This is a genomic window from Sphingobium sp. EP60837 (genome assembly GCF_001658005.1).
GTDB classification, from domain to species: domain Bacteria; phylum Pseudomonadota; class Alphaproteobacteria; order Sphingomonadales; family Sphingomonadaceae; genus Sphingobium; species Sphingobium tyrosinilyticum.
The window spans coordinates 230,686-458,897 of record NZ_CP015986.1; the positions used below are offsets into that span (position 1 = coordinate 230,686).

Sequence of the window (228,212 nt, forward strand, 5' to 3'; positions counted from 1 at the left end):
AACTATTTCGTCAATGCCGGATGGCGGCGCGGTCAGCCTTGGGGCGTGGCCGTATCGGTGCCCGCAACCTTCGACCGCGCCAGCGTCGCTGCGCGTACCACTCCAGCACGATGCCCCCGCGTGTTCAATCGCCACAGCCGCTGGCTGAGCATGGCCGAATGGCGCAGCCGCGGCATCATGGCCTCCGGCGGGAGCTGGCCTGCGGATGGGGTGATGGCGACGCTGCTGGAGCCCGACGGCCCGGGCAAGACCGCCTATCTGCTCACCAGCAATTATCGGGCGATCCTCGACTATAACTGCTCGAACTTCTACGCCTTGTCGGTGGGCCTTCTGGCGGACGCCGTCAGGCAATAATTACGCCGGGATGTTCCGCCTGCGCCAGCCCTCTTGAGAATGTGCGTGTCATGGCTAATGACTGGCACAGGGCATTCTCATTACCCGAATCCACCAGTGCGAAGGCAGTCCTCATGAAAAAGTCCGTAGCCGCCATCCTCTTTGTCGGATTGCTGGCGCAGCCGCTCACGGCTGCAGCGCCGCCTTATACAAGCGAGGCGCCGATCGCTTATATGAAGGACTTGTCCTCGGGAGCGGTGCTTTACGACAAGGGCGGTGAAACGCGCATGCCACCTGCCTCGATGGCGAAGATGATGACGGCCCATGTCGCCTTCCGCCTTATCCAGAAGGGCGATCTGAAACTCGACACGAAATTCACCGTGCGGCCGGAAACCTGGAAGCAGTGGCACGGCCCCGCCGCCGGATCGACCATGTTCCTTTCGGTGGGGGAACAGGTGTCGGTGGAAAATCTCCTCCATGGCATCGTCACCCTGTCCGGCAATGACGCCTGCGTCGTTTTGGCTGAGGGAATCGCAGGGACGGAGCAGGCTTTCGTCGCGCTGATGAATGATGAAGCCAAGCGTCTTGGCCTTAAGAACAGCCATTTCGGCACCAGCAATGGCTGGCCCGATGAGGGCGTTACCTATGTGACTGCCGAGGATCTCGCCCGCCTCGCGGAAGCGACCATCGAGGAAACGCCGGACCTCTACAAGCGCTTCTACGCCACCCGCTCCTTCACTTGGGGCAAGACGATGGGCGGGTCCGACATCGCGCAGGCCAACCGCAACCCGATTCTGGGCAAGGTGGCTGGCGCCGATGGTCTCAAGACCGGCCATACGGAGGAGGCCGGTTACGGCTTCACGGGTTCCGCCGAACAGGATGGCCGCCGCCTGGTAATGGTCGTTGCCGGCCTTCCCACCTTCAACGGCCGCGTCGCCGAATCCGTCCGCTTCATGGATTGGGGTTTCAAGGCGTGGAAGGCGCAGCCGCTTTTCAAAAAGGGCCAGACGGTTGAGACCGCCGAAGTCCAACTCGGCAGCTCGACCAGCGTCCCGCTCGTCGCGCCGCAGGACATGGCGGTGACGCTGCCTCGCACCGCGTCGGGCAATGTTGCGGTGAAGGTCGCCTATACCGGCCCGATCAAGGCGCCGATCGCCAAGGGGCAGAAGATCGCCGAGTTGATCGTCTCCACGCCCGACACGCCGCCGCAGGTGCTGCCGCTCGTTGCAGGCGAGGACGTGTCTGAAGCAGGCGTGTTCGGCCGCCTGTGGAACGGCCTGAAGTCCTTCTTCGGGTGACGCGCGGCCGTTTCATCACCTTGGAAGGCGGGGAGGGCGCGGGCAAATCGACGCAGGTGCGGGATCTCGCCGCCGCCCTGCGCGCCCATGGCCTGGAAGTCGTCGAAACCCGGGAACCCGGCGGCAGCGACGGCGCAGAGGCAATCCGCGCGCTGCTCCTGACCGGCGCGGCCGACCGCTGGAGCCCGCGCGCCGAAGCCTTGCTCTTCGCCGCTGCCCGCGCCGACCATATCGAAAAGACCATTCGCCCCGCGCTCGATCGCGGCGCATGGGTGCTGTCCGACCGCTTTCTCGACAGCAGCCGCGCCTATCAGGGCATGGGCGAGTTGAGCGACGCCGACATATTGGCGCTCCATGATGTCGGCAGCGGCGGCTTCCTGCCCGACCGCACTTTCATTCTCACCCTCCCTGAAGCCGAGGCCGAAGCCCGCGCCAATGTCCGCGACGGCGGAGAGGCCGACCGCATCGGCGGCCGTGACCGTGCCTTCCACCAGCGCGTCGCCCAGGCTTTCACCCGCTTCGCCGCTGAGGACCCGGTGCGTATCCGCCCGATCGACGCGTCCGGAGACCCCGCCCAGGTCACCGCTCGCCTGCTCGAGGCGATCCGCGACCTTCTCGCATGACCACCATCGTCGGCCATGACGCGCAAGCCGCCATGCTGCTCGCCGCCGCCCGCAGCAGTCGCATGCATCATGGCTGGATCCTCGCCGGGCCGCGCGGTATCGGCAAGGCCAGCTTCGCCCGCGCCCTGGCCATCCGCCTGCTCGCCGAAGCCGCTGGACCAGCGCCCGACGCACCGGGGCTCTCCGTCCCGGCAGACCACCAGGTTCGCAAGCTCATCGAAGCCGACGCGCACCCTGACTATGCCGAACTTTATTGCCTCGAAAAGGAAAGCGGCACCGCCCGCAACATCAGCGTCGATCAGGTCCGCGGTCTTCAGCGGCTGATCCAGTCCGCGCCCTCGCTCTCTTCCCGCCGCATCGTCATGATCGACAGCGCCGATGATCTGGAACGTGGCGCGGCCAACGCCTTGCTCAAGACGCTGGAGGAGCCGCCCGCCGACATGCTCTTCCTGCTCGTCAGCCACGCGCCCGGCCGCCTGCTGCCGACGATCCGCTCCCGCTGCCGCACCTTGCGCTTTGACCCGCTGAACGATGAGACCATGCGCACCGTCCTGCGTCGCGAAAAGCCTGACCTACCTCCCGACGAAATCGAAACGCTCGCCGCGTTGGGCGAGGGCGCGCCCGGCAAGGCGCTGCGTTACGCCGGGCTCGACGTCGCGCAGATTGACGGCATCCTGCGCACCATCGCGCGGGAAGGGGACCCCGGCAATCGTCACCGCCTCGTCCTCGCCAAGGCGCTCTCCGGCAAAACCGCCCGCCCCCGGTACGAAGCCTTTCTCGAGCGCGTCCCGGCCTTCATCGCCGATGCCGCCCGTCAGCGCAGCGGTCCGGCGCTCGGCGTGGCGCTCGACCGCTGGGAAGCCTCGCGTCAACTCGCGGGCGGCGCGATCATTCTCTCACTCGATCCCGCTGCCGTCGCCTTCGAACTTGCCGGTCACGTTGCCGCACTTGCGCCTGATCCGCGCTGAAAAGCGGCTTTGCGCGCGCCTCAACAGCCGCTAGGGAAGGCCCATGTCGCAGCCCTATACGATCACCACCGCCATCTCCTATCCGAACGGCCGCCCCCATATCGGCCATGCCTATGAAGTGATCGCCACCGACGCGATTGCTCGGTTCCAGCGGATGATGGGCCGTGATGTCTTCTTTCAGACCGGCACCGACGAGCATGGCCTGAAAATGGCCCAGACGGCGCGCAATCGCGGCATCGAACCGCGCGCGCTTGCTGACGAAATGTCAGCCTATTTCAAGGATATGAACGATAGGCTGAACATCAGCTATGATCGTTTCATCCGCACCAGCGAGCCTGATCATCACCGCGCCTCCCAGGCCATCTGGCAGGCGATGGAGGCAAGCGGCGACCTGTATCTCGGCCGTTACGAAGGCTGGTATTCAGTCCGCGACGAAGCCTTTTACGACGAAAAGGAACTGGTCGAAGGGGAGGGCGGTGAGAAGCTATCGCCCCAGGGCACGCCGGTCGAATGGACAGTCGAGGAAAGCTGGTTCTTCCGCCTTTCAGCTTATCAGCAAAAGCTGCTTGACCTCTACGCCAGCCAGCCCGACTTCATCCAGCCCGACAGCCGCCGCAATGAGATCATGCGCTTCGTCGAGGGTGGCCTTTCGGACCTCAGCGTCTCGCGCACCAGCTTCGATTGGGGCGTGAAGGTGCCAGGCGCAGACGGCCATGTTATGTATGTCTGGGTGGACGCGCTCACCAATTATCTGACCGGCTGCGGCTATCCCGATGACGCCGAACGCATGGCCCGCTACTGGTCCGACGGTGGTGACATCACGCACATCATCGGTAAGGATATCGTGCGTTTTCATGCGGTTTACTGGCCAGCGTTCCTGATGAGTGCGAAGCTGGCACTGCCTAAACAGATATTCGGCCACGGCTTCCTCCTCAACCGCGGGGAGAAAATGTCGAAGTCGGTCGGCAATGTCGCCGACCCGATGGAATTGGCCGATCGCTTCGGCGTGGATCAACTGCGCTATTTCCTCCTGTCCGAAGTCACCTTCGGCAATGACGGCAGCTACAGCGCCGAAGCCATCGTCGCTCGCTCCAACAGCGATCTCGCCAACAGCTTCGGCAACCTTGCTCAGCGCACCTTGAGCTTCATCGCCAAGAATCTGGAGGGCCGCCTTCCGCAACCCGCAGCGCAGGATGTCGATAGCGAGCTCCTCAACACCATTGCAGAAGCCGCCCGGACCTTTCAGTCGGCGATGGCCGATCTTGCTCCTTCGGTCGCGATTGAGGCATGGATGCGCGCTGTTTTCGCCTGCAACGCCTATATCGACGCGCAGGCGCCATGGGCGCTTCGCAAGACTGACCCCGCCCGCATGGAGGCAGTTCTCGCGACGCTCTACGAAGCCATCGCGAGCCTCGCCATCATTATCCAGCCCATCATCCCGGCCAGCGCCACCGCGCTGCTCGACCAGATGGGCATCGGCGGAGAAGGGCGAACCTTTGCCGCCATCGGCACCGATTTCTATGCCGATCTGCGCGCCACCGGCTTTACCTTGAGCCCGCCGAAACCGCTTTTCCCGCGCCTTGAACTGACCGAAGCGGACGCCTGAACCAATGTTGATCGACAGCCATTGTCACTTGAATTACAAAGGCTTGATCGAAGATCAGCAGAATGTGCTTGAGCGCGCGCGCGGGGCGGGCGTGGACCTGATGCTCAACATCGCCACCCGCGAAAGCGAATGGGACGCTGTTCTCGCGACTGCGGAGCATGAGCCCGATGTCTGGGCGACGGTCGGCATCCACCCCCATGAAGCGGACGAGCATCCCCATGTCGATACCGCCAAGCTGGTCGAGCGCGCCGCCCATCCGCGCGTTGTCGGCATCGGTGAAACCGGCCTCGACTATTATTATGATCATAGTGACCGCGACCGGCAGCAGAACAGCTTCCGCGCCCATATCACCGCGTCGCGCCAGACCGGACTGCCGCTGATTGTCCACACGCGCGACGCTGAAGAGGATACGCTGGCCATTCTGCGCGACGAGATGGAGAAGGGGGCCTATCCCGGCGTCATCCACTGTTTCACCGCCAGCGGCGCCTTCGCCGACGCGGCGCTGGAGCTGGGCTTCTATATCAGCATCTCCGGCATCGTGACCTTCAAGAACGCGAAGGACCTTCAGGAAACCGCCGCGCGCTTGCCGCTCGACCGGCTGTTGATTGAAACGGACTCGCCCTTCCTTGCTCCCGTGCCCCATCGCGGCAGGCCTTGCGAGCCGGCCTTCGTCGCCGACACTGCCCGCTTCCTGGCCAATCTACGCCGTGAAAGCATCGAGCGGCTGGCCGAGGCTACGTCCAACAATTTCCATACCCTCTTCAGCAAGATCGGAGCCTCGGAGGCCGCATGAGCCTCAAGCTCACCATCCTGGGGTGCGGCACTTCGTCGGGCGTTCCGCGGATCGGCAATGATTGGGGTACATGTGATCCCAATGAGCCTAAAAACCGGCGCACCCGCGTCTCTATCCTGGTCGAAAGTCCGACTACGCGGCTGCTCGTCGATACCTCACCGGACATGCGCGCTCAGCTGCTGGCGGCCGATGTTATCCATATCGATGCGATCCTGTGGACCCACGATCACGCTGATCACAGCCACGGCATCGACGATGTGCGGCAACTTTACCATCATCGCCGCGCGCCGGTGCCGGGCTATGCTCGCCGCCAGACATTGAAGCTGCTGAACGAACGTTTCGCCTACGCCTTTGAAGGCCGTCAGGGCTATCACCCAACCATAGAACCGCATGTTCTTCCCGATGGCTTGCGCATCGGCGACATCGATATCACCTGTACGGACCAGCCCCATGGTGAGATTTTCTCGACCGGCTTTCGCTTTGCACATGGCGGCAGGTCCGTCGGATATGCAACTGATTTTCATGCACTTACCCCAGAGATGATCGCCCTTTATGATGGCCTGGATATCTGGGTCGTCGATGCGTTGCGGGAAAAGCCCCATCCAACCCATCCTCATCTCGCATTGACCCTGGACGGCATCGCTGCGGTTAGTCCTGGCCGCGCCATTCTGACCCATATGGACCAGAGCATGGATTATGCGACACTGCGGCAAAGCCTGCCCGACGGTATCGAACCGGGCTATGACGGCATGGTGATCGAATTGAGCGAGGCGGGGGATTGATGGCATGAATGGCGACCAGGCGATGTCCAGCCTCTGGTATGTCCTGGCGCTCGTCCTCGTCGGATCGGCTCTTCTCGCCCGACGCGCGCCCTTGGGCGGCATGCTCCGCATGGCGCTGCTTTGGGTTATCATCTTCGCTATCCTACTCGGCCTCTTCAAAATGGGTGAGCAGGCCGGCCTTTTTTCGAGCCGGATGAACGGGGTAGGGGACGGTGCTTCCTCCCCGTCGGCTCCAGAGGCGCCCCTGCCACCCGCGCGTGCAGAGGGGCAAGCGCTGCGGATATCCATCGCACCAGACGGCCATTATTGGGTGGAAGGAAGCGTCAACGGTACGCCGACACGCTTTCTCATAGACAGCGGCGCCAGCATCACCGCATTGTCGGTCGGTTCGGCGCGAGCCGCGGGGTTGAACTTCGATCTTGCCGCACCTGGCGTATCGATGATGACGGCCAATGGGAAGATAGACGCCAAGCGTTCTTCCATTTCCACCCTCGCCATCGGCCCGATCCGTGCGAGCGATCTGCCGATCGTCATTTCGCCGGCCTTTGGGGAGGTGAACGTCATTGGCATGAACCTGCTTTCGCGCCTGAAAAGCTGGGGCGTGCAGGATGGTGAGATGGTCCTGACGCCATGACCGCGCCGCTCCCTCATCGTCCGCCGACGCAGCGCGAGCGGCTGAAGGCGATCATCGGTGGGTCCACGGGCAATCTGGTCGAATGGTATGACTGGTATGCTTATGCCGCCTTTACGCTGTATTTCGCCCCGCATTTCTTCCCGAGCGAGGATCGCACCGCGCAACTGTTGAGCGCGGCCGGCATCTTTGCCGTTGGCTTCCTGATGCGGCCGATCGGTGCCTGGGCCATGGGTGTCTATGCCGATCGTCATGGCCGAAAAAGCGGCCTGACCCTGTCTGTCGCACTCATGTGCGCCGGGTCGCTGCTCATCGCCGTGACGCCCGGTTATGAGGTGATCGGCGTAGGCGCGCCCCTGCTCCTGGTCGTTGCCCGCCTCATTCAGGGCCTCTCGATCGGTGGTGAATATGGCGCCAGCGCGACCTATCTGTCCGAGATGGCTGGCCGCGATAGGCGCGGTTTCTACTCGAGTTTTCAATATGTTACATTGATAGCCGGACAGCTTGTTGCAATTTGCGTTCTGCTTGTACTTCAGGGCGTGCTTAGCGACCAACAACTCGACGAGTGGGGCTGGCGCATACCCTTTCTGATTGGCGGCGGTCTTGCTGTCATCGTCTTCTGGCTCCGCCGCGGTCTCAGCGAAACGCAAAGCTTTCATGTCGCCAAAGCCGAGTCCGCGCCCCGGTCAGGCTTCATCGAACTTGTGACGAACCACCCGCGCGAGACACTGACTGTTATGCTGCTCACTGCGGGCGGCACGATCGCATTCTATGCCTATTCCATCTACATGCAGAAATTCCTGGTCAACACCTCTGGTCTGAGCCGGGAAGCCGCATCGCAAATCAATGGCATAACATTGTTATTTTTCATGATGTTACAGCCTGTTGCTGGCGCCCTATCGGATCGCATCGGGCGCAAGCCGCTGATGATCGGCTTTGGCGTCCTGGGCGTGCTTTTCACCTATCCCATCTTCGCGACGCTGGCCGTGACCCGCGATCCGCTGATCGCCGGTCTGCTGGTGATGGCGGGGCTCATCATCGTTACCGGCTACACATCGATCAACGCTGTCGTAAAAGCCGAGCTTTTCCCGGCGCATATTCGGGCGCTTGGCGTGGCGCTTCCATATGCGCTGGCCAACACGCTGTTCGGCGGCACGGCGGAGTTTGTCGCGCTCTATTTCAAGCAGGCGGGGATCGAGCAGGCGTTCTACATTTATGTGACGGTGATGATCGGCATCTCGCTGATCATCTACATCCGCATGCGCGACACGCAGCGCCACAGCCAGATCCGCGAAGACTGAGTTGATGGTGTGGAATGCATCTAAGGACAGTTTGCCGATCTCGCCGGACCGACCGCCGCCAGATGCCTCCCACTTGCATGACCAGATATCAATTTAACATAATATATATTATCGGACATAAGGCCTGTAAGCGCCGGATAGAAATGACACCCCTCTGCTAGATAGAAATGACACCCTTGGGCGTCCTTAGCAGAGCTGGGTGGCATGGTCCTCCTGGCAGTTCGGGAGGACGCGCTTATGACGGTGGTGGCGATGAGCCATGGCGAGCTTTCGCGGTTTGATACATTGTCGCGTGTGGATCGCGGCGAACTGCGGGTCGAGGATGCTGCGCAACTGCTGGGCTTGAAGCGCCGGCAGATTTTCCGGTTGCTTGACCGACTGCGAACCGAAGGCGCTTCAGGCCTGGTGTCGCGCAAGCGTGGTCGGCCGAGCAACCGGCGTCACAGCGATGCCTTTCGCGAGCGCGTCCTTACGATCGTCCGCACGCATTATGCGGATTTCGGACCGACCCTGGCGCGTGAATATCTGGCGGAACGTCACGACATTTCGGTGGGCTGTGAGACGCTGCGGCAGATGATGATCGAGGCGGGAATCTGGCAGGATCGCGCCGCGCGTCGTTCTCGCCCCTATCAACCGCGTCACCGGCGGGAGTGCCGTGGGGAGCTGGTCCAGATTGACGGTTCGGAGCATGCCTGGTTCGAGACTCGCGGTCCCAAATGCACGCTGCTTGTCTACATCGACGACGCGACCAGCGAGCTGTTGCACCTTAAGATGGTCGAGAGCGAGAGCACCTTTTCCTACATGGAAGCGACCCGCGAATATATCGAGCAGCACGGCAAGCCGGTGGCCTTTTATTCCGATAAACACACGGTCTTTCGTAACCCCAAGGCGACCGCAAAGGGTGATGGGATGACACATTTCGGGCGCGCGCTCGATGCGCTGAACATCGAGATCATCTGCGCCAACTCGCCGCAGGCCAAGGGCCGGGTCGAGCGAGCCAACGGTACCTTACAGGATCGCCTGATCAAGGCGATGCGCCTGGAAGGTATCTCGTCGATCGAAGAAGCGAACGTCTTTCTGCCGAGCTACATGGTTGGGCACAATGCGCGCTTCGCTCGTCCGGCCGCAGACAGTCGCGATTTACACCGACCTCTGGCACCGCGGGATGATCTGCGCTCTGTCATGGTCTGGCGCGAACAGCGGACAGTCACTGCTGCGCTGACGCTGCACTATAACAAAGTTCTGTTCCTCTTGGAGCCGAACCCGTTCAGCAAGGAACTGGTGCGCAAGCGCGTGGATGTCTGTGAATATCCTGACGGCACAGTCGAGATCCGCCACGAGGGGCGCTCCCTTCCTTACAGCCTGTTTGACAAGATGCCCCGGATCAATCAACCTGCCATCGTCGATAACAAGCATCTCGACGCGGCACTGGCGCTAGCAAAGGAAATCCAGGCGATCGCGCCGCATCACCGGCAGCGGAACAACTATGCCCCTGCTCGCCGCGACCAGCCCGCGCATTTGTTCCCCGAACCGGAGGCGCCGGCGAAGATCGACGGACGCCGGTTGGGCGGGGCAAAGCTCAAACGTCGTCCCCGGCTCAGCCCGGCGGAGTTACGAGCGCACGGCACGCTCGAGTTCGTGAAGGCGCGCTAAAGCGGTTCTGACCGAGCCCGCTGCCTTCGCAGCGGGTCCGTGCCCTTCCCCTCCACTGTTACGCCATCAGCAGGGTCTGCGCTGCGCTATCCCGAGGGCTCCACGCAGCCCCTGCTGTCATTAATGGTGTCTTTTCTATCGGGGACAGATAGTGTCTTCTCTATCCGGTGCGAACAAGGCCTGTAAGCGCCGGATAGAAATGACACCCCTCTGCTAGATAGAAATGACACCCTTGGGCGTCCTTAGCAGAGCTGGGTGGCATGGTCCTCCTGGCAGTTCGGGAGGACGCGCTTATGACGGTGGTGGCGATGAGCCATGGCGAGCTTTCGCGGTTTGATACATTGTCGCGTGTGGATCGCGGCGAACTGCGGGTCGAGGATGCTGCGCAACTGCTGGGCTTGAAGCGCCGGCAGATTTTCCGGTTGCTTGACCGACTGCGAACCGAAGGCGCTTCAGGCCTGGTGTCGCGCAAGCGTGGTCGGCCGAGCAACCGGCGTCACAGCGATGCCTTTCGCGAGCGCGTCCTTACGATCGTCCGCACGCATTATGCGGATTTCGGACCGACCCTGGCGCGTGAATATCTGGCGGAACGTCACGACATTTCGGTGGGCTGTGAGACGCTGCGGCAGATGATGATCGAGGCGGGAATCTGGCAGGATCGCGCCGCGCGTCGTTCTCGCCCCTATCAACCGCGTCACCGGCGGGAGTGCCGTGGGGAGCTGGTCCAGATTGACGGTTCGGAGCATGCCTGGTTCGAGACTCGCGGTCCCAAATGCACGCTGCTTGTCTACATCGACGACGCGACCAGCGAGCTGTTGCACCTTAAGATGGTCGAGAGCGAGAGCACCTTTTCCTACATGGAAGCGACCCGCGAATATATCGAGCAGCACGGCAAGCCGGTGGCCTTTTATTCCGATAAACACACGGTCTTTCGTAACCCCAAGGCGACCGCAAAGGGTGATGGGATGACACATTTCGGGCGCGCGCTCGATGCGCTGAACATCGAGATCATCTGCGCCAACTCGCCGCAGGCCAAGGGCCGGGTCGAGCGAGCCAACGGTACCTTACAGGATCGCCTGATCAAGGCGATGCGCCTGGAAGGTATCTCGTCGATCGAAGAAGCGAACGTCTTTCTGCCGAGCTACATGGTTGGGCACAATGCGCGCTTCGCTCGTCCGGCCGCAGACAGTCGCGATTTACACCGACCTCTGGCACCGCGGGATGATCTGCGCTCTGTCATGGTCTGGCGCGAACAGCGGACAGTCACTGCTGCGCTGACGCTGCACTATAACAAAGTTCTGTTCCTCTTGGAGCCGAACCCGTTCAGCAAGGAACTGGTGCGCAAGCGCGTGGATGTCTGTGAATATCCTGACGGCACAGTCGAGATCCGCCACGAGGGGCGCTCCCTTCCTTACAGCCTGTTTGACAAGATGCCCCGGATCAATCAACCTGCCATCGTCGATAACAAGCATCTCGACGCGGCACTGGCGCTAGCAAAGGAAATCCAGGCGATCGCGCCGCATCACCGGCAGCGGAACAACTATGCCCCTGCTCGCCGCGACCAGCCCGCGCATTTGTTCCCCGAACCGGAGGCGCCGGCGAAGATCGACGGACGCCGGTTGGGCGGGGCAAAGCTCAAACGTCGTCCCCGGCTCAGCCCGGCGGAGTTACGAGCGCACGGCACGCTCGAGTTCGTGAAGGCGCGCTAAAGCGGTTCTGACCGAGCCCGCTGCCTTCGCAGCGGGTCCGTGCCCTTCCCCTCCACTGTTACGCCATCAGCAGGGTCTGCGCTGCGCTATCCCGAGGGCTCCACGCAGCCCCTGCTGTCATTAATGGTGTCTTTTCTATCGGGGACAGATAGTGTCTTCTCTATCCGGTGCGAACAAGGCCGTTGCCCTATAACCGGACCCCTCCGCCAACTTCAATCTTCTCGCTATTTCATTCATCAATTCAGGACCGCCCATGACTTCTGAGACAAAGGCAAGCCCCGCCGACATCATGCCGCTCGCCAATGTCATGGCCCGACTTCGCGATCCTGAAACCGGCTGCCCCTGGGACATTCAGCAAGACTTCGCCAGCATTGCGCCCTACACGATAGAAGAAGCCTATGAGGTCGCTGACGCCATCGAGCGCAACGACATGCCCGCGCTCCGCGACGAGCTGGGCGATCTCCTGCTACAGGTTGCCTTCCACAGCCGAATGGCGGAGCAAGCGGGTCATTTCACGCTTCAGGACGTGATTGATGGCGTCACTGAAAAGATGATCCGCCGCCACCCGCACATCTTCGGCAACGGCATTCCGCGCGAACATGGCCACGCCCAATGGGAAGCCATCAAGGCCGCCGAACGCGCCGGTCTCGATCCGGACGGCAGCGCGCTTGCGGGAGTCGCCCAAGCGCTGCCCGCGCTACTCCGCGCCGAAAAGCTCCAGAAGCGCGCTGCCCGAACTGGCTTTGATTGGCTTGACACTCAGGGCGTCCTCGCCAAGATCGAGGAAGAACTGCAGGAAGTTCATGAGGCAGCCTCCCCACAAGAACATCATGAGGAAATCGGCGACCTGTTGTTCGCCGTGGTCAACCTCGCCCGCCACCTCAAGGTCGATGCCGAAACCGCACTCCGCTCCGCCAACGCCAAGTTCGAGTCACGCTTCCGGGTGATGGAAGAGATCGCAGGCGAGGAATTTGACGCTCTGCCGCTCGATGACAAGGAGGAGCTTTGGCAACGAGCCAAGCGCCGATTGGCCGAGCAATAATCGGCGGTCAGATCGTCGCGCGTTTCCGGAAACGGGCAAGCGCGGACTCCGAAAGCCGGACATCGATGATCATCTCTCCGTCCCCAGCCGTGCTGTCGATCACCTCGCCATGCTCATGCAGCCACGCCAGCGCCGCGCCATCCGACAGCCGCACCTGTAGTTGATGGACTTGCGCCCCAGCGGTCAAACGGCCGCTGATCGTCCGTTGCAGGTCATCCACCCCTTCTCCGGTAAGCGCCGACAGGATCACGACATCATCCCGCCGGGACGCCATCTCGCGCACTTGTCCGGCCGCATCTTCGTCCAGCAGATCGAGCTTGTTCCACGCTTCGATGATCGGCGGAGCTTCATCTCCCTCTTCTCTCGCCTCGAGCGCGCCCTCCCCCGCTACGCCAAGCTCGCTCAGCACGTCGATCACGTCGTCTCGCTGCGCCTCGCTGTCGGGATGCGCAATGTCGCGGACATGGATGATGAGGTCTGCAGACAGCACCTCTTCCAGAGTGGCCCTAAAGGCCGCGATAAGCTGGGTCGGAAGGTCCGACACAAAGCCCACGGTATCCGACAGGATCGCCTTGTCCAAACCCGGAAGCGCAATCTGGCGCATGGTCGGATCAAGCGTTGCGAACAGCAGATCCTCCGCCATCACATGCGCGCCTGTCATCCGGTTGAAAAGAGTGGATTTCCCGGCATTGGTGTAGCCAACCAGCGCGATCACCGGCCACGGCGCACGTTGCCGCCGCGCCCGATGCAGGCTTCGGGTCCGCGTGACCTGATCCAGTTCCCTGCGAATCTTCGCCATCCGGTCGCGGATCATCCGCCGGTCCGCTTCGATCTGCGTTTCACCCGGGCCGCCAAGGAAGCCGAAGCCGCCTCGCTGCCGTTCAAGATGCGTCCAACTGCGAACCAGTCGCCCCGCCTGATAGTCAAGATGAGCGAGTTCGACCTGGAGCCGTCCTTCATTGGTGGCCGCGCGCTCGCCGAAGATTTCCAAGATGAGCCCGGTCCGATCGATCACCTTGGCTTCGGTCGCCTTTTCCAGATTGCTCTGCTGAACAGGGCTAAGCGCGTTGTCCACGATGACCAGTTCGGCCTCTTCCATTCGCGCCAGCGTCGCGATCTGATCGACCTGGCCACCGCCGAACAGCGTTGCCGGCTTTCGATCGCGCACACGAAAGGCTTGAGCGGCACGCACATCGATGCCGATCGCCAGTGCGAGCCCCTTTGCCTCCTCTAGCCGTGCCTCGCTGTCGCGCCGCTCGACACCATGAACCTCTGCGCGCACGACAACAGCGCGCGCGCCGCGCGATACCTCATCGGCAGAATCGCGATTGAAGACCGCCATGATCGCCTAACGCATCAGGCGCCGGCCCGCTTCATACGAAGACGGGCCGAAGGAATATAAATTGGTCAATCCTCGCCCTCGCCTTCACCGCTGAGATCGAGCGCATGGAGGGGCTGAACGGTGGAAATGGCGTGCTTGTAAACCAGCTGGACCATGCCATCACGTTCCAGCAGCATGCAGAACAGATCGAAAGCGGCGATCTCCCCCTGCAGCATAACGCCATTAACGAGGAACATCGTGACCGGGCTTCCGGACTTACGGACCGCGCTAAGGAAAATTTCCTGCAGCAGCTTCGGCTTCGCATTGCCGTCACTCGCTTTGCGCAAGTCTGTCAGGTCCATGGACTGGGCCGGCATCACGGTGGAGATCGCATGCTTGTAAACTAGCTGCGACTGACCATCGCGCCGCAACAGGACGGAGAAGTTGTCGAACCAAGTGATGATCCCCTGCAGCTTCACGCCCTTGACCAGGAACATGGTCACCGGGGTTTTGCTCTTGCGCAGGTTGTTTAGGAAAATGTCCTGAAGATTGTTGAGTTTGTCGGCCACGGTCTTCACCTTATTGGCGGGACGTTACCCGCTCTCGCACCCCTGGGCAGGGCGTCTTGCCTGCTCCCGCCTGCCGGAAGCGATTGGGAAACTACCGCAATTGCGAACAGCCGTCCATGCCCCAGATGCGGTATGGCTCACGCGATTCCGTCAGTTGTCCTTGCCGTCAGTAATGCCCAGCAACTTCAGCTTGCGGTGAAGCGCGGAGCGCTCCATCCCGATGAAGGTTGCGGTGCGCGATATGTTTCCCGAAAAGCGCCTGATTTGAATGCGCAGATATTCGCGTTCGAAACTCTCCCGGGCTTCCCGCAGCGGTGCTCCCATGATCGCAGACTGGCCCATTCCCTCGCTGGAACCATTGTTGGTCAATTCGCTGGGCAGCATGTCGAGTTCGATCCGCCCGATACGCTCACCGGGCGCAAGTATCATCGTGCGCTCAATTACGTTGCGCAACTGACGAACATTGCCCGGCCATTCATTCGCCTGAAGCGCGGCCATGGCGTCACTCGCGATTTCCGGTGAAGGCACGCGGCGGTCAGCGGCAAAGCGGGCGAGATAATGTTCGACCAGCGGCGGGATGTCATCGCGCCGTTCGGACAGCGAGGGAATGACAAGCGGCACGACGTTGAGGCGATAGAAGAGATCCTCGCGGAACCGGCGCTCTTCTATTTCCACTCCCAGGTCACGCGCGGTCGATGAAATGACCCGCACATCCACCTTAACCTGGCGTTGCCCACTCACGCGCGTGAAGCTCTGGTCGGTCAGAACCCGCAGGATCTTGCCCTGCGTTGTGAGCGGCATGTCTGCGATCTCGTCGAGATAGAGCGTGCCACCATGCGCCTGCTCAAGATAGCCGGGGCGTACCAGGCCGCTTGGGTCTTCCACTCCGAACAGTTCTTCTTCGACGCGATCGGGGTCCATACGCGCCGCAGCCACGACGATGAAAGGCGCGTCGGCCCTGCCGCTCCAACTGTGGAGCATCCGAGCTGCGACCTCCTTGCCGACCCCGGCCGGCCCGGAAATCAGTACGCGGCTCCCGGTGCCTGCCACTTTCTTGATCGTCGCGCGCACCCCGTTGATCGCGGCCGACGTGCCGGTCAGCTCATCATCCTGGCCAAAGCGGGCGCGCAAAACCTGATTCTCGCGCCGCAGCCTTTCCGTCTCTGTCGCGCGGGAGACCAGGTGCAACAAGCGGTCGGCTTCGAACGGCTTTTCGATAAAGTCTGCCGCGCCTTTTCGGATCGCTGCGACCGCCGTATCGATATTGCCATGTCCCGAAATCATCAGCACGGGAATGGTGAGGTCGCGGCGCTTGATCTCATCGAGCAGTTCCAGCCCATCAAGCTTCGATCCCTGCAGCCATACATCGAGCAGGACCAGAGACGGCCGCCGTGCATCCAGCGCCTCGATCGCGCTGTCGCTGTTGGCCGCGGTACGGGTGGAAAAGCCTTCATCCTCGAGCACGCCCGCGACCAGGTCGCGAATGTCCTCTTCATCATCGACTACCAGAATATCAAGCGCCATTGGCCGTCACTTTTCCTTTGGACAAGGTTACAACCTGCCCCTCTTCCAATTTCTCCAACGCGGCTGATGGAAAGCGCAACGTCACGCTTGTGCCTCCGCCATCCGCATCACTCAGGCGAATTTCGCCCATATGTTCCTCCACGATCTTCTTTACGATCGCGAGGCCCAGACCCGTACCCTTGCTGCGCGTCGTCATATAAGGCTCCAGCACGCGCTCCCGTTCCGGCGGTAGTCCGATGCCGTCGTCCCTGACCTCGATCAGCAGATGCCCATCCTCCTGCGCAAGGGTCATGCGAACATGGCCCCGCGCCTCCCCTTCGACGGGGTCGGGTTTAGGCTCTATGGCTTCCACCGCATTCTTGACGATGTTGGTCAGGGCCTGCCCCAGTTGCCGCCGGTCGCAGACCAATTCCATATTGGGTGAAGCACTGCGGAATTCAAACCGCACATCCGGATGCGCCACCTCATGCAGAAACAGCGCATGACGGGCGATGTCCGCCACTGCCTCGCGCCGGAACACTGGTTTGGGCATGCGTGCGAAGGATGAGAATTCGTCCACGATGCGTCGCAAATCTCCGACCTGCCGAACGATCGTGCCGGTCAGCCGGGTAAAGGTCGCCTTGTCGCTGGTAACCTCGTCAGCATAGCGGCGCTGCAGGCGTTCCGCGGCGAGTTGGATCGGGGTCAGCGGGTTCTTGATTTCATGAGCGATGCGCCGCGCGACGTCGGACCATGCGGCGCGACGCTGGTCTGACAACTGCTGCGTTATGTCATCAAAGGTAAGGATGTGGCGCGACGCATCCTCCGAAACCTTGACCGCCAACGTCCGCACTTCGCCATGAGCACGCGTTTGGACGATGCCAGCCCCCTCCTCCGATGCGATGAGAGCTGCAAGTTCCGGCGACACCGCCGTCAGCGGCCGCCCCACCGGATCATCCCCTTCCCTCACGAGAATAGCCGCCGCGGAGCTGTTCAGCAGGAGAATGATCCCGTCGCGATCCACCGACAGCACGCCCGCCGACACGCCCGACAAGATTGCTTCGATAAAGGCGCGCCGCTCATCGAGTTGGCTATTCGCCGCCACAAGCGCGCCTGTTTGTGCCTCCAGTCGCTGGGTCATCCGATTGAAGGCTGCGGCCAAGGTGCCGATCTCGTCGCGCGCTTGCGGATTGGACACGCGCGCCGACAGGTCTCCCGCCGTGATGCGCCGGGCTGCCGTCACCAACTCATTCACAGGGCGGACCATCCAGTCAGCCACTGCCAGCGCGATATAGACCGCTATGCCGACAAGCAGCAAAGACCCAACGAACAATGCGACGTTGAAACGAAGCTGCAATGCGCGGGATTGGGCAGCAAATATATCATAGTCTGAGAGCACTTTTTGCGCGCGTTCGACGTTGCTGAACGCCGTGGAACCGGAATCGCGCGTCGCATACAGATATATTTTCGCACCGGGATAGAGCAGCGTCACCGCTTCGATCTGGTTGGGTTTGGCAGCAACGACGACATTCTCGCCTGCTTCCAACCTTTTAACGACCTCCAGTGACAGCATTTCCGAAGCTGGGCGGCTGTCTGGATCGACGGTGGCTGCAGTACGCGCGACACCGTCCTTGCCGACTTCGATAATCGCCGATCGGTTCAGTTTCCGCGTCACGACCTGATAGATATAGCCTTCCGCAAAGCGGGGGCTCGAAACATTGGACTGCGTCAGATAGTCGCGGAGGTCGCTCGCCATGGTGACCGTTTCGTCGCCAACCTCCCGCAAATTCTGTTCATAATAGCCGCGGGCGAGGTCGCTTGCATTTTGCAACATTCCGCGTGCGCTGTCGGAAAACCAGAACTGCACGCCATATTGGAACAGGAGGGAAGCGAAAATTACCACCAGCAACATCGGCACGCTGGCGACGATCGAGAAGATGGCGACCAACCGCACGTGAAGCTGACCCTCGCTCCCGATCGCCGACTGTGCCGCGCGGCGCTTGGCGACCCGGCGTCCCAGTAGAACTAGCAGCGCAATTGCAGGGACAAGATTGCCGACCAGCAGCAGGGCGACGATGGGCGGCGTCAACAACGTGTAGGACTGGCCCTGGCCCGAGAGCAGAAAGTAGGTGAGGCCCGCCGTCCCGAGAAAAAGGAGGAGCGTGATAGTCTCGACCAGCGGCGCCAGGTGACGACGTAGGAAGGGCGGAAAATATCTCTTCCATGCCCGACCTCGCGTGGAGAGAGTCACTGCACCTTGCATAGTGGCTTTCTTACAACAACGCCGTGCTTGTTCAAACACAGTAATTAGGGCGGCGTGTCCCTTGGCCGGACACTTCAGTCGGCTCGTCCCAGCGATCAGTCCGCAATGCGCAATTGGAGCGGGTCCAATCCATAGTCCGTCAGCTTTTTCCGCAGAGTGTTCCGGTTGATCCCCAGGAGCCCGGCCGCGCGAATCTGATTGCCGTCCACGCTCGCCAGCGTTTCCTGGAACAAGATTGGCTCGATTACGGCGAGCAGGTCGTCATGCAAATTCCGGTTGGGCTGGCCTAGGCCAATGCCCAGCTGCCGCTTCGCCCATTCCCGTACGGCCTGACCAAGTTGATCCGCCGGCGCCGCATAATCGGCTGGCACCATGTCGAGCGGTAGGCTGTTACGAAGCACATCTGCCGCAATCACATTTTCACGGCTTAGCACCGCGAGCCGCTGCATAAGATTCTGCAACTCGCGGACATTGCCTGGCCAATGATAGGCCATCAGAAGCTGTGCCGCGTCGTCGGAGAGTGACTTGCGCGGCAACCCCTCTTGCGCGGCGCGATCAAGGAAATGCCTGGCCAACAAGATCACATCCTCCCGTCGCTCCCGCAGCGCTGGCAGTGAGATGGGCACGACATTCAACCGGTAGTAGAGATCCTGCCGGAATTTGTTTTCCTCGATCAGCCGCGGCAGGTCTTTATTTGTAGCGGCGATGATGCGGACATTCACGCGTACGGGCTTGGATCCGCCGACGGTCGTCACCTCGCCTGATTGTAAAACGCGCAGCAACCGCGTCTGCGCCTCCATCGGCATGTCCCCGATTTCATCGAGGAAGAGCGTGCCGCCCTGCGCCTGCTCGAACTTTCCGGCTGTCCGAACACTCGCCCCTGTGAAAGCGCCCTTTTCATAACCGAACAGTTCGGCTTCAATCAGTTCGCGCGGAATGGCCGCCATATTGATCGCGACGAAGGGCTTCGTACGGCGCTGACCCAAGACATGAATAGCCTCGGCCACCAGTTCCTTTCCGGTCCCCGACTCGCCCAATACCAGTATTGAAAGGTCATTGGACAATACGCGCGCGATGGTCCTGTAAACCTCCTGCATCGCCGGAGAACGACCGACCAAAGGCAAACCGTCGTGGGGCAGTGCGCCCTCCGCCCCGTCGCTTTCATTAACTTTGCCAGTGCCCAGCGCATCGCCGACCGCCCGGGCAAGTTCGTTAAGATCGAACGGCTTGGGCAGATATTCGAAAGCGCCCTTTTCTGTCGCTCGAATGGCAGTATTCAGCGTATTCTGTGCCGAAAGGACGATCACGCTCAAGCCGGGCTTGCGCTCCAATATGTCCGCCACACCGTCCAGCCCATCTCCGTCGGGCAGCATGACGTCCGTGATCAGTACGTCAGGGGCAAAGCTGTCGATCAAAGCGCCACGTTCGCGGATCGACGAGGCGGTCTTGACCTTGTGCCCCTGCCGCCTCAGCGCTTCACCCACCACAACGCAGATGGCGGGATCGTCATCGACGACAAGGATCGAACCTGTGACCGACATCAGGGCATCCCCATGGGCAGGAGGATGCGGAAGGTCGATTCCCCCGCTTCCTGATCGCGTGAATATTGGACGAAGCCGTTCATGTCCCGCACCAGCTTATCGACAAGGGCAAGCCCCAGGCCCTGGCCGTCCCGCTTGCCGGTGATGAATGGGTTGAAAAGGTGGTCCAATATGTGTTCCGGCACGCCTGGGCCGTTATCGATCACCAATATCTCGATCGGCAGCACCGCGCTGCCCTTGCCGTCGCCGACGACCACAGAGACGCCATGGCGAAACGCCGTCTCCACACGGATGCGCGGTTTCTCGCTATGTTCGAGCGCCTCTGCGGCGTTCTTCAACAGGTTGATCATCACCTGCACCAGTGCATCGTCGTTGATGATCGCAAATGGAAGAGATGGGTCGTAACGCTTTATAATCCTGATATTTCTGGCAAAACCCGCAGCCGCGATGTTGGCCGCGCGATCTATAAGCGGGTAGATATTGCCCGCGTGACATTCCAGCGTACGATCGGTCGTGAAATCCTGCATCCGATCGATCAGTGCGGCGATCCGATCCACCTCATTGCAGATCAACTGCGTCAGCGCCACGTCCCGGCCCCCGTTGCCCGACTCCAGCAATTGGGCGGCGCCACGTATTCCGGAAAGCGGATTTTTTATTTCATGCGCCAAGATGGCGGCGGCCCCTATCGCCGACCGGGCTCCCCCGGCCGTTCCCCGATGCCCGATCTTCCGCGCCTGGCTCTGCGCGTGGATGGATACCACGCGCCATCCTTCATGATCGATGATGGGCGCGATCATCAGGTCCACTTCCGTCTCGGCAGTCCGGCCTGCGTGCACCTTTACGTCATAGGCCGCGATTGGCTTGTTGCTGTGCCAGATATCGAAGCGCGCGCCCATTTCCGCCATGCGGATCGTGCGCGCGACGTCACTGCCAACGATCGCCGACCGCGCCATGTTCAGCAATGTTTCTGCCCGGACATTGGCGTCAGCGATACGATTGTCCGGTGCCACTATCAGCGTCGCCACCGGCAGCGCAGTCATCAATTCGGACAGCGAAGGCCCGTCCTGCTGCATCCGGGGCGGCGGGACGGTCGTCAGCGGCATGGTCATGCGGCCTTGCGCGTCTCGATCGCCCCGTCCTGTGCAATCAGCGGTTCGTAGAAATTGGCAAGCATGTCGAGCACTACGGCGCCATCCGGTTCCTGGTTCACGGCGTTGCGGAACTCAGCTGATCCGGTGAGGCCCTTCGTGTACCAACCGATATGTTTGCGCGCCATGTTAACGCCGGTCAAACCATCATAATGATCGAGCATTGCACGATAATGCTCTGTAATCAGTTGATATTGTTCCTCAAGGGAAGGATCGGAAAGACGCTGGCCCGTACGGAACCAGTGCATCACTTGGCCGATCAACCACGGCCGTCCATAAGCACCCCGCCCGATCATGACGCCATCGGCTCCGCTCTGATCCAGTGCCGTTTCCGCATCCTCGATCGAGCAGATGTCACCGTTGACAATCACGGGCAGCGATACTGCTTCCTTAACGCTCCGCACGAAAGCCCAGTCCGCGCTGCCCTTATACATTTGGCAGCGGGTTCGCCCATGAACGGTAATCATCTTCGCGCCCAGATCTTCGGCGATCCGCGCCAGTTCAGGCGCATTGAGGCTGGCGTGATCCCAGCCCATTCGCATCTTGACGGTGACCGGTACGTCCACCGCCTTCACCGTCGCTTCGATCAGTGCTGCGGCGAGCGGCAGGTCACGCATCAGCGCGCTGCCCGCATCGCCGTTCACGACCTTTTTCACAGGACAGCCCATGTTGATGTCGATGATCGCCGCGCCGCGATCGGCATTCAACTTGGCCGCCTCCGCCATCTCGACCGGTGAACAACCGGCAAGCTGCATCGACACCGGCTCCTCCACGGGATGCCAGGCAGCCTTCTGAAGTGATTGCCGCGTCTCGCGGATCATCGCTGCTGTGGCAATCATCTCGGTTACGTTCAGGCCCGAACCGTAGCGGCGCACCAAAGTGCGGAACGGCATGTCCGTAACGCCAGTCATGGGCGCCAGGATCACGGGCATGTCGATTGTCACCGGACCGACAGAAATGGGGGAAAGAGCGCGCATCACCAACTTTGCCTAAAAAACAGGCAGCCCTTAGCCGAAAAGCGGCCCAACGGCAAGCAAGCGGCTCTGGCGAAGCGCATTGCCCTGGGCTACAGGCGCGACATGACAGGGAGCAAGTACAAGACCGTCGCGCTCGTCGTCGCGGCCGGCCAGGGTAGCCGAGCGGGTGGAGACCTGCCCAAGCAGTTCCGCCGAATCGGCGGCAAAGCCGTACTAACCCATGCCGTCGATGCTTTTAGCGCGCACCCGGCAGTCGATGCGATAATGCTCGTTATCGGCGCTGGGCAGGAAGAAGTTGTCGCATCATTGATCTCCGACGGCCAGGTTGCCGCAGTAGTGCAGGGCGCAGACAGCCGCCGCGGCTCGGTTCGGGCCGGGCTGGAGGCGATCGCGGCGGCCGGAGGCCCCGACCGCGTGCTTATTCACGATGCCGCTCGCCCCTTTCTGCCGCCCGTAATAGTCGATCGCCTTCTGAAAGCACTCGAAACTGCGGTGGGCGCGGTTCCCGTCCTGCCCGTCGCCGATACCCTTATCCGCGGCATCGAGGATCATATTGGAGAGGTCGTGGATCGCTCCAATCTTTTTAGGGTGCAAACGCCGCAGGCCTTTCACTTCAGGGCCATTCTCGCCGCGCATCGTAATTGGGACAGCGGGCGCGATGCCACCGACGATGCGCAGATGCTCCGCGAGCGCGGCCATGACGTCACTCTCGTCGATGGCGATGAAAGGCTAGAGAAATTGACCTACCCGCAAGATTTCAGCAGGGCGGAAACATGGCTTTCAAGCCAGCGGACGACCCGCGTCGGCATGGGCTATGACGTTCATCGCCTTGCGATTGGTGAGGAGCTTTGGCTGGGCGGCGTCCAGATCGACCATGACCGAGGGCTTTCCGGTCATAGCGATGCCGATGTCGCGATCCATGCTATTGTCGATGCGTTGCTCGGCGCACTGGCGGAAGGAGACATTGGCAGCCATTTTCCGCCGTCCGACCCCCAATGGCGGGGCGCTGCGTCTTCGCGCTTCCTGGAATATGCAGGAGCCCGGGTGGCGCATCGTAACGGGCGCATCGATCACATCGACCTTACCATCATCTGCGAAGCGCCCAAGATTGGCCCGCATCGGGAAGCCATGCGGGTGAGGATCAGCGAGATCCTCGCCATTCCGATCGAACGGGTGAGCGTAAAGGCCACCACGACCGAGCGGTTGGGATTTACAGGGCGTCGCGAAGGTATTGCCGCGCAAGCAGTTGCAACCATCTCCCTCCCCGCGCTATTCTGAGCCATGCCCGACAGCATTCTTCCCGCGCCCTTGGTCGAACTGGCCGAACGCGTCATCATCGCCAACCGCCGCGCTGGCCGAACCATTGCCGTTGCGGAAAGCTGCACCGGGGGTCTCGTGTCCGCGGCACTCACTGAAATCGCGGGCTCGTCGGAGGTGTTCGAGGCGGGATTTATTACTTATTCCAATGATATGAAGAATGAGTTGCTTAAAGTTTCGCAGGATGTTCTGGAAACTTTCGGAGCCGTCTCGATCGCAACCGCATGGGCGATGGCGCAAGGCGCGCTCACCAAAAGCCATGCCAATGTCGCGGTAGCCATAACCGGCATCGCCGGCCCCGGCGGCGGTTCAGAGCAGAAGCCGGTGGGCACCGTCGTCTTTGCCCGCGCCGAACGCGGCGGCAACCCTGACAAGGTCGTAGCCGACATGCATCATTTTGAAGATAGCGGGCGCGGCGGCGTCCGGCTTCAGGCGGCGCTCTGCGCGCTCGAACTGCTCTTGCCCGAGTCGCCGTAAAGGTCTGCCGCACGCGTCTCGAACGCGCCGATCATCTTGCGCAGCGCCTTGTCGAACATCTGCCCAGCCAGCATTTCGAACAGACGGTTCTTGAATTCGAATTCCACCTCGAAATCTACCAGCACCCCGCCCCGCCCGTCGTCGCGAAAGCGCCATTGGTTGTGAAGATGCTTCAACGGACCCTCAAGATAGTCCACCCGCACAAAATCGGGGCGATGCTTGTGCACCCTACTGGTGAAGCTCTCCTTGATTCCCTTGAAGCCCACGATCATGTCCGCGATCATTTCAGAGTCGCTGTCTGATCGCACCCGGATGGCACTCACCCAGGGCAGGAACTCAGGATAAGCCACCACATCGGAAACGAGATTGAACATCTGATCCGGCGAATAGGGAAGCGGCCTTGTCTCGTGATGCTTGGGCATTGGTTCAGCGTGCCGCCTTGGCCAGTTGCGCCTCACGCGCCGCACGCATCTCCGCAAAGTCCTTGCCCGCATGATAGCTGGAACGGGTCAGCGGGCTGGACGCGACCTGCAAAAAGCCCTTAGCGCGCGCAATCGCGGCATAGGCGTTGAACGCAGCGGGCGTCACAAACTCCATCACCTTGGCATGTTTCGGGGTCGGCTGCAGATATTGGCCCATGGTCAAGAAATCGATGTCGGCGGAGCGCATGTCGTCCATGACCTGGTGAACTTCCAATCGCTCCTCGCCCAAGCCCAGCATGATGCCCGATTTGGTGAAGATCGAAGGGTCGAGCTTCTTGACCGACTCCAGAAGACGCAGCGACGCATAATAGCGCGCACCGGGACGAATGGTCGGGTAGAGCCTCGGCACCGTCTCCAGATTGTGGTTATAGACGTCCGGCCGCGCAGCCACGATCATCTCGACGGCCCGCTCATGCTTGTTCCGGAAATCTGGCGTCAAAATCTCGATGGTCGTATCCGGAGTCGTGCGACGCAGCGCCTCGATCACTTTCACGAACTGCGACGCGCCGCCATCGGGTAGGTCGTCCCGATCCACCGAAGTGATGACGATATGTTCGAGCCCCATCTCCGCACAGGCATCGGCGAGGTTCTGCGGCTCATTAGGATCGACCTTACGCGGCATGCCTGTCTTGACGTTGCAGAAGGCGCAGGCCCGGGTGCAAACGTCGCCCAGGATCATCACCGTCGCATGCTTCTTGGTCCAGCATTCACCGATATTGGGACAGGCCGCTTCTTCGCAGACCGTCGCGAGCCCCTTTTCGCGCATCAGTTTACGCGTTTCGTGATAGCCTGGGCTGGTCGGCGCCTTGACGCGGATCCAGTCCGGCTTGCGGACACGTTGCGGCTGGGGCGGGACGGGAATAGCGGCACTATCGGTCATGCGCCCCAAATAGCGACGCAAGCACAGACTTGCCAGCCCCCAGATTGTTGGGCAGAGACTTCGCCATGACCGACTTTTCCGACATGCTTGAAGGCTACCGCCGCTTCCGCAACACGGGCTGGACACAGCAGCGCGAACGATGGGATGAACTGAGCGAAGGGCAAAGCCCGCGCGTCATGGTCATCGCTTGCTCCGACAGCCGCGTCGATCCCGCGCAGATATTCGACACCAGCCCGGGCGAGATCTTCGTGGTCCGCAACGTGGCGGCGCTGGTCCCCCCATTTGAAACAAACCCGGGTCACCATGGCGTGTCGGCAGCGCTGGAGTTCGCCGTGCAGGTGCTCAAGGTCGGTGAGATCGTCGTGATGGGCCATGGCAAGTGCGGCGGCTGCAAGGCGGCGCTCAGCCAGGAACTGAAGGACGCGCCTCCGGGTGAAGGCGGCTTCATCCACAACTGGATCGACATGCTGCACGATGCGCGGGAGACTGTTATCAACCGTTTCGGCGAAGATCGTGGCCGCGACGCCCACCGCGCCATGGAACAGGAAGGGGTGAAGATCAGCCTGGCCAATCTGCGTACCTTCCCTTGTGTTCGCGCCAAGGAAAAGAGCGGGGAGTTAAAGCTGGTAGGCGCATTTTTCGCGATCTCGGATGGCCAGCTTCATCTGCTGGACGAGACGAGCGGACAATTTCAACCGGCTGCATTGGAAGCCGCCTGATGTCATCGCCGATCCCCAGTGGCGGTAATGTCGCCCTGTTGATCGACGCCGACAACGCCTCTGCTGACCATTTCGACCCGGTGCTGACTGTCCTTGCCGAACTGGGCACGGTCAACATTCGCCGGGCCTATGGCAATTGGAGCAAACCCGCGCTCAAGGGCTGGGCGCGGCAGGCCGTGACCCAGGCCATTGAAACGCAACAGCAGTTCGACCTCACCAAGGGGAAGAATGCGACAGACATGAAGATGACTATCGACGCCATGGACCTAATGGCGGGCGGGCGAGTCACAGGCTTTGGCCTCATGTCTAGCGACAGCGACTTTACGCCCCTGGTCACGCGCATCCGTCAGCAGGGGATACCCGTCTATGGCTTCGGATCGGCCAAGACCACCGACGCCTTCCGCAGCGCCTGCACTCGCTTCATTGATGTCGCCGCCCTGCTCCGTGACCAACCCTCCGAGCCTCCCGCAGAGGATGGCGCGGACGAAAATGGCGATGGCACGGAAGTGTCTCCCGAACTGCTGAAGCTTCTGATCGACGCCTATAATGCCGTAAAACGCGACGAGCAGGGCTATGCCAGACTAAGCGAGGTCGGCCAGCTGGCGGGCAACCGATCCAGCTTCGACACGCGCAATTATGGGTTCAAGCGGCTTTCCGACCTGATTGGGTCGATCAAGAATTTCAAGGTCGAGATTCGCGACGGCCAGACCTGGATCAAGCGGGTACACTAATGGGCGTCATCGCCCGCCATCTCATAATCATGGGCCGCGTGCAGGGCGTATTTTATCGCAATTGGGCGATAGAAACGGCCTCCATGCTTCGCCTGAACGGTTGGGTCCGCAACCGAATGGATGGCAGTGTCGAAGCGGTTATTGAGGGTGATGAGGAAGCCGTTCAGCAATTTATCGCCCTAGCTCATCAGGGTCCGCGCGCGGCTCAAGTCGCCCGCATCGATGCCAGCGATGCAGCTGTCGAGGGCCTGACATCATTTTGCAAGCGGCCGACCTGCTGAACATCGCCTGCAGCGGCTTAGACTACACCGCGCCCCTAAGGGATCACCCTAGCTATGCTGTGCACATGCGCTCGCCGTGATAGCTGGATGAGCGCGCCAACTTCAGCCCGCAATCATGCAAAAAAATGGCCGACCCATTGGGCCGGCCTGAAAGTTTTAGGAGAGGATGCCTGAAAGGCACCCCCTTTGTGCAGTGCAGCACGCCACCTCGCAAGTGCGAAAGGCGTAAGCACCATTGCAATCTCTGCAACCGGTTGCCCTACGGCCGAGCTGATCAGCGCGTGAGCTTCTTATAGGCCAGACGCGTGGGACGGTCCGCAGCATCGCCCAGACGGCGGCGTTTATCCTCTTCATACATTTCGAAATTGCCTTCAAACCATTCGACATGGCTATCACCCTCGAACGCGAGGATGTGTGTCGCCAGACGGTCGAGGAAAAAGCGGTCGTGGCTGATAACCACCGCGCAGCCTGCGAAATTCTCGATCGCTTCTTCCAGCGCGGCGAGCGTTTCGACGTCAAGGTCGTTGGTCGGTTCGTCGAGCAGCAGCACGTTGCCGCCCTTCTTCAGCATCTTGGCGATGTGCACGCGATTGCGCTCACCGCCTGACAGCTTGCCGACATTCTTCTGCTGGTCCTGCCCTTTGAAGTTGAAGGCGCCGACATAGGCACGGGTCGACATGTCATGGCCGTTGACCTTCACATAATCGAGGCCGTCGGACACTTCTTCCCAGACATTCTTGCTGGGGTCGAGATGGTCGCGGCTCTGATCGACATAGCCCAGACGCACCGTTGAACCGATGTCGATTTCACCCGAATCGGGCTGTTCCTGCCCAGTTATGATTTTGAACAGCGTCGACTTACCCGCGCCGTTCGGTCCGATCACACCGACAATACCACCCGGCGGCAACAGGAAGGACAAATCCTCGAACAGCAGCTTGTCGCCATAGGCCTTGCTGATGTTCTTCGCCTCGATCACCTTGCCGCCCAGACGCTCGGGCACCTGGATGACGATCTGCGCCTTGCCCGGCGTGCGGTTTTCTTGGCTCGCGACCAGTTCCTCGAACTTCTTGATTCGCGCCTTGGATTTGGTCTGGCGGCCTTTGACACCAGCCCGGATCCACTCCAACTCATCCTTGATCGCCTTCTGGCGGCCGGATTCCTCGCGAGATTCCTGGTCCAGGCGCTGGGCCTTCTTCTCCAGATAGGTGGAGTAGTTGCCCTCATACGGGAAATATTTGCCGCGATCGAGCTCCAGGATCCAACCCACGACATTGTCGAGGAAGTAGCGATCGTGGGTAATCATCAGCACCGCGCCCGCATATTCCTTCAGATGGTTTTCCAGCCACTCGACACTCTCGGCATCAAGATGGTTGGTGGGTTCGTCGAGAAGCAGAATATCCGGCTTCTGGATCAGCAAGCGAGTCAGCGCGATACGGCGCTTTTCACCGCCCGACAGGCTTTCCACCGACCAATCCGAAGGCGGGCAGCGCAGGGCCTCCATCGCGATTTCGAGTTGGTTGTCGAGCGTCCATCCATCGACCGCATCGATCTGCTCTTGCAGCGTGCCCATTTCCTCCATGAGCGCATCGAAATCGGCATCCTCGGGCGGGTCTGCCATGATCATGCTGATTTCGTTGAAGCGGTCCATCTTATCCGCAATCTCGCGCGCGCCGTCTTTGACGTTCTCCAGCACGTTCTTGCTGATGTCGAGCTGCGGCTCCTGCGGCAGGTAACCGACCGTGATATTCTCGCCCGGCCAGGCTTCGCCGGTGAAATCCTTGTCGATGCCGCCCATGATCTTCATCAGCGTCGATTTGCCCGCACCGTTGGGGCCGACGATTCCGATCTTGGCGCCGCGATAAAATTGCAGGTTGATATTGCTCAACACCGGCTTCTGGGCGCCGGGGAAGCTCTTGGTCATGTTCTTCATGACGAACGCGTATTGCGAGGAGGCGGACATGGCTGGAAGCTGCTCCGAAAGGGCTAAACGTGAAAATCCCGGCGGAGTTAGCGGAGCCCGGAGCCATTGGCAAATGGGCGATGGCTGGGTAAGCCTCCATCCATGCAGAAAATCCGATCGGGCACCGTTGCTGCGCTCCTTCTCGGCAGCATCTTATCCCCCTTCCCCGCCGCGGCCGCGCCATCGAGCAGTGAAACGATTCGGGAGGCCGCGCTACAAGACATCGTTGCGTGGGATTTCGTCGAAGGACTGACCACTGAAGTTGGCGCTCGCCCTGCTGGGACCCCGCAGGAAGCCCGGGCACGCGACTGGACGGTGGCGAAGTTGAAGAGCCTGGGCTTCGCGAATGTTCGGGCTGAACCCTATAAAATGCCTGTGTGGCTGCGCGGACGGGATGAGGCGCGGGTCGTCGCGCCCTTTCCTCAGCGGCTCGTCCTTGCCGCCCTGGGGAACAGCGCATCCACTTCGGAGAAGGGTATAGAAGCCGAGCTTGCCTATTTTCCCACACTCGCCGCCTTGGAGGCCGCACCGGACGGCAGCCTGAAAGGCAAGATCGCTTTCGTCAGTCACGCGATGTCGGCGACTCAGGATGGCAGTTCCTACGGCTATTTCGGCGCTACGCGGCGGCAAGGACCCAGCATCGCGTCAAAAAAAGGCGCTGTAGCCATCCTCATCCGCTCCATAGGCACGGACCACCACCGGCAGGCGCACAGCGGCATTCAGATGTGGGCCGATGGCGCAAAGCCCATTCCCGCTGCCGCGCTCAGCATCCCCGACGCGGATCAGCTGACACGCATCATCGCCAGGGGACATCCTGTCCGCCTGCAGGTCACTCTTACCTCCAGATTGCTGAAGGATCAGCCGTCAGGAAACGTCATCGCGGAAATCCCGGGCAATGATCCTGCGGCGGGCCTGGTCATGGCCGCCTGCCATCTGGACAGCTGGGACCAAGGAACTGGCGCGATCGATGACGCATCAGGCTGCGGCATCATCGCGGCAGCCGCGGTCCACGCCGCCAAGGCCGGTCCGCTCCGCCGAACGATCCGCATCCTGATGGCAGGTGCGGAGGAGGTGGGAGGCGATGGTGGCCGGGCCTACTTCACGGCTCACGGGGCTGAGCTGCACGCGCTCGTAATGGAATCCGACTTCGGCGCCGACCGCGTCTGGCGAGTGGATTATAAGTTGCCTGCGGGACATGAAGCGCTTGCTGCCCGTCTCTCTGCCGCGCTGGCCCCTCTTGGCATCGCGCGGAGCCATGTAGCAGCTGGAGGCGGTTCGGACATTGAGCCCTTGGTCAAGGCGGGCATTCCCGTCATCGATCTTCAACAGGACGGTACTAGATATTTCGACATCCACCACACCCCAGACGACACTTTGGACAAGGTGGATCGCGTTCAGCTTCAACAGAATGTCAGCGCCTGGGCAGTTGCACTTTTCGAAACTGCAAACGCACAAGAATCTCTGGGCATTAAGTGAACTTTTATTGTAGACAACACTCTGTCGCGTGATTCCGTCGCTTCACCGACGCAGAAAAGCATTGATTTGTGCAGCGCACACGTTAATGCGGGTCGCTCGCGCCGGTCGTGTTACGAACATGTCAGGCGCGGCAATATGCTATGGGAGCCGTACACAATGAAGAAGATCGCTGTTGTTTTCGCTTCGGCCGGCCTGATGGCCCTCGCCGCTTGCGGTGAGAAGCCGGCCAACGAGACCGCGAACGCTTCGAACGCTGTTGTCGAGAACGTTGTCGAGAACGCCGCTAACGCTGCCGACAACGCCGCGAATGCTGCTAACGCTGCTGACAACGCCGCGAACGCTGCTTCGAACGCTGCGAACGCCGAATAATCTTCGCGCCAGCGAGATTTTCGAAAGGGCGGGCCGTCTGACGGTCCGCCCTTTTTCTATGCGTGCCGCAAATGTCCGGAGAAAAGTTCAGTCAGTGCGGACGCAATGTCGCACATCAGGGTAAGCGCGGCTTTAGCCACCTCGGCAACCTCTAGGATCCGACCGGCATTCGCTGCCTGGATCAACGCTTGCCCTGCGCCATCGCCGATACGATCGGCCCGCCGTAGCGGTAGAGTGACCGCCGAAAGATCGCATTCCGCCTCGCGTCTAAAGCTCCTCCTGACGCCAAAACGGCGAGCTTAGGCTCTCCCTAAGCGCCTGAAGAAAGGCATTCGTCCGCCCGCTCCTGCCCTGGCGAGTATGGAGCAGCGCGACCACGTCAGCCTGTGGTGAAGACCAGCGCGGGAGAACCGCCTGCAATCTCCCTCCTGCAAGGTCATCAGCCACATCCCACTCGCTCCGCACCATGAGCCCAAGCCCCGCAAGCGCCCAATCCCGGACTATTTCGCCATCGTTACTGGACATGCAGGGCTTCACCCGTACCGTTGCGTTGCCCTGCTTGGGATGAACGAAGCGCCAGAGCGTGACATCCTCATTATTCTCCCGAAGCGCCAGACACCGGTGCGCGGCTAGATCATCAGGCTTCAGGATGGGCGGATGATGTTCAAGATAGGTGGGTGAGGCACAAAGAATCCGCTGATTTGGCGCAAGGGTAGTCACCAGCCGATCACTTTCGGGCAGCGACCCGATATGCACGATGATGTCCCAACTCTCGGTCATTTGCCGTATGGGGCTGTCTGACAATTCCAAAGTGGCCGATACTGCGGGGTGCTTCTTGGAAAATTCCTGCACGATCGGCGCGACATAGCGCCGGCCAAAGCCATAAGGCGCCGCAACGCGGAGATGCCCTCGCACCTGACTGGTCCGGCTGGCCAGCCGCTCCGACAGGTCATCGATCGCCCCGATGATCAAGGCGCCTTCCGACGCGACCAGTTCGCCTTCATCCGTCAGGCTAAGACCGCGCGAGGTTCGCTCGATCAATTTTACCCCCACCCGCGCCTCGAGAGCTCGCAGCCGTTGTGTCACGGCCGGCGGCGTAACGTTCAGCCTGCGCGCAGCTTCGGCAAGTGATGGCGCGCCCGCTATGACATGGAAGAAGCCCAGATCATCGGTCGAAATAGTCATCCCCACCTTAATCCTATATGTAGTTTGAATTAATTGCGATATTCATGCTTTGGCATATCTTGTTCACCTGGGCAACGGATGCTGTCCGGCGTCATGACGCACTCGCTACCAAGCATGCGAGCGGGCCAAAGGTGAAGCGATGGGAATGGAACGATGTGAGCGGCTTTATGTCGGGGGCGCCTGGAAACTTCCAGAGACGCCAACTGAAGCCATTCCGCTTGTCAGCCCCGCGACGGAGGAGATCATCGGCTCCGTCGCGTCCGGAAGCGCATCTGACGTCAACAGCGCCGTCGCTGCGGCGCGGGCTGCGTTTCCGACATTTTCATCGACGTCCCCTGCCGAACGCGCTCAACTTCTCAAGCAGATCCTCGACCTTATGGAAGAAAGGGCGGAGGAGCTGGCCCAGGCAATATGCCGGGAAATGGGTTCGGCCATCGGCTTCGCCCGCGCGTCGCAGGTTCCGTTTGGTATCGCCCATGTCCGCGCTGCAATTGATGTGCTGGAAGATTATGCCTTCATAAGAAAGCAGGGCACGACGGCAATCGCCAAAGAAGCGATCGGTGTTTGCGGCCTGATCACGCCGTGGAATTGGCCATTATATCAGATCACGGCAAAGGTAGCCCCCGCGCTCGCGGCCGGTTGTACCTTCCTACTCAAGCCCAGTGAACTGTCACCGCTGAGCGCGCATCTTTTTGCGCAGATCATGCATGATGCGGGTACACCGCCGGGCGTGTTCAACATGGTGACCGGCAGGGGCGAAGATGTCGGCGCCGCTATCGCGTCTCATCCCGATATCGATATGATCTCCATCACCGGATCGACCCGGGCGGGCATATTGGTGGCGCAAGCCGCTGCGCCTACGGTCAAGCGCGTCACCCAGGAATTGGGAGGAAAGTCGCCCAATATAATCCTGAATGATGCGGACTTTGCCCGCGTCATACCGCTAGGCGTGGCTGCCGCCTTCCGCAATGTCGGCCAATCATGCAGCGCTCCCACGCGCATGCTCGTCCCTGCCGACCGGCTAGACGAAGTGGCAGAATTGGCAGCTGCAACCGCTCAGGCGATGATTGTGGGGAATCCATCCGACGATGCTACCGACCTCGGACCTGTCGCCAACCGGAACCAGTTCGCCAAAGTGCAGGAGATGATCGGCGTCGGCATTGCCGAGGGCGCGAAGCTCATTTGCGGCGGCTTGGGAAAACCTGAAGGCTTGTCTGCCGGCTATTTCGTCAAACTAACCATCTTCTCGGAAGTACGCCCGGACATGCGTATAGCGCAGGAAGAGATATTCGGACCCGTGCTGTGCATTATTCCATATGCGGATGAGGATGAGGCTATCCGTATCGCCAATGACACTGTCTATGGCTTGGGTTCTCACGTCCAATCGAGCGATCTCGACCGCGCCCGGCGGATAGCCGGCAAGATCCGCGCGGGCCAAGTCCATATCAATTATCCCGCATGGGACGGTTTTGCCGCATTCGGAGGGTATAAGCAGTCGGGCAACGGCCGCGAATATGGCGTCTTTGGGATGGATGAATATCTCGAGACAAAAGCTATCTTGGGATATTTCCCCGAGTAAGCGGCAGCATCCCTCCCGCGGGCTGAAGAACGCCTGCCAGTTCTGAATTAAGATATACCTTATCCGATACTGCAGAATCAATTAATTGTAGGCTTTTGTCCAGCAATGCACATTGATCGGCGCAATCAAAGCAAGGAATCAGATGGTGAGTGAAGCAGAAACTTCGGTTCCGGAGCAGGACGAAAGCGCAGCCGCGAGTCTGGGTGATCTGGAAACGCCCTGCCTCCTCCTCGACACGGACCGGATGAACCGCAACATCGGGCGCCTTCGGGAACGGCTCGCACCCCTCGGCGTGTCGCTACGGCCCCACCTCAAAACCGCAAAGTCTGTCGAGGTCGCGCGCGCCGTCATGACCACGCCCCAAGGTCCAGCAACTGTATCCACACTCAAGGAAGCGCAATTCTTCGCTGACGCAGGTATCAACGACATCATCTACGCCGTGGGCATCGCTCCCTGGAAGCTCGCCAAAGTCATCGAATTGCGTAAGCGCGGCGTGAACCTTGCCGTCGTCCTCGACACAATCGAGCAGGCCCAGGCCGTGGCAGCCGCATCCCGCGGCGCGGGCGACGCCATCCCGGCGCTGATCGAGATCGATTGTGACGGCCACCGCTCCGGTGTGCTGCCCGGTGACAAAGATCGCTTGATCGCCATCGGCAAGGCGCTGGTAGAAGGCGGCGAATTGCGAGGGGTTCTGACCCATGCGGGCGGCAGCTATAGCGCGCGCGGCGCAGAGGCGCTTGCCCGCTGCGCCGAACAAGAACGGCGCAGCGTCGTGGATGCGGCGGCCATTCTCCGCGAGGCAGGCTTGCCCTGCCCTGTCGTAAGCGTCGGTTCAACGCCAACGGCCCACAATGCTGCGGACCTGAGCGGTGTCACAGAAGTTCGCGCGGGTGTTTTCGTCTTCTTCGATCTCGTCATGGCGGGCGTGGGCATCTGTCAAATCGACGATATTGCAATCTCTGTCCTCGCTACCGTCATCGGTCACCAACGCGAGAAAGGCTGGATATTGGTCGATGCCGGTTGGATGGCCATGTCGCAGGATCGCGGCACGGCCAAACAGGAGATCAACCAAGGTTATGGCGTCGTTTGCGACAGCAGCGGCCGACCCTATGATGATCTGATCCTGGCGGATGCGAATCAGGAGCATGGCATCATCATGGTCCGCCCCGGCTCCCAAAAGTCTTTGCCCGACCTCAAGATCGGTGATCGAGTGCGGATCCTGCCCAATCACGCTTGCGCAACGGGGGCTCAGCATCGCAGCTATCACGTCGTTCACGGCGCATCCGACATTGTCGAGGCCGAGTGGCAGCGGTTCGGGGGATGGTGATGAGCAACAAACCGCGAGCCATCCTCACCGGCAACGCCCCCGCCCCCGCAGGCCATTATTCCCAGGCGACCCGTTCGGGGAGCAACCTCTATATTTCAGGCCAACTCCCGATCAGGACCGACAAGGTGCCGCTGCCTGATAGGGAGTTCGAGACCCAGGCGCGCCAGGCTATCGCGAACATGCTCGCGATCTTGGAAGCCGCGGGCGGCAAGGCTGAGGATCTCTGCCGTGTCACCGCCTATATCGTGGGCGTCGAGAACTGGCCCGAGTTCAACCGGATCTACAGCGATATGCTGGGCGGTGCAAAGCCGGCGCGGACGGTCGTTCCGGTGCCTGAGCTTCATTACGGCCATCTGGTCGAGATAGATGCGATCGCCGCCATCCCCGACCAGGACTGAGCGCCAACTCAACGCCCCATCTTGCTCTCGGTAGCCGGAGACGATCATGGCCACTCTCGCAGTTAGCAACGAACCGTCGGCGGTGTCACAGCCTGTTGCGCCCACCGCTGTAACCACACGCCTGCAAAGCATCGACGCTCTGCGAGGGCTGGTCATGGTCATCATGCTGCTGGACCATGTGCGCGAAACCTGGTTTCTGTACATGCCGGTCGGCGACCCGGTAGATGCGCGGACGGTGATGCCCGCGCTCTTCTTCACCCGCATCACAAGCACCCTGTGCGCGCCGATCTTCGTCGCGCTTACGGGTCTGTCCGCTTTTCTCTTTAGCCAGCGGCACAGCCTCGCGCAGACCAGCGATTTCCTGCTCCGGCGCGGGGCATTTCTCGTGCTGCTCGAGCTCACGCTGGTGAATTTTTCCTGGCGCGCTGAACTAGTCCCCCACTTCGTCTTCCTTCAGGTCATCTGGGCCATCGGCCTCTGCATGATCATTTTGGCGGCGCTTATCCATCTACCGCCGCGGGCGATCCTGCTCTTGGGGCTTGTGATCGTCGCCGGCCATAATCTGCTGGATCCTATCAGCTTTCCGCCCGACCACCCCCTGTTCATCCCCTGGGGTGTCCTCCATGACCGATCGCAGATCGAACTGGGTGGCGTAGTCGTCAAATTCAACTATCCCATCCTGCCCTGGATCGGAGTGATCTGCCTCGGCTGGTCCGCAGGCAGCTGGTTTTCGCAGCTCGCCTCGCCTGAGCGACGGCGCACCCTGCTGAGAACCGGCGCAGCAATGATCGCTGGCTTCGTCCTTCTGCGGGCGCTCAACATCTATGGCGATTCACCCTGGTTTGTCAGTCCCAGCGAGCCGATCCGAACGGTGATGAGCTTTCTTGCTCTCACCAAATATCCGCCCTCTCTGCTGTTCCTTCTCCCAACGCTGGGGATTGGCCTCCTCCTACTCGCTGCATTTGAAAAGGCGAATGATGCGCGGCTTACCCGTTGGCTATCGGTCATGGGCGGCGCGCCGATGTTCTTCTACCTTTTCCACCTCTACCTTCTGCGGATTCTTTATCTCAGCGCTAGGGCGATCTGGGGGACAAACCACGGAGACATATTCGGGGTCGATACCCTCGCCTGGGTGTGGGTCTGGTATCTCGGCCTGATCGTGCCGCTCTATTTTCCGACGCGCTGGTTCTCCAACCTAAAGAAGCGGCGCAAGGATATCTGGTGGCTCAAATATCTTTGACCCCATAGCCGCCCCTCCCGACCAGTCGAACAAGGTGCTTCCGCATGTCTCCCGTTGTCCGTTCCGTTGCCAGCGATGAAGCTCTCCCCAAGGCGGTGGACGTGGTGGTCATTGGCGGGGGGATCGTCGGAACCGCGTCTGCCTATTTCCTCGCCAAGCGCGGGTTTTCTGTGGCGCTCCTCGAAAAAGGCCATGTGGGGTGCGAGCAATCAAGCCGTACCTGGGGGTGGTGCCGCCAACAAAATCGCGATCCACGCGAGATGCCTCTTTCGCTTCTATCCATGCGGCTCTGGGACGATCTGGCGACCGATATAGGGCAGGATCTAGGCTTCCGCCGCACCGGCCTCATCTACACGACGGACGACGCCGCAATGCTGGCTGGCTGGGAAGCATGGCGGCCCGTAGCACGCGAGTTCGGCGTGGAAACCTATATGTTGAACGAAGCGCAAGCCGCCGAGCGCATACCGGAAACAAGGCGAAAATGGCTGGGCGGCTTACACTCCGTCGCGGACGGCAAGGCCGAACCCGCACTGGCCGCGCCCGTTCTAGCGGAAGGCGCTCGCACGTTGGGGACAACCATCCACCAAGGCTGCGCCGCCCGCAGCCTGGACATCACAAACGGTCGCGTGACGGGAATAGATACCGAAGAAGGATACATCCGCGCCGACGCGATCCTGTGCGCAGCCGGCGCGTGGGCCTCCACCTTCCTGCGCCGCCATGGGATTACCTTCCCGCAAGCCAGTGTGCGGCAAACCGCCTTGCGCACGAAGCCAGCCGCGAATGTCGGTGAAGTCCTCTACTGCCCGGATTTCGCGATGACCCGGCGTCTGGACGGCAGTTACACCATGGCGATCAGCGGCCGTGCCACGCTGGAGGTAACGCCTCAAGGCATCCGCTTCGCCCGCGAATTCATGCCGCAGTTTGTTCAGCGGCTGAAGGCGGTGCAACTGGGGCTCGGCCGATCATTCATCGAAGGCCCAGAGTCGCTTGGCGCGATATTTGGCAACGATCCCGCGATCTTTGAGCATCATCGCATATTGGATCCCGCCCCCAACCGAGGGTTGATCGACGCGGTTATGGAGAATGTACGCAGCACCTTCCCGGAACTGGCCGGTCTTCCGATCGACCATAGCTGGGGCGCTTATGTCGATTGCACACCTGATGCTGTGCCCGTGATATCCGGGATCAATCCGGTTGGAGGACTTTACCTGGCGGCAGGCTGCTCAGGTCATGGGTTCGGACTTGGCCCGGGGATCGGCTATCTGGCTGCCGATTTGATCACCAACGCCACCCCCAGCGTCGATCCGGCTCACTTCCAGCTTACGCGGCTGATCAATGGATCGAAGATAAAGGTGGGCTCGCTGTAGCGCCTCGCGTCACGCTCCTGAATGGAGAAGTGGTCGGGGAGACAGGATTCGAACCTGCGACCCTCTGCTCCCAAAGCAGATGCGCTACCAGGCTGCGCTACTCCCCGACTGTGGGGGCCTTAGCGGTGAAGAATATGTCCCGTCAATCGGCCATCATCGGAACAGCAACCACAGGATGATTATCACCGGAATAGGTATGCCAATCAGCCACAGCAAAATGCCCTTGCCCATGCTCGCATTCCTCCATCCAAATCACTCCAGAGGAAATCGATGAACGCAGGCGGATGTTCCACCGCGCGCCGGTTCGCCTTCTACGACTTTCTTATTTGACGAAAAACCGCCGCGACGGCGCAGGACCATCGCGGCGGCATCTGTCAGTTCAATCGATCAAAGCGCGTAGTCGATCTGCGCCCAGAATTTCTTGGTGTCGGCATCTCCCGTGAAGCTCGCAATGCCCTGCCGGTCATAGTCGGCATATTTGACGAGGGCGCTTAGATGCTTGTCGATCTTCAAGGTCACCTGGGCGTTATATTCATCGCCATAATGGATCGAGAGCCGGTCGCTGCTGAAGCGGTGGAAGATGAAGGACGCGACCAGCGGCCCCATCTTGCCAACCTTCGGCACGGTATAGGCGATGCCGCCATAATAGTCCTGAATGCCAGTGGTAGGCGTCGTCAGGAACTTGTCCGCCCAGCCGTTGAACTTGTGCAGCGTGGCAAAGGGCGTCTGAAACGCGAAGCCCGTGGCGCTGCCCAGCGTGGTGGAATCGGAACCAAGCAGCTCATAACCGGCCGTCAGCTTGAAGGCGGAAACCTCCAGCCCCAGTTCAGCCGCGACATAGTCGGCCTTATAATCGACCGGGTTCTTCGCATAATCGCTCTGCCGGGCGTAGCTGGCGAGGTAGCTGAGCTTCACCTTCTTCGCCAGCGGCAGGGCGCCCACGAAGCGCGCGCCATAGGTCTGGCTGCTATTGCGCAGCAATGCCGCCACCGGCTCATCCTCGTCCACCAGATAGGCAAATCCGGTCAGCGTGCCGAACTTCGTCTTGTAGGAGACGTTGGCGAAGACATTGTCGCCGTCGATCTCCGTCGGCCGGTTGACCGATCCGAACTTGCCGCCATCAATGCCCCAGATGGTCCGGGCGGCAATGGCGTAAGTCACATCGACCTTCAGGTTCTTCACGCCCATATATTCGACGCGAACGGCATCGAAGGTCTGCTCATTCTGCCGCCAGGCGACAGAGCCCACGAAGCGCTGGTCATCCAGGTTGATGCGTTGGCGGCCGAGCGTCACGATGAGCGGCTTGGTGCGATATTGGATCTGCACCCGATTTGCTTCGACATTCTCAGGATCGGCGACGATGGGATAGAGCGTCTTCCCGTTGACGCCGCTATTATAATCCTCGTTGATCGCCAGCGTGCCTTCACCTTCCACCAATAAGGCGAAGGGGCCGCTCGACAGTTCGCCACCAGCACGCAGCCGCATCGTGACCGCATTGGCCTCACGATCTTCGACCAGCGGCAACGGTCCGTCCTGCTCAACCATTTCATAGCGCAGCCGCGCCTCGACGATCGGCTTGAACACAATGTCCTGCGCCAGGGCAGGCGTTGCAACCGTCGCCAGTGCCGACGCCGACAGCAACATCTTCAATCCACGCATAATTCCCCCTCTTTTGCTCCCGATGGCCTTAAGGCCCTTCAGGGCATCCCCTCTCAATCCCGATATTTTTGATGCCGCCTTGATGAACGGCTTGTCTCTCACGCAGCGAGCGTTGCCGGATTGCGGTAGCGCTCGTGCAGGAAATGGATGACGGCGCTGCGAGCCTCTGCATATTCAGGCATATCGATAGCCTCGATCCGGTTACGCGGCCGCGCTAGCTCTACAGGCCGGTCTTCTCCGATCCGCGCCGCCGGGCCGTTGGTCATCATGACGACGCGGTCGGCCAACAGCACGGCCTCGTCCACATCATGGGTGATCATCAGCACCGTATTGTTGAGCCGCGCCTGCAGATCCATGACCACGTCTTGAAGCGCCGCCCGCGTCAGAGCATCAAGCGCGCCGAACGGCTCGTCCATCAGCAGCACGCGCGGGTTCATCGCTATCGCGCGGGCAATGCCAACGCGCTGCTTCATGCCTCCCGACAATTCGCCCGGCCTTTTCCCGGCGGCATGGGTCATCTGGACCAACTCCAGATTGTGCATGACCCAGTCCCTGCGCTCTGCCTTGCTCTTGCCTGCCGAAGTCTTATCGACCGCCAGGCGGACATTTTCCTCGACGGTCAGCCAAGGCAGCAGCGAATGATCCTGGAAGACCACCGCACGGTCCGGCCCCGGAGCGTCCACCAGATCCCCATCCAGGAAGATCGCCCCGCGGGTCGGCTTGACCAGGCCCGCGACGGCATTGAGCAGGGTTGACTTACCGCAGCCCGAATGACCGATCAACGCTACGAACTGCCCCTTGTCCACCTCAAGGTCGATGTGGTCCAGCGCGCAGAAACGCCCGGCCTTGGTGGGAAATTCGACGGTGATGCCCTCAAGCGCGAGATAGCTACGCTGTTTCATGAAACTGCCCTCCCCTTCAGCCTGCGCGGCCGATGACGCGACCCGCAAAGGCGACGATGCGGTCCAGTGTGAAGCCGACCAAGCCGATCCAGATCAGCGCGACGATCGTGTCGGTGAGCAAAGAACTGTTGTAGCTGTCCCAGATGAAGAAGCCGACGCCGGTGCCACCCTGCACCATCTCGGCCGCCACGATCGCCAGCCAGCTCATGCCCACGCCGATCCGCAGGCCGGTGAACATGTGCGGCACTGTTGCAGGCAGCATGATCCGCACGAAATATTCGACGGGATTAAGCGCCAGTACCTTGGCCACGTTGCGATAGGCCACTGGAATGGTCTGAACGCCTGCCGCCGTGTTCAGAATAACCGGCCAAATAGCCGTGATGAAGATCAGGAAGATCGCCGATGGCTGCGCTTGTTGAAAGATCGCGAGGCTGATTGGCAGCCAGGCGAGCGGCGGCACCGTGCGCAGCACCTGAAACAAGGGATCGAGCGCGCGGAAGGCAAAGACGCTTTGCCCGATCAGGATGCCCAGCGCCACGCCGACGATCGCCGCGAGGCTGTAACCGATGAGGACGCGGCTGAGGCTGGTCAACACATGGCCGGCAATGCCCACATCGCCCCCATCCTGGATGCTGAAATGGGTGAGACCGATCTCAACGCCCTTGAAAGGATGGGTGATGACGTCATGGCTTTCCTGCCAGACCTTCACCGGGCTGGGGAAAGTCGCCTCCGGCGATCCGCACAGAAATTGCCAGAACAGCAGCAGCGCGCCAATCATGACCATGGTCGGCAACACGGCGGCAACTACCGCGCGCGCCTTGCTCACCAACGGATGCACGGGCGCGGCAACTGGCTCGAAGCTCCGCCTTGCGATCGCTCCTTCGGGATAGGGTACGATGACCCCCAACTCGGTCGCGGCGCCGCCGGACGATACCGGCGGCCCTCCATTCCTGCTGTTGGGCGATGGCGAAGCCATGGCTTTCTCCTTCCTCATCAAACGCGCTTGATCGCCAGGCTGGCCAGATAAGCCTTGGGATTAGCCGGATCGAACTTCTTGCCGTCGAAGAATTTCTCGACGCCGCGGCTGTCGCTCGCCGGGCCCTTGCCGCCCAGCATCGCCGCTGCCTTGCGCCAAATGTCGGAGCGGTTGACCTTGCCGATTACGCCCTTGGTATCGAGCGACATGGGCAGCTTGCCCCAGCGCTGGTTTTCCGTAAGGAACCACAGGTCGTGGCTCTTGTACGGGAAGGACGCGTAGCCATCGAAGAACTTCATCTTGAAGGCTGCGTTCGGGAATTTGCGCCCGTCGCCCATGTTGAAATTGCCCTGTAGGCGGTCAGCGATGTCGGTGATGGGGCATTTGAGATAATCGCGGCCCGCGATCGTGCCCGCCAGCCGGGTTATGTTACCTGGATTGTCCGCCCAACGCTGCGCCTCGATGATTGCCGCTGTGATCGCCAAAGCCGCCCGTGGGTTCTTCGCCACCCAATCGGACCGCATGGCGAAGCTCTTTTCGGGATGGTTCATCCACATCTGGCCAGTCGAAACCGCCGTATAGCCCAGATTCTGCGCCACCAGCTGGTCGTTCCACGGTTCGCCGACGCAGAAGGCGTCCATCGTGTCCGCCTTCATGTTCGCCACCATCTGCGGCGGCGGAACAGTGATCAGTTCGATATCCTTGTCCGGATCGATGCCGCCCGCCGCCAGCCAGTAGCGGATCCACATATCATGCGTGCCGCCGGGGAAGGTCATGGCCATGGTGATCTTCTTGCCAGCGGCCTTCCGCTGAGCGATCACGCCCTTCATCTTCGCCGCGCTGAGGTCCGCTTTGGCGCCCAGATATTCCTTGGAAACCGAGATCGCCTGACCGTTGACGTTCATGCGGGCCAGGATGCTCATGGGCGTCGCCTTGCCGATCGCACCCAGCGTCAGGAGATACGGCATGGGCGTGAGGATATGCGCGCCATCAATGCCGCCACCGCCGCTGCCTAGCACCAGATTATCGCGCGTCGCACCCCAACTGGCCTGCTTCGCCACCTGCACGTCAGGCAGGCCATATTTGGCGAACAAGCCCAATTCCTTGGCAATGATAACCGGCGCCGCGTCGGTCAGGGCGATGAAGCCCAACTTCGCGCCGGTGACTTCAGGTCCCGCTCCTGCAGCGAATGCGCCGGATGGAAACGCCTGATGCACCGCAGCAAAAAGCGCGGCAGTGCCCCCGGTCTTCAGCGCTCCACGGCGGTTGACGCCTTTTGGATTGTCCCCCTCTGCCATTCCCCAATGTCCTTCCCTGTTCGATCATCCGCGCTGCGAAAGGCACGCAGCCAGCCATTCGCCGAAGCACAGTCCGGCGGGTGTAAGATAATGATGGAGGTCCGCGGCGCGCATTCGCGTCCGCGTTGAAAACATAATAAAAAAGCCGCCTGGACGCGGTCCGTTAAGACCAGTCCGGGCGGCGTCATTGCCGATTTCGATCCTGTAGGACCGAAGCTGGTTCCTACCGTCATCGGCGGATCCAACCTATGTGCCGAAGCGTCCCTGCTTCGATACCTCTAAAGCTGTCACCGATTCGTCCGAGTCGCAAGCAAAATTTTTGCGTTGCACAAAATGCAACTGCTGGTTGTTAAACACAGTCGCAACTACCGCCTGGCAGATCGGGAACGGTGTCCCAACTTAGACGTCTCTGCAATGTTGGAAGAGGAGGCGAATTTGCGACAGAATCAGCTCCCTCAGCAGAGGATTGAGCAGCTCTCCTTGCCGGAGCGGGTCGATGTCGAGATTATCGAAAAGATGCGGCCGCTACTGCAAAAGCCTACCGTACAAAAGGTGGGAATGCTCGGCAATCTGGGTGATGAGCCGCCGTTGCTGGCGATATCGGCCGCTCTGCTGATCGGCGGTACGATCACCCGAAAGCCTGCATTACAGCGGGCGGCGATCCGTATGGCACTGGCGCATCTCATCGCCATTGGCTTTAAGGAGGTGGGCAAGAATAATGTCGATCGCACCCGCCCGGACGAACAGCTGAAAACAGGCACCTACCACATGTCCGCCGGACATTCGCACGAGGCCGACCTCCGCTCTTTCCCTAGCGGGCATACCGCGGGCGCGCTCGCCGTAGCCCGCGCCTTTTCCCGCGATTATCCTCGCTACACCAAACCCGTGCTCGCCGCCGCGGCGGTGGTTGGAGCATTACAGGTGCCCCGCCGTGCGCATTATCCGGGCGACGTGCTTGCAGGCGCGGTCGCTGGCGCGGTCGCTGAAAAGATCGCGACCTTCGTCATCGATCGCCTGGGTCTCACAAACCGCCGCCTGGCAGCCCTGTTACGCCCGGTAAATGCTTAGGGAAAGTGGTGGGCCCGGCAGGACTCGAACCCGCAACCTAGCCGTTATGAGCGGCCAGCTCTAACCATTGAGCTACAGGCCCCACCTGTCGTCCGGATAGGCAGGCTCAAGCAGCTTTGCAAGCCCGTCCCCGCTCCGGCACCGCATCCAGCAGTTGATCGAGCGTTGCCGGTCGCACATTCCGGCGGGCGAGATGCGCTAGCACCTTCTCCCACCAGCGGTAAAAGGCCACTCGATCTGCTTCGTCACGAACATAGGGCGTGTGCCCCGGCTCCAGTGTGGGCGAATGAAAGCTGAAGTTCAGCACCGCCGCACCCTCTTCGATGAGGGCATCGATCGCCCGTATCGCATCCGTAACCGGAACGCCTTCGGGCGTCAGGGGAACGCGGCTCAGCATCCCGGTTCTTGCCATCGCGCCCGGCAGCGGCCCCATCTCCCGCGTCGCGCGATAAAGCCTCTCCCCACCACCGCGCAACATGCCGACAAAGGCGGCGGATAGCGGTAACTCGACCAATGATCGGCTAGGTCCTGCCCAATAGGGGTTTAGCGGCATTCCACGAAAATCCGGCCCATGCTGGCCGCTATAGTCGAAGCGACTGCGCACTGAGCTATCCAGGCGGAAGCCCGCCTCCTCCAGCAATCGCGCGCTGTTAGGCCCCACGCCATAGCGCCCCGCCCGATAGGCGATCGGTCTCCGCCCAAATCGCCCGGCGATCCGCTCGCACAGCGTTTCCAGTTTGGCGCGCTCCAGCGCCTCAGGAAGGGCCCCAGCATAGCTGTTGGCGGCCGATATCTCCTCCAGATGCGGCGGGTTCACCCATGGATGCAGATGCGCACCAACATCAGCCGCGCCGTCGGCGACCCACTGGCCCATCATGGCCGCAGCGGCATCGTCATCGACCACTGGATAGTCCGTTACATAAACGGGCTTCACCCCCGCCGCCGCGAAATAGCTTTGCCCCACCACCATGCCCGCGAGCGCGGTGACGCCATGTCCCGTACGGCTGAACGGCGCGCTCCAGTCGAACTCCTCTTCGGTATCGACAAACAGCATGAAGCGCGTTCCGAACTCCGAGACGAGCGTGATCCTGTCTTCCGCCAAAGGTGCGCGAAGCAGGCTGCCGTCATGGATGGGGGCGTTCATACTCCCATGCCTAGCGCTCAATGGTTGCAATAGGGTTTCGGCGCGTCAGAAGCTGCCCGCCGCATCCTCCGCCACCGTCATCGCGGGCATGGAAAGCAGGAACCGATCCGGCTCGATCTGCAGGCTCCCGCCGCAACCCGCCGCGAGACTGCGGATCAGCCGCAGCGAAAAGCCGAGGCCCAGCAGCGGCCCGTCTGCCCAATCGCCCTCGGCCGTATAGCCGGGGTCGAGCAGCCGCTCCTCCTCCATGCCCTCCAGGCTCGAAGGCCGATCGACCGCCAACAGCACATAGCCATGGCCGCCATCTGGCTGGAACCAGCATGCACCGCTCAGCGCCTCGCCCGGCACCGCAATGGACACGACGGTGCGCATCAGATGTTGCACCATCCGCTCGCCCTGCACGGGATCGATCCGCACCATCGGCAGCGCGCGCGCCATGTTGATGTCGATCTGAGGGCCGTCGCTTTCGCCTTGCTCACGGAAGCGGGCGGAGACCTGCGCGATCAGCAGCGCCGGATCGACCGCGCTGGGCGTCTCCGCCCCCTCTCCCCGCGACACGCGCGCGGCAAGATCCAGGTCATCGAACGCCGCCAGCAGATGCCGGGCATCCAGCGCGATCTTACCCGCCATCTCGCGATATTCCGGCCCGCTTGGCCCGAACAGCTCCTGCTCGATAATGTCCGCAAAGCCCAGGATCGCATTCAGCGGCGTGCGCAGCTCATGCACCAATTGCCGCAGCGAATCTGCTGAGAGGCCCGCGACCGACACAGGTTCGGCTTGAGGCGGGGCGGCGACCTCATGCAGATACGGCCGCCGCGCTTGGCCCCGATAGCCTTGGAAACGGCCCGAGCGCGGATCGAAAAAGGGCGTCGCTGACAGCCGCCATTCACCCGCCATCGCACCGCCTACGATGGTATAGCGGCCATTCTGGAATCCGCTCCGCCGCGTGAATGCACCCGCAACGCTGCCGTCCGGCCCGCTCACGCCGGCAACAGCCGTTTCGCTTAGCATCAGTCCGATCAACGCGGCACGCGGCCCCTGATCGATCCAGATGATCATCCCCGTCGCGTCGGTTTCAAAGGCGAAGGAGCGGACCGCCGTCGTTTCCCCCGCATCGGGGCGAGGCACGACCACATCGGGCACCCGCCGCGTGCTGTTAAAGCGTTCGATGCGATCCACAAGATTGCGGATCTGATCGTCGCCTACCGGAACCTCGGCAGCCGCTGATTCGGCCTCCTCCTCGGCCGGCGCATCCACCGTCTGATCAGGCGCAGCGGGCTGCTCCACTGGCGCCACCATATCTGGGGTCAGCAGCATGTCTTCCGCGTCTGCGCCGGGGACGTCATCACGATCGCTCGTCAGCACCAGGTCCGCCGAGCCGAACGCTTCCAACGCCTGTTGCGTCCCGGAACTCAGGTCCCGGCGGCCGCGCAACACGCCACGCGCCGTCGGGCTCAGGCGGGGGAGCAACTCGACCCACGCCTCATCGGGCAAGCGCGCGCGTGACATGGCGGCCGCTGCGATTGCGGGCCTGTCATTGGCGAAAAACTCTACCAGCGCGGGCGAGCGCAATCGCCCGCCCAATTCGACGACCGTCGCGATCCGTTGCGTTTCGGAAAGCTGCGACTGGAGGGCCGCAAGCCGTTCGAGCAGCACAAGCCGCTCCTCGTCGTGCAAGGTCTTGCGATCGGCGCGATCATTCTGCGCCAGCAGATCGACGCATTGGCGCCACAACGTCACTGCGCCAAGGCCGCTCCTATTTTCTGCGGCCAGAACCGTCTGCATTAGATCGTTGAAGCGCACCCTAATCCCCTTGAGGACTTCCAGCGACGTGCAGCACTTCATCGCGGAAGGAAATTACAGCTCTGGATAAGCCTTCGCCGACCAAAGGGGAAGGGGCGACGCCTGCTCATTTGGGACCGTAGCATAGTGGGACAATTGCATTGCCCTGAAATATTATTATGATATCGGGCAAGAAATGAGAAAGGAAATAAGCAGGATAATGGCTGGCCCGAACATCGATGATATCGACCTGCACATCCTGGGCGAACTGCAGCAGGACGGTCGGATGACTAATGTGGAGCTGGCGCGCAAAGTAGGGCTAACTGCGCCCCCATGCCTGCGTCGCGTGCGCGCGTTGGAAGAAGGCGGGGCCATCAGCTCCTATCACGCGGTGGTGAATCCGGCCATGCTGGGTTACACCATCACCGTATTCGCGATGGTCAGCCTGAAAAGCCAGGCGGAGGCCGATCTGAAGGCTTTCGAGGACCATGTCGCCACCCTGCCGGAAGTGCGGGAATGCTATATGCTGAACGGCGAAATCGACTTCATCCTGAAGGTCGTCGCGAAGGACCTGCAAAGCTTCCAGCAATTCCTGACTTCGAAGCTAACCCCTGCCCCCAATGTGGTCAGCGTCAAAACTTCCCTCACCATCCGCATGTCGAAGAATCTGCCGGGCGTTCCGCTCCCGCTCTAGTCGCGATGACGGCGTGCGGAGACAGCATCACCGTTTACTGTCCCAGCCAATCTACCCCCCGTTCGGGCTGAGCCTGTCGAAGCCCTTTCTTACAGGCAGTAGCGCTTCGACAAACACAGCGCGAACGGTCGATTCAAACGCGCAAACGCGTGCCACCCTTCAGCTCGCTGGAGAAATCCCGACCGGCTGAAACGCCGTCTTACGGCTCTGCTGATCAACCCACACGCTCCAGAAACCCGCGACATTTGCCCAGTTGCCGCTCACCTGCGCCAAGGCAGCCTTCGCACCGGCCAAATCACCCGACCGCGCCAATGCTATGCCCAGACGCGCATTAGCTTTGCCGTGATCGATGCCTCCCTTGCTCAACGCCAGACGATACTGCTCCGCCGCCTGTGGAAACTGGCTGAGCGAGAAATAACTGTCCGCCACCGCCAGGGCAGCAGATCCGTCCTTCGCGCCCGCCGCCTTCTTTGCAGCCGCAGGCAGCGCCGCGATCTCCTTCGCCGCCTTTGGCGTCACGCTCTTCATCAAGCTAGCAGTCGCTGCTTGAGTAGTCGTCAGCTTGCCCGATGAGCGCCCAGCCTCGATAATCGCCTTCGCTTCGGCGTAATTTCCCGCCTTTTCGGCAAGCTGCGCATAGCCTTGATAATCCCGCTCACTTGCCATCGCGCCGTTCGCCGCCTGCAGCCGATAGAGATCAAGCTGAACCTGCGTATCGATGCCCGGAGCGCTCAGATAATTGGCAAGCGCCGACCGCCACTCTCCGGCAGAGCCATAGTGCGTCAGCCGTTCCCGATACAGGGATCCAACCTCCCCCCAGTCGCCCGCGGCATAGGCGAGCGAAATCGCCCGATCATACCAGGCAGCCGAAACCGCCTGTCCCGATGCGCGCTGCCGGGCAAGCGCTTCCTGCACGAAGGGCCGAGCGTCCCTTGCCTTGTTCTTGCGCAGGTAGATGTCCGCGCGCAGCATCGTCGCATCGGTCGCGTCGTAGCCGAGCGTCTTGGCGTAATCGAGTTGGGCCAGCGCATCGTCATAATTGCCGACAACATAGGAAAGATAGCCCGCGACATAGCGCAGGCGCGGCGCATCCTTCTTGGGCACAGACGCGGTCTTGAACATGTCGGTCAAGGCGATCCGCTGCGCCTGGAAATTCCGTTTCAGCACAGCCAGTTCAAACCGCAGCCCAGCCGCCGTATAAGCTTCAAAGTCGCTTACCGGCATCAGCCCGCTGATCTGCGCTTGAGCGGTATTCGCGTCGCCCGCCTTGATTGCGCTGTCGGCCGCCTGCGCAGCTGCTCGAAAACTTTCCGACATGACGATCACCGGGCCGCTTGCCGCCGGCTTCTTCGCTAGCGCTGGCGTCGATGTCGCTGCCGCCACGGCGATAGCGAAGAGCCCTGACTTAAGCATGGAATGTCGCAGCCTGACCATGTCGGCCGTCCCCTTTTTATACGCCAGCGCATCGCGCCAGCCCCTGTTGCATCATGTCGAGTAAGGAAGGCGCGCCCATCCCTGAGACGGGCGCGCCTTTTTCAAGATCAGGCCTTGGTGGAGAGATAGGCCAGCCAGAGATCCGCGATCTTTTTGCGCGTGCCCGCCTGGACCGATTGGAAGGCCGTTTTGGCAGATGCGACATCGCCGCCCAGCGCCTTTGCGATGCCGAGGCGCGTGTTCACCTCGTCCGCATCGACGCCGCCCTTTTGCTTGGCCAGTTCGAACATCGTCGCAGCCTTCGCATAGTCACCATAACCCAGATAGGCGTCGGCGGTCGCTGCTGCGATCTTGCCATTGGCGGCCTTGCGGGCATCGGATTCGGCCGAACCAAGCGATGCCTTGTCGCCTGCGATCTTGGGCGCTGCGGTCTGATACAGATCGGCGCCTGCCGTGCCCTTCAGAACGCCCTTGGCGCGACCCTGATCGACGGCGGATTTCACTTCGCCATAGATGCCGGTCTTGGACGCCATCTCGCCATATTCCAGGAAGTCGCCAGCGACCACCAATCCGCCCGATGCCGCCATCAGGCGCAGAACGTCGAGATTTTCGCGGTTGGTGATGTTCGGATTCGACTGCTGGAACAGGCGGATCAGCGTGCGCAGATTCTCACCGCTGGGCTGTGCCTGATAAGCCGAGGTCGCCCATTCGGTCACTTCTGGCAGGCGCGATCCAGCCGCACGGCTAACGCCGATCTGATACCATTGAGCGGGAACCTGCCCGCCAGCCGCCTTCGTCGCGTTGATCGCAGCCTTAAGCGCGGCGAGACCCTGCTGATTAAGACCGCGGCCAGGCTCCGCCGTCGGATTGGCGGTGCCCGCCTTGCCAAAATAGGCTTGTGCCAAGGTCACATTCACTGCATCGGCCTTATAATTGGCCTGTGCCGCCGCCTGCGCGCGGCGGATGGCAAGGTCGTAATTCTTCGCCTGCAACGCCTGGTCGGCAGCAACGGCGTTGAACTGGCCCGCTTGTTCCGGGGGCGTGAGGCCGCTGTCCAGCATCTGGGCGAGCGCCTCGCTCTGCATCGCGCTGTCCTTCGACGCGATCGATGCGTTCAGCTTGACCGCGCCAATCTGATATTTGTCGTCGTTCGACTTGGCCTTGCTGTCGGCGTCGGCCAGCGCCGCCTTGGCAGCGGCGAAATCATTCTTCTGCGTCGCCGCCTGCGCGGCCTGGAGCGCCTTGATCACGTCGGGCGAGACATTGAGCTTCGGGCCGGCCTGCTTCTTCTCTTCCTTCTTCGCCGCCACCGCTGGGCCCGAAACGGGGCCGCCAGCCAGCGCAAGAGCCAGCACGAGCGCCAAGGGGGTAACAAAACGCATGATCATCTTCTCCTCTACGCGCCCGGGGGACAGGCGCCCTTGATTAAGCGCCGATTAGGGGGCGGCGCGTGAATGACGTTTGAACATCGTATATGCACCCCTTCTCCGCCTGTCAGCCCCTTCTTGCAGCTTGATTTATCGCGTGCGCGCGTGCGCGCGCGAGGGGTGACAGAATTGTTTCGCTCCGCTAGTGGAAGCACAACGAAACTGTTCATCCATAAAAGAGAATCGCATTGACCGACGAGACTGCCCTCGCCGACCCCTCGGACATCAGCCCCATCTCCATCGTGGAGGAGATGAAGGCGAGCTATCTCGACTATGCCATGTCGGTCATCGTCGCCCGCGCCCTGCCGGACGTGCGCGACGGCCTGAAGCCCGTGCATCGCCGCATTCTCTTCTCGGCCAGCGAGTCCGGCTTCCACTACAACAAACCCTATCGCAAGTCCGCACGCATCGTCGGTGACGTGATCGGTAAATACCATCCCCACGGCGACAGCTCGATCTATGACGCCCTGGCGCGCATGACGCAGGACTGGGCCATGCGCGTCCCGCTGATCGATGGGCAGGGGAACTTTGGCTCGATGGACCCCGATCCGCCGGCGGCCATGCGCTACACCGAAGCACGCCTCGCCAAGGTCGCTGGTGCGCTGCTCGAAGATCTCGACAAGGACACCGTCGATTTCCAGCCCAACTACGACGCTTCGGAAAGTGAGCCGCAGGTCCTGCCCGCGCGCTTCCCGAACCTGCTGGTCAACGGCGCGGGCGGCATCGCGGTCGGCATGGCGACCAACATCCCGCCGCATAACCTCGGCGAAGTGATCCGCGCCTGCCTCGCCTATATCGAAAACCCTGCGATCAGCGTGGACGACATCATCCAGATCGTCCCCGGCCCGGACTTCCCGACCGCCCCGCTGATCCTCGGCCAGTCGGGCGCCCGCAGCGCCTATCATACCGGCCGCGGCTCGATCATGATGCGCTCGCGTTATGTGGTCGAGGAAGGGCGCGGCGACCGTCGCTCGATCGTGCTGACCGCCATCCCGTACCAGGTCGGCAAGAACGGCCTTGTCGAAAAGATCGCTGAGGCCGCCAAGGACAAGCGGATCGAGGGCATCAGCGACATTCGCGACGAATCGAACCGGGAAGGCGTTCGCATCGTCATGGACCTGAAGCGCGACGCCACGCCTGAAGTCGTGCTCAACCAACTCTGGCGTAACACGCCTGCCCAGTCGAGCTTTCCGGCCAACATGCTCGCCATTCGCGGCGGCCGTCCGGAACTGCTCAACATCCGCGACATTATCGAGGCCTTTGTCCGCTTCCGCGAAGAGGTCATCACCCGCCGCACCAAGTACGAACTCAACAAGGCCCGCGACCGCGCGCATATCTTGCTGGGCCTCGTCATCGCGGTCACCAACCTTGACGAAGTCGTCCGCATCATCCGCGGCTCGGCCAGCCCGGCGGAGGCGCGCGAAACCCTGCTCGCCCGCGACTGGCCGGTGGCGGAAATCGCGCCCTATCTCAAGCTGGTGGAAGCGATTGAGACCGAAGCCGGCGGCGACACCTACCGCCTCTCGGACACGCAGGTCCGCGCCATCCTCGACCTGCGCCTGCATCGTCTGACGGCCCTCGGCCGCGACGAGATCGGCAATGAGCTGGCGGAACTCGCCGCCGCCATCGCTGAATATCTCGCCATCCTCGGCGACCACAAGAAGCTCTACGCCGTCATGCGCGAGGAATTCGAGGCGATCGAGCGCGACTTCGCCACCCCGCGCATCTCGGAAATCACTGCCGCTGCCGATGGCATCGACGACGAAGACCTGATCGAGCGCGAGGAGATGGTCGTCACCGTCACCGTGCAGGGCTATATCAAGCGCACGCCGCTCGAAAGCTTCCGTGCCCAGGCACGCGGCGGCAAGGGCCGCTCCGGCATGGCGACCAAGGATGAGGATGCGATCACCGAACTGTTCGTGACTTCCACGCACACGCCGGTCCTCTTCTTCTCCACGGCGGGCAAGGTCTATCGCATGAAGGTCTGGCGCTTGCCCGAGGGCGGCCCGGCGACGCGTGGCCGCCCGATGGTCAACCTACTGCCGCTCGGCCCCGGCGAGACGATCCAGACCGTCCTGCCGCTGCCTGAGGATGAGGAAAGCTGGAAGGACCTGCACGTCATGTTCGCGACCGCGAACGGTACGGTCCGCCGCAACAGCATGGACGCATTCGCCAATGTGCCGAGCAACGGCAAGATCGCGATGCGTTTCGATGAGGGCAGCGACGACCGTCTGATCGGCGTCGCTCTCCTCACTGAAAATGACGATGTGCTGCTCGCCACGCGACAGGGCAAGGCCATCCGCTTCCCGGCTACCGACGTGCGCGAATTCCAAAGCCGCACCTCGACCGGCGTGCGCGGCATGACGCTGAAGGGTGACGACGAAGTCATCTCGCTCTCCATCCTCCATCGCTCCGGCGCGACGCAGGAAGAGCGCGAGAACTATCTGCGCTTCGCTCCCTGGAAGCCGGAAAAGGAAGGCGAGCCCAGCATGCTTCCCGAACGCTTCGCCGACTTGCAGGCGAAGGAACAGTTCATCCTCACCGTCTGCGCCAATGGCTATGGCAAGCTGTCGAGCGCCTTCGACTATCGCCGCACCGGACGCGGCGGTCAGGGCATCACGAACATCGACAATATCGGCCGCAACGGCCCCGTCGTCGCCAGTTTCCCTGCCCGACATGAGGATCATCTGATGCTCGTCACTGACCAGGCGAAGCTGATCCGCATGGGCCTCGACACCCTGCGCATCATCGGCCGCAACTCGGCGGGCGTGCGCCTCTTCAACGTGTCCGACAATGAACATGTCGTCAGCGCTGCGAAGATCGAGGAAAGCGACGAAGATGATGTGACGATGCCCGCCGGGCTGGAAGCGACTCCGGACGTCACCCCCGAAGCCGACCCGGACCTTACCGAAGAGTGACGGACCTTTTCGCCTACAAGATCCTGACCAAGGATCAGTATGACCAACTAAAGACCGACGGCGTGTTCAAGGGCGCGCCCGTCGATCTTGCGGACGGCTATATCCACATGTCCACCCGCGAGCAGGCGGCCGAAACGGCCGCCAAACACTTTGCAGGCCAAGACAATCTGGTGATGCTGATGATAGACCTAGCCCCGTTCGGCGACACCCTCAAATGGGAAGAGTCGCGCGGCGGGGCGCTATTCCCACACATCTACGGCGACCTCCCGCTGAGCGCGGTTGCGGGCAAGGTTGTGTTGAGGCTGGACGACCAGGGCAAGCATTTGTTTCCGGCGGGATTCTAACCCAACACCCGTTCGTTTCGAGCAAAGTTGAACAACACTAAGGAGTATCTCGTCCCCCTATTGCAGCCAAGACTGCAATAGGGGCGAATGCGAACCTCTCTCACTTCCAAAGCTTCATCGACGCCAAGTGACCGTCGATGGGAACGCCCCTTCCACCGCACGCCCCTGCGCGTCTCTTGCTGGCAAGAAACGAACTCGTGCGGCGATCAACCTACATGTAAGTCCATCAAGCTCGGAAGTACCGGACGTTTCAATGACGTCGCAACTCTTGACGGTGCCGTCGGCGCCTACATTTATGGCGACCTTAGCTTTGCCTCCGTAATGTACGGACGCCGGGAAATCCTTCGCAGTTATCCATTCTCGCGGATCACTCCGGGGGATAGGCTGATGAGGCAATGGGAACTCGAGTTCCATTACGAACAGCGAATTATTTGAGTTCGTAGGCCGCCAGAAGACGCCAGAATGATAATACCCAGTGATAGGCACACCGGCTCTGTCTTGTGCTGGATGGAATTTGGCACGAGCGCTTAACGATCGGCATACGACTTCATCTAACGTATTCGACCCTGAAGATATCGCTATTTCGCAGTTCTGAACTGATCCCTTCGGATCAATGGTCAAAACGAAAAGCGTTCGTCCCCTGATGCTCACCGGTTGAGGCACATCCGCAGACAGCAGCCATGATTGCCGGTCGTTTTTTGGTCGGGGGCCCCGCCCCATTTCATTTTCCGGCACGCTTCGGGCGACAGTCGCCCAGCTTGCGATGCACAAGGCGCTGCCGACCATCATCCGTTTCAGAAAGCTCACGTAATCGCCCCAGTGTTTAAGTTCTCAAACTAGCTCGAAATGAACGCGCGTCAGTCGCAACGACCAAGCGGAAAAGTCCAAATCAGCGCATCAGTTTAATCCTCATCCCGCCCTCCCATCCGCACAACCTCCCCACCCTTCACCCAATAATCAAACCCACCCCACCTGATCCGCCGCGAACAAGCCGCCACCAACTGCATTCCCCAATGCGCCCAGCACACCACAAACGGCGCCAGCACATCCCACCAAAGCGACCTTCTCGCCGCCGCCGCTTGTCCCGGCTCCACCACCCCCGCAATGATCCGCCGCCGCACCAGCGCCCGCCCCACAGCCGCCACATAGCCCACGGCCACAGCGCTCCAGCCACCCCACCCGAGCGCCCAGACCCATCCCAGAGCCTGCGCCCCAATAACAGCCCCAGCGATCAACCACATCCCCACACTGTTGGTCACAATATGCCGATACTGCCGCACCCCGAAGGCAATCGCCCCGAGCCCCTCTAGCGGGCTCGCCACCAGCAGGTCCCGCACCGGCCGCAACCGCAGCTTCGCGCGCCATCCGGCGAGGCCAATCGCCATATCGTCGGACAAGCGCCCCGCCAAAGCCGCATCCAGATCAAGCCGCTCCGCCGTCTCGCGCGTCAGCGCCATAGCCCCGCCCCAAGGCATGGTCGCGCTCGCGGCACGCGGCAGGGTCGCCAACTGCATCTCCACCGCGCCAACAAGCGCCGCGACTACGTTCCGCTCCGGCAACAACAACCGATAACCTGTCACGATATCCGCCTTCCCCCGCACCAGAGGAAAGAGCAACCGCCCCACCAGGCGCACCGGAGGCTCAATATCGGCATCCACAAACACCAGGTAACGGTCCTCCGGCGCCAAGGCCCGCAAAGCCGCCCGCAACTTATGAACTTTCTGCCCTTCCTCGCTCGCGACACCGGCGCGAACAATTTGAACCCAATCCCCCTCGCTCGCCCCCAGAGCCTCCGCCGCCGCGCACTCGCCTGAAGTCGCAATCACCAACCGAAACCGCGCCGTCTGCGCCTTCAGCCGCGCGATCAGTTCCGCGCCGCCGTCCCAATCATCTCGCACCGACAGCAGCACGACCACGCCCTCGGGCGCCTCCTCCTGCCGATCGACAGGCAGGTGCCGCCAATAATTGAGGACTCCCAGCAGCGTCAGCCCCTGCAAGACCACCCAAAGCCCCAAGGCCCAATTCATTGCAAATCCAAGCCCTTTACCGTCCCGACCGCTGCTGTATGACGGCAGGCGCAATGCTCTCCAACCCCTTTCTCTTCACCCTCCTCCGCATCCTCCCGGCGCCGCTGGCGTCCTGGCTAGGCGGTTGGCTGTCGGCGAACATCGCGCGCAGGTCCATGAAGCTGCGCGACCAGCGCGCCCGGACCAACCTCGGCATCCTGCGCCCCGACGTTTCCGAAGCCGCCCGCGAGGCCATGCTCACCAGCCGCTGGTTCAACCTCGGCCGCACCATGGCTGAACTCACCAATATCGACCGGCTGATCGAGAAGAACCACATCACGGTCGAGGACGCGCAAGGCTACCAACAAGTCCTCGCCGGTCCGGGCCCGATGATCGCGCTGGCTGTCCATCTCGGCAATTGGGACCTGCTTGCCGCCCATATCAAGGCGTCCACAGACCGACCTGGCCTCGGCGTCTATGACCCTCCGCAAAACCCCGGTCAGGCCGCGATGCTGAAACGCGCCCGCTCCAGCTATATGGGCGAAGCGATCACCGGAGACGGCGCGGCGCGCGGCATCCTCAAGCACCTGACGACGAAGGACCGCGCGACCCTCTACATCCTGCTGGACGAGCGCCGCGACCGCCAGGTCTGGTTCCCTCGTTTCGGCCGCGACCTGCCGCCGTCTGGAAATCTGTCCGTTGCGCTGCGCCTGGCCCGGAAGGTTGGCGCGAAATTCCTGCCCTTCTACATGGTCCGCACGGAAGGACCCAACTTCCGCGTCCATTGGCACCCCCCGCTCGACCCGGCGGCGCTGACCGACGATCAGATCATGGATCAGGTCGATGCCTTCCTGGGAAAAGCCTGCATCGACCATGCCGATCAATGGCTGGCGCTGCATGACATGGATTTGACCACCTGACTGAGCCCCGTCCGTTCGTGCTGAGTAGAGGCTGAGCTTGCCCAAGCCTCATATCGAAGCATATGGCGCGCAGGGAGATGTTCTCACACACACCAACAGCCGCTAAAGCCCCCCAATGTCCCGACTCGCCATCAAAATCTGCGGTCTTTCGACGCCCGACACGGTCGGCGCAGCGATGCGCGCGGACGCCACGCATCTAGGCTTCGTCCATTTTCCCAAAAGCCCGCGCCATGTCGAAGCGGACCAGCTGCGCGCTCTCGCCGCGCCGGTCCCGGCCCATATCGGTCGCGTCGCCGTTCTCGTCGATCCGACCGATGAGACCCTCGCCCTGCTCACCGCCACAAACGCCCTCACCGCTTTCCAACTCCATGGCAAGGAGAGCCCGGCACGCGTCGCCGCCATCCGCCAGCGCTTTAATATCCCGGTCTGGAAAGCCATCTCGGTCAAGACCCGCGCCGACGTAGAATCCGCCAAAGCCTATACGGGCGCTGCCGACCTGCTCCTCTTCGACGCGAAAACGCCGGAGGGCGCTGCCCTACCCGGCGGCATGGGCCTTCGCTTTGACTGGACGCTGCTGCGTGGCGTCCCCATATCCCTGCCCTGGTGCCTCTCCGGTGGCCTTGGCATCGACAATGTCGCCGAAGCCATTCGCATCACCGGCGCACCGATGATCGACGTTTCTTCCGGCGTGGAAAGCGCGCCCGGCATCAAGAGTGTGGACAAGATCATGGCCTTCTGCAAAGCGGCACAGCCATCATGACCATCAAGAACTCGCTCCGCTCCCAGCCCGATGCGTCTGGCCATTTCGGCTCCTTTGGCGGCCGCTATGTCGCCGAAACGCTGATGCCGCTCATCCTGGAGCTGGAGAAGGTCTATAAGGAAGCAAAGCAGGATCCGGCCTTCGATGCCGAGTTCACTGAACTGCTGCGCTTCTATGTCGGCCGTCCCAACCCGCTCTACTATGCCGGGCGTTTGACGGAAGCGCTGCGCGCAGAAGCCGAGCCGGGCAAGGGCGCCAAAATCTATCTCAAGCGCGAGGAACTGAACCACACCGGCGCGCACAAGATCAACAATTGCATCGGCCAGGCGCTGCTCGCCCGCCGCATGGGCAAGAAGAAGGTCATCGCCGAAACCGGCGCGGGTCAGCATGGCGTCGCCACGGCGACCGTCGCCGCTCTATTCGGCATGGAATGCAAGATTTTCATGGGCGCGAAGGATGTGGAGCGGCAAAAGCCCAACGTCTTCCGCATGAAGCTGCTCGGCGCGGAGGTGATCCCGGTCGTGTCAGGATCGCAGACGCTCAAGGACGCAATGAACGACGCCCTGCGCCATTGGGTGTCGAACGTCCACGACACTTTTTACATCATAGGGACAGCGGCAGGGCCGCACCCCTATCCCGAACTCGTTCGCGATTTCCAGTCGATCATCGGCCGTGAAGCGCGCGAGCAGATTCTGGAACTCGAAGGCCGCCTGCCTGACATGCTGATTGCCCCGGTCGGCGGCGGGTCCAACGCCATCGGCCTGTTCCATCCGTTCCTTGATGACGCGGACGTCAAGATGATCGGCGTGGAAGCAGCAGGCGAGGGTCTTACCGGCAAGCACGCCGCATCGCTCGCGGGCGGCGCTTCGGGGATCCTGCACGGCAACCGCACCTATCTGCTTCAGGACGAAGACGGCCAGATCACCGAAGCGCACAGCATCTCCGCTGGCCTTGACTATCCCGGGATCGGCCCTGAACATAGCTGGCTGCACGAAATCGGCCGCGTTCAATATATGCCTATCACCGACGACGAAGCGCTGGCCAGCTTCCAGAAGCTTTCCGCGCTGGAAGGCATCATCCCCGCCCTCGAATCCGCCCACGCCATCGCCTCGGCGGAAAAGGTCGCGACCACGCTGGACGCGGACCAGATCCTCATCGTCAATCTCTCCGGCCGTGGTGACAAGGACATCTTCACCGTGGCGGCGGCGTTGGGAGTGGAGATGTGACCTTGCACGCCCACCCCACATCCGTCCGGACTGAGCCTGTGGAAGCCCCTATATTACCTCTGGAATGCCACCGTGACCGCTGATCGCCTTGCCACTCGCTTCCAAGCCTGCAAGAGCGCAGGCCGCGCCGCGCTCGTCACCTTCGTAACAGCAGGCGACCCAACCGTCGCTGCCACGCCCGCAATTCTGGACGCCTTGGTCGCCGGGGGCGCCGACATCATCGAACTCGGCATGCCCTTTACCGACCCCATGGCGGACGGCCCCGCTATCGAACTAGCGAACCTGCGCAGCCTCGGCTCGGGCACGCGGACGAAGGATATCTTCCACCTTGCCGAAACCTTCCGCGCGCGTCATCCCCATGTCCCGCTGATCCTCATGGGCTATGCCAATCCCATGCTGATCCGCGGCGCGGACTGGTTCGCCGACCAATGCAAGCAGTCGGGCGTAGATGGCGTCATTTGCGTGGATGTCCCGCCGGAAGAGGATGCGGAAATCGGCCCAGCGCTCCGTGCCGCTGGCATCCACCTGATCCGCCTTGCGACGCCCACCACCGACGCCGCCCGCCTGCCCGCAGTGCTTGATGGCGCCAGCGGCTTCCTCTACCATGTCGCCGTCGCGGGCGTCACCGGCAAGCAGCAGGCCGCGCAAGCCGTCGTGGAGCTCGCCGTAGAGAAGCTCAAGGCCGCCACTGATCTTCCCATCGCTGTCGGCTTCGGCGTTCGCTCGGCCGAACAGGCCGCCGCCATTGGCCGCGTCGCAGATGGTGTCGTGGTGGGTTCGGCCATCGTCGATATCGTCGGCTCGCATGGCGACGCCGCCGCCCCCTTCGTTCAAGAGTTCGTCGCTACTTTGAGCGGCGCACTCAAAGCCAACAGCCCCCATTTCCGGGAGACCGCCGCATGAGCTGGATCAACCGCGTCCGCAAGGCCATTCCCTTCATCGCGAAGAAGGAAACTACGGCAGAGACGCTGTGGCACAAATGCCCGTCCTGTACCGAAATGATCTTCATCAAGGAGTGGGAGGATAATCTTTCCGTCTGCCCGCGCTGCGACCATCACGGCCGCATCGGCCCGGCCGATCGTTTCGAGCAGATTCTCGACGCTGGCTTCATCCTGCTGCCCACGCCCCCGGTTCAGGAAGACCCGCTCAAGTTCCGCGATTCCAAACGCTATCCCGACCGTATCAGGGCCGCCCGCGCCTCCACCGGCGATCAGGACGCGCTCATCAACGCACGCGGCGCGATCGACGATGTGCCGCTCGTCATGGGCGTGCAGAACTTTGCCTTCATGGGCGGATCGATGGGCATGGGCGTCGGCGCCGCCTTCATCCAGGGCGTTAACGAAGCCATCGGCCACAAATGCCCCTATGTCATCTTCACCGCAGCGGGCGGCGCGCGCATGCAGGAGGGCATTCTCTCGCTCATGCAGATGCCCCGCTCGACCGTCGCGATCCAGAAGCTGCACGCCGCAGGCCTGCCCTATATCGTCGTCCTTACCGATCCCACGACCGGCGGTGTGACCGCCAGCTACGCGATGTTGGGCGATGTCCAGATCTCCGAGCCCAACGCCCTCATCGGCTTCGCGGGCCAGCGTGTCATCGAAAGCACGATCCGCGAGAAATTGCCCGATGGGTTCCAGCGCGCCGAATATCTGCTGGAACATGGCATGATCGACATGGTTGTTCACCGTAGCGAATTGCGTGACACGCTGGCCCGGGTGATCGGCTATCTGGCCCCTCGCGCCGCCGCCTGACGCCTTCGCGCGAGGGATAAAGGGCCATGCCCGACCACGCCGTCTCCGATGACCCGGGGGTTCAGGCCCAGCTGGACCGTCTGGCGACACTTTCGCCTGGCGCCGACATATTGGGCCTCGACCGCATCACACGCCTGCTCGACCGGCTGCGCGACCCGCACCGAGCGTTGCCGCCTGTCTTCCATGTCGCGGGCACCAACGGCAAAGGCTCGACCTGCGCCTTCCTTCGCGCCGCGCTGGAAGCGGATGGCAAGAGCGTGCATGTCTTCACCTCCCCACATCTCGTCCGCTTCAACGAACGCATTCGCATCAACGGCCAGTTGATCAGCGACGAAGCGCTCGCCCATTATCTCTCCCGCGTCCTCGACGTGGCGGAGGGGATCGGCGCCAGCTTCTTCGAAGTTACCACCGCCGCCGCCTTCCTCGCCTTTGCCGAGCATCCCGCCGACGCCTGCATCCTGGAAGTCGGTCTCGGCGGCCGCCTAGATGCTACCAACATCATCGAAAGCCCCGCCGTCTGCGGCATTGCCCAGCTTGGCCTCGATCATCAGGCATTTCTCGGCAACAGCCTGCGCGCCATCGCTACCGAAAAGGCGGGCATAGCGAAGCCCCGCGCGCCGCTGGTGACCCAACGCTATCCTGAACCCCTTTTCCCCGTGATGCGCGAAGCCGCCGCCCGCGCCCGCACCACCTGGCTCCCCATGGGTCAGAGTTGGGACGCCGCCAGCTACCGCGACCGCCTCCATTATCGCGACGTTCAGGGGCGGATCGAAACCCCGCTTCCTCGCCTGCCCGGCGCGCATCAGGTGCAGAACGCCGCGCTCGCCTTCGCCATGCTGCGTCACCAAAGCGCCGTGCCGGTGAGCGAAGCCGCGCTAAAGGCTGCGCCTCTCTGGGCTCACTGGCCTGCACGCCTCCAGCGCCTAGACCACGGCCCGTTCCTGGCCCCGCTTCCACCCGAAAGCGAAGCCTGGCTCGACGGTGGCCACAATGCGGGAGCGGGCGAAGCCATCAGCGCCTTTTTCACCGCCGACCGTCTCGGCGGCGGCAAGCTGCAACTCATCATCGGCATGCTCGCGAACAAGGATGTCGATGCCTATCTCGCGCCCTTCGCCGGCCGCATCGCCCATATTCACGCCCTGCCCGTCCCCGGTCACGACCATCACCCTGCCGACCGCTTCGCCGCCGTCGCTGCCCGCTGGGGCATTGGTTGCACGGCTAATGATACGCCCGCGCAAGCCATCGCCGCAATCGCAGCGGAGCCGCATCACCGCCCCCCACAGCTGCTGATCGCCGGCTCCCTCTATCTCGCTGGCGAAATTTTGCGGCTGAACGATCAATATCCCGACTAATTGCACTTGCGATTGACTCGCAATAGCGTAACCTGAACTCCGTCACGCAACGGATAAAAAGGTGCACGCCCCATGGCTTATGGAGAGACCAGCCCCCTCGATCTGCCCCGCCCGCTCCCAGGCGGCTATGGCAACCGCCTCTTCCTCTACGTGATGCGCCGTATGGCCAGCGCTGGCGTGGATGACGCCCATGCCGCCAACGCCATGCTTGGCGCTTTCGGCCGCAGCTATCGCCGTCCGCTTATCCTGATGCGGGCGATGATGCTGGAACTCGCCCGCTGCGCGACGCGCAAGATATTGGTCGCGCCCTGCTGCTGCGCCCGTATGACCGCTGACGAAGCCCTGCTCATGCAATCCATCGGGACCGCGCTTCAGCATCCCCATGATGCTTATGAGCAACTCACCTCATTGCTCGGCACCGATGATGCGCTGGGCGCCCTCACCTGCCTGCAGGCCGTCTCGCAGGCGCATAGCGATCTTGGCCGCCCGCTCGACCTTTACGCCGGAGCCTGACCCCCCTCATCGGTTGCCGCGCTGCCCACGCTCGAATCGACGAGCCCACTGCGCATCATCAGCCAGAACAGGATGATGCCGGGCAGCGCCAGCACGGTGGTCAACACATAGAAATCGACATAGCCGAACCGCTCTATCAGCGCGCCCGCACTTGTCCCGGTCAGGAACCGCCCGACGATGCTCGCCGCCGCTGAAATCATCGCATATTGCGCGGCGGTAAAGCGCAGGTCGCACAGGGCCGAAAAATAGGCGACCACTGCAACTCCGCCGATCCCGCTCGCGAAATTTTCAAAGCCGATCGCGCCCGCCATGCCGATATTGCTTTTTCCTGCGGCAGCCAGCGCGGCGAAGCTGAAGTTGGAAATAGCCATCAGCACCAGGCTGATCAGCACCGACCGCTTCAATCCCAATCGCGCATAAAGCACGCCGCCCACGAAAATCCCGGCCAGCAGCGCCCAGAAGCCCACGCCCACATCATAGAGCGCGATCTCCTCATTACTATAACCCAGGTCGTTGAACAGCAGCCGGAAGGTCAGATTCGCCAGCGTGTCGCCGATCTTGTGGACGATGATGAACAGCAGCACCAGCAACGCGCCCTTGCGCTTGAAGAAGTCAACGAACGGCCCGATGATCGCCTGCACCAGTTCTCCGCCGCTCTTGCGCCCTGCAATCTCCCGGTGCCGCTCAGGCTCTCCCACCACCAACGCCGCCAGCATCGCGGGCAGCGCAAAGAGCGCGCAGACCAGATAGGCGACGGTCCAATCCCAATATTGCGCCAGCACCAGCCCCAGCGCGCCCGCTGCCGCCGCGCCGATGCGCCACCCATATTGGGACATACCCGCACCGATCCCAAGTTGCTCGGGTCGCAATATCTCGATGCGGTAGCCATCGATGATGATATCGAAAGTCGCCCCCGCAACTCCCAGCAGGATCGCGGCGCGCACCGTCGCCATCAAGTCCGCCGCCGGATCGACCAGCGCCAGATTGACCACCGCCGCCATCACCAGAACCCCGGCCAGCAGCATCCAGGACACACGCTGCCCCAGGCGATGCAGCAGCGGCAGCTTGACCCCCTCGACCACCCAGGCCCACAGCCATTTGAGATTATAGGCGAGCAGGACCAGGCTGAACGCCGTCACGCTCTTCTTGTCGATCCCGTCCTGCGCCAATCGCGAGGACAGGTTCGCTCCAATCATCGCAAATGGGAAACCGGACGAAATCCCCAGGAACAGGGCCGCCAGCGGCGCCTTCTCGACATAGGGCTTCACCGCATCCAGCCAGCTTCTGGTGCCGATCGCGATGTCCGTCATGATTAGCTGCGCCCCCGAATATGCTTAGGGGTCACCATATGGCCAAATGCCGGAGAAACAAGCGGAAGGCGTTGGATCGGGCGAGCAGGAGAAAGGGAACTCTCCCGACCCCAGCTTCGCTGAGATGACAAAAGGGTGGTAAGCGAAACGGCAGGTTTCATGCATCGGACGACGAAATCCGCTGTTCCGCAGTCATGTCAGTCGATGATATCGGCACCCTCCGCGTTCAAACGGGCGAGACCGTCCTTCATTTGTTGTAGCCGTTCAGGCGGGTGCCCTTGCCACTTCGTCACTTCGGCAATGACTCGCAGCGGGTCACGGGAGCGATAGGACAGCGTCGGATTGCCAGGAAACCTCTTGTCCGTCAGATTGGGATCGTCTTCAAACGGTCCAGCCGGTTCCACAACATAAATCCGTTCGCACCCGTCGCCGATGGCCAGTTCTGCGCCCCAGATCGCAGCATCCAGCGTGCCCGAGAAATATACCCAGGATAGCGGCCTGGCTTCGGCAAAGTTGGATTGGTAGCCGACGACGATCAAGTCTCCGGGTTTCAGATCGGCCTTGGTTCCATGGAAGAATGATCGTGAAAACATGCTGGCAATCGCTGACATAGGCTCGATGCTCCTTTGACTTAAATCGACGGCCGTTTTCTTGACTCAAGGCCCCCGGCTTGCCGCAAGCCCCGCCCTTGGTTAGATAGTGATGGTAGGGAATGCGGCGACTCCCTCATACTAGCATCCAGCGACACACTTAGGTGGGCGATAAGCCTCACGTTCGATGTTGGGTGGCTTCGACTTCCATTCGCCGGTTTGTCCGCTTCTAGCTGCTCAGCTTCCTGAGCGGAACGGCGGGGATTGGTCGCTAACTACAACTTTACCGTCATGCCGGCCTTGAGCCGGCATCCCGCTTCTTCTGATTGCAATGTTAAGCAGGACCCCTGATCAAGTCCGGGGTGACGAAGAACTGGCGACCGAAAATTGATCATCAGCAGATGCGAACAAACGCCGTTCACCTAAACGAAATCGAAGGTCCAGACCTCGCGGGAACGACCATAAGCCCACCACCCAGGTCACGAAAACAACCGCAGCCGCTGCGGCAGCCGCGCCGGCTCATCGCCCCGCATCAGCGCCTCAATCGCTGAAATCGACCCCAGCAAGTCCCGCGGCAGATAGGGCTTCGAAAGGCATCCCACCGCCATTTCATGAGCGTCAACCGGACAAGCCCCCGTCACGAACAGCACCGCCAAACCCTTCTCATGCGCATGCCGCGCCACATCGATCCCGGTCTTGTCGCCATGCAGCGTGATATCGGCGATCACCAGATCGACCTCATCTACTTCGATCACGCTGACTGCATGATCATAGTCCTCCACTGTCGCAGCGACGCGATAGCCCGCCTGCTCCAGCACATGCTCATTGTCGAAAGCGATCAGCGGCTCATCCTCGACAATCAGCACGCTGCGGATCGCCTTGCCTCGCAGCCTCGGCTTTGAGTCCCCTTTGACTAACCCGAAAAACATTTGCCGATCCGCCCCATTTCCGCCATGCAGCCGATCAAACGCGCAGCGCCAGCTGGGAGTTGCGGCCCTCCCCCTCGCATGGGCGACGGGACGGCACTATTCGTCATTTAAACGGCATTCCTGATATGGGAATGCCCTCGCTTCGTTAAAAGGAACCGCCGCGTGGAGCCGCCGAAAAAATCTGGACCGCCCCGCCGGGCAGGACCTGGTGGTCCCCGACGCCCTGCCGATGGCAAGCCCGCCAACGGCCCGCGCTCCGCCCGCCCGCCGTTTCGAAAGGCGAAAGCGGCTCCGGCCAAGCCCGCCAATCCTCACCCTGCACGCGCTGCGGCGGCGGCCAGCGGCAAGAATGAGCCGCAACGCATCGCCAAGCTGCTTGCCCGCGCGGGCGTCGCCTCGCGCCGCGAGATCGAGCGGATGATCGAGGATGGCCGGGTGACCTTGGATGGAGAGGCGATCACCACGCCCGCCACGCTGCTGACATCGCTCAACGGCATCGCGGTCGATGGCAATCCCGTGGCGCAGCCCGCACCCACGCGCCTGTTCCTCTTCCACAAGCCGTCGGGCTATCTCACGACAGAACGCGATCCGCGCGGCCGTCCGACCATCTATGACCGGCTGCCCGCCGACTTGCCCCGCCTCATGCCGATCGGGCGGCTCGATATGACGACCGAAGGGCTGCTACTCCTCACCACTGACGGCGAATTCAAGCGCCAGATGGAACTGCCCGCCACCGGCGTTCCCCGGACCTATCGCGCCCGCGCCTTCGGAGAGGTCAGTCAGGCCCAGCTTGAGGATCTGTTCATGGGCATAGAGATTGATGGCATCCGCTATGGTCAGATCGAAGCCAATCTGGAGCGCCGCACCGGCCGCAACCAGTGGATCGAAATGACGCTGACGGAAGGGAAAAACCGCGAAGTGCGGCGCGTCCTTGAGCATCTCGGGCTCCAGGTGAACCGCCTCATTCGAACCAGCTACGGCCCCTTCCATCTAGACGAACTCGCCTCCGGAGCGGTGGAAGAGGTGCGGCAGCATGACCTGGTCGTCTTCCGCAAGAGCCTTAAAACCCCGCAGCCATAACTTCTCCCCTTCGCCCCGAGCTTGTCGAGGGGCTCCACTTCTTCTGCACGGATGCCGCCATGAGAATAATCGCAGGCCAATGGCGAGGCCGCCCACTTGTCGCCCCGAAAGGCGACGCCACCCGTCCCACTGCCGACCGGACGCGCGAAACCCTCTTCTCCATGCTGCTAAGCCGCCTCGGCTCCTTTGAAGGGCTTAGCGTGGGCGATTTCTTTGCGGGCTCCGGGGCGCTGGGCTTTGAAGCCTTGTCCCGTGGCGCAGCAAGCTGCCTCTTCGTGGAACAGGATCGCGCAGCGCTGGACGCGATCCGCGCCAATGGCGAAAAACTGGGGGTCCGCCCCGACATCCGCCAGAGCAGCGTCCTCTCGCTCGGTCCGGCGCCTAAGCCGCTCGACCTCATCTTCATGGACCCGCCCTATAATAGCGGGGCAGGCGCAGTGGCGCTCGACAAGCTCAGCCGCCTTGGCTGGACCAGCGCCGCCACTTGGATCAGCATAGAAACCGATCGCCGGGAGGATGTGGAGGTCAAAGGCTTCGCCATTGACGCCAACCGTGATGTAGGAAAAGCGCGCCTGACGCTCCTCCGGGCCGAACCTTAAAGCTCCCCTCCCGCAAGCGGGAGGGGCCAGGGGTGGGCTCGCCTCCGCTCACAATTCAAGCAGCCTCGGCATCCTCATAAGCCTGCGCCTCCTTGCCGATCAAAATCTCGGCCAGAAACCAATAGGCTTTGCCCCAGGCGTTCAGCACCGCATCGGTCGCGACCTCTTCACCCAGCACATCGCGGATGGCAGGCAGCAGCGCCTCGGCGACCTTGGGATAATGCTCCGCCTTGACGCCAGTCTCCACATGCCGCTGCACCATCCGTGCGACCGCGCCCTGCAGCGCCTGCAGCTTGTCGATATTTTCGGCATAGCCCAGGATCGCGGCAGCCAGCCGCTTCGGCTGCTCGCCGCTGTCCTGCGCGCCCTGATCGAACATGTCCTTGATCGACGGGTCCTGGAAAAGCCGCTTGTACATCGCAGTGGTGATCTCGACCCCATGGCTACGCAGCGCCGGAGCGGTTGCCTTGACGATCGCGATGGTTTCAGCGCTGAGCTGGCTCATGATGCACCCCTTTTGGTTGAAGACTCGATAAAGGTGCATTTATTTTGCATGTTTGGACATGTAAATAGAATATATGTTTGATCCCTCAACTTCATTCTTTTAACGCATTCCCTCATGCAATTGACCCGCCACACCGATTACGCCCTCCGCGTCCTCATCCACTTGGCGGTATCGCCCACGGGCCGCGCGACCATCTCGGAAATCGCCGACAGCTACAGCCTTTCACGCAATCATCTCATGAAAGTAGTCCATCATCTGGGCCAAGGCCGTTTCATCACGACCCAGCGGGGCCGCGGCGGCGGCTTCATCCTAGCGCGCCCGCCCGAGGCGATCATGCTCGGCGAAGTAATCCGTCATACCGAAACAGACATGAACCTCGCGGACTGCGGCGGATGCGCGCTTCGTCCCGCGTGCGGCCTTTCCGGCATATTGAAGGCGGCAACCGCCGCCTTTCTCTCCGTGCTCGACCAACACAGCCTAGCCGATGCCGCACGCGACAAGGCCGGGCTCGCGGCACTTATCGCCGCGCTGCCCGGCCCCGCCTCGTTAGCTAGCGATGCCTGCGCGAAGCCCGCTTCGAACGCGGCGCTTCACCAGGATTGATGCAGCTGTCCTGCACTGTCCTGCTGCATAACGGATAGTCCTTACCGCCTGCCGGCGGAGGGGTCATATTCCCGCCAACTGTTACTGGATTGGCCGAACTGCCAACCGGGGCTGTCGGGTCAGTGGGCACACCAGCAGGGGCGGGCGTCATGCCTGTACTCGGCGGAACCGCCCCGGTTGATTGACCCGCGTTCGGGTCAGCTGGAGTAGCCGGTGCTGCGGGGGTCGCAGCCTCACCGGGTTCACCTGGTGTAGCGGGCGTTGCAGGAACCGCAGGGTCTCCTGGTGGCGCTGTGTTGGTTGCGGGGGGTTGCCCCACGCTACCTGGCGCACCTTGAGCGATCGCAATCCCGGCAGCGCCCGTGCCAAAGGCCAGCATCGCGGCGCCTGCAAGCATGATCGATTTCATCGGGTCATCCTTTCCTGTTCGTCACCCCGTTCTGCCTCTTGGCTGGTGAAGAACAGCATCGGTGACGCACGCGTTCCGATATCGGCGACGAACCGTTGCTTAGCTGCCATCAGGCGATTGCTCCATCCCTCAACCTTCTGGATAGCGTTCAAACCGGGGAAGTTTGTGGACCGACCCCATCCAAGGTGCGGCCTCAGCCCATTGCACATGAACAGAAGGAGGGAAGATCGACGGGTCGTCGAGCGTAGCCGTCTGAATATCGACCATAGCGGGAAAGGCGGCGGGGTTACGGTAAAAGAGCCCCGTGCCACAATCCGCGCAGAATTGCCGGGTAGCATTTTCCGATGACCGATACGCTTTCGGTTCTCCCTTCACCTTGACCTTATCTTCACGAAACAACGCCCATCCGACCATCGGCGCGCCGGCGCTCCTACGACAGTCAGAACAATGGCAGAGCGCACTGTAAACCGGTTCACCCTGCACCTCGAACTGGATGGCTCCACATTGACACCGTCCCGTCGCCATGACCTTTCTCCTTGCGCTATTCGCCTTTTGTTCTCATAGATCAGACTAACCTGCAAGGGCGTGGCTCTTGCTCCGCTGCACCTTGCTCCCTAGTTGTTGACCATGACTCTGCCCGCCCCTTCGCCCGATGATCCTGCCTATCTTCGGGGTCTCAACGCTCCGCAGCGAGAGGCCGTGCTCACGACCGAAGGGCCGGTGCTGGTGCTTGCGGGCGCGGGCACTGGCAAGACTGCTGCACTGACGGCACGCTTGGCGCATCTTATCGCGACCCGCCGCTCTTACCCTTCTGAAATCCTGGCCGTCACCTTCACCAACAAGGCCGCCCGAGAGATGCGCGAGCGCGTCGGGCGGATGATCGGTCCCGCGGTAGAGGGCATGCCATGGCTGGGCACTTTTCACGCCATCGCCGCCAAGATGCTGCGCCGTCATGCCGAACTGGTGGGCCTCCAATCCAACTTCACCATCCTGGATACGGATGACCAACTCCGGTTGATGAAGCAGTTGATCCAGGCTGAAGGGATTGATGAGAAGCGGTGGCCCGCTCGTCAGCTTGGTGGTTTGATCGACCAATGGAAAAACAAGGGGCTAACGCCCGAGGAGATTGGCGCCGGAGAGAGCGAGGCATATGCCAACGGGCGCGGACAGAAGCTGTATGCTGCCTATCAGGCGCGGCTCCGCGATGTGAACGCCTGCGATTTCGGCGACCTCCTGCTCCATGTCCTGACGATTTTAAAGCGTCATCGCGATGTGCTGGAAAGCTATCAGCAACGGTTCCGTTACGTGATGGTCGATGAATATCAGGATACGAACAGCAGCCAGTATCTCTGGCTTCGGCTGCTGGCTCAACAGCGCAAGAATATTTGCTGCGTGGGGGACGACGACCAGTCCATCTATTCCTGGCGCGGCGCAGAGGTCGCCAACATATTGCGCTTCGAAAAGGATTTCCCGGGCGCGAAGATCGTCCGCCTCGAACAGAATTACCGATCGACCCCCCACATCCTCGGCGCGGCTTCGGGTGTCATTGCGGAGAATGGCAACCGGCTCGGGAAAACTCTCTGGACCGACATCGACATTGGGGAGAAGGTTCGCATCATCGGGGTTTGGGATGGCCCGGAGGAAGCTCGTCGTGTCGGCGACGAAATCGAAACCATCGAACGATCAGGCCAGTCGCTCGATGAGGTCGCGATCCTTGTAAGAGCGCAGCATCAGACGCGGGAGTTCGAAGACCGATTTATCCAGATCGGCCTGCCCTATCGGATCGTGGGCGGCTTTCGTTTCTATGAACGTGCGGAAATTCGCGACGCCCTGGCCTATCTGCGACTCGTCAATCAGCCCGCCGACGATCTGGCGTTCGAAAGGATCGTCAACGTCCCCAAGCGCGGTTTGGGTGACAAGGCTGTCGAAAAGCTCCACCGCCTCGCGCGAGCCGAGGGCATTCCCCTGGCACTTGCGGCCGCCCGCATCCTCGACACGGACGAAATGACGCCGCAGGCCCGCCGCAGCCTCGGCGCGTTTATCGGCGACCTTGCGCGTTGGCGCGACCGTGCTGCCCAGCTTCCTCATGCTGAACTGGCCCGCCAGATCCTGGACGAAAGCGGCTACACCGCCATGCTTCAGGCAGAGCGCACGGCCGAAAGCGCGGGCCGCTTGGAGAATCTCAACGAACTTGCCCGCGCGATGGAGGAATATGAAACGCTGGGGGCGTTCCTAGAGCATGTGTCGCTGGTCATGGACAATGACGCTCAAGCTGAAGAGCGCAAGATCACGATTATGACCATCCACGCCGCTAAGGGGCTGGAGTTCGACACCGTGTTCCTCGCGGGTTGGGAAGAGGGCATTTTCCCCTCTCAGCGAGCGCTCGACGAAGGTGGCCTCAACAGCTTGGAAGAAGAGCGGCGCCTCGCCTATGTCGCAATCACGCGCGCCCGGAAGCTGTGCATCATCCTTCACGCCGCCAACCGTCGTATCTATGGGCAATGGACCAGTTCCATCCCTTCCAGATTCGTTGGTGAGTTGCCGCCCGAACATGTCGAAGAAGAAAGCAGCATGGCTGGTGGCGCGTCGCTCTGGCGAGCAAACTGGTCGGAGCGGGCAGATCCCTTCGCCAATGTTCAGCGCGGCTCCGGGCGTGGTCCCGGCTGGCAGCGGGCGCAACAAAGCGGTCAATTCACTCGCGAACCTTTACGCATCGTCGAAGCCCGCTCCTCGGCCGTGTCACTCGGAAATAAGGGGCGGGACGATATGAGCGTCGGCCTACGCATTTTCCACCAGAAGTTCGGCTATGGGACTGTGGCGGAGATCGAGGGCAACAAGTTGGAGATCGATTTCGAAACCGCAGGCCGCAAGCGCGTGATGGATAGCTTTGTCCAGCCCGCTTGATAGCGGGCCGTTCGTTGACGCGGTACAGGTCCAGGCGTAATCTCGTCACGCAAGTCGCCGCTTGATGACGCGATCAGGCGGAAAGGATGTTGCGATGATCTGCTTCGCATTCCGCTCCTCCTGTTTTAGGCCGCTGGCTGTCTGCCTGATGCTTATCTTTCTGTTCGAAGCAAATGCCGGATCTGCCCAATCCATAATACTCCCGGAAGGGCTGACGATTACCCTGGAGACGCGGCAGGATGTGTCCTCAAAGTCGACGAAGGAAGGCCAATCAATAGATCTAGCAGTGACCAAGCCCGTCGTGATCGGCGGCGTGACTGTTATTGCCGCCGGAACCCCTGTCATCGGCGAAGTGATGCGGGCAAGTGACAATGGCCTGCTCGGCCGATCCGGGAAGCTCAATATCCGCGTGAGCAGGGTGAGGGCCGGTCAGCAAGATGTGGCGGTGCGCGGAGAGCGCAATGTCGAGGGGAAATCCGGCACGCTCAACTCGGTTGGCGCAGGCATCGTTTTTCTCCCATTGGCCATTCTTGTACGCGGCAAGGATGTGCCATTGCCGGCTGGCACCACTTTTGACGTCTATGTCGATAAGGAGATCGCTATCGCTACCACCGGACCGGCGAGCATGAACATGGGCGCCAACCCCTCACCACCCCCGCCCGAGTCGAACGTGATTAGAGCTATAGACCCTAATGAAGCCCTCACGCCCTAATGTGCGGCGAATGCGGCAGCGTGATTTGCAAAGCTCGACCTACCACCCGGCAGCAGGTGATTGAACAGGCATAGGCACAATAACGCCAGACACCTCGCTTCCGGACCGCATGTTTCCACGGCATCCGCAACTATATCTCTGTCGGATATATGGTGGAGCCTAGCGGGATCGAACCGCTGACCTCCTGCATGCCATGCAGGCGCTCTCCCAGCTGAGCTAAGGCCCCATCATGGAGCGACATCATACCGCGTCCTAATGGATCAGGCCATGACCGGTATCAGGACCGTCGGCCAATGTCTGGACCGTCACGCAGCATCTGGAAGTGTCGATCAAGGTTGCCTGCAACCTCCCCACACCCCTCGCTTGCGATCAGACGTTTTACCGGAAGCCATCCGCGGGACGGCTCAACTCCGGCAAAACTGGTGGAGCCTAGCGGGATCGAACCGCTGACCTCCTGCATGCCATGCAGGCGCTCTCCCAGCTGAGCTAAGGCCCCGTTTCCAGTGTCGGCGCCGTTTGGGTCCGGCGCCTCGGAGGTCGCTGCCATTAGGTGGCAGCTTCCTCCTTGGCAAGCAGAAAATTACTTAATTGTCGTCGTCGCCGTCATTGCCGCCAGCATCGACACCCAAGTCGTCGTCACCGCCCAGATCGACATCGTTGTCCGGCGAATCCCCATCGTCATCGACATCCAGATCCAAGTCCAGATCGTCGTCCGCCGCCTCCATCTCGCCGTCGGCCGTCTCGATGACCTTCTTCGGTGCTTCTTCATAAGGCAGCGGCTGCTTCGACTTCAGCACCGGCTCGGGTTCCCAGGCGGTGCCGCAGTTGATGCAGGTAACCGGGTCATCCTTGCCCAGGTCATAGAAGCGCGTCGCACATTTCGGGCAGCTACGCTTCGTGCCCCATTCAGCCTTGACCATGTCCGGGCTTGTCCTTCTTACGAGTGGCTTAAACAGAAATCACGCGGCACGACTATGTCGCCCGCGAAGCGACGCGCGCCTTGCCATAGCGGAACCGCGCTGTCAAAAGCCGGGCGCAATTTTTCAGTTCCCTGACAATCGGATTTCACAGTGACCTCTTCTTCCGATCAACCTCGTTCCATGACGTTTGGAAGCGCGCCGCCGTTATCGGGAAGCATCAACGTGCCGGGCGACAAGAGCATTTCGCACCGATCGCTGATGCTTTCGGCGCTCGCCATAGGGGAAAGCCGCGTGGAAGGTTTGCTGGAGGGCGAGGACGTCCTCGCGACCGCTGCAGCGATGCGCGCCATGGGGGCGCAGATCAGCCGGGACGAGGACGGGATCTGTCATATTCGCGGGGTGGGCGTCGGCGGTTTGCTGCAGCCGCAATCGGCGCTGGACATGGGAAATAGCGGCACATCGACGCGCCTGTTGATGGGCCTGATCGCTAGCCATGCAATCACCGCGACATTTGTGGGTGACGCCTCGCTCAGCAAACGCCCGATGGCCAGGGTCACCGAACCGCTTTCCCGCATGGGCGCAAGTTTCACCACCAGTCCGGGCGACCGACTTCCACTCACCATGAAGGGCGCTTGCCCGGCTGTTCCGCTGGACTATCGCCTCCCGGTCGCCTCCGCGCAGGTCAAGTCCGCGATTCTGCTGGCAGGTCTGAACGCACCAGGCATCACCCGGATCGTGGAGCCGATCCCCACCCGAGATCATAGTGAACGGATGCTGAAGGGCTTCGGCGCAGACCTCAGCGTGGAAATGGACGCCGATGGCACCCGCTTCATCACTCTCAAGGGCGAAGCTGAACTCCGCCCGCAGTCGATCGTCGTTCCCGGTGACCCGTCCTCGGCAGCCTTCCCTATGGTTGCTGCACTTCTGGTGCCAGGATCGAAGATCACGATCGCCAATGTCGGCCTCAACACAACCCGCGCCGGCCTTATCGACCTGCTGCGGGAAATGGGCGGCGATATCGTCATAGAAAATCCGCGCGAAGTCGGCGGCGAACCAGTGGGCGACCTCGTTCTAACCGCCTCGTCCCTGAAGGGGGTCGAGCCCGACCCAGCGCGCGCGCCTTCGATGATCGACGAATATCCCGTGGCCTTCATTGCCGCCGCCTTCGCGGAGGGCCGCAGCACCTTCCGCGGCCTGGAAGAATTGCGAGTCAAGGAGTCGGATCGCATCGCGACCATGGCGGCTGGCCTTCGCGCCATTGGAGTCACGGTGGAAGAACTGGAGGACGGCATTATCATCGAAGGCAGCGGCGGCACCCTCCTGCCAGGCGGCGGCCCGATCGCCACGAAGCTTGACCACCGCATCGCGATGAGCTTCGCGGTCGCCGGCCTGATTTCGAAAACCGGTATCACCATCGACGACATGCGCCCCGTGGCGACAAGCTTCCCCGGTTTCACCGCTCTTCTGCAGTCGATCGGCGCGATCCCATGACTTTCGACCCCGCCAACGTCATAGGCTTGAGCGGCAGCGGCCTGATGGTCATCGCCTACGCCTATAGCAACATGGCGAAGCAACTGAATTTCACGTTCTTCAACCTGCTGAACCTGATTGGCTCACTACTTCTGATTTATTCGCTGACGGTTCATTTCAACGTCGCGTCGATGGCACTCGAAGTCGTCTGGGCCGTCATTGCACTCATCGGCCTCGACAAGGCGCTGAGGAAAGGCAAAGCATCATGATCATCGCCGTCGATGGGCCCGCCGCGTCAGGGAAGGGTACGATCGCCAAGGCCCTTGGACGCCATTATGGCCTGCCCGTGCTCGACACCGGCCTACTATACCGCGCAGTGGGCCTGGCGGTCCTGAAGACCGGCGGCGACCCGGATCATGAAGCCGATGCCCTGGCCGCTTGTACCTTCAAAAATGACGTCCTCAGCGAACCTGCGTTGAGGAGCGAAGCCGTCGGCTCGCTGGCCTCCCGCGTTTCCATCCACCAAAGCGTCCGTCAGGCCCTTGTTAAGCGTCAGCGCGACTTTGCCACACAGCCTGGCGGCGCGATTCTCGATGGCCGTGACATCGCCACAGTTATAGCGCCTGATGCCGACGCCAAGATTTTCGTGACCGCCAGCGTCCATGTGCGCGCGCAACGTCGCTATGATGATGCCCTGTCCCACGGCGGTCACCCTGACATGGACAGCTTGATCGCCGATATTCAGGCGCGTGATACCCGCGACATGAGTCGGGACCATGCTCCGCTTCGCGTAGCGGACGGCGCGGACTTGCTCGACACCAGTAATTTGACTATAGACGCCGCCGTCCAGCAGGCCATTGCACTGGTGGACGCCCAGTTGGAACGTCGGCGACAAGCCTGACGCGATGACGGCGCTTGGGAATCCCAGGCGCCCTTTTCGCTTATCCTCGGGGCGTCGCCCGTCATCGGTCGAACGGATGTTCGCGCGGCAATCCGGCCGTACGGGCGCTTTGGCCTGAAAGACCACCGGACACAACCGGTAGGCCAGCAATGATGAGTGAAGGAAACTACCATGGCCTCTACGGCATTCCCCTCGCGCGACGATTTCGCCGCCCTTCTCAATGATTCTCTCGGTGGCGAGGACGGCGGCTTCGAAGGCCGCGTCGTAAAGGGCACCGTTACCGGCATCGAAAACGACATGGCGTTGATCGACGTCGGCCTGAAGTCGGAAGGCCGCGTGCCGCTGCGCGAATTCGCCGCGCCGGGCCAGAAGGCTGACCTCAAGGTCGGTGACGAAGTCGAAGTCTATGTCGATCGCGTCGAAAACGCCCATGGCGAAGCGATGCTGTCGCGCGACCGCGCGCGCCGCGAAGCCGCCTGGGACAAGCTGGAATCCGAATTCACCGAAAATGCTCGCGTCGAAGGCGTCATCTTCGGCCGCGTCAAGGGTGGCTTCACCGTCGATCTCGACGGCGCCGTGGCATTCCTGCCCGGTTCGCAGGTCGATATTCGCCCGGTTCGCGACGTCACCCCGCTGATGGACATTCCCCAGCCTTTCCAGATCCTCAAGATGGATCGCCGCCGCGGCAACATCGTCGTGTCGCGCCGCGCCATCCTGGAAGAAACCCGCGCCGAACAGCGCAGCGGCCTCATCCAGACGCTGGCCGAGGGTCAAATCATCGAAGGCGTCGTCAAGAACATCACCGATTACGGTGCGTTCGTTGACCTGGGCGGCATCGACGGCCTGCTGCACGTCACAGACCTCAGCTACAAGCGGATCAACCATCCGAATGAGATGATCAACATCGGCGACACCGTCCGTGTCCAGATCATCCGCATCAACCGCGACACCCAGCGCATCAGCCTTGGCATGAAGCAGCTGGAAAGCGATCCGTGGGAAGGCGCCGCCGCCAAGTACCCGGTCGGTGCGAAGCTGTCGGGCCGCGTCACGAACATCACCGAATATGGTGCGTTCGTCGAACTGGAGCCGGGCATCGAAGGTCTGGTTCACGTTTCGGAAATGTCCTGGACCAAGAAGAACGTCCACCCTGGCAAGATCGTTTCGACCAGCCAGGAAGTCGATGTCATCGTTCTGGAAGTCGATCCCGAGAAGCGCCGCATCTCGCTCGGCCTTAAGCAGGCCCAGAACAATCCCTGGGACAGCTTTGCAGAACGTCACCCGATCGGCTCGACCGTCGAGGGCGAAGTCAAGAACGCGACCGAGTTCGGCCTGTTCATCGGGCTGGACGGCGACGTGGACGGCATGGTCCACATGTCGGACATCGCCTGGGGCATTTCGGGCGAAGACGCGCTGGCGCTGCACCGCAAGGGCGAAACGGTTCAGGCCGTCGTTCTCGACATCGACGTCGAGAAGGAGCGCATCAGCCTCGGCATGAAGCAGCTTGAGCGTGGCGGCCCGGCCGCTGGCGGCACCGCTGCGGCGGCTGCTGGCCTGGCCAAGAACTCGGTCGTCACCGTGACGGTTCTGGAAGTGCGCGACGGCGGCTTGGAAGTTCAGGCTGGCGAAGACGGCGCAGCCGGCTTCATCAAGCGCAGCGATCTTGGCCGCGACCGCGACGAACAGCGTTCCGAACGCTTCCAGGTCGGCCAGAAGTTCGACGCCATGGTCACCGGTTTCGACCGCGCCAAGAAGCCGACCTTCTCGGTCAAGGCCATGCAGATCGCCGAAGAGAAGCAGGCTGTGGCTCAGTATGGTTCGTCCGACAGCGGCGCATCGCTGGGCGACATCTTGGGTGAAGCGCTCAAGGCGAAGAACGAAGGTTAATCTCCTTAGAGATCTAACTTAAGTAATAGAGCCCGTCGGAAGTTCTTCCGGCGGGCTTTTTTAATCCCAAAATGAGAAAGCAACTACCGACATTGGATAATTGTCAGAAGGTAACGGATTCACTATGAATTAAGTGGGAACCAGAAGGGGGAGCTGGAGGACCAATGATACGCTCAGAATTGATACAGACTCTAGCAGAGGAAAATCCGGACCTCGGCCTTCAAGAGGTCGAAAGGATTGTTGACCTTTTCTTCAAAGAGATTGTGGACCGCCTTTCCAACGGTGGCAGGGTGGAGTTGCGCGGGTTTGGCGCCTTCACGACCCGCGCAAGAGATGCGCGCACAGGCCGGAATCCGCGCACGGGGGAGCAGGTGCCGGTATCCGCAAAGCGCGTTCCCTATTTCAAACCGGGCAAGGAAATGCGCGAGCGGTTGAACAGCAAAGCGCACTAAGCATCAGCGCATCTTGACCTGCGCACGCGGAAACGTCAGGGGAAGCGCCACGCGGACGTGGCGAAATCGGTAGACGCAGCGGACTTAAAATCCGCCTCCCCCTGGGAATGCGGGTTCAAGTCCCGCCGTCCGCACCAGCAAATAGGCTAGTTCCGCCGGGGGGCTGGATATTCTGCGCGCTTCCCGCAATGATAAATCATGGCCGGCGCAATCAATCCTCAAAGCTTCAGCGATTCCCTGGTTATTCTGGGGGCTGCCGGATTGGTTATCCCCGGTTTCGCGCGCTTCCGTATCAGCCCTGTGATCGGTTTCATCCTGGTAGGTCTCGCCGTGGGGCCGTCAGGGCTGGGCGCGCTCGTCGGTGAACATCCCTGGCTCTATCACGTCACCATCTCGAATAGAGAAGCGATAGAGCCATTCGCCGAACTTGGCGTCATATTGCTGCTCTTCTCAATAGGTCTGGAACTAAGTTTCCGCCGCCTGTGGACCATGCGCGCTCAAGTCTTTGGTGTTGGTGCAACCGAATTGATCGGCAGCGCAGCAATCATAGCCTTGGGTCTTTATTTGCTGCAACAGCCACTCGCCGGAGCGATCGGCCTCGGCTTGGCTCTTGCCTTGTCCTCAACGGCCGTCGTGCTGCCGATGGTGGGAACACAAAGCGCGGTTGGGAAGGCTGCTTTTGCGATGCTGCTGTTTGAGGACCTTGCGCTGGTCCCCATCATCTTCATGCTGGGTGCACTTGCGCCATCCGTCGCATCCAGTCCCGACGGTGCTTGGGGCGAATTGGCTGATACGCTGTTGAAGGGCGGGATCACTATCGCTGTCATGCTGATCCTCGGCCGGATCTTCCTCCCACACATCTTCAGCCAGGCTGCCCGCACGAAAAGTCCTGAAGTTTTTCTTGCGGCCAGCCTGCTGGTCGTGATCGTCTCCAGCATCGCTACTTCGCTCGCGGGTTTGTCGCCCATCGTCGGAGCATTGCTGGCCGGCCTGCTTATTGCCGAAACCGAATATCATGGCGAAGTGGAAGTCATGACCGCGCCGTTCAAGGGCCTTGCCCTGGGCGTCTTCCTCATCACTGTCGGCATGAGTTTGGATGTGCGGGTCATCCTGGCGAACTGGCCCAGCCTTGTGCTGGCGGTCGTGGGCGTGGTCCTCGCCAAGACCCTGGTGACAGCCGCTCTCCTGTATGTCTCTGGGGCGCGCAAGGGTGTTGCGCTGGAGGTTGGCGTACTCATGGCCAGCCCATCAGAAACGACGCTGATTGTTCTCTCTACTGCGGCCGCGGCCAAACTCATCCTGCCATCCACGGCAGCCTTCTGGCAGATCGTAACCGCGATCGGTCTCACCATCACTCCCCTTCTCGCCCGCATCGGCCATGACATAGCGCGGAGGCTGGAGATGGCGCTCGGAGAAGAGGCGCCGGAGCCGCAGCAGGAAAGCACCGAAGCCGCCGCCGTCGTGATCGGCTTCGGCCGCGTCGGTCGCATGGTGTGCGATCTGCTGCGCGTCCACAACCAGCGCTTCACGGTTGTGGAGTCCGACCCTGACGTCGTCGCCGAGGGCCGCCGGGGCGGTTATCCGATCCTCTTCGGCGATGTGTCCCGCACGGAAATGTTGGACAAGCTACGTCTTGGCCATGCGCGCGCACTGATCCTCACTATGGATGACCCGGTTCTGTCCATCCGCGTGACCAAGCGCGTGCGTGGATGGGTGCCCGATTTACCCATCATCGCTCGCGCACGCGACACGGATCATGCGGCGCAGCTCTACAGGGCGGGTGCCAGCGACGCTGTTCCAGAGACGCTGGAAAGCTCCCTACAGCTCGCCGAGACGGCGCTTGTTGACCTCGGGATCGCGATGGGGCCGGTAATCGCCTCCATTCACCAGACCCGTGAGGACCTGCGCATGGGTATCAAGGATGCCGCGCAGTTGGAAACTGCGCCGAAGCTGCGACGCTTGCGGCCCGACGAGGTGCCTTAGCAAGTGGGCCCCAGCCAACCGCTGGTTATCACGCGTCTGAGCCAGATTTTCGGATGAATCAAGGAACCGCGCGCCGCATAGCGCGGCGGCGAGGCGTAGGAGAGGATTTTTAGCCTCTTGGGTTGCGCTCACCTCCCGAGATGCCAGCTTTCGCTGGCATGACGGTATGGTAGCACATGAAGGTATGGTGGTGACGGCACTACGCCGTTCTCCTGCTTCACGGCAGGGGAACGGCGCTCGTCAGGCAGGAACCTTTGCGAGAGCGGCCTTCACCGCTTCGATCGCAGCGCTGGCCTTGTCCCCTTCGGGACCGCCGCCCTGCGCCATGTCGGGGCGACCACCGCCGCCCTTGCCGCCAAGTGCTTCAACGCCAGCGCGGACAAGGTCCACGGCGCTGATCGTGCTAACCAAGTCATCGGTTACGCCAACGGCGATGCTCGCCCGGCCATCGACCACGGCGAGGACGGCGGACACGCCGCTCCCGAGGTTCGCCTTGTTCTGATCGACCAAGCCGCGCAGTTCCTTGGGATCGAGACCCTCGATCACCTGGCCGATGAAGTTGATTGATCCAACCTGTTCAGGACCTGCCGCCTGGGCCAAGCCGCCGCCGCCAAGGGCCAGCGCCTTCTTCGCTTCAGCCAACTCGCGTTCCAGCTTGCGGCTTTGCTCGACCAGCGCGGCGATGCGTGCGGGCACTTCCTCCGGCGTCGTTTTGAGCGCGGCGGCGGATTGACGCAGGCGATCCTCGCGATCGGAAAGCCAGAGGCGCGCAGCTTCGCCGGTCAGCGCTTCGATGCGGCGAACGCCCGAAGAGACGGCACTTTCCGAGATGATCTTGAAGAGAGCGATATCGCCCGTCGCGCGGACATGAGTGCCGCCGCACAGTTCGACGGAATAGCTGTGGGCGTCGCCCTTACCCATGGAAAGCACGCGCACTTCGTCACCATATTTTTCGCCAAACAGCGCCATCGCGCCCGCCTGGATGGCGTCATCGGGCGTCATCAGGCGGGTCGTAACCGACTCATTATGACGAATCTGCTCGTTCACATCAGCTTCGATCGCGGAGATCTGGCTGTGGGTCAGCGCTTCGGGATGAGAGAAGTCGAAGCGCAGGCGATCCGGCGCGACGAGGCTACCCTTCTGCGTCACATGCGCGCCTAACTGGTGGCGCAGGGCAGCGTGCAGCAGGTGAGTGGCGCTGTGGTTGGCGCGAATGCGGTCGCGGCGGTTCACATCAACGGTGAGGTGAACCGTGTCGCCGACCTTGATGCTGCCGGCCCCGATCTTCGCCTTGTGAGCGTGCAGCCGGCCGAGCGGCTTGGAGGTATCCTCGACATCCGCGACAAGCCCCGCCTGCGAGCTGATCGTGCCAGCGTCGCCCATCTGGCCGCCACTTTCGCCATAAAAAGGCGTCTGATTTGTGATGATCGTGACCGTCTCGCCAGCTGTCGCGCTGTCGAAGTTCACACCGTCCTTGACGATCGCCAGCACCTCGCCCTCGCCCTCGGTCGAGCTGTATCCGATGAACTCGGTATTGCCTGCCTTTTCGGCGATATCGAACCAGATTTCATCCGACGCCTTTTCGCCCGAGCCCTTCCAGGCGGCGCGCGCGGCGGCTTTCTGCTCGGCCATCGCAGCGTCGAAGCCGGTCCGATCGACGCCAAGGCCCCGTGAGCGCAGCGCGTCTTCGGTCAGGTCATAAGGGAAGCCATAGGTGTCGTAGAGCTTGAACGCGGTTTCGCCGGGCAGCGTACCGCCCTCGGAAAGGTCCACAGTCGCCTCGTCGAGCAGCTTCAACCCCTTTTCCAGCGTCTGCCGGAAGCGGGTTTCCTCCCGCAGCAGCGTTTCTTCGATCAGAGGCTGGGCGCGCACCAGTTCCTGATAGGCCCCGCCCATTTCGGAAACGAGGCTGCCGACCAAACGGTGCATCAGCGGTTCCTTCGCGCCGATGATGTGCGCGTGGCGCATGGCGCGGCGCATGATGCGGCGCAGGACATAGCCGCGGCCTTCGTTCGCGGGCAGCACGCCGTCTGCGATCAGGAAGCTGGTCGAGCGCAGGTGATCCGCGATGACGCGGTGGCTGGCCTTGAACTCGCCGTCGATGGCGGTCTTGGTCAGTGCACCCGACTCTTCGATCAGCGCCTTGAAGGTGTCGGTGTCATAATTGTCATGCACGCCCTGAAGCACGGCGGCAATGCGCTCCAGCCCCATGCCGGTATCGATGCTGGGCTTGGGCAGTTCGCTGACGATCTCGTTCGCTTCCTGCTCATATTGCATGAAGACGAGGTTCCAGATCTCGACGAAGCGGTCGCCATCTTCTTCGGGGCTTCCCGGAGGACCGCCCCAGATATGATCGCCATGGTCATAGAAGATTTCCGAACAGGGACCGCAAGGACCGCTGTCGCCCATCGCCCAGAAATTATCCTTCGTCGGGATGCGGATGATCCGCTCTTCGGGCAGACCCGCAATCTTCTTCCACAGGTCGAAGGCTTCGTCGTCGGTGTGGTAAACCGTGGCGGTCAGCTTTTCCGCCGGGATGCCCCATTCCTTGGTCAGCAGGGTCCAAGCGTGAGTGATCGCCTGTTCCTTGAAATAGTCGCCAAAGCTGAAATTGCCCAGCATTTCAAAGAAAGTGTGATGGCGCGCGGTGTAGCCGACATTATCGAGGTCGTTGTGCTTGCCGCCCGCGCGGACCGACTTCTGGCTGCTAGTCGCAGTGGAATAAGGTCTTGATTCTAGGCCCGTAAAGACATTCTTGAACGGCACCATGCCCGCGTTGACGAACATCAGCGTGGGATCGTTGTGCGGCACCAGAGGCGCGGACGGAACGATGGTGTGGCCGTTAGCCCCGAAATAGTCGAGGAAAGAGCGGCGAATGTCGTTGGTCGATGTCATGCGGGCGATTTAGTGGGAAGCGCTCCAACGCACAAGCGGGGCTTTTCGTCGTATCAGCCAATCAGGTTTTCTAATCCGACCGGCAGCACGCGCGGCACGAAATGCCGCCTGTCCGTTCGCGGGCGGCATTGCTCCTATCCCAAATCAATTCTAATGCCGCTGCATGGACGACAATACCCGCCGCGCAGCCCTGGATTATCACCGCTTTCCGCAGCCGGGGAAGTTGCGGATCGAGCCAACCAAGCGCATGGTGAACCAGCGCGACTTGGCCCTGGCCTATTCCCCTGGAGTTGCGGCGCCCTGCCTGGAGATCGCCGAAGATCCCGACAAGGCGATGGAATATACCGCGCGCGGTAATCTGGTCGCGGTGATCTCCAACGGCACGGCGGTGCTGGGGCTGGGATCGATCGGCGCCCTCGCCTCCAAGCCGGTCATGGAGGGCAAGGCGGTCCTGTTCAAGAAATTCGCCGACATCGATGTATTCGATATTGAGGTGGACACGACGAACCCGGAGAAGTTCATCGAGGCCGTCGCCCTGCTGGAGCCAACCTTTGGCGGCATCAATCTGGAAGATATCAAAGCGCCGGAATGTTTCGCGATCGAGGCGGAACTGAAGAAGCGGATGAACATCCCGGTCTTTCACGACGACCAGCATGGCACAGCCATTGTCGTCGCAGCGGCGGTCCGCAATGCGCTGGTGCTGCAAGGAAAGACGCTGGCCGAAGCGCGGCTGGTCACGTCCGGCGCGGGAGCCGCTGCTCTGGCATGCGTCGATCTGCTGGTGTCCATGGGCCTGCCGGTCGAACAGGTTACCCTTACCGACAAGGATGGCGTCATACATTCGGGGCGGGAGGGCATGTTGCCCAACATGGCCCGCTACGCGCGCGACACCAACGCGCGGACGTTGCCGGAAGTGCTCCCCGGAGCGAACATCTTCCTCGGCCTGTCTGCGCCGGGCGTGTTGAAGCCGGAATGGCTGCCCTTGCTGGCGCCCAATCCCCTGATCTTCGCGCTCGCCAATCCGGAGCCTGAAATCCGGCCGGAGGTCGCGCGAGAGGCGCGGCCCGACGCCATCGTCGCGACGGGCCGGTCCGATTATCCCAACCAGGTCAACAACGTCCTGTGCTTCCCCTATATGTTCCGGGGGGCGCTGGATGCGCGAGCGACCGAGATCAACGAGACCATGAAGGCGGCAGCGGCCGAGGCGATCGCCGCCCTTGCCCGCCTGCCCGCCCATGACAGCGTTGCCCAAGCCTATGGCGGGCGCAAACTGGCTTTCGGGCCGGACTATATCATCCCCACCCCCTTCGACCCGCGCCTGATTGCGGAGATCGCCCCTGCGGTGGCGAAGGCGGCGATGGACAGCGGCGTGGCCAAGCGCTCGCTGGACCTGGACGCCTATCGCCGCTCTCTCGCGCAGCAAAATACGCGCTCGGCGCAACTGATGCTGCCCGTTTTCGAAGCGGCGCGCGGGACATGCCGCCGCATCGCTTATGGCGAGGGCGAGGACGAGCGGGTGTTGCGCGCAATCCAGGATGGCCTGGACGAAGGCATAGTTCGTCCCGTGATCGTAGCGAGGCGGCGGATACTCAAGGACAAGCTGCCCGGCCTTGGCCTGCGTTTCGAACTGGACCGAGATGTCGAGGTCGTGGATCCTGAAACCGACCATGAACTGCTGGGGGAACTGGTCGAGGCCTATCGCGCTATCGCTGCGCGCAAGGGCGTGCCCACCGCCGAACTGCTGCGTCATGTCTATCGGCGGCCTACCGTGACCGCGGCGATGCTGCTGCGCACGGGGCGGGTCGATGCTGCGCTGGTCGGCGGCAACAGCGAATATTGGGGACAGGTGGAGCATGTCCTGCGGATCATCGACCGCCGGGCGGGGCACAGTCGCATTTATGCGCTGTCGGGACTGATCCTGGATGCCGGCGCGTTGTTCATCACGGATACGCATATGGTGCCGGACCCGACGCCGGAGCAGGTTGCGGAGATGGCGGTCGCTGGTGCGACAGAGCTTCGCCACTTCGGACTTTCGCCGCGCGTCGCGCTCCTTTCCCATTCCAACTTCGGCGCATCGCACAGCCCAAGCGCGCGTAAGATGCGGACCGCGCTGCAATTGGTGCGAGCGCAGGCTCCGGACCTGACGATCGATGGTGAAATGCATGCCGACGCGGCGCTGAGCCAGTCGCTTCGCGAAAGATTGGTGCCGGATTCGCGGTTTGATGGACCTGCCAATCTTCTGGTCATGCCCAATCTGGATTCGGCAAATATTACCCTGACGGCATTGGCCGCCTCATCCAGTTCGCCCACGGTCGGGCCGATGCTGATGGGGCTCGCCCAACCTATTCATGTGCTGACCCCTGGCGTTACTGCGCGCGGTATCCTCAATCTCACCGCAATTGCGGCGGCGGAGGTCGATCGCGAAGGCTGAACTTAACCTTTTTCGTCCAAGAGGATGAACATGGTGCGGTTGATCAAAAGCCTGGCGAAGGCGGTAGGGCCGAAACTCCTTGTCGGCGGTGCGATCGGCGCTGTTGCATTGTTGGTCAGCAGCTATGTGGACCGCGGGCGGGATTTGCGCTCGTCTGTGCCGAAGGAGCCTTCAGCGCGAGCGGCCGTTGCGACCCCGGTAGCCGAGCGGAGCCGCGCCGAGCCATTGCTCGTGGATCCGCACGCGCTGGTGGTGAAAAGCGTACTGCCGATCACCCAGCCTTTCCGTCATGGCGACTATGCGTGGGACGAAAGCCAGGCTCCTGCGGCTGGCCCATTGATCATCACCGTTGATCTGAAAGCGCAGACGTTGTCTGTTTTCCGCGCAGGTCATGAAATCGGCGCCGCCGTGATCATCTATGGCGTCGACGACAAACCCAGCCCCTTGGGCGCCTTCCCCGTCACGCAGAAGGACGCCGATCATGTATCGACACTATATGACGCGCCTATGCCCTATATGTTGCGGCTGACAAATGACGGTGTCGCGATCCACGGCAGCGACGTCCAATGGGGCAACGCGACCCATGGCTGCATCGGCGTCCCCACGGCCTTCGCCCGAAAGCTGTTCAACGCGGTCAAGCTGGGCGATCTCGTCATCATCACGAACGGCAAGATGCTCAACCTCAGCCAAGCTCGCAACACTGGGTAAGCATGCTCATTCCGGGTTACAGAGCGGGTCCCCGTCGCGATCCTGCGCTCGCAGGGCAGACGCCGCATCGCTTCCCACGCGGGGAAAGCTGACGCCCTCCAGCGATCCACGCCCGTCGCACAGGTCGGCGCATTTCATGTCGAGGACGCCTGGTAGGGAAAGCTGATCGCCGTCATATTGACCCACGACGATGCAGCCGCCAGCGCTGCTGAACTTCAGGATCAGCTTGTCGCCAGCGCGCTTTGCCGTCCCCTGCCCCCGGCAACGCTCCTCTTTTCCGAAGATGGCTTCCGTGCCGAAACGAAAGTCACCTGACCGACCAGGAATGACGCATAACGCGTCGCGGCCAGCCTCATGGCTGCGTTGGAAGAGGCCGATTGGGGAGAGCTTGGCGGCATTCGCGATCACGCCGCTTTCGATCGCCGCTTGTTCCAGACCGGTCGCGGACGGTGTGTCGCCTGACGTTGTTGTGGAGCGCCCACCTTCGCCCTGACACCCCGCCAGAAGCAGCAGGGCAAACAGACTATTCCGCGGCATCAACAGCAGTCAGGCCCTCTGGTCCCACGCGGCGGAAGAAGCAGGAGCGCGCGCCGGTGTGGCATGTCGGCCCCGCCGGCACTGCCTTCACCCACAATGCGTCCTGATCGCAATCAATGCGAATGTCGCGGACTTGCAGCATATGGCCGGAGGTTTCCCCCTTTTTCCACAGCGATTGGCGGCTGCGCGACCAGAAATGGGCGAAGCCGGTCTGAATGGTCAGTTGCAGCGCCTGCTCATTCATGTGAGCGACCATCAGGACATCGCCGTTCTCGACATCGGTCACGACGGCAGTGATCAGTCCGTCACGGTCATATTTTGGATTGAGGGTCAGCCCCTTGTCGCGCGCATCGTCCATAGCCCGGCTATAGAAGGGTCGAAGGCTTCTGCGAAGCCCGCTCGAACCAGCGAAGGGAGAAAATGGGGCGATCGACGGGATCCGAACCCGCGACCTCCGGTACCACAAACCGGCGCTCTAACCAACTGAGCTACGATCGCCACAGGGCCATTCGGCCCAAGAGAGAAGCGGCACATATGCGGCCATTTGAAAGTCGTCAAGCTGACAATTGCGCGCGATGTGCGGAAAAAGAAATGGGGCGCGGACCCACGGCCCACGCCCCTTTCCATTTCAGCATACCGCTGCAATGGGGCCTTCCCCTCTTGCAGCTCAACTCCCCCTAAACCTTCAGACCGCGACGCCTGCGATTATCTCGACAAAGGCGCCCGAACCGGCGCCAGCCTTTATCAGTTGACCGAGTCCTTCAGACCCTTGCCCGCCTTGAACTTGGGCTGAGCCGAAGCCTTGATGGTCATCGTTTCACCAGTCCGCGGATTGCGGCCGGTGGAAGCCTTACGCTGCGAAACGGAGAAGGTGCCGAAGCCGACCAGGCGGACTTCGTCGCCCTTCTTCAGCGCGGCGGAAATGGAATCGAATACGCCTTCGACGGCCTTGCTGGCGTCGCTCTTGCTAAGGCCGCTGCTTTCGGCAACAGCGCTGATCAAATCCTGTTTGTTCATACCTTGGGAACCCCCTTCTAGCTTGTGAATACCTAAGGAATCGCGGCGTAGGCGGCGCAATAAGGCGTAGCTTTAAACAACTGTCAAAGGGAAAGCGACGAAGCCGCCACCTCCGATGAGATTTTCCACCAAGTGGGCAAACCTCAACGAAAATGGCGGTTGGTCGCCAGTGGTCCCCTTGTTAGTGACGGAGCGTCGCGTCTCCATCCCGCCCGGAAGCGGGGCTCGGTTGCGCGGCGAGGTCATCCTCTTCCGTCCAGGCTATCGCTTCGGGTACGGAAACTAGCGCTCTTGAAAGCACCTCGTCCACATGGGACACAGGCACGATCTCCAGCCCTTCGCGGATATTGGCGGGGATTTCCGCCAAATCCTTCTCGTTCTCCGCCGGGATGAGCACCGTCTTGATACCGCCGCGCAAGGCCGCGAGCAGCTTTTCCTTCAAGCCCCCGATCGGCAGCACCCGGCCGCGCAGCGTCACCTCGCCGGTCATCGCCACATCCTTGTGAACGGGGATGCCGGTCAGCGTCGATACGATGGTCGTCACCATGCCGATGCCCGCGGACGGACCATCCTTGGGCACCGCGCCTTCCGGAAGGTGGATGTGGATATCCTTGCGCGTGAAGATGCTGGGCTTGATGCCGTAACCCGGCGAACGAGCCTTCACATAGGAGAAGGCTGCTTGCACCGACTCGGTCATCACCTCGCCCAGCTTGCCCGTTGTCCGGATCGCACCCTTGCCAGGCACAGTCACCGCTTCGATGGTCAGCAATTCGCCACCAACCTCGGTCCAGGCAAGGCCGGTGACGGCACCGATCTGGTTCTCCTCTTCACCAACGCCGTGGCGAAACTTCCTGACGCCAGCATAATCCGCAAGATTTTCAGGCGTGATCGTGACCTTGTCATACGCGCCCTCAAGAATTTTGCGCAGGGCCTTGCGCGCCAGCCGCGCCACTTCGCGCTCCAGCGTCCGCACGCCGGCCTCGCGGGTATAGTAACGGATCAGGTCGCGCACTGCGGCCTCGGTGACCTCAAACTCGCCCTCCTTGAGGCCGTGAGCATCGATCTGCTTCGCCAGCAGGTGGCGCTGCGCGATCTCGACCTTTTCGTCCTCCGTATAACCTTCGAGCCGGATGATCTCCATGCGGTCGAGCAGCGGCTGGGGCAGGTTCAGCGAGTTGGCCGTCGTCACGAACATGATGTCGGACAGATCGACATCGATCTCCAGATAATGATCCTGGAACTTGCTGTTCTGTTCGGGGTCCAGCACCTCCAGCAGCGCCGAGGCAGGATCGCCGCGGAAATCCTGGCCAAGCTTGTCGATCTCATCCAGCAGGAAGAGCGGGTTCATCGTCCCGGCCTTCTTGAGGTTGGTCACGATCTTGCCGGGCAGCGAGCCGATATAGGTGCGGCGGTGACCCCGGATTTCAGCTTCGTCGCGCACGCCGCCCAGCGACTGGCGCACGAATTCGCGGCCCGTGGCCTTAGCGATCGAACGGCCAAGCGAGGTCTTGCCGACACCTGGAGGGCCGACGAGGCACAGGATCGGCCCTTTCAGCTTATTGGTGCGCGCCTGCACGGCCAGATATTCGATGATCCGGTCCTTGACCTTTTCCAGCGCGAAATGATCCTCGTCCAAGATCGCTTGCGCGCGCTTCAGGTCGGTCTTGACCTTGCCCCTCTTGCCCCACGGGAGGCCGAGCAGCACGTCGAGATAGTTGCGCACGACCGTGGCTTCAGCCGACATGGGCTGCATGCCCTTCAGCTTCTTGAACTCGGCATTGGCCTTGGCGCGAGCCTCCTTGCTGAGCTTGGTCTTGGCGATCTTGTCAGCCAGTTCGGCCAGCTCGTCGCCTTCTTCACCCTCGCTATTGCCCAGCTCCCGCTGGATCGCCTTCAGCTGCTCATTCAGATAATATTCGCGCTGGGTCTTCTCCATCTGGCGCTTCACGCGGCCGCGAATCTTTTTTTCGACCTGCAGCACGCCAAGTTCGCCCTCCATGAAGGCGAACACCATCTCCAGACGCTTCACGGGGTCAGCCTCGACCAGCAGCGACTGCTTGTCCGCGACCTTCACATTGATGTTGGCCGCGACCGCGTCGGCGAGGCGGCCCGCATCCTCGATCTCGCGCAGCTGCACCGGCGTTTCGGCGGGCAGCTTCTTGTTGAGCTTGGCGTAATTTTCGAATTGCTCGGCGACGGAGCGCATCAGGGCGGCAGCCTCGGGGCCTTCCGCCGCGATCTCGTCGATGGGATCGACGGCAGCGACCAGATGATTTTCGGCGTTGCTGATCGATTCCAATTGTGCGCGATGCTTACCTTCCACCAGCACGCGGACGGTGCCATCGGGGAGCTTCAACAGCTGCAATACGATCGCGATAACCCCGGTATCGTATAGCGAATCCCGCCCCGGATCGTCCTCAGCCGGATCAAGCTGCGACACGAGGAAGATTTCCTTATTCCCCTCCATCGCGGACTCAAGCGCAGCGACGCTCTTATCGCGGCCGACGAACAGGGGCACGATCATCTGCGGAAAAACCACAATGTCGCGCAGCGGAAGAAGGGGATATTGCGTAGTCATTCAATCTCCGGGAGGCCGCCTATTTTAGCTTTGCCGTGCGGTCTTCGCTTTATGGGGACAATCATCGCGGCATTCAATCGCGTCATCCTATTAAAGAAGGAATGAACCGCCCCTGATTGATGTCCCGATCAGAAGGGCAATTTGAAGCCGGGCGGCAGCGGCAAGCCGCTGGTCATCTTCGACATTTCGGCGGAACTTGCCTCATCCGCCTTCTTGCGCGCGTCGTTAAAGGCCGCGGCGACAAGGTCTTCCAGCATCTGCTTTTCGGACGGAGCAAGCAGGCTGTCGTCGATCGAAACGGCGACGATGCGCCCCTTGGCCGAGGCGCGAACCTTCACCAAGCCGCCGCCAGCAGCGCCTTCAACCTCGATCTTGTCGAGATTGTCCTGCGCGCGTTGCAGTTCCTCCTGCACCCGGCTGGCCATGCCCAATATTTCGTTCAAATCTTTCATCGCTCTGCGCTCCATGGTTCGGTCCGATCAAGGTCGGCATCGGGGAAGGCCTCAAGCACAGCCTTCACTACCGGGGTATCGAATATCTCGGCGCGTTCGCGCGCCTGATTTTCCTGTTGCTGCTCCAGCAGGGACGGAGCCGCGCTTCCTTCGCTGCGCCTGATCTGCCAGGTGACGCCAGTCGCCCGCTGCAGTTCAATGGCCAGCGTGCGGCAAAAATCGCCCTCGTTCCAATCCTGCGTCAGCTGCAATTCCACTTGGGGCGGATCGAATTGGACGATCCGCACACAGTCATGAAGGAAGTCAGCGAGCCGCCCCTTCTTTTGTTCCCAAAGCAGATCGACCACCGCCTGCACATCTTTTGGTAGGGACGCAGAAGGGCCCGCAGACGCGACCGGCGCCGAAGCAGTTTGAGCGACTGCAACAGAGCCGCCTTCGCGCAACAGCCTCGCGATCTCGCCCGGGTCGGGCATGGAAGCCGCGTGCATGACCCGCAGCAGCGCCATCTCGCAGGATTCGATCGGGAAGACGGCATTACCCACCTCCTCATGGCCTTTCAGCAGCAACTGCCAAAGACGATGAAGCGGTGCAAACCCGATTTGCGAGGCCCAATCGCCAAGCGCCTCGCGCTCCTCCGCTGACTGACCGGGATTGGCGATGTCGCGCCCGGCCTTCACCAGCGTCACGGCATGAACCAGTTCCAGCAACCCGCGCATCAGCGCCAACGGCTCGACGCCCAACGCATATTGCTCACGCACCGCGCCCAGCAGCGCCCCAGTGTCACCTTCCAACAGCAGGCCCAGCAGCCGGCGAACCGCTCCCCGATCCGAGAGGCCCAGCATTTCGCGCACTTGAGCAGCGGTGACCAGCGGAGCGCCCTCGCCCATCTCGGCATGCGCAATCGCCTGATCGAGAATGGAGAGACCGTCGCGCGCCGACCCTTCGGCAGCCTGCGCGATGAGGGCCAGTGCGTCTTCTTCGGCCGCCACCTGCTCGGCTTCGACGACATGCGCGAAATGGGCAGCGAGCAGTTCCGCCGGGATGCGGCGGAGGTCGAAGCGCTGGCAGCGGGAAAGCACCGTGACCGGCACCTTGTTCACTTCCGTCGTGGCGAACAGAAATTTCACATGAGCCGGGGGCTCTTCCAACGTCTTCAGAAGCGCGTTGAACGCGTTCTTTGAGAGCATGTGGACTTCGTCGATGATGTATATCTTGTAGCGAGCGGAGACCGCCGCATAGCGCACCGCCTCAATGATCTCGCGAACGTCATCGACGCCTGTGTGGCTGGCGGCGTCCATCTCCACCACGTCGATATGACGCCCTTCGGCGATCGCGCGGCAAGGTTCGCACACGCCGCAAGGATCGATCGTGGGACCACCCTGTCCGTCTTCCCCGACGCAGTTCAGCGCCTTGGCGATCAGACGGGCGGTCGATGTTTTGCCGACCCCGCGCACGCCGGTCATCAGGAAGGCATGCGCCAACCTTCCGCGCCGGATGGCATTGCCGAGCGTCTGGACCATAGCGTCCTGCCCGATCAATTCGCGGAAGTTGCGCGGCCGGTATTTGCGCGCAAGCACGCGATATGGCTGAGGTGAATCGGACATGGAAACAATCTAGCGGCTTGAGGACCGGCTGTCGAAGCCGGAAAGCCGGATAAAGGTGGGAGCCGGAACGACCCGCGGCGAAATCGTTGTGGCTGCTTCCGTCAGGACCTGACCAAGTTGGCGACGACCACGTCCGCCCGACTCCCGGCGCGGCATATGGCGAAAGGCTGCGGCAATGGCAAGGGGCGGCTTACTCCAGCCCAGTACGCTGGGCTTTTGACACAAAATCTAGAGCGGCGCGCGCCGCCTGGGCGATGGCGGCCTCGGCAGCCTTGGCGTCCACAGTCGGTCGATCGAGGTAGATCGCCAGCACATATTGCTCGCCCGATGGGGCCTTTACCAGCGCCACATCGTTGAAGGCGCTGCCGCAGCTTCCCGTCTTGCTGCCCGAAGTCCAGCCCGGTGGCAGGCCAGCCTTGATCCGCTCGTCCCCGGTCGTGCTGGCATTCAACCAAGTCATCAGACGGCTTGCGCTTTCGGCCTTCATGTCACGAAATAGGAGACGCGATATGAGGCTCGCCATCGCTGCGGGGCTGGTGGTGTCGCGGGGATCGCCTTCCATATTTTCGTTAAGGGCGGGCTCCGTTCGGTCCAGCCTGGTCACGGTGTCGCCATGCGCCCGGACGAAGGCGGTCAGCCCTTCGGGGCCGCCGATCATCGGCAACAGTAGGTTCGCCGCACTATTGTCGCTGACCTCGACAGCCGCTTCAGCCAGTTCCGCCATCGACAAGCGACCGCGCTTTCCATTCGCCTTCACGACTGGCGCATGGTCGAGAATATCGGCCTGGGTGAAGGCCACCTGCCCATCCAACCCGAACCGCCCCGCATCCGCGCCCATCAGCACTGCGGCGGCCAAAGGGGCCTTGAAGGTCGAACACATGGCGAAGCGCTCGTCCCGATTGAAGCCGAGGAGGAGGGCGCCTTTATTGTCCACTAGCGCTATGCCCAAACGGCCGCCGCTTTCCTGCTCGATGGTGCGCGGATTACGAACGGTCTTCATTGCCGATTCGCTGACCATGTAGCGAGGCGCTGGCGGCAGCAGAGATTGGCGCGCCTTGTCCTCTTGCGCGGCGGCGCTGCCGACGATCGACGTCAGGGCCGCTGCCATCAACACGGCATGCAGACGCACCCCTTACATGCCCTGCATATTATGGGATTCACCGGGAATGCGAACGGTGAGGCCGTCCAGCTTTTCCTCCAGCACGATCTGGCAGGACAGACGGCTGGTGCGTGTCGCGGCGGCGGCGAGGTCCAGCATGTCTTCTTCCGCTTCGCTCGCCGCCTTCAGCTTGGAAAAATCGCCCGCTTCGACAATGACATGGCAGGTGGAGCAAGCCATCTGCCCCTCGCATGTTCCCTCCAGCGGCTGGCCCGCCGCCTGGGCCACGTCCAGCAAGACCGATCCGGCGGCGGCATCCACCTCCTGCCGGTTTTCCCCATCTGCACTGATGAACGTGACCCTGATCATGATTGCGACTTCCCTTGACTACGGCGCCGCTTGTACGGCTGCCGCCTCATTCATTATGCGTGCAGCGCTCTCCAACTCAGCCAACGTCGCGTAGCGACCAAAGCCGATCCGCACCGATCCGCGCGCCCCCCGGTCCGACAGGCCAATGGCGCGCAGCACATGGCTAGGCCGCCCGGAGCCACTAGCGCAAGCACTACCCAGCGAAAATGCGACATCGCGGCAATCGGACAACAATCTAGCGCCGTCCAACCCCTCGCGCCGGATGTTGAGATTGCCATGATAGCGCGCATCTGCGCTGCCGTTGAGCGTCCAGCCTTCGAACAGCGTGAGCGCGCGCCGCCAAAGCGTCTCGACATGAGCGTGGTCCTGCTCCGCCCTTTCGCGCATCAGCCGGGCGGCCACCCCGAACCCAGCGCATAACGCCGGGGACAGCGTGCCGGACCGAAGGCCCGCCTCCTGCCCTCCACCGTGCATCACCGGGCTTAATCGCACCCCGTCGCGCAGCCATAAAGCGCCGACGCCTTTTGGCCCGTGGATCTTGTGCGCGCTGACCGCCACCATGTCGCAGCTATCGGGGATCGGCACGCGCCCATATGCTTGAACGGCGTCGCAGAGGAACAATGCGCCAGCACGATGAGCGAGGTCAGCCAACTTATCGACGGGCTGTATGACGCCGATCTCATTGTTCACCAGCATCGCCGCGACCAGCCCAACGCCGGGCAGGATCGCGGCCTCTGCTGCTTCCAGATCGACCAGTCCATCATTGCCCACCGGTAGGACCGTCACTTGCCTGCCCTTGGCTTCAAGCGCGGCAACAGTGTCGAGTATCGTCGCATGCTCCGTCGCCAGCGTCACGATGCCGCCAGCGGGAGCACCCTGGATCGCGAGGTTGAGCGCCTCTGTCGCGCCCGATGTAAAAAGCAGGCGGCCGCCATCCGGCAGGAGCGCGCCAATCTCGTCCCGTGCCCGCTCAACCTGAGCTGCAGCCGCCCTTCCCAGCCGGTGCGCGCTGTGTGGATTGGCGAACTGGTCGCGCAGCAGCGGGACCATGGCATCGAACGCTTCGGGCGCGAGGGGAGTTGTCGCCTGATAATCCAGATAGATGGTCATCGGAGCCGTCCAGCCATCTTGATCCACTGATCCGCGAAGCGGTCGATGTCCGCCTCGCTTGTGCACGGGCCGAAACTGACGCGGATGACCTCTCCGGCCGCTGCTTCGTCCCAGCCCATTGCGCGCAGGACATGGCTGGTCTTGAGCGAGCCGGAAGAACAGGCGCTGCCGGCGGAGACGGAAATGCCCGCGAGGTCGAACTGGATAAGCTGCGACCGGGCGGAGATGCCGGGCATACGGTAGCTTGCGATAGTGGCGATGCGCGACGCATCACGCGCGATGATCTCGCCGCCTGCTTCCTCGATCGCAGCGTCGAGGCGAGTGCGGAGCCGGGCTGCTGAAGTTAACCAGTCCCCCGGTCCTTCCAAAGCCGCCGCCATGGCCAATACCGCAGGAAGATTTTCGGTGCCCGCACGATAGCCCTGCTCCTGTCCGCCGCTCGGCTCCAGCAACGCCAGGTCTCGCACCAACAGCGCGCCGACGCCGGGCGGGCCGCCGAATTTATGAGCGCTAATCGCGATCATGTCCGCTTCCGGCAGGGGAAGCTTTCCCGAGCTCTGTGCGCAATCGGCGAAGAGGATGACCCCATCGCGGGCCATCTGGTCCAGAGGCTGTATGACGCCCGTTTCGTTATTGACGTGCTGGACGGCGATGATCTGGCCAGTTCCCTCATCGAGATTTCGAAGATCGATCAGCCCTTCGGACGTGACCAGCAAGCGATCAGCTTTGGGCGTTACGCGGAGGACCGAATCATGTTCGACAGGCGAGGTCGCGATCCTGCTCGCCTTCGCCCGCGTCAGGCCGATGGCGATCGCCTCGCTCGCGCCAGAGGTGAACAGAACATGCCCCGTCCATTCCAGCGCGGTAGCGATCCGCGACCGGGCATCCTCCAGCGCAGCCCGCGCGGCGCGTCCTTCCGCATGCGGACTGGACGGGTTGGCCCAGCGTTCCATGCCCTCCACCATCGCGGCTTTCGCCTCCGGGAGCATCGGGGTGGTGGCGGCATGGTCCAGATAAAGGCGATCGGCGGCCACGAGGCGATGTTACTCATTGATTGCGGAAATGGCGGCGCCTTCTATATAGGCGGTCTGCCGCGCAACGCCAGCACTGGCTTTGCCGCGCCCGCATCCAACCGCCGGCCTCCTTTCTCCGGGTGGCGGCCAGAACCATAATAGGTGCCATGCCCGACGTTATCTTCCCCGGACCCGAAGGCCGCCTCGAAGGCCGCTTCAGCCCCCCGCCCCGTCCCCGCGCACCTGTCGCGATGATCCTGCATCCGCACCCGCAGGGCGGCGGCACGATGAATGATCGCATCACCCAGGCGCTCTACAAGACTTTTGTGAAGCGTGGCTTTGCCGTGCTCCGCTTCAACTTCCGGGGCGTAGGCCGCAGCCAGGGCACGTTCGACAACGGCATCGGCGAACTCAGCGACGCCGCCGCGGCGCTCGATTGGGTGCAAAGCTTCCATCCCGAAGCGCAGACGACCTGGATCGCAGGCTTTTCCTTCGGCGCATGGATCGGCATGCAGTTGCTGATGCGCCGTCCGGAAATCCGCGGCTTCATTTCGGTCGCGCCCCCGGCGAACATGTACGACTTCTCCTTCCTCGCACCCTGCCCCGCTTCGGGCATCATCGTACAGGGCACCGCGGACGAAGTCGTGACCGCCAGCGCAGTGCAGAAGCTGGTCGATAAGCTCCGCACGCAAAAGGGCATCACGATCCATCATGACGAGATTCGCGGTGCGAACCACTTTTTCGAACATGAACTCGATCAGCTGATGAAGTCGGTGGATAATTATCTCGACATGCGGCTGGCCCCGGATTCACCCATCCGCTGAGCCCTCCACCTAAGACTGCAATCGCTCTTAGACCCTCCCCTTCACGCCAAGGGGAGGGTTTTTGCTGCTCGGGAAGCAGGCATTTGAACGCATATATAATTTTGCGCTTGGCCATGCGGCGGCAGGCGGCTAGCCGCGCCCGACAATGAGCGCGGAAAAGAATGATCGCCTGATATGGAGCCGCTACTATAGCGCCTTCATCCCCGCCCCGCCCGGCCCCGGCTTTTTCGACCGGTTGAAGGCGGCGAGCGGGGCGATTGGCGGGATCGCAATCACCGGGCTGCTTTGCGGCCTCATGTTGGGGAACGGCGTCGCTCATCCCCTGCTGGTCGCGCCGATGGGGGCGTCTGCTGTCCTGCTGTACGCCGTCCCGGCAAGTCCGCTGGCTCAGCCATGGTCCGTGTTTGGCGGCAACGTCGTGTCGGCGCTCATCGGCATAACGATCGCGCGGCTGATCCCGGACCCGACCATCGCCGCAGCGCTGGCAGTAGGATGCGCCATAGCCGGCATGTCCCTGCTCCGCTGTCTTCATCCGCCGGGTGGCGCGGTCGCGCTATCGGCCGTGCTGGGCGCTGCGAATGGCGCGCCAAGCTATATGTTTGCCCTGGTGCCGGTAGGTCTCAATACCGCGCTGCTGCTGGCGATTGCGATCCTTTTCCATCGGCTCGCCGGGCATAGCTATCCGCATGTGGCCCCCAAGGCGCCCAGCGCACACGGAACCAGCGACCCTGCGCCATTGCTGCGCACGCCTCCTTCCGAAGAAGATGTGAAGGAAGCACTACACGCCTATGGCGATGTGCTGGACGTCGATCCCGCCGACTTGCAGGTCGTTCTACATCATGCGGAAGTCCGGGCAGCCGAGCGGAGTCATGGGACGCTGACATGCGGCGAGATCATGTCGCGCGATGTAATATCCGTTCGAGGAAGCGAGCCCATCTCCCACGCGCGCCAGCTGCTGCATAGCCGCCGTCTGTTGTCCTTGCCCGTGCTGGACGATGCTGGTCAGGTCAACGGCGTCATCGGCCCGCTGGACCTTTCCCGCGAGGGGGCGCAAGTTCGCGATATCGCCGCAGACCCGTTGCTTGTGACGAAGGACACTCCGGTGGCGCAGTTGCTACGTCCTCTCACAAGCGGCATGCGGCGAGAGGCGGTCGTCGTCGATCATGATGGAAAGCTGCGAGGTTTGGTAACGCAAACCGATCTGCTGGCGGCGCTTGCCCTGCGCGCCTGATCAGTGCGCCCGCCGCTCCAGCATTGACACATCCGGACCGGGAATGGCGGAAATCGCGACATTGGCGAACATCACCAGACCCGCTATAATCATCAGCACGCCGCGTTTGCGGTCGCCCTTCTTCGCGATTGCGTAAACGCCGCCGCCGGTCAGGAGCAAACCCGCCAGCATCAGGATGGATAAAATCGTTGCTGCCATGAGGCAGGCCATAAGCGGCCAGCTGGACTGTGGCAATTGCCCGCCGCTCCCCCTAAGAGGCGCGGGAACGAATCACCTTTTGCGTGACAGGACGACCTCGCCGTGAAAATCGCCATCGCTTCCGATCATGCCGCCGTTGATCTGAAGGCGGAACTCGCAGACTGGCTGCGCTCCGAAGGGCATGAGGTCGATGACCTTGGCCCCGCGACGGCCGACCGGGTGGATTATCCCGACTTTGGGTACAAGCTGGCTTCTGCCGTTGCATCAGGCGCGGCCGAGCGCGGGATTGCGCTCTGCGGATCGGGCATCGGTATTTCCATCGCCGTCAACCGCAACCCGGCCTGCCGCTGCGCACTGGTCTCCGAACCACTGTCTGCCGCGCTTTCTCGCGAGCATAATGACGCCAACGTCCTGGCCCTCGGCGCGCGCCTGACCGGCGTCGATATGGCGAAGGCGTGCGTCACTGCCTTCCTATCCACCGAATTTGGCGGTGGCCGTCATAGCGGCCGCGTCGAAAAACTCTCTCAGCCCGCGCTTTAAGGAGCCTGCCCGATGAGCACCGCACCCCTCGCCCAGCCCGACCTGTCCGATATCCGCGCGGAAGGCTATTTCTCGCGCAGCTTGGCCGATGCCGATCCGGCCGTGTTCGCTGGCGTCACCAAGGAACTGAAGCGCGAGCAGAATCAGATCGAACTGATCGCGTCGGAAAATATCGTGTCAAAGGCGGTGCTGGAGGCGCAGGGCAGCGTCTTCACCAACAAATATGCCGAGGGCTATCCGGGAAAGCGCTATTATCAGGGCTGCGCGCCGTCGGATGAAGTCGAACAGCTCGCCATCGACCGCGCGAAGCAGATCTTCAACTGCGGCTTCGTCAATGTGCAGCCTCATTCCGGCGCGCAGGCGAACGGTGCGGTGATGCTGGCGCTGACCAAGCCGGGCGATACCATCATGGGCCTCTCGCTCGATGCGGGCGGCCATCTTACTCACGGTGCGAAGCCTGCTCTGTCGGGCAAGTGGTACAACGCAGTGCAATACGGCGTTCGCGAAGACACGCATCTGATCGACTACGGCGCTCTGGAAGCGCAAGCGATCGAGGCAAAGCCGACCCTCATCATCGCGGGCGGATCTGCCTATCCCCGTCACCTGGACTTCGCCCGGTTCCGCGCGATCGCGGACAAGGTGGGCGCGCTGTTGATGGTCGATATGGCGCACTTTGCAGGGCTTGTTGCAGGTGGCGCACACCCGACGCCTTTCGGTTTCGCTGATGTCGTAACCACGACCACCCACAAGACGCTACGCGGTCCGCGCGGCGGCATGATCCTCACCAATGACGAAGCCATTGCCAAGAAGATCAACTCGGCAGTGTTCCCCGGCCTGCAAGGCGGCCCGCTGATGCACGTCATCGCCGCCAAGGCCGTTGCTTTCGGAGAGGTGCTCCGTCCCGAGTTCAAGACCTACGCCCAGGCAATTGTCACCAACGCAAAGGCGCTCGCCGCCAAGCTGGAGCAGCGCGGCCTAGCCGTGGTTTCCGGCGGCACGGACACGCATCTGGCGCTCATCGACCTGCGGCCATACGGCATCTCGGGCAAGGACGCCGACGAGGCGCTGGAGCGCAGCTTCATCACCTGCAACAAGAATGGCGTGCCGGGCGACCCGCTGCCGCCGACCAAGACCAGCGGCATCCGGGTGGGTTCACCCGCCGGAACGACGCGCGGCTTCGGCGTGGCCGAGTTCGAAGCGATTGGCGACATGATCGCCGACGTTCTGGAAGGACTGCGCGATAAGGGTGAGCATGGCGAGCCGACCGTCGAAGCCAATGTGCGTGAGCGTGTGTCCGCCCTTTGTGCCCGCTTCCCGATCTACGAGGGCTGATCCCTAATCCGCTCGTGTCGAGAATGGTCGAGACACGTTTTGTGTGCCATTTCGTGTCTCGACTCGCTCGAAACGAACGGAGATATCTGCTGAATGCGCTGCCCCTTCTGTTCCCATGACGACAGCCAGGTAAAGGACAGCCGCCCCACCGAAGATGGCGCCGCGATCCGCCGCCGCCGCCAATGTGAGGCCTGTGGAGCCCGCTTCACCACCTTCGAGCGCATCCAGCTTCGCGACATTTGGGTGGTGAAGAGCGAGGGACGTAAGGAAGCCTTCGATCGGGACAAGCTCGCCCGATCAGTCGATATTGCGTGCCGCAAGCGGCAGATCGATCCAAGCCGCCTCGAAAAGCTCATTTCGGGCATCCAGCGCCAACTCGAAACCAGCGGCGAAGGCGAAGTGCCCGCCCGCGCCATCGGCGAAATGGTAATGGAGGGCCTGAAGCGGCTCGACAGCGTCGCCTATATCCGCTTTGCCAGCGTCTATAAGGACTTCACCGACGCCCGCGATTTCGAGGATTTCGCTGGGAGCGTGAAGGAGGTGGGGAGTGAGTGAGGGCTGGCCAGTTTCCCCTTGCCCCGTCATAGTCCTCGTCCGCCCGCAGCTTGGCGAGAATATCGGCAAGGCTGCGCGGGCGATGCTGAATTTCGGGCTGACCGAATTGCGGCTGGTATCACCGCGCGACGGCTGGCCCAATCCCGATGCGGGGCCATCGGCGGCGGGCGCGGATATCGTGCTCGACAAGGCGGAACTGTTCGACAGCCTTGCCGATGCGGTGGCGGATTGTGCGCATGTCTATGCGACGACCGTCCGTAAGCGCGGGGTGACCAAGCCAGTGGTGACTCCCGAAGAAGCCGCTCGGGAGATTCATGGCGCGGCCGGTCGCTCCGCCTATGTTTTCGGTCCGGAACGGTCTGGCCTGGAAACCGAGGATGTGGCGCTCGCCCGCAAGATACTGACGGTGCCGATCAACCCGGAATTCGGGTCGCTCAACCTGGCGCAGGCGGTCATCCTCTGCGCCTATGAATGGTCGAAACAGGCGCAGTTGGAACAGCCGACGCTGGTCGATCTAGGCGAACCGGCCCCGCAGGCGGAGCTGGAGGGCATGATCGCGCAGTTCGAAGCGCTGCTCGAAGGCGCGGGCTACTTTTTCCCGCCCGATCGTGCGCCCGCGACCAAGCGCACCTTGCGTAACCTGCTGACGAAGCCGGGCTGGAATCACCTGGAAGTACGCACGATGCGCGGCGTTCTGTCGTCGCTGGGCAATCCGCGGCAGCGTTAAGCCTTCAGGCGGTCAAATTCGGTCATTTCATAGGCGATCGATGCTTCGACCAGTTGGTCCCACAAGGTGGCGAGGATTTCCGCCGGAGCGTCCAAACGGTCGGCTGCTTGCCGGACATTCTCGATGACTTCGGCCTTGCGCGGCTCATCGCGAACGGCGCTGCGTTCCGGCTTGATGCGGGCCGCCGCGCGCATATGAGCGAAACGCTGAGCGAACAGCGCGACAAGCTGGCGGTCGATCTCGTCCACGCCGGCGCGGACCTCGGCCATGGTCGTGTAGTTTTCGGGGTTCATGGGCCAAGCTGACTAGGCCCGCCGCGCCCGCCTGTCGAGGGTTGACATGCTTGTCTCCCTTCGCCATAGGCGCGCCTTCGCGATTGGCCCTGCATCCCGGTGAAGCGGTGGCCCTGCCCCTTTATGGCAAGCAGGCGATGACCGGGAATAACGTCGTTAGCTATTGCAAGGAATTCATCATGACGAAGCGCACCAGCGCCAAGTACAAGCTCGACCGCCGCATGGGCGAGAACATCTGGGGCCGCCCCAAGAGCCCGGTCAACAAGCGTGAATATGGCCCCGGTCAGCACGGCCAGCGCCGCAAGGGCAAGATGTCCGACTACGGCATTCAGCTGCGCGCCAAGCAGAAGCTGAAGGGCTATTATGGCGACATCACCGAAAAGCAGTTCAAGAAGAACTATATCGAAGCCGCGCGCATGAAGGGCGACACCGGCCAGAACCTGATCGGTCTGCTGGAGCGCCGCCTGGACGCCCTGGTCTATCGCGCCAAGTTCGCGCCCACGATCTGGTCGGCCCGTCAGCTGGTTTCGCACGGTCACATCTATGTGAACGGCGTGAAGTGCAACATCGCCAGCCGCCTCGTGAAGCCGGGTGACGAAATCACTCTGGGCAAGAAGGCGCAGGAAATGGCGCTGGTTCTGGAAGCGCAGAGCCTGCCCGAGCGCGACATTCCCGACTATGTTTCGCCCGATGGCGCGAGCAAGGTCACCTATGTCCGCGTTCCCACGCTGGACGAAGTGCCCTACCCGGTGAAGATGGAACCCAACCTGGTCGTCGAATTCTATTCGCGCTAAGATTTCTATCATACGGAATTTGGAAAGGGCGGTCCTTCGGGGCCGCCTTTTTTGTTTGTGCGGCGACCCTTGTTTGACGGTCGGCCAACTGGCATCAATCATCTATCGCCGTCGATTCAAGGCCCTGTCATGCGCCCTTCACTCCCGACCTTCGCTCTCCTTCTCAGCGCCGGGACAGCTGCGGTAGCAGCGCCTGCGGAAATCACCCCCTCGATCGACACGATGAAGGAGGTGGTGAAGGAAATCTCCTCCGATCCCTATGAAGGGCGCGCTCCTGGCACCGTGGGAGAGGAAAAGACGCTCGCCTATCTGGTGCAGCGGTTCGAGGCGCTGGGACTTAAGCCAGGAAACAAGGGCAGTTGGTTCCAAGACGTGCCTCTCGTCGAACTCGCCGCCAAAAATGTTTCGCCGCTGCGCTTCACCGGTGGCAAGGCTCCACTCTCGCTCGATTACGGCTCACAGATGGTCGTCGCCACCTACCGGACGACGCAGCCCCATATTGAATTGAAGGACAGCCCCGTCGTCTTCGTGGGCTATGGCATCAACGCGCCGGAAAAGAAGTGGAACGATTATGGCGGGGTGAATGTCCGCGGCAAGACGGTCATCATCCTGGTGAACGATCCGGATTACCAGACGCCGACGCTGCGGGGGCCGTTCGGCGGGCGGGCTATGACCTATTATGGCCGCTGGACCTATAAGTTTGAGGAAGCCGCTCGGCAGGGCGCGGCGGCTGCCATCATCGTGCATGACACCATGCCCGCCGCCTATGGCTGGAACGTCGTGCAGTCTAGCTGGACGGGAGCGCAGCACGTGGCCGACAGCGCCAATGGCAATGCGGACCAATCGGCCGCAATCGGCTGGATGCAGAAGGACAAGGCGGCGGCGTTGATGGCGAGCGCTGGTCTCAATCTCGATGCTCTGAGCGCTGCAGCCAAGAAGCGCGGTTTCAAGGCAGTGCCGCTGAAGGGGATCAAGGCCAGCCTCTCTTTCGACAATATCATCCGCAAGCACAGCTCGAAAAATGTCGTCGCGCTGCTGCCGGGGAAGACCCGTCCTAATGAATATGTCCTGTACGCCGCGCACTGGGACCATCTCGGCCGCTGCGAGGCAGCGCCCGACGGCGACGACATCTGCAACGGAGCCATCGACAATGCGACCGGGACCGCGGCGCTGATCGCATTGGCTGAGGCCAATGTGAAGGCTGGCCCGACCGATCGCAGTCAGGTCTTCCTTGCCGTAACCGCGGAGGAGTCCGGGCTTTTGGGCTCCGCTTATTATGGCAACCACCCGGTATTTCCGCTCGGCCAGACCGTCGGCGGCGTCAATATGGACGCGCTGAGCATGGCCGGGCTTGCCCGCAATGTCGTAGTGATCGGCAAGGCCAAGTCACAACTCGACGCCTATCTCGACCGGGCGCTGGCCGCGCAGAAGCGTGTGGCCAGCCTGGAGCCGACGCCCGAAAAGGGCTTCTACTATCGCTCCGATCATTTCAGCTTCGCCAAGCATGGCGTGCCGATGCTCTATTTCGAAGGTGGGCAGGATCTGGTGAAGGGCGGCACCGCGGCAGGCGCGGCGGCTGCCAAGGATTATGAAGAACATCGCTACCATGGACCCAAGGATGAATATGATCCCAAATGGGACTGGAGCGGCGTGAAGGCGGACCTCAAGCTCTACTATGACGTCGGGCGGGCGCTGGCAAACACGACAGACTGGCCGAACTGGGTTCCCGGCGACGAATTCCGTTCGATCCGGGACAGGAGCCGGGCGGAGAAGTAGCGCGCGCCCGCTTTCCCGTACGCATTTGCGCTGTCATCCGCACCGCGATCCTGTAGAGGGCCCGGGATAGCGCCAGACAGGAGAAAGCCCATGACATTCCGTATGCCCGCCGAATGGGCGCCGCACGAATGGACCTGGATCGGCTTTCCAACCGCACCGGAGGAATGGCCGGGTGCATTTGACGATGCGCGCCAACAGATCGCGCACTTTGCAAATGCACTCCATGCCGAGGGACGCGGCGAGCAGGTACGGCTGGTCGTCGCCACGCCTGCAGACGCCGAAGCAGCAGGCGCGTTGATCGCAGCGGGCGTGGAGATCGTGGTGCAGAAGCTCGGCGACGTCTGGCTGCGCGACACGGCGCCCATCGCCGTGCTGCGCGGGTCCGAGCGGGCACTTGTCGATTTTGGCTTCAACGGCTGGGGCGGCAAATACCAAATGCCTGGCGACGAGGATATCGGCGCGCGCCTCGCCGCTATGACGGGCCTTCCGACCTCCTCCCAGCATTGGGTGTTTGAAGGAGGAGCGGTCGATACCGACGGCACAGGGCTCTTCGTCACGACGGAGCAATGCCTGCTCAATCCCAATCGCAATCCCGATCTGGACCGGGGCAAGATCGAGACGTTGCTGGCAGGCGCGCTAGGGCTGTCCGACATGCTGTGGCTGGGGGACGGGCTGCTCAACGATCATACGGACGGGCATGTGGATAATCTCGCCCGCTTCGTGGCGCCGGGCGTCCTGGCGCTGCCAGAGGCGAGCACCGACGATGACCCCAACGCCGCTCTCTATGCCGACGCCCGCGCCCGCGCTCAGGCATTCGGGGTGGAGGTGGCGTCGATCCCCTCCCCCGGCCGCGTGGTCGTCGATGGTGAAGTGATTCCGGCCAGCTACATGAATTTCTATATCGGCAACGCCGCCGTCATCGTGCCCATCTATGGCCAGCCCAATGATCAGGCCGCCTTGGATGCACTCAAGCACTTCTTCCCCGGCCGCGAAGTCATAGGGCTGCGCAGCGACGCCATCCTATCAGGCGGCGGCAGCTTCCATTGCTGCAGCCAGCAGATGCCGTCCGCGGGATGAGCGGGATGCTGGCGCTACGAGCGCTACTGTCGGGCATCATCATCGCCATCGTGTCCGTCGTGTCGCGGCGTTATCCGGCTTTGGGTGCGTTGATAGCATCGCTGCCGCTCATCTCTGTCCTAGGCATGATCTGGTTATGGAATGACCGGCCCGATGCCGAGAATATGGCGCGGCATGCGGAGGCGACCTTCTACTATGTCCTCCCCTCGCTCCCTATGTTCTTGCTGATCCCGGCACTGCTGCGGAAGGGTATTTCCTTCCCGGCAGCGCTTATCACAGGTTGCGTGGCGACGATCCTGCTCTATCTCGCGATGGTCGCCATAGCCGCCCGCATGGGCATTCGCCTCTAGGACTTAAAGGATATGACCAAAGTCACCGTTGCCGCGCTCCAGCTGGCCTTTTCCCAGGACATGGGAAACAATATCGCCATGGTCGCGGACCATGTGGTCAAGGCTGCGGCACGGGGTGCGAAGATCGTCCTGCCGCCCGAATTGTTCGAAGGCCCCTATTTCTGCAAGGTCGAGGACGAAGGTCTCTTCGCCAACGCCCAGCCCTTGGCGGAGCATCCCGCCGTGCAGGAAATGCGCAAGGTGGCGAAGGCGGAACGGGTATATATTCCCACCAGCTTCTTCGAGCGCGATGGTCAGCATCATTATAATTCGCTCGCCATGATCGATGATGAAGGCGAGATCATGGGGGTCTATCGCAAGAGCCACATTCCCGACGGTCCGGGCTATGAGGAAAAATATTATTTCCGCCCCGGCAACAGCGGCTTCAAGGTTTGGGACACCAGCTATGGCACGATCGGCGTCGGCATCTGCTGGGATCAATGGTATCCGGAAGCAGCGCGCGTAATGGCGCTCATGGGTGCGGAGCTGCTCTTCTACCCAACTGCGATCGGATCAGAGCCTTATGACGCGGATCTGGACACAAGCCGGATGTGGCGGCGCGCGATGCTCGGCCATGCGGTGAGCAACTGCATGCCCGTTATCGCCGCAAACCGCATCGGGGAAGAAGAGGGCCAAAAATTCTACGGCCACAGCTTCATATCGGACGAATGGGGCGATTTCGCTGCAGAAGCTGACGCCAAGGATAATGGCGCATTGGTCGCAACGCTGGATCTGGCTCAGGCGCGCAAGCACCGGGCGGGCATGGGCTTCTTCCGCGATCGTCGGCCGGAGCTTTACGCACGGATCGCACAGGATATCTAATAAAAGGGAGAGAGAAGCTATGACGGTTGCCCGCCATTATGTGATGCATGCCAAGGACGCGGATGGAGCCGCGTTGGACAACGCTTTGCGCGCTATCGCCGACGCTGTTCGTCCGCTGCCCGGATGCGAAGGGGTTGAGATGCTCCGAGACTTGGCGAACGAACGGCGCTTCATCTTCATCGAGCGTTGGACCGATGTGGATGCGCACAAAGCTGCAGGCGCCTTGCTGGATAAGAGCGTGATTAAGGCGATGATGGCCGCGCTCGATGGGCCGCCGGAAGGCGCCTATCTGGACTATCTGCTGCGCTGATCGGGCGCAGCGTCCATCTCCAACAACTCCGCCGCTCTTTCAAAGACGGCGGAGAACATCTCCTCCGTCAGCCGACCCGTCATCATGTTCCGTTTGGAACAGTGATAGCTGTCCAGGACTATCTTGCCGCTAGGCACTCGATGCTCTGCGAGATGGGCGAAGCGCGCCTTTGGCAGCTTCCCGCCCAACACCTTCACCACCGACTGGTGGGCAATTTCTCCCAGCGCGATGAATATCTGCGCATTGGGTAGTGCCGCGACCGCCGATTTCAGGAAAAGGCGGCAGTTGTGCGCCTCTTGCGGCAGCGGCTTGTTCTGCGGCGGAAGGCATTTGACGGCGTTCAGGATGATAACGCCCCGCAACTCCAACTTATCGTCCGCGCGGCGCTCATAGGTTCCGTTCGTCAGCCCGAACTTGCCCAGCGTCGAGAAAAGCAGGTCACCCGCAAAGTCGCCGGTAAAGGCTCGGCCGGTGCGATTAGCTCCTTCTTTGCCGGGCGCGAGGCCCACCACGACAAGCCGCGCATCTGGATCGCCGAACGCCGGCACTGGCGCATTCCACCAGTCGGGATGCTCCGCCCGGCATGTCTCGCGCAATGCGGCGAGGCGCGGACAAAGAGGGCAGTCCAGCGGTGCCTCCGCATGCGGGATTGGGCTTTGCAGCGTCATGTCCAGCGGTTAGGCCCTGTTAGATGCCCAAGACAAGCCTTCATCATCTTTATGCGCTCGCGCTTGGGTCCAACCGCCCTCTTTCCGCAAAAAGACCGCCCGCAAGCCTGCTGCGAGAGGCCATCGGCGGGATCGCGGCACTCGGCACGATCTTCGCCACTGCTCCGGTCATCCCAACAGCGCCGCTCGGCCCTTCCCTGCGGCGGTTCGCCAACGGCGCGGTGCTGTTGGAAAGCTCACTAAATCCAAGTGAGATGCTAAGCGCACTCCAACAAATAGAAGACCGGCTGGGCAGGCGTCGCCATCGCCGCTGGGGCGCACGCAGCATCGACATCGACATCATCCTCTGGTCCGGCGGACGCTGGGACAGCCGCACGCTGCACATTCCCCATTCAGCCTTCCGCAGCCGTGACTTCGTCCTATTGCCGCTCCTCACCATCGCGCCCAAGTGGCGCGATCCGGTTTCCGGGCTTTCCATCCGGCATCTTGACGCGAGGTTGCGAAAAGCGACGCCTTTGCTGCGTCCTAGAGGTTGACCAGACGCATCACGGCCTCTAGTGCGTGCGGACCTCGCTCGTGGGGGCCCTTAGCTCAGTCGGTAGAGCAACTGACTTTTAATCAGTAGGTCGCTGGTTCGAATCCAGCAGGGCTCACCACCTTCCCCAAAGAGCCGCCGCAGCCGAGAGGCTCAGAGCCTCTCGACGATCGTTACGTTGGCCATGCCGCCCGCTTCACACATGGTCTGGAGACCAAAGCGGGCTTTCCGGTCGTGCAACGCGCTGACGAGTGTCGCCATCAACTTTGCGCCTGATCCGCCGAGCGGATGACCGAGCGCGATCGCTCCCCCATGTACGTTGAGGCGCGCCGCATCGGCATCCAGCGCCTGCGTCCAGGCCAGCGGCACCGGAGCGAAGGCTTCGTTCACCTCATATAGATCGATGTCGCCGATCTTCATCCCTGCGCGGTCGAGCGCCCGGTGGGTCGCGGGGATCGGCGCTTCCAGCATGATCACTGGGTCATGGCCGATGACGGTCATGTGGTGAATGCGCGCGAGCGGGGTTAGACCTAAGGTCTTGAGCCCTCTCTCATTCACCACCAGCAGCGCAGCGGCGCCATCGCAGATTTGGCTGGCGTTGGCGGCTGAGATCACTCCGTCATCGGCCAGCAGCTTGACGCTGATAATCTTTTCCAGGCTCGCGTCGAAGCGGATACCTTCATCCGTCGCGTGTATGATGGTCTCGCCTTCAGGCGTCACAACCTCCAGCGGGATGATCTCCGCATCGAATTTGCCGGCCTGGGTCGCGGCGGCGGCGCGGCGATGGCTTTCCAACGCGTAGGCGTCCAGCGTCTCTCTGTTCAGGCCATATTTCTTCGCCAGCAATTCCGCCCCGCCAAACTGGCTGAACGGCGTCTGCGGATAGCGATCTTCGATGCCAGGGCTGCGATAGGTGCCGTAGCCATGCTTGGCGGCGAGCGTCCAGGGCAAGCCCATGGGCACCCGCGTCATGCTTTCGACGCCCGCAGCGATCACCACATCCTGCACGCCCGCCATGACCGTGGCCGCTGCGAAGTGAAGCGCCTGTTGCGAAGATCCGCATTGCCGATCCACGTGGGTGCCCGGAATGGATTCGGGCAGGCCGGAGGCAAGCACCGCGTTGCGAGCAATGTTCGCCCCCTGCTCGCCCGCTGGGCAGGCGCAGCCCATGATGACATCCTCTATCGCCGCCGGATCGATGTCGGCGCGATCAACGAGCGCCGCCAGAACCTTACCAGCAAGATCGGCGGGATGCACGCCGGCCAGCCGGCCGCCACGCTTTCCACCCGCGCTACGTCCGAGAGCGGCGATATAGGCTTCAGCCATGTCTTTCTCCTAAGTCAGACACCCGTGATACGGATACCGGATCCGGGCACCTTATATTTGCGATTGAGGGCGATAAGGACGGAGGTCAGCCCTTCGGCGACCACCGAGTTGCAAAGCGGCCCGGCGTTCCAGGCCCGCAAGCCGATTTCCTGCGCCAGCGCCACCACCTGATCGGCGGCTTCGGCATCGTCAGCGCAGACGAGCACGTCGCATTCTACTTCCTCGTCCAACTTGGTGAGGTGATGGGCACTGATATTCTGGAAGGCCGACACGACGCGCACGCCGTCGCCCAGCATCTTCTGCACCGCTTCCACGGCCGAACCGCCATTGGGCAGTTGCACCCGGCTGACCTTGGGCGGCATCAACGGAACGGTGACGTCGATCAGGATTTTGCCGGAAAGCGCGCTTTCGACATCCTTCACGGTGGATTGCTGCGCCGCATAGGGCACGGCCAGGACGACGATCTCCGCCTGTGCCGCCGCGTCGGGATTGGCCGCGCCGGTCACGCTGTTCCCGCCCAGCACCTCGTTCATCTGTGCAGCGGCTTCCTGCGCGCGCTCCGCGGTACGGCTGCCGATGATCACCTTGTGCCCCTTATGCGCCCAGCGCAGAGCGAGCCCGCCGCCTTCCTTGCCGGTCCCTCCGAGTACGGCGATCGTCGCCACTTGTTCATTCTGCGTCACGCATGCTCTCCTGTTTCATTAGGGTGCGCTTCGAAGGCGCCATACCCTGCCCTGCCCTGCCTCAGCCTACCGGCCCCGGCCGTCCCGGGAGCCCGCCGTCCGGCTTGTCGATGCTTTGCAGCATCTCCGGCGGCAGGTCCGCGGGGGCATCCAGTAGCGCCACAAGCGTCTGGAGGAAATGCTCAAGGCTCGCCTCGCTGCCCCACATCGGGTGATTGCGGCTGTGGTCGGCGAGCGCACGCTGCCGTGCCGACAGGACAGCGCTGATATAGGCGCCCATGAAGATGAAACGCTGGTTCTGCAGCACGGGCGGCATATGCGGCATCAATCGGCGCAGATGATCGAGGCAGCGGCCATAGGCGCGGTTCCATGCGGGATCGAGCGCGTCGAGCATCATGTCGCGATGGGTCATGGCGAAGATGACGATGAACTGGACATAATGCTCATCGGGCAGGGCAAGGACGGGTTTGATCAGAATCTCGACCACGTCACGGATGCCATGGGGTCCTCCCTGCGCCTCCAGCGCATCGAGCGCAGCGTTGCGCTCCCGCTCCAGAGCTACCGCGCCGTCCATGACGATCGCCCGGACCAGCGCTTCCTTCGATCCGAAATAATAGCCCACAGCTCCGTGATTCTTCTGGCCAGCGGCTGCCGATATCTCGCGAACGGTCACGCCATCGACCCCTCGCTCCGCGAACAGCTGCAAAGCCACTTTCTTGAGCTGCTCGGCAGCAGGGGCGCGCTGGGCTTCATCATTTCTAGCAAGTTGAAGTCTGACCATGGGTGCATTTTTCTCATTGCCAAGAGCGTTCGTCAAGTGCATTATCCAATTGATCTAATCGGCGGCCAAACAGTCGAGAATAGCGAGGATGCCTAAGTGGAATCGGCAGTGGACATGGAGTCGCTGACGGCGTGGATGACGGATCGGGGGCTCGGCAGCGGGCCGCTGACCGGCGTGGCCACGCTTGCCGGAGGGACGCAGAACATCCTGCTGCGCTTCACCCGCGATGGCCGCGATTATGTGTTCCGCCGTCCTCCGCTCCATCCCCGGCCGAACAGCAATGAGACGATGCGGAGGGAAGCGCGGGTGCTGCGCGCACTGGCGGGAACGCCAGTCCCGCATCCCGGCCTTATCACCAATTGCGATGACGAAAGCGTGCTGGGCGTCGCCTTCTATCTGATGGAGCCGGTCGAGGGCTTCAATCCGGTGGGCCAGTTGCCCGAGCCTCATGCCAGTTCAGCGGAGATGCGCCATGCCATGGGGCTGGCCCTGGTGGACGGGATCGCCGCCCTTGGTGCGCTCGATCATGAAGCGCTGGGCCTGGCGGATTTTGGAAAGCCCGCCAATTTCCTGGCCCGGCAGGTTGATCGCTGGCGCTCGCAGCTTGGCGGCTATCGAGAGTTTGAAGGCTGGACGGGACCGGATGCGCTGCCTTCCGTAGCTGCGGTCGGCGCTTGGCTTGAGCGTCATCGGCCTGAACGCTTCACACCGGGCATCATGCATGGCGACTATCATCTCGCCAATGTCATGTACCGACCGGACGGTGCGGAACTGGCAGCGATCATCGATTGGGAGTTGGCGACGATCGGCGATCCGCTGCTTGACCTTGGATGGGTGTTGGCGACCTGGCCCGACGGCAAGTCCGAAAGCACCGTATCGGTAAAGCCGTGGGACGGCTTTCCCAGCGCCGAAGAGCTGGTGGCGCGTTACGCGTCCAAGTCCGACCGCGATCTTTCGGCGATCGACTGGTATCATGTGCTGGCCTGCTACAAGCTCGGCATCCTGCTGGAGGGCACATATGCCCGCGCCTGCGCCGGAAAAGCGCCGCGTGACACGGGCGATAAGCTTCATGGCCGGGCCGTCCATCTGTTCGAACGCGCCGAAGCGCTGATCCGCTGACATGCTGGGAAGGACTTTCCTTTGATCAACGAACTCGACTTCACCGGAAAGACCGTTCTGGTGGCCGGCGGATCGAGCGGCATCGGCAATGGCATGGCGCAAGCCTTCCGCCAGCGCGGCGCGCAGGTCCATGTCTGGGGCACGCGAGCCAGCGCGGCGGACTATGCGGGCGACGAAGGCTGCGACCTGGAGGGCCTAGGCTATAGTCAGGTGGATGTGAGCGATGCGGCGGCCATTGCGGCGGCTCCGGTGCCTTTCGAAAAGCTTGACGTCCTGATCCATTCGCAGGGGGCCGTGCTCTACCGGCGGCAGGAGTTCGAGGCTGAAGGCTGGAACAAGGTGATGGCGGTCAATCTCGACTCCATCCTCCACATCTCCAACCTCTGCCGCGAAGCCTTGGCCGCAGCAAGAGGGACCATCATCGCTGTCAGTTCAATCGGCGCGTTCAAGGCGACCTTCGGCAATCCAGCCTATGCGGCGTCGAAGGCAGGCGCTGTCAATCTGGTCCGCGCGCTGGCGATCGCCTGGGCCGGCGACGGCATCCGCGTCAACGGCATCGCCCCCAGTCTGGTCGATACCAAGATGACCAAGGTCACCATGGACAATGACGAGCGCAGAGAACGCGCGCTGGCCAAGATTCCGCTGGGCCGCTTTGGCTCCGTTGAGGAAATGGCAGGGGTCGCGCTGTTCCTGGCCTCTCCCCTCTCCGGCTATATTTGCGGGCAGACGCTGATCGTCGATGGCGGTCTCACGCTCACCTGAAATTATCCAAAAAGGATCATCCGATGGATTTCGAATATTCCGACAAGGTGAAGGCGCTGAGGGTGCGGCTCATCGATTTCATGGACGCATATGTCTATCCGATCGAAAGGGAGCGCGATCATTTCCACCATGATCCGGCCAATTTGTGGAAGCGCTGGCCGGGCACGGAGGAGATCAAGGCGAAGGCTAAGCAAGCGGGTCTGTGGAACCTGTTCCTCCCGCATGAATATGGCGAGTGGAGCCCCGGCCTAACCAATCTGGAATATGCGCCGCTGGCCGAGATCATGGGCCGGGTGATCGGATCGTCCGAATATTTCAACTGCTCTGCGCCAGACACCGGCAATATGGAGTTGCTCGCCAAATATGGCACTCCCGAGCAGCAGGAACAGTGGCTAAAGCCGCTGCTGGATGGCGCCATCCGCTCCTCCTATGCGATGACGGAGCCGGGGGTCGCTTCGTCCGACGCCACGAACCTCGAAACCACGGTCATCGCCGATGGCGACGATTACGTCATCAACGGCCGCAAATGGTGGATATCGGGCGCACTCGATCCCAATACCAAGCTGTTCATCCTGATCGGCCGGACGCCCAATGATGGTCCGCGCCACAGGCAACATTCGCAAATCATCATCCCCGCCGATACACCTGGGATTGAAATCATCCGCCCCCTCGACGTTCTGAATGCGGTGCATTCGCCCGGGGGGCATGCTGAGATGGTGTTCAAAGATGTGCGCGTCCCAAAGCAAAACCTGATCCTCGGCGAAGGGCGCGGCTTCGAAATCGCGCAAGGCCGCTTGGGGCCGGGACGTATCCATCACTGCATGCGCCTCATCGGGCAAGCGCAGCGGGCGCTCGAATATATGGCGCGGCGGGTGGAAAGCCGCGTGGCGTTCGGGCGGAAGCTGGCGGATCAGGGGAGCATCCGGCAGGACATCGCCCTCTCCTTCTGCGAGATCGAGCAGGCTCGGTTGCTAACGCTGAAAGCCGCCGACGCGATGGACCGCTATGGCAACAAGGTCGCCAAGGACCTGATCGCCGCGATCAAGATCGTGGCGCCGCGCATGACCCAGACGGTCGCTGACCGGGCCATGCAGGTCTTTGGCGGCATCGGCATGTCGAGCGACTTCCCGCCCGCAGCCGCCTTCATGAACGCACGCTACCTACGCTTCGCGGATGGCCCAGACGAAGTGCACATGGCGCAGTTGGGCAAGCTCAAGATCGCAGAACTCAACGAACTGCCGGTGCGCTGAATTAGCCGGAGAGGCGAGGAAGGATCATGCTGATGACCGCGCAGAGCGCAGCCAGAGACATTCCGGCCATCGACAGTCAGGCCGGTCCCCACCTGGGCAGCGCCTGGTGGATGGTGGCGGTGCTGTTCGGCCTTTATGTGCTGAGCTGGGTCGATCGGCTTATCGTGTCGATGCTGGTGACGCCGATCAAGGCGCATCTGCTGCTGTCCGATGTGCAGATCAGCATGATCACCTCAACCTCCTTCGCCATATTCTATGCCATTTTCGGCTTGCCCCTGGGATGGGCGGCGGATCGTTTTTCCCGGCGCTGGATCATCTTCGGCGGGGTTGTGGTTTGGGGCATCGCCACCACGGCCTGCGGCTTTGCCGAGAGCTATGAGGCGCTGCTGATAGGACGCATCTTCGTGGGGATCGGAGAAGCAGCACTGCTGCCCGCTGCCTATTCGCTGATCGCCGACGCGTTCCCGTCGCGTCTGCTGACCCGCGCCACATCGACCTTCCAGACGGCGGGGAAGGTCGGATCGGCCACCGCCTTCGCCTTGGGGGGCGTCGCCATCGCCTTCGCTACGGCCAACAGCGGCATCCACATTCCCTTCCATGGCCCGGCACAACCCTGGCAGCTGGTCATGATGATGGTCGGCGTCCCCGGCATATTGCTGGCGCTATTGCTGTTCACCTTTCCCGATCCGGGCCGCCGCCGGACGCCAGGCACGACGACCGAACAGCAGAAGGGTGAGATCAGGGCCTTCGTGAGTCAGAACTGGAAGCTGCTCGGCTTGATGCTCATCGGCACTTCCTGCCTCGCCATGTGCGGCTATTCCATGACCAACTGGGTGCCCGCCTATATCGAGCGGCATTTCGGGTGGAAGCCGGTGCAATATGGCTTTGCCTTGAGCCTGATGAACATCGTGTCAGCGGTCTCGCTGGTGGTGAATGGCTGGATCGTGGACAAACTGTTCGCCCGCGGGATGAAGGACGCGCATCTGCGCTTTTATGGCTGGCTGATCCTCGGCTTCCTGCCGGTGGTCGCCTATATGTTCTTCGCCACCAATCCCTATGTCTTCCTGGCCTGCTACTGCGTGGCGCAGTTCATCACCGTGCCCTTCATGGTCTATGTTTCGTCGGTGATGGGGCTGATCGCGCCTGCGACGATCCGGTCGCGAATGCTGGCCTCCTTCCTGTTCGTCTTCACCATTCTCGGTCAGGGCGCCGGTCCCGCTATCGTCGCCGCACTGACTGAATATGTGTTCCACGATGAAGGAGCGCTTGGTCAGTCTCTGGCGATCGTGGTCACGGTGAGTTCCATTCTCGCCCTCATCTCCTTCCGTGCGGCGCTGAGATATCTCGCGCCCGCCATCGCCTCCCGAAAGGATCTTTCATGTCTCTGACCATAGGCGGGGTCGATCCCGCGCGCCGTGATCAGTTCGCCCTAATGGATGAACGGGTGAGCTATGACTGGCATCAGTTGGATGAGTTGCTCAATCGCACCGCTAATGCTCTGAACGGACTAGACCTGACGGAGCGCCGGGTCGCCGTGTTCGCGCCCAACAGCGCGGAGACCGTAATCGCCTATGTCGCCTGCCTGGAGGCGGGCATTTCGAGTGTCCCTGTAAGCTTTCACCTGACCCCTTCGGAGGCCGCCTATATCCTGAAGGATAGCGGCGCGGTTGCACTGTTCGTCGGGCCAGAGACGCTGGAGGCGGGTTTTGCCGCAGCCACCGAAGCTGGCGTTCACACCGTCATCGGCTGGCGCTGCCCCGATCGGGAGGGCGTCATCCATTGGGAGGACTGGATCGCCGCAGCCTCGACGGAGGAGCCGGACCATGACGTGCCGCCGCTGCCGCACCTTCACTACACCTCCGGCACCACAGGGCGGCCCAAGGCGACCGAGACGCCGCCGCAATATTTCCCGCGCGTCGCCACGGTAAAGGCTCTGGCTGAAGCGATCCGCCCCCGCATCACTCCTTCGCCCGGCATCGCCGTTGGGCCACTTTATCATACCGGCCCTCTCGGCATGGCGCGCAATGTCTTTGGCGGCATGAGCCTAATCACTGTCGAGCATTTCGATCCTGAAAAGACCCTCGCGCTGATCGAGAAGCACAAGGTTGCAGGATCGGTGATGGTGCCGACCCATTTCCAGCGGATGCTGGCGCTGCCGGAGGAAGTGCGCGCCAAATATGATGTGTCGAGCATCCAGCGCTTGGCGCACACCGGCGCGGCCTGTCCTCGAGCGGTCAAGCAGGCGATGATCGACTGGTTCGGTCCGGTGCTCGTAGAGGCTTATGGTGGCACCGAAGCCGGATCGACGACGTTCATCACCTCACAGGAATGGCTGGAACGGCCCGGCTCAGTAGGCAAGGCGCTCGCCCCTTTTGAAACTGTGATCTACGGAGAAGATGGGCAGGTCCTAGGGCCGAAAGAAGTCGGGCAGGTCTATTTCCGCGACACCAGCGGCCATGGCATCATCTATCGCGGTGACCCGGAAAAGACAGCCGCCGCCCATATCGCGCCGGGCATCTTCACGCTGGGCGAGATGGGCTATGTCGATGAGGAGGGCTATCTCTACATCACCGATCGCGTGTCCGATATGATCGTGAGTGGCGGGGTGAATATCTACCCCGCCGAGTCCGAGCATGTGCTGCTGCGCCATCCCAAGGTGGCGGATATTGCCGTGGTAGCCGCTCCCAACGCAGAAATGGGCGAGGAAGCCCGCGCGCTGGTCATTCCGAAAGACCCGAGCGATCCGCCCACAGCCGATGAACTCAACGCCTTCTGCCGCGCCTCGCTCGCCAGCTATAAATGCCCGCGCAGCTACGAGATGGTCGATGACATCGGCCGCACCGTCATGGGCAAGGTCAACAAGAAGGCGCTGCGTCAGCGCTTCTGGCCCTCTGACCGGACCATCGGAGGCTAAGGATCAGTGCGCTTTGCCCTGCCTCTTTTGCTCCTACTGCTCGCCGCCTGCACGCCTTCCGGAGAAGCCCGGCGCGATGGCAGTGACTGGCCGGGGTATGGCGGGATCGACGAAAACCATTACAGCCCGCTGACAGAGATCAACGAGGGCAATGTCGAGAAGCTGAAGCTCACCTGGTATCATGACATCAGCGGCGGCGGGTCGAGCCTATCTGCCCCGATCGCCGTCAATGGCATCCTATATTATGCCTCAGGCTACAGCGTCATTCACGCGCTGGACGCCTCGACCGGGCGGGAACTGTGGACCTATGACCCGCAAAGCTGGAAGGTCGCCGGGCAGAAGATGCGCGCCGCCTGGGGCATCAGAGGCATCGCCTATGACAACGGCATGGTCTTTACCGGGACCATCGACGGGCGGCTGATCGCCATCAATGCGAAGTCCGGCCACCCTGTCTGGACCGCCCAGACCATCGGCAAGGATGACGAGCGCTATGTCACCGGAGCGCCCTGGGTGTTCAAGGGCAAGGTCATCATCGGCCATGGCGGCGCGGACTTTGCGCCAGTCCGGGGCTATGTGACCGCCTATGACCAGCGGACGGGCAAGCAACTCTGGCGCTTCTACACCGTGCCGGGCAACCCGAAGCTGGGCTTTGAGAACAAGGCGATGGCGATGGCCGCCAAGACCTGGACCGGCCAATGGTGGAAATATGGCGGCGGCGGGACGGCCTGGAACGCCATGGCCTATGACCCCAAATATAATCGCATCTATATTGGTATCGGCAACGGCACCCCATGGAACCAGAAGATCCGATCCCCAGGCGGCGGGGACAATCTGTTCCTCTGTTCCATCGTCGCGCTGGACGCCGATACGGGCGGATATGTCTGGCACTATCAGACCAATCCCGGCGAGACATGGGACTTCAACAGCGCGATGGATATCGAGCTGGCCCGGCTCAAGATCGGCGGAAAAGAGCGCGATGTCCTGATGCACGCGCCGAAGAATGGCTTTTTCTACGTCATCGATCGCGCGACGGGAAAGCTGATCTCCGCGCGCAATATCGTGCCGGTCAACTGGGCGAGCGGCATCGATATCAAGAGCGGACGGCCGATCGAGAACCCTGCCGCACGCTATCCGGGCGGCAAGGCGGCGGTCGTTTATCCCTCCCCCTTCGGCGCGCATAATATTGAGGCGATGTCGTTCAATCCGGGGACGGGCCTCGTCTATATCCCCACCATGGATCAAGGCCGCGTCTATATCGATCCGGCCGAACCGCTGAAGGGCTGGAAGCACCTGAACGGCCAGCGCATCAGTGTCGGCACCGGCCCAGCGCCTGCCGGTGTGACCCCCGACCGCTCCGCAACCAGCTTCCTCCTCGCCTGGAACCCGGTCACGCAAAGCGAGGCTTGGCGCGTGCCCATGCCCGGCCTGCGCGGCGGCGGTGGCACCGCGACTACGGCCGGCAACCTTCTGTTTCAGGGCAGTGCCGCGGGTAAGTTCGTCGCTTATGCAGCGAAGAGCGGCAAGCCGCTCTGGTCCTTCGACGCGCAAACGGCGGTGATGGCGCAGCCGATCACTTACAAGGCGCGCGGTAAGCAATATGTGACCGTAATCGCGGGATCACGTTTTCCCAGCGCCATCGGCCTGCCGCGCGAATGGAACTATCGCGCGCAGCAATGGCGAGTGCTGACCTTCTCGCTTGACGGCAAGGCCAGCCTGCCATCGGCTCAGCCAGTCGATACGCCCGTGATCGACATGCCCGATTTCAGCGTGGATCCCGCCAAAGTCGCGACAGGTGCGACCGTCTTCGGCCAGCGCTGCTCCATCTGCCATGGCGCTAACGCGGTGTCAGGCGGCATGGCCCCGGACCTGCTCCAGTCAGGCGTGCCGCTGGACACCGCCAGCTTCAAGGACGTGCTGCACAAAGGCATCCTGCGCGAACGGGGCATGCCGCGCTTTGAAGAACTGACTGCGCAAGAGATCGCCGGTCTCCAACATTATTTCCGCCAACGCGCGCGTGAGGTGCTGGCTGCGCAAGCCGCAGCCAAACCGGGCGCCCAGACACATAGAGGCTTGAATGAAGGTCAATGACGTCGTCACCTATGAGGTGGAAGGCCCCATCGCAGTCATCACGGTCAACTCGCCGCCGGTGAACGCACTTTCCAACGCTGTGCGGCAGGGTGTCGCAGACGCCGTGCAAACCGCGATTGGCGACAGTGCGGTCGGCGCGATGGTGCTGATCTGCGACGGGCGCACCTTCTTTGCTGGGGCGGAGATCAGCGAACTCGGGAAACCGCAGGTCGAACCGTCGCTGCGGAACCTCCAATTGATCGTGGAGAATGCGACGAAGCCGGTCATAGCCGCAATGCACGGCACCGCGCTCGGCGGCGGTTTGGAACTGGCGTTGGTCGCGCATTACCGCATCGCCGTCCCGTCCGCCAAAATGGGCCTTCCGGAAATCAAGTTGGGCCTGCTGCCCGGTGCGGGCGGCACCCAAAGGCTGCCGCGCGTCATCGGCATAGCCAAGGCGCTTGATCTTATCCTTTCCGGTGATCCTGTGTCTGCGACGTCGGCGAAGGCAATGGGGCTCATCGACGAACTCGCCACGGAGGGCAATCTGCGCGCGGACGCCTTGACGCTCGCCTGTCGCGTGCTGGAAGAAAAGCGGCCGCTCCTGAAGGTCCGCGACCGTGCCGACAAGCTGGACGAAGCGCGCGGCAAGCCCGAAATCTTCGCAGAAATCCGCCAGGCCAACGCCAAGAAATTCCGCGGATACAAAGCGCCTGAAAACATCGTCCGCGCCGTCGAGGCGACCCTGGAGCTACCCTTCGACCAGGGCATGGTCCGCGAACGTGAACTGTTCAACGAACTGGAAAAGGATAGCCAGTCGGCCGCCCAACGACACGTCTTCTTCGCTGAGCGGCTCGCGGCCAAGGTTAGCGGCATACCAAGCGACACCGCAGCGCTCCCAATCAAGAAAGTAGGCGTTATCGGCGCGGGCACCATGGGCGGCGGCATTGCGATGAACTTCGCCAATGCAGGCATACCCGTCACCATCGTAGAAACCAGCCAGGAAGCGTTGGAACGCGGCCTGCGCATCATTCGCGGCAATTATGAAACCACCGCGAAGAAGGGCAAGATGAAGCCCGAAGATGTCGATACGCGCATGGGTCTGCTGACCGGCTCCGTGGCGATGGGGGACCTGGCCGACTGCGACCTCATCATCGAGGCGGTGTTCGAAAATCTCGACGTCAAGCGCGAGGTGTTCGCCAGGCTCGACAGGATCGCCAAGCCCGGTGCGATCCTGGCGACCAACACCAGCTATCTCGACATTGACGATATCGCCGCCGCCACCCAGCGGCCGGAGAGCGTCGTCGGCCTGCACTTCTTCTCGCCCGCCAATGTGATGAAGCTGCTGGAGGTCGTCCGCACCAAGGACACGAAGCCCGAAATCACCGTCACCGCCATGAAGCTTGCCAAGACCATCGGCAAGATCGGCGTGCTGGTCGGCAATGGCTTCGGCTTTGTCGGCAACCGCATCCTTGCGGCGCGGAACACGCAAGCCGACCGGCTGGTGCTGGAGGGCGCGACGCCCTGGGCGGTGGACAAGGTGCTGTATGATTTCGGCTTTGCCATGGGGCATTTCCAGATGCGCGATCTGGTCGGCCTCGACGTCGGCTGGAACCGGGAGGCGACCAGTTCCGCCAATGTGCGGGAAATCCTCAACGAAATGGGCCGCCATGGGCAGAAAACGAAGGGCGGCTATTATGACTATGACGAGAACCGCAAGCAGACCCCCTCGCCCGTCGCCATGCAGGTCATCGAGGATTTCGCCGTCGAACAGGGCATTGCCCGGCGCGCGGTGAGCGATGAGGAAATCCACGACCGCATCCTCTTCGCCATGGTGAATGAGGGCGCGCGCATTCTCGATGAAGGCATCGCCTCGCGGGCGTCGGACATCGATATCGTCTGGGTCACGGGCTATGGCTGGCCGAAATATCGCGGCGGCCCGATGTTCTGGGCGGATTTGCAGGGGCTACCCGTCGTCCTGGAAAAGCTGAAGACGCTCGAAGCCGCCCATGGCGAGGCGTTCAAGCCCTCCCCGCTGATCGAGCGGCTGGTGGCGCAAGGCAAGGGATTCAAGGACGCATGATACAGGGCAACCGCATCGCCATCACCGGGGTCGGCGAAACCCCTTTCCTCCGTAAAGGCGAGGAAGGGGTCATGAAGATGATGACCCGCGCCAGCCTCGCGGCCATTGCCGATGCGGGCCTCAGCCCTAAGGACATCGACGGCTATGTCTCCAATAAGTATGCGGGCCATGGGTCGGACGAGGTCGCCTTTGCCATCGGCGCGGGGGAAAAGCGTTTCTGCGCCACAACCGACAGCGTGGGCGGCACGGCGACGTCGGGCCAAGCACTGCAACTGGCGCAGATGGCGATCGAGGCGGGTTTGGCGCGGCATGTGCTGGTGCCCTATGCGATCCAGTCGACCAAGCCGGGCGGCGTCTATGCCTTCCACGCGCGTGAGCCGCAAAAGGCCGGAATCGAAATGCCCGTCGGCTTCTTCGGCCAGCCCACCTATTTCGCGACCATGGCGAACCGCTATGCCCATGACTACGGCATGACGGAGGAGGAGCAGGCCGCCATTCCGATGACCTATCGGGCCTGGGCGGTCCTGACGCCGAGTGCGCAGCGGCGCGATCCGATGGATTTGGCAGGCTATCGCCAGTCGCCCATGATCTCGACGCCTTTGCGGGCAGCGGACTGCTGCCTCACCACCGATGGTGGCGGCGCCTATGTGGTCAGCGCGATCGAGGAAGCGCGCGACATGCCGCATCCGGTTGTGGCGGTGCAGGGGCTCGGGCTGGGCTTCAACAATTGGCCGCAGGGGGTGCTGTTCACCCAGACACCCTGCACCTACCACTTCCCCGGCGAGGTGTCGGCGAAGCTCGCCTACACCATGGCGGGCTGCGATCCCAAGGATTTGGACTTGGCGCAAATCTATGACGGCTTCACCATCTCCGCGCTGGTGCAGACCGAGATGCTAGGCCTTTGCGAACGGGGCGAAGGGCCGCGCTTCTATGCGGCGGGCCATGGTATGCCCGGCGGACGGATGCCGATCAACACCAGCGGCGGGCATATGTCGGGCGGCTATGTGCCGGGCATGAACCTGCTGATCGAAGCGGTGCGGCAATTGCGCGGGCGGGAAGGCGAGCGGCAGGTGCCGAACGCGCGCCTCTGCGCCGTCGCGGGCCTTGGCGGCAACAACCATTCCACCACCATATTGGCGCGGAGCTGATCCATGGGCATTCCGATATATCCTCCCAAGATCGAGGACCCGCTGTTCCAGGGCTATTATGACGGGTTGGAAGCGGGCGAACTGCGCATCACCGCCGATCCCGAGACGGGCGAGTGGGTATGGTATCCGCCCGAGGTCATCCCCGGAAAGCCCGACACCGTGCTGGAATGGCGCCCGGTTTCGTCGGAGGGCAGCGCCTATAGCTTCACGACCGTGATCCGCAGCCTGCTGCCCGGCGATCACAAGGCGGAAGTGCCTTTCACCGTGGTCCTCTTCGAGTCGGACAACGCGCCGGGCGTGCGCGTGCCGGGTATCCTGATCGATGCCGAGGGGATTAAGCCTCACTGTGGCATGCGCTTGCGTTTTCAGGCGGTTCAGGCGGGGGATCACAAGATCGCCGGCTTCGCGCCGGTTGCCCCGGAAGCCGTGCGATGAATGATCATGTACGAACGGGATGGAGGGAGACCATATTACCCATGGTCGGTCGGCGAGACCTGCTCTTGGGCGGTGCCGCCATGATGCTCTCCGGTTGCGCGCAAGGGACCAGGCCCGGCCGACCAACCGCGCCCGAGCCGCTAAGCCTGTCCGATTTCACGCTGGCTCGGGGCAATCTGGACGCGCCTGAGGGGATAGCGAGCAGTCCCGATGGCCGCCTGTTCGTATCCAACGGCGGTGGCGCGATCGGCATATTGGAACCGGACGGCACTCTCCGCCAGATCGGCAAGCCCCTCGCCCCCAATGGCGTGGCGGTGGACCGCGAAGGCCGCATCATCGTCGCCAATATGGGCCTGCTCAACAAAGGGCCGGGACCATTGCAGCGGATCGATGTTACGACCGGTACGGTTGAAACGCTGGTGTCGGAACTCGAAGGGCGGCAACTGGTCGCCTCCAATGGTCCGGCCACAACCCGCGACGGCGACATCTATTGCTCTCACAGCAGCTGGGGCCCAATCGGCAATATTGGTACAACCACGCCTGCCGGGTTCATCTACAGGGTCTCGCCGAACGGCACAGCTTCGATCGTCGCCCGCAATCTGCGCGGCGTTAACGGCATCTGTCTCGATCGGGACGAGCGCCATGTCTATGCTTCGCTGACTGCGGAAGGACGCATCCGACGCTGGCTGCGGCAGGCGGATGGATCGCTCACTGATCCGCAGGATTACGGCCCGCAACTGGGCACCGTGATCCCCGACCATCAGGCCAGGGACATTCGCGCCATGCCGACCGCAGAGCGCGCGAACCTTGGCTATTGCGACGGCATCGCCTTCGATCAAGCGGGGAACCTCTGGGTCACCCTGCCCTTCGCCAACCGCATCGCCGCTATCACGCCGGACGGGCAAAACGTCGATATCGTCCATGATCCAGAGGGCAAGATCCTCTCCAGCCCGACCAATCTCTGCTGGGGCGGTGCGGACCTGCGCGACCTCTATGTCGTCTCCCGGGCGAGTGGTATGGTGGTGAAGGCCCGGACGGATGTGAAGGGCCTACCGCTGGCGAACTGGCCCAGCGATTGAGCAGGGGCTTTAGGCAGCGACCTCGATCACAATCTTGCCCTGGACCTTCCGATCCATCATCCAGCGGATCGCCTCCCGGCTTTCCTCAAACGGAAAATGCTTGCTGACTTCGGGCCGCAATCCGCCCTCCGCATACCAGGCGTAAAGCTGCGCCATATTCTCCGCATGAATCTCCGGCTCCCGGCGGCTGTGCATGCCCCAGGTCACTCCCACGATGGAGGCCGTCTTCACCAACGGCAGGTTGAGAGGAATCGCCGGGATCGTCCCTGCCGCAAAGCCCACCACCAGATAGCGGCCATCCCAGCCCATCGTGCGGAATGCGGGCTCAGCCAATGCGCCGCCCACAGGATCGAAAATCACATCGACGCCGCGATCCCCGGTCAACGCCTTCACCGCCTGCTTGAGGTCCGTTTCACTATAATTGACCGCCTGATCCGCTCCATGCGCTCGAGCCAAGGCCAGCTTTTCGTCCGTTGAAGCAGCCGCGATCACATGCGCGCCGATCATCTTGCCGACCTCGACGGCAGCAAGGCCAACTCCGCCCGCCGCGCCGAGCACCAGCAATGTCTCGCCCGGCCGCAACCGTCCACGCTGGCGCAGGCCATGCAGCGCGGTCGCATAGACCATCGTGAATCCTGCCGCGACGTCGAACCCCATGTCGTCGGGGATCACAGTCGTCCGGAAAGCAGGCGCAGTCGCATATTCGGCGAAAGCGCCTTCGAAGGGGATCGTCGCGACCCTGTCCCCCACGCGAAGTCCGGTGACGCCCTCCCCCACCGCGTCCACGACGCCTGCCGCTTCACTCCCTGGAATGAAGGGCAACGGCGGTTGCCGCTGATAAAGGTTCTGGATCATCAATGCGTCAGGGAAGTTGACGCTCGCCGCCCTCACCCGAAAGCGTACCTCACCCGGCCCGGGCTCCGGCACCGCAACATCGCGGAACTGCAACTCTTCCGGCGGCCCATGATGCTCGCACATCAAAGCGCGCATGGGTCAGCCCCCCAGAAACTGTTGGCGCATCTTATAATAATCGTCGCTGGGATATTTCTCGCTGTGCTGCCCGGCAGGCCACTGCGCATAGGTGGTTTCGGACGGGAAGGCAGGCGAGGTATAATCCGAAAGCCCTCGCCGCCGGATGATCTTCCACTCGCCGTTGCGCCGCTCCAGATCGTCCAGATATCGCCCTTGGAAGAACACATCTTCCTCTCCCGTGCCGTCCTTCCGTTGACGCCGATGCTGCGCGAAATAATAGCATTCGGAAAATGCCTTGTTGCCCCTCACCTCAACCGACACATTCGAGATGTGGTGGCAGGCATATTTGAGGCCCGAGATGATCTTGAACGCGAAGGCCGCGAAGTCCGAAGATTTGCCCTCGAACTTCCCATGCTTATGCGTTGATTCCGGCCAGAAGAGTGACCGCAGCAACGCCTCGTCGGCCCGGTCATTGGCCCGCGCATAGGCATAGAGCAGCTCTGTAATCGCCTGCTTGGACTCGATCACGTCCAAACGATCGGCCACGCTGCCCGCCGGCCTGCCTCTGCCCTGTACGCCCCCTGCCGAAGCCTGGCTCGCCGCCAAGCCGAAAGGAACCGCCAGCAGCGCTGCCAGCGTCCCGCGACGATTGCTTTCCTCCATGCTCACTCTCCCGGATTTTCCAGCAGCCCCGGCTCGGCCCTCAGCCTCGGCAGAACTTCCTTTTCGAATAGGCGCAAACTCCGCCAGGAGACTTCCGGATCAAGCCCGCCGAGCAGCGCATGGAAGGTCACAGCCGTACCCCCGCCAAGCTCCTTCAGATATGCGAAGCATTCATCCGGCCTCATCACCTTAATATTGGGCATGGCCTTCAGGCCCTCGACCGTCTCCGCCGCACTGTAGCGGGTCTGCCCGGTGCCACGCTCCTTGGCCCATTCCGCATAAGTGTTGGTCGCATAGGCGATATGCGGCGCGACCAGAGGCCAGTCGCGATCGGGATCATCCGACACATAAAGGAAGCTCGCTGCAGGCTTGCGCAATTCCTCCGGCGGTCCGAAGCCCGCGTTCGCCCGCTCCTCCTTGTAAAGCGTAAACAGGTCGGGGTGACCCGGGAAATATTGATAACCGCCCTTGGCGGCGCGGATCGCAGACTTGTCGGTCGATCCGCCCATGTAGATCTTGGGTCCATCTGGCGTCGCAGGGGCCGGCGTCACTCGCACGGTTCGCCCGCGAAACTCGAATGGCTCGCCGGTCCATGCGCTCTTCAACGTCGCCATCGCCTCATTCATGATGGCGAGCCGCTTGGTGATGTCGCGATCGAACATCTCGAACTCATGCGGGCGATAGCCCATGCCCGCCGTCAGCCAAATCCGTCCCGGCGCGATATTGTCCAGCACCGCCAAATCTTCCGCCAACCGCAGCGGATCGTGCATGGTCACCACCAGTGCCGACAGATGCGCCACGATCTTCTCGGTCGCCCCAAGAATAGAGGCCGCCTGAACCATCGAGGAAGGGCAATATCCCCCTTCAGCACCATGATGTTCCGCCAGAAAAACCTGCGTGAAGCCCAGCTTGTCGGCCCATTTCGCCTGCTCGATCGCGGTGCGGTAGAGCACCGGATGCGGCGCCCCAAAATCGGGCCGGTTCATGTCGTAGCGAAGGTTCAGTTGCACCTTCCGGTTCCTCTCTTGTCTCTTATATCTGGTCAGGCCGCCGAAACACGCGACTGGATGCGACCCGTGATGTCCGCCGCCTGCATCGCCTTCTTGCTTTCGATCAGCGCATCTATCTGTTCTTCACCATAGCCTGCCTCGCGCAGCACCTGCCGCGTATGCTCGCCCAGGCGCGGCGCTGATCCCTTCGCGAAGCTCGGCGTGAGGCTGAAATGCATGAAGCTGCCGAACTGGCGGACATGGCCATACATGGAATCGAAATTCTCAATCACCCGGTTGCTGGCGACCGCCCAATCCTCCCACAAAGCCTCGCGGACCCAGCTCGTCTCCCGCGCGATTTCGCAAGGCGCGCCCGCCGCATCGAGAAGGGCGAAAGCTTCCTCGCTACTCTTTTGCGCGAAGAAGGGTTTCAGCGCTTCCATCAGCGCCGCATCATTGGCGGATCGGTCGCGCGCCGCGGCGAAACGCGGATCGCTCAGCCATTCCTCACGTCCCACAGCCTTGGCCAGCGCGACGAAACGCTCCTCCTGGCGGCAACTGATGCACAACCAGCCATCGGTGGTCCGATAAATCCGGTCGAGCGCGTTGAACCCCGCCTGGTCCTTGTCGAGCCGGAAGCCGTAAACAACCTTCTTGTCGGCATCGAGGAAATGCTCCGAGGTTGTCCACAGGCTCGAATGCAGCTGCGGAATCTCGATATAATCTCCCTTCCCACTGATCGCGCGATGCTCCAGCCCCATGAGGATGCCGGCAGCGCCCAGGAAGCCGTTATTATAATCCTCATTGCCAAACACGGCGCGGGTCGGCGGATTGCCCTCCCCCCCGCCTTCGTACAGCAAGCCTGTCCAACCGGACACGAGCGGCGCGAAGCTCTTCAGCAGCGACTTGGGGCCCTTGGAGCCATAGCCGGGGAGATAGACGTAGAGCAGGCGCGGATTGATCTTCGAAAGCGCCTCATAGCCGATGCCGAGCTTGTCCGCTTTGCCGGGGCGCAGATTATGCGTGACCACGTCGGCCTCCGCGACCAGTCTTAGCGCCGCCTCCAGCGCCTCGGGGTCTTTGAGGTTGAGGACGATGTCGCGTTTTCCCCGCTGGGCCGCATCGAAACAGTCGGGCAGCGGCCGCATCTGGTCGCCTCCGGGCGTCTCCACCTTGATGACGTCCGCGCCCAGATCGGACAGCAGCCGCCCGCCATAACCGACCGCGAAGAAGGAGGAGAAATCGATGACCTTGATCCCCTCCAATGGCCGCTCCAAAGGCTTGCCGTCCGCGGCAAGCGCAGCCCGCCGCCGCCCGATCAACTCGCCAAGCGCGCCATTGTCCGCGCCCACCGCTGGAGCCGGACGCGGCGCGGCCGTCGGCGTATTGGCCATGCGCACAGCAGGCGCGGCCTGGTAGATCGTCCCGAAGTCGGGATCGGGCAACGCAACCCGCTGCCCGACAAACTCCACCTGCTCGTCCAGCAGCACTTCGGCCGGTTCCAGCACCGGCAGCGCCGCCACATCCGCCGCTTGGAACAGCTTGATCCACTCTGCGCGCGTCTTGGTCTTGAACGCCTCGAATATCTCGACGCGAGCGATATTATATTCGTCGTCGGTCAGCGGCACGGACATTTCGGGCGCCGTCACGCGCTGCACCCGGTCGCCAAAGCCCAGCAGGTCCATCGCGGCCTTGAAACCGCCTTGCCCGCCAGTGTGCATCTGCAGATAAAGACCGTCGCCACACTCGAACATGCCGGTGACAAGCCGGGTGCGCCCAAAGCGGTCGACCGCGCCCGAGTCCCCTGCCTTGATGTAACTGATCCCCTCTTCCTGCCACCAATTGTTCATCGGCGACTGAGCGATCATGGCATCAAGCAGCGAGGCTTCCACCCGCTGCCCCTTGCCGATATGCCGCCGCGCCCGCACCGCAGCCAGCGCCCCGATCACGCTCAGGAATGCCTGGCCATAATGCAGCGCCGGATGCCCAAGATAGACGGGGCCCGGCCGGAAGGAACTGGACCGGTCGATCATCGTGCCCAGCCGCGCCGCCGCCAGCGATTCTCCATAAGGCCGGTCCGCGAAGGGCGTATCGGCGCCATAAGCCGTCAAAGCGCAGACGACGAGTTCGGGAAAGTCGCGCTCCAGCGCCTCGCGATCCAGACCCAACGCCGCTGCATCCTTCTCCTCCAGCGCATGGATGAAGATGTCCGCCCCGCCCAGCAGCCCCCGCAGCGATTGAAGGTCCGCTGCATCGCCTACGTCCAGTTCAACGCTGCGCTTGGACCGGTCCCAACTTTTGCGCGTTAAATCATGAGCGAACCAGTTGCCGCCCTTAGGCTCGACCTTCACCACCTCTGCGCCATGATCGGCGAACAGCATGGCGGCGATGGCGACGGGCATCTGCTCCGCCAGTTCGATGACGGTCAGATGATCCAGGGGACCGGGCATCTATTCTCTCCTAAGGCGGTCGGCACCGCCCCTTATCTATACGGATATTATCTGCCGCACTCTCCGGCACAGGCCGCGAAAAATGCTCAGGGGTATAAAAACACCAGTTCAACCCAAGCGCAAGTAATTTTGCACTACGGGTTTGATTTCATTCCGCAGCCTTGGTCCGCCCGCCCGCCTGCCGCGACGGATCGTAGCGCGGCCGCTCCATCTGAAAACTGTCGCTGTTGCGGACATACCATCCGCTGCCATGGGTGCGGCCGATCAATTTCATCGCGGGGGTATCGAAGTAGACGCGCTCCCGATCGCTAATGAATTCATCCTTGATGTGAGCCATCAAGATTTCCCCGATCACCACAGTCTGGAACGATCCGATGTCGAGCGCCGTGACCTTGCGACATTCGAAACTCACAGGGCTGGTCGCGATACGTGGCGGCTTAACAACAACGCTGGGGGCTGTTTCGACGCCCGCATAGTCGATCTCGCTCACCTCGGCGGGCGCATCGACGCTGCACAGGTTCATGACCTCCGCATCCGCTTCGCACACCAGGTTCACGACAAACTCACCCGTCGCGATGATGTTGCTGGCGGTATTCTTCAGGCCCCGCGAAGCAGGTTCCTTGAGCAGTCCCAGCACCACCAACGGCGGTTCCGTGCCCACGCAATTGAAGAAGCTGTAAGGGGCGGCATTGATGATGCCGTCCTGCGACTGGCTGGTGATCCAGGCGATGGGGCGCGGCGTGATCGTCGAATTGACGATCTTGTAACGGGTGACCATCGGCACCTCACGCATGTCGAACTGCATGGATAGCCTCCCCTACTGCGCCGCTTTTGCTGCAGCCTTGGCCGCCGCTCGAGCCCTGAATTTTTCCCGCGCGCGTGGTACTTCCTCGCCCGCCTGACAGCTGTGGCAATAAACCAGCTCCAGCGCATGGGTTGCCGCCAGATCACCGCTCTCGGCCTGATTGAACAACCGCTTCGTCAGTTCGACCGCGTGACGGTTACCGCTGCCGATCGTCTCCCCCAGCGCCAGCGCTTCGCCAACCGCCGTGCCCGGCGTCACCAAGCGGCTGACAAGCCCAAGCGCCAATGCTTCGCCAGCATCCAGCGTTCGCCCGGAAAAGATGATCTCCGCCGCTCTTGCCCGCCCAAGCTGGCGCATCAAAAACCACGCCGCACCGCCATCGGGGACCAGCCCGAACTCCAGGAACGGCGCACCAAATCGCGCATTTTCCGCCGCGAAGATCATGTCGCAGGCCATGGCAAGGCTCCACGATACGCCGAAGGCGCCGCCCTCTACGGCCGCGACGGTGGGGATCGGCAAAGCCCGAACCCGGCTTATGATCCGCTGCCCCATCTCCAGACGCGCGGCCAGCGCCAGCGCGCCCTCACCGCGCGCGGGAGGCAGCTTCACATCACCGCCGTTGCTGAAATATCCCTCCGCCCCGCTGATGATCAGCATCCGCGCAGGCGTCGCATTTTCCAGGGCGTCGAGCGCCCCGGAAAACTGCTCCCACATGGCGAAGGAAACGGTATTCTTCGCGCGCGGCCGATTGAGGATGATGTGCGCCACACCCCTGTCGTTCAGTTCGAACAGCAATTCGGGGGCATCGCTCACCGCGTTCATCCTTCGCTCTCCATTCCGCGCATCTTTTCGGGGCGCGGAAACTGCCTAACCGACCCGCGCCTCCTCATCAAGTAAAATTGCATCTATGTGCAAATTCACGCTGCAATGGCCTTGCTACGCTGGGGCGCGGGCAGCGCATCGATTCCGCGTTCGGCAATGTCCTTGATCAGCGTCTCGACCTCCTTGCGCGCGTTACCCTTCAACGCGCCGAGCACGCAGATCAGATAACTGCTGACCAGCCTAACGATCACCTCGTCATCGGGGATTCGGCCCTGCGCCCAGTCATTGATCGTCGCATATTCGAAACGCACCAGATCATCGACCAGCTTGTCCACCTCCACCCAGGGCTGCAGCTGCTTCTTCGCCTCCAGCACCTCTATCCACTGGCGGTTATGGTGGATCGCGGGCGAGTGCATCGCCGTCCAGATGTCATGGTCAACGTCGGAACTGAAATAGAGCGCCATGATCGCTTTGATATAGTTGCGGATTTTCCGATTGCGCTGGACGACGGAAACCATGCGCTCCAGATTGTGCTGCATCGTTCCAGGCGCGCTCGAATAAGGGATCTTGCCAACATATTCGTCGAAATATTCCTGGATCGCCGATGCGATCATCCGCTCGCGGGTCTGGAAGGCGTTGTAGAGGGTCCGCTTGGCGACCCCGGCACGCTGCCCGATCTCGTTCATGCTAAGCGCGGCGATGCCCTGTTCAGCGATTACCTTGCGGGTCTCTTCCAGTATCCGCTTGCGCCGTTCGATGATCGCGGGGCTGGAATAGGTTTGCGGCCGATCGCCCACATCCTTCAGCACCGGCTTGTCCTTGGTCGTCAAAATGCGTCGTCCTCATTATCTCGCCAATTCATGCGGACGCTCATAATAGCGACAATGCATGAACGTGCAAATTTCCCGGTGAGCGACTGCTTACCTTGACAAAGAAGCCCCGCTCCGCCGCCAGGCGAAGCGGGGCCATCGGCTGCCCGCAGGGAGGTCGGGCAGGCCAGGGGAAACATCATTTGGCCTGCTGGGCGCTTTCTCGCGCCCGCTGACGAATAAAGTGGCGCAGCCCTTCCAACTCGGCGTCGGTCAACTGAGCGAATGAACCCATGCCCCGCGCCATCAGCGCTCCGTCTCGCACCACAGAGGTGAAGGTTTCCGCATCCATGGGAACCGCCGACTTGCGCAGGTCAGGCGCCGCACCGCCAGCCATCATCCCCGAACCATGGCAGATGACGCAGGAGCTGTTATAAATGCCAGCTCCGACCTTTGCCTTGCCCGGGTCGATGACGAACGCAGGATCATCCTGGATCGGCTCGTCCACGGGTTCGAAAGCGGGCAATTTCTTGACGCCGCCGATGGCGAAGGTCAGCAACCGCCGCTGCTGCTGGCGATAGTCCCAGTTGGGCGAGTTGGGGAAACTGCTGCGAAATCCGGTGATTACGCTCACATATTGCTTCCCACCGACAGTATAGCTGATCGGCGCCGCCAGCATCCCGTTCTGCACCGGATAGGACCACAGCTTGCGCCCGTTCGCGGTCGAATAGGCGTTGAGGTTGCCGTCATTGGTGCCTTGGAAGATCAGCCCGCCGCCCGTCGCCAGCGTTCCGCCGTTGAACACGCCGGGTTGCGGCACTGACCAGGCGATCTTATTGTTCGCAACGTCGAAGGCGACCAGCTTGCTCGATGCGGTCGGCGGCACGAGATTGGCGGGAGGAGCCCCAAGGCCGGTATTGACGAACATGCCGGGCTTATACTGCCACTCCTTGACGTTCGGCGGATCGACAAACACGCGCCCGCCTTCCATCACCGGGATGTAGCTCAGCCCCGTCTTGGGGCTGAACGACATGGCCTGCACGCCGTGCGCCCCATTGGGGAAGGGGTACATGAGGAAAGGCTTGCCCCCTGGATATTGGGCTTCCGGATTGATTTCCGGCCGTCCCGTCACAGGATCGATCCGCTTCGCCCAGTTCTGCTTGGCGAACTCTCCTGCGGAGATCAGCTTCCCATTCTGTCGGTCGATGACATAGAAAAAGCCATTTTTAGGCGCATGGATCAACACGGACCGCTGCTTGCCGCCGATCATCATGTCGGCCAGTTCGATGTCCATCGCATTGTTGAAGTCATGGCTGTTTTCCGGGTTCACCTGATAATGCCAGACATATTCCCCGGTCTTGGCATTCAGCGCCACGATCGAAGAAAGATAGAGATTATCCCCACCGCCCGGGCTGCGGATCTTCTGATTCCACGGCCAGCCATTGCCGGTGCCGAGATAAATGCGATCATATTTCGCATCATAAGCCATGGCGTGCCAGACAGTCCCACCGCCGCCGAACTTCCACCATTCGCCGGTCCAAGTCTTGGCGGCCGCCTCCATCGCCTTGTTTTCGAAACCCTTAGCCGGATCGCCGGGCACGACATACCAGCGCCACGCCTTCTTGCCCGTCTTGATGTCATAAGCCGTCACATAGCCGCGTGTCGGGCTATAATCCGCGCCGCCAAAGCCGACGACTACCTTGTCCCCCGCTACCCATGGCGGACCTGTGATATAGCCGTTCTCCGCTTCATCCAGCGTCTTGGCCGACCAGAGCGGTTTCCCCGTCTTCGCATCGACGGCGACCAATCGCCCTTCACGCGTGGCGGTGAATAGCACGCCATCCTTATAGGCGATGCCCCGCGTGCCCCAGCCTGCGCGGAGCCGCCACTTAGCCTCTGGCTGGCTCGCCACGTCGGGATCATATTGCCACAGCAGTTTGCCGGTCCGCGCATCCACCGCATGAATGACGCTAAGCCCCGCCGCGAAATAGACGACGCCGTTGACCGCGATCGGCTGAGTATAGCTGTCGAAGGTGTCGATGTCGTAGGATGACACCAGCCCGAGCTTTCCGACATTCTGCTCAGTGATTTCCTGCAGCGGGCTGTAATGCTGCTCCTTGTCATCACCGCCATAGGTCGACCAGTTGACCGTAGCCGCTGCTGGAGCCGCGCTTTGCGCCGAATATGAGGAGATGCCCTCGGCCAGCGCCAGAATCGCAGCGCCAGCCACCAGAGCGGAAACTCTTCCCTTCATCGGTCCTATCCTTGTTTTCGCGCCCTCAAGGGTCGCATCTTTTATTGCACCATCGTGCAATATTTATGACTTGTCAAGCGACGGCAGATCATCATAATATTGCACCAAAGAACATATTTAGGAGAGGATCCCATGGGCAGGTCCAGTGGAGCCGTGCGATGACCATTCGCGCCGCCAGGGATGGTCCCGTTGCCATCATCACGATCGACCAGCCCGGCCGGATGAACGCCTTCACCATGGAGATGCGCGAGCAGCTCTGGCGTCAGTTTGAAGATCTGGCGGAGGATGATGGAGTCCGCGCGATCATCCTGCGCGGGGAGGGCGAAAATTTCTGCGCAGGGGCAGATACTGGCGATATGGGCGCGCAATCCACCGGGGCTTTCCTGCGCCGGATGCGCTGGCTGCACCGCATGATCCGTTCGATCACCGCCATTCGCAAGCCGGTGATGGCCGCCGTGGACGGGGCCTGCGTAGGCGCGGGCTGGAGCATTGCGCTCGCCTGTGACTTCGTCCTTGCAACGCCGCGCGTTCGGTTCTGCCAGAGTTTCGGCCGCATCGGCTATGTTCCAGACGCCGCCGCGGTGTGGCAGCTCAGCCGCCTGATCGGCGTCATGCGCGCCAAGGAGATCGTCTATTCCAGCCGCATGGTGGAGGCCGACGAAGCGCTGCGCCTCGGACTTCTACTCGACATCGTCCAACCTCAGGCCCTCATGGACGAAGCGCTGACTCTCGCCCGATCGCTCGCCGCAGGGGCCCCGCTGGCGATCGGCATGGCCAAGCGCCAGTTCGAGGCCGCCCATGCCCTCTCGCTCGATCAGTTTCTAGAGCTGGAATTCAACATGCAACCTTTGATGGCCACGACGAGCGACCATCAGGAAGGGCTCTCCGCCGCCCGCGAAAAGCGGCCACCTCTCTTTGAGGGAAAGTAGCAGGACCATGACCGCAACCGCCACGACCCAGCGTCCCCTTCCCGTCCCCGATACGCTGTCCACCCCCTTCTGGGCAGCAGCGCGCGATCATGCGCTTCATATGCAAAGATGCGACAGCTGCGGCCATATGGCCTACCCGCCGGAGATCGCCTGCCGCGCCTGCGGGGGCGACCATCTCCACTTCGCGCCGGTATCGGGCCGCGCCACGCTCCACAGTTGGACAGTGCTGCATGAAGCACCGGCTCCGGGTTTCCGCGATCGCCTGCCGCTGATCCTGGCCGTCGTCGAGTTGGAGGAGCAGCCTGGGCTCCTCATGAGCACCAACCTTGTCGATGCAGATCCCGCCGCGCTTCGCATCGGCATGCCCCTGCGCGCTTGGTTCGAAAATATCACCGACCAGTGCGCACTTGTCCAGTTCCGCCCGGCGGGCCGCTGATCGATGTGGGCGCATCGCAACAAGGTGGCGGTCGCTGGCGTCGGATACAGCAAGCTTGAGCGGCGCTCCGGCCGGACACTCGCGGCGCTGACGCTGGAGGCGTGCGACGCCGCTCTTGCCGACGCGGGGCTGTTACGCAGCGACCTGGATGGCATCGCCACATCGCCCTCCATGCCTCGCTATGGCGGCAGGAAAGGCGTCGATGAAGGGATCGACATCGTCACCCCCTGGTATCTCGCTGACCTGCTGGGCGCTGCGGGCCGGGTCCAATGGATCGGCTCCACCAACGGCATGGTGACGCAGAGCCTGATCGACAGCGCTCTGGCGATCATCGCGGGACTTTGCGATCATGTCCTGGTCTATCGGTCTCTCCATGTGCCGGAGGGCCGCTATGTCAATTTCGACACGGCCCATGCCGTGGGGACTGACCAATATCTCGCCCCTTACGGCTTCAGCATGCCACCCGCATGGGCCGCAGTCGTACTGCGTCGCTATTTCGAGCTTCATGGCTATGACCGGCGCGACTTCGCCCATTATATCGCCGCCAACCGCGCCAATGCCCAGCGTAATCCCCACGCCTATTGGCGCGGCAAGAGCCTATCCGAAGCGGACTATATCGACGCCCGCATGATCGCCGACCCGCTCTCCATCCTGGACTGCGACATACCCGTCGATGGCTGCTGCGCCCTCATCCTGACCTCTGCCGAGCGGGCACGCCACCTGCGCCAGCCGCCCGCCCTGCTTACAGGCTTCGCCGCGTCCGCCTATCAGGGCGCAAGTGGCACCCCGATGAACCTGGAAGACATGTGGAGCGGTGCGCGCGCTTTGGGCCGCCGGCTGTGGGACATGACGGGCCTCACCCCCGCCGATGTGGACACGGCTCAACTCTATGACGGCTTCAGCGTGCTGGTCCTCACCTGGCTGGAGGGCATGGGCTTCTGCCGCGATGGAGAGGGGCTGGGCTTGTTGCGTGACGGATACGGCGATCTGGACGGCAAGCTGCCGATCAACACCGGCGGCGGAGCACTTGGGGAGGGTCGCCTGCACGGCATGACGCAGCTTGCCGAAGCGGTAGCGCAAGTCACTGACCGTGCAGGCGTTCGCCAAGTTCCCGGCGGCGCCTGCGCCCTCGCCACCATTTCCAACGGCCTGGCGAAATCGACCGCGTTCCTGTTCAGCCGAGACAGCTGACCGATCGCGCAGCCACTTCCAGATTCTCGCCCCCGACCCTGAACAGGCAGCTCTCGTCCGTCCCATTGATGCACAGAGTAAAGCCCGACTTGCGGTAACGCACCACCAGCCGCCTGCGCCGGGCTTCTTCCCATTGTACCGGACTGAGCGGCCGCCCCTCCTCGTCCAGCCATTCCACATCATCGTCGGTCAGCAATGCAGGATCAGCAAGCTCCGTCCGATAGGCCCGCAGCGCCGCCATGGTGAAGGCATGCTCCTCAATCTCTGCATCGCGTGCAGCCCAATCGACCCAGCCGATGGGATTGTCCTGCGCATAGGCATTGTTGTTCCCCTGCTGGCTACGGCCGAACTCGTCTCCCGCCGTCAGCATGATCGTCCCGCGCGAACAGAAGAGCGTGGACAGCAGAGCCTTGACGTCACGCCGCCGCGCGGCCGCGACAGCGGGATCATCGCTCACTCCCTCGACGCCGTTATTCCAGCTGAAATTCTCCCCATGGCCATCACGATTCCGCTCGCCATTGGCCTCATTATGCCGCTGCTCATAAGCGGTAAGATCGGCGAGGGTGAAACCATCATGCGCCGCGATGAAGTTGACGGTTCTGCTGCTGCCCTCACCGCCGAACAGGTCCGAAGAACCAGCCAGCCGCGTGGCAAGTGGCCCCAGCATCCCCGCATCCCCGCGCCAAAACCGCCGCACATCATCCCGATAGCGATCATTCCATTCGATCCACGGCTCGCCGAACCGCCCCAGCTGATAGCCGCCGGGCCCAATGTCCCATGGCTCCGCGATCATCACCCGGTCGCTCAGCACTGGGTCGTCCCGCATTGCGCGCAACAATGGTGCATCCGGGTCGAAGCCTTGGGGCATCCTCCCCAGCGCGGGCGCCAGATCGAAACGGAACCCATCCACTCCCGCCTCTGTCACGAAATAGCGCAGCGACGACAATATCATCTCCTGCATCACCGGATGATTGCAATCGATACTGTTGCCGGTGCCGGTGTCGTTGATCAGCCGCCCATCGCCTGCATGCCGGAACGCACCCCGCGCATCCAGGCCGCGCATCGACAGCGTCGGCCCCAGCGCATCGCTTTCCCCATCATGATTATAGACCATGTCCAGGATCACGCCGATCCCGGCCGCGTGCAGCGCCTCCACCGCCCGGCGCAGCTCCGCCATGCCGCCCGGAGCCAGTCGAGGGTCGAGCGCGAAAAAGCTCACCGGATTATAGCCCCAGGCGTTCCGAAGCCCCAGCGGCCCAAGATGCCGCTCATCGATCCAGGCGGTGATGGGCATCAATTCCACTGCGCTGACATGCAGCCGCCGCAGATGATCGATGATCGCGGGATGCCCAAGCGCCGCTACCGTCCCGCGCTGCGCCTCCGGCACATCGGGATGCAGCATCGTGAAACCGCGCACCTGCAATTCGTAAATCAGCCCGCCCCGCTGGAACATAGGCGGCGCTAGATCGACCTTGGGCAGCGGCTCCACCACCACCCCCTTTGGCATCAACGCCGCCGTGTCGACCCCGTCCAATCGGGGCGCGGCAAGTCGCGGATCATAGACAAAGGGCCGATCGATCGCCCGCGCATAGGGGTCCAGCAGCAGCTTGGCTGGGTCGAACCACAGACCTGCCCCCGGTTCATAAGGTCCGTCGGCGCGCAAGCCATAGCGCGCGCGCGCGCCGACGCCCGGCACATCGAGCGACCAACTTTCCTCACCATCCCGTTCCATGGCGATCCGGGTCTCGCGATCCCCGGCATCGAACAGGCACAGCCACAGTTGCGTAGCATCAGGCGACCGTACCCGAAAATGCGTGCCGCGCTCGCCAGCCTGCGCGCCAAATGCTGCCGTCACGCCGCGCCCTGCACGAGCGAACGGAACAGTCCGGCATATTGCGCCGCGCTATGCGTCCAGGAAAAGTCAGACCGCATGCCTGCCCGCTGCATCGCTTGCCAACCGGCTTTATCCCCATGCAGCCGGATCGTCCGCGCGATCCCGCCATGCAGCGCCAGCGGATCGGATGGCGCAAACACCACGCCCGTCGCGACCCCCGCTCCAACCGCAGCCTCATTGGCGTCGATCACCGTGTCGGCCAACCCACCGACCCGCGCCACCACGGGCACGCAGCCATAGCGCAGCCCATATAGCTGGGTCAGTCCGCACGGCTCGAAGCGAGAAGGAATGAGGATCGCGTCTCCCCCTGCCTGCATCAGATGCGACAGCGGCTCGTCATAGCCGATATGCGCGCCCACCCGACCGCGATGCCGCTCGGCCGCAGACAGGAAAGCCCCCTCCAGCGGATGGTCGCCCGCCCCCAGCACCGCCAGTTTGCCGCCAAGCCCCACCAAATGATCGATGGCGTCGGCGACCAGGTCCATGCCTTTCTGCCAGGTCAGTCGGCTGACGATGATGAAGATCGGCGCATCGTCCCGGTCCAGCCTGAAATGCTTCTCCAGCGCCCGCCGGTTGGCCGCTCGCCCGCCCAACGCCCTGCTCGTATAGCGCCGCGCGATCAACTCATCGGCTGCGGGGTCCCAGATTGCCGTGTCGATACCATTCAATATGCCGTGCAGCCGGTCAGCACGCCCGTTGATCAACCCGTCCAGCCCCATGCCTTGCGTCGGCGACCTGATCTCATCGGCATAGGTAGGGCTGACCGTAGTGATCGCATCGGCAGACACCAAACCGGCCTTCAAATAGCCGATCCCGCCATAATATTCGACGCCGTCCATTCCCCACGCTTCAGGCGGTAGCCCGAGGCCCGCGAACACATCCGCGCCGAACCGGCCCTGAAAGGCCAGGTTGTGGATCGTCACCACCTTGGGCACTCTATGAGCCGGGCCGAAGCGCATATAGGCGGCCGTCATCGCCGCCTGCCAATCATGAGCATGCACCAGATCGGGCCGCCAGCCCTTCACGCCATCTTCCGCTATATCCGCGCCGACCCGCGACAATGCGGCGAAGCGGCGCCAGTTGTCGGACCAATCGGTCCCGCTTAGGTCGCCATAAGGCCCGCCTTCCCGCTTGAAGAAGTCTGGCGCGTCCAGCACCAGCAAGTCCAACTCGCCCACCTTCGCAGCCAATAACGCGGCGGAAGCGCCGAACAGCGCTTCATAGCGCCGAACGGTCTTCGTCTTCCCCAGCTTTGAAAGAACGGAAGGATAGCCAGGCACCAGCGTCCGCACGCCTATGCCATGTTCCGCCAACGCGCCCGGCAAGGCCCCCGCCACATCGGCCAGCCCCCCCGTCTTGATCAGCGGATAGATTTCGGACGCGACCGAAAGAACCTGCATCGCCACTATCTTGCCCAAGCGCCTCAGCCTGCCAGCCGGTCGATCATATATTGCGTGATTAGACACACACCATTGTCCGATCGCCGAAAGCGCTGTGCATCATGTTCGGGGTCTTCGCCAACCACCAGCCCCGGCGGGATGACCACTTCGGAATCGAGCACGCATTTATGCAATCGCGCACCCCGGCCGATCACGCAGTCCGGCATGATGATGCTCTCCGTAATGGACGAGAAGCTGTGCGTGCGCACTCCGGAAAAAAGCAGGCTTTTGTGCAGCGCGGACCCCGACACGATGCACCCGCCCGCAATAAGCGAAGAGGTCGCGGACCCGCGCCGCCCTTCCTCATTATGCACGAACTTGGCCGGAGGCGTGACTTCCGAATAGGTCCACAGCGGCCAGTTGCGGTCATATAGGTCCAGCGACGGCACCACTTCGGTCAGGTCGATATTCGCCTGCCAATAGGCGTCCAGCGTTCCCACGTCGCGCCAATAGGGCACCGGCTCGCTTTCGGCCCGCACACAGCTGCTTGAAAAGCGATGCGCCACCGCTTTCCCATGCTTGACGATATAGGGGATGATGTCGCCCCCGAAATCGCGCTTGCTGTTGGGGTCATCGGCATCCCGCCGCAATTCCTCGATCAGAAAGCGGGTGCGGAAGACATAGATGCCCATCGACGCCAGCGCCATCGCCGGGTTGCCCGGCATGCTCGGCGGCTTCTTGGGCTTTTCGACAAAGGCTGTGATGACGTCATTCTCATCGACATGCATGACGCCAAAGCCCGTCGCATCGCGCAGCGGCACCTCCAGGCACCCGACGGTGACGTCAGCGCCACTATCGACATGCTGCTGGAGCATTAGCTCATAGTCCATCTTATAAACATGGTCGCCCGCCAGAATGACCATATATTCGGGAGCATAGCTTTCGATAATGTCGATATTCTGGAACACGGCGTCCGTCGTGCCTTCGTACCATTGGCTTTCCGATACGCGCTGGCTGGCGGGCAAGATGTCGAAGCTTTCGTTGCGTTCCGGCCGGAGGAAATTCCACCCGCGCTGCAAGTGCCGGATCAGCGAATGGGCCTTATACTGCGTCGCCACGCCCATGCGCCGGATGCCACTGTTCAGCGCATTGGACAGCGCGAAATCGATGATGCGCGCCTTGCCGCCGAAATGCACCGCAGGCTTGGCGCGCCGGTCGGTCAGTTCGGCAAGGCGGCTGCCGCGTCCGCCTGCCAGGACATAGGCCATGGCGTCGCGCGCGATCGGCTGGTTTCTGGCTTGCATAGGGCTCCTCTCCTTCATGCCCGCGACCGCCTTCGCGCGTTCGTCGGTCTCAATGGTCCAGTTCCAGCATCAGGGTCGCCAGCGGCGGGATGTTGATCTCCGCCCACCCATCCTCTGCAGCGAAGACGGACCCCAGATTCCCCGTCCCGCTGCCGCCATAGTCGGCCGCATCGCTGTTCATAATTTCCCGCCAGCGCCCGCCGGCCGGCAGGCGGATGCCATAACCCTGCCGCAGCATCGGCGTGAAATGGCTGATGACGACGATGGGCGCTTCACCCGGCGCGCGCCGCGCCCAGGCGAAGACCGAATCCGCCGCCGCATCCACGAGTACCCATTCGAACCCTTCCGCCTCGCAGTCGCGGGCATGCAGCGTCGCGCGGGAGCGGTAGAGCCGGTTCAAGTCACCCACCAGCCGTTGCACCCCCTGATGCGGCGCATGGTCCAGCAGATGCCAGTCCAACGCGCGCGTCTCGCTCCACTCCTCGCGCTGGGCGAATTCCTGCCCCATGAACAGCAGCTTCTTGCCCGGATAGCCCCACATCATCGCATAATAGGCGCGCAACGTAGCGAACTTCTGCCAGTCATCCCCCGCCATCTTGTGCAGCAGCGACGCCTTGCCATGCACCACCTCGTCATGGCTCAGCGCCAGCACGAAATTCTCGGTAAAGGCGTAGAGCAGGCCGAAGGTTATATCGTCATGATGGTGGCCCCGATGCACCGGATCGCGCGCCAGATAGCGCAGCGTGTCGTGCATGAAGCCCATATTCCATTTGAACCCGAAACCTAGCCCGCCCTCATGCACCGGATGCGAAACCTTGGGCCAACTGGTCGACTCCTCGGCAATCGTCATGACGCCGCGATGCGTGCCATATAGCGCCTTGTTCATCTGCTGGAGGAAATCGACCGCCTCTATATTCTCGCGCCCGCCCTGCGCATTGGGAATCCACTCCCCATCCTTGCGCGAATAATCGAGGTACAGCATCGACGCGACCGCATCCACGCGCAGGCCATCGACATGATAGCGCTCGGCCCAAAACAGCGCATTGTTGATCAGAAACTGCGCGACCTCCCGCCGACCAAAATTGTAGATCGCGGTATTCCAGTCGGGGTGAAACCCCTTGCGCGGGTCCTCATGCTCATAGAGCGCCGTGCCGTCGAAGCGCGCCAACCCGTGCGCATCGGTGGGGAAATGCGCAGGCACCCAATCCAGGATCACGCCAACCCCCGCTCGGTGCGCGCCGTCGATAAACCGCGCAAAGCCATCCGGATCACCAAAGCGCGCGGTCGGCGCATACAGGCCAGTCGTCTGATAGCCCCAGCTTGGATCATAGGGATATTCGCTGATCGGCAGGAACTCGATATGGGTAAAGCCCATGCCCACGACATAGGGGATCAGCCGGTTCGCCAGTTCGTCCCAGCTCAGGAAATGCCCATGCTCATCCTTCTGCCAGGACCCGGCATGAACTTCATAGATTGAGACAGGCTCGCGGCGCGGGTCTGCCTTCGCCCAATGGTCGCGGTGCCGCTCGTCGCCCCATTGGTGATCGGGAACGCCCGCGACGATCGATGCGGTCGAAGGCCGCAATTCCGACCGAAATGCGAAGGGGTCGGCCTTCAGCGGCAACAGCTTGCCGTCCGGCCCCATGATCTCAAACTTGTAGGGGCTGCCCGGCCCCACCTCCGGCAGGAAAATCTCCCACACCCCGGCATCCTGCCGCCGCCGCATCAGGCCCCTGCGCCCGTCCCAGCGGTTGAAGTCTCCCATGACCGACACCCGCTGCGCATTGGGCGCCCAAACGGCGAAATGCGTGCCCTCCACCCCTTCATGGGTGATCAGATGCGCGCCCATCTTGTCGAACAGGCGGCCGTGCGATCCTTCAGCGAAATAATAATCGTCCAGCGGCCCCAGCACCGGGCCAAAGCCATAAGGATCGATCATCCGATATTCGCCGCCATCGGCATAGCTGGCGTGATAGCGCAAAGGCTGGCGCTTTCTGATCGACACCTTGCCTGAAAACAGCCCGCGCGGATCCACCTGCGTCAGTGAACCGGCTTCCTTGCCGTCCAGCCTGTAGGCCGTCACGCTGACTGCTTCGGGCAGCAGCACGCAGGCAGTAAAGCCGTTGCCCGCCGGATGAACGCCAAGCGTCGCGAAAGGATCGTCCTCACGGCCTTCCAGCAGCCGGGCGATCTTTTCCGGAGTCAGCACCGCGGCGCGCAGCCCGTCATCACAGCACCTTCCAGATATCCGTCGCATATTCACGGATGGTCCGGTCCGACGAAAACCATCCCATCCGCGCGACATTATGGATCGCCATCTTGGCCCATTTCGCCTGATCGCGCCAGATGGCATCTACCTTTCTCTGGGCGGCTGAATAGCTGTCGAAATCGGCCGCCACCATGAACCAGTCATGGTCGTAAAGCCCCTGGATCAGGTCGCGATAGCGGTTCGGCTCGTCCGGCGAAAAGACACCGCTGGCGATAGCCTCCAGCGCCTGCCCCAGTTCGCGGCTCTGCGCGATCACGTTGCGCGGATCATGACCCTGGGCCCGCCGTTCGTTCACCTCCTGCGCGGTCAGGCCAAAGATCACGATATTCTCTTCGCCGACATGGTCGCGCATCTCGACATTGGCGCCGTCCAGCGTGCCGATGGTCAGCGCGCCGTTGACCGCGAACTTCATGTTCCCGGTGCCGGACGCCTCCATGCCCGCGGTCGAAATTTGCTCCGACAGGTCCGCTGCGGGGATCATCATCTCAGCCAGCGAAACATTGTAATTAGGCACGAACTGCACCTTCAGCAGCCCCTGCACCGCAGGGTCGTGATTGACCGCCCGGGCGACGTCTCCCGCCAGCTTTATGATCAGCTTGGCATTATGATAGCTCGGCGCCGCCTTGCCACCGAACAGCTTCACGCGCGGCACCCAGTCCCGCTCGGGATGCGACCGGATTTGATCGTATAGCGACACCGCTTCGATGATGTTGAGCAGTTGGCGCTTATATTCGTGGATGCGCTTGATATGGATGTCGAACAGAGCCGCCGGATCTATCCGCGCGTTCACGCGCTGCTTCAGAAGGTCCGCCAGCGCCACCTTGTTGGCGCGCTTTACTGCAACGAACTTCTCCTGAAAGGAGGCATCGTCGGCAAAGCGATCCAACTCCCGCAGCGCCTCCGGATCGTCCATGAACCGGTCGCCGATCGCCTCGCGGATCAACCCGAAAAGCCCCGGATTGCATTGCATCAGCCACCGGCGGAAGGTAACGCCATTGGTCTTGTTATTGATCCGCGCTGGATAGAGCCGGTGGAAATCGGCGAACACCGTTTCCTTCATCAACTCGGTATGCAGCGCCGACACGCCATTGACACTATGCGATCCGGCAAAGGCCAGGTTGCCCATCCGCACCCGCCGCTCGCCGCCCTCATCGATCAGCGATATACAGCCGATCGCCCGGTCGTCGAAGTGACCCGATCGCCGTGCCTCGCCCAGCAACCGGCTGTTGACGGCATAGACGATCTGCATGTGCCGGGGCAGCAGCCGCTCGAACAGCGGCACCGGCCAACTCTCCAGCGCCTCGGGCAGCAGCGTGTGGTTGGTATAACTGAACGTCCGCCGCGTCACGTCCCAGGCTTCGTCGAAATCCAGGCCGTGATCATCCAGCAGGATCCGCATCAGTTCAGCAACCGCCACAGCGGGGTGGGTGTCGTTCAGCTGGATCGCGGCCTTGTCCGCCAGCGTGCTGATGTCGCCGAAATATTGGATGTGCCGCCGCACTATGTCCTGCAGCGAAGCGGAGGAGAAGAAATATTCCTGCCGCAGCCGCAATTCCTGTCCGGCAGGCGAACTGTCCGCAGGATAAAGCACCCGCGTCAGCGCCTCCGCCCGGTTGCTCTCGGCCAGCGCGCCCAGATGGTCGCCCGCATTGAAGCGGTCGAGCAGGATCGGGTCGATCGGCTGCGCCTCCCACAGCCGCAGCGTGTTGACCCGCTTGCCCCTCCATCCCACGATCGGCGTGTCATAGGGCGTGGCGATCACGCGTTCCGTGGGTCGCCAGTGCATCTGGTGCAGCCCTGCATCCGCACCCTCCGCCGGGTCCACCCGTCCGCCGAAGCCGATCTCGTAACTCGCCTCGCGCCGCTCGAACTCCCATGGATTGCCATGCGTCAGCCAGGTCTCCGGCAGTTCCACCTGCCAGCCGTCCGAAATTTCCTGCCGGAACATGCCGTTCACATAGCGGATGCCATAGCCATAAGCTGGCACGTCCACCGTCGCCATGCTCTCCATGAAACAGGCCGCCAGCCGCCCTAGGCCCCCATTGCCCAGCGCCGCGTCGGGTTCCAGCGCCGCTATGACGTCCAGGTCCACGCCCAATGAATTGAGCGCCGCCTGCACCTCGTCCAGCATCTCCATGTTGGACGCCGCATCGCGCATCAGGCGGCCGATCAGAAATTCCAGGCTCAGATAATAGACCCGCCGCCCTTGTTCCTCGTAGGTTTTCTGGGTCGAGGCGATCCAGGCGTCGATCACGCGGTCGCGGATCGACAGGATCACCGCATGCAACCAGTCGTGGGGCTTTGCAGCCTCCGCATTTTTGCCGATGCGATAGGTCAGCCGCTCGACGATCTCATGGGCCAGCGCCTGTGGATCGACTTGCCGGGGCGCGGGCTTGGGAAGGGTGGTGTTGCCCTTGAGGTTCATGATTGGCGTCCCCTTGGCTGAATCCGGCCCCGATGATGGCACAGGCTCCTCACCCTCGCCAACAGCAAATTTTGCAGCGCAGCATGATCCTTATGATTGTGGATCAGCCCCGCCGATCACGGATTGCCGCGCGTACGCCCTCGCGCAGCTGGCGGCGCACCGGATAGGCGCTCGATGGCAGATGTTGTGTCAACAAAAGGCCGATAATGCTCTCGCGCGGATCGATGAAGAAGAAGGTCGAAAACACCCCGCCCCAGAAATGTTCTGCCGTCTTGAGATCGGTCGCAAAGCCGAGGCCGAAGCCAACGCCTGCATAATCCGCCTCGCTGAACATTGACGATGAGTGACGGGCAAGATCACCGCCGCCCGGCAGATGGTTGGCACGCATGCTGGCGACCGTCGCGGGCTTGAGAAGGCGGACGCCATCCAGTTCGCCGCCCCGCAACAGCATCCGGGCGAACCGATTATAATCCGCTGCGGTTGAGATCAGCCCGCCGCCCCCTGAGTGGAACCGAAGCTTACGCCTCCATCCGCTGCGCGCACCACGGTCGTAAAGCGACAATCGGCCGTCCTGATCCAATTGCCAGGCGTCCGTCATCCGCTCTACCTTCTCCTCGGGCAGCTCGAAAAATGTGTCCATCATGCCGAGCGGACCGAATATGCGCTGGGATAAGAAGGCATCAAGGGGAAGGCCACTCAGCCGCTCCACAACCACGCCCAGCACATCGGTGGAAACAGAATAATTCCACCGCTCGCCCGGCGAAAATTCCAGCGGCAGCCCAGCCAGCGCTTCGATGAATTCGTCCGCACTGCGCTTCTGCTGAAATTCGTCCAACCCCAATTCGCGATAACGCGCATCGATCGAGGTTTGCCGCTGAAGTCCGTAGGTCAGGCCGGACGTATGCCTTAGCAAGTCGATCATCCGCATCGGCTGCCGCAACGGCCGCCCATCCGTCCCCACGCGCAGCTTTGAAAATTCCGGCAGGACATGGGTCACCGGATCGTCCAGCGCAACAAGCCCCTGTTCGACCAGCATCATGAAGGCGGCGGAGGTCACCGGCTTTGTCATCGACGCGATCCGAAACAGCGAGTCATCCACCAACGGTTCCTGCGTCGCGCGGCCGACCCCGCTCACATGCGACAGCAGCACATGTTCGTCCCGCGAGACCAGTAGTTGCAGATGCGGAAGCTTGCCCGTCGCGACATAATCGGCGTGCAGCGCGCAAGCTAAAGCATCCAATCGCACCGGGTCCATGCCCGCGGCCTCCGCTGCCGCTACGTCAACCTGCGTCCTCGCCTGCATCCTGCCTCCAAACCGGCTCCTTATTGTCCGCTAAAGCAGCGCGAACTGCAGGACAATGGCGGCGTCGGCTTTCGCTTGTCCATTGCCAAAGCCCTGCGCTGCCCTCTATCTCAACCTGCCTTCACCTGCACGGGACCCAATAGGGCATGGCCAGCGGCCTATCTGCGATATTTCTGAACAACCGCCCCGCCTTGCTGCGATTCCTGCGCGCGCGCGGCGCGGGCGACGATGCCGAGGATTTGCTGCAGGACATGTGGATGAAATTGGAGTCGAAGGACCTCGGCCCCGTCTCCGATCCGTTGCCCTATCTCTACCGCATGGCCAACAATCTCATGCTGGACCGTTATCGCTCAGCCACCCGGCGCGAGCGGAGGGAGCAGCATTGGGCGGAGGGCGGCGGTGGTGTGATGGCTGACCCAAGCGAAGACATCGCCGTCGATGAAAGGCTCATTCTCGCCCAGCGCCTGGAAGAGGCCGAAGCCGTGCTGCACGGCCTTGGTCCCCGCGTCGAACTGGTGTTCCGCCGCTTCCGCATCGAAGGCGTCGGACAGCGCCTCATTGCCGAGGAATTGGGCGTCAGCCTGACCACCGTGGAGAAGGATCTTCAAAAGGCTTATCGCGCGCTTATCGCACTCCGGCAAAGGCTGGATACGGAATGAGCGGGCGCGCGCCGTCTCTCCCGGCATGGGGTCATATATGACAGGGGCCAGCATAATGCTGCACGAGGAAGCGCTCGGATGGGTCATCCGCATGCGCGATCCGGAATTTACAGATTGGGACGCTTTCACCCTCTGGCTGGAAGCAGACCCCGCCCACGCGCCTGCCTATGACGCGCTGCTGGCGGCAGACGCTGACCTACCCGACCTCTTGCCCGCGGATCCCATCTTCGTGGGCGCACCCGCCAATGATCCGGGCGAGCGGCGATGGCGCCCGATGCGCTGGATCGGTGGTGGCGCGCTGGCCGCCGCTTTGGTGGCCCCGCTCTCAATTGGTCTATGGAACCGCACCGACATCTACAGCGTCACCACCCGTCCCGGCGAAACCCGCACCATCGCGCTGAATGACGGTACGCGCATCGACCTTAATGGCGGCACGATCCTCAGGCTCGACCATAATAATAGCCGCTTCGCCGCCCTCGACAGCGGGGAAGCCGCCTTCACCGTGCGGCACGACCCGCGCAACCCGTTCCGCGTGACCGTTGGCGATGCGCTGTTCGAGGATGCGGGCACGATCTTCAACATCGTCCACAGCGGCGGGATGACGCGCATCGACGTATCAGAAGGCAAGGTCATCTATAATCCGCAGACGCAGGCCATCGCCCTCCCCGCAGGCCGCGCACTAACCCAAGACGCCACCGGCCTGCGCGTCATGAACATCGCCCGTCAAGCCGTCGCAAGCTGGCGTCAGGGACAGCTGAGCTACGACAATATGCCCGTGGCCCAGATCAGCGCAGACATTGCGAGGTCGCTCGGCGTTCGGCTGGCGACAACGCCAGGCGCAGGCGCTGCCCGCTTCACCGGCACCATCCGGCTCGATCGCAACGCCCCCCGCTTTTTCGCCACCGCCGCCCCGCTCATGGGCCTTTCCGCCATCCGGCAAGGCGACGGTTGGTTGCTGAAGGAAGGGGATGCCGCGCCACGCTGACGTCCTTTTCGTCACCGCCATAGCCTTAGCGGCCGTATCGCCAGCCAGCGCGGCGGACAGACAGATGATCAGCATCGCCCCCGGACGGCTGGGCGAGGCGGTGATCGCGCTCGGCCACCAAACCGGGGCCAGCATCGGCATTTCAGACCAGTCGCTAACGGCGCTCCCCACGCCAGCGGTGCACGGCCACCTGTCCTCGGAAGCCGCCTTGAAACGATTGCTTCGCGGCACCGGCGCGACCCTCCAACGCATTGACGCCAACAGTTGGCGCGTCATCCGCCGCCTTCCCAAACGCCGTCCCTCTCTCGCCTTCGGTCCACCGCAGCCTCCCCCGGCGGCAACCCCACCCCCGGCGGAAATCATCGTCACCGCCTCAAAGCGCGACCTTCCCCTGCCGCGCTATCCCGGCATGGTCGAGGCCATCGACTATGGCGCGATTACCAGCGGGGAAGCGGCATCAGGCACGGCCAGCCTGCTCAGTCGCGTCGCCAGCCTCAGTTCGACCCATGCGGGACCGGGACGGAACAAGCTGTTCCTCCGCGCCATCGCCGACTCCGCCGTCGCTGGCCCTACTCAGGCGACGACGGGACAATATCTGGGCGACATGCGCCTCAACTATGCCGCGCCCGATCCAGACCTGCGGCTCTACGACATGCAGGGTGTGGAGGTGCTGGAAGGGCCACAGGGCACGCTTTATGGTGCGGGATCGCTGGGCGGCATCATCCGCATGATCCCCAATCCGCCCAATCTGACGCGCTATGGCGGCCTACTATCCGCGGGCTTCAGCGCAACCCAGCATGGCGACCCCGGCGGCGATCTGTCCGCAACCCTCAATCTCCCCATCGTCGCGGAAAGGCTGGCGCTGCGGCTGGTTGGATATGGGGTGCGGGAGGGCGGATATATCGACGACGTCCAGCGCAACCGCGACGACGTAAACCGCACCGACATATATGGCGGCCGCGCCACGCTCCGCTTCGCCCCTACCGAAAACTGGATCATCGACCTCAGCGGAGTGTACCAGCATATCAGCGGGGACGACGCGCAATATGCCGACAAGACGGCTGGCCACCTCGACCGCGCGTCCAGCGTGGCTCAGCCTTATTCGTCCGACTATGCGCTCGCCAATCTGCGGGTGGAGCGGCAGTGGAGCGACCTTCGCTTCATCTCCTCGACCGGCTTTGTCCGGAACATCCTGTCCGAAAGCTATGACGCGACGCAGCCCAACACCCCGGCCAGCCTTTTCCGGCAGCATAATCGCGTAACGATATTCTCGACCGAAAACCGCCTCGTCCGGGATCTCGAAAATGGCCTGGGCTGGATCCTCGGCGTCTCCTATCTCGAAAGCACATCGACGATCAGCCGCTCGCTGACCTCGTTCGGCATGGCGCCCGTGGCAGCGCAGGTCATACCGGGCGTGCCCCTTTACGGCTTCGGTATGCCCGCGACGACCACCGGCGTTCGCAACCGCATCCATGAAGCCACTCTCTTCGGCGAAGCCTCGTTCGAACCGATAGCCGGGCTTGTCGCGACGCTGGGTGGACGCGTCACTAACAGTCGGCTTTCGGGCCAGGCGATCGATCCCATCTCGCTGCTGTCCAGCGCCGAGATCGCCCGCGCCGAAGCTGCCGCGGATCGCAACGAAACCATGTTTCTCCCGTCCCTGTCGCTGCTGAGCGACGCCATCCCCGGCCTTACCCTCTACGCTCGTTTCCAGCAGGGCTTCCGTCCAGGCGGCCTGGCGGTGGACGATCAACATGTGCTGCGCTTCAGCAACGACCGCGCATCAACATTGGAACTTGGCATCCGTAAGGGCCTTGCCGGGCGCGATCCGATCGCGATCAGCGCCAATGTCGCCTATACCGACTGGCGAGACATCCAGGCGGATGTGATCGATCGGATCGGCCTGCCGGCGACGGCGAATATCGGCGACGGACGCATTTATACGCTCGAAGGCCGCATCGCCGTCAGGCCGTTGCCCGGCCTCACCCTGGACGGCAGCATCGTCTATAATGACAGCCGCCTCAGCCGCCCTACCCCCTATGTGAGGGCGCTGGCCATCGCCGATCAGTCGATGACGCTGCCCAATGTCGCCAACCTCGGCGGCAGGCTAGCGATCGACTATCGCAGTGGGATCAGCAACGACATCAGCCTGAATCTGAATGGATCGGCCCGCTATGTCGGCAAGTCGCGCGTGGGCATAGGGCCCATCCTTGGCCGCAACCAGGGCGATTATTTCGATACGGCGGTCACCGCCAGCCTTGCGCGCGGTCCCGTCCAACTCTCGCTTTCCCTCAGCAACATCCTGGACAGCAGCGGCAACCGCTTCTCGCTCGGCACGCCCTTCAACCTGCGCGGCGATTATGTGACGCCGCTCAGGCCAAGAACGCTCCGGGTCGGCATAGACTTCGCCTTTTAAATCTTGAAAGTGGCCGTGGCAGATGCGCCCACTTCTCCGTTCGGTTCGAGCGAAGTCGGGACGCCCCGCGCGGCTTCGCTGGGCAGCAACGCATTTATGTCAGTCATCATGCTCCAAAGAGGACGGCAAACCCCATCCCGCGCCGTCTAGCAGATGAAAAGCTGGCGGGCGCCACCCCACGACCCTCCTGGTCCGCCGGCCCTGCCATGAGGCAGTCCCGCCCCCCGGGACATGCCTTGTGGGCGGGGACGCTGCTTGCTCCTCAGGCGGCGTCCCCCTTGCCCTTAGGGGTGAACGGCAAAGTCGAAAATGCGCGCTGATCCGGTGCCATGGCTCCACATCCCCGGCCCCGCCCCCGCGCTTATCGAGTAGATGAAGCCATATTCGCCCGCCGGGAGATCGGCTGTAGGCGTGACCTTGAACACGCCCGGCGTCACCTGCTCATAGTCGAAGGCGATCCGGTCCTTGTCCATGACGCCGGACTTTGCGCCCGCCAGGTTCATGCTCCCCGTCCGCGTCTCGCGCCGGTCCTTCTTGACGTCGAAGCGGATGAGCGTGAACTCATTGGGTGACGTGATCGCGCTTGCCGGGCCGGATAGCCAGGGTGAAGGCGTGCCGGCCTGGGAAAGGCTGCGGGTCGCTTCATCGAAGTAGAAATAGAATGTCGGCCGCGCCCGCCCGGTTCGGACCCTGGCCGTGACATTCGGGATCACCGCCTTGATGCTGAGTGACGCCAGCCCGCCGGTGAAGGCATAGCCGAGCAGCCCGCCAGTCTTGCTCTGGTTCGACGTCGTCGGGTCGATCCGTACCATGCGCGCGTCGCTCAACAGATACAGGCCCGACGGATGCGGCGTCAGCGGATCAGGGGAATCGGCGGAATAGGCCGCCTTCGCCGAAACCGCTCCTTGTGAACCGGACTCGATCATCGCTGCGATCACCGGCCCCGGCACGCCGCGTTTCTTCAGCGCGATCAGGTCGTCCGTCGTCAGCGCATAATTGCCGGCAGACGCCCTGATCTTCCCGATCACCGCGTCATCGCCAAGACCCGCCTGAACCAGCGCCACGACCATGTCGTTGGTCAGCGTCTCGGCCCGCGCCGTCATCGGCGACAGGCCGGACGCCATCAGCGCCAGCACGGCAATCAGTCTGCCTGCTTTCATGTCCACCCCCCCGTTTGACGGAAGCGCCCCCGCGTCCGCCCGATACCCCAAGGGTTTAGACAGCGGCCTCCGATTTACGCAAGCGCCTTGCGAACCAGTTCGTTCACGACCTGGGGATTGGCCTTGCCCTGCATCGCCTTCATCGTCTGTCCGACGAAGAAGCCGAACAGCGCTTCCTTGCCCGCCTTATACTGATCGACCTTGTCGCCATTATCGGCCAGCACCTTCGCCACCGCCGCTTCGATCGCGCCGGTGTCGCTGGTCTGTTTGAGGCCCTTTTCCTCAACGATCCTGGGTGCCCGCTCGCCGGTCTCCAGCATGATCTCGAAGACCTGCTTGGCAATGGTGCCCGAGATGGTGCCATCGGCGACGAGCGCCAGCAGTTCCGCGCCCTCTTCCGGCCCAACCGGGCTGTCTTCCAAGCTCTTGCCCAGACGATTAAGCGCACCATACAGCTCCGACAGCAGCCAGTTGGCCGACGCCTTGGCGACTTCCCCCTCGCTCTTCTTCTGGATGCGCGCACCTTCCGCAAGCAGCGCCTCAAACCAGCGCGCGGTATCCGCATCCGCGGTCAGCGTCGCTGCGTTATAAGGGGAAAGGCCCAACTGCTCTTCGTAGCGGCGGCGCTTGGCGTCCGGCAGCTCGGGCAGCGACTGGCGGCACTCTTCCAGAAACGCGTCGTCCAGTTCCAGCGGCAGCAGGTCTGGATCCGGGAAGTAGCGATAGTCATGCGCATCTTCCTTCGACCGCATGGACCGGGTCTCATTCTTGTCCGGATCGTAAAGGCGGGTTTCCTGCACCACCTTGCCGCCAGCCTCCAGCACATCGACCTGACGGCTGGCCTCATATTCGACCACCGCCATGACGAAGCGGACCGAGTTCACATTCTTGGTCTCGGTGCGGGTGCCGAACTCATGACCTGGCTTGCGTACGGAGACGTTGACGTCTGCGCGCATAGAACCCTGGTCCATATTGCCGTCGCACGAGCCGACATAGCGCAGGATGGTCCGCAGCTTGGAAAGATAGGCCCCGGCTTCGGCGGGCGAGCGCATGTCCGGCTTCGACACGATTTCCATCAACGCCACGCCAGAACGGTTCAAATCGACATAGGACCGCGTCGGATGCTGATCGTGCATCAGCTTGCCCGCATCCTGCTCGACATGGATACGCTCGATGCCGATCCGCTTCGTTGCGGCGTCGGGATTCTTCTCGTCGAGATTGATCTCGATCGCGCCCTCGCCCACCAACGGGTGGTACAGCTGGCTGATCTGGTAACCCTGAGGCAAGTCCGCGTAGAAATAATTCTTGCGGTCAAAGCGCGACCATTTGTTGATCTTGGCGTCGATCGCCATGCCGGTGCGTACCGCCTGGCGGATGCACTCGCGGTTGGGCACGGGCAACATGCCTGGCATCGCCGCATCGACCAGCGACACCTGAGTGTTCGGTTCCGCACCGAAAGCCGTCGCCGCGCCGGAAAAGAGCTTCGCCTGGCTCGTTACCTGCGCATGGACTTCCAGGCCGATCACGACCTCCCACTCGCCGGTTGCGCCCTGAATGCGATATGCTGTCTCGGTCATCTTCTACACCGTCATCCCAGCGAAAGCTGGGATCTCTCTTTTCTAATGTCACAACATAGGCACTGAGATGCCAGCTTCCGCTGGCATGACGACACCTGTTACCACCACTTCTCCGGCCGCGCCGTGAATCCGGCGCGCTCCTCGATCGCAAGCCCCGCGTTCAGCACGGTCTGCTCGTCCAGCGCCTTGCCGATAATCTGCAATCCCAGCGGCAAACCTTGCGCATCCAGCCCACCCGGCACCGCCATGGCGGGCAGACCCGCCAGCGAAGCCGGAACCGTGAAGACGTCGTTCAGATACATGGCCAGCGGATCGGCCTGCTTCTCGCCCAGCGCAAAGGAAGCGCTCGGTGCAGTCGGCGTCAGCAGCAGGTCGCAATTCTCGAAAGCCTGCTCGAAGTCGCGCGCGATCAGTGCCCGAACCTTCTGCGCCTGCGTATAATAGGCGTCATAGAAGCCCGCCGACAGCACATATGTGCCGATCATGATGCGGCGCTTGACCTCCGGCCCGAAACCGGCGGCGCGGGTCGCGGCATACATGTCTTGCAAGCCCGCCCCATCGGGCAGGTCGCGTTGGCCGTACCGCACACCGTCATAGCGGGCGAGGTTCGAGGAAGCCTCGGCAGGCGCGATGATATAATAGGTCGGCAGCGCATATTTGGTGTGCGGCAGCGACACCTCCACCACCTCGGCGCCCGCATCCCTCAGCCATTCGATCCCGCGATCCCACATCGCGGAGATTTCCGCATTCAGGCCATCGGGGCGATATTCCTTAGGAATGCCGACCTTCTTGCCGCGCAGGTCGCTGGAAAGCCCTGCCTCCCACTGCGGCACCGCCAGATCGAGCGAGGTCGAATCCTTGGGATCAAAGCCCGCCATCGTCTCCAGCAGGATCGCATTGTCCCGCACCGTCCGCGCCATCGGCCCTGCCTGATCGAGCGACGAGGCAAAGGCGACGATACCCCAGCGCGAGCAGCGGCCATAGGTCGGTTTGATACCCGAAATCCCGGTAAAGGCCGCAGGCTGGCGGATCGAGCCACCCGTATCGGTCCCGGTCGCCGCCGGACACAGCCGCGCCGAAATCGCCGCGGAAGACCCACCCGAAGACCCACCCGGCGCCAGCGCGGCATTATCGCCACCGCCGCGCCGCCATGGCGAGATCACATTGCCAAAATAGCTCGTCTCGTTGGACGACCCCATGGCGAACTGGTCGAGGTTGAGCTTGCCCAGCATCCCCGCGCCCGCATCCCACAGCTTCTTCGATACCGTGGACTCATAGGTCGGCGTGAACCCCTCCAGCATGTGGCTGGCGGCGGTCGTCTGCACGCCTTCGGTGCAGAACAGGTCCTTCATGCCGATCGGCACGCCCGAAAGCGGCTTCAGAACCTCGCCCGCAGCCTTGGCCTTATCGGCGGCATCGGCGGCATCCAGCGCCTTCTCCGGCGTTTCGACAATAAAGGCGTTCAGCGCCTTGGCGGCAGCGACATTGGCGTTGAACGCCTGCGCCGCTTCGCGCGCCGAAAAGTCGCCCGCGCGAAAGCCGTCACGGATTTCCGCGACCGTCAGATCAGTCAGATTGCTCATTATTCGATCACCTTGGGGACCGCGAAAAAGCCATGTTCGGCCTGCGGCGCATTGGCCAGCACCCGGTCGCGGACATCGCCATCGGTCACGGCGTCCTCACGCAGGCGCAGCTTGTTGGGGATGACGGCGGTCATCGGCTCAACGCCGGTCACATCCACCTCGCCCAATTGCTCCACCCAGCCAAGGATGTTGTTGAGTTCCGGCACCATCGCTTCGGCTTCGGCGTCGGTCACCGAAATACGCGAAAGGCTGGCGATCTTCTTTACGGTCTGCAGGTCTATCGACATGGGCCGCCGCTACCACCCGCTCACGCCCGCTTCAAGTCCGCACTTGCGCACTACCAGCACCTGCGCCAGACAAGCGCCGCCAGAGGCGCGGGTCGGGGCCCCGCCGAAGTGACGGAGAGCAAAGCCTTGGCCCGCAAGTTCCTTTATGTCGTCGCCAGCCTGATCGTGCTGGTGATCGCGGCGTTGCTGGTTTACCGAATCTGGGGCATGCAGCTGATCCGCGCCGTCATGGTGCCGCGCGAAGCCTTCGCCCCGCTCTCCCCACTGCCCCCCAACGCCTATGATGATCCCAAGATGTGGATCGCCCGTCCCGACATCACGACAGGCAATCCCGCGCTCTGGAAACCCGCAGGCGTGAAGGACCAGCCCACCGCGCAGAAGGCCGCTATCTTCTTCATTCACCCCACCTCCTACATCACCACGCTCGGCGACGCGCATTGGAACATGCGCCTGGATGACAAGGATTCGCTCGCGACTGCCCGCCGCTTCGTGCAGGGGCAGGCAAGCGCCTTCAATGCCGTGGGCGACGTCTGGGTCCCTCGCTACCGCCAGGCGAACTACGGTGCCTTCCTCACCGACAAGCCCGCAGGCGATCAGGCCCTCTCCGCCGCCTATCACGACGTAGTCCAGGCGTTCGCCGCTTTCCTGAACGCCAATCCCACCGGTCCGCTGATCCTCGCCGGGCACAGCCAGGGCTCGCGCCACCTCCTCCAGCTCCTGCGTGAACAGGTAGCCGGCAAGCCCGTCGCATCCCGCGTCGCTGCCGTCTATGCCGTGGGTTGGCCCGTTTCGGTCGAAGCCGATCTCCCCGCGCTCGGCCTACCCGCCTGCGCGCGCCGCGATCAGGCGCACTGTATTGTCAGCTGGCAAAGCTATGCCGAGCCCGCCGATCCATCACCCGTCGTCCAGACGTTCGAACGCCGCAACGGCTACACCGGCAAGCCGCGCAAGGGCACGCACATGCTCTGCACCAACCCGATCACCGGCGCCTTCAACGGAGCCGCCCCAGCAAGCGCCAATCGCGGCACACTCGATAGTCGCGACGAAGCCAAGCCGCCGCGTCTCCTTAAGGGCGTCGTCCCCGCCCGCTGCGACACCAGCGGCGTGCTGATGATCGGCGAGCCGGTGGACATGGGCCCCTTCACCCTTCCGGGCAACAACTACCATGTCTATGATTACAGTCTTTTCTGGGGGGATGTTCGCGAAGACGCCCGCCAACGCCTCGCGGCGTTCCTGACGAAATGACCACCCTCCTCACTGCCGACCGCGCCGCCTTCCGCGAAGCCCTTCCGCAAGGCGGCCGCCTGCTCGGCATGGACGTAGGCACAAAGACGATCGGCCTTGCCCTGTGCGACGCGGGCTGGTCCATTGCGAGCCCGGCCCACACCGTCTCGCGCGGCAAGTTCAGCAAGGACAAGATCGCCCTTGCCGCCTTCATGGAGCAGCAGCAGGTGAAGGGCGTCGTGATCGGCCTACCCCTGAACCTCGACGGCAGCGAAAGCCCCCGCAGCCAGGCGAGCCGCGCTTTCGCCCGCAACATTGCCGACTTGGGGCTCCCCATTTTCCTCTGGGACGAACGCTGGTCCACCCAGGCGGTCACCCGCACCCTGCTCGAAGCCGACGCCAGCCGCGCCCGCCGCGAAGAGCTGGTGGACAAACTCGCCGCCAGCTATATTCTCCAGGGCGCGATCGATGGCCTGATGGCCGGATTTTGACGACACGGGGTCAGGCACTCATCCCTCAAACGCCGAAATAATCGGACAAGGCCCCTCCTCCGACGCATGACAAGCGCTCGCCAACCGCCGCAGCGCATCCCGCGCCGCCTGCAACTCCGCGATCTTCGAATCCAGCGCCGCCAGCCGCTCCGCCGCCAACTCCCGCGCTCTCGCCCGGTCTTCCCCGGCATCCAGCCGCAGCAACTCACCAATCTGCTCCAGCGTGAAACCTGCCCCCTGCGCCGATCGGATAAAGCGCAACCGCCGCACATCGTCCTCGCCATACCGCCGCACGCCGCCGCTGCCCCCACGCTCCGGCGTCCCGAGCAATCCCTTGCGCTGATAAAAGCGCACCGTTTCGACGCCCACGCCGCCAGCGCGCGCCAGACCAGAAATCGTCATCGCCATACTTGACTCCGGACCATGGTACGGAACCCATATAGGCGGCATCGGATCACGAACAAAGGCCATGCCATGACTTCATCAGCCGCCCTCGTCAGCACCCCGACGCGCACCGCGCAACTCCACCGCATGGTGATGCCGGGCCATGTCTGCCCCTATGGCCTCAAGGCGCGCTGGCTGCTCCAGCGAAAGGGATATGTGGTTGAGGATCATTGGCTCACCACCCGCGAGCAGGTCGATGCGTTCAAAGCTGCTCATGACGTCAAAACGACGCCACAGATCTTCATCGGCGGCGAACGGATCGGCGGCCATGATGACCTGCGCCGCCATCTCGGCCTGAAAGTCGCCGACCCAAAAGCTACGACTTATACCCCGGTCCTGGCCGTTTTCGCCGTGGCCGCGCTGCTTGGCCTGGCGCTCACCTGGCTGACCGGGATGCCGCTCGCCAGCATCATGACCGTCGAACATTTCATCGCCATCAGCATGATGCTGCTCGCCATGCTGAAGCTGCAGGATGTGGACCGCTTCGCCACCATGTTCCTGAACTACGACCTGCTTGCCCGGCGCTTCGTCCCTTATGGCCGCATCTACCCTTTCCTTGAGCTCGGCGCGGGCGTGCTGATGCTGACGGGGCTTCTCAACTGGCTCTCCATCCCCGTCGCCCTATTCATCGGCGGCATCGGCGCCGCCTCGGTGTTCAAGGCCGTCTATATCGACAAGCGCGAACTCAAATGCGCCTGCGTCGGCGGCAGCAGCAATGTGCCGCTGGGGTTCGTGTCCCTGACGGAGAATATCATGATGATGGCGATGGCATTGTGGATGCTGGCAGGGCGCTAGACCGCCACTCAATGGAGCGGGCTATATCACTGCCCCCCATGCAGCAGATCAAACCCCATCCCGCCCGTAAACATCAGGCAGGAACTGCACCCCCTGCCCGATCGGCACCGCAGTCAAATAGGTGAGGTAAACCGGCACCGGCTGGGGCAGCGGAACATGCTGCTCGGGTTCGCCGCTCTCCGCCACCAACGGCTTGCCGAAGAACCAGCGGCCCAGCCTTTGCGCATCCTCCAACCGGACGCATCCATTGCTGAAATGCCGCGCCGGTTTGGCAAGCAGATCGCGCGAAGGCGTATCGTGCAGGTAGATGCCCAGATCATTGGGGAACATGAACTTCACCTTCCCCATGGCATTGGCGCCGCCCGGCAACTGACGCACGCGCAACTGCTGCCGCCCGTCCGCCACCGCCTGCCAATCGATCTCGGTCTCGTCCAACCGCCGGGCATTGGCGCCCCAGTCAGACAACGCCTCATAGTTGAGCTGGCTCAGAGACGCGCCGTTCAGGATGCGCTGGGACAGCTTCCGCTGCACCAGGTCGGACGGCACGTTCCAATAAGGATTGAGCGTGGCGTAACGGATCATGCCCGCCATCAACGGCGTCTGGCTTTCCGGTGCGCCAGCGACGACCTTCATCGTCCCGTCCTGCCGCCCATTGCTAAAGTACCAAAGCCGGGCCGACGCCGCATCCACCACCACATGCCGCACCCATGGCCCCGGCAACAATCGCGCCCTATCCAGGTTGAGCGCCAGCATCCGGTCGTACCAGCCAGAGGGCCGATTGAGCGCCTCGACCGTCTGCGCGCCCGCAACGCCATCCGCCTTCAGGCCATGATCGGCCTGAAACGCTCGCACCTTGGCGGCGAGCGCCTTGTCGTAGCTGCCCCCCTCCGCAAGGCCCAGCCGACGGCGCAGCAAGACGGCCGCCTGCCCCTTCACCCCCGGCCGCAGCTTCGCGCCTGCAGAGACCATGACGTCAGGCAGGTTCCCCCAACGCTCGGCGAACCCCTGCCGCGCTGTGCGCAGCTGCATATAAAATGGGTTCATCCAACCGGCTTGACGCACATAGTCGGTAAAGGAAGCCGCGACAGCGGCGGCACGCAATATCTCCGCGGGGTCATCGTCGCGCGGCTGCACCTCTGGATCGAGATAGCGCATCTTCACGCGTTTCGATGGACGCCGCATGTCGCGCACGATCGCAGAGAAGGATTTGGAAAGCGCCAGGTCGGCCCGCGCCAGCAGCTTGGGATCGCCGCCTCCGGAATTCGCCTCCTCGACCACCCGCTCCAGGTCGCGCAGGTCATAATCCTTGGGATCAAGCCCATCGGCACGCGCGGTGCGGATCAGGTCCAGCAAGGCATCGGCCTGGCCGCCGACCCTGCTCCCATCCACCCATAGTGGCCAATAGCCGCGCGGCGCGTAGAAATCGCGCAGCTTGCCGCCCACCGATGCGCGAATTTCCGCACCAATACTGGATCGCACACCCTCTTGACCCGCCGCAGGCTGGGCAAGCGCGGATGACTCAATCAAGGCGACCGCCAACAGCGCGGCGATCATCGGCGCGCAAATTTGGCGGGCGCGGCGAACATGCCGCGCCCTAAAAGCCATATCGGTCAGCCGCGTTCTCCGCGTCTGGACGGCGGCGGCGGCGGCGGTGGCGGCGGCGGACATGGCGGCCCCATCACCTCATGATACATGCCGTCCGGCGAGTAATAGCCATCGATGATGCCATCGCCGTTGCGATCCGCCGCGACAGTGCCGGCAATCGCACCGGGGCCGACTGGCGGCGCGGGCGCGATAGGTTCATCTCTCGTCGTCGAGCAAGCGCTTAATCCAAGCGCAGCTCCGCCAAGAAGAGCCAAAAGCCTGATGTTCATATCCTCTCCCTTGGCGCAACGAGGACCGTGCGCCGGTTTTAGGTGGGCACTGCGGAATGCAGCGGAGGTGTAACGACCCACGTGGCCTTTCGAACCCATTACCGGAGCGCAATGACGGTGAGATGTGCCTAATGCACGATTAACCGTGCACGACCATTTGAGGGCGATATCGCAAAAACGCGTTCGCTTCTCCCACCTCCGTTCAGGATGAGCGTGCCGAAGCCCACGCTCCATAGTCAGCTTACTCGCCCGCCAGCGGAACTAAGGCGTCAGCCCTCAACCCAATCCGCCGACGCAATGCCCTGCGCATAGAGCAGCACGGACAGATCCCCATGCACGATCTCCGCGGCCGCAGCCTCCCGCGTCTTGGGCTTGGCGTGATAGGCGACGCCCAATCCCGCACCTTGGATCATCGGTATATCATTGGCCCCGTCGCCCACCGCCAGCGTCAAAGCCCGGTCGATGCCGCCTTCGATCGCCGCCTCCAGTTCCGCGCGCTTGCGCGAGGCATCCACAATCGGCAGCGTCACAGTTCCCACCAACGCGCCGTCTGCAATTTCCAGTACATTGGCGACAGCGCGATCGAAGCCAATCTCCTCCGCGACAGGCCCAGTGAAACGCGTAAATCCGCCCGACACCAGCAGCGTCTCCGCGCCGCGCGCCTTCATCGTGCGCACCAGCGCCCGCGCGCCGGGCATGATCTTCACGCGCTCGGTCCGGCACTGGTCGATGGCCTCGTCCGCCAGCCCCTTCAGCAGCGCCACCCGCTCATGCAGCGCGCCCGCAAAGTCCAGTTCGCCGCGCATCGCCCGCTCCGTGATGTCGGCGATCTGCGGCTTGATCCCTGCATAATCGGCCAGCTCGTCGATGCACTCGACCGTGATCATCGTGGAATCCATGTCCGCGATCAGCAGCTTCTTCTCGCGACCGGCGGCTGGCTGGACGATTACGTCCACCTTGTCGCCAATGTCCGTCAACGCAGCGCGCGCCGTCACCGGATCGCTGCCAAAGAAGATGTCGGCCGCCTTGCCCTCGTCGATCCAATTGCTATCGACCGGCGCGCAGCCAGCGGTCGCCAGCCGCGCAACGGCTTCCTCAATATCCCCCTGACTCAAGGCCGCACTTGCCACTAAGGTCGCGACGAACATGGACACTCCTGAAACATCTTGGCCTGAAACAAACCGGCCCGAAACGAACAAGGGCGAATCCCGCCCGCGCGTCGCGCTTATTGCCGGGCCGACCGCCAGCGGCAAGAGCGCGCTGGCGGTTCGCTTGGCGCAGGCCGCGAACGGCGTCGTCATCAACGCCGACGCCAGCCAGGTCTATGCCGACCTCCAGGTCCTTTCGGCTCGCCCCAGTGCACAGGAAATGACGCAGGCCCCTCATCGCCTCTTCGGCCATATCGACGGAGGGGAGGCTTGCACCGCCGCGCGTTGGGCCGCCGAAGCCCGGTTGGAGATCGACAGCGCGCATCAGGAAGGCCGTCTCCCCATCCTCGGCGGCGGCACCGGCCTCTATCTCCGTACGCTGCTCGATGGCATCGCTCCGGTCCCTGACATCGACCCCGGCATCCGCGCCGCCGTTCGCGCGCTGCCGGTGGCCGAAGCCCACGCCGCGCTGTCCCGCGAGGACCCCGATGCTGCCGCCCGTCTCGCCCCCGCCGACACGACCCGCGTCGCCCGCGCCCTTGAAGTCGTCCGCTCCACCGGCAAGCCGCTCTCCTATTGGCAGCAGCACAAGAGCGGCGGCATCGCCGATCGCATCCACCTCTCCCCCCTCATCCTCCTCCCCCCGCGCGACTGGCTCATCGCCCGCTGCGACCTGCGTTTCGAGCAGATGGTGGAGGGCGGAGCGGTGAAGGAAGTTGAAGCCCTTCTGGCCCGCAATCTCTCCCCCTCCCTCCCCGTCATGCGCGCCATCGGCGTCCCCGAAATCGTCGGGTGGCTGCGGGGCGACATGGATCGCGAGACCATGCTGGAACGCGGCCGCATCGCCACCCGCCAATATGCCAAGCGCCAATATACGTGGTTTTCCCGCCAGCCGCCGGACAGCTGGGCGCGTGAAGGACGCTCCATTGATGACAAGATTGCCGCCGAACTGATAATAAAATTACGCCGATAGGTGTTGACTAGCCATTTTATGTCTAATAGAGGCACCCGCCTTGCCATCTCTCCGCTTCCGGGGCAGAGGGCGCAACCTGCATCCAGTGGAAGGATTTCATCGTGGCCGAAAAGAGCGGCGCGGACATTTTGGTTGAATGCCTGATCGATCTGGGCGTCGAAGTCGTGTTCGGTTATCCGGGCGGCGCGGTGCTGCCCATCTATGACGCGCTTTTCAACCATCCGAAGATCCGCCACGTCCTCGTCCGCCACGAACAGGGCGCTACCCATATGGCGGAAGGCTATGCCCGCTCGACCGGCAAGCCGGGCGTCGTCCTCGTGACCTCCGGCCCCGGCGCGACCAATGCCGTCACCGGCATCACCGACGCGCTGATGGATTCCATCCCCATGGTCGTCATCACCGGCCAGGTCCCGACGCAGCTGATCGGCACCGACGCGTTCCAGGAAGCGGACACGGTCGGCATCACGCGCCACTGCTCGAAGCACAATTATCTGGTCAAGGACCCAGCGAAGCTCGCTAGCGTGGTCCATGAGGCGTTCCATATCGCCACCACCGGCCGTCCCGGTCCGGTCGTTGTCGATATCCCCAAGAACGTCCAGATCGCGACTGCGGCCTATGCCCGGCCGCTCGGCTTTGAACATGCCAGCTACAAGCCGCAAACCAAGGCCGACGCCTCCGCGATCGCGACCGCCGTCGAAATGCTGGCGGCTGCCGAACGCCCGATCTTCTATACCGGCGGCGGCGTAATCAACTCCGGCCACAAGGCATCGCTGCTCTTGCGCGAACTGGCGGAACTGACCGGCGCGCCCGTCACCTCGACCCTCATGGGCCTCGGCGCATTCCCCGCCTCCTCGCCGCAATGGCTGGGGATGCTGGGCATGCACGGCACCTATGAAGCCAATTGGGCGATGAACAAGGCGGACCTCATCATCTGCGTCGGCGCCCGCTTCGACGACCGCGTCACCGGCCGCCTCGATGCCTTCGCGCCGAACAGCAAGAAGGTCCACATCGACATCGACCGCAGTTCGATCAACAAGACGGTCGAGGTCGATCTCCCCATCGTCGCGGACGTCGGCAACGCGCTGACCGACATGATCACCGCCTGGAAAACGCACGGCCACAAGCCCGCGGACCTCTCGGAATGGTGGGCCCGGATCGAAGGCTGGCGCGCCCGCAACAGCCTCGCCTATCCGGAAAGCCGCGAGGAGATCATGCCGCAGGAGGCGATTGCGCAGCTTTACAAGGCGTCGCGCACGGCAAAGGACGTCATCATCACCACCGAAGTCGGCCAGCACCAGATGTGGGCGGCCCAGCATTTCGGCTTTGACGAGCCCAACAAATGGCTGACCTCCGGCGGCCTCGGCACCATGGGCTATGGCTTCCCTGCCGCCATCGGCGCGCAGGTCGGCAATCCCGACAGCCTGGTCGTCTGCGTCGCGGGCGATGCCTCGATCCAGATGAACATCCAGGAAATGGGCACCGCGAGCCAGTATCGCCTGCCGGTCAAGATATTCATCCTCAACAATGAATATATGGGCATGGTCCGCCAGTGGCAGGAACTGACCTATGAAAGCCGCTATTCGAACAGCTATTCGGACAGCCTGCCCGACTTCGTGAAGCTGGCCGAAGCCTATGGCTGGACCGGCATTCGCATCGAAGGACCGCAGGAACTGGAGGCGGGCATCCGCCAGATGATCGACACGCCCGGCCCGGTGATCGTCGATTGCCGCGTGGCGAAGCTGTCCAACTGCTTCCCGATGATCCCGTCGGGCGCGGCGCATACCGACATGCTGCTCGATCCCAACCAGATCGCAGGCATCATGTCGGATGAGGCGAAGGCTTTGGTGTGACGCAACATCTGAAGCTCCGCGTCCATGTGAGCGAACCCTTCGACTTCGAACGGATCAGCGGCACGGCCGAGCTGAAAGGCTGGACCGTGGATCATGCCGATCCAGAAAATGAAGCATGGGAAGTGCATCTGGATGAAGGCTTCGATTTCCATGATCGCCATATCGGCCGCCTGCTGGTCAGCCCGCGCTATGTGGGCGAGCATCTGGCCCGCATGTTCGACGCGATCGCGGGCTTCCCTGTCCGCCTCGCGCATCGGGACGACGGCAGCTGGCACTATGCCTTCACCGGGATGATCTCCCAGCGCCATGAGCGCGAAAAAGAACCGGATAACGGAACGAGCATCTGATGCACATTCAGGAAGAATATAGCGAACGGCACGTCCTGTCGCTCACGGTCACCAACGAAGCGGGCATCCTCGCACGCATCGCGGGCCTGTTCACCGCGCGCGGCTATAATATCGACAGCCTGACCGTGGCGGACATCACGCCCGATCACGCGATCAGCCGCATCACCATCGTCACCAATGGCCCGCCCAAGGTGATCGACCAGATCATCGCCCAGCTCGACCGCTTGGTGCCGGTGCACAAGGTCACGGACCTCACCGCCAACGGCCCCTTCGTCGAGCGCGAACTGGCGCTGGTGAAGGTGTCGGGCACCGGCGAAGACCGGATCGAGGCGCTGCGCCTCGCCGACGTCTTCCGCGCCAAGGTGGTGGACACGACGATCGAAAGCTTCATCTTTGAGATCACCGGCACGACCGACAAGATCGACAATTTCGTCGGCCTGATGCGCCAGATCGGCTTGGTCGAAGTCGGCCGCACCGGCGTAGTCGGCCTGATCCGCGGCAAGGAGCCGAACTGACTTAGACCCCTCTCCCGCCTGCGGGAGAGGGAGGGGCCCGCCGCGCAGCGGTGGGAGGGTGAGGGCCAGCCCAGCGCGGCCCCGCTCGGTGGTTCCCCCTCACCAACTTCGACTAGGACCATTCGGCCCAAGTCTTCGTATCCTCTCCCTCCAGGGAGAGGGTCAGGATATGAAAAAGGAAGAACGGACATGAAGGTTTACTACGATCGCGACGCCGACATCGGCCTCATCAAGGGCAAGAAGGTCGCCATCCTCGGCTATGGCAGCCAGGGTCACGCCCACGCCCAGAACCTGCGCGACAGCGGCGTTGCCGAAGTCGCCATCGCTCTCCGCCCCGGTTCGGCCTCGGCCAAGAAGGCCGAAGGCGCAGGCTTCAAGGTTCTGCCCAACGCCGAAGCGGCTGCGTGGGCCGACGTCCTCATGATCCTCGCCCCCGACGAGCATCAGGCCGCCATCTATGCCGACGACATCCATGCCAATCTGAAGCCCGGCGCGGCGCTCGCCTTCGCCCACGGCCTCAACGTCCATTTCGGCCTGATCGAACCCCGCAAGGACGTGGACGTCATCATGATCGCGCCCAAGGGTCCCGGCCACACCGTCCGCAGCGAATATCAGCGTGGCGGCGGCGTGCCCTGCCTGATCGCCATCGCGCAGGATGCGACCGGCAACGCCCATGACATCGCCCTGTCCTACGCTTCGGGCGTCGGCGGCGGCCGCTCGGGCATCATCGAAACCAACTTCCGTGAAGAATGCGAAACCGACCTGTTCGGCGAGCAGGCCGTGCTTTGCGGCGGCGCGACTGCGCTGGTCCAGGCTGGCTTCGAAACGCTCGTGGAAGCTGGCTACGCGCCGGAAATGGCCTATTTCGAATGCCTCCACGAACTGAAGCTGATCGTCGACCTGATGTATGAAGGCGGCATCGCCAACATGCGCTACTCGATCTCGAACACCGCCGAATATGGCGACATCAAGACCGGCCCGCGCATCATCACCGAAGAAACGAAGAAGGAAATGAAGCGCGTCCTGGCCGACATCCAGTCGGGCCGCTTCGTGAAGGACTTCGTGCTCGACAACCGCGCTGGCCAGCCCGAACTGAAGGCCAGCCGCCTGGCCGCCCAGCGTCACCCGATCGAGGAAACCGGCGCAAAGCTGCGCGCCATGATGCCCTGGATCGGCGCGAACAAGTTGGTGGACAAGGAAAAGAACTAAGCCAATCAACCTGGAGCAGATTCCGATCTGATGGCATCGGTTCGGCTGCTCTAGGTTTTTGTTTTACCGCGTTTTCCGAGTCAGCAGGTAATTCTACCTGCTTAGAAAACGCTCTAGCCCCTCCCTTTCAAGGGAGGGGTTGGGGTGGGTGCGAGCGAAGCGAGCTTCCAATATCGCAAGCCGGTAACTCTCTGTTTCCAGTTACACCTCTGGAACAATCAAAGGACGCCGCTATGGTAGCGCGTCCTTTGACTGCTTCTGGAGAACCCATTCATGCGCAAGTTGCTGATTTCCGCCGTCGCTGTCGCCACCCTCACTGGCGGCACCGTCGTGATCGCCCAGCAGATGCCCGCCGCCCCAGGCGCGAAGGACCCCGCCCGCGTCACCGGCGGCACCTATCAGATCGACCCAGGCCACACCCAGGTCGTTTTCGCCTATGATCATATGGGCTTCTCCAACAATCTCGGCATCATTTCCGAATCCACCGGCACGCTGACGCTCGATCCAAAGAATGTGGCCGCCTCGAAAGTCTCCGTCGAAGTCCCGATCAGCAACATCCGGACCGGCGTCGCGAAGCTTGACGAACATTTGATGAAGCCCGAATTCTTCGACTCCGCCAAATTCCCCAAGGCCACCTTCGTTTCGACCGCCGTAAAGGCAGACGGCCCGACAGGCGCCGAAATCACCGGCAATCTCACGATCAAGGGCGTGACCAAGCCGGTGACGCTGGACGCCGAGTTCTACGGCGCGGGCAAGGCTCCGGCGATGGCAGGGGGCAAGGAAAATGTCGGCTTCGTCGCGACCGGCGCCGTGAAACGCAGCGACTTCAAAATGGGCTATGGCGTGCCGATGGTCGGCGATACAATCGAACTGAAGATCGTCGCCGCGTTCCAGAAGTAATCGGCCCTGCCAATGCCGTCACCCCGGGCTTGACCCGGGGTCCCGCTTTTTTAAATACGCCAGTAATGACAAGCGACCAGCAAGGCGGCTGGGTCTATATCATGGCCGATCGCTATCGCGGCACCATGTATGTCGGCGTCACGGCAAACCTTGCGGCACGCATCCATCAGCATCGATTGGGCGAAGGATCTGACTTCTGCACCCGTTACGGACTTGTCCACCTCGTATGGGCGGAGCATGCAGATGACATCGCAAGCTGCATTGAACATGAAAAGCGCCTCAAGCGCTGGCGCCGCCAATGGAAGTTCGACCTGATTGAAAGAGCCAACCCGGATTGGCGGGACATGTTCGATACACTTGCGTGAATGGTAGCGGGACCCCGGATCGAGTCCGGGGTGACGCGACTGTGGTAGGGCGCACTATCCAATTCGTCACCCCGGGCTCGACCCGGGGTCCCGCTTCTTCATCACTCCCCACTCCCTCCCCCAACACACCAAAACTTGCACTTCCCCGCCAATCCCGTTAAACCCCCACCCATCATGCAGCGCGCGCTTCTTCCCCTGCTACGACTTACACGCCCTTAGGCGTGGCTTTTGTGCTGCTCTTCGCTTGAATGACGCAGCAATCCGCCTAAGGGCAAAACCAAGCAGATAGTCGTTTCACCGGACCCGCGATGCGCGGCCCGTTTGCGTAAAGAAGTAGCTTTCCCATGATGCTGACCGACCCTTCGCAGAAATACCGCCCCTTCCCTCAGGTGGATCTGCCCAACCGCCAGTGGCCCAGCGCCGTCATCACCTCGCCGCCGCGCTGGCTCTCGACCGACATGCGCGATGGTAACCAGTCGCTGATCGATCCCATGAACGCGGAAAAGAAGCGCCGCTTCTTCGACCTGCTGATCAGGGTGGGCGTCAAGGAGATCGAGGTCGGCTTCCCCAGCGCGGGCGCGACCGAGTTCGACTTCATCTCCGGCCTGGTCCGCGACGGCGCGATCCCCGACGATGTCTTCCCGCAAGTGCTGACCCAGGCCCGCGAAGACCTGATCGCGACCACCTTCGAAAGCCTGCGGGGCGCCAAGCAGGCGATCGTCCATGTCTATAATGCCGTCTCTCCGGCGTGGCGGAACATCGTGTTCCAGATGGACCGACCGCAGATCAAGGAAATCGCGATCAACGCGGCAAAGCTGCTGCGCGACAATGCGGCCAAGCAGCCCAACACCGACTGGCATTTCGAATATTCGCCGGAAACCTTCTCCACGGCGGAGCTAGATTTCAGCCTGGAATGTTGTGAAGCGGTCATGGAAATCCTGCAGCCGACGCCAGAGCGCCCGCTGATCCTGAACCTGCCCGCGACGGTCGAAGCCGCGACGCCCAACATCTACGCGGACCAGATCGAATGGATGTGCCGCAACATTTCGAAACGCGACAGCGTCGTCATCTCGCTGCACACCCATAATGACCGCGGCACCGGCGTCGCGGCGGCCGAGCTGGGACTGATGGCGGGTGCGGATCGTGTCGAAGGCTGTCTGTTCGGCAATGGCGAGCGTACCGGCAATTGCGATCTCGTGACCGTCGCGCTCAACATGTACACGCAGGGTGTCAATCCGGGGCTCGACTTCTCCGACATCGACGAGGTCATTCAGACCGTCGAATATTGCAACCAGCTGCCCGTTCATCCGCGCCATCCCTATGCGGGCGAACTGGTCTTCACCGCCTTCTCCGGCTCGCACCAGGACGCGATCAAGAAGGGTTTTGCCGTTCAGGAAACGCGCAACGACCGGATTTGGGACGTGCCCTATCTGCCCATCGATCCCAAGGATCTGGGCCGCGACTATGAAGCGGTGATCCGCGTCAATTCGCAGTCCGGTAAGGGCGGCGTCGCCTGGGTGCTGCAGCAGGACAAGGGGCTGAAGCTGCCCAAGCGCATGCAGGCGGATTTCTCCCGCGTCGTCCAGGCGCTGGCCGACCAGACCAGCCGCGAGCTGAACGCCGCCGACATCTGGACCGCGTTCGAGGATCATTACCGCCTCTCGGGTGACCAGCCCTACAAGCTGATCGACTATAATGAGAGCGGCCATGCGGGCGACCGCATCTTCACCGGCAAGATCGCGCACAAGGGCGGCGAACGGAGCATTTCCGGACGCGGCAACGGCCTGCTCTCCTCGGTGCTGGCCGCCCTGCGCGAGGATCTCGGCGTCGATCTGGAGATTGCCGACTATAGCGAACATGCGATCGGCGCAGGCACGGACGTTGCCGCCGCCGCCTATGTCGAATGCCGCACGCCCGACGGCCGCACAATCTTCGGCATCGGCACCGACACCGACGTCGCCACCGCGTCGGTCCAGGCTGTGCTTTCGGCCGCCAACAGCATTTCATAACGAAACTGAAAATAGGAAATGGCGAGCAAAACGCGTTTTTCTCGCCATTTCATTCATTAAATCGGAAAAACAGTGCCAGATCATCAGGTTCACATAATCGGCGGCGGCCTCGCCGGTTCGGAAGCCGCCTGGCAATTGGCGCAGGCTGGCGTCAAAGTCCGCCTCTCCGAAATGCGCGGCTCCGGCGACATGACTCCGGCGCACCAGACTGACGGCCTCGCCGAACTCGTCTGCTCAAACAGCTTCCGCTCCGACGATCCCGACAAGAACGCCGTCGGCCTCCTCCACCAAGAAATGCGCCGCCTCGGCTCCCTCATCATGGCGCAGGCAGAACCGGCGAAGGTTCCTGCCGGTTCGGCCTTGGCAGTCGATCGGCATATCTTCTCCGAAGGCGTCACCCGCACCCTGTCGGAACATCCCAATGTCGAAATCGTCCGCGAACGCATCGACCAGTTGCCCACAGAAGGGCTCACCATCGTCGCCACCGGCCCCCTGACCGCGCCCGCCCTCGCCGCCAGCATCGGCCAAGCAGCAGGCATGGACCATCTCGCCTTTTTCGACGCCATCGCGCCCGTCATCCATTTCGACAGCATCGACATGGACAAATGCTGGATGGCGAACCGCTGGGACAAGATCGGTCCCGGCGGTGGCGAAGGCAAGGATTACATCAATTGCCCCATGAACAAGGAGCAGTATCAAGCCTTCGTCCAGGGACTGCTCGACGGCGAAAAGACTGAGTTCAAGGATTGGGAAAAAGACACTCCCTATTTCGAAGGCTGTATGCCAATCGAGGTGATGGCGTCCCGCGGCCCTGAAACTCTGCGTCACGGTCCGATGAAGCCGATGGGCCTCGACGACCCCCGCACGGGCCGCTGGCCCTATGCCGTTGTCCAGCTGCGCCAAGACAATGCCTCAGGCACGCTCTGGAACATGGTCGGCTTCCAGACCAAGCTCAAACACGGGGCCCAGGTCGAACTGTTCCGCACCATCCCCGGCCTCGAACAAGCCGAGTTCGCCAGGCTCGGCGGCCTGCACCGCAACACCTTCATTCAGAGCCCCAAGCTGCTCGACGCCACCCTCCGGCTCAAAAGCGCCCCCCACATCCGCTTCGCGGGCCAGGTGACCGGCTGCGAAGGCTATGTCGAAAGCGCGGCCATCGGCCTGCTGGCCGGGCGTTTCGCTGCCGCAGAAGTGGTGGGCAAGGAATTTGCGCCGCTCCCGGCCACAACCGCCCTAGGCGCGCTGCTGGGCCATGTTATCGGCAACGTAGATACCGCGGACTATCAGCCGATGAACGTCAATTTCGGCCTCTTCCCGCCGATCGACGATGTGAAGAAAAAACAACGCAAAGAAGCCCTGACTTCCCGCGCTCGCGCGGCACTTGGCCAATGGCTGGGCGAGCTTCAGCCCGCCTGAACCATTAGCACTTGCACTGGGGCTTAGCGGCCCGTTTCGGCGCAGTAGTGGCGAACTCTACCGGAGTCAGCTTGCCGTTTGCATCGCTATCCGCCTTGCCGAAACGATCGGATGTGGCGACCGCCCATTCTTCGAAGGACAGCAGATTGTCCTTATCCGTGTCGAGCGCCTTGAACGCCTTTACCCGGCTGCCCAGCATCTCAATACGCGTGATCACGCCGTCGCGATTGCGGTCATAACGGGCGAAGCGTTTCTGTTCACGGCTTTGCGGGCTCGCCTCGCCAGGGCTGGGCGGCGCTTTTCCAACGGCAGCGGCGTCACCCTCCGGCAGGGCATCAATTGCTGGAGGCGGAGGCTGAGCAATGACAGCTTCCGGTGCCGGACCGTTGGCTGCCCGCCCCTGCCACCAGAATAGACCCGCCGCGACAAAGAGCAGCGCAGCGCCCGCACCGGCTATAACTCGCCCCACCAAATCCCCCTCAACGGGCAGCCAGCGCTACGCGCAACAGCCGCAGATATAGCCCCAGCGTCAAATATTTAGGGGCAGCCCTGCCCCGTAGAATGTCCTGCCGCGCCAAGCCATAGGCAATCTGCATCGGGCGCCATGCCGCGGGCCATGAAGGCGATGCCGAAAGGAGTTTCTCTCTGCCGCGCTCGATTGCGTCGGCGGCGAGAACAGGGTCGCTCACATGGCCGGACAAGTCCCACAACGCCCAAGCAGCACCAGCCTGGATTAGCCAAGGCGGCGCTTCAGCCTCCCCCGCAAGCGAGTGAAACAACCCTCCACCCCGCCCATCCGCATAGGCGTTTAGATCGATGTCTCCAATCATCGCCTCCCAGCCATCTAACCACGCGGAAAGACCCACAGGCGGAACCGCTTGGATGCCGCGCAGGGCATCGATCAAGGGTTCGCCCCTTCCTTTAACCCCCGTCTCGTCGTTCAAGGCGTCCTGCCACCAAGCAAGGCGGATCTGACCGATCATCGACTCACTCGTCGTTGCGGCCAACCGCGCAAAGCGCGCGTCCAAGGCCCACAAGAGCTGATGGCGCGATATGGCCTCACCCGCATAGGCACAGAGCAACGCCACAATCGGGGCTAACTCTTCATCCACTATTTCAGTCACAGGGCATATATCACCAGATATAGATTAGCGTCATTTTAACTATGCCCCGAATAATGATCCTAACAACTGTCCATTAAGGAACAGCGGCTGCCCTGCCTAAATGGGGGGTCGGGACAAGCACGGGTGAAAGCAAAAATGAGCGACAGGATCAAGCAAACGCTGTTCATTTTAATGCGGCTTTTTCACAATCAGGCAGGCAACACGCTGGCGATTGTGGCGGCTGCCATCTTTCCTCTGGCGGCACTTATTGGCGGAGGCGTGGACATGAGCCGCCTTTACCTCACCAAAACGCGCCTGCAGCAGGCTTGCGACGCCGGAGCGCTCGCGGGGCGGCGCTCCATGACGGGTCTCACCTGGACGACCGGTGCCGGCAGTTCGGAGGACACCGCCAATCGCTTCTTCAACATCAATTTTCCTGCTAATAAATATGGCACCAGCCTGGCCACGGTCACCTACTCCGCAAGCGCGGCAGGCGCAGTAACGGGGAACGCTTCTGTCTTAGTGCCAATGACCTTGATGTCGCTGTTTCATATGCCCGACAAGACCGTCACGGCGCGCTGCACCGCTGATCTCCAGTTACCCAACACGGACGTAATGTTCGTTCTGGATACGACCCTGTCTATGAACGACATCAACCCAGGCGACAGTCAGAGCCGCATCGCTGTTCTGCGGGGCGCAGTTAGCAGCTTCTATACAGAGTTGGAGAACGTCCGTCCCGCCGGCTCGCACATCCGTTATGGGTTCGTGCCTTATTCCTCCACGGTCAATGTGGGCATGTTGCTCAAGCGAAGTTGGATCCAGGACAATGCGATTTACGATTCACGGGCTTATGAAAATAACGACAAAGAGTTGAAGGATGGCGGCACGCAAGGAACCACCATCTCTGGTACCGATCCGTGGCAGAAGGTCAGCGGATCGTCCGCAACCGGCACAAAATATCAAGGCTCCTCTGAACAATGTGCAGCTCCCGCCAACACGTTGTCTGATAGCAGCACTTATACAAGCTGGTCTCCTTCAAACACGGCAGTCCCTCGCAGCCGCGTACGGACGCGCACGCGTAATGGGACGACCTATTCAGCCGGCTTGACCAACGGCATTTGTTGGATAACCCCAACGATATACACCAATCTCGTCGAGACCCAAAATGAATGGGTCAAAGAAAACCCCAACGCCGGTCAGGAAAACGCCGACAGCTGGGTATATTATTGGCAGTATAAACCAATAAGCTACTCGATGGCTGCTCTGAAAGGTGCAGGCGACGAGAATGGAACCGTCAGCGGCGGCAGCTTCAATGCGCTGGTAAATAACATAAACACAACCACCGGCACGGCCACCAACCGTTCCATTGCATGGAACCAGACGAACGCCTGCATCGAGGAACGCGCTACCCGTCGTTCGGATGAGGGCAACACTGTTCCTCGTTATGACATGGACATCGATCTGATCCCGGACAAGACCAAGCCCGAAACGCAGTGGAAACCGTTCCTTCCGGGACTGGTCTATGGCCGGAACGCTACCGCTTTCACGGCGACGACGAACTGGGTTTATAGCGGATCGACTGCCACCCGAAGTTCCACCAACCTTCCGACGCCATCATCAAGCCCGACCGAATATGGCGCTTGTCCGACCTATGCGCGGAAAATGGGAGAGATCGATTTATCAACACTGTCCACCTATCTAACCGCGCTCAAGCCCGCCGGTTACACATATCATGACATCGGCATGTTGTGGGGTCTGCGCCTGATGTCGCGCGAGGGTCTGTTCGCAGCCGAGCATGCGGCGGCGGAAGCCACAGGACGCTATGCGCGGAACCTGATCTTCATGACCGATGGGGGCACGGATACCCGCATCGGCGCCTACGACGCATGGGGCATGTCGGGCGTTGCCCGCCGCCGCACGCCGACGGGATCGATCCCCACAAATGCAACCCAGAACGCCATCACCGAAGCGCGTCTCGGGGAGCTTTGTACGATTGCCAAGAACCAGAAGAACATCACGGTGTGGGTGATCGCCTTCGGCACCACCCTTACCACCATGCTGTCAGACTGCGCCTCGCCGGGCCGCGCTTATCAGGCCAACAACGCCGCGCAATTGACGGCAACTTTCTCACAGATCGCTTCGCAAATCGCGCAGTTACGGATTACGCAATGAGGAAGCTATCCACTCTCATGCGCGTGAGGCAGAAGGGTCCGTTCCTCTCCCGCGACACGCGCGGGGCTACACTGGTCGAATTCGCCTTCGTCGCGCCCATTCTCGTGCTTATGCTGATGTTCCTCTTCGACACCGGCTACTATCTCTATGCCCGAGCAATATTGAGCGGAGAAGTTCAGGCAGCCGGGCGGGCATCGGCGTTGGAGACAGCCACCGACACAAACCGGGCACTGCTCGATGCCTCCGTCGAAACGGCGGTCAAGAGACTGGTCGGAGGCGGCACACTTAGCTTCGATCGCCTTTCCTTCAAATCCTATGGCCGCGCTCAATCGAGGGCAGAAGCCTTCATTGATTCAAACTCGGACAATATCTGCAATAACAACGAGAGCTTCGACGACGCCAACCGCAACGGCTTTCGCGACACAGATTCTGGGGTGGCAGGTCAGGGCGGTGCCAAGGACGTCACGATATATTCGGTGACCCTTCGATATGATCGCCTGTTCCCGATGGCCTCTCTTTTGGGATGGAGCCAGCAGGTCAGCATGAACTCGCGAACGATCCTTCGCAATCAGCCCTTCGACAAGCAGGCCGAAGCTCTGATCGGCCGGTGCACTTAAGGATTTATTGATGAACAAGTCCCCCTCTGCGCCAGTTCAGCCCGCGAGCAACCGAGCACCACTTTCGCTCCGACAGAAGTTGTTGCGCTGCCAAAGTGGTATAGCACTGACCGAATTTGCCATGGCCTTTCCCATTCTTATGATCCTAGCCACTTCGGGGCTGGAACTCACAAATTACGCGTTGACCGTGAAACGGGTGGGCGAACTCGCAATGATGGTCTCGGATAATGCGTCCCGCATGGGTTCGCAGAGCGCGATCAACAACAAACCGGTTAGCGAGGCAGAGATCAACGACGTCTTCGTCGGTGCCGACCTGCAAGCATCCGGCCTGAACATCGAGCAAAAGGGCAAGATTGTTCTCTCCAGCCTACAGACAAACGCCGATGGCGGACAGACCATCAAATGGCAGCGCTGCTTCGGTGGGGACGCCTACCATTCTGCTTATGGATCGGAGGGGACGGGCGCCACGGGCACGAGCTTTACAGGCATGGGCCCAACGGGGCAGGAGATCAGGGCGGCTACGGGAACCGCGGTGATGGTGGTGGAAGTCCACTACACCTACAACCGCCTGATGCCGATCATATCGCTGCCCCTACGTGACATCACGGAATTCTCTGCCTACAACGTGCGGGACAGCCGGGATATCACTCAGGTCTATAACAGCGAAAATGTCACTCCATCCACCTGCACCTGATATAGCGCAGGGAAACCCGGCGAAGGCTCCGACCCTCGCCGGCTCTCGATTCATCAGTTGCGGTAGCACACCTTCTTTACCGCAGTGACCACCCGCGACGCGTCGATAAGCGCAGCCTTTTCCAGATTAGCGGCATAGGGCAGCGGCACGTCTTCGTTCGTGACCCGCAACACAGGCGCATCAAGGTCGTCAAAGCCTTGCTCCATGACCACTGCTGCGATTTCCGATGCGATAGAGCAGACGGGCCAGCCTTCCTCGACGACCACCAAGCGGTTGGTCTTCTTGAGGCTTTCCAACACGGTGGCGGTATCCAGCGGACGCAGCGTGCGCAGGTCGATGACCTCGGCATCGATGCCCTCCGCCGCCAATTGCTCCGCGGCTTCAAGGGCAACGCCCACGCCGATAGAGTAGCTGACCAGCGTTACATCCTTGCCCGCGCGCATGATCCGAGCCTTGCCGATGGGCAGGACATAATCGTCCACCTTCGGCACGTCGAAGCTGCGGCCATAGACCAGCTCATTTTCCAGAAATACGACCGGATCTTCCGACCGAATCGCCGCCTTGAGCAAGCCCTTCGCGTCAGCAGCATCATAGGGCGCGATGACAATGAGGCCGGGAACAGCCGCATACCAAGGGCCGTAATTCTGGCTGTGCTGGGCCGCTACACGGCTCGCCGCGCCATTGGGACCACGGAACACGATCGGACAGCGCATCTGGCCGCCGGACATATAGTTGGTCTTGGCCGCCGAGTTGATGATGTGATCGATCGCCTGCATGGCGAAGTTGAACGTCATGAACTCGATAACCGGGCGAAGACCACCCATCGCCGCGCCTGCGCCGATGCCGGCAAAGCCATACTCAGTGATCGGCGTGTCGATGACCCGTCTGTCGCCAAATTCGTCGAGAAGTCCCTGGGTCACCTTGTAAGCGCCCTGATATTCTGCGACCTCTTCACCCATGACGAAGACGCGCTCATCGCGGCGCATTTCCTCGGCCATGGCGTCGCGTAACGCTTCGCGCACCGTCGTCTTCACATATTCGGTGCCTTCGGGAAGGTCGGGGTCAGCAACGCTGGCCTTCGCTTCCGAAGCCAGCTTAGCCGTGCCACTCTCCGCCTTTGTCGGCGCTTCGGGCGCGGCTTCAGGCTGAGCAGGAGCTGCGGTTTTCTCGGTCTGGGGCGTAGCCTTCACGGTCGCACCGCCTTCGCCCGCCATGGTGGCGATGACGGTGCCGACTTTCACGCCTTCGGTCCCTTCGGGAATGACGATCGCGCCGATCTTGCCTTCATCGACCGCTTCAAATTCCATCGTCGCCTTATCCGTTTCGATCTCGGCGAGAATGTCACCCGAACGCACTTCGTCGCCTTCCTTCACTAGCCATTTGGCCAGCGTGCCTTCCTCCATCGTGGGGGAGAGCGCCGGCATCTTGATTTCGATACCCATCAATATTGCTCCACCAGCACGTCGGTATAGAGTTCGGACATTTCCGGTTCAGGCGACGTTTCGGCGAAGTCCGCCGCATCGCTTACGATCTTGCGGATGTCCTGATCGACCTTCTTGAGCTCGTCCTCGCTTACCCCCTCGTCGATCAGATATTTCTTCACGCCTTCGATAGGATCGGATTTGTCGCGCATGGCCTGTACCTCTTCACGCGAACGGTATTTCGCCGGGTCGGACATGGAGTGGCCGCGATAGCGGTAGGTCTTCATTTCAAGCAAGATGGGGCCGTTGCCGCCTTGCACCCATTTGAGTGCTTCCTCGGTTGCTCCCCGCACCGCGAGGACGTCCATGCCATTGACCTGAATGCCGGGAATGCGGAAGCTTTCGCCGCGGCGATAAAGCTGGTCCTCTGCGGAGGAACGGTTGACGCTGGTGCCCATGGCATATTGGTTATTTTCGATCACGAAGATGATCGGCAGCTTCCATAGCTCAGCCATGTTGAAGCTTTCATAGACCTGGCCCTGATTGGCCGCGCCGTCGCCGAAATAAGCGACGCAGACGCCACCGTCATTGTTATATTTGTGCGCGAACCCCAGACCGGCCCCGAGCGAAACCTGCGCGCCCACAATGCCATGGCCGCCGAAGAATTTATGTTCGACGCTGAACATGTGCATCGAACCGCCCTTGCCCTTCGAAATGCCAGCTTCGCGGCCAGTCAGTTCGGCCATGATGACATTGGGATCAATACCGTAGGCGAGCATGTGGCCATGGTCGCGATAGCCGGTTATCACGCTGTCCTTGCCAGGCGTCAGCGCAGATTGAATGCCAACCGCAACAGCTTCCTGGCCAATATAAAGGTGACAAAAGCCGCCGATCAGGCCGAGGCCGTAAAGCTGGCCCGCCTTTTCCTCAAAGCGGCGGATAAGGACCATCTGCCGGTAGAATTCCAGCAATTCTTCCTTCTTTGCCTTGTAGTCCGTAGGAGTTTCTGGGCGAGGCCGGTTGTGGTCCGCGCTGGCAGGGCTTTGCGCCTTTGCCTTTGCACGCGAAGGACGCGGCGTCGTAGGTTTCGCCAAGGCTCTTATCCTTTTGCCTGGGTATGGATTGGAAGGAAGCTCGATATAGCGGCAGAGCAGGCCGAAATGCAACGCTGCAGCCCGTGGAATAGCGGCATTGGATGCCGCGGCTTAGTTCAGCGGCACGATCACTTCATCATGATGTATCACGCCGAGCTGGCGGCGGATCAGTTCATCGCTGAGATCAGGATCCACGCGGCGCGGATTGAGTAAATCCACGCGATTGCGGAGATCATTCCGCTGCGCCTGAACCGACTTCAGCTCGCCTTGAGCGCGATGAAGCTGGCGCGTGTAATCGCCCCACGCAAGAACCCCGTTAGAGCCGAGCACGACATAACCGGCGAAGAAAAGAAGAAGAAGCACCGCGATCGCTGGCCCGAAAGCCGAAAACAACAACATGCGAAGCTTAGCGATGTGCGCCATGGAACAGTTGAATCACAGGCCGGAGCCGGCCGCAAGCAAAATCTCGTTAACTTGCGGCCGAGTGCTGAAATAGGGATTAGCGGAAGATAGACCGTCCCGCATAAACGGCCACATCACCCAATTCTTCTTCGATGCGGATCAACTGGTTATACTTGGCGAGCCGATCGGAACGGGCCAGGGATCCCGTCTTGATCTGCCCGCAATTGGTGGCGACGGCGAGGTCGGCGATGGTAGCATCCTCGGTTTCGCCCGAGCGGTGGGACATAACCGCAGTGTAACGCGCACGATGGGCCATATCGACTGCAGCGAGTGTTTCCGTCAGCGAACCGATCTGGTTCACCTTCACCAAAAGGGAGTTAGCCAGACCCTTGCCGATCCCCATCTCCAGGCGCTTCGGATTGGTGACAAAGAGGTCATCACCCACCAACTGGACCTTACCGCCAATCTTGTCTGTCAGCGCCTTCCAGCCCTCGAAGTCATCCTCGCTCATCCCGTCTTCGATCGACTTGATTGGATAGTCGGCGCAAAGCGCGGCCAGATAGTCCGCCATCTCGACGGGACTCAGGGACAGGCCCTCTCCCGAAATCTCGTACTTGCCGTTCTTGAAGAATTCGGTGGCTGCACAATCCAGTGCCAGCATCACATCATCGCCGGGCTTATAGCCCGCCTTTTCGATCGACAGCATGATGAAGTCCAGCGCATCCCGGGTCGAAGCAATATTGGGGGCAAAACCACCCTCATCGCCGACCGAGGTGGCCAACCCCTTGTCATGCAGGCCCTTCTTAAGCGTGTGGAAGATTTCCGCGCCCACGCGCACAGCGTCCGCGAGACTGTCAGCCCCGACCGGCATAATCATGAATTCCTGGAAATCGATCGGGTTATCGGCGTGTTCGCCTCCGTTGATGATGTTCATCATCGGAACCGGCAATACGTGAGCGGACACACCGCCGACATAGCGATACAGAGGCAAGCCCCGTGCATCCGCAGCCGCCTTGGCCGTGGCGAGGCTGACGCCCAGAATCGCGTTGGCGCCGAGGCGGCTCTTATTCTCCGTGCCATCGAGCGCGATCATCGCAGCATCGACTTCGGCCTGATCCTCGGCATCGAGGCCGATCAGTTGCTCGGCGATTTCGTCATTGACCGCGGCGACAGCGGCGAGAACGCCTTTGCCGAGATATTTGCTCTTGTCCCCATCGCGCTTCTCAACCGCCTCATACGCGCCGGTCGATGCGCCCGAGGGCACGGCGGCGCGGCCGAAGCTGCCATCTTCCAGCATGACATCGACTTCGACAGTGGGATTGCCGCGGCTATCGAGAATCTGACGGGCATGGATATCAAGAATGGCGGTCATGGTCGCTCCCTGGAATGCTGCAATGCGCCTCAAGTCGGGGCCCGCTTAGCCAGCACCTTTCCGATTGGCAATGCAGGGGCTTGCATGGACTCGAAAAATGCCGATGCTCAAATTAGTAACGGCAACGGAACTGTGGCCCGTCGCGAGCATTGAGGACGGATATCCATTCGCCCGCATCGCGACCCCACAATATCTGAGGAGACATAGGACGATGGCCGACACCCCGGAAACCCCGCCCACCAAGCGCACGAAAAAGGCCAGCCCGGCCAAGCCGGTCAAAGGCAAGCCCGTTGCGGCCACCGAGGCGACAGCCACGCCAGCAGCACCAGTCAAGACGGCTGCAACGCGGAGCGCCCCGACAGCAAAGCCCGGTAATGGCGCGGCTTCGCATGGCTGGGCGGCGCAGATAGCTCCTCTCAAGGCGCAAGCGGAAAAGGCAGCAAAGAGTGCAGCAGACAAGCTGAACACCGTGGATTGGAAGACGCATATCGACCCGCTGAAAGACCAGGCGACAAAAACCGCTAAATCTGCCGCTGTTGTAGCGAAGGACAAGACTGGCACGGCTATGCAGAGCCTGGCCAAGCTTATCACGGATACGGCTGGCACGGTCGATGCCAAGCTCGGCCCGCAATATGGTGATTATGCGCGTCAGGCCGCTGAGGCAGTCGCAGGCGCGGCCGACACCTTGGACAGCAAGGATGTCGATCAACTGATGAGTGAAGCGCGCGATTTTGTCCGTAAAAGTCCGGCCGTTGCGATCGGCGCTGCGGCGGTGGTCGGCTTCGTGCTGATGCGGCTCGCCAAGGGTTCCGACGATAAAGCCTGACGCCGTCACTTTTGACAATTTACAATAGGCCCCTCTGATGGGGCGGAGGGGTTTTTGACGGAAGAGCCAAGCCTGGTAGCGGCGCAGCCGGAAACTGAACGGCAGCAGGACAGTGTGCGTTCGGCGTTCAGCAAACTTTATACGGACGGCCGCGCCTATGCCGACGCGGAGATAGAGCGGCAAAAGCTGCGCGCGGGGATCGCCGGGGCGGGCGTTCGAGATGCCGCGATCTTCGCTACGGCGGGGCTCATGCTGGCCTTCGCAGGTCTGATCGCCTTCCTCGTGGGAATGGTGCTGATGCTCAGTCGGCATCTTGGGGCGGGCTGGTCAGCCTTGGTGATATTTGGCTCTTCGCTGATCGTTGCGATCATATTGCTGCTGATGGCCAAAGCGCGGATCTCAAGGATGCGGAAAGCCATTAAATCATGAACGCGCTAGAACGATATCGGCAGGCTCAGGCTCGGGCGGAGCAGAAAAAAGCTCAATTTTTGTCGAGCGCCTCGGCTGCAAAGGCCCGCATCAGACCTGCTCGCCTAAAGCAGGACATCAAGCAACGGGCCTTGGACAGCTTTTCGAACGGCCGCGATTATGTGTCGGCGAAGGTTCAGGAGCGCCCAGTGGCAGCCGGAGCCGCTGCTGCTGCGCTAATGATCTATCTGTTCCGCCGTCCGCTTTCGGCACTTTTCAGGCGGACATACGTTCGGATTACCAATCGTCACCCGGAGAGAGCGGAGACCGACAATGGCTGATATTCATGCTCAGATTACACGCGTGCGCGATGCCGCGAATGACATTGCCGAAACGGCGTCCGGCAAGTTCCGCGACACAACTGGCAAAGCGCGCGACAGCGCTGCGGACCTGATCCAGACAAGTCGCGACCGCGCGGGCGATGCTTACAGCGATGTGCGTGACCGGACGCAGCGCGTGGCCGCGCGCGCAAATGAAATTGTCCAGGAGCACCCCATTGCTGCCGTTGCTGGGGCAGTTGCGGCTGGAGCCGTAGTGGCGTGGTTGTTTCCTAAGAGCCGCGCGGCGATGAAGGCGCTGCCGGGCTTGGCGGCGACGGCAGGCAGCCGCGTCGTTGAAGCGGCGCTTGCGGCACGGGCCGCCGCTGCAGAGGGCGCGGAAACCATCCGGTCGAATGCGAGCGATGCGCTGCATCATGTCCAGGAAAGCGCCAGTAAGACGGCATCTTCGGCCCGTGAGACCGCAGCATCGGCAGACATAACGGGTACAGCGTCGCGAGTTGCGGATGACCTTGTCTCTCTGGTTGCGAGCAAAATTGATTCGGTCAGCGAAGCCTTGAAAGCGCGATTGCCGAAACGGTAATTGCTCCGGCCTAAAAAGCAGCCCGCTACGACTGCTGGAAGCCTTGGACGGGAGTGCGCGCACTGCTAGAGTGGCCACTCCTTCCATGGGAGACTGATGAAATTATGAGTAAACTCCACCTGGTCATGGGGGGACGGGTCAAAGACCCCCAAACTCTGGAATTCGAAGACCTGACCTCGATCGACCTCGTCGGCGTTTTTCCCGATTATGCATCGGCTGAAAATGCATGGCGCGGCGCTGCCCAGCGCACCGTCGATGACGCTGAAATGCGCTATGTCATCGTTCATCTGCATCGCCTGCTGGAGCCCGAGTTGCCACAGGGGTAAGCGATCAGACTAGAGGCTTCGGCCCCTTGCGGAAGCGCCAGCGAAGCAAGGGACGGGTCAGTACAAGCCCGACGAGAAAACCGCCAATATGCGCGGCGATGGCAATCTGGCCGAGATCACCAAGCCCACCGCGCGCCGATGCGAGTCCGATCATCAACTGCAAGATGATCCATCCTGCCGCCAGCCAAAGCACCCGCAGCAAATTGGCGGAAAAGGGGCCAATCCGCCGGACCGTGCGCTGACCATAAAGAAGCGCATAGGTCGCCAGGATCGCGGAAATCGCTCCGCTGGCGCCCACCATGGGATTGGGAGATGACGGTCCTGTAGCCCATTGCAGCAGTGCCGCGCCATAGGCGCCAGCGATGTAGAGGAGCAGAACCGCGCCTTTCTGCAGCACCTGTTCAACTTGACGCCCACAAAAGACCAGCATCAGAAGGTTAAAGCCGATGTGCAGCCAGCCAGCATGAACGAGCGTGCAGCTAAGCGGCGTCAGCCATAGGGGAACAGCCAAAACCCCCTTAAATAACTGGGGATCATCGATCCGGACGGGTATGAAGCCGCCCAAGATCGCCGCATTGTCCACCTGCCCCGTCAACGACAACAACATAAAGGCGACGAAGGTAATCGCCGCGATTATGTCCGTCATCCGTCCAGTGGGTAGTCTCACCGGCGTTTAGATGAATTCGATTTTGTCGATCAGGTAGAATTTGTCCCCGGAGGGAACCGACACTTCAACCTCTTCACCGACCTGGCGGCTGATCAGCGCGCGGCCCAGCGGGCTGTTATAGCTGATCATGCCGAGCTTTGCGTCAGCCTCAGCTTGGCCGACTATTTGATATTTGACGGGCTTTTCGTCCTCATCGAGGAGGGTGACGGTGGCACCAAACACCACCTTGTCGCCTGAGAGCGCCTTAGGATCGATGATCTGGGCGCGCGACAGCTTGTCCTCAAGATCTGCGATCGTTGCTTCGACCTGGCCCTGCCGTTCCTTTGCCGCATGATATTCGGCATTTTCCGACAGATCGCCATGGGCACGCGCTTCTTCGATGGCGTCCACGATCAAAGGCCGTTCCGCCTTCAGTTCGCGGAGCTGCTCATTGAGCTTGTCATAGCCCATCTGCAGCATCGGCATCTTTTCCACGGTGGCCATTTTATCGCAGATCCTTTGTCAAAACTTCCCTTTGGCGGCCTCGCTTATGAGGCCGCCCGCAGCATGGTTCCTGATGCAGGGGGTCAGGCTTGCGGCCTTGGATAATAGGACTGCAACGACCGTACTTCAAGGGCGTGGCCGCGCAGCGCCTCAATCGCATCCGCTGCCGCCACGCTGGCCGCGGCGGTAGTGAAGCTCGCCACCTTAGCCCGCAGGGCGCTGGTGCGGATGGCCTTACTGTCCTTTAGCGACTGCCAGCCTTCCGTCGTGTTGACGATCAGATCGATGTCGCCATCGGTGATCTTGTCCACGATATGCGGACGGCCTTCGGCCACCTTGTTCACCAATTGCACCGAGACGCCCTGCTCTTCCAGATAGCGGGCGGTGCCGCCGGTCGCGATGATGGTGAAGCCCAGAGCCGCCATCTTTTGCACGGCGGGCAGCACCACCGGCTTGTCACTATCCTTGACCGACACGAACACCGTGCCACTTTTGGGCAGAATGGTGCCGGCGCCAAGTTGTGCCTTGGCGAAGGCGGTCGCGAAGTCACTGTCGATGCCCATGACTTCGCCGGTGCTCTTCATTTCCGGCGATAATACGGGATCGACGCCGGGGAAGCGGGCGAAGGGGAAGACCGCTTCCTTGACCGCGATGTGTGAAATCGCATTACGATCGATCTTCGGCAGATCCTTCAGCTTCTCGCCCGCCATGACGCGGCTGGCGATCTTGGCGATAGGCGTGCCGATCGCTTTGGCGACGAAGGGCACTGTGCGGCTAGCGCGCGGGTTCACCTCGATCAGGTAAACCACGCCGTCCTTGACCGCGAATTGAATATTCATGAGACCCCGCACCGACAGCGCACGGGCTAGAACATCGGCTTGACGCTCGATTTCGGCGATGACCTCATCGGAAAGGCTGTAGGGTGGCAGGGAGCAGGCGCTATCACCGGAGTGCACGCCAGCCTCTTCGATATGTTGGAGGACCCCTGCAACCACGACATCATCACCATCGCAGAGCGCGTCCACGTCCACTTCGACCGCGTCGCGCAGATACTGATCGATCAGCACAGGCGAGTCACCCGACACCTGCACGGCGGTGGCGATATATTCTTCCAACTGCGCCTGGCCATCGACAATCTCCATGGCGCGGCCGCCAAGGACATAGGATGGGCGCATCAGCACCGGATAGCCGATGCGGTTGGCGACCGCGATCGCCTCTTCCCGACTGCGGGCAATGCCGTTGGCTGGCTGCTTAAGTCTGAGCTTGTCGATCAGCGCGGCGAACCGTTCACGGTCTTCGGCCAGATCGATGGCGTCGGGCGACGTGCCCAGGATCGGGATGCCCGCATCCTCCAGCGCCTGTGCGAGCTTGAGCGGCGTCTGGCCGCCGAACTGGACGATGACGCCCGCCAGCGTGCCGTTCGACATTTCGACGCTAAGGATCTCGAGGACGTCCTCGGCGGTTAGCGGTTCGAAATAGAGACGGTCGGACGTGTCATAATCGGTGGACACGGTTTCCGGGTTGCAATTGATCATGATCGTCTCGAAGCCAGCTTCGCTGAGCGCGAAGCAGGCGTGGACGCAGCAATAGTCGAACTCGATGCCCTGGCCAATCCTGTTGGGGCCGCCACCGAGGATGACGACTTTCTTCCGGTCACTGGGCTGCGCCTCGTTCTCCGGCTCACCGAAGATCGGAGCCTCATAGGTCGAATACATATAAGGCGTCTTCGCCTCGAACTCGGCCGCGCAGGTGTCGATGCGTTTGAAGACGGGGCGGATGCCCAGCCTATGACGGAGCGCGCGAACCTCATCCTCGGTGACGCCGCCGGTCATCGCCTTGACCGCTTCGTGGATCAAACCGGAACCACGCGCGATGCCGCGCTCCATGCCGCGCAGATTAGCGGACTTGAGCGCGAGGTAAGCGAGGCGCTTGTCGGCAAAACCCATAGCCTTCAGGCGGCGCATGCCCTCCGCGTCCTGCGGCAGACCGTTGCTGAGGATTTCCGCCTCGGCGTCAATGATCTCCTTGATGCGCTCCAGAAACCATGGATCATACTTCGCCACGGCATGGACTTCTGCAACCGTCAGTCCTTCCCGCAGAGCTTGGGCAGCGACCAGCAAGCGATCCGGAGTTGGTTGAGCGAGCGCTGCGATGATGTCGTCTTTCGGCGCGCCGACCAGATGTTCGACCTCATTGAAACCGCACAGCCCCGTTTCAAGGCCGCGAAGGGCCTTCTGCATGGATTCATGAATGTTGCGGCCGATCGCCATCACTTCGCCCACCGACTTCATCGCGGTGCCGAGCAGCGGTTCAGAGCCCTTGAACTTCTCGAAGGCGAAGCGCGGGATTTTCGTTACGACATAGTCGATGGTCGGTTCGAAGCTGGCGGGCGTCGCGCCGGTGATGTCGTTCTCAATCTCGTCCAGCGTGTAGCCTATGGCGAGTTTCGCCGCGACCTTGGCGATGGGGAAGCCGGTCGCCTTCGACGCCAGCGCCGAGGAGCGAGATACGCGCGGGTTCATCTCGATGACGACCAAGCGGCCGTCTTTCGGGTTGACGGCGAACTGGACGTTGGAGCCGCCGGTCTCAACGCCGATCTCACGCAGCACCGCGATGCTCGCGTTGCGCATGATCTGATATTCCTTGTCGGTCAGCGTCAGCGCCGGCGCGACGGTGATGGAGTCGCCGGTATGGACGCCCATCGGATCGACATTTTCAATCGAGCAAATGATGATGGCATTGTCATTCCGATCCCGGACGACCTCCATCTCATATTCCTTCCAGCCGAGGAGCGATTCCTCGATCAGGACTTCGGTGGTCGGCGAGGCGTCGAGCCCTTCGGCTACGATCCGCTTGAACTCTTCCTTGTTGTAGGCGACGCCGCCGCCGGTGCCACCGAGCGTGAAGCTGGGGCGAATGATCGAGGGAAGGCCGGTGAACTCCAGCCCCTCCAGCGCCTCTTCCATCGTATGGGCGATGCGCGAGCGGGCCGATTCCAGCCCAATCTTGTCCATCGCGTCGCGGAACTTCAGGCGGTCCTCGGCCTTGTCGATGGCTTCGGCATCCGCGCCGATCATTTTGACGCCATATTTCTCCAGCGTGCCGTCATTGAACAGCGCCAGCGCCGTGTTGAGAGCCGTCTGGCCACCCATGGTCGGCAGCACCGCGTCGGGGCGCTCCTTCTCGATGATCTTCGCCACGATTTCGGGCGTGATCGGCTCGACATAGGTCGCGTCGGCAAATTCCGGGTCGGTCATGATGGTGGCTGGGTTGGAATTCACCAGAATGATGCGATAGCCCTCTTCCCTGAGCGCCTTCACCGCCTGCGTGCCCGAATAGTCGAACTCGCAAGCCTGGCCGATGATGATCGGGCCAGCGCCGATGATGAGGATGGAGGAGATGTCGGTGCGTTTGGGCATTAGAAGTGACTTTTCCCGAGCTGGACCAGCTTTTCAAAAGCGGCTTTATCTAAGCGGATTGTTTGCGACAGCTTGCCAGGAATTTCTCGGCCTGGCCGCCCGTAAGTATCAATTTGGATGAGCTTCTCTCGACCGCAATCGACCAACCGAACGATCGTTTCGACCTCTTCATGAGGCCGAGCATTTTCTAGATGCTCAACAGTAAAGTCGCGCACTGTAGCCATCGCTCAGTTCCCCCACCGTTGCTTCATCAATGCACAGCCCCCGTCCGGGCCTCGCAACCCCAGCCGTCATATTCGACGCCGCACAGGATTTCGATCTGGAGGCACTTCTTCGTCAGCGCGCGGATGGACGCTTTGTCGACCGCCTGCTCGGTTTCGAGGAACAGGTAGAGATCGCCATCCTCATCCTCTTCGCGGTCGAGTTCGACAAAGCCGAACTGACTGGCGATGGTCAGCACGCGTTCGAAATCCTTCTCGCTTCCCCGGAAGCTGACATCGACCGGGCGCGGGATGCGCGGCTTGTCGCCATTCTCGGTGAGATTGGCGAGAACGGCCTTGTCCGCCTCCCACTCCGCTTCGAGCCGGGCGGGATCAACCTGAGGCAGATTGAGGCTCACTTCAGCCCTTCGACGAAGCGCTGGAACAGGTAGAAGCTGTCCTGAGGGCCGGGCGATGCTTCCGGGTGATACTGAACAGAAAATGCTTTCTTATCAGTTAGTTCTATGCCGCAGTTGCTGCCATCAAAGAGCGACACATGGGTCGGCTTGACATTTTCAGGCAGCGTGTCGCTATCGACCGCGAAGCCGTGGTTCATCGAGGTGATCTCGACAAGGCCGTCTGAGAGCCGCTTGACGGGGTGATTGGCGCCGCGATGGCCCTGGTGCATCTTCACGGTCTTGGCGCCGGCAGCGAGCGCCAGCATCTGGTGGCCGAGGCAGATGCCGAAGACCGGCAGGTCGGCCTCCAAAACCTGCCTGATGACGGGCACGGCATATTCGCCGGTCGCGGCCGGGTCGCCGGGGCCGTTGGACAGGAAGACGCCGTCGGGCTTCTGCTCCCTCACCTGCTCATAGGTAGCGGTGGCGGGCAGCACGGTGACTCGGGCGCCAGCCTTCACCAGGTTACGAAAGATGTTGTTCTTCGCGCCATAATCGATCGCGACGACATGAGGGCGTTCATCGCCCGCTTCGCCCAGGCCATAGCCATGACCGAGCTTCCAGACGCCGTCCTTCCACAGGCGGCTTTCCTTGCCGGTGACTTCAATGGCGAGGTCCATGCCCTCAAGACCGGGCCAACTGTCGGCCTTGTCAGCCAGCGTAGCGAGGTCGAAATTGCCGTCCGGGTCATGGGCGATCACAACATTGGGCGCGCCCTTGAGGCGGATCATGCGCGTCAGTGCGCGGGTATCGACGCCCGAGAGGCCGATGCGGCCATGTTCCTTCATCCACTGGTCGAACGGCTCGACATTGCGGAAGTTGCTGGGCGCGGTGACGTCCTCGCGGACTATGCAGCCCAGCGCATGCGGGGCATCCGCCTCCACATCGTCGACATTGGTGCCGACATTACCGATATGGGGGAAGGTGAAATTGATGATCTGACCCGCGTAGGAGGGATCGGTCATAATCTCCTGATAGCCAGTGATCGAGGTGTTGAAGCAAAGCTCGCCCACCGCATCGCCGACCGAGCCGAAGCCGCGTCCAAACACCGCGCTGCCGTCAGCAAAAACCAATACCCCTGTCGCTCCTTTGGGCACGGTGAGGGTCTTGGCATCAGCCATGGTCGTAGCGTCCTTCATGTTTTTGCGGGAACCCGTCTGCAGCGGGTTAAACGGCCGGTCACCTATGCCTTGAGCCCCGCGCGGTCAACCGCTGTTAAAAATCTCTTTTCGCATTATATCTGGCTTTTTCCCGTAGCACAGGATTCGTGTCGCCATGATTCGCGAGAAGGTAAAGAGCGCCCAGGTCGAAGCCATGAAGGGCGGGGACAAGGAACGCCTGGCCGCGGTGCGGCTGATCCTCGCCAAGCTGAAGGACCGGGACATCGAGTTGCGGACCACCAGCAGCGTGCCTGATGACGACACGATCGTGGTCGAGGTGCTGCAGAAGATGGCCAAGCAGCGGCGCGAATCGATCGACATGTTCAAGAGTGGCGGACGCGACGAGTTGGCCGCGAAGGAACAGGCGGAATTGGTGGTTATCGAGAGCTTCCTGCCGCAGCAGCTGAGCGAGGATGAGACCAAGGCGGCCATTGACGCCATCAAGGCTGAGGTTGGGGCGAGCAGCGTCAAGGATATGGGGAAGGTCATGGCCGTGCTGAAGGAACGGCATGGGGCTGTGATTGACATGAGCAAGGCTAGCGGGCTGGTGAAAGCGGCGCTGTCCTAAAGCTGCGATACGGTTCCCCTGCCGCCTTGCGTGAGGGATCAGGGGAGGGCATGTTCAAGATCAATGGACAAAGGCTATGCCCGCCCTACCCTCCGCGCACGCCCCCTCCGCAACAATGCGACCGATGCGGAGCGCGTTCTGTGGCAAGCGATCAGCGCGCGCAAACTAGCCGGCATTCGGTTTAATCGGCAGGTTCCAGTAGGCCCGTTCATCTGTGATTTCGTAGCACGATCGATCCGGCCCGTGATTGAAGTTGATGGCTGGCAGCATGATGCGTCCGTCGATGCAGGCCGGACAGCGTTTCTAAAGCAACGCGGGTATAGAGTGTTGCGCTTCTGGAATAATGATGTGCTGGGGAATTTGGATGGGGTTGTGGCCGAGATTGAGCGCGTCATTTCCCGGATGATGGCACACATCCCCTCCCCCAACCCCTCCCGCGAGCGGGAGGGGAGCTTTTGTGGTGAGGGGACATGAGCCTTTCCCCCGCCTTCCTTGACGAGCTGCGTATGCGGACATCCCTGTCCACCCTGATCGGGCGGACGGTGAAGGTCACCAAAGCGGGGCGGGAGTATAAGGCTTGCTGTCCTTTTCATAATGAGAAGACGCCCAGCTTCACCATCAATGATGAGAAGGGCTTTTATCATTGCTTCGGCTGCGGAGCGCATGGGGATGCGATCCGGTGGATGACCGATCAGCGCGGCTTGCCGTTCATGGAGGCCGTGAAGGAACTTGCTGCGACGGCGGGAATGGATGTGCCCGCGCCCGATCCGCATATGGCGAAACGGGCGGAGAAGGCGAAGGGCCTGCATGACGTCATGGTGGCAGCGCAAGCCTTGTTCGAAGAGCAGCTTGGCGGGATCGAAGGCGCTGAAGCCCGGGATTACCTGAAGCGGCGCGGGATCAGCGAAGCCACTCGGCGAGCCTTTGGCTTTGGCTATTCCGCGGATTCCAATGGAAAGCTGAAAGGCGCGCTAACCGAGTTTGGCGAGCCTATGCTGATCGAGGCCGGATTGCTGATCGATCCGGATGCGAGCGAGGGTGAAAAGGCGCGAAAGCGCGAAAGCTATGACCGGTTCCGGGGGCGGCTCATGCTGCCGATCCGCGATATTCGGGGGCGAGTGATCGCCTTTGGCGGGCGCATATTGGGCCAGGGCGAACCCAAATATCTGAACTCGCCGGACACGCCGCTCTTCGACAAGGGACGGACGCTTTACAATATCGATCGCGCCTCCCCCGCCAGTCGCCAGAGCGGACGGGTGATCGTGGTCGAGGGCTATATGGACGTGATAGCGCTGGCCCAGGCTGGTTTCGGCGAAGCCGTCGCGCCGCTCGGCACGGCTCTCACCGAGCATCAGATCCAGCGACTGTGGAAGATGGTGGACGTGCCGATCCTTTGCTTCGACGGGGATGCAGCGGGTCAGAAGGCGGCGATCCGGGCGGCGACGCGGGCGCTGCCGCTGCTACGGCCTGGGATGAGCCTGGCTTTTGCGACGCTCCCGGCTGGGCAAGACCCCGACGACCTGATCCGGGCCGAAGGACCGGTAGCGATGGAGAAGGTGTTGAGTGTTGCTGAACCGCTGGTCGAGCGGTTGTGGGCCCATGAACAGAATGCGGTGCCGCTGGATACGCCCGAGCAGCGAGCGGCCTTAAAACAGCGGCTGGGCGCTATCACGGACGCCATCGCGCATCCCGATGTACGGGCGCATTATGTGCAGATATTCCGCCAGCGTTACGATGCCCTGTTCTTTGCGCGGCAAGCTTCGGGCGGCGGCCCCCGGCATCAGCGAGGCGGCGGCGCTCGTCAGGGGTGGCAGCGTGACCGGCGGGGCAATTGGAAGCCTCCCCTGCCCCCGGTTGGCAGCGAAGCGCGGGCGATCGGGGTGAGCGGCATGGAGCAGCGGCTGCTGCGCGCGGTACTCGCAAGCCTGCTGCGCCATCCGGAGCAGATCATGCTGCATCGGGAGATGCTGTCAGCACTGCATATCGGCGATTCGGCCTTGGCCGGACTGCTGCGCGCGATGGTGACGGCTTCCTTCACGCAAGAAACAGTTGAAACCGAGGGCCTCCTTACCATATTGGGCCAAGGTGAAGTGTATAATATGGCGAAGGGGATGCTCCGGGCCGACACGTTCACATTCACCCCCAACAGGATGACCGCCGACTCGAGTCGCGTTTCGCGCGATCTGGAGGAGGCTATCCGGGTGATGGCGCAAGGACCGGAGTTGGAGACGGCGCTGGCGGAAGCCACCAGACGGGCAAAGGAAGACCTCAACGAGGAGACCTTTGCCGAGCAGCAGCGGGTTCATCGGATGAAGATGGATCATGACCGGCGCTTGGCGGAACTGGCGCAGTCCGAAGATATTGTTTGATTCGTCCCAATCGGGACGGCGGAGTTAAGGCGAATAAATGGCGAGCAAGGCGACAGGCAAGGGTGCGGGCGAGGATGTGGATACCGGCGATGCGCCGCTCCTTGATCTGAACGAGGCGTCGGTCAAGAAGCTGATCGCGCGTGCGAAGAAGCGCGGCTACATCACCTATGACGAGCTGAACGACGCCCTGCCGCAGGACCAGATGTCTTCCGAGCAGATTGAGGACATCATGGCCGCGCTCAACGAGATGGGCGTGAACATCGTCGAAAATGAAGAAGCCAGTGAAGATGGCGACGATCAGCGCGACGACAGCGATGACGACGCAGCGGACGACAGCGCCGATGATGACGGTTCGCCTCGCCCCGTAGCCGAGAAGAAGAAAGAAACGGTCGATCGCACCGATGACCCTGTGCGCATGTATCTGCGCGAAATGGGTGCGGTCGAGCTGCTGAGCCGTGAGGGCGAAATCGCCATCGCCAAGCGCATTGAGGCCGGGCGCGACACGATGATTCTGGGCCTGTGCGAAAGCCCGACAACCTTCAACGCGATCATCGAATGGTCGACCGCGCTCAATAATGGCGAGATGCAGCTGCGCGAGATCCTGGATCTCGACGCGATGCTCTCCAAGGATCCGGCTCCGGAGAATCTGGAGGAAGGCGCCGAGGATGATGATGGCGAAATCAGCGAGAAGACCGCTGGGCCCAGCTTCAAGGAAGAGGAGGAGCCCGAGGAAGAGGCGGCCGATTCCGACGAGGATGAGGACGGCCTGACCGAGCGCCGGACCCGCCGGGTGGAAGAGGAAGAGGAAGAAGACAACACCCTCTCCCTCGCCCAGATGGAAGAGACCCTGAAGCCGATGGCGCTGGAGAAATTCGCGACCATCACGGAGATTTTCCGCACCTTCTCGCGCGCGCAGGAATCGCGCATGGCGGCCATGGCCAATGGCGAGGCGCTAAGCCAAGCGGCGGAGGACGACTATCAGGACCTGCGCGAGCAGCTGACCGCGGAAGTCGAAAGCGTTCAGTTCCACCAGCAGAAGATCGAATATCTGGTCGATCAGCTTTATGCCTATAACCGGCGCCTGACCGCGCTGGGCGGCCAGATGCTGCGCCTGGCCGAGCGGCACAAGGTGAGCCGCAAGGATTTCCTCGACCGCTATGTGAACCATGAACTGGACGATGGCTGGATGGACAAGGTGTCCGGCATCGACAAGAAATGGGCGGCCTTTGCCGCAGCCGAGGCACGCGCCGTCGAGCGCATCCGCAATGAGGTGAGCGAGATCGCGCAGGCGACCGGCATGTCGCTGAATGAATTCCGCCGCATCGTCAACATGGTGCAAAAGGGCGAGCGCGAGGCGCGCATCGCGAAGAAGGAAATGGTCGAGGCGAACCTGCGCCTGGTCATCTCCATCGCTAAAAAATATACGAACCGTGGCTTGCAATTCCTTGATCTTATTCAGGAAGGCAATATCGGCCTGATGAAGGCTGTCGATAAGTTCGAATATCGGCGCGGCTATAAATTCTCGACCTATGCGACCTGGTGGATCCGGCAGGCGATCACCCGTTCGATTGCGGATCAGGCGCGGACCATCCGCATTCCGGTCCATATGATCGAGACGATCAACAAGCTGGTGCGCACCAGCCGCCAGTTCCTGCACGAGCAGGGCCGCGAGCCGACTCCGGAGGAAATGGCCGAGCGCCTTTCCATGCCGCTGGAGAAGGTGCGCAAGGTGATGAAGATCGCCAAGGAGCCGATCTCCCTCGAAACGCCGATCGGCGATGAGGAGGATTCACATCTGGGCGATTTCATCGAGGACAAGAATGCGATCATCCCGGTGGATGCCGCGATCCAAGCGAACCTCAAGGAAACCGTGACGCGGGTTCTGGCTTCGCTGACACCGCGCGAGGAACGTGTGCTGCGCATGCGCTTCGGCATCGGCATGAACACCGACCATACGCTGGAGGAGGTGGGCCAGCAGTTCAGCGTGACGCGCGAACGTATCCGCCAGATCGAGGCAAAGGCTCTGCGCAAGCTGAAGCATCCGAGCCGCAGCCGCAAGATGCGCAGCTTCCTGGACCAATAGGGGCTCTGGCGCGGCGAAACGATAGGGAGGACGGCTTTCGGGCCGCCATTTTTTTTGAGCGCATAAACCCCTCTTTTACCTCGCTTCCCTATAGTGCGCAAAACGGCCGCAATGGCGCTGGCGGCCGCGCAGGGGTTGACGATGAACGAAGCAGCAGCACGCCTGGGGACAGGCGACATATCTCAGGTGATCGAGGCGCTTGTCGCAGCCGACGGGACGGATGGTCATGCCCATGCCAGCAGCGCGCGGGCGGGGATCGGCCGCGACGCAGTGTTGACGCTGGCAGATCTGGCCGATGCCGCGCACTATCTTTGCCTGCTGCATGGCCGCCATCCTGGCGTGATCGATCATGCCGCGACGCGATCGGCAGACAATGGGGCTAGGGCGTGGCTAGTGCAGGCTGCTGACGCCTTTGCGCGGGAGCGGGCGTATTTGACGCAAGTGACAGTGGCGGTGGGGCCGGTGCCCAGCACAGCCGGGCAAAGTGATTGCGAGGCGATTGTCAGTCAGCAGCGCCATGCGCTGGACATGCTGGCGCAATCGGACCGACGAGGCTGCGCGATGGGCGCTGCGATCGCGCTGTTGCTGGACTGGCGAGCGGTGCGCCACATATTGGAAATGGCGGGGATCCGCGTTGGGGTGGAACCCCACGCATGCGACCTGCCCGATCGGGCCGCGACCTTCAATGTCGCGCGCGCCATCGGCGGAGACGATGCGACGGATCGAGCGATCCAGTTCGGTGCGCGCCAGTTGCTGAGCCAGCAGCGCGGCTTGTGGGACCTGTTGCAGGCGCGGGCCGAAATAAGGCGGCAGAAGCGATAGGAATAAACGCATTGCGGCGCTGGTTCGCTTTCCCTAGGTCGAAGACAGGACAGGAAAGCGAAGCAGGCTCATGCGGTTTGAAGGTACGGAAGATTATGTCGCAACCGACGACCTGAAGGTCGCGGTCAACGCTGCGGTGCTGCTGCGCCGCCCGCTGCTGGTGAAGGGTGAGCCGGGCACCGGCAAGACGGTGCTGGCGCAGGAAATCGCCAAGGCGCTCAATGCTCCGCTGATCGAATGGAACGTCAAATCGACGACGAAGGCGCATCAAGGGCTGTATGAATATGACGCGGTGGCGCGCCTGCGCGACGGGCAACTGGGCGACCCGCGGGTTCATGAGATCAGCAATTATATCCGCAAAGGCAAGCTGTGGGAGGCGTTCACCTCCCCTACCCTGCCGGTCCTGCTGATCGACGAGATCGACAAGGCGGATATCGAGTTCCCCAACGACCTATTGCAGGAACTCGATCGCATGGCGTTTCATGTTTATGAGACGGGTGAGACGGTCGCGGCCCAGGAAAGGCCTGTGGTTGTCATCACGTCGAACAATGAGAAGGAATTGCCCGACGCGTTCCTGCGGCGCTGCTTCTTCCATTATATCAAGTTTCCTGACCGGGAGACGATGCAGGCGATCATCGATGTGCATTTCCCAGGCATCCAGAAGATATTGGTGAACCGCGCGCTCGAGATTTTCTACGAGATCCGGGATGTGCCGGGGCTCAAGAAAAAGCCGTCTACGAGCGAATTGTTGGACTGGTTGAAGCTGCTGCTCAACGAGGACATGCCGCTTGACGTTCTGCAGGAGCGTGATCCGACAAAGGCCATCCCGCCGCTGCATGGTGCGCTGCTGAAGAATGAGCAGGACATCATGATGTTCGAGCGGCTGGCCTTTATGGCTCGGCGGCAGGGGCGTTAGTTTGTAACCTGCCCCCTCCCCTAGCCCCTCGCGCCAGCGGGAGGGGAAGCTGGAAGGAGAATTTTCGATGACCCATCAAGCCGGATGCCTGTGCCGGGCGGTGGGGATCGGCATTGAGGCCGAGCCGCTGGCGGCGCGGATGTGCTGGTGCAGGCTGTGCCAATATCTGGGCGGCGGATCGGCAACGGTCAATGTCTGCTTCCCTGCCGAGAACGTGCAGACGCAAGGCGAGGTGCGGTGGCATGAGAGCGTTGCCGACAGTGGCAACCGTATGCGGCGCGGTTTCTGCCTGGAATGCGGGACGCCGCTGTTCAGCATCGCCGAATCGCGGCCCCATCTTATATTCATACGAGCAGGCGCGCTGGACGATCCCGGCCTGATTGGACCAGAGGCGGTTATCTGGACCAGCGCCGCACCCGATTGGGCGCATCTGGACCCGAACCTGCCCCATTATCCGGCGCAAATTCCGCCGGTCGCGTAAAAGCAGGCTTGCCTACTGCCTGCAATTCGGCTCAACTTTCCTGACATATATTTCAAAGCCGCGACAAGACGGCGTGAAATGGGAAGGATGCCGATGTTCAAGCCTGTCTTGTCCCTGTTGCCGGTTCTGCTGATCGCGTCAGCGCCCGCGCTGGCCGATGCTGTCGAAGAGCATGAAGCCTGGTCGGCCAGCGACACGAGCCTGCGTGCTGACGCCGCGGGTATCAGCCTGCCGCAAACGATCGCGGGGCTGTCGCTCGCGAAGAGCGGTGAGGTTTCCAACGGCGGCAAGGGCATCGACAATTACGCGCAATATCTGTCCGAAGACGGAGCGATCCAAGCGACGGTCTATGTTTATTTACCGAGCTATGCCGACAGTTCGCTCGCGGCGCATATGACGGATCGCGCCATCATGGAGCGGTTCGGCACGAAAACCCGCCGCACCGCTTATGCAAGCGCGCCACTCGCCGGCCAGACGGGTCGAGCAATCCGAGCGGTTTATGAAGACGCCGCCGATGGCGCCCTGACCACGGCGGCTGGTTTCGCTCATGCCGGACGCTGGCTGGTGAAGCTGCGCGTTACCGGCCCTACGGAACGGCGCAAAGAAGTCCTGGCAGGATTGGACAGCATGCTGAACGGGCTACGTTTCGATGATCCGGGCAGCGTAAAGCCGATAGCCCCAGCCCGTTTCGCGGCTTGCCCGACGCAGGACGGGACAGACGCAAAGCTTACCGCTCAGGCGCCCGCGGCTGCCGCGGATGCTGCTCCTCTGATCGAGGGGCGCGCTTCTTTCTGCATTCGCGGGCAGGTGCGGACGGCGGAAGGCAGCTACGACGTGCTGCAACAGCGCGATGTGGCGAATGGCGCGGTGATCGTTCCGGTCGATGATGCCGGGACCGTGATGACCTTCGATCCCGCGGCGGCGGGCAAGGGTTATCAGCTATCGATCCATTCGATCGGCCAGACGCAGCTTTTCGGGGTTTATGATCGGGTGCCGAGTTCACGCCAGATAGCTGAGATACTGGGTGGCAAGGATCCGCAAACAGCCCAGGCGCGGACGACCGCGCATTATGCCGCCAGTGGTGAAGTTATCATGCGGCATGCTGGGGCGGCGCAGTAAGGGATAGTTCCCGACCCTTCGACGTAGTTCAGGGCAGCTTTACTCCGAGCGAAAGCTGGCGGGCGGGCGGGTGCCATTGCCGTTCCGGCTTCATTTTGGCTATGGCATCCCCGGTCATTTGCGTCGTTTCTCATCTCCATGAACTTGTCGAAGGGCGTTCTTTTCTTCAGGTGAATGAAGGGTCGTTCGACCTACCTGCTTGCAGCAGGCGCTCAGGACAGGCTTTGCCAGGCTCAGCCCGAACCGGGGAGATGGTTTTGGAACCCGCCATGATCGACCACGCCAACGCCACACGGTTTGGGCGGGTTCGCACACATTTGGAGGCAGTGCGGATCGCAGCCGGGCTGCGGGCTTGGCTCTATGAATTTCTACTGTTCGGGTTCAAGCAGGGCTGGGCCTGCCTGTTCGGCGCCCTGATGCTGGCGCTGCTGCTCGGCACTCATCTTTTCTACCCGGCAGATGCACCGCTGCACCGATATGATTTCCTGACGCTGGCGGCGGTCCTCATTCAGCTTACGATGCTGGCGTTGCGCCTGGAAACGCCCCGTGAGGCGATTGTCATTTGCGCCTTTCACCTGATCGGCACGGTTATGGAACTGTTTAAAACGCAGGCGGGATCATGGATTTATCCGGAACAGAGCCTGCTGCATGTAGGCGCAGTGCCTCTATTTTCCGGCTTCATGTATGCGGCGGTCGGCAGCTATATCGCGCGCATCTGGCGCATCTTCAGCTTTTCCTTCAGCGGCTATCCGCCCATGTGGACGACCGCCCTCCTGGCTGGGGCGATCTATGTCAATTTCTTCGCCCATCACTGGTTGCCCGATGTCAGGATCGCCCTGTTCACCGCCGCCATAGCAATATTCTGGCGCAGCTGGATTTGGTTCACGCCCTGGTATGAGGTACGGCGCATGCCTTTGCTGTTGGGTTTTCTGCTGGTCGCGCTCTTCATCTGGTTTGCGGAGAATATCGGGACGTTCGCCAACGCCTGGAATTATCCCGATCAGCACCATGGGTGGCAGATGGTGAGCCTGCCCAAGCTCGGCTCCTGGTATCTGCTGATCATCATATCCTTTGTGCTGGTGTCGTTGATCCATGGGATCAGGCGTATGAGATCAGATGAGATAGCCGACCTCATACAGACCCCAGCGGCGTCCGTTGAACAGCAAGGGCACGAAAACGCTGCGTAGTGCGCGATAGCGGCCCTCCCCCAGATCCTGCCGGTAGGTGAAGAGGAAGAAGTCGCCGTCCCCGTCCAGGGCGCGGCGGGTCTGGCTGTCCATGAAAATCTGCCGGTTACGGGCATGTTCCATGTTCCAGTTACGTGCGCCCTCACGCTGAGGGTGGCTGCGCGCGGTGATGTGCGTCGGAAGATAACCGTTCATGTCGATAAGGCAGCAGCCGACGATCGCTTCATCCTGCGCCGTGCGCCGGTCCAGCACCGGCCGAACAGCACGATCCGCAAAAGCCGTGAGGCCATTTTCATATTGCGGCGGATCTGACGCCAGGATCGGGCGATAATTAGCGTCAAACAGGGCTGAGGGAGACAATTCGCCTGATTGCAGCGCAGCTTCGATCAGGCGCGAAATCTCTTCCGCGCCTTCTTCCGCATAAGCGATATAGCGGCTGTTGCGCGTGCGATGGCCGCCATGGGCGGCGGTGTTGAGCATGTCGTTCGCCATGCCTTCGAGCTGTTCGAGCTGCACCTTCGCCACTTCGACCCGGCCGGCGCTTTCGGCGGCGGACTGGCTGAAGCTCGTAAGGCCCTGGCGCAGCGCCCCGACATCGGCGTCGGCTTCGTCGGTGCAGGTGACGATCGCATTGGACCGATCGCCAAATTGGGTCACCAGGGACGCGATTTCGGCCATGGTGACGCTCAACGTGTCGATATGCGCGCTGACGTGGCGACCGCGCACGATATTGGCTTCGACGCCGCTGATGAGGTGGCGAGCGTCCCGATCGAGCTGGCCAAGCTTGTCGCCGACCGACGCCGCCGAATCGCCCGCCTGCCCCGCGAGACGGCGGATTTCGTCTGCGACTACGGCAAATCCTTGCGTTGCTTCTCCGCCGCGAGCCGCCTCGATGGCGGCATTTACCCCGAGGAGCCGGGTCTGGCGGGCAATGGCGCCGAGCTGATCGGAGATGCCCCCTACTGCTTCGATGACATCGAGAAACTGGCGGAGGCGGCCCTCCAACCCCGTGACATGTTCGACCAGCCCGGCGACCTGCGCCAGAGATTGGGTGATCGCCTCATGCCCCTCGGCGATGATGCGGGCCGCACGGCGGGAGGTGAGGCTAAGCTCCTGTGCAGCGACGACACTTTCATTCTGACTGCCTGCGAGGGCCTCCATGTTGGATTGGAGTTGGCTGAGCAGTACCGAGTCGGCCTGAATGCGGCGCGTCAATTCTCCCAAGAAGCCAGCAGTTTCGCTGCACTGCAGCGCTATGTCCCCCGACCGCTCGCCCAAGTCCGTCAACAAATGCCCGTTTTCCAATGGTTGTTCGCCCCCACGACCCGTCATGGATACTGCCCTATTAACGATGCAATGCAACACTTAACATTCCCTCAACCAAGCGGAGGGTGGGTCTTGCATCCGCAACCCTGCTGGCGGAGAAGGACGCCGTCATGATGTTAAATTTCCTTGATGCGCTCCGCGCGGCCGGCATCCCGGTCGGCATAAAGGAGCATCTGCTGCTGCTGGAAGCGCTGGACCGCGATGTGATTGGGCAGCGGCCGGAGGAATTCTATTATCTCGCCCGCGCGACCTATGTGAAGGATGAGGGTCTGATCGATCGCTTTGATCAGGTCTTTGCGAAGGTCTTCAAGGGCGTGCTTGGCGCGGAGGGCGTTGAGGCAGAAATTCCGGAGGAATGGCTGCGCCTGGTCGCCGAGAAATATCTGAGCGCCGAGGAGATGGAAAAGATCAAGTCCTTGGGCAGCTGGGACGAGATCATGGAGACGCTAAAAAAGCGGCTGGAGGAGCAGAAAGGCCGTCATCAGGGCGGCAACAAGTGGATCGGGACCGGCGGGACGTCGCCCTTTGGTTATGGCGGCTATAATCCGGAGGGCGTTCGGATCGGCGGCGAGAGTCGGCACAAGCGCGCGATCAAGGTGTGGGAAAAGCGTGAGTTCCAGAATCTGGACAGCAGCAAGGAGTTGGGCACGCGAAACATCAAGGTGGCGTTGCGGCGGCTGCGACGCTTTGCGCGGGAGGGCGCGGCGGAGGAGCTTGACCTGGAGGGCACCATTCGCGGCACCGCGCGGCAGGGCTGGCTGGATATCCGCATGCGGCCGGAGCGGCACAATGCGGTCAAGCTGCTGCTGTTCCTCGACGTGGGCGGATCGATGGACCCGTTTATCCGGCTATGCGAAGAGCTGTTTTCAGCGGCCACCAGCGAATTCAAGAATATGGAGTTCTTCTACTTCCACAACTGCCTCTATGAAGGGGTGTGGAAGGATAATAACCGCCGCTTTTCAGAGCGCATTCCTACCTGGGACATCCTGCACAAATATGGGCATGATTATAAGGTGATCTTTGTCGGGGACGCGGCGATGAGCCCCTATGAGATCAGCTATCCGGGCGGATCGGTCGAGCATATGAATGAGGAGCCCGGCGCTGTCTGGATGAGCCGCGTGCTGCATACCTATCCCGCGACGGTGTGGCTGAACCCCACGCCGCGCTCGCACTGGGATTACAGCCAGTCCACGCGCATGATCCGGGAAATCATGAGCGAGCGCATGTATCCGCTGACGCTGGAAGGCATTGACGACGGGATGCGCGAGTTGACGCGGAAGCGGTGATCCTGTCTCAGGCCGGTGGGTACAGGACACCGCCAGTCATCGGCTGCGGCGCGCCAGTGGTGCCGGGGAAACTGATAGGCAGCCCTTTCAAATGACGGACGGCCATATAGGCGAAGCCCTGCGCTTCCAGGGCGTCGCCGTCCCATCCGAGATCATCGACGGGGAGGACCGTTGCGCCCGTGTAGCTGGCGAGCATAGCCATGAGCGTGGCGTTATGGCGGCCGCCGCCGGCTACGTAAATGTGGGCCGGGCGTTGAGGCAGATGATCGAGGCCGCGAGCGAGGGCCCTCGCGGTGAAGGCGGTTAGGGTTGCGGCCCCGTCTTCCAGTGAAAGGCCGCTGACGGCGTCGATCGAGAAAGCCTCACGATCGATGCTTTTCGGCGGCGGGAGCTCGAACCAGGGGTCGGCGAGCATCTGATCGAGGCGGGCTTCATCGATGCGGCCGGTTCCGGCGGTTTCGCCATTTTCGTCGAAGCTGCGGTCGCTGTGGGTCTGCATCCAATTGTCTATGAGGCCGCTCGCCATACCGGTGTCGAAGGCGGTGATGTCGCCATCGGCTGCGATGGCGGTGATGTTGGCGACACCGCCCAGGTTTAGGACGGCGACCGGCTTGGGCAGGTCATGAGCGAGAGCGCGGTGATAGACCGGGAGCAGAGGAGCGCCCTGCCCCCCTGCAGCTACGTCGGCGCTGCGCAGGTCGCTCACTACTGGAATGCCGAAGGCTCCGGCCAGGGCAGCGCCGTCGCCGATCTGCCAGGTCCAGCGCCATTCGGGACGATGTGCGACAGTGTGGCCGTGGAAACCGATGACCGCGATGTCCTCTGCGATATGGCCGCTGCGCGCGAGCAGATCGGACACGGCCTCCACATGCAATTCGGTGAGTTCTTCTTCCACCGAATGGAGCAGCGGTTCGAAGCCCGGCTTGTCCATGGCCATGGCCCGCCGACAGGCTTCGGCAAGGCGAACACGGAACCCTTCCTGATAGGGCATCGCGTGGAAGCTGATCGCTTTGTTGACGCCCTCGCCGTCCGTTTCGATCAATGCCGCGTCTATGCCGTCGCGCGAAGTGCCCGACATGAGGCCGATTGCCAGCATTGTTCCTTCCTTCCGTTGGGGCTGTGCTTCTTTCGTCTTTAAAGAAGTGGAGGGCTTCGACAAGCTCAGCCCGAACGGAGGAGGGACTTTCCCGGCCCGCGACGCAATGCTAGAGGGCGCGGCATTATGACCAATTACCAGTCCGATCTGCTCCGTCTACTCGAAACGCGCGGCTACATCCATCAGCTGACCGATGCGGAGGGGCTCGATGCCCTGGCCGCCAAGCAGATCGTGCCGGGCTATATCGGTTTTGATCCCACAGCGCCTTCGCTGCATGTCGGGCATCTGGTGTCTATCATGATGCTGCGGCTACTGCAGAAGGCAGGACACAAGCCGATCGTCCTGATGGGCGGCGGCACCGGAAAGATTGGCGATCCGAGCTTCAAGGACGAAGCGCGCAAACTGCTGACCACCGACCTGATCGCGGAGAATGTCGCGAGCATCAAGCGCGTGTTCGAGCGGTTCCTGACCTTTGGAGACGGGCCGACCGACGCGATCATGCTTGATAATGCGGAGTGGCTCGACCGCCTGGAATATATCCCTTTCCTGCGGGACATCGGCCAGCATTTCTCGGTCAACCGGATGCTAAGCTTCGATTCGGTGAAGCTGCGGCTGGACCGGGAACAGTCGCTGAGCTTCCTCGAGTTCAATTACATGATCCTCCAGGCCTATGACTTTCTGGAGCTTTCGCGACGGTCGGCTTGCCGGTTGCAGATGGGCGGATCGGATCAGTGGGGCAATATCGTCAATGGCGTCGAACTGGCGCGGCGGGTTGATGGCACGCAGGTATTTGGCCTCACCACCCCGCTGCTGACCAACGCGGACGGCACCAAGATGGGCAAGACCGTGGGCGGTGCGGTGTGGCTGAACGAAGATCAGCTTTCCAACTACGACTATTGGCAGTTCTGGCGGAACACGGCGGATGCCGACGTGGCGAACCGCCTGCGGCTGTTCACCGATCTGCCGATGGACGAGGTGGAGCGGCTTGCTGCGTTGCACGGCGCGGAGATTAACGAGGCGAAGAAGATCCTGGCCAATGAGGCGACGGCGCTTTGCCGTGGCCCCGAGGCTGCTACTCTGGCGGCCGAGACGGCACGTAAGACGTTCGAGGAAGGCGCTTCCGACGCCAACCTGCCGACCATCAGCCTTGGCGCCGACGGGCTCAACATCGTTCAGGGCACAACCGCGCTCGGCTTTGCGGCATCCAACAAGGAAGTGCGGCGCAAACTTGCCGAAGGCGCGATTCGCGTGAATGGCGAAGTGGTGAGCGACCCCGCCCTGACGCTGAAGCCCGGTGACAAGCTGAGCTTCGGCGCAAAGAAACATGGGTTAGTAACTGCTTGAAATTATAGAGAGTTAAAGCGGCATTAGGCATGTCCGGCAAGGAAGGGGCGACTGTCCCGGACTTAAGCTTCGGACATGTCTTCGGTGCTCGCAAGCCTCGCCCAGGTCGCCCGTTTACGGGATCCTTCGATTAATCAGCGGCGCGCTCAGCGCGTGCTGGTCGATATGGTCAGCCATATCATGGCGCGAGGCCGAACCCATGGCGTCCGCGTCATCAATATTTCCGAACTGGGGCTGATGTGCCGCACCGATGCCGAGGTGTTCATCGGCGAGCGCGTTTCCGTGTGGCTACCGGTGATCAAGGATGTGGAGGCGGAGGTCCGCTGGGCCGAGGATGGCCGGGTCGGCATGGAATTTCGCGAACCCATCAAGCCGCGCATCTATGAGGCGATGCTTAGCCTGATCCCACCGCGCCAGACGGCCTGGTAAAGGCGTCCGCGAAACCCTCTGCCGCTTCGAGCCGCTGGCGTGAGCGCACCAGCGCTTCCGGCATTTCGGCGCGTAGAAAGAGCATCATCGCTTCGCGAACCTCACATCGCAGATCGAAGGCGAGGCCCGCATTGCGGGCGCTGAGCAGTCCCCTCAGTTCCAGCGCGTCGGCCCGATGATCGGTGACCTGCAAGATTGCGACGCGGCCATCCCAACGGCTGTTCGCCTTCACCGCTTCGACGAACTTCGCACGGATGCGTTCCACATCCGCTGACGGATCGACATAGAGGAAGACGGTGCCGAGCAGGTCGGACGTTCGGGTCGTCCAATTTTGGAAGGGCTTTTCTAGAAAATAGGAAACGGGGACGATCATCCGGCGATCGTCCCAGATGCGCACCACGACATAGGTGAGCTTGATATCTTCGATACGGCCCCACTCACCCTCCACGATGACGACATCATCGAGGCGGATGGGCTCGGAAAAAGCCATCTGGATGCCCGCGATGAGATTCTTGAGCGCGGGCTGAGCGGCGGCGCCTACGGCAAGTCCCACAAGACCCGCCGAAGCCATGAGAGTTACGCCCACCGTGCGGACGCCGGGGATCGCGATCAGCATGAGCGACAGGATCAGGAAGCCGATGATGAACTGCACCACTCGGTAGAGGATGCGGATGCGGGTATGTTGGCGACGGGCCTTGAGATTGTCTTCAACCGTGATGTCGCTGCGGCGTTCGAGAAGAACACGCATTACGCGCATGAGGGAGAAAATCAGCCAACCGGTGAGCAGGATGAACAGCATCTTCGAGGAGATCGACCAGATCGCCTCTATCCGCGGACTGAAGGTGAGTGGTTGAATCCCCGCAGCGAGCGTCATCAGGACGACGATCCAGCGGGTCGGATGATAGATGGCGGGCAGGATAATCGGCGCGATGCCGATGCGGCGAGCTACGCGGGTCGCGATCCAATATACCAGCCAGTGGAGCAGGAAGGCGGCGGCGACCGAAATGGCGATGGACATGGCCGCCATGGGGGTGACGTGATCGAGGCTGATGTCTGTGCGCATGACTTTGGCAACGAGGCGGCATGCGGGATGGTTTCGCAGGCATCTGTCGGTTTGGATGAGCCGTGCGTGGGGAACGTTGTCACCCTCCGCCTTACTGTCATTCCAAAGCTGGGATCTAAGTCATCCTCCCATCTCACCTCCCGAAATGCCAGCTTTCGCTGGCATGACGCGTAGAGTGGAGATGATCGGCTTATCCGCTGCGGAGCAGACCTACCGCTGCATCTCGTTCGAAAAGATAGAGGCACGTTCGAGCCGCTTCCCCCCTCGCCTCCGTGAGGCCGCCGTCGCGGTCGATGAGGAGGTGAGCGTCGTCCCGCGCCGCGTCGAGCAGGGTGGAGAGATGTTCCGGCGTGGCGATCTTCAACTGCTGCTCACCGGATTGGCGGGTGCCGAGGATTTCGCCGGCACCGCGCAGGCGCAGATCCTCTTCGGCTATGCGGAAGCCGTCATTGGTTTCGCGCATCAGGGCAAGACGCGCGCGCGAGGTTTCGGACAGGGCATTGCCGCGTAGCAAGAGGCAGACCGAATGGTTCTGGCCGCGCCCTACCCGGCCCCTTAGCTGGTGGAGCTGAGCTAGGCCGAAGCGGTCGGCGCCTTCGATAATGATGAGGCTGGAATTGGGCACATCGACGCCGACTTCGATCACGGTCGTGGCGACAAGGATCTGCGTCCGGTTGGTGGCGAAAGACTCCATCGCGGCGTCTTTTTCCGGGCCTTTCATGCGGCCGTGTACGAGACCGACGCGGTCGCCAAAGCGCATCTTGAGGTATTCGGCGCGCGCTTCGGCAGCAGCCTGGTCGCTGACTTCGCTTTCCTCCACCAGCGGGCAGACCCAATAGGCCTGACCGCCGCCCTCGACATGGCGGGCGAGTGCATCGACAACCTCATCCAGACGGTTGGCGGACATGACGACCGTCTGGATGGGCTGGCGGCCGGGGGGCATCTCGTCAAGGCGGGAAACGTCCATTTCGCCATAATAGGTGAGCGTCAGCGTGCGCGGGATTGGCGTTGCGGTCATTACCAGCAGATGAGGCGTGCGCTCGGCCTTGGCCGCCAGCATCATGCGCTGGGCGACACCGAAGCGATGTTGCTCGTCGATCACCGCGAGGGCGAGATTTTTGTAGCGGACGGCTTCCTGAAAGATGGCGTGGGTGCCGACGAGAATGTCGATGCTGCCGTCGGCGAGGCCCATAAGGGTGGATTCGCGCGCTCTGCCCTTTTCGCGGCCGGTAAGGATGGCGATGGTGACCGGCAGGCCGGAAGCCATCTTGCGAAGGGTTTCGTAGTGCTGGCGGGCAAGGATTTCGGTGGGCGCCAGAAGTGCACCTTGAGCGCCCGCCTCGACCGTGTTGAGGAGCGCCATCAGGGCAACGAGCGTCTTGCCCGAGCCGACATCGCCTTGGAGAAGGCGGAGCATGGGGACGGGTTGGACCATGTCGCCTTCAATCTCTCCGAAGGCGCAGCGCTGAGCGCCTGTCGGGGCGAAGGGAAGCTGGAGCATGGCGCGAAGGCGGCCGTCTCCGGCGATAGGGACGCCCTTGCGCTTGCGGGAGGATTGGCGAACCAGCATCAGTGCGAGTTGGCCGGCGAAGATCTCGTCATAGGCGAGGCGTTCGCGCGCCTTGGCATCGCTGGGGTCAGCGTGGATGCGGGTTAACGCGTCGCGCCATGCGGGCCAGCCTTTCCGCGCGAGCAGGCTAGGCTCAATCCATTCGGGAAGGTCGGGGGCGCGGGCGAGCGCCTGAGCAACGAGGTCGCGCAGGCGGTTGTTGGTGAGACCTTCGGAAAGGCCATAGACCGGCTCACGCGCGGGGATGGTGGCGGCTTCCTCCGGGGGCAAGACATAGTCGGGATGCACGATCTGGAGATTGTCGCCATAGGCCTCCAGCTTGCCGGAGATAAATTTGGGTTCGTTTAGCGGCAGCAGCTTGCGTGGCCAGGCACTGTTGCGACCGAAATAGACCAGCGCGACGATGTTGCCGTGCTTGTCCTGCGCGATGACCCGGAAGGGCGCACGGGCGCTGCCGGAGGCTCGATAGTCGGTGGGCGTCAATTCTATTCCGATAACGCGGCCGGAGTCGCTCAGCACCAGCTCGTCGACCATGCGGCGGTCGATGAAGCTGACCGGCAGGTGGAAGGCGACGTCCACGGCGCGGGCCAGCCCCAGCCGCTCCAACGGTTTGGCGAGCGCAGGGCCTACGCCCTTGAGCGCTTCGATTTCGGTGAAGAGTGGGTTGAGGATATTCGGGCGCATGTCTATCTGACGGCATCTAGCCCAGCCGGGACGATGCGCAAACATCCGATCGGCGATTTTGGCATGCCCGATCAAGGAACAAATTGTGAACGAAGATCCCCGTATCCGCCGCCTGCAATTCCGGGCCTGGCATCGCGGCATCAAGGAAGCCGATCTAGCCGTAGGGGGATTTTTCGATCGCTATCATACCGAGTGGAGCGAAGAGGAGATTCAGTGGTTCGAGCGGTTCATGGATGAGCAGGACGCGGACATCATGGCCTGGGCGATGGGGGTGCTGCCGGTGCCCCAGGAATGGCAGGGCGCAATGTGGGACAAGTTCGCCCAGTTGGATTTTGTGGAGATTGGGAAGACGTGACTTCCATGTCCCTCCCGCAAGCGGGAGGACAGCGAGACTTGCCCGGGCCGCAGGCCTGGTTAGCGGGGTGGGCCTGATCCGCCAGCGCTGCAATGCCCACCCCTAACCCCTCCCGCTCGCGGCAGGGGGATTGAGAAGCGAATGACCGATCTTCTGAAAATCCTCAAAGCCGCCGCGCCCATCACGCTGTCCGGGGTGCCCGCCGGGTTTCAGCCCTGGTTGTTGGCGGACATCGCGCGGGCGGCGCCTTCGCGGGCGCTGTTCGTCGCGCCCGATGAGCAGCTCATGCGGGCGGTGGCGGACACGGCGCATTATTTTGCGCCCGAGATCGAGATTGTCGAGATTCCGGCGTGGGACTGCCTGCCTTATGACCGGGCAAGCCCTTCCTTGCGAACGGCTGCGGCGCGTCTGGCCGGACTGCATGCTTTGCAGGCGAAACCTAAGGGGCCGCAGCTTGTCCTGACGACGATCAGTGCGCTGACCCAGCGGACGCTCACCCCCTTCCGCGTGCGGCAGCTGGTGGCGAAGCTCGCGTCCAAGGAGCGGATCGCGATCTCGCGATTGGCGGAGATGTTGCAGGCCAATGGTTATGTGCGGACTGATACCGTGCATGACCGAGGGGAGTTCGCCATTCGCGGCGGGATTGTCGATCTGTTCCCCGGCGGCGAGGAGCAGCCGCTTCGGCTCGATTTCTTCGGGGATGAGATCGAAACGGTGCGGCGATTCGATCCAGCGGACCAGCGGACCAGCGGGGGCGTCGATGGCTTCACGCTTCTGCCCGCGTCCGAGGCGTTGCTCGACGAGGACACGATCAAGCGCTTTCGCGGGCGTTATCGCGAGACCTTTGGGGCGACGGCGACGGGCGACCCCCTCTATCAGGCGGTTAGCGACGGGCGGCGGCTGGCGGGGATGGAGCATTGGCTGCCGCTGTTCGAGGAAAAGCTGGTGCCGATGACCGAGCATCTGGGCGACGACACCATCGTCGTACTGGACCATGGCGTGGCGGGCGCGGCAGAATCGCGGTTCGAGGCCATCCGGGATTATCATGCCAATCGAGTGCAGGCGAAGTCGTCCGATCCGGGTGCTTACCGGCCTTTGGAGCCCAAGGCGCTGTATCTGGATGCGGCGGAATGGGACCGCCTGGTGCGTGACTGGCCGATGCACGCGACCTCGCCCTTCCACGAGCCGGAAAGCGCCACTGTCCTCGATTTCGAGGTTGATGGACCGCGCGATTTCGCGCCGGAGCGGGCGCAGAACGCTAATGTCTATGAGGCGGTGGGCAAGCATATCGCCTCGCTCCAGCGGGCCAAGAAGAAGGTGGTCATTGCTAGCTATTCCGGCGGTGCGCGGGAGCGGCTTTCGGGCCTGTTGATCGATCATGGACTGAAGCGGGTCGCAACGGCGGACAGCTGGCAGGAGGCGCTGGGGATCGCGGCGGGCGGGAGCACGGTGCTGACCGTGTTGGCGCTGGATCACGGCTTTACTGCCCCCGACGTCGCCGTGCTGACCGAGCAGGACATGCTGGGCGACCGGCTGGTGCGGCGCGCCAAGCGGAAGAAGAGCGCCGACGCCTTCCTGGCCGAACTGGCGACGCTCTCACCGGGCGATCTGGTCGTGCATATGGACCATGGCATCGGCCGCTATGAAGGGCTGACGCAGATCCCGGTCGCCAAGGCGGCTCATGATTGCGTGGCGCTGGAATATGCAGGCGGCGACAAACTCTATGTGCCGGTGGAGAATCTGGAGGTTCTCTCCCGCTATGGCTCCGACAGCGAAGGGGTGAGCCTCGACAAGCTGGGCGGCGAGGCGTGGCAGCGGCGCAAGGCGAAGATGAAGGAGCGCATCCGCGAGATTGCGGGTGAATTGCTCAAAACGGCAGCGGAGCGGGCCCTGCGCATGGCGACCGTGGCGGAGCCGGACAGCGCTGGATATCCGGCGTTCGTCGATCGCTTCCCCTATCAGGAGACAGAGGATCAGGATCGCGCGATCAGCGATGTGGTCGAAGACCTGGGCGCAGGGCGGCCGATGGACCGCCTCGTGTGCGGTGACGTTGGGTTCGGCAAGACCGAAGTGGCTTTGCGTGCTGCTTTCGTGGCGGCGATGGCGGGGATGCAGGTGGTGGTGATCTGCCCGACCACCCTGCTCGCCCGGCAGCATCATATGAATTTCGAGGAGCGCTTCCGGGGCTTTCCGGTGAATATCGGGCGCCTGTCGCGACTGGTGCCGGATAAGGAGGCGAAGGCCGTGAAGGCCGGGTTGGCCGATGGGACCGTCGATATTGTCGTGGGCACCCATGCGCTGCTGGCGAAGGGGCTGGAGTTCAAGCGGCTGGGGCTTGTCATTGTCGATGAGGAACAGCGGTTCGGCGTGACTCATAAGGAACGGCTGAAGAGCCTCAAGACCGACGTGCATGTGCTGACGCTGACGGCGACGCCGATCCCGCGGACGTTGCAGATGGCGATGTCAGGCTTGCGGGAACTGTCCGTGATCCAGACGCCGCCGGTAGATCGCCTGGCCGTGCGGACCTATATCATGCCCTGGGACGGGGTGGTGATCCGCGAGGCCCTGCTGCGCGAGCATTATCGTGGCGGGCAGAGCTTCTTCGTGGTCCCGCGCATTGCCGATCTGACCGAAGTGGAAGAATTTCTGCGGACCGAAGTGCCGGAGGTGCGGCCCGTTGTGGCGCATGGGCAGATGGCGGCTAGCGAGGTCGAAGAACGCATGTCGTCCTTTTACGACAAGCGCTATGATGTGCTGCTCTCGACCACCATCGTTGAGAGCGGCCTCGACATTCCGTCAGCCAACACGCTGATCATACACCGGGCAGATCGGTTCGGGCTGGCGCAATTGTACCAGCTTCGCGGGCGTGTGGGGCGGTCGAAGACACGCGCCTATGCCTATTTCACGACGCCTGCGAACAAGGTCATCACCGAGACCGCGGAAAAGCGGCTGAAGGTGCTGTCCGATCTGGATACGCTGGGGGCCGGGTTCCAGCTGGCGAGCCATGACCTTGATATTCGCGGCGCGGGCAATCTGGTCGGTGATGAACAGTCCGGTCACATAAAGGAGGTCGGGTTCGAGCTGTATCAGTCGATGCTGGAGGATGCGATCCTGGAGGCGAAAGCTGGCGGCGCGGGGATTGAGAGGCGGGAAAGCTTCTCACCCCAGATCAGCGTGGATGCGCCCATCCTCATCCCGGAAGATTATGTGCCGGATCTGGACCTGCGCATGGGCCTCTATCGCCGCCTGAATGAGGTCGAGGACCGGCAGGGGCTGGAGGCTTTTGCAGCGGAACTCATCGATCGCTTCGGCAAGCTGCCTGCGCCGACGCAGAATCTGTTCAAGATCATCGAGATCAAACAAAATTGCGTGGCGGCAAACATCTCGAAGATCGACGTCGGGCCAAAGGGTGCGCTGGTGAGCTTCTTCGAGGACCGTTTCCCGCGGCCCGAAGCGCTGGTGGCCTATATCCAGCGGTTGAACGGCGTGGCGCGGTTGCGGCCGGACAGCAAGGTCGTGGTCAATCGGGCCTGGGCCGATCCCGCCGCGCGATTGAATGGAGCTTTGCAGCTGTCGAAGGGACTGGCGAAGGCGGCGGGGTGACGGCGATGGAGGCCGTGCAGCGTTAGCAAAGCGCTTTTCCGTTTCTCGATTCCGCTCGAAACGAACGGAAGCGGTGCGTGGCTCTTCGCAGCACCCCTTTGTCGCCCGTCAGCAAAATAGCAGCAATAGTCGCAACCTAAATCCCGCCTCGATGAACGGACAGCAAAGTCCGGCATCGAGCAGGAGATAGACATGAGTTTGACCTTCATCGCCATGGCGGCTGCGGCTGCCACGCCCCATGCCACGCATGTTGTTCAGTTAGACCATCGCGGCACGCCGATGCAGGCGACCTATACCGCGCGGGCGGAGGTTCGTCACAAAACGGTTGGGGCGAAGGTCCCGAACCGGATGGACATGACGCGGTGCCAGTGGACGGCGACAATCGTCGTGGACCGCGCGCTAAATCACGGCCCCGCGCTGGCCCGCACTGTTTCGAGCGACAAGCAGATTTCGGGCAGCGAAACGGGCGCATGCACGCCGGGCCGCCGGTCGGGCGAACGCAATCTGGCGCAACATGATGCGGCGATCCGGGATCATCTGCTGGCGGTGGCCGAGGGTGATCGCGCGCCCTTGCTGGCCGAACTTGATGCCGTCCGCAACCTTGCGTCGAACTGACATGCGCCTGGCGCTGGCGAGCGGATTGATCGCTTGCGCCAGCGCCTCCCCCGCCCTCGCGCAATATGAGAGCGGGGTGTCGGCGACGGTTGAAGCAGCGAGTGAGGAGCGGCGGCGGGGACTAAGCTGGAGCGACGGCGAGCCGGTGCTGCGCGGGTCAATTTCGATGCCCGTGGCGAAAGGGCTGAGCATCGAGGGGGCTACAACATCCTTGTGGGGCAGCGACCGGCATGGCGACGCGGACGCCGTCATTGACCTGGGCGCAGTCTTTGCCCGGCAGTTCGGCGGGTGGAGCCTCTCGGCCGAGGGCCGTTATCATCTGTTCCCAGGAGCATCCGGGCCGGGCTATGGCGAGATCGGGGCAGGCGCGGCTTTTCTGATCGGGCCAGCGAGCGTGGACCTGAGCGCGAACTATGCGCCTAAGCAGTCAGCCATCGGCGGGGACAATCTTTATCTGTCGGCTTCGGCGGTGGTTGGGGTGCCCGGAACACCACTGACGGTGTCCGCACGGATCGGGCGGTCTTCAGGAGATGTTCGTGATCCGGTCCGCGCGGCTCGGTTACGGCCGAACGGCGCATATTGGGATCATGGCTTCAACATCGATTATCTGAAAGGGCGGTGGTTTGCCGGGCTACGCTATGCTGACAGCAGCATCGATGGGCCGGGCTCGCATCACGCTGGAGCCACGCTGATAGGCCGCGTGGGCTTCAACCTTTAGCTTTCCATGTCACCTTCGCGGTCGCGGTCAGGCCGCCAGCGCCATGGCGACGAGGTCTGCTGACGCCACGCCCGCCGAGCGCAGGAACCCTTGATAATAGTCGCATCCTTCGCGGGCGAGCAGATCGAGTTGCTGCTGCGTTTCCACGCCCTCCGCGATGACGGCGAGGCCGAGGGACTTGGCCATGTGGATGACTCCCCGCACGATGATGCGGTCGCGGGCGGTGCCCGCTATGTCCTGCGCCAGGCCGCTGTCGATCTTGAGATAGTCGAGCGGCAAGCTCTTCAGGTAGGCGAGGCTGGAGTAGCCGGTGCCAAAATCATCGACCGCGACCGCCAACCCTTCGGCCCGCAATGCGGTCAGGAGCGCGGTGGCCGCACCGACATTTTCGATGAGCCCGCTTTCGGTAATCTCAACGGTCAGGCGCGCGCGTGGAAAGCCACTGCCATCGACGAGATTGAGGAACTGACTCATGAAGCCAGGCTGAGCGATGTCCGCGGCCGTCACATTTATCGACAGGCGCAGATGCGACAGCGCACGGGGCCATGCGGCTGCCTGATGCAACGCTTCGGCCTGTATATGGGCCGAAAGCGGGAGCATATAGTCGGACCGCTCGGCCGCGGCGAAGAGCATGCCCGCGCCAAGTGAGCCATATTGCGGATGATTCCAGCGCGCGAGCGCCTCCACGCCGACCATATGAACGCCATCCACCGGATATTGCGGCTGAAACAAGATACCGATCTCCCCCCTGTGGAGGGCCAGGCGGAGGTCGGTTTCGAGCTGGTCCGGATCGACTTGACGGCTGCGCTTTTCAGCAGAGAAGATGCGGATGCCCTCCCCGCCTCCGGCCCTCGCATCGGCCAGTGCAGTGCCCGCACGGCGGAGCAGGCGGGTAGCGTCGTCGTCGGCGCGCGACTGGGCAATGCCGCAGCGCGCGGTGAGGCGAATGAGGTGATCGCCCGCGCTGAATGGCCGGCCGATCGCTGCCATGAGCTGACGAGCCAGGAAGGTCGCCCGGTCGCTCGCCGCCGCTTCGCCGGTCAGGCCGATGAGAAATTCGGTCCCCGCAATGCGCGCGACGATTGCGCCGGGTGCGGCGTCACCGGCCATGCGCTCGATCCGACGGGCGATGCGGCCCAGCAATGCGTCGCCCACGACCTGGCCATAGGCAGCATTCATGCGATCGAACTGGCTGATGGAAAGCAGCAGAATTGTCTTCGCGAGCCCTGAGCGCTTCTCCAGCCAATCGAGCGCCGCCTGGCGTGAGCGAAGGCCAGTCAGGTCATCGCGTCCAGCCGCATCATGACCATGCGCCTCCGACAGCCACTCGACATCGGCGGCGACGGTGCCATCGATCCGTCGCACGTGATGCACAAGCCTGTCATCCGGCCGTCCGGGAGCGGCATGGGCGAAGACTTCCGCCCGGCCAGAACGCATCATGCCGCGCAGCGCCGCGATGACCGAACGGCGTTCGGAACGCGGCAGGCAGCGGACGAAGCGCGCGGGGCTGATCGTCTGACGATCGAGATTGAGATGCCGGGCGAGATTGTCGCTGAGCCGTACAGCACGCCCGCCCTCCTCCAATTCCCAGAAAAGCGCATCGCCACGGCGGATGCGCTGGGCTCTTTGGCTGTGTGTCACGCCGCCGCCGAGGCGATCGACCAGCCGCTGGGCGGAGGCGAGCGTTGCGTGCATCTGTTCCGGCGAGAATGGTGCGGCGAGAAAATGAGTCGCGCCAGCCTCGAACAGTCCCGATGTCCCGCCCACATTTGGGGCATCGATGAGTGCAATCAGCGCGCCACCGCCTGCCTCGACTGCGGGAAGGATGGAAGCGATCAGGCGGACATCACCTTCCGAAGCGTGACGCATGTCGACTATCGCGATCTGAGCATCGCTGTGAAGGAATCGTTGCGCCGCGTCGGTCGGCCGCCGCGCGGCGATGGCGCGCCAGCCAGCCTGATCAGCTGCTCGCGACAGCCCATCACGATCTCCAGGAGACAGGATGAAAAGGCTGCGCTGTCCATGCAGTGCGGTTTCACCGCTCACGTTAAAACTCCTAGGGCGCAGCGCATTGGGCGTAGATAGTGGAAAGGGGTTAGCGACCCGTTCACGCCGCTGCAACCGGCAGTGCTTGCGCGGCGGTTTGCCATGGCTTAGCTAGTCGAACATGAACAAGCCCGATCTCCCGCGCACGGGCCTGACCGATGCGTTGGGCCGCCGGATCAACTATTTGCGGATTTCGGTGACGGATCGCTGCGACCTGCGCTGCCGCTATTGCATGGCGGAGCGGATGAGCTTCCTACCCAAGGATCAGGTACTGACGCTGGAGGAGATCGCGCTGCTGGCGGACCTCTTCATTGCGCGGGGGGTTCGCAAGATCCGGCTGACGGGCGGTGAACCGCTGGTTCGCCGGGACATTGTCGATCTGGTCCACCGCATCGGGCGGCATTTGGGCGAAGGTCTGGACGAACTGACGCTGACCACCAACGGCACCAGGCTCGCTCAGCACGCCGACGCGCTGTTCGATGCCGGGGTGCGACGGATCAACGTGAGCCTGGACAGCCGCGATCCGGAACGCTTTGCCCATGTGACGCGCAACGGCAATATCGGGCGGGTGTTTGAGGGGCTTGCAGCGGCGAAGGCGGCGAGCCTAGCGGTGAAGATCAACATGGTGGCGCTGAAAGGCGTGAATGAAGATGAGATCCTGCCAATGCTGCATTGGTGCCATGAGCAGGGTTTCGACCTGACGCTGATCGAAACGATGCCGTTGGGCGAGACTGGCGAGGATCGGACGGATCATTATCTGCCGCTGACGGAAGTCGTGGATCAGCTGCGGGCGCATCATGAACTGCGGCCGCTTGCGCATCGGACGGGCGGGCCGTCACGTTATCATGCGGTAGAGGGCCTGACGGCGCGGTTGGGACTGATCACGCCGCTGACGAACAATTTCTGCGCAGATTGCAATCGGATGCGGATGACTTGCGAGGGCAAGATTTTCATGTGCCTGGGGCATGAGGATCATGTGGATCTGAAGTCGGCCTTTCGCGAAGGCGGGCTGTTGGCGGTCGAGCCGCTGATCGATCGAGCGCTCCGGCTGAAGCCTGCCGCCCACGACTTCCGCATCGGCGCGGGCGCACCTGGCGCAGCGGTCAGCCGCCACATGAGCGTGACCGGCGGATGAGCGAGGAGCCCCGGCGGGCCCTGCTCGCCTCCCCCACTCAGGCCGCCAGGGCCGCGGAGGAGCGGCTGCGCGCCGCTTATGACTTCGTGCCGGTCGAGCAGGCCAATATGATCATCGCGCTCGGTGGCGATGGCTTCATGCTGCAGACGCTGCATTCGATGCTGGAGGGCCACAGGATCATGCCGGTATTTGGCATGAACCTGGGCACGGTCGGCTTCCTGATGAATGAATGGCGGCTGGAACGGCTGGAGCAGCGGATCGAGGCGGCGAAGCCGTTCAAGGTCAATCCGCTGCGCATGACCGTCGATACCGTCGATGGCGAGCGTTTCTCGATCCCCGCGATCAATGAAGTGTCGCTGCTGCGTGAGACGCGCCAAACGGCGAAGCTGGAAGTGCATGTGAACGGGCGCACCGCGCTTTCCGAACTGGTTTGCGACGGCGTGCTGGTAGCGACTCCAGCGGGATCGACCGCCTATAATCTTTCGGCGCATGGCCCGATCCTGCCGCTGGGTTCGGGGCTGGTCGCGCTGACGCCGATCAGCCCGTTCCGACCCCGCCGGTGGAGAGGCGCTATCCTGCCGGAAAGCACCGCGATTCGTTTTACCGTGCTGGACCCGGTGAAACGTCCAGTCAGCGCCGTGGCGGATCAGCGGGAAGTTCGCGATGTCGCGCAGGTGGAAGTGCAGATCGATCGGGGCACGCCGCTCACGCTGCTGTTCGACCCCGAACATACGCTGGATGACCGCATTGCGGCCGAACAATTCATCGCCTAAAAAAATTCGCAATTCTGCGCTTGCCATCCGAAGAATCCCACTGCTATAGGCGCGGCCTGCCCAGCGAGAGCCGGGCTGCTCCCCGATAGCTCAGCGGTAGAGCATTCGACTGTTAATCGAATGGCCGTAGGTTCGAATCCTACTCGGGGAGCCACTTTCACCACTCTGGCGGGTGTTCAAAATGGCCGGAAATCCCTATAGATCAGGATGATAGCGCGGAGATTTTGCGCACGTAGGCGATCGTATGTTGCGCGAGGCGCGCGTCGGCTTGCGTGAACCGCCTGGGCGGCCTGAGCCTATCGTGGGCGCCCCTTTTCGAAAGAAGAGGAGCGCTTGGATAAGCTCAGCCCAATGGCGGGAGCTAGCGAGACATGCGTGGTTTAGCGGGGCGGCGAAGCCCCGGTGCTGCCGCTTCAGCGCGATGCGAACTGACGGGGTTTAAGCGCCAGCGCCCAGCGCTGGGGCGCTGCGTCAGGAGCGTTTTCGCGCACGAAGCATTGGCCGCGGCGAGCGCGGATGGCTCGACATAGGGCGGCCGCTTCAATGCGATCGTTGAAGCCGCTGACAGCCAGGCGAGAATAGCTGACGCCGTTCACCGTGATCTGGCTGGTGAGTACGGGCAGGGTTGAAAGCGCGTTGTTGCGGCGTGCCATCTCAAACCATTTTTCCTTGGCGATAGCAGCATTTTCGTAGGCGCCGAGTTGCACGACCCAATTGCTGCTACCCCTTCCTTCCACATGGAAGGCCGCCTGCATGCGGCGGGGCGCGAGTTGGGCACGGACAGTTGCCGGCTGACGGACGCTGGCAACCTTCATCGGCGCTCGAGGCGCTGCGAAAGCCGGGGTGGGGGTTTCGGCAGCCACATAAGCGGCCTGCTGCACGGCTTCGGCCTGCGGCATATCTGCCGCGGCGACTTCCACAGGCACGGGCTCGGCTACAGGTTCCGGCGCGGTAGCTTGTGCGGCCTGGACCGGCGCGGCTTCTGGCGCGAGCGCCAGCGCGACCGGCTGACCGACATCGGCGCCGCTGATAGTTACGCCCATCAGTCCAGCAATGCGCTGCTGCGCGAAGTCCGGAGCTGCGGTCTGTGCCCACTGCGCGATCCGCTGATTGGCGGCGAGCGGCTCAAGATCAAGCCCGGCCATCATGCGGGCGTCCTTCCAGCGACCTGCCATCGCATAGGCATAAGCCAAGTTCTGGCGCGTGCGCGCTGTAGCCGACGGATCGTGGATGGCATCGGCAAGGATGCGGACCCCTTCGGCAGCGTCACCCGCCATCGCTATGGCAAGACCATAGTCGCCGGCGGGAACGATGTCGGCATGGGCCGCGAGAAGATCGCGGGCCGCTTCATTCTTGCCGAGCGCTACCTTGACCAGCGCCAGGCTGACGATGGTGCGAGGATCGCGGTTGCCAAGCGTCATGGCGTCGCTGAGCGCTGTTTCAGCCGAAGCAAAACGGCCGTTGGCGACATAGGCGCGGCCCAGCAACTGGCGGTAACCGGCGTCACGAGGCGCAGCCTGCACCGCAGCCTCGGCTGTAGCAAGGGCATGCGCGCCATCCCTGCCTGCCAGCGCCTTGTCGATCGCCGCAGCGGCGCGATCGTCGCCCCGCTTCACCGGGGCAATGGCGGAGGGACGAAAGGCGGCGCCGGTGCAACCGACCATCGTCGTTCCAACGAGCAGCGACGACAGGGCCGCCTTGGCAAGAGCGTTGCGCTTCATGGCGATGTCCTTCTCTTACTCTGCTTCGCTACGCGGCAGTTGCTGCGCGAGCCGGTCTATTTCGGGCAGGCTGGCGAGGAATATGTCGAGCGCCTCCGTCACCATCTGCTGCGACGACCGGCCGATGACGGCGCTGGCAAGGCGGAGCTTGAGGTGGCGACTCGCATCGAGGCGAAGCGTGAACGCGGCTTTCCGGCCCTTCGAGCGCGTGGCAGGAGACACCGTCTTGACGGCTTCCTCCATACGCTCAACCAACTCTTCGCGTGCGATCACCACGGGTGGTACGGGAGCAGCGACAGGCGGTAGAGTCATCGGCGTAAGCCCCACGACAGCGCGGGGCTCTGCGGGCACAGGCTCCGGTTCCGTCACGTCAAAGCCCATGTCGTTCCAGCCCAGATCGTCCTGCATCAGGGCGGCGTTCGCCTGACGTCCGAAACCCATGACCGGACGGCGCATGGCGGGTTGAGCAGCGCCCTTGCGAGCGAGAAGCCCGGAGGTCAGCGAAGCGAGTGGCTTAGGTTCGGCCATGATGTCTTCCCTTTCCTTTTACTGGCCAACGACTCGGCGGCCGAAGCCACCTGTCGCCGGACGAACTGCACCAGGCGTGCCCGCAGTGCCGTTGGGCACCGAGAAGACGGTTCGGCGGAAATTCTTTTCAAGCCGGTCGGAGACGTAGCTCCAGAGTTGGGTGACTTCGCCAGCGGACCGGCCGTTGGGATCCACCTCCATCACCGTGCGGCCATCGATCATCGACGCCGCAAAATCGGTACGATGATGCAGCGTCACCGGCGCGACCGTGCCGTGCTGAGAAAGGGCCACAGCGGCTTCGGAAGTGATCCGCGCCTTGGGCGTCGCAGCGTTGACGACGAAGATCAGCGGCTTGCCCGCACGGTCGCAAAGATCGACAGTCGCGCCAACGGCGCGGAGGTCATGAGGGCTGGGGCGCGTCGGCACTACGATCAGTTCGGCGACGGAAATCACGCTCTGGATCGCCATGGTGATGGCGGGGGGCGTATCGATGACGGCGAGCTTGAACCCCTGCTGGCGCAGAATTTCCAGGTCTGCGGCGAGCCGCGCGACCGTTGTCTGCGCAAAAGCGGGATATTCCGCTTCACGCTCGTTCCACCAGTCAGCGAGCGACCCCTGAGGATCGATGTCGATCAGAACCACCGGGCCGGCGCCCGCCATCTGGGCCTGCACGGCCAAGTGACCAGACAGGGTGGTCTTGCCTGATCCACCTTTTTGCGATGCCAATGCGAGTATGCGCACGCGCGTTTCCCCCAGAAAATCCAATTGCGGACTGAAGTGCCATGGGGGCGCCTAAGAATTGGTTAACGCCTCGCCATCCCTTCGAGATGAGCGAAACACTATCACGCAGCATGTGCTTAATGCTAAGTTGGCATTAACCTTGTTAGATCATAGGCTGCGGCGAAGCTGTCCTTTCAGGAGCACATGCATATGAAGCAGATCTGGGGCGCCTTGGCCGCCGCAACCATGCTGAGCCTGGCGCCGCCCGCCTTCGCCGATGTGAAGGCCGGGGTAGATGCTTGGCAGCAGGGAGATTATGACAAGGCGGTCACCCTATGGCGGCCACTCGCCCAGGCTGGCGACCCCGACGCGCAGTTCAACATGGGCCAGGCCCACAAGCTGGGACGCGGGGTGAAGGCCGATATGGCCTCTGCCATCGATTGGTATCGCAAGGCGGCGGCGCAGGGCCATGCACGAGCGGAAGATAATCTGGGGCTGCTGATGTTCCAACAAGGAGACCGTGCGGGTGCCCTACCTTATCTTCAGCGGTCGGCGGCAAGGGGGGAGCCGCGTGCACAATATATCGTCGGCACCGCCCTGTTTAACGGAGACATTGCGCCGAAGAATTGGCCGCGCGCCTATGCGCTGATGACTCGCGCATCGGCAGCGGGACTGGCTCAGGCGACGGCCAGCCTTAAGCAGATGGACAAATATGTCCCGGCCGACCAGCGCGAGCAGGGCCTCGCTATGGCGCGGGACATGGGACAGAAGGAAGTAGCGGCGCTGGCGGAGGCGAATGGCCGGACGTCAAGCGCACCTGTTGTGCGCGAGGGGCCGCCGCCGCTCGCAACCGCAGCCTTGCCCCCTGCCCCGGATGCTGAGAAGCCTGCTTTACCCAAGGCTTCCGCGAAGGCGAAGCCGGCGGCTCCCAAAGCGGTCGCGGCCGTTCAGCAGCCGAAAACGCCCGCTGCCAAGGCGCCTCGCGAGGCGGAAGCCCCAAGAGCAGCTACAAGCGGCGGCTGGCGGGTACAGTTGGGCGCGTTCAGCGAAGAGGGCCGTGCGCGCGCTCTCTGGAACAGCTTGCGCGGCAAGGTTTCCGGCCTGTCCACCTATCAACTTTTCCTAGTGAAGGGTGGCGCGGTGACGAAGTTGCAGGCCGGGCCCCTGGCTAGCAATGCCGAAGCGGCGCGACTGTGCGGCGCGATCAAGGCTGCTGGCGCAGACTGCATGCCTCGAAAAATGTGACATGATTGGCGGCTTCTGCATCTTGGCAGAGTGAAGGTCGCAGGCGATAACAGGCTTTCTGTCTGTGAAGCGCCATGGGCTGGTGACAGGGAATTATTCCGGCACTCGCCGAAGCGGTGCTGGAGCAAGATGCTGCCCGGCAGGTGATGGCGACGATGACTATCGCGCCGTCATTGCTGGCGGAAAAAAGACCCGCCGTATCGCGGGCGGCACTTGCGATGACAATGAACGTCGTCCTGTTCCACGGGCTTCTTGAGCGGGTTACGAGCGGGACGGCTTATGTTGCCGACACGCTTGCGCGAGGCGGCAAGGTGATGTTCGACCATGGCGCATGCGGACGGTACGCTTGGTCCAAGGGCCACTGGCGCCCTGCCCGCTGGCGAGGATGCCTTCGCTCGTATCTTTTTGCCTTTGGGCTATCAACTGGCAGGCGTCTATCCGCTCGATCAGCTGAAGATGACCGGCAGGACCTATGCCCATGCTGACGCGCCCGAGGATATTCCATAGTTCTTCCTTTCCGAACTGCATGTCGATCGTTTTGACGCCGATTTTGCCAATGTTGCGGCGAGGACATTCGGGACTTCGCGCGATCCGCTGAACGCGGACACAATGGGCCTTCTGGAAAGCTATGCCCAAGGGGGACCGGTGCGGTTCGACCAGGCAGCAGCGGCGCTGCCCGTGCTGGTATCGGCGTTCGACCGGCAGCATGACCCAGTAACGCTCGATGACTATGAGTTGTTGCTGTCGAGGTCCCATGAGGCGGCCTGGATCGCGACGGAAGGCAATGCCTTCAATCATGCGACCGACCGGGTGGCAGATGTTGCCGCCCTTGCCGACCGGCTGAAGCGGGAGGATTGACCGATCAAGGACAAGATCGAAATATCCCGCACCGGCCCCGTGCCCCAAACGGCGTTGCGAGCAGACCCCGTCGAACGAAATTTCGCAGGGAGAGAGCTGCGCGAGGTGCCCGGATCATTTTACGAGTTCATCAGCCGCGACGTCGATCCGGCGACCGGCCGGCTGGACCTGTCCTTCGACGCGGGCAATGCGACCGGCATTTTCGCGACGACCAGCGTGAAGGGCTGATCCTTTAACGGCTTGATCATGCAGCCGCCATAAGGCAACGGCGTTGCCGATCATTGGCGGAGGCGTTGTTGAACAATCCGGTTGTCCCTTCCTGGGTGCTGACGCTCGTCTGCGCCGACCGCGTCGGCATCGTTGCTGCGGTCAGCCAATTTCTGGCCGAGCGCGGGGGCTTCATCACGGACAGCCAGCAATATGCCGACCGGGAGGCCGGACGCTTTTTCATGCGGGTGGCGTTTGAGGCGACCGATGGGCAAATGGCGGATACGAACCGGCTGCAGGCGGAGTTCGAGGCCATCGGCACGCGCTTCGCAATGGACTGGCGGATGACGCCTGCACAGGAAAAGCCGCGCATGCTGCTTGCGGTGTCGAAGGGATCGCATTGCCTGGCCGACCTGCTACACCGCTGGCAGACGGGCACGCTAGCGATCGATATTATGGGCGTGGTGTCCAACCATCCCGACATGCGACGCATCACCGAATGGCACGGCATCCCCTATCATGAACTGCCGCCTAATGGGGACAAGGCTGGACAGGAAGCGGCGTTGCTAGGGATTTTTGACAGGACGCGGTCGGACTATCTTGTCCTTGCGCGCTACATGCAGGTGCTGTCAGAGGACCTAGTCGGACGGCTTGAAGGCCGCTGCATCAACATCCATCACAGCTTCCTACCCGGCTTCAAGGGCGCGCGTCCTTATCACCGTGCGCATGAACGCGGCGTCAAGTTGATCGGCGCAACGGCCCATTTCGTTACGGCGGACCTGGACGAAGGGCCGATCATTGAACAGGCAGTCGAGCGTGTCGACCATCGCGCGACGGCGGAAGATATGATCCGCATTGGTCGCGACATCGAGGCACAGGTGCTGGCCCGGGCGGTCGGATGGATCGCCGACCGCCGGGTGCTGCTGAACGGCGGGAAGACCGTCGTTTTCCGCTAATCAGAGACCGAGACGGGCCCAGAAATCTTCGGGCGCGATCGCTGCATTCGCGCTCGCTCGCGGCGTTCTGGACCAGGATGAGTGGGGCAGGTAAATGTCGCGCCGCCGGTCGGATGGGCGCTTTTGCTGAGAGCGAACAGATTTGCGGGTCATCGTTTTCTCCTTGTGCGGAGGAACACGAAACCTTGCGTGGTCGCATCAGGGTCGTGCGCTTTAGCCGTTGTTGACGCGGAGCAAGCTGTCATCCTTCAAAAGCCGCGGAGCATATACTCACGATCTTATCTACTTATAAGGTTGAGAAAGGAAACATAGCTTTGCTTTAGCGGTAACGATTCCCGCTACTGGGGGGGGGAACCCGAAGCGGGCAGCCTAGAAGATGATGCTGTAAATGAACCAGCCCACGATCAGGAAGCTGGTGGCGACGCAAATTCGATCGCCATAGATATCTATTCGCGACATCGCTGACATCCTTCCGCACGCGGCGATCTTTGTCGCCTGCTTGCAAAGCATAACGCACAGATCGGCGGAAGGGAACAGAAAGGATGAAGCTCAGCGAGCGCTAATTTTGCCTAGAGGCCGCGATGGCGCAGGAAGGATTGCGTCGCCTCTACCGGCCCGCGATACGCCTCCTGAAATTCGGCGCTCCAATATTTCAGATCATCGAGATCGATTCGCGCGCCCGAGACAGCACAGAGAACGAACTGGCCGGGGCGCACGATGTCGAAATGTGGCGTGTGATATTCCAACACCGCCAATCCCTGAATATCCGCCATCAGTGGCCCGTCAGGATGCGATCGACCAGCTGCTTCACGGTGGGCACGAAGCCGTTGGAGTAGAAGGGGTCCTGCTTGAATTTATAGGCGCCATGGCCAGCAAACAGCAGATTCTTGTCCAGGTCGCCGCCATGGACGGCTTCCTGCAGCGACTTTTGAATGCAGAAGCTGCGCGGATCGGCGAGGCGGCCGGTCGAGTTGGTTTCGCTGTCCATCCAGCTGGAAAAAGCGCACTGGCTGAGGCAGCCCATGCAGTCGGTCTGATCCTTGCGGATCTCCGCCTTTTCCTCTTCCGTGACGAAGACAAGCGTGTTGTCCGGCGTCTTGAGCGCGGAGGTGAAGCCCTGCCCCACCCATTCCCGCGCCCGAAGGAGGTCGCCGCGCGTGACCCAGAAATTCTTGCCCTTCACGCCCGCGTCAAGCTGATGCGTGTGATCACCCGCCTGTTCGGTGCTGAACGGAATCTGCCGTTCCGACCGAGCCTCCAACTGGCGCAAGAAGGGATTGCGCACCGCCGAGCTGTAAAAGCCGGTGGGCGAAAAACGGTGCAACAGGACATCGCCCGGCTCGAGCTGGGTCAGGCGCTGCTTCCACTCATCCGGGATCGGGCTTTCCTGCGTCAGCAGGGGACGGGTGCCGAACTGGAAGGCGATGGCGCCCAGTTCCGGATTGTCGATCCAATCATTCCAATCCTTAAGCGCCCAGACGCCGCCGGCCATGACTATCGGCACATCGTCGGAAATGCCGCCTTCGCGCATGGTCGCGCGCAGGTCGCGAACCCGGGGATAGGGGTCTTGCGGCTGACGCGGATCTTCGGCGTTGGACAGGCCGTTATGCCCACCCGCGAGCCAGGGATCTTCATAGACCACCGCCGCCAGCCATTCCGACGCCTTCGAATAAGCGCGCTTCCACAGCGCACGGAAAGCGCGGCCGGAACTGACGATGGGAAGGTAGCTGACGCCGTAGGAAGCGGCGATTTCGCTCAGCTTGTAGGGCATACCCGCGCCGCAGGTTACGCCGGCAACCATGCCCCTGGTCTTTTCCAGTACGCCGTGCAGCACACGCTGGGCCCCGCCCATTTCCCACAACACGTTGATGTTGATCGCGCCCTTACCACCTGCGATTTCAAAGGCGCGCTTTACCTGTTCGACGGCGCCGTCGATGGCATAGGCGATCAGTTCTTCGTGGCGGTCGCGGCGGGTGCGGCCATGATAGATTTGCGGGATGATATTGCCCATGCTGTCATAGCTGTCGGCGTTGACGGCCGACACCGTGCCGATGCCGCCCGCTGCCGCCCAGGCCCCGGAGCTGGCGTGGTTGGACACAGCGACGCCCTTGCCGCCTTCGACCAGCGGCCAGACTTCACGACCACCATAGATGATGGGCTTCAAACCCTTGAACAACGCAATCTCCCGCGCAATAGCTGCTGGGTCCCCGATCGGGTGAAAGCGGCTTTATAGCAGCTTCCGCCAGCGGTGACGAATTTCCGGCGCGCCCTACCGCAAAATATGGGGGCTGGATAGTGCTTGTCCATAGAGGGACGCATAAGCATCGACCATGGCGGCTTCGTCGAAATCGCGTTGAGCGCGGTGGCGGTTGGCTTTACCGAGGCGGGCGCGAAGCTCGGGATTTGCCGCAAGGTTGCCGAGAGCGTGGGAAAGGCTGGCTTCATCAGGCACGATAAAGGACTGATTTTCAGGGGCGATCATCTGTATGACGTCACCCACGTCCATGGATGCTATGGGCAGTCCCGCAGCCATCGCTTCAACCAGCGAGATCGGGAACTGCTCACTGTCGGACGAGAGCGCAAAAATATCGAGCGCTCCCATGAAACGCCAGGGTTGGGTGAGGAAGCCGGGCATGCAGATGTCATCCAGCCCGTGGCGGTCCGCTTCTGCCAGGATCGAATCTCGTTCCGGGCCATCACCGATGATCACCAGTTGCAGCCGGTCCCGATGAGGCGCGACGGAGCGTATCAGGCGAGGAATATTCTTGACGGGGCGCAGCCCGGCCAGGGTTCCGACGAGCAGCTTGCCCGGCGAACGCAGAAGCCCAGGTATCGCGTCAGCAGCGACGGGCCGCGCATAGCGGGCAACGTCAATACCGTTGCGGATCAGATGAACCTTAGACGCAGGCTGCTTCCAAACGGTGCGCGCGATTCCGTCGAGGCGGATTGACGGCACGACCACGGCCCTCGCCCGCTGAAGCGCCAGACGGCGATAGAGGTTGCGCTCGGCCTTCAGCCGTTCGGCTTCCTCTATATTGAACCCATCCTCATGGTGGATAAGCGGCGGCATCCGAAGAAAGGGCGAGCAGAAGCGGTGAGCCATGACCGCATCCATCGCGCCCCAATTATAGGTCAGAATCAGATCGAACCCGGCCAGGAAGCGGCCGAGCGCACGGAAACGCAAGGGACCGGGGCGACCGGTGAGCGCCGGGGGTTCGGGAAAGCTGACTGCGACGGAGGGATCGATCGCAGCGCGTGCGCCCATAGATTGGGGCGCAGCGCTGACGATCATATGCTGGGCGCGGTCGCCCCACAGGTTCATCAGGCGTACCGCACGCGCTTCCTTCCCGCCAAGCGAGAAGCTGCCATGCACGTGCAGCAGCCGGGGCGGCCGCCGGGAAATATCAGCCATGGAGGACCCGCACCAGCAAGCGGTCTATGGCGGCGGCGGCTGCCGGCTCGTCTAGGACGGGGGCGTGGCCCACATCGGGAACGGTGACGAGTTCCGCGCTGGAACCGATTTCGGTCGCCATCCGCTCCGCCGTGGCGGCGCTGAGCAGATCCGAGCGTTCGCCGCGCAATATCAGGGTCGGCACGTCACTGAAGGACGCCATGACGGGCCACATATCGACGCCTGCCTCTCCGCCCATCATGCGAAGCGGCTCGGCAACGCGCATGTCATAGTCGAGTACAACACGGCCCCCGCTGCTGAGCCGGTAAAGGCGCTTGGCCATGGCCAGCCATTGTTCCAGTCCATAGCCAGGATAGACGTCGCGATTGGCCTCCTCCAGCGCGCGGGCGGCCTGCACCCAGCTTTGATGCGACTGGCCGACGCCGACATAGGTGCGAATCCGGTCCAGCCCCGCCTGCTCCAGCTTCGGGCCCACGTCATTGAGCAGCGCGCCTGCGAGCCATTCCTTGTGCGTTGCGGCTATCAACATGGTGATGAGTCCACCAAGAGAGGTGCCGATCGCCACGAAGCGAGTGATCGCCAGGTCGGCCAGAAGGCGGCTGATGTCCTGCAGATAATTGAGCGGGACATAGGTCATCGGGTCTTTGGCCTGCGCACTTTCCGCGCGACCGCGCATGTCCGGGCAGATTAGGCGCCAATCACCGGCGAGACGCTCAGCCAGCGGCTCGAAATCGCGGGCGTTGCGCGTCAGGCCGGGGAGGCAAAGGAGCGGCGGACGGCCATCGTCATCACCGGGATAGTCCCGATAATGAAGCCTGAGGCCGTCGGGGGACCACCAATATCCGTCGGTGAACTTGGTCAACGGTCGTGCGCCCTCATTTACTTGGGTTTGTGGCAGCGGTTGCAACTTCCTACCCTGTTCCCCCATATCGCCGCATGGACAAATCCTCGCAAGCCACCAGATACAATCCGGCAAAGGAAATATTCGCTCTTCAGCCGGACTTTGCCGACAACGTCGCCGCGGCGAATTTTCCGCAGACAATTCTGCGCTTTCGCAATGACAAAGCGGCGACCAGCGTCGGACTGGATGGGCTGACGGATGAGGAATGGGTGCGGCATTTCGGCCGGTTCGAGCCGCTCGCCGATAATCTGCCCGAGCCGCTGGCGCTGCGTTATCATGGACATCAGTTCCGGGTTTATAATCCCGATATCGGGGATGGCCGGGGATTCCTTTTCGCCCAACTGCGCGACAAGGCGGGGCGGCTGCTGGACCTTGGGACAAAGGGTTCGGGACAGACCCCCTACAGCCGGTTCGGCGACGGCCGCCTGACGCTGAAAGGCGGAGTGCGCGAGATATTGGCGACCGAAATGCTGGAGGCGCTGGGCGTAAATACGTCCAAGACCTTGTCCCTGATCGAGACCGGCGAGGCGCTGGAGCGCAATGATGAGCCCTCCCCTACCCGCGCGGCGGTGATGGTGCGCCTCAGCCATTCGCACATCCGCATCGGCTCCTTCCAGCGCGCCGCTTATTTTGATGACAAGCCGCTGCTGGAGCGGCTGACGGATTATGCGCTGCGCGAACTTTACGGCGAGGAGCCGGGGAATAACGCACCCGCCCAGCTGCTAGGCCGCGTCGTGGAGCGGACGGCGAATCTGGCGGCGAGCTATATGGTCGCAGGCTTCGTTCATGGGGTGCTGAACAGCGACAATATCAACGTCACGGGTGAGAGCTTCGACTATGGGCCATGGCGCTTCACACCGTTGTGGCAGCCGGGTTTCACCGCCGCCTATTTCGATCATGCGGGGCTATATGCCTTTGGGCGGCAGGCGGAAGCGATCCATTGGGACGCGGCGCAGCTCGCAGTGTCGCTGCGGCCGCTGGTGGAGGCGGAACCACTGATCGAGCAACTTGAGCGCTTTCCGCAGCTTTATGGGGAGGCGATGGTGCGGCGCTTTTGCTGGCGGCTGGGGGGCGTGCCTTCAGGTGACGCGAATGGGATGATCGAGGCGGCCGTGCGGGCGATGGCGGCGACCGAGACTCCGATCGATCGTTTTTTCCATGATTGGCGCGGCGGGGAACCGCGTGACGGGACGGACTATTCCGCAGAAGATTGGGCACCATTTCGCGATGCCATCGCCGGGTTTGACGCCCGCGAAAAGGATGAGCATCCCTATTGGCGGGATGCGGCGCCTTGCTCGATGTATATCGACGAGGTCGAGGCGATCTGGAGCGCAATTGCCGAGCGGGATGATTGGGAGCCGTTGCACGCGAAGGTGGCGGCAGTCAGGCGGATGGGAGAAGCGATGGGAAGCGGGCCGAAAGTGCCGTAGTTCCCGCTCTTCCTCGTGCCACCGCCCTTCCCTAACGTCCCGTTATCCTCCATATCGGAACAATGGCCGCCACGCTGACTTCGACCGAACCCGCTACCGGCGCTGTCCTGTGGCAAGGCTCTTTCAGCGATGTCGAGGCCGAGGTTGCACGGGTCCGCGCAGCCTGGCCTTCATGGGCTGCGCAGCCCGTTGCCTACAGGATCGAGACGCTCCGCCGCTTCGTCAATGTCGTGCGGGCGAATGAGGAGGCGCTAGCCGACCTGATCGCGCGCGAAACGGGCAAGCCGCTGTGGGACGCGCGGACCGAAGTTGCGGCGGTGATGAACAAGGTCGATATCTCCGTCGCCGCTTATTCGGAGCGCACCGGGCAGCGGCGGCTGGAGGCGGCAATGGGGGCAGGCCAGTCAGTGCGGCACAAACCGCATGGCGTGATGGCCGTGCTAGGCCCCTATAATTTCCCGGCGCATCTGCCTAACGGACATATCGTTCCCGCGCTGCTGGCGGGTAATGGCGTGCTGTTCAAGCCGTCCGAAAAGACGCCTGCCGTCGGCGAGATGTTGGTGCGCTTCTATCATGAGGCAGGCGTGCCGCAGGATGTCGTGCGCGTGGTGGTGGGCGGCCCGGATGAAGGCAAGGCGCTGGCATCTCATGGAGATGTGAACGGCGTCCTTTTTACCGGCTCGGCGGCAACAGGGATTGCGATCAACCGTCAATTCGCAGCCAATCCAGGCAAGATTTTGGCGCTCGAAATGGGGGGCAACAATCCCATCATTGCATGGGATACTGGCGACATCGCAAGCGCGGCGGCTTTGATCGTCCAGTCGGCCTTTCTGTCGAGCGGACAGCGTTGCACGGCGGCAAGCCGATTGATCGTGAAGGAAGATCTGGCGGGCTTGTTGATCCCGGAAATCAAGAAGATAGCAGATCGGCTAATCGTCGATCATCCCCATGCGGACCCTGCGCCTTTCATGGGTCCG

At 62.1% G+C, this 228,212-nt stretch carries 210 protein-coding genes, 8 tRNA genes, 1 other RNA gene and 1 pseudogene (2 of these 220 only partly in view); 124 read left to right on the top strand and 96 right to left on the bottom strand.

The window, feature by feature from the left end; all coding sequences use genetic code 11:
- The 12 genes from EP837_RS01015 to mazG form a co-directional block, all read left to right on the top strand.
- Positions 1 to 354: the 3' portion of a lytic murein transglycosylase gene (locus EP837_RS01015; RefSeq protein ID WP_066523824.1), read on the top strand. 693 nt of this gene lie to the left of the window's left edge; only the last 354 of its 1,047 coding nucleotides appear in the window; the start codon falls outside the window, past its left edge; it ends in the stop codon at positions 352 to 354.
- A gap of 113 nt (positions 355 to 467) precedes the next feature.
- On the top strand, positions 468 to 1,631 hold the full coding sequence (locus EP837_RS01020) for a D-alanyl-D-alanine carboxypeptidase family protein (RefSeq protein WP_066523825.1): 1,164 nt from the start codon (positions 468 to 470) through the stop codon (positions 1,629 to 1,631).
- Positions 1,628 to 2,254, top strand: a complete 627-nt coding sequence (gene tmk / locus EP837_RS01025; protein ID WP_066523826.1) for a dTMP kinase — start codon at positions 1,628 to 1,630, stop codon at positions 2,252 to 2,254. Before EP837_RS01020 ends, tmk begins: the two co-directional genes overlap by 4 nt.
- Positions 2,251 to 3,222, top strand: a complete 972-nt coding sequence (locus tag EP837_RS01030) for an AAA family ATPase (RefSeq protein WP_066523827.1) — start codon at positions 2,251 to 2,253, stop codon at positions 3,220 to 3,222. Before tmk ends, EP837_RS01030 begins: the two co-directional genes overlap by 4 nt.
- 43 nt (positions 3,223 to 3,265) lie before the next feature.
- The gene (gene metG / locus EP837_RS01035; protein ID WP_066523828.1) at positions 3,266 to 4,828 is read left to right on the top strand and encodes a methionine--tRNA ligase; all 1,563 of its coding nucleotides are present in this window, start codon (positions 3,266 to 3,268) and stop codon (positions 4,826 to 4,828) included.
- Positions 4,829 to 4,832: 4 nt separating this feature from the next.
- Positions 4,833 to 5,621 (top strand): TatD family hydrolase, encoded by a 789-nt coding sequence (locus EP837_RS01040; protein ID WP_066523829.1) that lies wholly within the window; start codon positions 4,833 to 4,835, stop codon positions 5,619 to 5,621.
- The gene (locus EP837_RS01045) at positions 5,618 to 6,403 is read left to right on the top strand and encodes an MBL fold metallo-hydrolase (protein ID WP_066523830.1); all 786 of its coding nucleotides are present in this window, start codon (positions 5,618 to 5,620) and stop codon (positions 6,401 to 6,403) included. The genes EP837_RS01040 and EP837_RS01045 overlap by 4 nt, the downstream gene beginning before the upstream one ends.
- A gap of 4 nt (positions 6,404 to 6,407) precedes the next feature.
- Entirely contained in the window at positions 6,408 to 7,037 is a 630-nt protein-coding gene (locus EP837_RS01050; protein ID WP_066523831.1) for a retropepsin-like aspartic protease family protein, read from the top strand.
- Positions 7,034 to 8,335: an MFS transporter gene (locus tag EP837_RS01055; RefSeq protein WP_066523832.1), complete on the top strand. Its 1,302-nt coding sequence runs from the start codon at positions 7,034 to 7,036 to the stop codon at positions 8,333 to 8,335. The genes EP837_RS01050 and EP837_RS01055 overlap by 4 nt, the downstream gene beginning before the upstream one ends.
- Before the next feature lie 237 nt (positions 8,336 to 8,572).
- Entirely contained in the window at positions 8,573 to 9,988 is a 1,416-nt protein-coding gene (locus EP837_RS01060) for an ISNCY family transposase (protein WP_082919637.1), read from the top strand.
- A gap of 293 nt (positions 9,989 to 10,281) precedes the next feature.
- A complete protein-coding gene (locus EP837_RS01065) occupies positions 10,282 to 11,697 on the top strand; it encodes an ISNCY family transposase (protein ID WP_082919637.1) in 1,416 nt (471 codons plus the stop codon).
- 253 nt (positions 11,698 to 11,950) lie between these two features.
- Positions 11,951 to 12,739 (top strand): nucleoside triphosphate pyrophosphohydrolase, encoded by a 789-nt coding sequence (gene mazG, locus EP837_RS01070; protein WP_066523834.1) that lies wholly within the window; start codon positions 11,951 to 11,953, stop codon positions 12,737 to 12,739.
- 7 nt (positions 12,740 to 12,746) lie between these two features.
- Here the strand turns inward: mazG and hflX are convergent, their stop codons facing one another.
- From hflX to dusB, 7 genes are all read right to left on the bottom strand, one after another.
- Positions 12,747 to 14,081: a GTPase HflX gene (gene hflX, locus EP837_RS01075; protein WP_066523835.1), complete on the bottom strand. Its 1,335-nt coding sequence runs from the start codon at positions 14,079 to 14,081 to the stop codon at positions 12,747 to 12,749.
- A gap of 65 nt (positions 14,082 to 14,146) precedes the next feature.
- The gene (gene hfq, locus EP837_RS01080) at positions 14,147 to 14,638 is read right to left on the bottom strand and encodes an RNA chaperone Hfq (RefSeq protein WP_257784361.1); all 492 of its coding nucleotides are present in this window, start codon (positions 14,636 to 14,638) and stop codon (positions 14,147 to 14,149) included.
- Positions 14,639 to 14,779: 141 nt separating this feature from the next.
- Positions 14,780 to 16,153 (bottom strand): nitrogen assimilation response regulator NtrX, encoded by a 1,374-nt coding sequence (gene ntrX / locus EP837_RS01085; RefSeq protein WP_066523836.1) that lies wholly within the window; start codon positions 16,151 to 16,153, stop codon positions 14,780 to 14,782.
- Positions 16,143 to 18,395: a sensor histidine kinase gene (locus EP837_RS01090; RefSeq protein ID WP_066523837.1), complete on the bottom strand. Its 2,253-nt coding sequence runs from the start codon at positions 18,393 to 18,395 to the stop codon at positions 16,143 to 16,145. Before EP837_RS01090 ends, ntrX begins: the two co-directional genes overlap by 11 nt.
- Before the next feature lie 95 nt (positions 18,396 to 18,490).
- On the bottom strand, positions 18,491 to 19,936 hold the full coding sequence (ntrC, locus tag EP837_RS01095) for a nitrogen regulation protein NR(I) (protein ID WP_066523838.1): 1,446 nt from the start codon (positions 19,934 to 19,936) through the stop codon (positions 18,491 to 18,493).
- Positions 19,936 to 21,045, bottom strand: a complete 1,110-nt coding sequence (locus tag EP837_RS01100) for a two-component system sensor histidine kinase NtrB (protein WP_066523839.1) — start codon at positions 21,043 to 21,045, stop codon at positions 19,936 to 19,938. Before EP837_RS01100 ends, ntrC begins: the two co-directional genes overlap by 1 nt.
- Complete coding sequence (dusB, locus tag EP837_RS01105; protein ID WP_066523840.1) at positions 21,042 to 22,061, bottom strand: tRNA dihydrouridine synthase DusB; 1,020 nt, start codon at positions 22,059 to 22,061, stop codon at positions 21,042 to 21,044. The genes EP837_RS01100 and dusB overlap by 4 nt, the downstream gene beginning before the upstream one ends.
- Positions 22,062 to 22,163: 102 nt before the next feature.
- Here dusB and EP837_RS01110 point away from each other — a divergent pair, with 102 nt between their 5' ends.
- Complete coding sequence (locus EP837_RS01110) at positions 22,164 to 23,339, top strand: bifunctional 2-C-methyl-D-erythritol 4-phosphate cytidylyltransferase/2-C-methyl-D-erythritol 2,4-cyclodiphosphate synthase (RefSeq protein WP_066523841.1); 1,176 nt, start codon at positions 22,164 to 22,166, stop codon at positions 23,337 to 23,339.
- 3 nt (positions 23,340 to 23,342) lie between these two features.
- Complete coding sequence (locus EP837_RS01115) at positions 23,343 to 23,855, top strand: CinA family protein (RefSeq protein WP_066523842.1); 513 nt, start codon at positions 23,343 to 23,345, stop codon at positions 23,853 to 23,855.
- Here the strand turns inward: EP837_RS01115 and EP837_RS01120 are convergent.
- Together EP837_RS01120 and lipA are read right to left on the bottom strand one after the other, a co-directional pair.
- The gene (locus tag EP837_RS01120) at positions 23,807 to 24,277 is read right to left on the bottom strand and encodes a type II toxin-antitoxin system RatA family toxin (RefSeq protein ID WP_066523843.1); all 471 of its coding nucleotides are present in this window, start codon (positions 24,275 to 24,277) and stop codon (positions 23,807 to 23,809) included. The two genes, EP837_RS01115 and EP837_RS01120, sit on opposite strands and share 49 nt — an antisense overlap.
- 4 nt (positions 24,278 to 24,281) lie before the next feature.
- Positions 24,282 to 25,217 carry a lipoyl synthase gene (gene lipA, locus EP837_RS01125; RefSeq protein WP_225870560.1) on the bottom strand — a complete coding sequence of 312 codons (936 nt, stop codon included), beginning with the start codon at positions 25,215 to 25,217 and terminating at the stop codon, positions 24,282 to 24,284.
- Positions 25,218 to 25,282: 65 nt separating this feature from the next.
- Here lipA and EP837_RS01130 point away from each other — a divergent pair, with 65 nt between their 5' ends.
- The 3 genes from EP837_RS01130 to EP837_RS01140 are packed head-to-tail and all read left to right on the top strand — an operon-like array spanning position 25,283 to position 26,948.
- Positions 25,283 to 25,936, top strand: coding sequence for a carbonic anhydrase (locus EP837_RS01130; RefSeq protein WP_066523844.1), 654 nt, complete (start codon positions 25,283 to 25,285; stop codon positions 25,934 to 25,936).
- Positions 25,936 to 26,667: an NYN domain-containing protein gene (locus EP837_RS01135; RefSeq protein WP_066523845.1), complete on the top strand. Its 732-nt coding sequence runs from the start codon at positions 25,936 to 25,938 to the stop codon at positions 26,665 to 26,667. Before EP837_RS01130 ends, EP837_RS01135 begins: the two co-directional genes overlap by 1 nt.
- On the top strand, positions 26,667 to 26,948 hold the full coding sequence (locus tag EP837_RS01140; protein ID WP_066523846.1) for an acylphosphatase: 282 nt from the start codon (positions 26,667 to 26,669) through the stop codon (positions 26,946 to 26,948). The genes EP837_RS01135 and EP837_RS01140 overlap by 1 nt, the downstream gene beginning before the upstream one ends.
- A gap of 274 nt (positions 26,949 to 27,222) precedes the next feature.
- On the opposite strand, the gene ettA is transcribed toward EP837_RS01140, so the two are convergent.
- Positions 27,223 to 28,908, bottom strand: a complete 1,686-nt coding sequence (ettA, locus tag EP837_RS01145; RefSeq protein ID WP_066523847.1) for an energy-dependent translational throttle protein EttA — start codon at positions 28,906 to 28,908, stop codon at positions 27,223 to 27,225.
- A 102-nt stretch (positions 28,909 to 29,010) separates the two neighbouring features.
- Between ettA and EP837_RS01150 the strand changes: the two genes are divergently transcribed.
- Together EP837_RS01150 and EP837_RS01155 are read left to right on the top strand one after the other, a co-directional pair.
- Positions 29,011 to 30,384: a M28 family peptidase gene (locus EP837_RS01150; protein ID WP_066523848.1), complete on the top strand. Its 1,374-nt coding sequence runs from the start codon at positions 29,011 to 29,013 to the stop codon at positions 30,382 to 30,384.
- Positions 30,385 to 30,540: 156 nt separating this feature from the next.
- A complete protein-coding gene (locus EP837_RS01155) occupies positions 30,541 to 30,753 on the top strand; it encodes a hypothetical protein (protein WP_066523849.1) in 213 nt (70 codons plus the stop codon).
- Between the two features lie 267 nt (positions 30,754 to 31,020).
- On the opposite strand, the gene EP837_RS01160 is transcribed toward EP837_RS01155, so the two are convergent.
- Positions 31,021 to 31,938, bottom strand: coding sequence for a LysR family transcriptional regulator (locus EP837_RS01160; RefSeq protein WP_066523850.1), 918 nt, complete (start codon positions 31,936 to 31,938; stop codon positions 31,021 to 31,023).
- Positions 31,939 to 32,077: 139 nt separating this feature from the next.
- On the opposite strand from EP837_RS01160, the gene EP837_RS01165 reads away from it, so the two are divergent.
- From EP837_RS01165 to EP837_RS01185, 5 genes are all read left to right on the top strand, one after another.
- Positions 32,078 to 33,517, top strand: coding sequence for an aldehyde dehydrogenase family protein (locus EP837_RS01165; protein ID WP_066523851.1), 1,440 nt, complete (start codon positions 32,078 to 32,080; stop codon positions 33,515 to 33,517).
- Between the two features lie 244 nt (positions 33,518 to 33,761).
- Positions 33,762 to 34,844 carry an alanine racemase gene (locus EP837_RS01170; protein WP_225870607.1) on the top strand — a complete coding sequence of 361 codons (1,083 nt, stop codon included), beginning with the start codon at positions 33,762 to 33,764 and terminating at the stop codon, positions 34,842 to 34,844.
- The gene (locus EP837_RS01175) at positions 34,844 to 35,242 is read left to right on the top strand and encodes a RidA family protein (RefSeq protein WP_066528456.1); all 399 of its coding nucleotides are present in this window, start codon (positions 34,844 to 34,846) and stop codon (positions 35,240 to 35,242) included. The genes EP837_RS01170 and EP837_RS01175 overlap by 1 nt, the downstream gene beginning before the upstream one ends.
- A 46-nt stretch (positions 35,243 to 35,288) precedes the next feature.
- The gene (locus EP837_RS01180) at positions 35,289 to 36,482 is read left to right on the top strand and encodes a DUF1624 domain-containing protein (RefSeq protein WP_066523852.1); all 1,194 of its coding nucleotides are present in this window, start codon (positions 35,289 to 35,291) and stop codon (positions 36,480 to 36,482) included.
- 44 nt (positions 36,483 to 36,526) lie between these two features.
- Entirely contained in the window at positions 36,527 to 37,849 is a 1,323-nt protein-coding gene (locus EP837_RS01185; protein WP_066523853.1) for an NAD(P)/FAD-dependent oxidoreductase, read from the top strand.
- Between the two features lie 30 nt (positions 37,850 to 37,879).
- Here EP837_RS01185 and EP837_RS01190 read toward each other — a convergent pair.
- From EP837_RS01190 to EP837_RS01210, 5 genes are all read right to left on the bottom strand, one after another.
- A tRNA-Pro gene (locus tag EP837_RS01190) sits at positions 37,880 to 37,956 on the bottom strand.
- 280 nt (positions 37,957 to 38,236) lie between these two features.
- Positions 38,237 to 39,508 (bottom strand): alginate export family protein, encoded by a 1,272-nt coding sequence (locus tag EP837_RS01195; RefSeq protein ID WP_066523854.1) that lies wholly within the window; start codon positions 39,506 to 39,508, stop codon positions 38,237 to 38,239.
- 98 nt (positions 39,509 to 39,606) lie between these two features.
- A complete protein-coding gene (locus EP837_RS01200) occupies positions 39,607 to 40,410 on the bottom strand; it encodes an ABC transporter ATP-binding protein (protein ID WP_066528459.1) in 804 nt (267 codons plus the stop codon).
- Positions 40,411 to 40,426: 16 nt separating this feature from the next.
- Positions 40,427 to 41,386, bottom strand: a complete 960-nt coding sequence (ntrB, locus tag EP837_RS01205) for a nitrate ABC transporter permease (RefSeq protein WP_225870561.1) — start codon at positions 41,384 to 41,386, stop codon at positions 40,427 to 40,429.
- A gap of 17 nt (positions 41,387 to 41,403) precedes the next feature.
- Positions 41,404 to 42,684: a CmpA/NrtA family ABC transporter substrate-binding protein gene (locus tag EP837_RS01210; protein WP_066523856.1), complete on the bottom strand. Its 1,281-nt coding sequence runs from the start codon at positions 42,682 to 42,684 to the stop codon at positions 41,404 to 41,406.
- A gap of 435 nt (positions 42,685 to 43,119) precedes the next feature.
- On the opposite strand from EP837_RS01210, the gene EP837_RS01215 reads away from it, so the two are divergent.
- Entirely contained in the window at positions 43,120 to 43,752 is a 633-nt protein-coding gene (locus tag EP837_RS01215) for a phosphatase PAP2 family protein (RefSeq protein ID WP_197486292.1), read from the top strand.
- Positions 43,753 to 43,758: 6 nt separating this feature from the next.
- On the opposite strand, the gene EP837_RS01220 is transcribed toward EP837_RS01215, so the two are convergent.
- The 3 genes from EP837_RS01220 to EP837_RS01230 all read right to left on the bottom strand — a co-directional run bounded on the left by EP837_RS01220 (position 43,759) and on the right by EP837_RS01230 (position 46,699).
- Positions 43,759 to 43,834: transfer RNA gene (locus EP837_RS01220), tRNA-Ile, on the bottom strand.
- A gap of 24 nt (positions 43,835 to 43,858) precedes the next feature.
- On the bottom strand, positions 43,859 to 44,896 hold the full coding sequence (locus EP837_RS01225; RefSeq protein WP_066523858.1) for a polysaccharide deacetylase family protein: 1,038 nt from the start codon (positions 44,894 to 44,896) through the stop codon (positions 43,859 to 43,861).
- A gap of 45 nt (positions 44,897 to 44,941) precedes the next feature.
- Entirely contained in the window at positions 44,942 to 46,699 is a 1,758-nt protein-coding gene (locus tag EP837_RS01230; RefSeq protein WP_066528464.1) for a sensor histidine kinase, read from the bottom strand.
- Between the two features lie 199 nt (positions 46,700 to 46,898).
- Here EP837_RS01230 and EP837_RS01235 point away from each other — a divergent pair, with 199 nt between their 5' ends.
- Positions 46,899 to 47,372, top strand: coding sequence for an Lrp/AsnC family transcriptional regulator (locus tag EP837_RS01235; protein WP_066523859.1), 474 nt, complete (start codon positions 46,899 to 46,901; stop codon positions 47,370 to 47,372).
- Positions 47,373 to 47,531: 159 nt separating this feature from the next.
- On the opposite strand, the gene EP837_RS01240 is transcribed toward EP837_RS01235, so the two are convergent.
- Together EP837_RS01240 and EP837_RS01245 are read right to left on the bottom strand one after the other, a co-directional pair.
- Positions 47,532 to 48,785, bottom strand: coding sequence for a hypothetical protein (locus EP837_RS01240; RefSeq protein ID WP_066523860.1), 1,254 nt, complete (start codon positions 48,783 to 48,785; stop codon positions 47,532 to 47,534).
- A 128-nt stretch (positions 48,786 to 48,913) separates the two neighbouring features.
- Positions 48,914 to 50,194, bottom strand: a complete 1,281-nt coding sequence (locus EP837_RS01245; RefSeq protein ID WP_066523861.1) for a hypothetical protein — start codon at positions 50,192 to 50,194, stop codon at positions 48,914 to 48,916.
- Between the two features lie 227 nt (positions 50,195 to 50,421).
- On the opposite strand from EP837_RS01245, the gene gyrA reads away from it, so the two are divergent.
- Complete coding sequence (gene gyrA, locus EP837_RS01250) at positions 50,422 to 53,151, top strand: DNA gyrase subunit A (RefSeq protein WP_066523862.1); 2,730 nt, start codon at positions 50,422 to 50,424, stop codon at positions 53,149 to 53,151.
- Positions 53,148 to 53,495 (top strand): DUF952 domain-containing protein, encoded by a 348-nt coding sequence (locus EP837_RS01255; protein ID WP_066523863.1) that lies wholly within the window; start codon positions 53,148 to 53,150, stop codon positions 53,493 to 53,495. The genes gyrA and EP837_RS01255 overlap by 4 nt, the downstream gene beginning before the upstream one ends.
- 114 nt (positions 53,496 to 53,609) lie before the next feature.
- Here the strand turns inward: EP837_RS01255 and EP837_RS21980 are convergent, their stop codons facing one another.
- Both EP837_RS21980 and EP837_RS01260 read right to left on the bottom strand, forming a co-directional pair.
- Positions 53,610 to 54,284: an energy transducer TonB gene (locus EP837_RS21980; RefSeq protein ID WP_082919522.1), complete on the bottom strand. Its 675-nt coding sequence runs from the start codon at positions 54,282 to 54,284 to the stop codon at positions 53,610 to 53,612.
- Between the two features lie 113 nt (positions 54,285 to 54,397).
- Positions 54,398 to 55,522: a glycosyltransferase gene (locus EP837_RS01260; protein ID WP_066523864.1), complete on the bottom strand. Its 1,125-nt coding sequence runs from the start codon at positions 55,520 to 55,522 to the stop codon at positions 54,398 to 54,400.
- Positions 55,523 to 55,575: 53 nt separating this feature from the next.
- On the opposite strand from EP837_RS01260, the gene EP837_RS01265 reads away from it, so the two are divergent.
- The 7 genes from EP837_RS01265 (at position 55,576) to EP837_RS01295 (ending at position 62,023) form a co-directional block, all read left to right on the top strand.
- Positions 55,576 to 56,421 carry a lysophospholipid acyltransferase family protein gene (locus EP837_RS01265; RefSeq protein ID WP_066528472.1) on the top strand — a complete coding sequence of 282 codons (846 nt, stop codon included), beginning with the start codon at positions 55,576 to 55,578 and terminating at the stop codon, positions 56,419 to 56,421.
- A 115-nt stretch (positions 56,422 to 56,536) separates the two neighbouring features.
- Positions 56,537 to 57,181, top strand: coding sequence for a phosphoribosylanthranilate isomerase (locus tag EP837_RS01270; RefSeq protein WP_066523865.1), 645 nt, complete (start codon positions 56,537 to 56,539; stop codon positions 57,179 to 57,181).
- Positions 57,178 to 58,407 carry a tryptophan synthase subunit beta gene (trpB, locus tag EP837_RS01275; RefSeq protein ID WP_066523866.1) on the top strand — a complete coding sequence of 410 codons (1,230 nt, stop codon included), beginning with the start codon at positions 57,178 to 57,180 and terminating at the stop codon, positions 58,405 to 58,407. Before EP837_RS01270 ends, trpB begins: the two co-directional genes overlap by 4 nt.
- Positions 58,408 to 58,479: 72 nt before the next feature.
- Positions 58,480 to 59,310 (top strand): tryptophan synthase subunit alpha, encoded by an 831-nt coding sequence (gene trpA, locus EP837_RS01280; protein ID WP_066523867.1) that lies wholly within the window; start codon positions 58,480 to 58,482, stop codon positions 59,308 to 59,310.
- Positions 59,307 to 60,158, top strand: a complete 852-nt coding sequence (accD, locus tag EP837_RS01285; RefSeq protein ID WP_066523868.1) for an acetyl-CoA carboxylase, carboxyltransferase subunit beta — start codon at positions 59,307 to 59,309, stop codon at positions 60,156 to 60,158. Before trpA ends, accD begins: the two co-directional genes overlap by 4 nt.
- 26 nt (positions 60,159 to 60,184) lie before the next feature.
- Complete coding sequence (locus EP837_RS01290) at positions 60,185 to 61,510, top strand: bifunctional folylpolyglutamate synthase/dihydrofolate synthase (RefSeq protein ID WP_066523869.1); 1,326 nt, start codon at positions 60,185 to 60,187, stop codon at positions 61,508 to 61,510.
- A 72-nt stretch (positions 61,511 to 61,582) separates the two neighbouring features.
- Positions 61,583 to 62,023: a DUF6628 family protein gene (locus EP837_RS01295; protein ID WP_066523870.1), complete on the top strand. Its 441-nt coding sequence runs from the start codon at positions 61,583 to 61,585 to the stop codon at positions 62,021 to 62,023.
- Here EP837_RS01295 and EP837_RS01300 read toward each other — a convergent pair.
- The 3 genes from EP837_RS01300 to EP837_RS01310 form a co-directional block, all read right to left on the bottom strand.
- Complete coding sequence (locus EP837_RS01300; protein ID WP_066523871.1) at positions 62,008 to 63,333, bottom strand: AmpG family muropeptide MFS transporter; 1,326 nt, start codon at positions 63,331 to 63,333, stop codon at positions 62,008 to 62,010. The genes EP837_RS01295 and EP837_RS01300 overlap by 16 nt on opposite strands.
- A gap of 197 nt (positions 63,334 to 63,530) precedes the next feature.
- Positions 63,531 to 63,944 (bottom strand): NAD(+)--rifampin ADP-ribosyltransferase, encoded by a 414-nt coding sequence (gene arr, locus EP837_RS01305; RefSeq protein ID WP_066523872.1) that lies wholly within the window; start codon positions 63,942 to 63,944, stop codon positions 63,531 to 63,533.
- A gap of 458 nt (positions 63,945 to 64,402) precedes the next feature.
- Positions 64,403 to 64,852: a response regulator gene (locus EP837_RS01310; RefSeq protein ID WP_066523873.1), complete on the bottom strand. Its 450-nt coding sequence runs from the start codon at positions 64,850 to 64,852 to the stop codon at positions 64,403 to 64,405.
- 162 nt (positions 64,853 to 65,014) lie between these two features.
- Here EP837_RS01310 and EP837_RS01315 point away from each other — a divergent pair, with 162 nt between their 5' ends.
- Positions 65,015 to 65,932: a pseudouridine synthase gene (locus EP837_RS01315; RefSeq protein WP_066523874.1), complete on the top strand. Its 918-nt coding sequence runs from the start codon at positions 65,015 to 65,017 to the stop codon at positions 65,930 to 65,932.
- A 59-nt stretch (positions 65,933 to 65,991) separates the two neighbouring features.
- Positions 65,992 to 66,531 carry a 16S rRNA (guanine(966)-N(2))-methyltransferase RsmD gene (rsmD, locus tag EP837_RS01320; RefSeq protein ID WP_066523875.1) on the top strand — a complete coding sequence of 180 codons (540 nt, stop codon included), beginning with the start codon at positions 65,992 to 65,994 and terminating at the stop codon, positions 66,529 to 66,531.
- A 55-nt stretch (positions 66,532 to 66,586) separates the two neighbouring features.
- Here rsmD and EP837_RS01325 read toward each other — a convergent pair whose 3' ends face one another.
- A complete protein-coding gene (locus EP837_RS01325) occupies positions 66,587 to 67,036 on the bottom strand; it encodes a globin domain-containing protein (protein ID WP_066528474.1) in 450 nt (149 codons plus the stop codon).
- Positions 67,037 to 67,150: 114 nt separating this feature from the next.
- On the opposite strand from EP837_RS01325, the gene EP837_RS01330 reads away from it, so the two are divergent.
- A complete protein-coding gene (locus EP837_RS01330) occupies positions 67,151 to 67,639 on the top strand; it encodes an RrF2 family transcriptional regulator (RefSeq protein ID WP_066523876.1) in 489 nt (162 codons plus the stop codon).
- A 538-nt stretch (positions 67,640 to 68,177) separates the two neighbouring features.
- On the opposite strand, the gene EP837_RS20350 is transcribed toward EP837_RS01330, so the two are convergent.
- Positions 68,178 to 68,573 (bottom strand): GFA family protein, encoded by a 396-nt coding sequence (locus tag EP837_RS20350; protein ID WP_082919524.1) that lies wholly within the window; start codon positions 68,571 to 68,573, stop codon positions 68,178 to 68,180.
- 102 nt (positions 68,574 to 68,675) lie between these two features.
- On the opposite strand from EP837_RS20350, the gene EP837_RS01340 reads away from it, so the two are divergent.
- The gene (locus tag EP837_RS01340; RefSeq protein WP_066523878.1) at positions 68,676 to 70,952 is read left to right on the top strand and encodes an ATP-dependent helicase; all 2,277 of its coding nucleotides are present in this window, start codon (positions 68,676 to 68,678) and stop codon (positions 70,950 to 70,952) included.
- 286 nt (positions 70,953 to 71,238) lie between these two features.
- Positions 71,239 to 71,664, top strand: coding sequence for a hypothetical protein (locus EP837_RS01345; protein WP_156518356.1), 426 nt, complete (start codon positions 71,239 to 71,241; stop codon positions 71,662 to 71,664).
- Between the two features lie 150 nt (positions 71,665 to 71,814).
- On the opposite strand, the gene EP837_RS01350 is transcribed toward EP837_RS01345, so the two are convergent.
- The 3 genes from EP837_RS01350 to EP837_RS01360 form a co-directional block, all read right to left on the bottom strand.
- A tRNA-Ala gene (locus tag EP837_RS01350) sits at positions 71,815 to 71,890 on the bottom strand.
- Positions 71,891 to 72,084: 194 nt separating this feature from the next.
- Positions 72,085 to 72,160, bottom strand: a tRNA-Ala gene (locus tag EP837_RS01355).
- An 88-nt stretch (positions 72,161 to 72,248) separates the two neighbouring features.
- Positions 72,249 to 72,584, bottom strand: coding sequence for a TIGR02300 family protein (locus EP837_RS01360; RefSeq protein WP_066523880.1), 336 nt, complete (start codon positions 72,582 to 72,584; stop codon positions 72,249 to 72,251).
- Positions 72,585 to 72,764: 180 nt separating this feature from the next.
- On the opposite strand from EP837_RS01360, the gene aroA reads away from it, so the two are divergent.
- From aroA to EP837_RS01395, 7 genes are all read left to right on the top strand, one after another.
- Positions 72,765 to 74,075 carry a 3-phosphoshikimate 1-carboxyvinyltransferase gene (gene aroA / locus EP837_RS01365; RefSeq protein WP_197486294.1) on the top strand — a complete coding sequence of 437 codons (1,311 nt, stop codon included), beginning with the start codon at positions 72,765 to 72,767 and terminating at the stop codon, positions 74,073 to 74,075.
- Positions 74,072 to 74,323 carry a CBU_0592 family membrane protein gene (locus tag EP837_RS01370; RefSeq protein WP_066523882.1) on the top strand — a complete coding sequence of 84 codons (252 nt, stop codon included), beginning with the start codon at positions 74,072 to 74,074 and terminating at the stop codon, positions 74,321 to 74,323. Before aroA ends, EP837_RS01370 begins: the two co-directional genes overlap by 4 nt.
- Entirely contained in the window at positions 74,320 to 74,955 is a 636-nt protein-coding gene (gene cmk / locus EP837_RS01375) for a (d)CMP kinase (protein ID WP_066523883.1), read from the top strand. Before EP837_RS01370 ends, cmk begins: the two co-directional genes overlap by 4 nt.
- Before the next feature lie 171 nt (positions 74,956 to 75,126).
- Positions 75,127 to 76,839 carry a 30S ribosomal protein S1 gene (rpsA, locus tag EP837_RS01380; protein WP_066523884.1) on the top strand — a complete coding sequence of 571 codons (1,713 nt, stop codon included), beginning with the start codon at positions 75,127 to 75,129 and terminating at the stop codon, positions 76,837 to 76,839.
- A 164-nt stretch (positions 76,840 to 77,003) separates the two neighbouring features.
- Entirely contained in the window at positions 77,004 to 77,291 is a 288-nt protein-coding gene (locus tag EP837_RS01385) for an integration host factor subunit beta (protein WP_066523885.1), read from the top strand.
- Between the two features lie 51 nt (positions 77,292 to 77,342).
- Positions 77,343 to 77,428, top strand: a tRNA-Leu gene (locus tag EP837_RS01390).
- A 61-nt stretch (positions 77,429 to 77,489) separates the two neighbouring features.
- Positions 77,490 to 79,274 (top strand): cation:proton antiporter domain-containing protein, encoded by a 1,785-nt coding sequence (locus EP837_RS01395; protein WP_066523886.1) that lies wholly within the window; start codon positions 77,490 to 77,492, stop codon positions 79,272 to 79,274.
- Between the two features lie 240 nt (positions 79,275 to 79,514).
- Here EP837_RS01395 and alaS read toward each other — a convergent pair whose 3' ends face one another.
- A complete protein-coding gene (gene alaS, locus EP837_RS01400; RefSeq protein WP_066523887.1) occupies positions 79,515 to 82,169 on the bottom strand; it encodes an alanine--tRNA ligase in 2,655 nt (884 codons plus the stop codon).
- Positions 82,170 to 82,332: 163 nt separating this feature from the next.
- Between alaS and EP837_RS01405 the strand changes: the two genes are divergently transcribed.
- Both EP837_RS01405 and EP837_RS01410 read left to right on the top strand, forming a co-directional pair.
- A complete protein-coding gene (locus tag EP837_RS01405; protein ID WP_066523888.1) occupies positions 82,333 to 84,600 on the top strand; it encodes an NADP-dependent malic enzyme in 2,268 nt (755 codons plus the stop codon).
- Positions 84,601 to 84,630: 30 nt separating this feature from the next.
- Entirely contained in the window at positions 84,631 to 85,308 is a 678-nt protein-coding gene (locus EP837_RS01410; protein WP_066528476.1) for a L,D-transpeptidase family protein, read from the top strand.
- A gap of 6 nt (positions 85,309 to 85,314) precedes the next feature.
- On the opposite strand, the gene EP837_RS01415 is transcribed toward EP837_RS01410, so the two are convergent.
- The 12 genes from EP837_RS01415 to EP837_RS01470 form a co-directional block, all read right to left on the bottom strand.
- Complete coding sequence (locus tag EP837_RS01415; RefSeq protein ID WP_066523889.1) at positions 85,315 to 85,845, bottom strand: hypothetical protein; 531 nt, start codon at positions 85,843 to 85,845, stop codon at positions 85,315 to 85,317.
- Positions 85,832 to 86,203, bottom strand: coding sequence for a phosphoribosyl-AMP cyclohydrolase (gene hisI, locus EP837_RS01420; RefSeq protein WP_066523890.1), 372 nt, complete (start codon positions 86,201 to 86,203; stop codon positions 85,832 to 85,834). The genes EP837_RS01415 and hisI overlap by 14 nt, the downstream gene beginning before the upstream one ends.
- Before the next feature lie 63 nt (positions 86,204 to 86,266).
- Positions 86,267 to 86,343 (bottom strand) — tRNA-His (locus EP837_RS01425).
- A 246-nt stretch (positions 86,344 to 86,589) separates the two neighbouring features.
- Complete coding sequence (locus tag EP837_RS01430) at positions 86,590 to 86,862, bottom strand: HU family DNA-binding protein (protein ID WP_066523891.1); 273 nt, start codon at positions 86,860 to 86,862, stop codon at positions 86,590 to 86,592.
- A 181-nt stretch (positions 86,863 to 87,043) separates the two neighbouring features.
- On the bottom strand, positions 87,044 to 89,440 hold the full coding sequence (gene lon, locus EP837_RS01435; RefSeq protein WP_066523892.1) for an endopeptidase La: 2,397 nt from the start codon (positions 89,438 to 89,440) through the stop codon (positions 87,044 to 87,046).
- Between the two features lie 128 nt (positions 89,441 to 89,568).
- Complete coding sequence (locus EP837_RS01440; protein ID WP_066523893.1) at positions 89,569 to 89,892, bottom strand: YbaB/EbfC family nucleoid-associated protein; 324 nt, start codon at positions 89,890 to 89,892, stop codon at positions 89,569 to 89,571.
- On the bottom strand, positions 89,889 to 91,496 hold the full coding sequence (locus EP837_RS01445; protein WP_066523894.1) for a DNA polymerase III subunit gamma/tau: 1,608 nt from the start codon (positions 91,494 to 91,496) through the stop codon (positions 89,889 to 89,891). Before EP837_RS01445 ends, EP837_RS01440 begins: the two co-directional genes overlap by 4 nt.
- 51 nt (positions 91,497 to 91,547) lie before the next feature.
- Positions 91,548 to 91,645: signal recognition particle sRNA small type (ffs, locus tag EP837_RS01450), an RNA gene on the bottom strand.
- 41 nt (positions 91,646 to 91,686) lie between these two features.
- The gene (blaSGM, locus tag EP837_RS01455; RefSeq protein WP_066523895.1) at positions 91,687 to 92,625 is read right to left on the bottom strand and encodes an SGM family class A beta-lactamase; all 939 of its coding nucleotides are present in this window, start codon (positions 92,623 to 92,625) and stop codon (positions 91,687 to 91,689) included.
- Between the two features lie 3 nt (positions 92,626 to 92,628).
- Positions 92,629 to 92,964, bottom strand: a complete 336-nt coding sequence (locus EP837_RS01460) for a 2Fe-2S iron-sulfur cluster-binding protein (RefSeq protein ID WP_066523896.1) — start codon at positions 92,962 to 92,964, stop codon at positions 92,629 to 92,631.
- 18 nt (positions 92,965 to 92,982) lie between these two features.
- Positions 92,983 to 94,074 (bottom strand): cysteine desulfurase family protein, encoded by a 1,092-nt coding sequence (locus EP837_RS01465; RefSeq protein ID WP_066523897.1) that lies wholly within the window; start codon positions 94,072 to 94,074, stop codon positions 92,983 to 92,985.
- Complete coding sequence (locus EP837_RS01470; RefSeq protein WP_066523898.1) at positions 94,071 to 95,108, bottom strand: cysteine desulfurase family protein; 1,038 nt, start codon at positions 95,106 to 95,108, stop codon at positions 94,071 to 94,073. The genes EP837_RS01465 and EP837_RS01470 overlap by 4 nt, the downstream gene beginning before the upstream one ends.
- Before the next feature lie 146 nt (positions 95,109 to 95,254).
- On the opposite strand from EP837_RS01470, the gene EP837_RS01475 reads away from it, so the two are divergent.
- The gene (locus EP837_RS01475) at positions 95,255 to 95,911 is read left to right on the top strand and encodes an alpha/beta hydrolase (RefSeq protein ID WP_037463024.1); all 657 of its coding nucleotides are present in this window, start codon (positions 95,255 to 95,257) and stop codon (positions 95,909 to 95,911) included.
- Between the two features lie 145 nt (positions 95,912 to 96,056).
- Entirely contained in the window at positions 96,057 to 97,142 is a 1,086-nt protein-coding gene (locus EP837_RS01480; RefSeq protein ID WP_066523899.1) for an HPP family protein, read from the top strand.
- Here EP837_RS01480 and EP837_RS01485 read toward each other — a convergent pair whose 3' ends face one another.
- Positions 97,143 to 97,340: a hypothetical protein gene (locus tag EP837_RS01485; RefSeq protein ID WP_066528479.1), complete on the bottom strand. Its 198-nt coding sequence runs from the start codon at positions 97,338 to 97,340 to the stop codon at positions 97,143 to 97,145.
- Positions 97,341 to 97,442: 102 nt separating this feature from the next.
- On the opposite strand from EP837_RS01485, the gene rpiB reads away from it, so the two are divergent.
- The 4 genes and pseudogenes from rpiB to EP837_RS01505 form a co-directional block, all read left to right on the top strand.
- The gene (rpiB, locus tag EP837_RS01490) at positions 97,443 to 97,880 is read left to right on the top strand and encodes a ribose 5-phosphate isomerase B (protein ID WP_066523900.1); all 438 of its coding nucleotides are present in this window, start codon (positions 97,443 to 97,445) and stop codon (positions 97,878 to 97,880) included.
- Positions 97,881 to 97,892: 12 nt separating this feature from the next.
- Positions 97,893 to 99,212: a serine hydroxymethyltransferase gene (gene glyA / locus EP837_RS01495; protein WP_066523901.1), complete on the top strand. Its 1,320-nt coding sequence runs from the start codon at positions 97,893 to 97,895 to the stop codon at positions 99,210 to 99,212.
- Between the two features lie 93 nt (positions 99,213 to 99,305).
- A complete protein-coding gene (nrdR, locus tag EP837_RS01500) occupies positions 99,306 to 99,767 on the top strand; it encodes a transcriptional regulator NrdR (protein WP_066523904.1) in 462 nt (153 codons plus the stop codon).
- A gap of 13 nt (positions 99,768 to 99,780) precedes the next feature.
- A pseudogene (locus EP837_RS01505) lies at positions 99,781 to 100,494 on the top strand (RNA methyltransferase); the annotation flags it as partial.
- Here the strand turns inward: EP837_RS01505 and EP837_RS01510 are convergent.
- Positions 100,491 to 100,787 carry a chorismate mutase gene (locus EP837_RS01510; protein WP_066523907.1) on the bottom strand — a complete coding sequence of 99 codons (297 nt, stop codon included), beginning with the start codon at positions 100,785 to 100,787 and terminating at the stop codon, positions 100,491 to 100,493. The pseudogene EP837_RS01505 and the gene EP837_RS01510 sit on opposite strands and share 4 nt — an antisense overlap.
- A gap of 179 nt (positions 100,788 to 100,966) precedes the next feature.
- On the opposite strand from EP837_RS01510, the gene rpsD reads away from it, so the two are divergent.
- From rpsD to EP837_RS01540, 6 genes are all read left to right on the top strand, one after another.
- On the top strand, positions 100,967 to 101,581 hold the full coding sequence (rpsD, locus tag EP837_RS01515; protein WP_066528481.1) for a 30S ribosomal protein S4: 615 nt from the start codon (positions 100,967 to 100,969) through the stop codon (positions 101,579 to 101,581).
- Between the two features lie 129 nt (positions 101,582 to 101,710).
- Entirely contained in the window at positions 101,711 to 103,357 is a 1,647-nt protein-coding gene (locus EP837_RS01520) for a M28 family metallopeptidase (protein ID WP_066523908.1), read from the top strand.
- Between the two features lie 90 nt (positions 103,358 to 103,447).
- Complete coding sequence (locus EP837_RS01525) at positions 103,448 to 104,434, top strand: agmatine deiminase family protein (protein ID WP_066523910.1); 987 nt, start codon at positions 103,448 to 103,450, stop codon at positions 104,432 to 104,434.
- A 5-nt stretch (positions 104,435 to 104,439) separates the two neighbouring features.
- A complete protein-coding gene (locus tag EP837_RS01530) occupies positions 104,440 to 104,784 on the top strand; it encodes a DUF3147 family protein (protein WP_066528490.1) in 345 nt (114 codons plus the stop codon).
- A gap of 12 nt (positions 104,785 to 104,796) precedes the next feature.
- Positions 104,797 to 105,645, top strand: a complete 849-nt coding sequence (gene aguB / locus EP837_RS01535) for an N-carbamoylputrescine amidase (RefSeq protein WP_066523912.1) — start codon at positions 104,797 to 104,799, stop codon at positions 105,643 to 105,645.
- A 19-nt stretch (positions 105,646 to 105,664) separates the two neighbouring features.
- A complete protein-coding gene (locus EP837_RS01540) occupies positions 105,665 to 105,955 on the top strand; it encodes a putative quinol monooxygenase (RefSeq protein ID WP_066523914.1) in 291 nt (96 codons plus the stop codon).
- Here EP837_RS01540 and EP837_RS01545 read toward each other — a convergent pair.
- Positions 105,940 to 106,623, bottom strand: a complete 684-nt coding sequence (locus EP837_RS01545) for a uracil-DNA glycosylase (protein WP_066523915.1) — start codon at positions 106,621 to 106,623, stop codon at positions 105,940 to 105,942. The two genes, EP837_RS01540 and EP837_RS01545, sit on opposite strands and share 16 nt — an antisense overlap.
- Positions 106,624 to 106,646: 23 nt before the next feature.
- Between EP837_RS01545 and folK the strand changes: the two genes are divergently transcribed.
- Positions 106,647 to 107,159 carry a 2-amino-4-hydroxy-6-hydroxymethyldihydropteridine diphosphokinase gene (gene folK, locus EP837_RS01550; RefSeq protein ID WP_066523917.1) on the top strand — a complete coding sequence of 171 codons (513 nt, stop codon included), beginning with the start codon at positions 106,647 to 106,649 and terminating at the stop codon, positions 107,157 to 107,159.
- Positions 107,160 to 107,203: 44 nt separating this feature from the next.
- Positions 107,204 to 107,279: transfer RNA gene (locus EP837_RS01555), tRNA-Lys, on the top strand.
- Between the two features lie 32 nt (positions 107,280 to 107,311).
- Here the strand turns inward: EP837_RS01555 and EP837_RS01560 are convergent.
- The 3 genes from EP837_RS01560 to EP837_RS01570 form a co-directional block, all read right to left on the bottom strand.
- Positions 107,312 to 108,484 (bottom strand): acetyl-CoA C-acetyltransferase, encoded by a 1,173-nt coding sequence (locus EP837_RS01560; protein ID WP_066523918.1) that lies wholly within the window; start codon positions 108,482 to 108,484, stop codon positions 107,312 to 107,314.
- 14 nt (positions 108,485 to 108,498) lie between these two features.
- The gene (npdG, locus tag EP837_RS01565; RefSeq protein ID WP_066523920.1) at positions 108,499 to 109,167 is read right to left on the bottom strand and encodes an NADPH-dependent F420 reductase; all 669 of its coding nucleotides are present in this window, start codon (positions 109,165 to 109,167) and stop codon (positions 108,499 to 108,501) included.
- A gap of 61 nt (positions 109,168 to 109,228) precedes the next feature.
- Positions 109,229 to 109,948, bottom strand: coding sequence for a TetR/AcrR family transcriptional regulator (locus EP837_RS01570; protein WP_066528492.1), 720 nt, complete (start codon positions 109,946 to 109,948; stop codon positions 109,229 to 109,231).
- A gap of 96 nt (positions 109,949 to 110,044) precedes the next feature.
- Between EP837_RS01570 and EP837_RS01575 the strand changes: the two genes are divergently transcribed.
- Genes EP837_RS01575 through EP837_RS01620 form a run of 10 tightly spaced genes read left to right on the top strand, consistent with a single transcriptional unit; the run spans position 110,045 to position 122,805 of the window.
- Complete coding sequence (locus EP837_RS01575; RefSeq protein WP_066523922.1) at positions 110,045 to 111,067, top strand: phosphotransferase family protein; 1,023 nt, start codon at positions 110,045 to 110,047, stop codon at positions 111,065 to 111,067.
- 21 nt (positions 111,068 to 111,088) lie between these two features.
- Complete coding sequence (locus EP837_RS01580; RefSeq protein ID WP_066523924.1) at positions 111,089 to 111,829, top strand: SDR family NAD(P)-dependent oxidoreductase; 741 nt, start codon at positions 111,089 to 111,091, stop codon at positions 111,827 to 111,829.
- 23 nt (positions 111,830 to 111,852) lie between these two features.
- Positions 111,853 to 113,079, top strand: a complete 1,227-nt coding sequence (locus EP837_RS01585) for an acyl-CoA dehydrogenase family protein (RefSeq protein ID WP_066523926.1) — start codon at positions 111,853 to 111,855, stop codon at positions 113,077 to 113,079.
- A gap of 32 nt (positions 113,080 to 113,111) precedes the next feature.
- Positions 113,112 to 114,467: an MFS transporter gene (locus EP837_RS01590; protein ID WP_066528496.1), complete on the top strand. Its 1,356-nt coding sequence runs from the start codon at positions 113,112 to 113,114 to the stop codon at positions 114,465 to 114,467.
- The gene (locus EP837_RS01595; protein WP_066523928.1) at positions 114,458 to 115,993 is read left to right on the top strand and encodes an AMP-binding protein; all 1,536 of its coding nucleotides are present in this window, start codon (positions 114,458 to 114,460) and stop codon (positions 115,991 to 115,993) included. The genes EP837_RS01590 and EP837_RS01595 overlap by 10 nt, the downstream gene beginning before the upstream one ends.
- A gap of 6 nt (positions 115,994 to 115,999) precedes the next feature.
- Positions 116,000 to 118,081: a PQQ-dependent dehydrogenase, methanol/ethanol family gene (locus tag EP837_RS01600; protein WP_066523930.1), complete on the top strand. Its 2,082-nt coding sequence runs from the start codon at positions 116,000 to 116,002 to the stop codon at positions 118,079 to 118,081.
- Positions 118,068 to 120,143, top strand: a complete 2,076-nt coding sequence (locus tag EP837_RS01605) for a 3-hydroxyacyl-CoA dehydrogenase NAD-binding domain-containing protein (RefSeq protein ID WP_066523932.1) — start codon at positions 118,068 to 118,070, stop codon at positions 120,141 to 120,143. The genes EP837_RS01600 and EP837_RS01605 overlap by 14 nt, the downstream gene beginning before the upstream one ends.
- On the top strand, positions 120,140 to 121,291 hold the full coding sequence (locus EP837_RS01610; RefSeq protein WP_225870562.1) for a thiolase family protein: 1,152 nt from the start codon (positions 120,140 to 120,142) through the stop codon (positions 121,289 to 121,291). Before EP837_RS01605 ends, EP837_RS01610 begins: the two co-directional genes overlap by 4 nt.
- A 3-nt stretch (positions 121,292 to 121,294) precedes the next feature.
- The gene (locus EP837_RS01615) at positions 121,295 to 121,726 is read left to right on the top strand and encodes a Zn-ribbon domain-containing OB-fold protein (protein ID WP_066523934.1); all 432 of its coding nucleotides are present in this window, start codon (positions 121,295 to 121,297) and stop codon (positions 121,724 to 121,726) included.
- 41 nt (positions 121,727 to 121,767) lie between these two features.
- A complete protein-coding gene (locus EP837_RS01620) occupies positions 121,768 to 122,805 on the top strand; it encodes an SMP-30/gluconolactonase/LRE family protein (protein WP_066523935.1) in 1,038 nt (345 codons plus the stop codon).
- 9 nt (positions 122,806 to 122,814) lie between these two features.
- Here the strand turns inward: EP837_RS01620 and EP837_RS01625 are convergent, their stop codons facing one another.
- The 8 genes from EP837_RS01625 to EP837_RS01660 all read right to left on the bottom strand — a co-directional run bounded on the left by EP837_RS01625 (position 122,815) and on the right by EP837_RS01660 (position 132,569).
- Positions 122,815 to 123,795 (bottom strand): NADPH:quinone oxidoreductase family protein, encoded by a 981-nt coding sequence (locus EP837_RS01625; RefSeq protein WP_066523937.1) that lies wholly within the window; start codon positions 123,793 to 123,795, stop codon positions 122,815 to 122,817.
- 3 nt (positions 123,796 to 123,798) lie between these two features.
- Positions 123,799 to 124,440 (bottom strand): nuclear transport factor 2 family protein, encoded by a 642-nt coding sequence (locus EP837_RS01630; protein WP_066523939.1) that lies wholly within the window; start codon positions 124,438 to 124,440, stop codon positions 123,799 to 123,801.
- Positions 124,441 to 124,442: 2 nt separating this feature from the next.
- Complete coding sequence (locus EP837_RS01635; protein ID WP_066523940.1) at positions 124,443 to 125,450, bottom strand: LLM class flavin-dependent oxidoreductase; 1,008 nt, start codon at positions 125,448 to 125,450, stop codon at positions 124,443 to 124,445.
- A 32-nt stretch (positions 125,451 to 125,482) separates the two neighbouring features.
- Positions 125,483 to 127,879, bottom strand: a complete 2,397-nt coding sequence (locus tag EP837_RS01640; protein WP_066523942.1) for a CaiB/BaiF CoA-transferase family protein — start codon at positions 127,877 to 127,879, stop codon at positions 125,483 to 125,485.
- Positions 127,880 to 128,027: 148 nt separating this feature from the next.
- Positions 128,028 to 128,684: a flavin reductase family protein gene (locus EP837_RS01645; RefSeq protein ID WP_066523945.1), complete on the bottom strand. Its 657-nt coding sequence runs from the start codon at positions 128,682 to 128,684 to the stop codon at positions 128,028 to 128,030.
- A gap of 12 nt (positions 128,685 to 128,696) precedes the next feature.
- Positions 128,697 to 129,506, bottom strand: coding sequence for an enoyl-CoA hydratase/isomerase family protein (locus EP837_RS01650; RefSeq protein ID WP_066523947.1), 810 nt, complete (start codon positions 129,504 to 129,506; stop codon positions 128,697 to 128,699).
- A 95-nt stretch (positions 129,507 to 129,601) separates the two neighbouring features.
- Positions 129,602 to 130,336 carry a TetR/AcrR family transcriptional regulator gene (locus EP837_RS01655; RefSeq protein ID WP_225870563.1) on the bottom strand — a complete coding sequence of 245 codons (735 nt, stop codon included), beginning with the start codon at positions 130,334 to 130,336 and terminating at the stop codon, positions 129,602 to 129,604.
- Between the two features lie 178 nt (positions 130,337 to 130,514).
- Entirely contained in the window at positions 130,515 to 132,569 is a 2,055-nt protein-coding gene (locus EP837_RS01660) for an outer membrane protein assembly factor BamB family protein (protein WP_066523949.1), read from the bottom strand.
- A gap of 158 nt (positions 132,570 to 132,727) precedes the next feature.
- Here EP837_RS01660 and EP837_RS01665 point away from each other — a divergent pair, with 158 nt between their 5' ends.
- The 3 genes from EP837_RS01665 to EP837_RS01675 are packed head-to-tail and all read left to right on the top strand — an operon-like array spanning position 132,728 to position 135,125.
- The gene (locus EP837_RS01665; RefSeq protein ID WP_066523951.1) at positions 132,728 to 133,498 is read left to right on the top strand and encodes an enoyl-CoA hydratase/isomerase family protein; all 771 of its coding nucleotides are present in this window, start codon (positions 132,728 to 132,730) and stop codon (positions 133,496 to 133,498) included.
- A 7-nt stretch (positions 133,499 to 133,505) separates the two neighbouring features.
- The gene (locus EP837_RS01670) at positions 133,506 to 133,934 is read left to right on the top strand and encodes a Zn-ribbon domain-containing OB-fold protein (protein WP_066523953.1); all 429 of its coding nucleotides are present in this window, start codon (positions 133,506 to 133,508) and stop codon (positions 133,932 to 133,934) included.
- Between the two features lie 3 nt (positions 133,935 to 133,937).
- Positions 133,938 to 135,125 (top strand): thiolase family protein, encoded by a 1,188-nt coding sequence (locus EP837_RS01675; protein ID WP_066523955.1) that lies wholly within the window; start codon positions 133,938 to 133,940, stop codon positions 135,123 to 135,125.
- On the opposite strand, the gene glgX is transcribed toward EP837_RS01675, so the two are convergent.
- From glgX to EP837_RS01705, 6 genes are all read right to left on the bottom strand, one after another.
- Positions 135,109 to 136,980: a glycogen debranching protein GlgX gene (gene glgX, locus EP837_RS01680; protein ID WP_066523958.1), complete on the bottom strand. Its 1,872-nt coding sequence runs from the start codon at positions 136,978 to 136,980 to the stop codon at positions 135,109 to 135,111. The genes EP837_RS01675 and glgX overlap by 17 nt on opposite strands.
- Complete coding sequence (glgA, locus tag EP837_RS01685) at positions 136,977 to 138,425, bottom strand: glycogen synthase GlgA (protein ID WP_066528501.1); 1,449 nt, start codon at positions 138,423 to 138,425, stop codon at positions 136,977 to 136,979. Before glgA ends, glgX begins: the two co-directional genes overlap by 4 nt.
- A gap of 17 nt (positions 138,426 to 138,442) precedes the next feature.
- Positions 138,443 to 139,702 (bottom strand): glucose-1-phosphate adenylyltransferase, encoded by a 1,260-nt coding sequence (gene glgC / locus EP837_RS01690; protein WP_066523959.1) that lies wholly within the window; start codon positions 139,700 to 139,702, stop codon positions 138,443 to 138,445.
- Positions 139,703 to 139,751: 49 nt separating this feature from the next.
- A complete protein-coding gene (gene glgB, locus EP837_RS01695) occupies positions 139,752 to 141,911 on the bottom strand; it encodes a 1,4-alpha-glucan branching protein GlgB (protein ID WP_066523960.1) in 2,160 nt (719 codons plus the stop codon).
- Positions 141,912 to 141,930: 19 nt separating this feature from the next.
- The gene (locus EP837_RS01700; RefSeq protein ID WP_066523962.1) at positions 141,931 to 144,396 is read right to left on the bottom strand and encodes a glycogen/starch/alpha-glucan phosphorylase; all 2,466 of its coding nucleotides are present in this window, start codon (positions 144,394 to 144,396) and stop codon (positions 141,931 to 141,933) included.
- A gap of 103 nt (positions 144,397 to 144,499) precedes the next feature.
- Entirely contained in the window at positions 144,500 to 145,699 is a 1,200-nt protein-coding gene (locus EP837_RS01705) for a serine hydrolase domain-containing protein (protein ID WP_066523963.1), read from the bottom strand.
- Between the two features lie 146 nt (positions 145,700 to 145,845).
- Between EP837_RS01705 and EP837_RS01710 the strand changes: the two genes are divergently transcribed.
- The 3 genes from EP837_RS01710 to EP837_RS01720 are packed head-to-tail and all read left to right on the top strand — an operon-like array spanning position 145,846 to position 149,759.
- On the top strand, positions 145,846 to 146,358 hold the full coding sequence (locus EP837_RS01710) for an RNA polymerase sigma factor (RefSeq protein WP_066523965.1): 513 nt from the start codon (positions 145,846 to 145,848) through the stop codon (positions 146,356 to 146,358).
- A 55-nt stretch (positions 146,359 to 146,413) separates the two neighbouring features.
- A complete protein-coding gene (locus EP837_RS01715; protein ID WP_066523967.1) occupies positions 146,414 to 147,343 on the top strand; it encodes a FecR family protein in 930 nt (309 codons plus the stop codon).
- Positions 147,327 to 149,759, top strand: a complete 2,433-nt coding sequence (locus EP837_RS01720) for a TonB-dependent receptor domain-containing protein (RefSeq protein ID WP_066523969.1) — start codon at positions 147,327 to 147,329, stop codon at positions 149,757 to 149,759. Before EP837_RS01715 ends, EP837_RS01720 begins: the two co-directional genes overlap by 17 nt.
- Positions 149,760 to 150,043: 284 nt before the next feature.
- On the opposite strand, the gene EP837_RS01725 is transcribed toward EP837_RS01720, so the two are convergent.
- The 4 genes from EP837_RS01725 to gatC form a co-directional block, all read right to left on the bottom strand.
- Positions 150,044 to 150,919: a hypothetical protein gene (locus tag EP837_RS01725; RefSeq protein ID WP_066523971.1), complete on the bottom strand. Its 876-nt coding sequence runs from the start codon at positions 150,917 to 150,919 to the stop codon at positions 150,044 to 150,046.
- 74 nt (positions 150,920 to 150,993) lie between these two features.
- Positions 150,994 to 152,496, bottom strand: coding sequence for an Asp-tRNA(Asn)/Glu-tRNA(Gln) amidotransferase subunit GatB (gatB, locus tag EP837_RS01730; protein ID WP_066523973.1), 1,503 nt, complete (start codon positions 152,494 to 152,496; stop codon positions 150,994 to 150,996).
- 98 nt (positions 152,497 to 152,594) lie between these two features.
- The gene (gene gatA / locus EP837_RS01735) at positions 152,595 to 154,079 is read right to left on the bottom strand and encodes an Asp-tRNA(Asn)/Glu-tRNA(Gln) amidotransferase subunit GatA (protein ID WP_066523975.1); all 1,485 of its coding nucleotides are present in this window, start codon (positions 154,077 to 154,079) and stop codon (positions 152,595 to 152,597) included.
- A complete protein-coding gene (gene gatC / locus EP837_RS01740) occupies positions 154,079 to 154,366 on the bottom strand; it encodes an Asp-tRNA(Asn)/Glu-tRNA(Gln) amidotransferase subunit GatC (protein ID WP_066523977.1) in 288 nt (95 codons plus the stop codon). Before gatC ends, gatA begins: the two co-directional genes overlap by 1 nt.
- A 126-nt stretch (positions 154,367 to 154,492) precedes the next feature.
- On the opposite strand from gatC, the gene EP837_RS01745 reads away from it, so the two are divergent.
- Positions 154,493 to 155,611, top strand: a complete 1,119-nt coding sequence (locus EP837_RS01745) for a DUF3089 domain-containing protein (protein ID WP_066528503.1) — start codon at positions 154,493 to 154,495, stop codon at positions 155,609 to 155,611.
- On the top strand, positions 155,608 to 156,081 hold the full coding sequence (ruvX, locus tag EP837_RS01750; protein WP_066523978.1) for a Holliday junction resolvase RuvX: 474 nt from the start codon (positions 155,608 to 155,610) through the stop codon (positions 156,079 to 156,081). Before EP837_RS01745 ends, ruvX begins: the two co-directional genes overlap by 4 nt.
- Positions 156,082 to 156,099: 18 nt before the next feature.
- Here ruvX and EP837_RS01755 read toward each other — a convergent pair whose 3' ends face one another.
- Positions 156,100 to 156,489 (bottom strand): MerR family transcriptional regulator, encoded by a 390-nt coding sequence (locus EP837_RS01755; protein WP_066523980.1) that lies wholly within the window; start codon positions 156,487 to 156,489, stop codon positions 156,100 to 156,102.
- A 66-nt stretch (positions 156,490 to 156,555) separates the two neighbouring features.
- Here EP837_RS01755 and EP837_RS01760 point away from each other — a divergent pair, with 66 nt between their 5' ends.
- On the top strand, positions 156,556 to 157,320 hold the full coding sequence (locus EP837_RS01760; RefSeq protein WP_066523982.1) for a MauE/DoxX family redox-associated membrane protein: 765 nt from the start codon (positions 156,556 to 156,558) through the stop codon (positions 157,318 to 157,320).
- 48 nt (positions 157,321 to 157,368) lie between these two features.
- Here EP837_RS01760 and EP837_RS01765 read toward each other — a convergent pair whose 3' ends face one another.
- From EP837_RS01765 to serB, 3 genes are all read right to left on the bottom strand, one after another.
- Positions 157,369 to 158,874, bottom strand: a complete 1,506-nt coding sequence (locus EP837_RS01765) for a L,D-transpeptidase family protein (RefSeq protein WP_066528505.1) — start codon at positions 158,872 to 158,874, stop codon at positions 157,369 to 157,371.
- A gap of 56 nt (positions 158,875 to 158,930) precedes the next feature.
- Positions 158,931 to 159,194, bottom strand: coding sequence for a hypothetical protein (locus EP837_RS20355; RefSeq protein WP_082919528.1), 264 nt, complete (start codon positions 159,192 to 159,194; stop codon positions 158,931 to 158,933).
- 269 nt (positions 159,195 to 159,463) lie between these two features.
- Complete coding sequence (serB, locus tag EP837_RS01770; protein ID WP_066523984.1) at positions 159,464 to 160,342, bottom strand: phosphoserine phosphatase SerB; 879 nt, start codon at positions 160,340 to 160,342, stop codon at positions 159,464 to 159,466.
- Between serB and miaA the strand changes: the two genes are divergently transcribed.
- The 9 genes from miaA to trmFO all read left to right on the top strand — a co-directional run bounded on the left by miaA (position 160,341) and on the right by trmFO (position 169,926).
- The gene (miaA, locus tag EP837_RS01775; RefSeq protein WP_066523985.1) at positions 160,341 to 161,315 is read left to right on the top strand and encodes a tRNA (adenosine(37)-N6)-dimethylallyltransferase MiaA; all 975 of its coding nucleotides are present in this window, start codon (positions 160,341 to 160,343) and stop codon (positions 161,313 to 161,315) included. The two genes, serB and miaA, sit on opposite strands and share 2 nt — an antisense overlap.
- Before the next feature lie 101 nt (positions 161,316 to 161,416).
- Positions 161,417 to 163,165: an acetolactate synthase 3 large subunit gene (locus EP837_RS01780; protein ID WP_066523986.1), complete on the top strand. Its 1,749-nt coding sequence runs from the start codon at positions 161,417 to 161,419 to the stop codon at positions 163,163 to 163,165.
- The gene (locus EP837_RS01785) at positions 163,162 to 163,512 is read left to right on the top strand and encodes a hypothetical protein (RefSeq protein ID WP_066523988.1); all 351 of its coding nucleotides are present in this window, start codon (positions 163,162 to 163,164) and stop codon (positions 163,510 to 163,512) included. The genes EP837_RS01780 and EP837_RS01785 overlap by 4 nt, the downstream gene beginning before the upstream one ends.
- The gene (ilvN, locus tag EP837_RS01790) at positions 163,512 to 164,027 is read left to right on the top strand and encodes an acetolactate synthase small subunit (protein ID WP_066523989.1); all 516 of its coding nucleotides are present in this window, start codon (positions 163,512 to 163,514) and stop codon (positions 164,025 to 164,027) included. Before EP837_RS01785 ends, ilvN begins: the two co-directional genes overlap by 1 nt.
- Positions 164,028 to 164,216: 189 nt before the next feature.
- Positions 164,217 to 165,236, top strand: coding sequence for a ketol-acid reductoisomerase (ilvC, locus tag EP837_RS01795; RefSeq protein WP_066523990.1), 1,020 nt, complete (start codon positions 164,217 to 164,219; stop codon positions 165,234 to 165,236).
- Between the two features lie 273 nt (positions 165,237 to 165,509).
- On the top strand, positions 165,510 to 166,136 hold the full coding sequence (locus tag EP837_RS01800; RefSeq protein ID WP_066523992.1) for a YceI family protein: 627 nt from the start codon (positions 165,510 to 165,512) through the stop codon (positions 166,134 to 166,136).
- 65 nt (positions 166,137 to 166,201) lie between these two features.
- A complete protein-coding gene (locus EP837_RS01805; protein WP_066523993.1) occupies positions 166,202 to 166,501 on the top strand; it encodes a GIY-YIG nuclease family protein in 300 nt (99 codons plus the stop codon).
- A 344-nt stretch (positions 166,502 to 166,845) separates the two neighbouring features.
- The gene (gene leuA / locus EP837_RS01810) at positions 166,846 to 168,510 is read left to right on the top strand and encodes a 2-isopropylmalate synthase (RefSeq protein ID WP_066523994.1); all 1,665 of its coding nucleotides are present in this window, start codon (positions 166,846 to 166,848) and stop codon (positions 168,508 to 168,510) included.
- Between the two features lie 72 nt (positions 168,511 to 168,582).
- The gene (gene trmFO / locus EP837_RS01815) at positions 168,583 to 169,926 is read left to right on the top strand and encodes a methylenetetrahydrofolate--tRNA-(uracil(54)-C(5))-methyltransferase (FADH(2)-oxidizing) TrmFO (RefSeq protein ID WP_066523996.1); all 1,344 of its coding nucleotides are present in this window, start codon (positions 168,583 to 168,585) and stop codon (positions 169,924 to 169,926) included.
- Between the two features lie 4 nt (positions 169,927 to 169,930).
- Here the strand turns inward: trmFO and EP837_RS01820 are convergent, their stop codons facing one another.
- Positions 169,931 to 170,395 carry an EF-hand domain-containing protein gene (locus EP837_RS01820; RefSeq protein WP_066523997.1) on the bottom strand — a complete coding sequence of 155 codons (465 nt, stop codon included), beginning with the start codon at positions 170,393 to 170,395 and terminating at the stop codon, positions 169,931 to 169,933.
- 10 nt (positions 170,396 to 170,405) lie between these two features.
- Positions 170,406 to 171,050, bottom strand: coding sequence for a hypothetical protein (locus tag EP837_RS01825; protein WP_335675835.1), 645 nt, complete (start codon positions 171,048 to 171,050; stop codon positions 170,406 to 170,408).
- A gap of 135 nt (positions 171,051 to 171,185) precedes the next feature.
- Here EP837_RS01825 and EP837_RS01830 point away from each other — a divergent pair, with 135 nt between their 5' ends.
- The 3 genes from EP837_RS01830 to EP837_RS01840 are packed head-to-tail and all read left to right on the top strand — an operon-like array spanning position 171,186 to position 174,512.
- Positions 171,186 to 173,201, top strand: a complete 2,016-nt coding sequence (locus tag EP837_RS01830; RefSeq protein ID WP_066523999.1) for a TadE/TadG family type IV pilus assembly protein — start codon at positions 171,186 to 171,188, stop codon at positions 173,199 to 173,201.
- Complete coding sequence (locus EP837_RS01835; RefSeq protein ID WP_082919529.1) at positions 173,198 to 173,818, top strand: TadE/TadG family type IV pilus assembly protein; 621 nt, start codon at positions 173,198 to 173,200, stop codon at positions 173,816 to 173,818. Before EP837_RS01830 ends, EP837_RS01835 begins: the two co-directional genes overlap by 4 nt.
- A 10-nt stretch (positions 173,819 to 173,828) precedes the next feature.
- The gene (locus tag EP837_RS01840) at positions 173,829 to 174,512 is read left to right on the top strand and encodes a TadE/TadG family type IV pilus assembly protein (protein WP_066524002.1); all 684 of its coding nucleotides are present in this window, start codon (positions 173,829 to 173,831) and stop codon (positions 174,510 to 174,512) included.
- Between the two features lie 53 nt (positions 174,513 to 174,565).
- On the opposite strand, the gene EP837_RS01845 is transcribed toward EP837_RS01840, so the two are convergent.
- From EP837_RS01845 to eno, 4 genes are all read right to left on the bottom strand, one after another.
- Entirely contained in the window at positions 174,566 to 175,954 is a 1,389-nt protein-coding gene (locus EP837_RS01845; protein ID WP_066524003.1) for a pyruvate dehydrogenase complex E1 component subunit beta, read from the bottom strand.
- Complete coding sequence (gene pdhA / locus EP837_RS01850) at positions 175,954 to 177,027, bottom strand: pyruvate dehydrogenase (acetyl-transferring) E1 component subunit alpha (RefSeq protein ID WP_066528507.1); 1,074 nt, start codon at positions 177,025 to 177,027, stop codon at positions 175,954 to 175,956. Before pdhA ends, EP837_RS01845 begins: the two co-directional genes overlap by 1 nt.
- 111 nt (positions 177,028 to 177,138) lie before the next feature.
- Positions 177,139 to 177,450 (bottom strand): FtsB family cell division protein, encoded by a 312-nt coding sequence (locus EP837_RS01855; RefSeq protein WP_066524004.1) that lies wholly within the window; start codon positions 177,448 to 177,450, stop codon positions 177,139 to 177,141.
- Positions 177,451 to 177,526: 76 nt separating this feature from the next.
- Positions 177,527 to 178,801: a phosphopyruvate hydratase gene (eno, locus tag EP837_RS01860; RefSeq protein WP_066524006.1), complete on the bottom strand. Its 1,275-nt coding sequence runs from the start codon at positions 178,799 to 178,801 to the stop codon at positions 177,527 to 177,529.
- Between the two features lie 211 nt (positions 178,802 to 179,012).
- Here eno and EP837_RS01865 point away from each other — a divergent pair, with 211 nt between their 5' ends.
- The 4 genes from EP837_RS01865 (at position 179,013) to EP837_RS01885 (ending at position 181,282) form a co-directional block, all read left to right on the top strand.
- A complete protein-coding gene (locus tag EP837_RS01865; protein WP_066524007.1) occupies positions 179,013 to 179,627 on the top strand; it encodes a hypothetical protein in 615 nt (204 codons plus the stop codon).
- Between the two features lie 54 nt (positions 179,628 to 179,681).
- Positions 179,682 to 180,056, top strand: coding sequence for a phage holin family protein (locus EP837_RS01870; RefSeq protein ID WP_066524008.1), 375 nt, complete (start codon positions 179,682 to 179,684; stop codon positions 180,054 to 180,056).
- 312 nt (positions 180,057 to 180,368) lie between these two features.
- Entirely contained in the window at positions 180,369 to 180,956 is a 588-nt protein-coding gene (locus EP837_RS01880; protein ID WP_066524012.1) for a DUF883 family protein, read from the top strand.
- A gap of 104 nt (positions 180,957 to 181,060) precedes the next feature.
- A complete protein-coding gene (locus EP837_RS01885) occupies positions 181,061 to 181,282 on the top strand; it encodes a DUF4170 domain-containing protein (protein ID WP_066524013.1) in 222 nt (73 codons plus the stop codon).
- A gap of 4 nt (positions 181,283 to 181,286) precedes the next feature.
- On the opposite strand, the gene EP837_RS01890 is transcribed toward EP837_RS01885, so the two are convergent.
- From EP837_RS01890 to carA, 6 genes are all read right to left on the bottom strand, one after another.
- Positions 181,287 to 181,928, bottom strand: coding sequence for a rhomboid family intramembrane serine protease (locus EP837_RS01890; protein ID WP_066524015.1), 642 nt, complete (start codon positions 181,926 to 181,928; stop codon positions 181,287 to 181,289).
- Between the two features lie 27 nt (positions 181,929 to 181,955).
- Positions 181,956 to 182,432, bottom strand: a complete 477-nt coding sequence (gene greA / locus EP837_RS01895; RefSeq protein WP_066524017.1) for a transcription elongation factor GreA — start codon at positions 182,430 to 182,432, stop codon at positions 181,956 to 181,958.
- A gap of 83 nt (positions 182,433 to 182,515) precedes the next feature.
- Complete coding sequence (carB, locus tag EP837_RS01900) at positions 182,516 to 185,851, bottom strand: carbamoyl-phosphate synthase large subunit (RefSeq protein WP_066524019.1); 3,336 nt, start codon at positions 185,849 to 185,851, stop codon at positions 182,516 to 182,518.
- Positions 185,851 to 186,075, bottom strand: coding sequence for a hypothetical protein (locus EP837_RS01905; RefSeq protein ID WP_066524022.1), 225 nt, complete (start codon positions 186,073 to 186,075; stop codon positions 185,851 to 185,853). The genes carB and EP837_RS01905 overlap by 1 nt, the downstream gene beginning before the upstream one ends.
- Positions 186,076 to 186,101: 26 nt before the next feature.
- Positions 186,102 to 186,470 carry a ribonuclease E inhibitor RraB gene (locus tag EP837_RS01910; RefSeq protein ID WP_066524023.1) on the bottom strand — a complete coding sequence of 123 codons (369 nt, stop codon included), beginning with the start codon at positions 186,468 to 186,470 and terminating at the stop codon, positions 186,102 to 186,104.
- The gene (gene carA, locus EP837_RS01915; RefSeq protein WP_066528508.1) at positions 186,467 to 187,630 is read right to left on the bottom strand and encodes a glutamine-hydrolyzing carbamoyl-phosphate synthase small subunit; all 1,164 of its coding nucleotides are present in this window, start codon (positions 187,628 to 187,630) and stop codon (positions 186,467 to 186,469) included. The genes EP837_RS01910 and carA overlap by 4 nt, the downstream gene beginning before the upstream one ends.
- Before the next feature lie 154 nt (positions 187,631 to 187,784).
- Here carA and EP837_RS01920 point away from each other — a divergent pair, with 154 nt between their 5' ends.
- From EP837_RS01920 to EP837_RS01960, 9 genes are all read left to right on the top strand, one after another.
- On the top strand, positions 187,785 to 188,237 hold the full coding sequence (locus EP837_RS01920; protein ID WP_066524024.1) for a GatB/YqeY domain-containing protein: 453 nt from the start codon (positions 187,785 to 187,787) through the stop codon (positions 188,235 to 188,237).
- Between the two features lie 63 nt (positions 188,238 to 188,300).
- On the top strand, positions 188,301 to 188,711 hold the full coding sequence (locus tag EP837_RS01925) for an endonuclease domain-containing protein (RefSeq protein ID WP_066524025.1): 411 nt from the start codon (positions 188,301 to 188,303) through the stop codon (positions 188,709 to 188,711).
- Positions 188,708 to 190,606, top strand: coding sequence for a DNA primase (gene dnaG / locus EP837_RS01930; protein WP_066524026.1), 1,899 nt, complete (start codon positions 188,708 to 188,710; stop codon positions 190,604 to 190,606). Before EP837_RS01925 ends, dnaG begins: the two co-directional genes overlap by 4 nt.
- A 37-nt stretch (positions 190,607 to 190,643) precedes the next feature.
- Entirely contained in the window at positions 190,644 to 192,689 is a 2,046-nt protein-coding gene (gene rpoD / locus EP837_RS01935; protein WP_066524028.1) for an RNA polymerase sigma factor RpoD, read from the top strand.
- A gap of 141 nt (positions 192,690 to 192,830) precedes the next feature.
- Positions 192,831 to 193,511, top strand: a complete 681-nt coding sequence (locus EP837_RS01940; protein WP_066528516.1) for a DUF6975 family protein — start codon at positions 192,831 to 192,833, stop codon at positions 193,509 to 193,511.
- Positions 193,512 to 193,581: 70 nt separating this feature from the next.
- Entirely contained in the window at positions 193,582 to 194,427 is an 846-nt protein-coding gene (locus EP837_RS01945; RefSeq protein WP_066524029.1) for an AAA family ATPase, read from the top strand.
- A gap of 67 nt (positions 194,428 to 194,494) precedes the next feature.
- The gene (locus EP837_RS01950; protein WP_066524031.1) at positions 194,495 to 194,908 is read left to right on the top strand and encodes a GFA family protein; all 414 of its coding nucleotides are present in this window, start codon (positions 194,495 to 194,497) and stop codon (positions 194,906 to 194,908) included.
- Positions 194,909 to 195,001: 93 nt separating this feature from the next.
- Positions 195,002 to 196,027, top strand: a complete 1,026-nt coding sequence (locus EP837_RS01955) for a hypothetical protein (protein WP_066528518.1) — start codon at positions 195,002 to 195,004, stop codon at positions 196,025 to 196,027.
- A 269-nt stretch (positions 196,028 to 196,296) separates the two neighbouring features.
- A complete protein-coding gene (locus EP837_RS01960; RefSeq protein ID WP_082919640.1) occupies positions 196,297 to 197,214 on the top strand; it encodes a DUF817 domain-containing protein in 918 nt (305 codons plus the stop codon).
- Here the strand turns inward: EP837_RS01960 and EP837_RS01965 are convergent.
- On the bottom strand, positions 197,140 to 198,546 hold the full coding sequence (locus EP837_RS01965; protein ID WP_066524033.1) for a methyl-accepting chemotaxis protein: 1,407 nt from the start codon (positions 198,544 to 198,546) through the stop codon (positions 197,140 to 197,142). The two genes, EP837_RS01960 and EP837_RS01965, sit on opposite strands and share 75 nt — an antisense overlap.
- A 104-nt stretch (positions 198,547 to 198,650) precedes the next feature.
- On the opposite strand from EP837_RS01965, the gene EP837_RS01970 reads away from it, so the two are divergent.
- Complete coding sequence (locus EP837_RS01970; protein ID WP_066528521.1) at positions 198,651 to 199,826, top strand: vWA domain-containing protein; 1,176 nt, start codon at positions 198,651 to 198,653, stop codon at positions 199,824 to 199,826.
- Positions 199,827 to 199,833: 7 nt separating this feature from the next.
- On the opposite strand, the gene EP837_RS01975 is transcribed toward EP837_RS01970, so the two are convergent.
- Positions 199,834 to 200,922, bottom strand: a complete 1,089-nt coding sequence (locus tag EP837_RS01975) for an anhydro-N-acetylmuramic acid kinase (protein WP_066524035.1) — start codon at positions 200,920 to 200,922, stop codon at positions 199,834 to 199,836.
- A 126-nt stretch (positions 200,923 to 201,048) separates the two neighbouring features.
- On the opposite strand from EP837_RS01975, the gene tyrS reads away from it, so the two are divergent.
- Together tyrS and EP837_RS01985 are read left to right on the top strand one after the other, a co-directional pair.
- A complete protein-coding gene (tyrS, locus tag EP837_RS01980) occupies positions 201,049 to 202,266 on the top strand; it encodes a tyrosine--tRNA ligase (RefSeq protein WP_066524037.1) in 1,218 nt (405 codons plus the stop codon).
- Positions 202,267 to 202,341: 75 nt separating this feature from the next.
- Positions 202,342 to 202,695 carry a PilZ domain-containing protein gene (locus EP837_RS01985; RefSeq protein ID WP_066524038.1) on the top strand — a complete coding sequence of 118 codons (354 nt, stop codon included), beginning with the start codon at positions 202,342 to 202,344 and terminating at the stop codon, positions 202,693 to 202,695.
- Here the strand turns inward: EP837_RS01985 and EP837_RS01990 are convergent.
- The gene (locus tag EP837_RS01990; RefSeq protein ID WP_066524039.1) at positions 202,661 to 203,758 is read right to left on the bottom strand and encodes a mechanosensitive ion channel family protein; all 1,098 of its coding nucleotides are present in this window, start codon (positions 203,756 to 203,758) and stop codon (positions 202,661 to 202,663) included. The two genes, EP837_RS01985 and EP837_RS01990, sit on opposite strands and share 35 nt — an antisense overlap.
- Before the next feature lie 190 nt (positions 203,759 to 203,948).
- A complete protein-coding gene (gene recG / locus EP837_RS01995) occupies positions 203,949 to 206,012 on the bottom strand; it encodes an ATP-dependent DNA helicase RecG (RefSeq protein ID WP_066524040.1) in 2,064 nt (687 codons plus the stop codon).
- A gap of 85 nt (positions 206,013 to 206,097) precedes the next feature.
- Between recG and EP837_RS02000 the strand changes: the two genes are divergently transcribed.
- From EP837_RS02000 to EP837_RS02015, 4 genes are all read left to right on the top strand, one after another.
- Entirely contained in the window at positions 206,098 to 206,367 is a 270-nt protein-coding gene (locus tag EP837_RS02000; protein ID WP_066528526.1) for an FAD assembly factor SdhE, read from the top strand.
- Positions 206,368 to 206,508: 141 nt separating this feature from the next.
- Positions 206,509 to 209,970 (top strand): transcription-repair coupling factor, encoded by a 3,462-nt coding sequence (mfd, locus tag EP837_RS02005; RefSeq protein ID WP_066524041.1) that lies wholly within the window; start codon positions 206,509 to 206,511, stop codon positions 209,968 to 209,970.
- A gap of 192 nt (positions 209,971 to 210,162) precedes the next feature.
- Positions 210,163 to 210,585 carry a hypothetical protein gene (locus tag EP837_RS02010; RefSeq protein WP_066524042.1) on the top strand — a complete coding sequence of 141 codons (423 nt, stop codon included), beginning with the start codon at positions 210,163 to 210,165 and terminating at the stop codon, positions 210,583 to 210,585.
- A 1-nt stretch (position 210,586) separates the two neighbouring features.
- The gene (locus EP837_RS02015; protein WP_225870564.1) at positions 210,587 to 211,303 is read left to right on the top strand and encodes a TorF family putative porin; all 717 of its coding nucleotides are present in this window, start codon (positions 210,587 to 210,589) and stop codon (positions 211,301 to 211,303) included.
- A 27-nt stretch (positions 211,304 to 211,330) separates the two neighbouring features.
- Here EP837_RS02015 and EP837_RS02020 read toward each other — a convergent pair whose 3' ends face one another.
- Positions 211,331 to 213,349: a putative bifunctional diguanylate cyclase/phosphodiesterase gene (locus tag EP837_RS02020; RefSeq protein ID WP_066524047.1), complete on the bottom strand. Its 2,019-nt coding sequence runs from the start codon at positions 213,347 to 213,349 to the stop codon at positions 211,331 to 211,333.
- Between the two features lie 121 nt (positions 213,350 to 213,470).
- On the opposite strand from EP837_RS02020, the gene moaA reads away from it, so the two are divergent.
- From moaA to EP837_RS02035, 3 genes are all read left to right on the top strand, one after another.
- On the top strand, positions 213,471 to 214,484 hold the full coding sequence (gene moaA / locus EP837_RS02025) for a GTP 3',8-cyclase MoaA (protein WP_066524048.1): 1,014 nt from the start codon (positions 213,471 to 213,473) through the stop codon (positions 214,482 to 214,484).
- Positions 214,481 to 215,257, top strand: a complete 777-nt coding sequence (locus EP837_RS02030; protein ID WP_066524049.1) for an NAD kinase — start codon at positions 214,481 to 214,483, stop codon at positions 215,255 to 215,257. Before moaA ends, EP837_RS02030 begins: the two co-directional genes overlap by 4 nt.
- A gap of 79 nt (positions 215,258 to 215,336) precedes the next feature.
- Positions 215,337 to 215,411: transfer RNA gene (locus EP837_RS02035), tRNA-Asn, on the top strand.
- A gap of 259 nt (positions 215,412 to 215,670) precedes the next feature.
- Here the strand turns inward: EP837_RS02035 and EP837_RS02040 are convergent.
- From EP837_RS02040 to EP837_RS02050, 3 genes are read right to left on the bottom strand one after another with little or no spacing between them, the layout of a single operon-like run.
- Positions 215,671 to 216,978, bottom strand: coding sequence for an SPOR domain-containing protein (locus tag EP837_RS02040; protein ID WP_066524053.1), 1,308 nt, complete (start codon positions 216,976 to 216,978; stop codon positions 215,671 to 215,673).
- Between the two features lie 15 nt (positions 216,979 to 216,993).
- On the bottom strand, positions 216,994 to 217,506 hold the full coding sequence (locus EP837_RS02045; protein WP_066524054.1) for a hypothetical protein: 513 nt from the start codon (positions 217,504 to 217,506) through the stop codon (positions 216,994 to 216,996).
- An 18-nt stretch (positions 217,507 to 217,524) separates the two neighbouring features.
- The gene (locus EP837_RS02050) at positions 217,525 to 218,247 is read right to left on the bottom strand and encodes a ParA family protein (protein WP_066528529.1); all 723 of its coding nucleotides are present in this window, start codon (positions 218,245 to 218,247) and stop codon (positions 217,525 to 217,527) included.
- Between the two features lie 183 nt (positions 218,248 to 218,430).
- Between EP837_RS02050 and EP837_RS02055 the strand changes: the two genes are divergently transcribed.
- The 5 genes from EP837_RS02055 (at position 218,431) to purU (ending at position 221,492) form a co-directional block, all read left to right on the top strand.
- On the top strand, positions 218,431 to 219,471 hold the full coding sequence (locus EP837_RS02055) for an SPOR domain-containing protein (RefSeq protein ID WP_066524055.1): 1,041 nt from the start codon (positions 218,431 to 218,433) through the stop codon (positions 219,469 to 219,471).
- 324 nt (positions 219,472 to 219,795) lie between these two features.
- Entirely contained in the window at positions 219,796 to 219,978 is a 183-nt protein-coding gene (locus EP837_RS21985) for a hypothetical protein (protein ID WP_380802929.1), read from the top strand.
- Between the two features lie 15 nt (positions 219,979 to 219,993).
- The gene (locus EP837_RS21990; protein ID WP_380803075.1) at positions 219,994 to 220,329 is read left to right on the top strand and encodes a 2-oxoadipate dioxygenase/decarboxylase family protein; all 336 of its coding nucleotides are present in this window, start codon (positions 219,994 to 219,996) and stop codon (positions 220,327 to 220,329) included.
- A gap of 105 nt (positions 220,330 to 220,434) precedes the next feature.
- Positions 220,435 to 220,557 (top strand): hypothetical protein, encoded by a 123-nt coding sequence (locus tag EP837_RS21995; protein WP_443019114.1) that lies wholly within the window; start codon positions 220,435 to 220,437, stop codon positions 220,555 to 220,557.
- 95 nt (positions 220,558 to 220,652) lie between these two features.
- A complete protein-coding gene (gene purU, locus EP837_RS02065; RefSeq protein ID WP_380803078.1) occupies positions 220,653 to 221,492 on the top strand; it encodes a formyltetrahydrofolate deformylase in 840 nt (279 codons plus the stop codon).
- A gap of 569 nt (positions 221,493 to 222,061) precedes the next feature.
- Here the strand turns inward: purU and EP837_RS02070 are convergent.
- The 4 genes from EP837_RS02070 to EP837_RS02085 all read right to left on the bottom strand — a co-directional run bounded on the left by EP837_RS02070 (position 222,062) and on the right by EP837_RS02085 (position 225,766).
- Positions 222,062 to 222,265 (bottom strand): DUF2093 domain-containing protein, encoded by a 204-nt coding sequence (locus EP837_RS02070; protein WP_066524057.1) that lies wholly within the window; start codon positions 222,263 to 222,265, stop codon positions 222,062 to 222,064.
- The gene (locus EP837_RS02075; RefSeq protein WP_066524059.1) at positions 222,265 to 223,668 is read right to left on the bottom strand and encodes an NAD(P)H-dependent flavin oxidoreductase; all 1,404 of its coding nucleotides are present in this window, start codon (positions 223,666 to 223,668) and stop codon (positions 222,265 to 222,267) included. Before EP837_RS02075 ends, EP837_RS02070 begins: the two co-directional genes overlap by 1 nt.
- A 93-nt stretch (positions 223,669 to 223,761) precedes the next feature.
- Positions 223,762 to 224,904 carry a glycosyltransferase gene (locus tag EP837_RS02080; RefSeq protein ID WP_066524060.1) on the bottom strand — a complete coding sequence of 381 codons (1,143 nt, stop codon included), beginning with the start codon at positions 224,902 to 224,904 and terminating at the stop codon, positions 223,762 to 223,764.
- Positions 224,897 to 225,766, bottom strand: a complete 870-nt coding sequence (locus EP837_RS02085) for an alpha/beta fold hydrolase (protein ID WP_066524062.1) — start codon at positions 225,764 to 225,766, stop codon at positions 224,897 to 224,899. The genes EP837_RS02080 and EP837_RS02085 overlap by 8 nt, the downstream gene beginning before the upstream one ends.
- Positions 225,767 to 225,840: 74 nt before the next feature.
- Here EP837_RS02085 and EP837_RS02090 point away from each other — a divergent pair, with 74 nt between their 5' ends.
- Together EP837_RS02090 and astD are read left to right on the top strand one after the other, a co-directional pair.
- Positions 225,841 to 227,235 carry a protein adenylyltransferase SelO family protein gene (locus EP837_RS02090; RefSeq protein WP_066524064.1) on the top strand — a complete coding sequence of 465 codons (1,395 nt, stop codon included), beginning with the start codon at positions 225,841 to 225,843 and terminating at the stop codon, positions 227,233 to 227,235.
- Positions 227,236 to 227,297: 62 nt separating this feature from the next.
- Positions 227,298 to 228,212, top strand: partial view of a succinylglutamate-semialdehyde dehydrogenase gene (gene astD / locus EP837_RS02095; RefSeq protein ID WP_066524065.1) — the 5' portion only. The gene runs 519 nt beyond the window's last position; the window shows 915 of its 1,434 coding nt (coding positions 1–915); it begins with the start codon at positions 227,298 to 227,300; its stop codon lies off the right edge, out of view.

Excerpts from the sequence above, each read along its gene's own strand:
- EP837_RS01300 (WP_066523871.1), bottom strand. The coding sequence starts at position 63,333 with ATGACGGACATCGCGATCGGCACCAGAAGCTGGCTGGATGCGGTGAAG.
- EP837_RS01585 (WP_066523926.1), top strand. The coding sequence starts at position 111,853 with ATGGATTTCGAATATTCCGACAAGGTGAAGGCGCTGAGGGTGCGGCTC.
- aroA (WP_197486294.1), top strand. The coding sequence starts at position 72,765 with ATGACGTTTGGAAGCGCGCCGCCGTTATCGGGAAGCATCAACGTGCCG.
- EP837_RS02010 (WP_066524042.1), top strand. The coding sequence starts at position 210,163 with ATGAGTTTGACCTTCATCGCCATGGCGGCTGCGGCTGCCACGCCCCAT.
- EP837_RS01340 (WP_066523878.1), top strand. The coding sequence starts at position 68,676 with ATGACTCTGCCCGCCCCTTCGCCCGATGATCCTGCCTATCTTCGGGGT.
- EP837_RS02055 (WP_066524055.1), top strand. The coding sequence starts at position 218,431 with ATGCATATGAAGCAGATCTGGGGCGCCTTGGCCGCCGCAACCATGCTG.
- EP837_RS01865 (WP_066524007.1), top strand. The coding sequence starts at position 179,013 with ATGGCCGACACCCCGGAAACCCCGCCCACCAAGCGCACGAAAAAGGCC.
- cmk (WP_066523883.1), top strand. The coding sequence starts at position 74,320 with ATGATCATCGCCGTCGATGGGCCCGCCGCGTCAGGGAAGGGTACGATC.
- EP837_RS01945 (WP_066524029.1), top strand. The coding sequence starts at position 193,582 with ATGCGGTTTGAAGGTACGGAAGATTATGTCGCAACCGACGACCTGAAG.
- EP837_RS01715 (WP_066523967.1), top strand. The coding sequence starts at position 146,414 with ATGCTGCACGAGGAAGCGCTCGGATGGGTCATCCGCATGCGCGATCCG.
- EP837_RS01905 (WP_066524022.1), bottom strand. The coding sequence starts at position 186,075 with ATGGCTACAGTGCGCGACTTTACTGTTGAGCATCTAGAAAATGCTCGG.
- EP837_RS01645 (WP_066523945.1), bottom strand. The coding sequence starts at position 128,684 with ATGCAGTTCGACATGCGTGAGGTGCCGATGGTCACCCGTTACAAGATC.
- ntrX (WP_066523836.1), bottom strand. The coding sequence starts at position 16,153 with ATGGCGCTTGATATTCTGGTAGTCGATGATGAAGAGGACATTCGCGAC.
- EP837_RS02030 (WP_066524049.1), top strand. The coding sequence starts at position 214,481 with ATGAGCGAGGAGCCCCGGCGGGCCCTGCTCGCCTCCCCCACTCAGGCC.
- ettA (WP_066523847.1), bottom strand. The coding sequence starts at position 28,908 with ATGTCCGCCTCCTCGCAATACGCGTTCGTCATGAAGAACATGACCAAG.
- folK (WP_066523917.1), top strand. The coding sequence starts at position 106,647 with ATGCCCAAGACAAGCCTTCATCATCTTTATGCGCTCGCGCTTGGGTCC.
- EP837_RS01310 (WP_066523873.1), bottom strand. The coding sequence starts at position 64,852 with ATGTTTTTCGGGTTAGTCAAAGGGGACTCAAAGCCGAGGCTGCGAGGC.
- EP837_RS01385 (WP_066523885.1), top strand. The coding sequence starts at position 77,004 with ATGATACGCTCAGAATTGATACAGACTCTAGCAGAGGAAAATCCGGAC.
- greA (WP_066524017.1), bottom strand. The coding sequence starts at position 182,432 with ATGGCCACCGTGGAAAAGATGCCGATGCTGCAGATGGGCTATGACAAG.
- EP837_RS01475 (WP_037463024.1), top strand. The coding sequence starts at position 95,255 with ATGCCCGACGTTATCTTCCCCGGACCCGAAGGCCGCCTCGAAGGCCGC.
- EP837_RS01325 (WP_066528474.1), bottom strand. The coding sequence starts at position 67,036 with ATGAGCCAGCTCAGCGCTGAAACCATCGCGATCGTCAAGGCAACCGCT.
- ntrC (WP_066523838.1), bottom strand. The coding sequence starts at position 19,936 with ATGTCGGTCACAGGTTCGATCCTTGTCGTCGATGACGATCCCGCCATC.
- EP837_RS01520 (WP_066523908.1), top strand. The coding sequence starts at position 101,711 with ATGCGCCCTTCACTCCCGACCTTCGCTCTCCTTCTCAGCGCCGGGACA.
- rpsA (WP_066523884.1), top strand. The coding sequence starts at position 75,127 with ATGGCCTCTACGGCATTCCCCTCGCGCGACGATTTCGCCGCCCTTCTC.
- EP837_RS01445 (WP_066523894.1), bottom strand. The coding sequence starts at position 91,496 with ATGTCCGATTCACCTCAGCCATATCGCGTGCTTGCGCGCAAATACCGG.
- EP837_RS01630 (WP_066523939.1), bottom strand. The coding sequence starts at position 124,440 with ATGGAGGAAAGCAATCGTCGCGGGACGCTGGCAGCGCTGCTGGCGGTT.
- EP837_RS01560 (WP_066523918.1), bottom strand. The coding sequence starts at position 108,484 with ATGGCTGAAGCCTATATCGCCGCTCTCGGACGTAGCGCGGGTGGAAAG.
- EP837_RS02045 (WP_066524054.1), bottom strand. The coding sequence starts at position 217,506 with ATGGCCGAACCTAAGCCACTCGCTTCGCTGACCTCCGGGCTTCTCGCT.
- EP837_RS01800 (WP_066523992.1), top strand. The coding sequence starts at position 165,510 with ATGCGCAAGTTGCTGATTTCCGCCGTCGCTGTCGCCACCCTCACTGGC.
- EP837_RS01710 (WP_066523965.1), top strand. The coding sequence starts at position 145,846 with ATGGCCAGCGGCCTATCTGCGATATTTCTGAACAACCGCCCCGCCTTG.
- EP837_RS01950 (WP_066524031.1), top strand. The coding sequence starts at position 194,495 with ATGACCCATCAAGCCGGATGCCTGTGCCGGGCGGTGGGGATCGGCATT.
- EP837_RS01405 (WP_066523888.1), top strand. The coding sequence starts at position 82,333 with ATGGACGACAATACCCGCCGCGCAGCCCTGGATTATCACCGCTTTCCG.
- EP837_RS01765 (WP_066528505.1), bottom strand. The coding sequence starts at position 158,874 with ATGATCGCCGCGCTGTTGGCGGTCGCCTTGATTGAGTCATCCGCGCTT.
- EP837_RS01570 (WP_066528492.1), bottom strand. The coding sequence starts at position 109,948 with ATGGTCAGACTTCAACTTGCTAGAAATGATGAAGCCCAGCGCGCCCCT.
- EP837_RS02080 (WP_066524060.1), bottom strand. The coding sequence starts at position 224,904 with ATGGCTGATATTTCCCGGCGGCCGCCCCGGCTGCTGCACGTGCATGGC.
- EP837_RS01130 (WP_066523844.1), top strand. The coding sequence starts at position 25,283 with ATGACCGACTTTTCCGACATGCTTGAAGGCTACCGCCGCTTCCGCAAC.
- EP837_RS01465 (WP_066523897.1), bottom strand. The coding sequence starts at position 94,074 with ATGACCATCTATCTGGATTATCAGGCGACAACTCCCCTCGCGCCCGAA.
- EP837_RS01110 (WP_066523841.1), top strand. The coding sequence starts at position 22,164 with ATGACAGGGAGCAAGTACAAGACCGTCGCGCTCGTCGTCGCGGCCGGC.
- EP837_RS01160 (WP_066523850.1), bottom strand. The coding sequence starts at position 31,938 with ATGACTATTTCGACCGATGATCTGGGCTTCTTCCATGTCATAGCGGGC.
- serB (WP_066523984.1), bottom strand. The coding sequence starts at position 160,342 with ATGTTCGTCGCGACCTTAGTGGCAAGTGCGGCCTTGAGTCAGGGGGAT.
- EP837_RS01960 (WP_082919640.1), top strand. The coding sequence starts at position 196,297 with ATGATCGACCACGCCAACGCCACACGGTTTGGGCGGGTTCGCACACAT.
- EP837_RS01100 (WP_066523839.1), bottom strand. The coding sequence starts at position 21,045 with ATGACCATGCCGCTGACGACCGTCCCGCCGCCCCGGATGCAGCAGGAC.
- EP837_RS01970 (WP_066528521.1), top strand. The coding sequence starts at position 198,651 with ATGATGTTAAATTTCCTTGATGCGCTCCGCGCGGCCGGCATCCCGGTC.
- EP837_RS01660 (WP_066523949.1), bottom strand. The coding sequence starts at position 132,569 with ATGAAGGGAAGAGTTTCCGCTCTGGTGGCTGGCGCTGCGATTCTGGCG.
- EP837_RS01625 (WP_066523937.1), bottom strand. The coding sequence starts at position 123,795 with ATGCGCGCTTTGATGTGCGAGCATCATGGGCCGCCGGAAGAGTTGCAG.
- EP837_RS01415 (WP_066523889.1), bottom strand. The coding sequence starts at position 85,845 with ATGCCGCGGAATAGTCTGTTTGCCCTGCTGCTTCTGGCGGGGTGTCAG.
- hflX (WP_066523835.1), bottom strand. The coding sequence starts at position 14,081 with ATGGCGGTCTTCAATCGCGATTCTGCCGATGAGGTATCGCGCGGCGCG.
- EP837_RS01225 (WP_066523858.1), bottom strand. The coding sequence starts at position 44,896 with ATGAACGCCCCCATCCATGACGGCAGCCTGCTTCGCGCACCTTTGGCG.
- gatC (WP_066523977.1), bottom strand. The coding sequence starts at position 154,366 with ATGTCGATAGACCTGCAGACCGTAAAGAAGATCGCCAGCCTTTCGCGT.
- EP837_RS01755 (WP_066523980.1), bottom strand. The coding sequence starts at position 156,489 with ATGGCGATGACGATTTCTGGTCTGGCGCGCGCTGGCGGCGTGGGCGTC.
- EP837_RS01620 (WP_066523935.1), top strand. The coding sequence starts at position 121,768 with ATGGTCGGTCGGCGAGACCTGCTCTTGGGCGGTGCCGCCATGATGCTC.
- EP837_RS01485 (WP_066528479.1), bottom strand. The coding sequence starts at position 97,340 with ATGGCAGCAACGATTTTATCCATCCTGATGCTGGCGGGTTTGCTCCTG.
- EP837_RS02015 (WP_225870564.1), top strand. The coding sequence starts at position 210,587 with ATGCGCCTGGCGCTGGCGAGCGGATTGATCGCTTGCGCCAGCGCCTCC.
- EP837_RS01665 (WP_066523951.1), top strand. The coding sequence starts at position 132,728 with ATGACCATTCGCGCCGCCAGGGATGGTCCCGTTGCCATCATCACGATC.
- EP837_RS01180 (WP_066523852.1), top strand. The coding sequence starts at position 35,289 with ATGGCCACTCTCGCAGTTAGCAACGAACCGTCGGCGGTGTCACAGCCT.
- EP837_RS01890 (WP_066524015.1), bottom strand. The coding sequence starts at position 181,928 with ATGACGGACATAATCGCGGCGATTACCTTCGTCGCCTTTATGTTGTTG.
- EP837_RS01830 (WP_066523999.1), top strand. The coding sequence starts at position 171,186 with ATGAGCGACAGGATCAAGCAAACGCTGTTCATTTTAATGCGGCTTTTT.
- EP837_RS01975 (WP_066524035.1), bottom strand. The coding sequence starts at position 200,922 with ATGCTGGCAATCGGCCTCATGTCGGGCACTTCGCGCGACGGCATAGAC.
- alaS (WP_066523887.1), bottom strand. The coding sequence starts at position 82,169 with ATGACATCGACCAACGACATTCGCCGCTCTTTCCTCGACTATTTCGGG.
- arr (WP_066523872.1), bottom strand. The coding sequence starts at position 63,944 with ATGTCAGCGATTGCCAGCATGTTTTCACGATCATTCTTCCATGGAACC.
- EP837_RS20355 (WP_082919528.1), bottom strand. The coding sequence starts at position 159,194 with ATGAACATCAGGCTTTTGGCTCTTCTTGGCGGAGCTGCGCTTGGATTA.
- EP837_RS01965 (WP_066524033.1), bottom strand. The coding sequence starts at position 198,546 with ATGACGGGTCGTGGGGGCGAACAACCATTGGAAAACGGGCATTTGTTG.
- EP837_RS01165 (WP_066523851.1), top strand. The coding sequence starts at position 32,078 with ATGGGAATGGAACGATGTGAGCGGCTTTATGTCGGGGGCGCCTGGAAA.
- leuA (WP_066523994.1), top strand. The coding sequence starts at position 166,846 with ATGATGCTGACCGACCCTTCGCAGAAATACCGCCCCTTCCCTCAGGTG.
- EP837_RS20350 (WP_082919524.1), bottom strand. The coding sequence starts at position 68,573 with ATGGCGACGGGACGGTGTCAATGTGGAGCCATCCAGTTCGAGGTGCAG.
- lon (WP_066523892.1), bottom strand. The coding sequence starts at position 89,440 with ATGACTACGCAATATCCCCTTCTTCCGCTGCGCGACATTGTGGTTTTT.
- ntrB (WP_225870561.1), bottom strand. The coding sequence starts at position 41,386 with ATGGCTTCGCCATCGCCCAACAGCAGGAATGGAGGGCCGCCGGTATCG.
- EP837_RS01720 (WP_066523969.1), top strand. The coding sequence starts at position 147,327 with ATGCCGCGCCACGCTGACGTCCTTTTCGTCACCGCCATAGCCTTAGCG.
- EP837_RS01290 (WP_066523869.1), top strand. The coding sequence starts at position 60,185 with ATGCCCGACCACGCCGTCTCCGATGACCCGGGGGTTCAGGCCCAGCTG.
- eno (WP_066524006.1), bottom strand. The coding sequence starts at position 178,801 with ATGACCGCCATTCTTGATATCCATGCCCGTCAGATTCTCGATAGCCGC.
- EP837_RS01030 (WP_066523827.1), top strand. The coding sequence starts at position 2,251 with ATGACCACCATCGTCGGCCATGACGCGCAAGCCGCCATGCTGCTCGCC.
- mazG (WP_066523834.1), top strand. The coding sequence starts at position 11,951 with ATGACTTCTGAGACAAAGGCAAGCCCCGCCGACATCATGCCGCTCGCC.
- EP837_RS01185 (WP_066523853.1), top strand. The coding sequence starts at position 36,527 with ATGTCTCCCGTTGTCCGTTCCGTTGCCAGCGATGAAGCTCTCCCCAAG.
- EP837_RS01235 (WP_066523859.1), top strand. The coding sequence starts at position 46,899 with ATGGCTGGCCCGAACATCGATGATATCGACCTGCACATCCTGGGCGAA.
- metG (WP_066523828.1), top strand. The coding sequence starts at position 3,266 with ATGTCGCAGCCCTATACGATCACCACCGCCATCTCCTATCCGAACGGC.
- EP837_RS01835 (WP_082919529.1), top strand. The coding sequence starts at position 173,198 with ATGAGGAAGCTATCCACTCTCATGCGCGTGAGGCAGAAGGGTCCGTTC.
- EP837_RS01760 (WP_066523982.1), top strand. The coding sequence starts at position 156,556 with ATGACTTCATCAGCCGCCCTCGTCAGCACCCCGACGCGCACCGCGCAA.
- EP837_RS01650 (WP_066523947.1), bottom strand. The coding sequence starts at position 129,506 with ATGAACGCGGTGAGCGATGCCCCCGAATTGCTGTTCGAACTGAACGAC.
- EP837_RS21985 (WP_380802929.1), top strand. The coding sequence starts at position 219,796 with ATGGCGCATGCGGACGGTACGCTTGGTCCAAGGGCCACTGGCGCCCTG.
- glyA (WP_066523901.1), top strand. The coding sequence starts at position 97,893 with ATGAGCACCGCACCCCTCGCCCAGCCCGACCTGTCCGATATCCGCGCG.
- ruvX (WP_066523978.1), top strand. The coding sequence starts at position 155,608 with ATGACCACCCTCCTCACTGCCGACCGCGCCGCCTTCCGCGAAGCCCTT.
- EP837_RS01530 (WP_066528490.1), top strand. The coding sequence starts at position 104,440 with ATGCTGGCGCTACGAGCGCTACTGTCGGGCATCATCATCGCCATCGTG.
- mfd (WP_066524041.1), top strand. The coding sequence starts at position 206,509 with ATGACCGATCTTCTGAAAATCCTCAAAGCCGCCGCGCCCATCACGCTG.
- lipA (WP_225870560.1), bottom strand. The coding sequence starts at position 25,217 with ATGACCGATAGTGCCGCTATTCCCGTCCCGCCCCAGCCGCAACGTGTC.
- dnaG (WP_066524026.1), top strand. The coding sequence starts at position 188,708 with ATGAGCCTTTCCCCCGCCTTCCTTGACGAGCTGCGTATGCGGACATCC.
- EP837_RS01510 (WP_066523907.1), bottom strand. The coding sequence starts at position 100,787 with ATGAACCCCGAAAACTACACGACCATGGCCGAGGTCCGCGCCGGCGTG.
- miaA (WP_066523985.1), top strand. The coding sequence starts at position 160,341 with ATGGACACTCCTGAAACATCTTGGCCTGAAACAAACCGGCCCGAAACG.
- EP837_RS01020 (WP_066523825.1), top strand. The coding sequence starts at position 468 with ATGAAAAAGTCCGTAGCCGCCATCCTCTTTGTCGGATTGCTGGCGCAG.
- EP837_RS01295 (WP_066523870.1), top strand. The coding sequence starts at position 61,583 with ATGGCTTATGGAGAGACCAGCCCCCTCGATCTGCCCCGCCCGCTCCCA.
- EP837_RS01090 (WP_066523837.1), bottom strand. The coding sequence starts at position 18,395 with ATGCAAGGTGCAGTGACTCTCTCCACGCGAGGTCGGGCATGGAAGAGA.
- EP837_RS01480 (WP_066523899.1), top strand. The coding sequence starts at position 96,057 with ATGAGCGCGGAAAAGAATGATCGCCTGATATGGAGCCGCTACTATAGC.
- carB (WP_066524019.1), bottom strand. The coding sequence starts at position 185,851 with ATGCCCAAACGCACCGACATCTCCTCCATCCTCATCATCGGCGCTGGC.
- EP837_RS01150 (WP_066523848.1), top strand. The coding sequence starts at position 29,011 with ATGCAGAAAATCCGATCGGGCACCGTTGCTGCGCTCCTTCTCGGCAGC.
- EP837_RS01060 (WP_082919637.1), top strand. The coding sequence starts at position 8,573 with ATGACGGTGGTGGCGATGAGCCATGGCGAGCTTTCGCGGTTTGATACA.
- ilvN (WP_066523989.1), top strand. The coding sequence starts at position 163,512 with ATGCACATTCAGGAAGAATATAGCGAACGGCACGTCCTGTCGCTCACG.
- EP837_RS01210 (WP_066523856.1), bottom strand. The coding sequence starts at position 42,684 with ATGGCAGAGGGGGACAATCCAAAAGGCGTCAACCGCCGTGGAGCGCTG.
- EP837_RS01410 (WP_066528476.1), top strand. The coding sequence starts at position 84,631 with ATGGTGCGGTTGATCAAAAGCCTGGCGAAGGCGGTAGGGCCGAAACTC.
- gatB (WP_066523973.1), bottom strand. The coding sequence starts at position 152,496 with ATGACCGAGACAGCATATCGCATTCAGGGCGCAACCGGCGAGTGGGAG.
- EP837_RS01675 (WP_066523955.1), top strand. The coding sequence starts at position 133,938 with ATGTGGGCGCATCGCAACAAGGTGGCGGTCGCTGGCGTCGGATACAGC.
- EP837_RS21980 (WP_082919522.1), bottom strand. The coding sequence starts at position 54,284 with ATGATGGTCGGCAGCGCCTTGTGCATCGCAAGCTGGGCGACTGTCGCC.
- EP837_RS02070 (WP_066524057.1), bottom strand. The coding sequence starts at position 222,265 with ATGGCGGATATTCAGGGATTGGCGGTGTTGGAATATCACACGCCACAT.
- EP837_RS01705 (WP_066523963.1), bottom strand. The coding sequence starts at position 145,699 with ATGCAGGCGAGGACGCAGGTTGACGTAGCGGCAGCGGAGGCCGCGGGC.
- EP837_RS01140 (WP_066523846.1), top strand. The coding sequence starts at position 26,667 with ATGGGCGTCATCGCCCGCCATCTCATAATCATGGGCCGCGTGCAGGGC.
- EP837_RS01175 (WP_066528456.1), top strand. The coding sequence starts at position 34,844 with ATGAGCAACAAACCGCGAGCCATCCTCACCGGCAACGCCCCCGCCCCC.
- EP837_RS01170 (WP_225870607.1), top strand. The coding sequence starts at position 33,762 with ATGAACCGCAACATCGGGCGCCTTCGGGAACGGCTCGCACCCCTCGGC.
- EP837_RS01370 (WP_066523882.1), top strand. The coding sequence starts at position 74,072 with ATGACTTTCGACCCCGCCAACGTCATAGGCTTGAGCGGCAGCGGCCTG.
- EP837_RS01200 (WP_066528459.1), bottom strand. The coding sequence starts at position 40,410 with ATGAAACAGCGTAGCTATCTCGCGCTTGAGGGCATCACCGTCGAATTT.
- EP837_RS01050 (WP_066523831.1), top strand. The coding sequence starts at position 6,408 with ATGAATGGCGACCAGGCGATGTCCAGCCTCTGGTATGTCCTGGCGCTC.
- rpoD (WP_066524028.1), top strand. The coding sequence starts at position 190,644 with ATGGCGAGCAAGGCGACAGGCAAGGGTGCGGGCGAGGATGTGGATACC.
- EP837_RS01270 (WP_066523865.1), top strand. The coding sequence starts at position 56,537 with ATGTCCCGACTCGCCATCAAAATCTGCGGTCTTTCGACGCCCGACACG.
- EP837_RS01460 (WP_066523896.1), bottom strand. The coding sequence starts at position 92,964 with ATGATCAGGGTCACGTTCATCAGTGCAGATGGGGAAAACCGGCAGGAG.
- EP837_RS01840 (WP_066524002.1), top strand. The coding sequence starts at position 173,829 with ATGAACAAGTCCCCCTCTGCGCCAGTTCAGCCCGCGAGCAACCGAGCA.
- EP837_RS01525 (WP_066523910.1), top strand. The coding sequence starts at position 103,448 with ATGACATTCCGTATGCCCGCCGAATGGGCGCCGCACGAATGGACCTGG.
- EP837_RS01920 (WP_066524024.1), top strand. The coding sequence starts at position 187,785 with ATGATTCGCGAGAAGGTAAAGAGCGCCCAGGTCGAAGCCATGAAGGGC.
- EP837_RS01265 (WP_066528472.1), top strand. The coding sequence starts at position 55,576 with ATGCTCTCCAACCCCTTTCTCTTCACCCTCCTCCGCATCCTCCCGGCG.
- EP837_RS01940 (WP_066528516.1), top strand. The coding sequence starts at position 192,831 with ATGAACGAAGCAGCAGCACGCCTGGGGACAGGCGACATATCTCAGGTG.
- EP837_RS01610 (WP_225870562.1), top strand. The coding sequence starts at position 120,140 with ATGATACAGGGCAACCGCATCGCCATCACCGGGGTCGGCGAAACCCCT.
- EP837_RS01700 (WP_066523962.1), bottom strand. The coding sequence starts at position 144,396 with ATGAACCTCAAGGGCAACACCACCCTTCCCAAGCCCGCGCCCCGGCAA.
- hisI (WP_066523890.1), bottom strand. The coding sequence starts at position 86,203 with ATGGACGATGCGCGCGACAAGGGGCTGACCCTCAATCCAAAATATGAC.
- trpB (WP_066523866.1), top strand. The coding sequence starts at position 57,178 with ATGACCATCAAGAACTCGCTCCGCTCCCAGCCCGATGCGTCTGGCCAT.
- nrdR (WP_066523904.1), top strand. The coding sequence starts at position 99,306 with ATGCGCTGCCCCTTCTGTTCCCATGACGACAGCCAGGTAAAGGACAGC.
- EP837_RS01540 (WP_066523914.1), top strand. The coding sequence starts at position 105,665 with ATGACGGTTGCCCGCCATTATGTGATGCATGCCAAGGACGCGGATGGA.
- accD (WP_066523868.1), top strand. The coding sequence starts at position 59,307 with ATGAGCTGGATCAACCGCGTCCGCAAGGCCATTCCCTTCATCGCGAAG.
- moaA (WP_066524048.1), top strand. The coding sequence starts at position 213,471 with ATGAACAAGCCCGATCTCCCGCGCACGGGCCTGACCGATGCGTTGGGC.
- gatA (WP_066523975.1), bottom strand. The coding sequence starts at position 154,079 with ATGAGCAATCTGACTGATCTGACGGTCGCGGAAATCCGTGACGGCTTT.
- EP837_RS01260 (WP_066523864.1), bottom strand. The coding sequence starts at position 55,522 with ATGAATTGGGCCTTGGGGCTTTGGGTGGTCTTGCAGGGGCTGACGCTG.
- EP837_RS01640 (WP_066523942.1), bottom strand. The coding sequence starts at position 127,879 with ATGCCCGGTCCCCTGGATCATCTGACCGTCATCGAACTGGCGGAGCAG.
- EP837_RS01885 (WP_066524013.1), top strand. The coding sequence starts at position 181,061 with ATGAGTAAACTCCACCTGGTCATGGGGGGACGGGTCAAAGACCCCCAA.
- EP837_RS01545 (WP_066523915.1), bottom strand. The coding sequence starts at position 106,623 with ATGACGCTGCAAAGCCCAATCCCGCATGCGGAGGCACCGCTGGACTGC.
- glgC (WP_066523959.1), bottom strand. The coding sequence starts at position 139,702 with ATGCAAGCCAGAAACCAGCCGATCGCGCGCGACGCCATGGCCTATGTC.
- EP837_RS01925 (WP_066524025.1), top strand. The coding sequence starts at position 188,301 with ATGGACAAAGGCTATGCCCGCCCTACCCTCCGCGCACGCCCCCTCCGC.
- EP837_RS01440 (WP_066523893.1), bottom strand. The coding sequence starts at position 89,892 with ATGAAAGATTTGAACGAAATATTGGGCATGGCCAGCCGGGTGCAGGAG.
- rsmD (WP_066523875.1), top strand. The coding sequence starts at position 65,992 with ATGAGAATAATCGCAGGCCAATGGCGAGGCCGCCCACTTGTCGCCCCG.
- tyrS (WP_066524037.1), top strand. The coding sequence starts at position 201,049 with ATGACCAATTACCAGTCCGATCTGCTCCGTCTACTCGAAACGCGCGGC.
- EP837_RS01040 (WP_066523829.1), top strand. The coding sequence starts at position 4,833 with ATGTTGATCGACAGCCATTGTCACTTGAATTACAAAGGCTTGATCGAA.
- ilvC (WP_066523990.1), top strand. The coding sequence starts at position 164,217 with ATGAAGGTTTACTACGATCGCGACGCCGACATCGGCCTCATCAAGGGC.
- EP837_RS02090 (WP_066524064.1), top strand. The coding sequence starts at position 225,841 with ATGGACAAATCCTCGCAAGCCACCAGATACAATCCGGCAAAGGAAATA.
- EP837_RS01430 (WP_066523891.1), bottom strand. The coding sequence starts at position 86,862 with ATGAACAAACAGGATTTGATCAGCGCTGTTGCCGAAAGCAGCGGCCTT.
- EP837_RS02040 (WP_066524053.1), bottom strand. The coding sequence starts at position 216,978 with ATGAAGCGCAACGCTCTTGCCAAGGCGGCCCTGTCGTCGCTGCTCGTT.
- EP837_RS01805 (WP_066523993.1), top strand. The coding sequence starts at position 166,202 with ATGACAAGCGACCAGCAAGGCGGCTGGGTCTATATCATGGCCGATCGC.
- EP837_RS01990 (WP_066524039.1), bottom strand. The coding sequence starts at position 203,758 with ATGCGCACAGACATCAGCCTCGATCACGTCACCCCCATGGCGGCCATG.
- recG (WP_066524040.1), bottom strand. The coding sequence starts at position 206,012 with ATGCGCCCGAATATCCTCAACCCACTCTTCACCGAAATCGAAGCGCTC.
- EP837_RS01055 (WP_066523832.1), top strand. The coding sequence starts at position 7,034 with ATGACCGCGCCGCTCCCTCATCGTCCGCCGACGCAGCGCGAGCGGCTG.
- EP837_RS01045 (WP_066523830.1), top strand. The coding sequence starts at position 5,618 with ATGAGCCTCAAGCTCACCATCCTGGGGTGCGGCACTTCGTCGGGCGTT.
- EP837_RS01120 (WP_066523843.1), bottom strand. The coding sequence starts at position 24,277 with ATGCCCAAGCATCACGAGACAAGGCCGCTTCCCTATTCGCCGGATCAG.
- carA (WP_066528508.1), bottom strand. The coding sequence starts at position 187,630 with ATGGCTGATGCCAAGACCCTCACCGTGCCCAAAGGAGCGACAGGGGTA.
- EP837_RS01195 (WP_066523854.1), bottom strand. The coding sequence starts at position 39,508 with ATGCGTGGATTGAAGATGTTGCTGTCGGCGTCGGCACTGGCGACGGTT.
- EP837_RS01615 (WP_066523934.1), top strand. The coding sequence starts at position 121,295 with ATGGGCATTCCGATATATCCTCCCAAGATCGAGGACCCGCTGTTCCAG.
- EP837_RS01240 (WP_066523860.1), bottom strand. The coding sequence starts at position 48,785 with ATGCTTAAGTCAGGGCTCTTCGCTATCGCCGTGGCGGCAGCGACATCG.
- EP837_RS01155 (WP_066523849.1), top strand. The coding sequence starts at position 30,541 with ATGAAGAAGATCGCTGTTGTTTTCGCTTCGGCCGGCCTGATGGCCCTC.
- EP837_RS01360 (WP_066523880.1), bottom strand. The coding sequence starts at position 72,584 with ATGGTCAAGGCTGAATGGGGCACGAAGCGTAGCTGCCCGAAATGTGCG.
- EP837_RS01855 (WP_066524004.1), bottom strand. The coding sequence starts at position 177,450 with ATGGCGCACATCGCTAAGCTTCGCATGTTGTTGTTTTCGGCTTTCGGG.
- EP837_RS01595 (WP_066523928.1), top strand. The coding sequence starts at position 114,458 with ATGTCTCTGACCATAGGCGGGGTCGATCCCGCGCGCCGTGATCAGTTC.
- EP837_RS01135 (WP_066523845.1), top strand. The coding sequence starts at position 25,936 with ATGTCATCGCCGATCCCCAGTGGCGGTAATGTCGCCCTGTTGATCGAC.
- EP837_RS01395 (WP_066523886.1), top strand. The coding sequence starts at position 77,490 with ATGGCCGGCGCAATCAATCCTCAAAGCTTCAGCGATTCCCTGGTTATT.
- rpsD (WP_066528481.1), top strand. The coding sequence starts at position 100,967 with ATGACGAAGCGCACCAGCGCCAAGTACAAGCTCGACCGCCGCATGGGC.
- EP837_RS01330 (WP_066523876.1), top strand. The coding sequence starts at position 67,151 with ATGCAATTGACCCGCCACACCGATTACGCCCTCCGCGTCCTCATCCAC.
- EP837_RS01115 (WP_066523842.1), top strand. The coding sequence starts at position 23,343 with ATGCCCGACAGCATTCTTCCCGCGCCCTTGGTCGAACTGGCCGAACGC.
- EP837_RS01670 (WP_066523953.1), top strand. The coding sequence starts at position 133,506 with ATGACCGCAACCGCCACGACCCAGCGTCCCCTTCCCGTCCCCGATACG.
- EP837_RS01845 (WP_066524003.1), bottom strand. The coding sequence starts at position 175,954 with ATGGGTATCGAAATCAAGATGCCGGCGCTCTCCCCCACGATGGAGGAA.
- EP837_RS01590 (WP_066528496.1), top strand. The coding sequence starts at position 113,112 with ATGACCGCGCAGAGCGCAGCCAGAGACATTCCGGCCATCGACAGTCAG.
- EP837_RS01725 (WP_066523971.1), bottom strand. The coding sequence starts at position 150,919 with ATGAAAGCAGGCAGACTGATTGCCGTGCTGGCGCTGATGGCGTCCGGC.
- EP837_RS01245 (WP_066523861.1), bottom strand. The coding sequence starts at position 50,194 with ATGATCATGCGTTTTGTTACCCCCTTGGCGCTCGTGCTGGCTCTTGCG.
- EP837_RS01955 (WP_066528518.1), top strand. The coding sequence starts at position 195,002 with ATGTTCAAGCCTGTCTTGTCCCTGTTGCCGGTTCTGCTGATCGCGTCA.
- dusB (WP_066523840.1), bottom strand. The coding sequence starts at position 22,061 with ATGCGCGCTCTTTCCCCCATTTCTGTCGGTCCGGTGACAATCGACATG.
- EP837_RS01880 (WP_066524012.1), top strand. The coding sequence starts at position 180,369 with ATGGCTGATATTCATGCTCAGATTACACGCGTGCGCGATGCCGCGAAT.
- EP837_RS01985 (WP_066524038.1), top strand. The coding sequence starts at position 202,342 with ATGTCTTCGGTGCTCGCAAGCCTCGCCCAGGTCGCCCGTTTACGGGAT.
- EP837_RS01605 (WP_066523932.1), top strand. The coding sequence starts at position 118,068 with ATGAAGGTCAATGACGTCGTCACCTATGAGGTGGAAGGCCCCATCGCA.
- aguB (WP_066523912.1), top strand. The coding sequence starts at position 104,797 with ATGACCAAAGTCACCGTTGCCGCGCTCCAGCTGGCCTTTTCCCAGGAC.
- EP837_RS01065 (WP_082919637.1), top strand. The coding sequence starts at position 10,282 with ATGACGGTGGTGGCGATGAGCCATGGCGAGCTTTCGCGGTTTGATACA.